The sequence below is a fragment of the Ruegeria sp. AA6 genome (genome assembly GCF_056542865.1).
Genome location: NZ_JBQGAN010000007.1, coordinates 1 through 163,999, shown reverse-complemented (window position 1 = coordinate 163,999; position 163,999 = coordinate 1). Strand labels below are relative to the sequence as shown.

Sequence of the window (163,999 nt, the reverse complement as noted above, 5' to 3'; positions counted from 1 at the left end):
AAGCTTTGCCATCGTCGGTTCGACAATGGACGAAATCATAGCTCCATACATGATTGCGATACTCCGGCCTCAGCCGAACACACGAGCCATCGTTCAGCCAGAGCCGTCCTTTCTTCGGTTGTTTCGCTGGCACTTTCAGCCCCTCTCGTCGCCAAAGCCGTTCAATTCGCCCATCGCTGACAGACCATCCAGCCTCTCTCAGCAATGCAGCGATCCTGCGATAGCCATATCGGCCGTATTGACGGGTCAGCTCGATCATGTCGGCCACCAATCGGTCTTCGTCTGCGCGACCTTGTGGGACGCGCCGTTGCGTGGACCGGTGTTGTCCAAGCACGCGGCAGGCGCGTCTCTCGGAAACGTTCAGCTGGTTGCGTACATGGCTGATGCAGGCGCGACGACGAGCGGGGCTCAGTAGTTTCCCTTGGCCGCCTCCGTGAGGATCAGTTTGTCCAAAGTCAGATCTGAAACCGCGCGTCTCAGCCGCTCGTTCTCTTTCTGAAGCCGCTTCAGTTCTTTCAACTGATCTACACCCATTCCGCCGTACTTCTTTCGCCAACGGTAATAGGTTTGTTCAACAACGCCGATCTGCCTGATCGCATCAAGACGGGACATGCCTTGCCCTATCAGAACTTCAACCTGCCGTAACTTCGAGACAATCTCTTCGGGCTTTGGTCTCTTGTTTGCCATTCGTGGTCCTCCGTTTCCTAAACATAACGGTGGACCAGTTCAGTTGGGGAGGCCCAGCGACGGTCATGACAGCATCACCGGCCACAGCGGCGATGATGTCCTCTATGGCGGCAACGGCAAGGACGCTCTGAATGGTGGTGTTGGCAACGACACGCTGCGCGGTGGCGGGGACAGCGACACGTTTGTCTTCTCGACCGGCACGGACGAGGTGCTCGACTTCAGCGCCGGAGATCTGATCGACCTCAGCGGCGTACAAGCGATCACCGGTTTCGCCGACCTGCAGGCCGAGCACCTGTCGGGTGGCGCGAATGCAGTGATTGACGATGGTCTCGGCAATACACTGACGCTGACCGGTGTGGATGAAGGCACACTCGACGCGAGCGACTTCATCTTCTGAAGCCAGCCGCACGGTTTGTTAGTCAGCGTCGTAAACATTGGATTTGCTGACGATAGATTTAGGCACTTTCTATACTGAGAATGCCTTCGCAAGTATGGCCGTCTCGTTCGAAAGAGACGGTTCCATAAATCGTGTGTAGAGGCGGTTGCACTTTGTGAATTGCGCCGGAGACCCGATTGACCTGACGCGGCAAGCTGTTCGTGGCGTTGGCGAGATGTGGGCACCCAAAAGGTGACCCTTCAGGAAAATCCAATTCCTGTCCTCTGCGGATTGTATTTTTCTTGTCATGGATCGGATGTCCTTCACTATCCGATCCGTCTTTCTCTTTGTTCAGTCTGGGCCAGTCCAATCTTCGCCGTCAGTGCACGCTTCATTTCGATCTATATGCTGTCGTTTTAAAGCTGGGCGGCTATGCATTAGATCGGAAGCTGTGCATGGAGCCTCGATTTAGTAGCTTATGTGCTTTTGTCCCTCAAATGATGACGTCTCTGATAGATTTGGGTGTCATGAATTCCAAGTGCGCGAAATGAGATATACGGCGATTGCGCTGCGCTGCAGCCAAGTTTGCAGGTTTCATTGAATATGTCAGCCCGCGTGACGCAAGTCTCTCTCAGTCGCGTCTTCACAGTATACACCTAGGAATTAGTGAATATGATAGGGTGTCCGGAGGCGTGTCAAGTTTCGTCCTGTGGTCAAAACTCAAAGGTGCGAAACGCGCAAATGCGTTGAAATCCGGACTTACGGTGTTTCTGCTGGAAACGCCCTAACGCTCAAAGGGGGTACCATGAACTCATTGACTAAAATAACGCGAGGGATAGGCGTTGCGTTAAAGGACGGCAGGGTCAAAGGCATTCTGGCCTTCACGATTGGTATGATATTGTGGGCGTCTGTTTTCTACCATTTCGTCGAAGGGTGGAGTTGGCTGGATTCAATCTACTTTTCGGTGGTCACGATTTCGACAGTGGGCTTCGGCGACTTCTCTCCGGAAACGGCTGTGGGAAAGGTCTTTACGATGCTCTACATCATCGTGGGCTTGGGAATTTTTGTGACGGCCGCGACCACTGTTGCGGACACCATCCTGTCACAGGATGATAACAGAACAGATACCTAATTTCCGGCGCTTCAGCATTCTGTATATGAGCGGCGGGCCTTGAGCTCTCTGTGCGGAGGGGTGCCATTTTCATTGCGTTTTCAGGTCGAAAGGGACCCTTACCACCTCAAATATATACATATCGTTTTGTTTGAGTGTAATATCGAAAAAAACACGGGAGGGATGGGATGGAAAAGACCCAGGACGCAAAGATAGTCGATCTTGCAATACGCTTACTTTTTCTCGGATTGTTCCTCTACAGCGCACTGGTCATGGTTGCACCGCTTGCAAGCGTGGTCATCTGGGCGACGATCCTGTGCGTCGCGCTTTATCCGGTATTTGACTGGCTTCAACGCAAGTTGGGCGGGCGCAAATCATTGGCTGCAACGATATTGGTGCTACTGGGCCTCGTTCTTACGTTGGGCCCGGTTGCCACTGCGGTTTCTGGAGCAGCGGAACTTGGGTCGGACTTTGCCGAACAGGCTGATCGTGGCGAACTGAAGATCCCCCCTGCACCCGAAGGCATCAAGGACCTTCCGCTGATCGGAGGCAAGATCGCAGACGTTTGGACGATGTTCGAACGGAACCTGGATGGCGCGCTGGCAAAGTACGGTGCGCAAATCCTTGAGATCACCAAATCTTTGTTCGGGAAAGTTTTGGGAATTGGTATCGGGTTACTGGGTCTTGCGCTATCCGTTCTCATAATGGGCGCGCTATTCAGCCCCGGTCCGAATTTGGTGCAGGGATTGCAAAGGTTCGCTAATCGAGTGTTCGCACCTCGTGGTGGAGAGTTTGTCACTCTGGCCGGGGCCACAATTCGCAATGTCACCAAAGGCGTGATCGGGGTTGCGGCCATACAGGCTGTCGTCGTGTGGATTCTACTGGCGGTGTTTGGCATAGGGTCGGCGGCCACACTGGCTTTCATATGCCTGATCCTTTCGATCATCCAGATTGGCCCCGGTCTTGTCTTGCTGCCGGTGGCGATCTACGCGTGGAGTTCCATGTCCGGGGGCGCAGCCCTTGTGTTTACAATTCTGGCGGTCCCGGTTGCCATCATGGACAGTTTCCTGCGACCTGTATTCATCTCAAAGGGACTTGAGACCCCGATGCTGGTGATCCTGATCGGCGTGCTTGGCGGGATGATGGCCTACGGCCTGATAGGGATATTCATGGGCCCTGTACTGTTCGCCGTTTTCTATGAGCTGTTCAAGGTTTGGATCGATGCTTCACCCGATGCTGCCGAACCTGCCGAAGGAGCGGCAGAATGAGAAAAACGATCTGGACGACGCTGGCAGTCATACTGATTTTCCTTGTCTGGTATCTGGTCGCAGATCGAAAAACGCCGTTTACCGGAAATGCGCGGGTCAAGGCCGTGGCCACGCAGATCGTGCCGCAGGTCACTGGTACCGTCACCGAAGTTCTGGTTGAAAACGGTCAGGTCGTTTCGGCGGGGGATGTTCTGGTGCGGATTGACCGCCGACCCTACGAGATTGAACGGGACAAGGCTGAGGCTGATCTGGAGGCCGCCACACAAGAGGTCGGCGCATCCTCGGCTGAGGTCAGCGCGGCACAAGCCAAACTGGCGCGCGCCCAGAGCGATCTGGACACGATGCGTCTGCAAACCGAGCGTGTGTTCGCATTGGAAAAGAAGGGTCTCATTGCGGTCTCGAAGGCTGACGATGCACGGGGGCAACTCGCCGAGTCCGAGGCCAACCTTGAAAACGCTGTGGCCGATCTGGAAAAGGCAAAACAAAGGCTGGGCGAAGAGGGCATAGAGAACCCCAAAATTCAACGGGCTCTGGCTGCCCTTGCGGATGCAGAGCTGAACCTTGAATGGACCGAATTGCGAGCCCCGGCAACGGGGGTAATCTCCAACCTGCTGATTGCGCCGGGCACTTACGCGCGATCCGGGCAGGACCTTTTGACGTTCCTTGACGCAACCGATGTCTGGATCGAGGCGTATTTTACCGAGAACAACATTGGCCGCGCCGCTGTCGGCTCTCCGGTCGATGTTGTGTTGGACATGCATCCCGGCAAGATCGTTCCGGGCGTGATCGAAAGCTTCAGCGCTGCCGTGTCGCTTAGTGGTGGGGATGAGCCCGGCCAATTGGCCAGCGCGCCCAGCACCAAAGGGTTCTTGCGCGAGCCCGAGCGGTTCCCGGTGCGGATCATCTTGCCGGGCTATGAGGCTGGCAGTGCCGAGGATGATCTGCGGTTTCAGCTGAACGGGCAGGCGGATGTGATCATGTATCTTAGTGACAACTCGATGCTGAACACGGTGGGCCGCGCCTATATCCGCGTGGTCTCAATCCTGTCTTATGCGTACTGAGGACCGAAACTCAGTCCTGCGGCTGGCATTGGGTGTGACCGGCGTGTTTTCTCTGGGGCTGTTTCTGGGCTGGCCGCTGGCCGTAGTGGGTGCTGTGTTCACTGCCTTGTTCTTGCAGGCCCCCGCCGCGTTGCCCTTGGCCGCATTTGGCAAGCTGTTCGTGTTTTCGATCGGGCTAATGCTCATTTCCTTTTTGTTGTCATCCGTTTTTTCCCCGTACCCCGTTGTTTTTCTGATCCTCGTGGCCATCGGGATCATCCTGTCATTCACGTGGTCGGTGTCGGGCGCTGGGGTCTTGCCCGGGGTAATTGCCTTAATGGGAGCGCTGATGATTCCGAACCTTGTGCTGCAATCGCAGGATCTGGCGTTGATTCTGGTGTTCTGGATTCCGCTGAACCTGTTCTTTGCGGGCTTCGTGTCCACGCTGATGTTCGTTATTATTCCCGCGGAACCGCCTACGGACGCGCAAAAGAAAGCGGCGTCAGCGCAAGAGTTCGATCCACACCGCCGTATTATCCGCATGTCATTGGTGACCGTGCCCTTCGCCTTGGCATTCTTCGTATCTGGTGCTTCGGCGTTGCTGGTGCTTTTTTTCGTGGCGCTGCTCAGCCAGCAACTCGCGGCGATGCCTTCAGCGGGTAACGCTGTGGCCAAGGCCATGCTCACCGCAAACCTACTGGGCGCAGCAGTGTCGATCATTTGTTACGAGGTCAACGTTATTGCGCCGGTTTTCCTTACCCCGGTTTTGCTGTGCTTTTTCTTCTGCATAACGCTGGGCGCGTTGGGAAAATCAGAAATTCCTCTGGCGGCTGCTGCGGGGTCGGCAATCACGACGGCTCTGATCGTCTACGGGGGGTCGATCGCGCCCTTCTCGGATGAGGCCGACGTCAAAAGCATCACGCGCGTTCTGCAAGTCGCCAGCGCGGCAACCTTTGTGATCGTGGCTTATATCGTTGTAGATGAGTTCTGGCCCGAGAGAGAGCGCCAGAACTCGGTCTAAAACCGCGCGTTATTCGTTTTCCAGTACTTTGCGGGCCACGCGAAAGCACTCCAACGCCTGCGGCACGCCGCAATAAATCCCGACGACGTGAATGATCGCGCGGATTTCCTCTTTCGAGACACCGTTGTTGATCGCGCCTTTGCAGTGAATCTCCCATTCGTGCATTTTCCCAAGCGCGCCGATCATCGCAAGGTTCATCATCGAGCGGGTTTTGGCGTCAATCACGTTGTCTCCCCACCCGAAGCCCCAGCACCAGGCTGTCATAGCCTCCTGAAAGGGCCGGGTAAAATCATCGGCGGCCGCCAGATTCTTTTCCACATATTCCGCGCCGAGCGTGCCTTTGCGTTGCTCCAATCCTCTCAGGAAAAGGTCTTCGTCGAATATATCTGCCATGTGAGGTCTCCGGTTCTTCAGCGCGTCAGGCGATGTTTATAAAGGTGATCATAGTGCGGTTTCATGCGTCGATGCACCTGTTTGACCCGATCCGGTGCGTCGCTGATGTCGATATACCTGCGCGGTTGTGGCGCCAGCCCGGTCGAGTTTGCAAGGTTGGCGTGGAAGGATCCGCCATCCCACCAGCTATGGGCCGAAGGATCACCGCCTGCCTCCCATGTCAGGGCCTCTTCGATGAAGGGTATGCCGACGGCCTCGCAGAACTTCTGCGTCATGCTATGCGGATCTTCCAGCAGATCATCGCTGTCAATCACTGGCGGTGGCGTGCCGTTCAGGGCCGTCAGCAGATCGAACAGAGCGCGCTGTTCGGGAAAGCCGACCTCGCCTTCGGCAAAATCGGGCCAGCGTTTATACATCGACGTGATGGTTTTCGCCGGGTCGCGGATCAGAAAGGCATGGTTGAACTGCGATAGGAATTCGGCATCCCACATGTGGTTGATGTAATGCGGGAAGTCCTTGATGAAGACCGGACCGTTCTCAGCGCGCCCCTTAATGTTCTGCCACACGCTGTTCAGCGTCAGGCCAGCCGTGGTGACGTCACCCGGCTGGAACCGGTGCCAAAGCGGGTCTTCACCCTGATACCAGGCTTCGCCGAAAGGTTCGTGCAAACAATCCAGATCACCACGTTGGCGCATCATCCATTCAAAGGCCGTTGAGGTCGACCGGGGCACCGCCCAGAGCGCAAGGATTTTGTGCATGTGTTTGGGCCTCCGGATTTAGAGCCGTTTCAGAAGCTGACCCTGTGGCGTGTCGGGCGACAGACCAAGGGATTTGAAGATGCGCCAATAGAGGGCGATGTCATGGCCGATTACTGGTTTGCCTAGGGCGGCCTCCAGCGTATCCGCCAGATGCAGCGGGCGTTGCGGCAGGCCATTTGGTCCAGTGCGGAAATTGCACATGCCATTGATCAGGATTGCGTCAGCTTGCGGGGCTTTGTCGGCAACATATTCAAAGCTTTTCAGCGCCAGATCACCGTCGAACACCCATCGATAGCTGTTCACTTCTTCCTGCGAGGCAAACCACCCCTGATCATGAAAATTGCCCGCATAAACTACGTCGAAACCGGCCTCGCGCAGGAAATTAACCGTACCCTGCCACCACTCTGGCCAGTGATAAGCCGCATTTAGGGCGACTTTTTCGACGTTCATGTCCCGCAGCGCTTCGATCATGGCGTAGCCGGCCATGTGAAATTGGATGCCGTATTTGTCCGAAAGATCTGCGCAATGCTGGCGGACGCCTTCGACGCCCAACCCACAGGCGTGTACCCAGTTCGAGCCCACCTGTCCGCAGACATCCACGCCGTTGCGAGACATGCAATGCACGAAATCTTCGAGCATTCCGAAATTCTGCTTTCGCTGATCAAGGCCGTGCGCATAGTCAGGTGCATGCAGCATCCACCCGTGTACGCCGACCGTTTCAGGACACATACGCAGGAAATCCGACGGTGCGGCATCAAAGTCGAAAGGCGGGCAGGTAAAACCCACCTGATACGGGAACAGCTTATGCTCTGGTTTCCAGTCTTCGGGCATCAGCATGAGTAAATCACCGAGATCATCATTCCACCGCCTCACGCATCCATTGCTGCAGCCGGGCGATGGAATGTTCGGACATCACGCCGCATCCGGGGTCCAGCACAAGCGGGCCGGGCCGATAGCCACGCGATTTCAGGCCGCGATGGACGCTTTCCACCAGACGGATGTCTTCTTCGACCGTGGTTTCGCGGTCCTGCACGGCCAGTTGCCGGATCACCGCGCTTTCCGATCCGCCTTCGGTGTACCACCCGCGCCAGACTGTGCAGTGGTCGGCATCATTGGCGCGCCAGTGATAGGTGTTCAGCACATTGCCCGGGTAGCACTGAAACGAGAACATCGGCCACAGGAACCATGACTGATAGTCGCCCGCATGGGGCACCGACAGGTCGATGGGATAGGTCATCTTGTCGAGGCTCTGACATTCGGTCGTATGTCGCAGCACATAACCGCCACCCGCATCGGGCTGGATGTCATAGGTTTCCGGCTTGACCACGCCCTCGGCAAAGGTCGGGTGGTTGGTTGGGCAGTGGTAGCATTCCGAGTAGTTCTCGATGCTGACCTTCCAGTTGCAGTTTTCCGGTATCTCGACCCATTCCAGCGGTTCCAGATCGTCGATATGCGGAACGAAGGCGCGGATTTCCTCGCGTACACCGGGGTACCATTCGTCCATCGGAGCCGCGTCATCGTCGAGATTAACGAAAATAAACCCGTTGAACACTTCGGTGCGGACCGAGGTCAGGCAGATCGCACTGCGGTCAAAACCGGGGACGGATTTGATGTTGGGTCCGGCGCGCAATTGGCCAGACAGTTCATAAGTCCAGGCGTGGTAGGGGCAGACAACGACGCGCGTGTTGCCTGCACCCGTCACCATTTCGTGCGCGCGGTGCTGGCAGACATTGTAGAACGTGCGGATTTCACCGTCCCGCCCGCGGATGCAGAACAGGTTCTGACCCGCGATCTCAAAGGCGAAATAATCGCCGGGTTCCCGCACCTGTGCCACGTGGCCTGCAAACTGCCACGTTCGGGCCAGAAGACCCCGCATCTCCTGCTCGAATACCGCAGGGTCGGTGTAATAGCGCGCGTCCAATGAGTGGGTCAGGGGTGCGTTCATTCGGGCTCCTCCGCGTAGAGGCCAAGTTGGTGTCTGCGTTGGTGAAACCGTTCCACCCGCTCGACGATTTCATCGCTGGAGACCGCAATCACAAAGGACAGCAGTGTTTCCAGCAACGCGATGGTCGAAACGGAGGACGGGAAAAATTGCGGCGTATCGGCGGCCACGACGAAACCGTGCTGCGCGTTCAGGATCACCGGGCTGGCCGGGCTGTCCGAGATGCCGATGACGGTCAGCCCCTGTTGGCGGGCCAGTTTGATCGCGTCGATCACCTCGGTCCGGTAGGGATGGCAGGTTATGGCGATCAGAACGTCCTGCTCATCGGCCCAGGCCAGATCATCCACCGGGGTCGAGCCGGGGCGGGGAATGGCGTGAAATTGCTTCATCCCCGTGGACGCAAGATAGGTGAAATTGCGCGCGTTGGCGTTGTTGACGCCTACGCCCAGCGTGAAAATCTGGCGGCAGTTCCAGATATCTTCGGCGGCGGATTTCAGGCTGGCAGCGTCAATCCCGGCAAAGGTTTCCTCGATATTGCGGATCGTTGCGCCGATCATATCCGCATAAAGCCCACCCAGTTCGCCAGACTTGCCGATGTCCTGCAACCAGCGGGCGCGGTCAGGAAACGACACGCCGCCTTGGCGAATCGCATCGCGGAACGGGGCGCGGAAATCCTCGTACCCATCAAAGCCTACTTGCCGCGCCATGCGGACAAACGTGTTGGGTTTGACCTTGGCCGCCTCGGCAATCTCTCGCACGGTTGAAACCCCAACGTCCGTTGGGTTTTCCAGCACGTAACGCGCGGCTTTCTGCGCCTCGGGGGTGAGGGCATCCCACTCCTCTGAGAGGCGGTCGAGTACGATTGATGATACATTTGTGTCATTCATGATTGACGATGGTACATTTGTGGAATTAGCCTGTCGAGCAGAAACGCGACTCGGGAAGAGGAAAAATCATGTCCGAGAAGAATCTGCCGTCACATGCCCGCGTAGTCATCGTGGGCGGAGGTGTCATGGGGGTCGGTCTGGCCTATCATCTGGCGCATGAAGGGTGGGGCGACGACACTGTCCTGCTGGAAAAGGCTGAACTGACCAGTGGCAGCACCTGGCACGCGGCGGGCCAGATCACGCATTCGACCTCGAGCTTTGGGCTGGGCAAATGCGTCGATTACAACATCGGTCTGTATTCCGGTCAGTTGGAGGCTGAAACCGGCCAGCCGGTGACGTGGCACGGCTGCGGGTCCTTCCGTCTGGCCTATACCGAGGATGAGATGGACTGGCTGCACCACACCCTGTCGGTGGGCCGCTCGTTGGGCTTCAATATCGAACTGGTCGGGCCAGAGAAAGTGGCCGAGCTGCACCCGTTCTACAATCTCGAAGGCGTGTTGGGTGCGCTGTACACGCCGGATGACGGCCATGTTGACCCGACCAACGTGACCATGGCGATGGCGACCGGCGCGCGTCAGAAGGGTGTTCAGATTTTCCGCAACTGTCGCGCCACCAACATCACGCAAGCCGACAACGGTGAGTGGGTGGTTGAAACCGAAATGGGCACCATCACTTGCGAGCATGTGGTGAACGCGGGTGGCACTTATGCCCGTCAGATGGGCGAGTGGTCCGGGCTGCAACTGCCCATGACCTCGATGACGCACCACTACTTCGTGACCGAACCGGTGCCCGAGTTCCAGAATCTGGACAAGGAACTGCCGGTGATCCGCGATGACCGCAAGGTCTCGGGCTATATCCGGATGGAGCAGCAGCGCGGGCTGATCGGGATTTACGAGAAAGAAAACCCGAACTCGGTCTGGCATGATTATTGCCCTTGGGAATACGAGAACTGGCTGTTTGACGCGGATTACGACCGAGTGATGCCTTGGCTTGAGGAAAGCCTGAACCGGATGCCGATCTTTGCCGAACTGGGCATTCAGCGTGACGTGCACGGCGCGATCTCACACCCGCCGGACGGCAATCCGCTGATTGGGCCTGCGCCCGGTGTGCGGAATTACTGGTGCTGCTGTGGGACGCAAATCGGGATCGGCTGGGGGCCAGGTCTGACCCGTGAGCTGGCGCGCTGGATGGTGCATGGGGCCGCCGATATCTCGATGCGCGAATTCGATCCGCGCCGGTTCGGCAGTTATGCCACCAAGGACTGGCAGGTGATCAAGGCCGAGGAAGACTACTGCCTGCGTCACGAAATCCCTTTCCCGCATTTCAACCGTTTGGAAGGGCGTCCGATCAAGCCGTCACCGCTGTATGAGCTGCTGAAATCCAAGGGCGCCGTGCATGAAGAAGTCTATGGCTTCGAACGCCCCCGTTGGTTCGCGCGGGATGGTGTGGAGCAGCGCGATCACTACTCCTTCCGTCGTACCCGCGCTGACGACATGGTCGCGGCTGAGGTCAAAGCGGTGCGCGAGAGCGTCGGTATCATGGATGTCACCGCCTTTACCAAGGTCGAGGTCTCAGGACCGGACGCCTATGCCCTGTTGGACAGGCTGACCGCTAACCGGATGCCGCAAAAGGTCGGATCGATCACCCTGACCCACATGCTGAACCGCCGGGGGCGGATCGAATTGGAAACCACGATCGTGCGTATGGCTGAAGATCGCTTCTATCTGGTCTGTGCGGCCTTCTTCGAACAGCGCCTGCTGGACCATCTGGCGCAGCAGCGTGCGGATGAAGATGTACAGATCACCGCCTTGTCCGCTGATTGGTCGGCCCTATCGCTCAACGGCCCACGGTCGCGTGACGTGCTGGCGCGTTGCACCGATGCCGATCTGACCAATGCCGGGTTCCGCTGGTTGTCTGCGCAGGAAATCGACATTGCGGGTCACAAGGTCTGGGCCTTCCGCATGTCTTATGCCGGTGAGCTGGGGTGGGAACTGCACATGCCCAACGCCGCTTGCCTCGATGTCTACAAAGCGTTGTGGGCGGCGGGTGAACCGCACGGGATCACCGACTATGGCAGCTTTGCCATGAACGTGATGCGGATGGAGAAGGGCTTCAAAGGTGCGGGCGAGTTGACCAACGAGGTCACTCTGGCCGAGGCTGACGTGCTGCGCTTTGCCCGCGCCGACAAAGAGTTTTTGGGCAAGGACAAGACCCTGAACACCGACCTGCCGTGGGTCTGCGCCTATCTGGAAATCGAGCCTGACGGCGAGATCGACGGTCACGGCGGCGAAGCGGTCATATTGAACGGGACAGTCGTGGGCTCAACCGCCTCGGTGGCATACGGCCACACGGTCGGCAAGATTCTCGCATTTGCCTATATCAAACCCGAGGCAGCCGAGGCCGGAACAACGCTGGAGGTCTTGATCCACGGCAAGCCCCGCGCGGCCCGCGTGCTGGGGGAACCGGCCTACGATCCGCAAAGCCTCCTGCCGCGCACCGATGCCGCATTGGAGACCGCGTGATGAGCCTGCCCGATACAATGAAAGCCATGGTCACAATGGGCCATGGCGGGCTGGAGCAGATGGTGCTGCACAAAGACTGGCCGCGCCCGGAACCTGCTGCCGGAGAAGTGCTGATCAAGGTCGCCGCCTGCGGTCTGAACAACACCGATGTGAACACACGGTCGGGATGGTATTCCAAAACCGTCTCTGAGGCGACCACCGGCGGCGCATTCGAGGAAGTCGGTGAAGAAGACCCAACATGGGGCGGCAACCCGATCACCTTCCCGCGCATTCAAGGGGCCGATATCTGCGGTGAAATTGTGGCCGTGGGTGAGGGCGTAGACAGCGTCCGCATTGGCGAACGCGTCATCACCGACGGCTGGTTGAGGAACCCGGAAGAACCCGAAAACATGGACAAGACGGGTTACTTTGGATCAGAACGGGACGGTGGCTTTGCCGAATACGCCACGACGCTGGCCGTGAACGCGGTTCCGATCAAATCAGACCTGTCAGATGCCGAGTTGGCGACCTTCTCCTGTTCCTATTCTACCGCCGAAGGGATGCTGACCCGCGCCAATGTGACCGAAAAGGACACGGTGTTGGTCCCCGGAGCTTCGGGCGGTGTCGGCGGTGCTCTGGTACAATTGGCCAAGCGGCGCGGCGCGCGCGTGATCGCCATGGCGTCCGAGGCCAAGCACGCCGACGTGGCCGAACTCGGACCCGACATGATCCTGCCTCGCGCGCCTGAAAACCTGCGTGCGGTGCTGGGCGGTGAAAAGGTCACGGTCGTAGCTGATGTGGTGGGCGGCCCCTACTGGCCGCACCTGATCGACATTCTGGAACGCGGCGGGCGCTATACCTGTTCCGGCGCCATTGCCGGGCCGATGGTCGATTTCGACCTGCGGACCTTCTACCTGCGCGACCTGACTTTCACCGGCTCAACCGTGATTGATCCGCAGGTGATGAAAAATCTTGTGACATACATCGAAGCTGGTGAGATCAAGCCCGCCCTCGCCGCAACCTATCCGCTGGAGGAGCTGCGCGAGGCACAAGCCGCCTTCATCGCCAAACAGCACACCGGCAACATTGTGGTGACCCCATGACACTGGAAGACGTTCTGGAAGCTGCCCGGCAGTTGTGTCAGGTGCATCCTGACCTCGCCGCCTTTGGGGCGTGGCCAACTGATCTGACATCGGCAGGTTTGGAACCCAATCACATCCCTGCATCAGATTTGGTGCGGGATTTTGACCTTTCGGGCAGCGACCTGACTCAGCAGTTAATCTCGGCGATCAAAGCAACAACCCATCTCGCCTCTTGGAAACAGACCTACACCGAGGATGAGGTCGGCGCGAACTTCCTGCAGAATTACGGGTATTACGAACTTTTTGGCCCCACTGGACATTTCCACTCGACCCAACTGCGAGGTTACGTCGGGTATTGGGGCGCGGGTTTGAACTATGATTGGCACAGCCATCAAGCCGAAGAGATGTACCTGACTCTGGCTGGCGGTGCCCTGTTCAGGGTCGACGGCGACGAAACGTTCGTGGGTCCTGACCAAACCCGCTTGCACTCAAGCTGGCAGAGCCACGCCATGATCACAACCGATCAGCCAATCCTGACCTTCGTGCTGTGGCGCGGCGAAGGGATGGGCGACCTGCCCAGAATGGACGCCGCATGAAGATCACCCGAATCCGCCTTTTTCAGACCGGCTTGCCCTATGTGGGCGGTGCCTATGTCTGGGGCGCGGGCAATGCGATTGAAACGGCGATTGCCTCGGTCGTGGTCATCGACACCGACGCGGGCCTGCAAGGCTGTGGTGAGTTCACACCCTGCGGTGAGAACTACATGGTTGCCCATTCCGAGGGCGTGGCGGCGCTGGCACGTTTGGTCGCGCCGAAACTGTTGGGGGAAGACCCGCGGCAGGTGGGGCGGATTGAGCAATTAATGGATCATCTGGTGCAGGGTCACGGATACGCCAAGGCTCCGTTCGATGCGGCCTGCTGGGATATTCTGGGGCAGGCATGCGATCAGCCGGTCTGGATGCTGCTGGGCGGCAAGTTGACTGACGGAGCGCCGATGTACCGGGTCGCGCCCCAGAAGGCGGTGGATGAGACCGTGGCCGAAATGAACACCTATCGCGCGCAGGGATACCGCCAGTTTCAGGTCAAGGTCGGGGCGGACTGGGCCAGCGATATTGACCGCATCCGAACCACGGTACCACTGCTGCAACCGGGCGAAAAAGCGATGGCAGATGCCAATCAGGGCTGGCGCGTCGACAATGCGATCCGGGTGGCGCGGGCCACACGCGATCTGGATTTCATCCTCGAACAACCCTGTCGCACCTATGAGGAATGCCAACAGGTGCGCCGCGTGGCTGAGCAGCCGATGAAGCTGGATGAATGCGTCACCGGCATTCACATGGCCCAACGGATCGTCGCGGATCGCGGGGCCGAGATCTGCTGCCTGAAAATCTCGAACCTCGGTGGGCTCAGCAAAGCGCGTCGGGTAAGGGACTATTTGATCGACAACCGTATTCCCGTGGTTAGCGAGGATACCTGGGGCGGAGAGATCACCACGTCGGTCGTCGCACATTTTGCGGCCTCGACCCCGCCGGAATACCTTCAGAACACCACCGATCTGATGAACTACAACACCCGATCCACCGGAATTGGCGGTCCCGTGTCGCGGAATGGCAAGCTTTATGCCTCGGATGCGCCGGGATTGGGCGTGACACCCGATTTCGAAAGCCTCGGCGCACCGGTGGCGGAGTACACCCTATGAAGATCAAGACCATCACCGTCTATCAGGTCGACCTGCCTTTGGAGCATCCCTATTGGCTGTCCGGCGGGCGGCTGAAATTCGAAACCCTCGACGCGACGATTGTAAAGATCGAAACCGATGCAGGGTTGGTCGGCTGGGGTGAGGGCACACCGTGGGGCCATACCTATGTGCCCGCGCATGGGCCGGGCATCCGTGCCGGGATTCAGACGATGGCACCATTCATTCTGGGTCTGGATCCGCGTCGCGTCCTGGATATAGAGCGCGCGATGGACCTTGCATTGCCCGGCCATCTCTATGCCAAAAGCCCGATCGATATGGCCTGTTGGGATATCGCCGGTCAGGCTGCGGGCCTGCCGATTGCCGATCTGATGGGCGGCGGGTCCCGCACACCGCGCCCGATTGCTTCGTCGGTGGGTGCCAAGACTATCGAAGAAACCCGCGGTGTGATCGAGCGTTATCGCAGCCGGGGATACATCGCCCATTCGGTAAAAATCGGCGGTGACGTGGAGCGCGACATTGGCCGCGTCCGCGATGTCGAAAGCATCCGGCGACCGGGGGAAATCATCCTCTATGACGTCAACCGCGGCTGGACCCGGCAGCAGGCTTTACGAGTGATGGGCGCCTGCGAAGACCTGAACGTGATGTTTGAACAACCCGGCGAAACGATTGACGACATTGCCGCGATCTCGGGCCGTCATGCCTCACCTGTTTCCATAGACGAAAGCCTTGTCACCCTACAGGACGCCGCCCGCATCGCCCGAGACGGGTTGGCCGAGATTTTCGGTATAAAACTGAACCGCGTCGGTGGGCTGACCAAGGCCGCACGCATGCGGGATATCGCGTTGGCCCACGGAATCGACTTGTTCGTAATGGCGACCGGAGGTTCGGTTCTGGCCGATACCGAAGCGCTGCATCTGGCAGCAACCATTCCAGATGACAATTGCCACGCCGTCTGGGCCTGTCAGGACATGATCACCGTCGACATCGCAGGCGGTCGCGGACCGCGTAACACCGACGGCCACTTACACCTGCCGGATGCACCGGGTCTTGGAGTTCACCCGGATGAGGACGTGCTGGGCAAACCAATCGCAAACTATGAGGCCAAACGATGATCCGCCTCTTCATCTGGCCAGAAATACCTCGGGGAGTGAATTGGCCGCAGGCCAAGAGAGGGGCTGGCCCCTCTGAACGTATCACCCGCAAAAGCGATGGATGGGTTGAATGAAGATCACAAAAATAACGCTCTGGTCCGTCGACCTGACCAGCCATGAAACCTATCACATGGCCGAGGGCAAGACCTGCGCCACGGTCACGTCGCATATCCTGTGCCTGCAAACGGATACCGGTTTGAATGGCTGGGGCGAAGTCTGCCCGATCCCGCACTACTTGCCCGCCTATGCTGGTGGTGTCCCCAGCGCGATCGCCGAAATGGCCCCCGAGATTCTGGGGATTTCCCCGTTCGGGGTCGACGCGCCGATGCGCAAGCTTGATGCCTTTTTGCAGGGGCATCTTTATGCCAAATCAATGGTCGATATTGCCCTGTGGGACCTGTTCGGACAGGCCACGGGCCAGCCGATCTATGCTCTGTTGGGCGGACGAACGCGCAAGGACATGCCGATCTATCATTCGATCACCTGCATCGCCCCGAATGAAATGGCGCGGATCGCCCAGACCGCCTACCAATCCGGCATACGCCAATTCCAGGTCAAACTGGGTGTGGAAGGCGACTGGCAGGCCGACGCCGAACGCCTGATCAAAGTGCGCGAGGCCGTGGGGCCGGGGCCGCTGGTCTATGGCGATTGGAACTGCGGCGCGTCGCGTCTGCAGGCCACACGAACGGGGCGGGCGGTCGCTCATCTGGATGTGATGCTGGAACAACCCTGCAAAACGCTTGAGGATTGTGCTGCTGTCCGTCAGGCCACCGGCTTGCCGATGAAGATTGACGAAAACGCCTATGATCTCGCGTCGCTGATGCGGGCGCATGAGCTGGGCTGCATGGATGCGGTGGCGTTGAAACTGTCCAAGTTCGGAGGCTTGTCGGCGATGCGAACAGCGCGGGATCTGACTGTGCAGCTGGGGGCCGAGATTTGTGCTGAATGTACTTGGGGTTCGGACATCGTGACCACCGCCGCTCTGCATTTCGCGGCCTCGACCCCGCATGGGTCGCTGATGAATACCTGTGACCTGTCATCCTATGTGGCGCCACGCCTGTGCCCAGACGCACCGAACCGTGACAACGGCAGGATTGCCCCGCCGGACGGGCCGGGGTTAGGTGTTACACCTGACCCGGACGTTCTTGGTTCCCCGATATTGGAGATCGTGTGAGATGCTGAAAATCAACACTCAATCCGAATGGATCGCGCGCGCAAACGCCGTTCTTCCCGCCGGCGGCTTCGGCAATTTCGACCCCGGTATCATCATCGCCCGCGGTGAAGGCAGCCGTGTCTGGGATGAGGACGGAAACGAATACATCGACTATCTGATCGGATCGGGCCCGATGCTTCTGGGACACGGCCACCCCGAGGTGATGGAGGCCGTACTGGAGCAACTGCCGAAGGGCATGACATTCTTTGCGAACAACGCCAAAGGCATCGAACTGGCCGAGGCCATCATTGACGCGGTGCCTTGCTGTGAACAAATCCGCTTTGTTGCATCGGGTGGCGAGGCAGACATGTACGCGATCCGTTTGGCCCGCGCCTATACCGGTCGCGACAAGATCCTGAAATTCGAAGGCGGCTATCACGGGATGAGCGCCGAGGCGCAGATGAGTCTTGCCCCATCGAAACGGGTCAATTTCCCGCAAGCTGTACCGGACAGTGCCGGCATCCCCGCAGGCGTGGCTGAACAGATGCTGATTGCGCCTTATAACGATCTTGAAGCTGTGGCTGCCCTGCTGGACGAACATGATGACGTCGCCGCAATCATGGTTGAACCGCTGCAGCGTATTATCCCGCCCATGCCCGGCTATCTGCAGGGGCTGCGCAATCTGTGCGACAAGCACAACGTGTTGCTGATCTTCGATGAAATCGTTACGGGGTTCCGTCTGGCTTATGGTGGCGCGCAAGAGAAATACGGCGTCACGCCCGATATCTGCACTTTAGGTAAAATTACGGGCGGCGGCTTCCCTCTGGCGGCGCTGGGCGCAAGTGCCGAGATCATGAAGCATTTCGACAAGGCTGAGGTCGGTGAAGAAGGCTGGCTGATGCAGCTGGGCACGCTGTCGGGCAACCCTGTCGCCTCGGTCGCCGGTCTGAAGACGATGGAGATTCTACGGCGCGACGGAACCTATGACAAGTTGCGGGCAACCGGGGCTGCCTTGCAGCAAATGCAGGTGGACGCCCTGACCAAGGCGGGCATTCCGCATCAGGTCGTTGGTGACGAAACGCTGTTCGATATCTACTTTACCGATGTGGCTTGTTGCGACTACCGCAGTGCCAAACACGACGACCCGGGCCGGAATGCCGTCTACAACGATACGTTGCGTTCGCACGGCATATTCAAATCTCCGGGCAAGCTCTATCCGTCATTGGCCGTCACCGAGGCCGATCTGGAACAGACACGAGTGGCGGTCGATAAGGCCGTGCAGGTGATCAGCGCCGTCTGATGCATCGCTCTGAAACGAAATGGGCCGCTGCCGAAATATGACAGCGGCCCTACCGATCAGTGATTTGGCTCAGCCTCGCCCCCTCGAATACCACTTAAGCGAATATACTGAAAAAATTTTCGACTTTATCGAGATCAACCTATCATCTCGATCGGTATGCAGCCTTGATGCCAGATCGCCCTCTTCGCCACAGTGAAGTAGTTCACATTGCACAAATTTTTTTAATTTCTCCAGTCGAAGAAACCCGAACCTGCTTTCTCCAACAGCGAATGCGCCATAGCACGGCCCATTTCAGCACCATCGGCAATCGTGCTGGTAAGATCTTCGGCAATCGCCTCGGATCCATCGGGGCGGAGTACCTCTCCGCGCAGGCGCAACTGGTCGCCCTGTACTTCGGCCAAACCGGCGATAGGGGTCTCGCACGACCCATCCAGCGCCGCCAGCAAGGCGCGCTCGGCGAACAGGCGTTGTCCGGTTTCGGCGTGGTGGATCGCCTCAAGCATGCCCGCTGCACGGGAATCGTCGCTGCGGCGTTCGATGCCGATCGTTCCCTGTGCGATGGCGGGCAACATATCCTCGGGAGCGATGGCGGTGGCGGGGACGTCAGCCATGTTCAGGCGTCGGATACCGGCCATCGCCAGAAAGGTACAATCCGCCACGCCATCGGCCAGTTTCTTCAGCCGCGTCTGAACGTTGCCGCGAAATTCGACCACGTTCAGATCGGGGCGTCGGTTCAGCAACTGTGCCCGGCGGCGCAGAGACGACGTTCCGACCACTGCGCCCTGCGGCAGATCGTGGATTGAGGTGAGACTGGGCGAGATAAACGCGTCGCGCACATCTTCACGTGGCAGGAATGTGTCCAGCACCAGACCCTTGGGCTGTTCAACCGGCATGTCCTTGGTGGAATGCACGGCGATGTCGATGCCGCCGCGCAGCATCGCTTCTTCGATTTCTTTGGTGAACAGACCCTTGTTGCCGATCTCTTTCAGCGGGCGATCCGCGTCGATCATGGCGCGGTTATCACCGGTTGTTTTGATCACCACGATCTTGAACGCCTCTTCGGGCAGATCAAACGCGCTGCCCAGCCGTTGCCGGGTTTCGTAAGCTTGCGCCAGTGCCAAAGGCGATCCACGGGTGCCGATTTTCAGCGGTGAGTCGGGTGTGGGCAGGGTCAGTGTCATGCGCCAAGCTTTAGTCGCGTCACATTGCCCTGACAATGGGGGCAGAGCTTGACAAATTGCCACTGAGGGCCGACCCGTTGCGACAAACCAGACGATTGGGGAACAACATGGCCGAGACAAAGAAACTGCTGCGGGCACTGGCGGGTGAGGTTCAGGATGTGCCTCCGATCTGGATGATGCGTCAGGCCGGTCGCTATCTGCCCGAGTATCGTGCAACCCGGGCGCAGGCCGGGGATTTCCTATCGCTCTGCTATAACCCCGAACTGGCAGCCGAGGTGACCCTGCAGCCGATCCGTCGCTACGGGTTTGACGCGGCGATTCTGTTTGCCGACATTCTGCTGGTGCCGCAGGCGCTGGGTGCGGATTTGTGGTTTGTCACCGGAGAAGGCCCGCGTCTGTCGACCATCACGCAGCAATCGGACTTCGACTCGCTGAAGCCAGTTGGGGACATTCATGAGACCCTGTCCCCGGTTTACGAGACGGTCCGCATCCTGTCGCGGGAATTGCCGTCCGAGACGGCTTTGATCGGGTTCGCAGGCGCGCCATGGACTGTGGCGACCTACATGATCGCCGGGCGTGGCACACCAGATCAGGGACCAGCCCACGCGCTGCGCGAGGAAAATACAGCACTGTTCGAGGCATTGTTGGAGAGGATCACGCTGGCGACAATTGAATACCTGTCGGCCCAGATCGAGGCCGGTGCCGAAGTGGTGAAGATATTCGACAGTTGGGCCGGTTCTCTGAAAGGCGCCGCGTATCAGAAATATGCGGTCGAACCGTGCCGCGCTATCACGCAGGCCATCAAGGAACGCCACCCCGGCATCCCGGTGATTGGTTTCCCGCGTGAGGCCGGAGACGGCTATATTGGCTTTGCCAAGGCGACGGGTGTGGATTGTGTGGCACTGGACAACTCTGTGTCACCCGAATGGGGGGCAGAGAACGTGCAGGTCGATGGTTGCGTTCAGGGCAATCTGGCCTCGTCGCACATGGTGACGGGCGGGCAGGCCTTGGTGGATGAAACGCGGCGGATTGTCGAGGCGTTCTCGAAAGGGCCGCATATTTTCAACCTCGGCCATGGGATCACGCCAGATGCGGATCCAGAGAATGTTCAACTGATGATCGACACGGTGCGCAGCCGATAAAGGGGAAGGGGGCCAGCCCCCTTCTTGGCCTTCAGCCAATTCATCCCCCGAGGTATTTTTGGCCAGATGAAGAACGGATCTGGTTCTGGTTGGCAGAGGTGTGGGCAATTGACCTTTTGGCAAAAATGCTCAGAACACTGTGCGAAAGTGCCCTGTTCCCTGCTGTCGTCGCAAGATAAGGTCCGGGCCAGAACGGGGACCACACATGACCACCATTTTGTCCATCAAGAATCTGCGCAAGTCCTATGCCGACGGGTTTGAGGCGCTGAAAGGCGTTTCGCTGGACATTGAAGAGGGCGAAATTCTTGCGTTGCTTGGTCCCAACGGGGCGGGCAAGACGACTCTGATCTCGACCATCTGCGGCATCACCACGCCGACCTCGGGCACGGTGACGGTGGGCGGCCACGATATTCAGACCGATTTCCGCGCTGCGCGCCGGATGATCGGGTTGGTGCCGCAGGAAATTGCTCTGGAGCCGTTTGAGAAGGTCTGGAACACGGTCCGACTGTCGCGCGGGTTGTTCGGATTGGGCCGCAATGATGCGCGGATCGAAGAAATTTTGCGCAAGCTGTCTTTGTGGGACAAGCGCAAGAACGCGATCAGGGAACTGTCAGGCGGCATGAAACGCAGGGTGCTGATCGCCAAGGCCCTGTCGCATGAGCCGCAGGTGCTGTTTCTGGATGAGCCCACCGCCGGTGTGGATGTCGAGCTGCGCAAGGATATGTGGGAGATCGTCGCCGAGCTGAAGCGGGCTGGCGTCACCATAATTCTGACCACGCACTACATCGAAGAGGCCGAAGCCATCGCTGATCGTGTCGGTGTCATCGACAAGGGTGAGTTGCTGCTGGTGCAGGACAAGGAAACTTTGATGGCGCAGATGGGAAAAAAGCAGCTTGAGGTGATGCTGACCGAACCGATCCAGGCTATCCCGGAAAGTCTGGCGCCGCATAACCTGGCGCTGAATGGCAATGGCGACGCGCTGGTTTATACCTATGACACTCATGCCGACCGCACCGGGATCACCACACTGTTGAACGATGTGGCGCACGCGGGGCTGGTTCTGCGCGACGTACAGACGCGGCAGTCGAGCCTTGAGGAAATCTTTGTCAATCTGGTGTCCGGAGAGCCCGCATGAATTGGTCTGCCATCGCTGCCATCTATCGTTTTGAAATGGCACGGTTCTTTCGCACTCTGGCGCAGAGTTTCCTATCGCCTGTCCTGTCAACCTCGCTTTACTTCGTGGTCTTTGGCACCGCTATCGGCAGCCGCATTCAAGAGGTTGAGGGCGTATCCTATGGCGCGTTCATTGTGCCGGGGTTGATCATGCTGTCAGTGGTGATGCTGGCGATTTCGAACGCATCCTTCGGCATCTATTTTCCCAAGTTTCTCGGAACGATTTACGAATTGCTGTCAGCTCCTGTGAATTTTATCGAGATCGTAATAGGGTATGTCGGAGCTGCCGCGACGAAATCGCTGTTCGTGGGGTTGGTGATCCTTGTTACGGCCACATTCTTTGTGGATATACGTATCGAACATCCTTTTGCGATGGCGGCTTTTCTGATCCTGTCCTGCCTCAGCTTTTCTTTGCTGGGTTTCATCATCGGGATTTGGGCCAGTAATTTCGAACAGATGTCTCTGGTGCCACAATTGGTCGTGACGCCGCTGATCTTTCTGGGTGGGACGTTCTATTCTGTTTCGATGTTGCCGCCCTTGTGGCAGACGATCACCCTGTTCAATCCGGTGGTCTACCTGATTTCGGGGTTTCGTTGGTCGTTTTACGGGTTGGCGGACGTGCCGATCGGGTTCAGCCTGCTGGCCATTCTGGCCTTTACCGGCCTGTGTCTGGGCATCATCTGGTGGATCTTCAAAACCGGCTGGCGCATTCGCAGCTAAGCCGCCGGTGGGCGTTGCATTTTTGCCCACTGACCTCAGGAAATGTGTTCCCGTTGCGTCTATCGACAAAGCGGTCCCTTGTTTACCGGTTGGGTGCACTCTACATCGGCACCCATGAAACTCAGCCTGCCGTTTGTCAAAAAGCAACCCGTTGTGGCCGTGGTGCGCCTGTCTGGTGCCATCGGGATGGCCGGGCGTGGGTCGATGTCCGACACCACACTGGCCCCGGTTCTGGAGAAAGCCTTTCGCAAAGGCAAACCCGCCGCCGTCGCGCTTGAACTGAACTCGCCCGGTGGATCGCCGGTGCAGAGTTCGCTGATCGGGGCGCGTATCCGGCGGCTGTCCGAGGAATTGGACATACCGGTCATCGCCTTTGTCGAGGACGTGGCAGCCTCGGGTGGCTACTGGCTGGCAGCGGCTGCGGATGAGATTTATGCGGACGATAGCTCGGTGCTGGGGTCGATCGGAGTGATCTCGTCAAGCTTTGGTGCGCATGTGCTGTTGAAACGTCAGGGTATAGAACGGCGCGTGCATACGGCGGGCGAGTCGAAATCCATGCTCGACCCGTTTTCGCCCGAGAAGAAAGAGGATGTCGCCCGACTGGAGGGGTTGCTGGCGGATATCCATGAGAATTTCATCGCCCATGTCAAAGCCCGGCGCGGCATGAGGCTGGATGAAACTCAGGATCTGTTCACCGGTGAAATCTGGCTGGCGCGGCGCGCGCAAGAGTTGGGTCTGATCGACGGCATCGCGCATCTGAAGCCCAAGATGCAGGAGCGCTTTGGCGACAAGGTCAAGTTCCGTCGCTATGGGCTGCGCAAGCCGATATGGTCGCGCTTTGGGGCGTCGCTTGCGCAGGACGCCATCGCTGGGATTGAGGAGCGCGCCGCCTACGCGCGTTTCGGTTTGTGACGTGATTATCAAGATTGTCACCCTTTTCCTGATCGCCATGGGCGTCCTGGCGATGTTCGGAAAGCTGCGCTTTCCGGGGCAGAAGCGATTGCAGTCGGCGAGATGTCCGCGCTGCGGGCGGTTCAGGATCGGTAAAGGCCCCTGTGCCTGCGAAAAAGGAGGCCGTTCATGACGGCATGGCTGTTATCCGGCCTTGGATTGCTGATCCTGTTGCTGGCGGGTGACGCGCTGGTGCGTGGTGCGGTGAACCTGAGCCTGCGCATGGGCGTGCCTGCACTGATCGTCAGCCTGACTATCGTGGCCTTTGGCACCTCGGCCCCCGAGCTTTTGATTGCGATCAGCGCGATTAAGGAAAACGCTCCGGGAATCGCTTTGGGCAACGTGGTCGGATCGAACACAGCCAACATCCTGCTGGTATTGGGTTTGCCGGCGTTGCTGGCGACGCTGCACACCAGTGAATGCGACAGCCGCAGGAACTATGTTTTCATGTTGCTGGCCTCGGTGCTGTTTATCGGGTTGGCCTTCTGCGGTGTGTTCAACTTGCTCAGCGGGGCAATTTTGCTGACGGCTCTGGCTCTGGTTTTGTGGAATGCCTTTCGCGAGGCCAAAGCCCACCGCAAAGCCTGTGGCCCGGCATGCGCTGATGATGAGGACCTAGACGGTCTGGAAGAGGCCGACCCAAACATGCCGTACTGGAAGATTTCGATCTATCTGGTGCTGGGTTTGATCGGCCTGCCGATGGGGGCGCATCTGCTGGTCGAATATGCAACCGTGATTGCCCTGACTTATGGGGTCAGCGAAACTGTAATCGGTCTGACACTGGTCGCTGTTGGGACGTCTCTGCCGGAACTGGCAACCACGGTGATGGCTGCGATGCGTCGGCAGGCGGATGTTGCGCTGGGCAATGTGATCGGCTCGAACATGTTCAATCTGCTGGCCATTGTCGGCATTGCAACACTGGTTGGCCCGATCCCCGTCGATCCGGAATTCCTTGAATTCGACCTTTGGGTCATGCTCGGCGCGTCTCTGCTGCTGATACCGTTCGTGTTTTTTAAACGCGACATTACGCGCGTCTGGGGCATTGTGTTGACAGTTTTGTATGCGGTCTATGTCATCGTCTTGTTGGCGTGATTTGACTGAGAGGACACATCCATGACCCGAGCGTTAGTAACCGGTGCCGGAATCCGCCTTGGCCGGGCCATGGCTCTGTACTTGGCGCAGCGCGGGTATGACGTGGCGGTGCATTATGCGACCTCAGAACAACCCGCGCAGGAGACCGTGGCCGAGGTGCGGGCTTTGGGACGCAAGGCCGTCGCCTTGAAGGCCGATCTGCTGGATGAAGCTCAGGTTCAAGTTCTTCTGCCGCGCGCGGCAGAGGCGCTGGGCGGGCCTATTACCTGTCTGGTCAACAACGCTTCGGTCTTTGAATACGACAACATCCACACCGCCACGCGGCAAAGCTGGGATCGGCATCTGGACAGCAACTTACGCGCACCTTTCGTGCTGACGCAGGCAATGGCGGAACAGGGGCTGACACCGGACGCGGATGAGGCAGGTGAGCCCGTTGCTACCGGTCTGATCGTTAATATGGTCGATATGCGCGTGCGCAAACTGACGCCCGAGTTCATGTCCTACACCATCGCCAAGATGGGCCTGTGGGCGCTGACCCGTACCGCCGCGCAGGCGCTCACACCTGCGATCCGCGTAAATGCCATCGGGCCGGGGCCAACGATGCAAGGCCACCGCCAAAGCGAAGATCACTTCAAAGCACAGCGTGCCAACACCGTTCTGGAGCGTGGCGCGAACCCCTCTGATATCACCGCAGCACTGGGGTATTTTTTGGACGCGCATGCAGTCACCGGGCAGCTTCTCTGCGTGGATGGCGGTCAGCATCTGGGCTGGCAAACGCCGGACGTTTTGGGCGTAGAATAAGTAAATTCGGTGCAAGTTTTGCACCGCTCCCGTTTTCGTTACCCACGCGTTACAAAATTGTCTTTTTTTTCATACACTTGCCATGTGCACGATTTTATTTCGTTTTAAATCAATAGGTTAAATAAGTGCCTATTTTTTATGCAGATCAAGGAATCCTTAATGAAACAAGGGATTTTCACGACAGGCGGAAACTTATCTTCACACTTATCCACAGAAACCGTGGATTTGTTTTCTCTTGATCTGAGGGTCGCAAGATTGCAGCCATAGTCAGAGAATCATATCTCAGGCCCATGACCATCCAGAACGACCAGACACCGGACGCGCAGCCCACGGGGTACATTTGCATACAGAGCTATGTGAAAACGCTGGACAGCTCGCCCGGTGTGTACCGGATGTTGGACGCGGACAGCCGGGTTCTGTACGTGGGCAAGGCACGGAACCTGAAGGCACGGGTGTCGAACTATACGCGGCCCGGTCATTCGGGTCGGATTGAGAAGATGATCGCTTCGACCGCCTCGATGATGTTCCTGACCACCCGGACCGAAACCGAGGCGCTGCTGCTTGAGCAGAACCTGATCAAGCAGCTGAAGCCCAAGTACAACGTGCTGCTGCGCGACGATAAGAGTCTCCCGAACATTCTGGTCGCCAAGGACCACGCCTATCCGCAGATCAAGAAACATCGCGGCGCGAAGAAGGAAAAGGGCGCGTATTTCGGCCCCTTCGCCAGTGCGGGTGCGGTGAACCGGACACTGAACCAGTTGCAGAAGGCGTTTCTGCTGCGGAACTGCTCGGATTCCATGTTCGACAGCCGTACGCGACCCTGTCTTCTGTATCAGATCAAACGGTGTTCGGGGCCGTGTGTCGGGTTGATCTCCGAGGACGACTACCGCGAGAGCGTCAAGGATGCCGAACGGTTCCTGTCTGGCCGCTCGACCAAGGTACAAGAGGAGTTGGCCGAACAGATGATGGCCGCGTCTGAGGCGATGGAATTCGAACGTGCCGCCGGTCTGCGCGACCGTATCCGGGCGTTGACGCAGGTGCAGACGTCGCAAGGTATCAACCCGCGCGGTGTGGCCGAGGCGGACGTGATCGGTCTTTACATGGACAGCGGTCAGGCTTGCGTGCAGGTGTTCTTCATCCGTGCCAATCAGAACTGGGGGAACAAGGATTTCTACCCTCGGGTCGGGCCAGACGTTTCCCCTGCTGAGGTTATGGAGGCGTTTCTCGGTCAGTTCTACGACAACAAGGAACCGCCGCGTCAGTTGATTTTGTCCGACGGGATCGAGAACGCTGATCTGATGCAAGAGGCGCTGACAGAGAAAGTCGGGCGCAAGGTTGAAATCCTCGTGCCCCAGCGTGGTGAGAAACAGGAACTGGTCGCCGGAGCCTTGCGCAATGCGCGCGAGTCATTGGCTCGCCGCATGTCGGAAAGCGCCACGCAGGCCAAGCTGCTGCGCGGGGTGGCCGAAGCGTTTGATCTGGATAACCCGCCGGGCCGGATTGAGGTTTACGACAACAGCCATATTCAGGGCACCAACGCGGTGGGGGGCATGATCGTTGCTGGCCCCGAAGGGTTCATGAAAAACGCTTATCGCAAGTTCAACATCCGGGGTGATGATCTGACCCCCGGGGACGACTTCGGAATGATGAAAGAGGTTCTGACCCGCCGCTTCACCCGGTTGCAAAAGGAAGACCCCGACCGCGACAAGGGCATGTGGCCCGACCTTCTTTTGATCGACGGTGGGGCCGGGCAAGTCAGCGCGGTGCATGAGATCATGGTCGAGCATGGCGTCGAGGACATTCCGATGGTTGGCGTCGCCAAGGGCGTTGACCGGGACCATGGCAAGGAAGAGTTCCATCGCATCGGCCAGCGTCCCTTTGCCCTGAAACGCAACGATCCTGTGTTGTACTTCATTCAACGGCTCAGGGATGAGGCACACCGCTTTGCCATCGGCACTCATCGCGCAAAACGGGCCAAGGCTGTGGGGGCAACACCGCTGGATGAAATCCCCGGCGTGGGGGCTGCGCGCAAACGCGCTTTGCTGGCGCATTTCGGCAGCGCCAAGGCAGTCAGCCGGGCCAATCTGGCAGACCTCAAGGCGGTAGACGGCATCTCAGCCGGGCTGGCGCAGAAGGTCTATGACTTCTTTCACGACAAAGGTTAGGCCCGCCGTCCACGCCACAGGATATACAGCCCCGAGGCCACGATCAGCGCGCTGCCGATCCACATGGTCTGATCCAGACGTTCCCCGAAAAACACCACGCCCAACCCAACCCCGAACAGCAGGCGGGAATAGCGGAAAGGTGTGACGGCCGAGACCTCGCCGGTTCGCATTGCCTTCATCAGCGAGGCATAGGCGGCGGTGCCCATCAGGACCGCTCCGGTCACGTGCAGTCCGGTATGCAAGTCTACGGGTGCCATCGGCGCGCCTTCCCAGAACCGATAGGCCAGACCGGCGACGATGATGCAGAGGAAACCGTAGAACCCCAGCACTTCGGTCCCCAGCGTCGCGGGCGCGGCCCGGCTGGCAAGATCGCGCCCGGCAAACCCCAGCATGCCAAGCACCGCGAGGATCGACAGGGCCGAGAAGCTGTCTCCTGTCGGTTGGATGATCACAACCACGCCAATCAGGCCGACCAGTATGGCGCTCCACCTACGCCAGCCGACCGTCTCGCCAAAGAACAGAGCGGCCCCTGCGACAACGACCAAGGGGGTGGCCTGTAGGATCACCGTGGCTGCAGACAAAGGTGTCAGCGTAATGGCCAGCACGTAGAACAGCCGCCCAAGGATTTCGAACAGCACTCGCACCTTCATGGGGCGCGACAGAACGTCAGGATGAAACAGGGGTGTGCCGCGCAGCGCGGCCACAACCGCAAACACAACCGACCCGCCCACGCCGAACAGTAGCAGGATCTGCCAGATTGGCAGGGTCGCGGACGCGCCTTTCAAAAACGCGTCCTCAAGCGCAAAAAGCGCCATGGCCGAGATCATCCAGGCGCTGCCTATCAGGTTCGACCGGGGATCGGTTTGAATATGAACTGTCATTGTTTTGCTGCTTTGGAACCGGGCGCCAATCTGACCGCAAAGCGTGCCCGCGCCAAGGGGGTATCTGGCTGAGAGTTCCGGCTTGCGACCCTTTGACCGACAGCGCCGCAACTGCCTGTGATCGGGTCAGTTTTTTGCATGGCCGCCTTTTATGTCTGCAACCGGCACTGTAATGTCCAAACCATGAAGTGGAACCTGCCCAATATCCTGACCGTGCTGCGCCTTCTGGCAGCCCCCGGTCTGGCCGTGATGTTTTTGTATTTCACCCGACCCTATGCGGACTGGTTCGCATTGATTCTGTTTTTAACTGCGGCAATCACTGACTGGTTCGACGGCTATTTGGCGCGGACGTGGCAGCAGGAGACCAAGATCGGTGCGATGATGGACCCGATTGCCGACAAGGCGATGGTGGTGATCGCGCTGATGATCCTTGTGGGCTATTCCAACGAAAACTGGACGCCATGGCTGGTACTGCCCGCGACCGTGATCTTGTTTCGCGAGGTGTTCGTCTCGGGCCTGCGGGAATATCTGGGCGATACAGCCGGAACGCTGAAGGTTACGAAGCTGGCAAAGTGGAAAACCACGGCGCAGATGGTGGCAATTGCGGTTCTGTTCTCGCAGGGGATTTTCGAACATTACTTTGTGATGGGCTCGTTCGGTATGGACGCGGATTTGGTTGATCAGGCGTTGACCGGGCAGATCGAAGACGTAAACCACCTGCGCTGGCATCTGGAAGGGATGTTCTGGTCCGGTCGGATCGGGCTGTGGTTGTTGTGGATTGCAGCAACGCTGACATTGATCACGGGCTTCGACTACCTACGTAAAGCCATGCCCCATCTGAAGGAGAGCTAAGCGATGGACGTGCTGTATTTCGCCTGGGTGCGTGAACGGATCGGTCTGCCAAAGGAAAAGGTCGAGACCGAAGCCGCAACGGTGTCCGATCTGGTCGCCGAACTCAGCGCGCGCGAGGACCGCTATGCGGCAGCTTTTGCCGACCTGTCCGCGCTGAGAGTGGCGCTGGATCAGGAATTGTCGGATTTTGACACCTCGCTGGCCGGAGTGCGCGAGGTGGCGTTTTTCCCACCTATGACCGGTGGCTAAGATGCGCATCTCGGTTCAGGAAGAAGAGTTCGATCTGGGCGCCGAGGCCAATGCCTTTGCCGCCGGAGACGACGCGAACGGTGCCATTGTCACATTCACCGGCGTCGTACGCGATCTGGCTTCGGGCGATTTGGATGTGATGGAGATCGAGCATTACCCCGGCATGACCGAACGCGCCCTGACCAAGATTGCCGAAGAAGCGCAGAATCGCTGGTCGCTGGGCGATGTACTAGTGATCCACCGCCATGGACGACTGGCACCGGGGGATCGGATCATGATGGTCGCCACCGCAGCGCGGCACCGTAAGGATGCGTTCGAGGCGGCTGAGTATCTGATGGACTACCTAAAATCGCGCGCGCCCTTCTGGAAGAAAGAGATCACCTCAGGCGGTGCCGACTGGGTCGCCGCCAAGGATGAGGACGAAGACGCGCTGTCCCGGTGGTAAGCGCTTAGTCCGCGTTGTTGATACGCCCGCGCAGTTCTTCGGCCTCTTGCCGGGCGGCACGCAGACCGTCCATGGCGGCGGAAAGTTCCGCCTCGGCCTGGGTCAGCTGGTTGGTCAGTTCAGCCTCGCGCTGTTGCAGGTAGGTAATTGCCTGATCCCGGGTTTCTTCGGCCTCGTGCAATTCCTGGCTCATGCGGTCCAGATCGGCCACGTCGCTTTGACGCACACGGGACAGACTATGCGCCAGCCAGTTGGCGAACCAGCCCATACAAAAGGCCGCAAACAGGATGATGGCGGTGGCGATGATGAATTCGATACGGTTCAACTTATTGGTCCCCTGCATCCGCGTCTGAGGCGGTATTGTCCGTCTGATCGGCTTTGATCGTTTCGGCCTCAAGCGCGTCCAGCCCGGTTTCCGGATTCTCAATCGGCTCGGGTCGGATCAGGCGGAATTCAATACGGCGATTTTCCTCGCGGCCTTCTTCGGTGTCATTGTCGGCGATGGGTTGGGTCTCACCGTATCCCACTGCCGTGTAACTGGCTGTGGGCACCCGACGCCCACGCAACTCGTTCAGGATCGACTGCGCGCGCGCGTGGCTAAGCTGCTGGTTCATTTCTTCACGGCCCTGACTGTCGGTATGACCCTGAATCTCAAGTCTAATGGGGCCGCATTCCCGCAGGATGTCCGCGATCCGGTTCACCGTATCGCGCGAGTCGGCGGCAACTGTGGCCGAACCCGGTTCGAATGCGATTTTTGCCCCGGTCTGAACCTCGGCAATGCGTTCCTCGCACATTTCGGGATCAGGCAGTTTGTCGGCAGGTTCGGGCGGTTCCTGGTAGGTTATGGACAGGGTGAACTCCTGCGCATCGCCCAGTTTCTCGGACAGCAACCCTGCGATTTGAGCCTTTGTGTCCGGGTCGTGGCTGACGCCGTTGAGTACAAGGTCACTCGGTGTGACAGTCAGAGCCCCATTATGCAGCTGTGCCAGCGCCTCAAGACCCGTCAGAACCCGCACAGGCCAGCCCGCCGGAAGTCCGTCTGGAGCAATGCGGGTCGCGGTATGGACTTGACCCGAACCAAAGGCCGCACGCGCATAGCTGTCGACCATGTCACGCTGAGTGTCGTCGCCCAAACGCCCCCGCATCTGAACCAGCCCTTCGGGACTGCGTGTGGCGGTGAACTCTGGTGGGCCAGACTCTGTGTCGGCTTCCGGCGGTGGCAGGATTGCGTGCAGAGCAAAGACCGAAGGCAGCGCGTTCTCAAGTTCGCCCACGACGCGGTCAAATACTCCAGCATCTGTGCCTTGTGCCGCAGCCAATGTGATGTCGGCGTCCGACATCGTCACCGATCCACCGCCCAGCTCCGCCAGCGCGCGAAAGCTAAGCGTCGCGGCCTCGGCCCAGCTGGGCGAAGGTACGCCCAACCCGATGGTGCAGCTGTAGGGACCGGTCAGGCCAGCCTCTTGCGCAGCGTTTACGATCGCTTGACGGGCATTTTCGTCCTGGGCCGAACAGGCGTCGAACTGACCGCCATTGTCGTCGATCAGAAAGCGCAGGGTGAAGGGTGTGATCACCGGCCTCGGGGCGGAAATCGACAGGCCAATTCGCAAGCTGGGAGGTGCGGCGCGCGTCAGGTCCTGTTCCAGCTGTTCCTTTTCCTGCTGGCTGTCAGCAATTGCAGTAATCTTGACCAAGCCGGGGCTGGCCGAGATTTTGGCGCGGGGCAGGCGGGTCAGCGCTTCGAGCGCATAGCTCACGGCGTCATCCCATCCCTTGGGTTTGGGATAATCGGCTGTTTCCAGCAAATCCGAGACGTTGCCGCTGCTGTCCAGATCGCTCAATCGTTCTATCAGCTTTTCACGGTCTTCGCTGTCCGGGATCAGACCAATCACCGATATGCCGCTGTCATTGCGCAGAATTTCGGCAGAGAATCGGGGCGCGGCCAGTTCGGTTGTCGGCGCCACCTGCATCTCGTCAATCACGCGCGAGGTATCGACCTCGGTGCCGGCGGCAGTCAATGCGTTGAATCGGGCGGCTTCGTCGGCGGCGGTGCCAGTCAGAACAACACGCAGCCCGTCCGAATGCACCTCGGCCCAGTCATGGCCTTTTAGGTCCAACGCGCGGCGTACGGCGAATTCCGATGACTCTTCGACCTTTGTCACCGCATAGCTGGCGGCCACTAGGCACAGGCCCGCCGACACGAGAAAGATTAGGGCAACGGCAAAGAAATACGGCAAACGCATGTGCGGGCTATCGACTCCTCAAGCGATTGGGCGAACTCTTACAGAGGCGCGCGCCAAGGTGCAATCAGAGCAGCAACGCGACGCAGAGGAAGATCAGCGGAATAAGGCCGGTATCCCGGTTGGCGCGGAACAATTGTAGCAGCTTGGCGTTGTCCTCGGTGTCCAGCCCGCGCAATTGCCACGCCATGTGCCAGCCCATGGCCCATGGCCCAGCCAGCGCGACGACCAGGGCCAACACTGATGCCTGGGTTGTCATGGCATCGATTATGGCCAGCCCCATCAGGAAGACAGTGGCCACTAGGAAGTATTTCAACCATCGCGCGGTATCTTTGCCGAACAGCCGGGCAGTGGACTTGACCCCGATCAGCTCATCATCTTCAGCATCTTGATGGGCGTAAATCGTGTCATAGAACAGTGTCCAGGCAATACCAGCCAGATACAGGGTGATCGCGGGTACACCAACCGTGCCCGTATGCGCGGCCCAAGTCAGCAGAATGCCCCAGTTGAAGGCAAGACCCAGAAACACCTGAGGCCACCACGTAAAGCGTTTGGCATAGGGGTAAATCGTCACCGGCAGCAGGGACAACACGCCCATGGCAATGGCGGCCTGATTGAAGGTCAACAGAATTCCCAGCGCAAGCAGGCATTGCAGACCCATCCAGATCACCGCCTGTTTGACGCTGACCTGACCGGACGGGATCGGGCGCGACCGTGTACGCTCGACCTGCCCGTCAAACTCGCGATCCGTGATGTCGTTCCAAGTGCAGCCTGCACCGCGCATCAAGAAGGCCCCCATGGCGCAACCGATGGCGATCCACAGATCCTCCCACCTTGGATTTCCATCGCTGAGGATAGCAAGAGCCAGTCCCCACCAACAGGGGATCAGCAGCAGCCATGTGCCAATGGGGCGGTCCGCTCGGCTCAGCCGCAGGTAGGGGCGGGCGAAAGTGGGTGCATACGTGTCGACCCAGTTGCCACTGACCGCATCGGCGACCTGACCGTCTGGTGTTGGGGCGTTGCCTTGCATATGTAACGTCTCATGAGTGCAAAGATCAGACTGTATGTAGAGCACCCTCTGGGTCCGGGGCAATCGGTAGATTTGACGCGCGAGCAGGCGCATTACCTGTTCGGCGTCATGCGGCTCGCCGTTGGCGGCCATGTGGCCCTGTTCAACGGCAAGGACGGAGAGTGGCTGGCCGAGGTGGCCGAGGCGGGAAAGCGCGGCGGCGTTCTGAGCTGTATGGAACAGACCAAACCACTGCAATTGCCGCCCGATCTGTGGTTCCTGTTTGCTCCGATCAAAAAGGCGCGCACAGATTTCATCGTTGAAAAAGCGGCGGAAATGGGTGCGGCCCGGATCATGCCGGTGCAGACCGAGTTCACCAATTCCGAACGCATCCGACAGGACCGTTTGCAGGCGCATGCAGTCGAGGCGGCCGAGCAATGCGGTGGCACCTATGTACCCGAGGTGGCCGATCTGCAACGGCTGGACCGTGTTTTGGACGCGTGGCCCGACGACCGACAACTGATGTTCTGCAACGAGGCCGAGGTCGGCTCGGCCCTGCGTCTGGCCGCAAATGAAAAGGGCCTGCCCTGGGCGATTCTAATCGGCCCCGAAGGCGGGTTTTCGGAACGGGAACGCGCGCGACTGACGGGGCTATCTTATGCGCATGTGGTCAGCCTTGGCCCACGTATCCTGCGGGCAGATACGGCGGCGGTGGCGGCGTTGACCATGTGGCAACAGGCGTTGGGGGATTGGTTGTGACATGGCGACTGGCGACCAATGCGGATGTGCCAAAGATCGACGCGTTCCTGTCGCAACACATTCAGACCTCGATGTTTCCGCTGGCCAATTTGCGAGATCATGGCCTTCACGCAACGCACCCTCGCGCGCTGACAGCTTGGGTTTTGGGCGACGAGCCCCGCGCCATATTCAGCATAACCAATGAAGGCATGGTCCTGCCGCAATGCCCTGATTGCACCGACGCGGAACTTGCGAACGCGATTGAGTTTATCCGGGGCCGCAAACTGTTCGGTCTGGCTGCGGAGGCGACGCAGGCTCGTAAGATTATGCGGCTGGCCGGGTGGGAGGACCGCGCCGCCACGCTAAACAGCGATGAGCCCGGTTTCTCGTTGGATTTGAAAAAACTGGTGATGCCCGACGCCACTGACGCTGAGCTTGTACCCCTGGCCGCGCTCGACAGGGCGATCGCGAACAGATGGCGTGAAGGCTATCTGGTTGAGGCGATGGATTTCGCCCCGGAAAGGGCACGACGGCAGGCACAAGAAGATATCGCAACTTATATCGAGCGCGACTCGCACCGGGCTTTGCTGATCGGTGGGCAGCCCGTAGCGATGACCGGGTTCAACGCCCGCCTGCACGAGATTGTGCAGATCGGAGGCGTTTATACGCCGCCCGAACTGCGCGGGCGCGGCTTTGCCCGACTGGCTGTGGCCCTGCATTTGCAACAGGCGCACATAGACGGAGCATCCCGCGCGGTTCTGTTTGCGGCTTCCGATTCCGCCGCGCGTGCCTATATCGGAATAGGCTTTCAACCTGCGGGTCAGTATTCCCTGATCCTGTTCACCAACCCCGAGGACACGGCATGAGTTTCATCCGACCCGAAGCCAAACTGACCCTGTGGCGCTGGCGCGAAGTGTTGGCGGCGGGACTTGTTTTGCTGGTGGGGCTTAGCTGGATCAGCGGCCCCGGCGGATTGCTGGGCTGGCTGGGTTGGGTGCTGGTTTTGGTATCAGCGGCACTTGCTGTTATCGGCGTGCAACGTGCCCGGTTCCGCACGGGTGCCGGCGGCCCCGGCGTCGTATCCATCGACGAAGGTCAGATTACTTATCTGGGTCCACTCGATGGCGGCATGATCGCCACGCGTGAGATCGAGCGACTGGCGCTGGATCCGACATCCTCACCCGCGCATTGGGTGCTGGAACAACCGGGTCAGCCGGTGCTTCACATTCCTGTGAATGCCGAAGGGGCCGAGGCGCTGTTCGATGTCTTCTCGGCCCTGCCGGGTTTGAAAACCGAACAAATGCTGGCAGAATTGAACGGCGGCGCAGCTCATCCGGTGGTAATCTGGGAGCGCACGTCGTCGCGCCCCGCCCATCTCAGGCTGCATTGACACTGGCGCGGTTTGCCCCCAAGGCTGACCCAACGACAGACACATAAGGATCGGAGCGCGAGTCATGTCCATCCCCCAGTCCGGCGGCGGACCGATCGAACGCCATGAGCAACTGGCCGAATACCTGGAATCGGGCTGTAAGCCCAAGCAGGATTGGCGTATCGGGACCGAGCATGAAAAGTTCGGCTATTGCAAAGACACCCTGAAACCGCTGCCCTTCGAAGGCACCCGTTCAATCGTGGCAGTGCTGGAAGGGCTGCGTGACCGCCACGGCTGGGCCGAGGTGCGCGAAGGCGGTAAGCTGATCGGTCTGGAAAAGGACGGCGCCAATGTCAGCCTCGAACCGGGCGGCGCGCTGGAACTGTCGGGTGCTCCGCTGGAAACCATTCACGAGACCTGCGACGAGGTTAACACGCACCTGCGCGAGGTAAAGGATATCGCTGACGAGATCGGCGTGGGCTTTATCGGTCTGGGCGCAGCCCCGATTTGGACCCATGACGAGATGCCGCTGATGCCCAAGGGGCGATATCGGCTGATGAACGACTACATGGAAGAAGTCGGCACCATGGGCCGCGCCATGATGCGGCGCACCTGCACTGTGCAGGTCAATATCGACTTCGGGTCCGAGGCCGACATGGTGCAGAAACTGCGCGTGGCGCTGGCGCTGCAGCCGGTGGCGACGGCGCTGTTCGCCAATTCTCCGTTCTTCGAGGGCAAGGTGAACGGCCAGAAAAGCTGGCGCAGCTATATCTGGCGGCATCTGGATGATGCGCGCACAGGCATGCTGCCGTTTGTGTTCGAAGAGGGGTTCGGGTTTGAACGCTACGTGCAATACGCGCTCGATGTGCCGATGTATTTCGTCTATCGCGACGGCGAATACATCAACGCGCTGGGCATGTCCTTCCGCGACTTCCTGCAGGGCAAACTGCCCGCGCTGCCGGGAGAAACTCCAACCCTGTCCGACTGGGCCGACCACCTGACCACCGCCTTCCCCGAAGCGCGGATCAAGAAATTCATGGAGATGCGCGGCGCCGATGGCGGCCCGTGGCGTCGTCTGTGTGCACTGCCCGCCTTCTGGGTTGGTCTGACCTACGATCAGGGCGCGCTGGATGCGGCGTGGGATCTGGTTAAAGGCTGGGATACGGAAACCCGTGAAGCCTTGCGGATCGAAGCCGCCAAGGACGGCCTTCAGGCGCAGGTCGGCAATATCAACATGCACGATCTGGCGCGCGAAGTGGTCTCGATCTCTGAGGCCGGTTTGAAATCCCGCGCCTACCCCGGTGCCGGTGGTCTGGTCCCGGATGAGACGCATTTCCTGAACGCCCTGAAAGATAGCCTTGAATCGGGCAAGGTGCCCGCTGATGAGTTGCTGGATCACTACAATGGCGACTGGAATGGCGATCTGACGCGGGTGTTCCCGGAATACAGCTACTGATCTGCGTCCTCTGGCTTGCATTCGCAAGCGTTGGTCGATAGCAGGTTGTCGACCAATTTCAGAGGGCGTCATGGACGATCTTAAGGCAAAATATCTGGGCCAAATCGCCGAGGCTGGCGACGAAAACGCGCTTGAGGCGATCCGCGTCGCCGCCGTGGGAAAAAAAGGCGAAGTCGCGCTGAAGATGCGCGAGCTGGGCAAGATGACGCCCGAGGAACGTCAGGTCGCAGGCCCTGCGCTGAATGCCCTCAAGGATGAGATCAACTCAGCCCTGTCCGCAAAGAAAGCCGCTTTGGCCGATGCCGCGTTGGATGAGCGTCTGCGCACAGAGTGGCTGGATGTCACCCTGCCGACCCGCGCGCGCCGTCAGGGTTCGATCCACCCGGTCAGTCAGGCGACCGAGGAACTGACCGCGATTTTTGCCGAACTGGGCTTCTCGGTGGCTGAAGGGCCGCGGATCGAAACCGACTGGCATAACTTTGACGCGTTGAACATCCCCGGTCACCACCCCGCGCGGGCCGAGATGGACACGTTCTACATGCACCGCGCCGAGGGGGACAATCGCCCGCCGCATGTGCTGCGGACGCATACGTCTCCGGTGCAGATTCGCTCGATGGAGAAACAGGGCGCGCCGATCCGCGTGATCTGTCCGGGCGGTGTGTACCGCGCTGACTATGACCAGACCCACACACCGATGTTCCATCAGGTCGAGGGGCTGGCCATCGACAAAGACATCTCGATGGCGAACCTGAAATGGGTTCTGGAAGAGTTCGTGAAGGCCTTCTTCGAGGTTGACGATGTTGAGTTGCGCTTCCGCGCCTCGCACTTCCCCTTCACCGAGCCATCGGCCGAGGTCGATATCCGCTGTTCCTGGGATAATGGCCAGCTGAAGATCGGTGAGGGCGATGACTGGATGGAGATTCTGGGTTCGGGCATGGTCCACCCCAAGGTGATCGCCGCCGGTGGAATTGATCCCGAGGTCTATCAGGGCTTTGCGTTCGGGATTGGCATCGACCGTCTGGCGATGCTGAAATACGGCATTCCTGATCTGCGGGCGTTCTTTGACAGCGACCTGCGCTGGCTGCGTCACTACGGTTTCGCAGCGCTGGATATGCCGAACCTGCACGGTGGTTTGTCGCGTTGAGCGATGAACCGGATTTAATAACTCGGCTGCTTGACAGTAAAATAGTGGTTGCTGCTCTAATCGGTGCAGTTGCATACCTTTTGCGTGGATGGCTTGAACGAAACAAAGCTGTGGCAGACGCTCGGGTTAAGAGCTCTGTTGTAATTGCCGATGCCATGTCGCATTTTTTTGCGGTTACAGGGTCCGAGAAAACGTCAGAGATTGAGAGCGCGCTGAGAGCTGTGAAAAGTGAGATGCCAAAAGGTGTCTTATATTTTTCGCGCCGCACTGAAATACGGGCTTCAGAATTTTTGCTGTACGCCAACAATCTGGTAAATCAGCTCAACGACGAAGGTAGTGACAAGCAAATGCTCCGGGCTAACGCGACTCTCTCGGCGACTAACTTTATGAATTCATTAAGATTAGATGTACTCGGCTGGAGTCTTTTTGGAATTTGTCATAGAATTCTGACGTTTTGTGACCGAGTAAAGTACCGCAAGGAGAAGCGTAGGGCCAGTCGCGGGAAAAAGTCGGCAGGATCGGCGCGGAGCAAAGACCGATAGGCCGCCGCGCTATCGCCAGACCGCCCGCTCGGGCTGGCGATTTGTCTCCGGCAGCGTAACGCTCGAACAGCGCGCGGATTTGGCTGGCATAAAGTGCATAACACAAGCCTTGGATCGTCATCCCGCGGTCTGGCGACAGCGCGGCTTGTTACTGGCCCCCACGGGGTTGTGACGTGACATGGCGCGCGGGCCGGGTAGGGTCGGCGCATGATTTACCGATTGCTCTGCCTCTTCCTTCTGACCGCCACCCAAGCCACCGCTATCGAGACCTGCCACGGCGACACCGCCTGTCAGGTTGGGGATCGCTCGTACCATGTGCTGGAGCCCGAGGGCTGGGATGGCGAAACGCCTCTGCCGGTGTTGCTGCATTTCCACGGCTGGGCGCGGCAGGGGACCGTGGTGGTGAACCATGAACGGATCGCAGGCGCGACCAAACTGCGGGGCGTGCTGCTGGTGGCCCCGAACGGGCTGGGCAAAAGCTGGGATTTCTGGACCTCGGACACCGGCGACGTGCCCTTTGGCGACGCTGTGCTCGAGGATGTGGCCAAGCGCTACCCGATTGACCCGGACCGTATCTATGTCTCGGGCTATTCCTACGGCGGCGCGATGGCGTGGCGCTATGTGTGCCAGTCGGGCAATGACGTCGCTGCGTTGCTGGCCGTTGCAGGTAGTATTCGGCAGACGGAAGATTGCCCTGAAGGCCCGCGCGAGGCGCGCCATGTGCATGGCCTCAGCGATACGGTGATGGATTTTCCCTACGGCGCGAATGGCGACACGACCTATCCGGTGGCGCTGTGGCGCGCGAAATACGACTGCCATGACGCGACCCCGCGCGGGGATTGGAACGTGGTGCCGATCCTGACGCTCAGCCGCGTGGAATGGACCGATTGCGCGCAGGGGCAGGTGGTGCTGGACACTCATCCAGGCGGGCATTTCATCCCCCATGGCTGGATCGGGCGGCAATTGGATGAGCTATTGGGCCGCACCCCCACCTATCCGTGACGTCCAGCGCTTGCACCCCGGCGCAATCTTTGCCATTGCCTGTGCCAAACGGATATCTGCCAAAAAAGGCCCCGAGCAATGAAATTCACTCTGTCCTGGCTGAAAGACCACCTCGACACTGACGCTTCGGTTGATGAGATCGCCGAGGCGCTGACCGATCTTGGCCTTGAGGTCGAAGAGATCGTGAACCCCGCCGACCGGTTGAAGGGCTTTACGCTGGGCCATGTGAAACATGCCGAGAAGCACCCCGATGCCGACAAGTTGCGCGTTTGCACGGTGGCGACCGATGAGGGCGATCTGCAGATCATCTGCGGTGCGCCCAACGCGCGCGAAGGCATTACCGTCGTGGTCTGCAAGCCGGGCATGTATATCCCCGGTCTGGACCTGACAATCAGCGTCGGTAAGATCCGCGGCGTCGAGAGCTTTGGCATGATGGCGTCCGAGCGCGAGCTGGAACTGTCTGATGAACATGACGGCATCATTGAGCTGCCCTCGGGAGAAGTCGGTGACACGTTCGTCGACTGGCTGGCAGAGAATGATCCGTCCAAGATCGACCCGATGATCGAGATCGCGATTACTCCGAACCGCCCGGATGCGCTGGGGGTTGAGGGGATCGCACGCGATTTGGCCGCGCGCGGCGTTGGTACGCTGAAACAGCGTGACTACGCGCCGGTGCCGGGCGATTTCGAAAGCCCGATCAAGGTGACAATCGATGACGATACACTGGATGGCGCGCCTCATTTCACCGGGCGTCTGATCAAGGGCGTCAAGAACGGCCCCAGCCCGCAGTGGTTGCAGGATCAGTTGAAGGCAATCGGTCTGCGTCCGATCTCGGCCTTGGTGGATATCACCAACTACATGACCTTCGACCATAACCGCCCGCTGCACGTGTTCGATGCGGATAAGTTGCAGGGGAACCTGCGGGTGCATCGCGCCCAAGGCGGCGAAAAGCTGGTTGCACTGGATGAGAAGGAATACACCCTGCAACCCGGCATGATGGTGATCTCGGATGACAAAGGCCCTGAGTCCATCGCTGGCATCATGGGCGGGGAGGAAACGGGCTGTACTGAGGAGACTGTGAATGTCTTCCTCGAAAGCGCGTTCTGGGATCATGTACAGATCGCGCTGACGGGGCGTGCTCTCAAGATCAACTCGGACGCGCGCTATCGGTTCGAGCGTGGTGTGGACCCGGAATACACGCTGGAAGGGCTGGAACAGGCGACGCAGATGATCCTCGATATCTGCGGTGGCGAGGTCTCCAAGGTGGTTGAGGCCGGGAAGGCTCCGAACCACGCGCGTGCCTATAAGCTGGATGCCGAGCGTGTGCAGTCTCTGGTCGGTATGGACATCCCCGAAAGCGAGCAGCGCCAGACCCTGACCCGTCTGGGTTTCCGTTTGGAAGGCGAGATGGCGCATGTGCCCAGCTGGCGCCCCGATATTATGGGCGAGGCCGATCTGGTGGAAGAGGTCGCGCGGATCGCATCGCTGACCAAGCTGCAAGGCAAGCCGCTGCCGCGTGTGACCGATGGTATTCCCAAGGCGGTCATGACGCCGACACAACGCCGTCAGTCGATGGCGCGTCGGACCTGTGCCGCGTTGGGCTATAATGAATGTGTCTCGTACACGTTCATTGATCAGGCATCCGCTGCCCTGTTCGGTGGGGGCGATGAGACCACGCAGCTTGAAAACCCGATCTCGTCCGAGATGAGCCATATGCGCCCCGATCTGTTGCCCGGTCTGCTGCAAGCGGCGGCCCGCAATCAGGCGCGCGGTTTTGCGGATGTATCGCTGTTTGAGGTCGGTCCGGTGTTCCACGACGGAGAGCCCGGCGATCAGAAAACCCAGATCACCGGCCTGCTGGTCGGCCGTGATGGGCCGAAGGATGTGCATGGCGCGTCTCGCCCGGTCGACGTATTCGACGTCAAAGCGGATGCCGAGGCTGTGCTGGCCGCCATCGGCGCGCCCGCCAAGGTGCAGATCCTGCGCGACGGCGATGCGTGGTGGCATCCGGGCCGTCACGGCAAAATCTGTCTGGGTCCGAAAAAGGTGCTGGGCGTCTTTGGCGAACTGCACCCGCGCATTCTGCAGGCGATGGATATCAAAGGCCCGGCGATGGCGTTTACCATCTGGCCGGACGAGGTGCCTCTGCCCCGTAAATCGGGTGCCACCCGCGCCGCGCTGGAACTGCGTGACCTGCAAGCGGTAGAGCGGGACTTTGCCTTTGTTGTCGACGAAGGCGTCGAGGCCCTGACGTTGGTAAACGCCGCAGCGGGGGCCGACAAGGCACTGATCGAGGACGTACGCGTCTTTGACGAATTCATCGGCGGTAGCCTGGGTGAAGGGAAGAAATCGCTGGCGATCACTGTGCGTCTGCAACCAACGGACACAACGCTGAAGGAAAAAGACATCGAAGCCGTGGCCGAGAAGATTATCGCCAAGGTTTCGAAAGCGACGGGCGGCGTTCTGCGCGGGTAACCTCATCGCAGCCCAGTTCAAAAGCGCGCCCTTTGGCGCGCTTTTTTTACGCTTTGACGCAACCCACACACGGTGTGGTGGAACGGCAACACATGAATGTGACGTAAAACAAAGGGTTGAGCAGAATCGCTCTCGGCCCCTACACCCAGCCCCCTGACGCAATCAAACCTCGGAGTCTGCCAGATGCCAGATCCCAACCCCGCGCAAGCGATACCCCTGACCTGATTGCCCGCCGGTTCTGCGGCGGGTGTTTTTCCCGTTGGAGAGCCGTTATGAAACGTCAAGACATCTCGATGATCCGGCAGATACTACCGCAAGAGATGCCCTTTCCCTATTACCCTGATCGGCAAAGCCCTTGGTTGCTTAGCCAGTTTATGGATGCCGAAACCCCGATTTCGACGCTAAAGCAATCAGGGTCGGCCCGCATGCTGTCGCGCCCATTGTTGAAACCGATGGTCGCGCAATGCGGTGGTGTGTTGCGGCGGCACGACGTTCTGGCCGTGGCTCATGCAGACCGCGCAATGCGGTTTGGCGGCTTGGGCCCGGCGGCGATGTCGGGACTTGAGGTCGCTTTTCAGTCTCAGTGGATGGATTTTTGTCTGAGTTTCGATTGCTGGTCAGGAGAGCAAACCACGCGCAAGGCGCATAACCTTGTCGTCCAGCTTGGCTTCCCAACCGAGCACGCCGAACTGTTGTGGAAATACGAACAGCGCAGTGCCGTCGATACGTTCCAGAGCAGCTGGCATCCGGTGCGGATGGAGGGTCGGCCGACTCTGGCCTGGTGTCGTTTGGATGTCGACCTGACAACTGGCCATTGCCTGATTGAAGAGATTCAGTCGGACTGGTTGCGTTTTGTTGATCGTGAGCGGCGGAGGCTGCAGCGCCGGGCTCCGCGATCGCGTCAATTGCGGCTGACCACAGAGTACGAACAGGCGCTGCGGCTGAAATACTCGAAAATCTGGGCCGAGGTAACGATGCTGGCAGTGTTGCTGCTGTTGCGCGACGAGTTTGCCGCGCGCACGGTCTGGATGCACCAGCCGGTTCCGGGCGCTAAGCTCAAAGGGATCACCTGGGGCCGGATGCCGCCGCGGTCGATCTACACGAAACTGCCGCACAGCTTTGGCTTTGAACCAACCCGGGAGGTTCCTCCGTTCCTGGGAAGCAAACAAAAAAGCGCGGCCCGCAAGGCGGTTAGGGACGATCAGCCGACATTCTGGCGGCTGTCGTTCTGAGGCAGAGCTTGGGTTGTGCGCCCTTTCGAACTAGGTTCGCAGCAAGGAAAAAGGAGATTCCCATGGGCCTGAACGTTTATCTCTCTGGCGAAATTCATACCGATTGGCGCGAACAGATCATCGACGGTGCGCAGGGGTTGGACATCACTTTCAACAGCCCGGTGACCGATCACGACGCAAGTGATGATTGTGGCGTGGCCATTCTGGGGGCCGAGCCGAATAAGTATTGGCATGACCACAAGGGCGCGATGGTCAATGCGATCCGCACCCGTAAAGGCATTGCAGATGCCGATGTGGTCGTTGTCCGGTTTGGAGAGAAATACAAACAGTGGAACGCGGCCTTTGATGCGGGCTATGCCGCGGCGCTGGGCAAATCGCTGATCGTGCTGCACGGCCCCGATCATCAGCACGCGCTGAAAGAGGTTGATGCCGCCGCGTTGGCCGTCGCCGAGGAGCCGCGTCAGGTGGTTGAGGTGCTGCGCTACGTGCTGACTGGCAAGTTGCCCGGTTAAAAAACGAATAGGGCTTGCGGCCGGGTGTGGCCGCAAGCCATGTTTCGGTGGTTCTCACGTGCGGTTAGTCCCGGGCGGGTGTCACCAAGCCTTTTTGCACGGCAGGCCGCTCAAGAAAGCGGTCAAGATAGGCCGTCACGTTGGGGTGGTCGTCCCAGCCCACCAACTCTTTAGCCTCATAAAAGTCCAGACCGCGCAGCCAAGGGGCGATGGCCATGTCGGCGATCGAATAGTCTCCGGCGATCCAGTCCTGACCTTCCAGTTGTTGGTTCAGAACGTTCAGCAGGCGCTTGGCCTCGTTGACGTAACGTTCACGCGGACGGGGGTCGTCGATTTCGCTTCCGGCGAATTTGTGGAAGAAGCCCAACTGCCCGAACATCGGCCCAATGCCGCCCATTTGAAACATAAGCCATTGAGTGACGCGATGCTTGTCGGCCTTGGTTTGACCGATGAACTTGCCGGTCTTTTCGGCCAGATACAGCAGGATCGCACCGCTTTCGAACAATCCAATGGGCTCTCCGTCCGGGCCGTTCGGGTCGATGATCGCGGGGATCTTGTTGTTGGGGTTCAGCGATAGGAACTCGGCGCTTTTGACATCCGCGTCCGACAAGGTGACCTTGTGCGCCTCGTACGGCAGGCCGGTTTCCTCCAGCATGATCGACGCCTTGACGCCATTGGGAGTGGGAAAGGAATAGAGCTGAATCCGATCCGGAAACTGAGCAGGCCAACGGTTCATGATCGGGTGCGATTTGGTGTCCAGCATATTCGGGCTCCTGTTTTGGGGGTTGTGTAAAAGGTAGGTGGTGTGGGTGCGTGTTGTAAGCCCTGACGGTGTGCGTAGCCGGTCAGCGCGTGTTTGTGGGCGAACAACGGGGAAATCCCGGGAAACAGACACCTAGACCGAAATGGGTTTTTGCCTCAGTATTTGCCAAACCCCGCGCATACGGCGCGGGTTTCTTGTTGTTGAAAGGAGATGCGCGTGGATGAGGTCGTAACACAAGTGGGCGCCTTTGCCCCGCTGATCATGAATGCGGTCAAGGCGCTGATCGTTCTGATCCTGGGTTGGATCGTGGCTGGAGCCATTGGTGGGGTAGTGCGCCGCCGGGTCAATTCCACCCCGCATATTGACCCGACACTGGGCAATTTCATGGCCAGCCTCGTCAAGTGGGCCATTCTGGCGATGGTTCTGGTTGCCGTTCTGGGGATTTTCGGGATTGAGGCCACCAGTATCGTCGCCATTCTGGGTGCAGCATCGCTGGCGATTGGTCTGGCGCTGCAAGGGACTCTCAGTGATCTTGCAGCCGGTGTTATGCTGGTGGTGTTTCGTCCCTATAAGCTGGGTCAGTACGTGGATATTGGTGGCACGGCGGGAACGGTGAAGGACCTGAACCTGTTTACCACTGAATTGGTGACGCCGGACAACGTGCAGATTATTGTGCCGAACGGGCAGTCCTGGGGCTCTGTCATCACCAACTATTCAGCACATGAGACGCGCCGCGTCGATCTGGTGTTTGGCATCGATTATGGCGACAGCGCGGATGAGGCGATGAAGATCATTCTAGACATCGCCAAAGCGGACGAACGTATTCACAATGACCCCGAGCCTTGGGTGCGTGTGACCAATCTGGGCGATAGTTCAGTCGATCTGACGGCGCGCCTGTGGTGCGATGCTGCGGATTACTGGGATGTGAAATTCGAAATTACCAAAGCGGTGAAAGAGGCATTTGACGCGAAGGGCGTGTCGATCCCGTATCCGCATTCGGTGGAGATTCACAAGCAGGCGTAAGCCTCCCGCCCGTCGATCGGGCATTGAAATGCCCTCCTCCGGTTGGGCCCGGCGCCGCGCTGATCGCGCGGCGCCGTTTCGGTTGTGGGACCGTTGGAATTTAGACCAACCGCGCCGCACCATGGGTGCGGCGCTTGGCCCAACGCTGTAAACGCCCTCGTCAGAGGGCGCTTTCAGGGGCGGGAGCACCTCAGGATTTGATCACCACGTTGGGCGACACCACGTCGATCCCCAGTGCTTTACCAACCGCGTAGTAGGTCAGTTGACCCGCGTGCACGTTCAGACCAGCTAGCAGGTGCTCGTCGTCCTGACAGGCTTGCTTCCAGCCTTTGTCCGCCAGTGACAGCATGAACGGCATTGTTGCGTTGCCCAGTGCGATGGTCGATGTGCGGGCAACAGCGCCCGGCATGTTGGCGACGCAGTAGTGCATGACGCCATCGACCTCGTAGATCGGTTCGGCATGCGTTGTGGCTTTCGAAGTCTCAAAGCAGCCGCCCTGGTCGATGGCAACGTCGACCAGAACCGCGCCGGGTTTCATTGTCGACAGTTGGTCACGGCTGATCAGCTTGGGTGCTGCAGCGCCGGGGATCAGAACGGCACCGATGACCATATCGGCGTCCTGGATCAGCTCGGCTGTGGCACCGGCGGTCGAGTACTGGTTCTTGAACTGACGGCCAAATACGTCGTCCAGATAGCGCAGGCGCGGCAGCGAGCGATCCAGCACGGTGACATCCGCGCCCATACCTGCAGCGACTTGCGCTGCATGGGTGCCGACCACACCGCCGCCGATCACGACCACTTTCGCGGGACCAACACCGGGTACGCCGCCCATCAGAACGCCACGACCGCCATTTGCCTTTTGCAGAGTCCACGAGCCGACCTGAGGGGCAAGACGGCCCGCCACTTCGGACATAGGAGCCAGCAGGGGAAGGCCGCCGCTTGAATCGGTCACTGTTTCATAAGCGATTGCGGTACAGCCAGATTCCAGCAGGTCATGGGTCTGGTCTGGGTCTGGTGCGAGGTGCAGATAGGTAAACAGCAGCTGACCTTCGCGCAGCATCTTGCGCTCACCCGCTTGCGGTTCCTTGACCTTGACGATCATGTCGGCGGTGGCGAACACCTCTTCTGCTGTGTCGATGATCTTTGCGCCTGCGGCGATGTAGGCGTCATTGTCAAAGCCCGAACCGAGGCCGGCATTGGTTTCGATAAGGACCTCATGGCCACGCGCAACGGCCTCTTGCGCGGCATTGGGCGTCATGCCGACGCGGAATTCCTGGGGTTTGATTTCCTTGGGGCAACCGATTTTCATTTTTGCTCCTCCATTCATAAACTGCTTAAATAATGGGCATTCCGGGGCGCAATTTCTGTGAAACTCTGCCCGCGAATTTACTTTTCTTTGGGAAAATTTACGTTACATTGCCGAATCTCTGCAAAGGAATTGCGTGAATGAGCCTCGATACGACAGATAGAAAGATTCTGGCGGCCCTTCAGCGGGATGGTCGCATGTCGAATGCGGAACTGTCCGAGCAGGTGAATCTGTCGCCTTCGGCCTGCCACCGGCGCGTGCAAAGGCTTGAGGCGGACGGGTATATACGCAACTACGTGGCCCTGCTGGATGCGCGCAAGATGAATGTTCCGACCACCGTGTTTGTCGAGATCACGTTGCAAGGGCAGGCCGAGGAGCTTCTGGACGCATTCGAAAAAGCGGTGGCGCGTATTCCGGACGTTCTGGAGTGCCACCTAATGGCGGGAACGGCGGACTACATCCTGAAGGTCGTTGCCGAAAACACCGAGGATTTTGCCCGCATTCACCGGCAATACCTGTCACGGCTGCCGGGGGTGGCGCAGATGCAAAGCTCGTTTGCCTTGCGAACGGTTTTTAAAACCACGGCCCTGCCGGTATAGCGCTCAGGCCGGGCCGGGATAGGTGAATAGGGTCAGATGCAATGCGTTGAACCCGAAATGCATCAGAACGGGCACCCACAGCCGCCCGGTCGCGAAATAGCCCAGCCCGCAGGCGGCGCCGAGGATTGAGGCAAAGGCCACCAGTGCCGGACCTCCGCCAACATGGGCAAAGCCAAACAAAAAGCTGGCGACTGTGATCCCCAGCGTTGTACCGGTTTTCGAGATAAGCGCCGATTGCAGATACCCGCGGAAAAATGCCTCCTCCGTCAGGCAAGTCAAAAACAGATTCGACAATGCGAAGATCAGCCACCAGGTGGGCAGGCCAATCTCGGGCCGTACAGCGCCTGAGGCCAGACCCAATCCGAACAAGGCGGGCAGCATCGCCAGACCGACTGCCAGAGGAACGATGCGCGTCGGCTTCGCACTACCGATCATACCCGACCAAGCCAGAAGAACTGCGAACAAAATCATTGGTTTGTCGAGGTTCAAATACATGGTGAAATCGGCGCTGTCCGGCCCAGCTTGTACCTGATCAAGGACTAAAGGGTTGTGAAACCCGGAAACCAGATGCGTGCCGAGTGATACACTCCATAAGATGAGCAGCAGGTGGGCCGCGGCGGAAGAGACACCATGTAAACGGGGAATAAACGCTGCGCCAAGAATACCGGCGCCGGCGATTACGGCGGCCACAGGCGTGATCAGCCCAAGCGTCAGCGAAATGCTTGCGAACAATACAAGCAGTGACAGACCTATCCCTTGCTTACCCGATACAGCATAAATCTGTGCGGCAATCAGGATAAGCCAGGGCCAGATCGTGGGTAAAAGAGTCAGGAAATGGTTCACGGTTCGCTCAGGGTTTTGACTTGGGCTTTCATGCCGCCCACAAGTGGGCCATGGCAAGACAGTTTGGGGCGGAGTTACGCCAACCTGTTGGCAATGCGTCAATTCTGACGCTTGTATCCGGCGGCCAGAGAGTCCAAGTTTGAGGAAAGACCGAACCCCCTGTGATCTTGCCCCGACCTTTGATTACTGTTTTGCCTGAGGTGGGCCTGTCATCAATTTTTCCGGTGACACTTGGCGGTTACACGCGCGCTGTACGGTCCGGACCCGGTAGACGATAAGGATATGACTTTGGCTTACGAAAACAATGATGCCCCCAAAGACTGGCTGGAAGCCGAGTTGGAAGACACGCTGGACGAAGATTTCGAAATTGAGTTCAGCGAACCCATGCTCTCGATGGAGATCCGCAAAATCTACAAGGACCAGCACCCGGACATGCTGGACCGTAAGGTCTATTTCCGCAATCTGTTGCGATTGCAGGCCGAGTTGATCAAGGTTCAGGACTGGGTGCAGCATACCGGTGCCAAAGTCTGTATACTTTTCGAAGGGCGTGACAGCGCGGGCAAAGGGGGCGTGATCAAGCGGATCACCCAACGCCTGAACCCGCGTGTTGCGCGCGTGGTCGCCTTGCCCGCACCCAGCCGCCGAGAACAAAGCCAGTGGTATTTTCAGCGTTACGTACCGCATTTGCCTGCGGCGGGGGAAATCGTTTTGTTCGACCGATCCTGGTACAACCGCGCCGGGGTCGAGAGGGTGATGGGCTTTGCCAACGAAGACCAGGTTGAACAGTTCTTTCAGGACGTTCCGGAATTCGAACGTATGCTGGTGCGGTCGGGGATCATTCTATTGAAGTACTGGTTCTCGATCACCGATGAAGAACAGCAGTTGCGATTCCTCATGCGTATCCATGATCCGATGAAACAGTGGAAGCTGTCGCCGATGGATCTGGAATCCCGCATCCGCTGGGAAGCTTATACCAAGGCCAAAGAGGATATGTTCTTCCGTACCAATATCCCCGAGGCACCTTGGTATATCGTCGAGGGCAACGACAAAAAACGCGAGCGCCTGAACTGCATCGAACACCTTTTGACCATGATACCCTACACTGATGTCCCGCAGGAAAAGGTGAACCTGCCGGACCGACGTTATAACCCCGAATACGAGCGGCGCATCCTGCCGGATGAATTGCACGTTCCCAAGATTTACTGATCGAAGGGCATCGCGCAGGAGCCACATCGCAGTTTCGGTTCTAATGCGGGTGTTGTTGCTCGTGTCATGTTGGACGCCGCGCGGTCCAAAAAGCAGTTGCGGCGCACCTTGATCGGCGCGCCGCGTGCGGCATGAGAGCCTAGACAAAGTCCATCAAACAACCGCCGTCGTAAGAAACCGGTCCAAATTCCCATTCCATAGGGTCGGCGACGGCATCTGATACTGCCTCGGGTGCGACCGGGGTATCGTCACACCGGTCCCACGTCAGCATAAAGTCGTCATTCGCAGGTGCCTCTTCAGTGCTCAGCCTGAAATCGTCGACTAGGACCAACAACTCATTCACGAAGTCTTCGATCGCGGCAAAAAAAGCCTCGACGTCGAAGCAATCACCTGTCGGGTTGCTGACTTCGGTAATGTCCGTACCCTCGACTGGTTCTTCGGTTTCGGTGACATCCGTTTCCGGAGTTTCCTCGGCCGGGTTTTCCGGTTCGGTGGTATCTGTGTTCGGAGTGTCCTCGACCGGCTCCTCGGGTTCAGCCACATCCGTTTCCGGGGTTTCCTCCACCGGTTCTGCAGTCTCGGTCACGTCGTTGATGGGTAAATCCTCAACGGGGATATCGGCCACCGGCTCTTCTGGTTCAATCACGTCATCCACCGGTGGTGTCGGCACAACGCCGGTGTCCAGCATCACCTCGGCATCGGTGCTCGCAAAGTTCTGGGTCACCATTACGGCATCCCAGCCGTTGAAATCGCCTTGTTCAATACCGATCCCGATATATTCGTAGTCAGGGTTCAGAATGTTGGCGCGGTGGCCGGGGCTGTCCATCAGGCTTTCGTGCAGTTGCTCGAGATCATCGCTGATACCGTCAGGCCCGCGTTCCGATTGCCACGCGATGTTTTCACCCGAGCGCCAGTTGCCGCTGAAATCGAATCCGGCATCTTCCATGCGCTCGGTCGCACTGGAACCGCCTGTGCCCGTATGGCTGAATGTATCGGTCCCCAGCATCCAGGCACTGTGATCCTCGGCCGAGTCGTTTAGCTGAGTTTCCAGTTGCAGCGGGTCCAACCCTCGGGATGTGCGCTCGGCGTTGATCAGCGCCAGCATTTCTTGCTCGAATGTACTTGCAGTCGACATGGTAGCCTCCGTTTATGTGGTCGTCTGAGTAGACGGGGCCAGTTACAGGGGGCGTCGAAAGAACGGATAGAGCGACAGAACTTTTAGCTGAATTTCAGCGCGGGCGCGCTACCGAAACGAGATTCGCTGCGCTGCAAAATGCCGGGCAAAATGTTGCTGAGTCTGATTTAGCAGCTTGTCGCCTGAGGCTGCGGTTGATTCGGCGGAATGCAACCGGTGCTAGAAACGACAAACCCCCGGGCGGGGCCTCGGGGGTCGTCAAATAGTGTCATCCAAAGCTGGACGAGACGGAAGGCTCTTAGAGCAGACCTTCGCGCTGGGCTTTCTTGCGTGCCAGTTTACGGGCACGGCGGATCGCTTCAGCTTTCTCGCGCGCTTTTTTCTCGGACGGTTTCTCGAAATGTTGCTTCAGCTTCATTTCACGGAACACGCCTTCGCGCTGCAGCTTTTTCTTCAGGGCACGAAGCGCCTGATCGACGTTATTGTCGCGAACACTAACCTGCATTGTGGTTGTCACCACCTTTCTAGATAGAGTTGCAAGGAAATTGCAGGAGTTGGCCGTATAGCAAAGCCGGTCTATCTTGTCTAGTACTGGCCCCGAGAACCGGAGACCCGCCATGACCGTTACCTATGAAGATGCAAAACAACAGCTTTTGGACGCGATACTGATCCACGTGCCGTTTGATGGTTGGTCGGAAACCAGCTTTCGTGCCGCGATCACGGATTGCGATCTGGATGACGGTCTGGCGCGGGCGATCTGCCCCCGTGGCGCGGTCGATCTGGCGCTGGCTTTTCATGCGCGCGGTGATGCCGAAATGGTAGAGCGCCTGAAATCCACCGATCTGAGCGAGCTGAAATTCCGCGACCGGGTGGCTTCTGCCGTGCGGTTCCGGCTTGAAGCAGTTTCAGACAAGGAACTGGTGCGCCGTGGCATGACGTTGTTTTCCTTGCCGACGCATGCAGTGGATGGGACCAAGGCGCTGTGGCAGACCTGCGATCTGATCTGGGACACGTTGGGTGACACGTCAGACGATGTGAATTGGTACACCAAACGTGCGACATTGTCGGGGGTTTATTCCTCGACTCTGCTGTTCTGGCTGGGGGATGATTCTGCGGGTCACGAAAAAACGTGGGAATTTCTGGATCGTCGGATCGACAATGTCATGCAGATCGAAAAGCTCAAGGCGCAGGTCAACGACAATCCGCTGTTCAAACCGTTCCTGACGGTTCCGAACTGGTTCGCCAAGCAGGTGAAGCCGCCGATGAAGATGCGGGCTGACCTGCCGGGGATGCTGAATCCGCGCAAGTAAGCGTCTGGGCCTTTCGATTTTTGCCTGCTAGGCATTGGGCAAAGGAGGATTTGCCCATGACCCAGATGATGCGCGTAGTTGAGATCACCCAGCCCGGTGGCCCGGATGTATTGCAACTGACTGAACGCCCCGTGCCCGAACCTGGGGCCGGTCAGGTGATCCTCAAAGTGGCCTATGCGGGTGTGAACCGCCCGGATGCTTTGCAGCGGGCAGGGGCGTATAATCCGCCTCCGGGGGCCAGCGATCTGCCGGGTTTGGAAGCCTCGGGCGAAGTCGTGGCTATCGGCGCAGGTGTCCAAGGGGTTTCGGTCGGCGATCAGGTCTGTGCGTTGCTGCCCGGGGGTGGATATGCGGAATATGTCGCGACCCCAGCTGCACATTGCCTGCCTGTTCCGGCAGGCATGGGCATGAAAGAGGCCGCCTGTCTGCCCGAAACCTTCTTTACTGTATGGTCCAACGTTTTCACCCGTGGCGGATTGAAAGCGGGCGAGCGGTTTTTGGTTCACGGCGGCTCCAGCGGGATCGGGACGACGGCAATCCAACTGGCCAATGCCTTTGGCGCACGAGTCTTTGCAACCGCCGGGTCGGCCGAGAAATGCGAGGCTTGTGTCCAGCTAGGGGCCGAACGAGCGATCAATTACCGCGACGAGGATTTTGTTGGAGTCATGCGCGCCGAGGGTGGCGCGAACTTGATCCTTGATATGGTGGGCGGCGATTATATTCCGCGCGACGTCAAGGCGTTGGCCGAGGATGGGCGTTTGGTGCAGATCGCTTTCCTGCAAGGGCCGCAGGTCGAGCTGAATTTTGCGATGATGATGGTCAAGCGGCTGACCCTGACCGGCAGCACATTGCGCCCGCAAAGTGATCTGGCCAAGGCGAAAATTGCGCAGGACTTGCGTGAAGCGGTCTGGCCATTATTGGACGCGGGGAGAGTCGCGCCCGTAATGGACAGCGAGTTCGCGATGGCCGACGCCGCAGCAGCGCACACCTATCTGGAAAGCTCAAAACACATCGGCAAGATCGTTTTGAACGTCGCCGGATAATTTGATCAGCGTACGGGCCGTTTCAGGCGACGGCCCGGCGATACAAGTGCCAAGTGGCGTGGCCCAGAACCGGCATGACCACGATCAAGCCCAGCAGCATCGGAATCGCGCCCAAAACCAAAAGGGCAGCGACGATAAAGCCCCACGCCAGAATCACTGCCGGATTGTGCCGCAAGACGCGAACCGAGGTCACGACCGCCACCGGCAAACCCACCTTGCGATCCAGCAACAGCGGAAAGCTGACCACGCTGATCGCCAGCGCAACCAAGGCAAACAAGAAGCCTACGGCGTTGCCGAAGATGATCATTGTCCAGCCTGCGCTGGTGGTGAAGACCTGTATTACAAACGCGCCAAAGGACGCGGGCAGATCGGGGCCGAGTGTGTGGACATAGATACTTTGCGCAACCATCAGCCAGATCAACAGCCACATGACCAGATAAAAGCCCAGCATCAGAATGGCTCCGAATGACGGGGATCTGAACACGCCGAACGCATCCAGCCAATGCACTTCTCCCCCCTGTTCGCGTTTGCGGCTGATTTCATACAATCCAACTGCTGCAATCGGGCCGATCAGGGCGAAGCCCATGATCAACGGCGCCAGCAGTGGCACCATGTTTTTGTTCAAACCGAAGCCGAACATGAGCAACCCCGCGATGGGGTAGATCAACACAATGAATATGGCATCGGCCCGGGTTTCCAGAAAATCGTTATAACCTGCCCGTAAACAGGCTTTCAGGTCCTGCATCGTCAGGGTCTGTACCACCGGCAGGTGCCGCGTGTCTGCACTGCCGATGCGGTTCACGCTTTCTGCTATATGATCGCCGGTCGCACCAATGTTCTGAGCGGCCCAGCTGATCGGATTTCCAATCGTTTTGGCCATCTTTCTCCTCTCCCTTTGCGTATCAGCGCAGCAGAGTGGATCCGGCATCGGTTGCCCTTGGCCGGACCAGCCGGCAACGCCCGACCGTTAGTATAGCACATTTTTTCACCTTGCGGTTGCGCGATGCGGAATCGTGCCGATTGCCCTTATTTTCAGGCATGTTAGCTTGGCATCAGGCAACAGGAGGTCAGCATGCAGCAAACGGCAAGAACCGTCGTCATTCATGAACACGGCGGCCCCGAAGTTCTGAAGATCGAAGACCGCCCCGTGGGCGATCCCGGCCCCGGAGAGGTGCGCATTCGCCATCATGCCTGCGGGTTGAATTTCATTGATGTGTATCAACGCACCGGTCTGTATCCACTCAACCTGCCTCACGCGCTGGGCATGGAGGCTGCCGGCGTGATCGAAGCCGTCGGTGACGGTGTCACCCATCTTGAGTCTGGCCAGCGCGCGGCCTATGCCGCCGCTCCTGCCGGGGCATATTCCGAAGCGCGTGTGATGAATGCAGCGCAGGTGTGCCCGTTGCCCGACGGAATATCCTTCGATGCGGCGGCGGCAATGATGCTGAAGGGGATGACGGTCGAATATCTGTTTAACCGCACGACACCCTTGAAACGCGGGGACACGGTGTTGTTTCATGCAGCTGCCGGCGGGGTAGGGCTGATTGCCTGCCAATGGGCAAAATCCGAAGGGATAACTCTGATCGGCACCGCCGGGACAGACGAGAAATGCAGCTTGGCGCAATTCAATGGCGCAGCGCATTGCATAAACTACAGAAAGGAAAACTTTGCCGAACGGGTGGCTGAGATCACTGGCGGGAAAGGCGTGGATGTGGTGATGGATTCTATAGGAGCAGACACGTTCAACGGCTCGCTGGATAGCTTGAAGCCGCTGGGAATGATGATTTCGTTCGGCAATGCCTCGGGGCCGGTGCCGTTGATGGATATCGGGATGCTGGCCAAGAAAGGGTCATTGAAGATCACACGCCCGACTTTGTTCACGCATATCGCTGATCACGCGGCCTGCCAGGCGATGGCTCGTCGACTGTTCGGCAAGGTTGAGGGCGGAGAGGTCAAAATTCACATTGACCAGCGGTTCCCACTGGAACAGGTGGCTGACGCCCACCGTGCGCTTGAGGCGCGACAGACTACCGGCAGCACGGTGCTGGAGTTGTAATGCTGTTCAGGCCCGGCGAGATCACGCCGGGCCTGACTTTTTGGTCTCAGAAGCGATAGGCCGCACGGATCTGAACAGTTGTTGCGTCCACGTCTATGCCGGTCGAATCAAAATCATTGAATTCGTGATACAGGACTTCGCCACCGACGCTTATGTTCGGGGCAACGATCTGCTCGTAGCCTGCTCCGATGAACCAGCCGTCATCGCTGCCAAGATTGTCGGTTCCGGCTTTGGCATAGCCTCCGGTCCCGTAAAGCAGACCGACGGGGGTTACGTTGTAACCGGCCCGAACCTTGACGCGCCAAACGTCTTCGACCTCGACGCCTGGGGCCAGATCAATGCCGGTCCAGTCATAGTCAAAGCCCCCGCCGACAACCCAATCACCCAGATCGTAGTCATATCCAAGAATGATACCGCCGATGGCACCGTCGCCGTCCACACCCGAGATATTGGTGTCGATATCGGCATAACCAATCTGGCCACCGCCGTAGAACCCGGTCCAGTCGCCAGAGGATTGCGCCATCGCCGATCCTGCGGCGGCGGTTGCGATTGCCGAGGCCAATAGAAGTCTACCTGTCATTTCGTAACCTTTCATTTGAATTGGTTCACAGCAGGTTTGAGCTGCTCTCTCGTCTGTAATTTTCCTACGGCCCGGCCAATCGACCGGATCACAGTTCGTTTTCACATTCCGACCCGAAGGAAATCGCCACGGTTGTGATCTGTGGCGGATTTGGTCCGTTAAAGGCGAACACGTTGTTTGCGCAGGATGTAGTTTTGTAAAAAGGACGTTTCAAATGACAATCGGCGGCAGATCACTCTGCCGCCGATCCGAGAGTTTTGGTCAGCAAATTATTGCTGCAATTCAGCCGGAGTTTTATCGGCAATGGTTTCCCAGTTGGTGCTGGCTTGCTCGATAAAGCCAGGGATATCGCCTTCCCAGCGTTCCTGAATATCCTGAGACAGGTTCAGGTACAGCTTGTTGTCGACGATTTTCCAGTAGGTCGGGTCACCGTCGAATTTAAAGCCCATGGCTGCGCCGAAGGCACAGTAACCGCCATATGCAGGCAGGTATGCTTCCGGGTTTGCTTCAAAGGCCGCTTTGTTCTCTTCATTGGCAAAGCGGTACAGCGCTTCGTTGTGCAACGCGGTGATACGGTAATCGCCCTTGGTCGGCTCACCTGCGGTGAAGTAGGCAACGGGGTCATAGCCCTGCATTGCCAGACCGGTCGAGCTTGCGTTCAGTTCAACGCCTGCCGCCAGGGCCGAGCTTGCGATTGCAACAGACAGGGCAACACCGCCCAGAATGGATTTGAACTTGTTCATTGGTTTCACCTTTCGTGAAATGAGACACCGCGTGGCGCCGCAATTGCGCTCTGGTATCCCAGTGATTTTGTTATGAGCGGTCGGTAATTGACCGGCACGCAACCAAGCTGGGAAGCCATCTGATCACGTTCAAAGCAATCAATTGTGATTGTGCGCACGCGAATAGTGGGTGTTCGTTTGTGCGCAGAGCCGGGTCACGGATCGGGTGTAAAGGCGACCACGAAGGCGATGACTTTTTCGGCGGGCATTTCGCATGGTCGCAGCAATGGGCCGCTGTTGCGGGGCAGATAGACATTCAGGCTGATGTAATCTCCACCGCCCAGCTCATGGGCAACCAGCTTGTGAGACCTACCGCCAGCCAACTCCGAACGGCTGACGATGTAACGGCGGCCATTGCTCTGCCCCTTCGATGATCCCGTGGGAATGGCGAAGAACGCAGACAGGAAGGGATCAGGTGCGCTCAAGATTGACCGATTTTGGGCTCGGTCCCGGCTTTGATCCGGGCCAGGTTGGCGCTGTGGCGCCAATAGACCAGCAAGGTCAGAACGATGCCCAGAACGAAAGTCGACCCATCGGTCAGTACCACCACCCAAATGGTCGACAACGCCGCCGCGACCAGCGCTGCAAGGGATGAAATTCTCCAGACTGCGGCTGTCACCAGCCAAGTCAGGCAGCAGGCCACGCCGATGCGCCAGTCCAGCGCCAGCCAAAGCCCCAGAAAGGTCGCCACGCCCTTGCCGCCCTTGAACCCAATCCAGACAGGAAAGCAATGACCCAAAAACGCTGCCAATGCCGCGATCTGGGCGGCGTCTTCTCCGGCCAGCGCGCGGGCCAGCAACACCGCTACAACGCCTTTCCCTCCGTCAAAAATGACCGTCAGCGCGGCGGCGGTCTTATTTCCGGTGCGCAAAACATTTGTTGCGCCGATATTGCCGGACCCAATGTTGCGCAGATTGCCCAGCCCCATGACCTTCGCGATGACCATTCCAAAGGGGATCGAACCCATCAGATAGCCAAGCGCAGCCCAGAGGATCAGCTGGGTTATCGAACTGTCAAAGGGGGGCATCAGGATCTCCGGTAAACTTCTTGGCCTGCTACATAAGTTGCCGTGACCTTACCCTGCATCCGTTGTCCGTCAAACGGTGTGTTCTGAGACTTGGATTTAAGTGAGAACCGGTCCAGCACAAAGGGCACATCCGGGTCGAACAGCACCAGATCAGCGGGCGCGCCTTCGGCCAAACGACCGCTGTCGAGGCCCAAACGTTTCGCCGGGTTCAGAGCCATCGCCCGGAACAGGGTCGGCAGGTCCAGTTGGTCCGAGTGATACAGGCGCAGTGCCGCAGGCAACAGCGTTTCTAAGGCAACAGCCCCCGAGGCGGCCTCTTCAAACGGCAGACGCTTGCTTTCCTCGTCTTGCGGCGTGTGCATCGAGCTGATGATGTCGATCAGGCCTGACCGTACCGCTTCGATCACCGCCTGTCGGTCGTCCTCGGACCGCAAAGGCGGCTTCACCTTGAAAAAGGTGCGATAGTCGGCCACGTCCAGCTCGTTCAGCGTCAGATGGTGGATCGAGGTGCCTGCCGTTATGTCCAACCCGTTGCGCTTGGCGCGTTCCAGCGCGGGCAGGGCGCGGGCGGTGGTGATCTGGTCGGCGTGGTATTTTGCGCCGGTCATTTCAAGCAGAGCGATGTCGCGGTCCAGCCCCATACGCTCGGCCATTGGTGAAACGGCGGGCAGCCCGCGCAGGGTGGCGAACTTGCCGCTGGTAGCCGCTGCACCAGCACTAAGGCCGGGTTCTTGTGGGTGTGCGATCACCAGCGCGCCGCAAGAACGGGCATAGGTCAGTGCGCGGGACAACACCTTGGTATTGGCGACGACATGATCGCAATCGGTAAACGCTACCGCGCCGGCATCTTGCAGAAAGCCGATCTCGGTCATCTCGCGCCCTTCACGGCCCTTGGTTAGCGCGGCCATCGGCAATACGTTAACCTGCGTATCCGCCTGTGCGCGACGGGTCACGAATTCCAGCGTTTCCGGTGTGTCGATAGACGGGCTGGTGTCGGGGCGGGTCACGATTGTGGTCACGCCCCCGGCGGCAGCGGCCTGACCCGCAGATTTGTAGCTTTCCTTGTGGCGCTCGCCCGGTTCACACACCTTGACGCCGATATCGACGATGCCGGGTGCCAGACAGTGCCCGTTGCAATCGATGATCTGCGCGTCAGAGGCCGGGGCTTCGCCGTCGCCCTGCGCGGCAATCCGACCGTCCGTCACCTTTAGCCAGCCGAGGCTGTCTGTTCCGGCTTCGGGGTCAATCAAACGGGCGTTGGTGAAGATCAGGTTGCTCATGCCATGGCCCTTTCGATTGCGGCTTTGGTGGCTGCGGGGTCCGCTTGGTATTTGATCAGGTGCTTGTCACCGCCCTTAGTGACGATCTGGACGAAACTGCCCATGATGTTGACGGCCTCGATCTGGTTCAGCGCCACCTTGCGCGGGCCGGGGCCGGTGAGGGTGGTCTCGGTCATTTCCCACGTGCCTACCAGTTCTTCCGAGGCCAGATACCACGCGCGTAAACCAATGGCGGCAAGTCCCGCTGGCGCACCGGTCCAGGGGTAGGGATTTCCGATCAGCCACAGAAAGATCATCGCGCCGCCCATCGCCACAGCGGCCAGCCAGGCATTGGTGCGGATGTATGCGCCTTTGTTAGGCGCGAAGGTCACAGGATCAACCACAGAACGCCCCCGATGGCCAAAAGGACGACGAGCGTCAATACCGCCGAGCCGACGCGGCGGGGTTTGTCGTAGTGCGGCGCGGTTTGAGGCGCCGAGTAGGGCTTGGCGCTTTCGGTTTCGATCGGGCCGCCAGACCAATTGGTTGCCTCTTCGGTGAACAAACCGAACAGATGCGCCCTGGGGTCGGGTTCCAGCCGGACGGCGCGACCGCCGAACGCCGCGCTGCGCACCAACATCACCCAACCCGTCACGGCGTCCAACTCTGCCCGGTCCAGCTGATCCGACGACACGCCGCAGCCCTCGTTCAGATAGCCAAACAATCCGAGGTCTTCGAGATCGGACACCGGGAAGACGTCTATATGGTGCGAGTCAAGCCCCACCACCCCCAGAACCTTATCGGCAGCGCCGGGTTCACGCAGAAATTTGGCCTCTTCCGGCGGCATATCCAGGGTGAACAGCCGCAGGACACCGTGTTCGTGTGAGGCAACTTTCAGATCGCTCATGCTGCATCTCGCAGATTGTTGGCCAGCAGTTCCATAGCGGCCATGCGCACGGCGACACCCATCTCGACCTGTTCCTGTATGACCGATCGGTTGATGTCATCAGCCAGCGTGCCGTCAATCTCGACCCCGCGGTTCATTGGGCCGGGGTGCATGACGATGGCGTCGGGTTTGGCCAGTGTCAGCTTGGCGGCGTCCAGACCATAACGGTGATAGTATTCGCGTTCCGATGGGATAAACCCGCCATCCATCCGCTCTTTCTGAAGGCGCAGCATCATGACGACGTCAACATCCTTCAGACCCTCATTCATGTCGTCGTAAATCTCGGCCCCGAAATCGGCGAAATGGCCGGGCACCAGGGTTGGCGGGCCGATCAGACGAATGCGATTTTCCATCTTACCCAGCAGGATCAGGTTCGACCGCGCCACGCGGGAATGGGCCACGTCTCCGCAGATGGCGATGTTCAGACGGTGCAGGCGGCCTTTGGCGCGGCGGATGGTCAGAGCATCAAGCAGAGCTTGCGTTGGATGCTCGTGCTTGCCATCGCCCGCGTTCAGGACTGCGCAGTTCACTTTCTGCGCCAAAAGGTCCACTGCACCAGAATGCGGATGGCGAACCACCAGCAGGTCTGGGTGCATCGCGTTCAGAGTCATCGCCGTATCGATCAGGGTTTCGCCCTTTTTGATCGAACTGGCCTGCATCGCGATGTTCATAACATCCGCACCCAGCCGCTTGCCCGCAATTTCAAAGCTGGCCTGCGTACGGGTCGAGTTTTCAAAGAACATGTTGATCTGCGTCAGCCCCGACAGCACGTCGGAATGCTTGGTCGACTGCCGGTTCATGTCGACATATTTCTCGGCCAGATCAAGGATAGCGGTAATATCGGACTGCGACAGGTGCTCGATGCCAAGAAGGTGACGATGGGCGAAACGCATGGGCGGGCTCCTGTCTGACAATCGCGCTGCTTATAGGAAGCTGCGCGGGCAGAGGCAACCTAAGGATCAGATCCTTCGGGCAGTTTCTCGCATCCGCCGTCGGGCAAACACTGTTCGCCGGGTTTGCACCACTTGCCATATCCGCAGTCAATCGCTTTGATCGGGACGCAGCCTTGATGTTCCGAACATTTGAAGCCGGGGCGGCATTGTGATCCGGTTTCCTCGCACAGGAACCATCCGGGCCGGGTGCATCCGCCACCCGGCAGGCAGGCCGACCCCGACGCACAGGATCGACCGTCGTCGCAAAGGGCGGGCAGGCCGTCGGTTGCTGAATTCGGCTCAAACTCGGGCGTCGTCGGCTGGCATTCGCCGCGTGCGTTGCAAGTCGTTCCCCCCGGACAATCAAGGCGCGACCTGCACTTGTTCGCCCCCGCTGGCGCGCATCGCGTTCCCCCTGCCGCGCAACGCTCAAAGGGGCCGCAGGTGCGGCCGCCACCGCAATAGGTACCACCCAAGGGTATGCAATAGCCGTCAAAGCTGCACCTCTGGCCGCCGGAACAGCATCGGGAACCGCACTGGAACTGCCCGCCGCGGCATTGGCTGTTGCGGTCAAAAAGCTGTGCAGACGCCGGACCGCTGAGCGGGATCAGCAGCAGGGAAATCAATAGGAATCGCAGTATCACATTCATGAATGTCCCAATGGTCGGTGCGACGGGTCGCCCAATCAAGGCCTATTCGCTTTCCCTCGTTCAAAAGCTGGTTAGATTGAGGGGTATGGAATCGGCTTTGGACTATCACACTGCGCGGGCGCTGCTTGAATGGCAGATCGAACTGGGCGCAACGGACGCAATCGGCGATGCACCGGTTGACCGGTACGTGTTGCCCGATACCGCGCCCAAGGCCAAAAAGCCTGCCGCTGTGCAGGTCGTGTCTGAAAAACCTAAACAGGTAGATCCGGCCGTGGTGGCGAAAGCGGCAGCGCAAGGGGCCGGATCGCTGGACCAGCTACGCGCTGCGATGGACGCGTTCGAGCATTGCGAGCTGAAACGTGGCGCGCGGCAGTTGGTTTTTGCCGACGGCACGCCAGGTGCGCGGGTAATGATCATCGGCGAAGCCCCGGGGCGCGAGGAAGACCGCGAGGGCAAACCTTTTGTTGGCCGCGCCGGGCAATTGCTGGACCGAATGCTGGCGGCGATTGATCTGGATCGCGCTCAGAACGTCTATATCACCAACGTCCTGCCATGGCGGCCTCCACAGAACCGCGACCCCAAACCGGAAGAGATCGGGATGATGAAGCCGTTCCTTGAACGGCACGTGGCTTTGGCCAAGCCCGAGGTTCTGGTCATCATGGGCAACATCAGCTGTCAGGCGGTTCTGGGTAAACGCGGCATTACCAGGCTGCGCGGGAAATGGGAGCAGGCGCTGGACCTGCCGGTCATCCCGATGTTCCACCCCGCTTACCTGCTGCGGCAGCCTCAGATGAAACGTCAGGCGTGGGCAGACTTGCTTGAACTGAAAGCCCGGTTGGAGGGCAAATGATGCGTATTTTGGCCTTTTCTGACCTGCACATGGCGCGTAACCGTGCGGCTGAGGTTGTTGAGGCCAGTTCCGAGGCTGATCTGGTGATCGGCGCCGGAGATTTCTGCAACATGCGGCAGGGTTTGGCTGCGGCGATGGAAATGTTGTCCGGCATCTCGGCCCCTCTGGTCCTGGTGCCCGGCAACGCGGAAAGCGTGCAAGAGCTGACGGACGCCGCGCCCGAGGGCGTGCACGTTCTGCATGGCACCGGCATGACATTGGACGGTTTGCGCCTGTTCGGGCTGGGATACGGGGTACCTGTCACGCCCTTTGGCGACTGGTCCTGTGACATGACGGATGCCGAGGCTGCTGAGCTGCTGGACCGTTGCGATGGCGCCGACATCCTGATTGCGCATTCCCCGCCCAAAGGGTACGGCGATGTAACGTCGCAAGGCGATGCTGTCGGTTCAGTGGCCGTGCGCGACGCGATCGAGCGTCTGCAGCCACAATTCGCATTCTGCGGCCATATCCATGACAGCTGGGGCTATCGCGGCAGCATCGGGCGCACGCAGATCGCCAATCTGGGCCCCACGGTAAATTGGTTTGAGGTCACCCCATGATAGAAACGGTCACTCTGCTGGCGTTTATCCCGGCAGCCCTGGCGCTGAACTTCACCCCCGGTGCGGATATGATGTTTTGCTTTGGTCAGGGGCTACGGTCGGGGTCCAAACCGGCGCTAGTCGCCAGCGCGGGGATCTCGCTTGGGCTGATGGTTCACGTATTACTGGCGGGGCTGGGGCTGGGCGCGGCGGTGAACAGCCTGCCATGGCTGTTTGACGTGATCCGCTGGATGGGGGTGGCTTACCTGCTCTACCTTGCTTGGGGCGCGATCCGGAACGGGGCGGTGTCGTCTGATGCTCCGGCAAAACCCACGAGCCATGCGTTTCGCGACGGGATGGTCGTAAACCTGACCAACCCCAAGGTCATACTGTTCGTGCTGGCCTTCATCCCGCAATTCGTGAATCCGGCCCTTGGCCCGATCCTGCCGCAGTTTCTGATCTTTGGCGTCATCATTGCGCTGGGCGGGTTCGTCGTGAACGGATTGGTGGGCATATTTGCAGGCGGGGCCGGAAAGGTTCTGATCTCGAACCCGCGCGCCTCGCGCATCATGGGCTGGGTGACCGGCGGGATTTTTACCGCCCTTGCCGTCCGGCTTGCCATCATGGAAAGGGCTTGACGCCATATGTCGCGCATTGACGAAAGCATGGAGTTTATCCCGGTTCGGATTGCAGTTCTGACCGTTTCGGACACACGCTCGCTGGACGAGGACCGGTCAGGTCAGACGCTGGTTGACCGGATCGAACGCGCGGGTCATTCGGTGGCCGACCGCAAGATCATCCGCGATGAGCGCGGTGAGATCGCAGCCCAGCTTAGGCTGTGGGCAGGTGATCCCGAAATTGACGTCGTAATTTCGACTGGTGGCACCGGTCTGACGGGCCGCGACGTGACTGTTGAGGCGCATCGCGACGTCTATGAAAAGGAAATCGAGGCGTTCGGGACCGTTTTCACCATCATTTCGATGGAGAAGATCGGCACATCCGCCGTTCAGTCCCGCGCCACCGGCGGCGTGGCACAGGGCACCTATCTGTTCGCGTTACCGGGCAGCCCCGGTGCCTGCAAGGACGCATGGGACGGGATTTTGGAAAAACAGTTCGATTACCGCCACCGTCCCTGCAACTTTGTAGAAATAATGCCCCGATTGGACGAACATCTGCGACGGAAGTAGACTGGTTGCGCGTATAACTGTTCGTAACCGCTTTGTGGCTTGGCATTTTTCTGTGCCCGGCTACCATTTGTGTATGGCAGCCTGATGCGACCGGGGTGAGTAATTTATGCGATTTCTGAGGCAAAGCCTTGTTGGTGTCTTTCTGGCGTTTCTGACGCTGGCCTTGGTATTTGTCGCGGTGCAACTGATCACCAGCGCGGTGCAAGAGGCGTTGAACCGTGAAAGTGAAGCGCCCGAGGCCCGCGAACGTATCTTTGCCGTCAGCGTGCAACAGGCCGAGCTTGAAACGGTAACCCCCTATCTGGAAGCCTTTGGTGAGGTGCAAAGCCGCCGTCGTCTGGAACTGCGCGCAGCGCTGGGCGGGCGGGTGATTTCACTAGCCGAGGATTTTGAGGATGGTGGCGTCGTCACCGCAGGTGAGATTCTGGTGGAACTTGACCCGGCTGACGCTCAATCGGCGTTGGATCGGGCTAAATCTGACTTACTGGATGCGCAGTTCGAAGAGCGCGACGCGGAAAGATCCTTGCTGCTGGCACAGGACGAGTTGAACTCGGCCGAGGCGCAGGCGGATCTGCGAGGGCGGGCCTTGCAGCGTCAGAAGGACCTGCAAAGCCGCGGGGTTGGCACGCCTGCCGCCGTAGAAGAGGCCGAACTGGCCGAGGCAGTTGCCCAGCAATCGGTTCTGGCGCGTCGCATTGCATTGGCGCAGGCCGAATCCCGGGTCGACCAGGCCACCACCCTGCTGGCCCGCGCCCGCATTACGCTTGAGGCCGCCGAACGCGATCTGGACGACATGACCGTTCGCGCGCGGTTCGGCGGAACGCTAACGGATGTGACTCTGGTCGAAGGGCGGCTGGTTTCGGCAAATGAAAAGCTGGCAGAATTGGTCGACCCCAACGCGCTTGAGGTTGCCTTCCGCGTCTCGACCGCGCAGTTTGTACGCCTTTTGGATGCCGAGGGTGATCTGATCAACGCGTCGGTGACGGTCTCGCTTGAGGTGACGGGCACCGATCTGATGGCGCATGGCCGGATCAGCCGCGACAGTGGTTCGGCAGGTGAAGGGCAGACAGGCCGCTTGATCTATGCCCGTCTGGATGGCGTGTCGGGGTTCAAGCCCGGCGATTTCGTAACAGTCACGGTCGAAGAACAGCCGCTGGATAATGTCGTGCGCATGCCTGCGTCGGTTCTGGATGCGGCCGGGACAGTTCTGGTGCTGGGGCCTGATGACCGGCTTGAGGCGCTGCCAGTGCAACTGATCCGCCGCCAGGGCGATGAGGTTTTGCTGCGTGGACAAGGGTTGGTCGGGCGCGAAGTCGTGATTGGCCGGACGCCTTTGCTGGGTGGCGGGGTCCGCGTGCGACCACTGCGGGTCGAGGCGAGTGCCGACCCCGATATGGTTGAGTTGTCCGAAGAACAACGCGCTCAGCTAATGGCGCAGGTTGAGGCCAGCGATCAGATGCCGATGGACGAAAAGAACCGCGTACTGGGTCAATTGAACGAGGCTAAGGTCCCGGCCTCACTGGTGCGCAGCATCGAGACTCGGGCAGGGGGTTAACCGCCATGATGCGCGAAATACCCGGCGCGGCAGGAGGTGTCCTAAGCTACTTTACCCGCCACCGGACGGTGGCCAACCTGTTGCTGCTGGTGATGCTGGTTCTGGGGGCTGCCGCGATCCCGGCCATGCGGGCACAGTTCTTCCCGGACGTGATCCTTGAACGCGTTGACGTGAGTGTCGAGTGGGAAGGGGCAGGACCCGAGGATGTAGACAACGGTATAGTACAGTTGCTGGAGCCGGCCCTGAAGGGGGTTGAAGGGGTGGCCAGCACGACCTCGACTTCGCGCGAAGGGCGCGCCAATATCCGGCTTGATTTTGAACCAAACTGGGACATGACGCGCGCTGTGGACGAAGTTCGGACCGCCGTCGACAGCGTAACCAATCTTCCCGAGGATTCCGAAGAACCGTCAATCTGGCGCGGGGCGTGGCGGGATCGGGTGACGGATGTAGTCGTGACTGGCCCCGTCGACCCGGACCAGTTGGCCAAGTTTACAGACGAATTGATCAATCGGCTGTTCGCGGTTGGGGTGACCCGCAACACGATACGGGGCCTTGCGGCACCGCGTGTTGTGGTCGAAGTGCCGACCGCGCAACTGATCGCCAATGACATAACTCTTTCTGAAATCGCGCAAGCCATCTCAGCCGAGGCCATGGCGAACCCTGCAGGTGACGTTACCGGGGCCAACGCGCGCATCCGTACCGGCACAGAAAAGCGCACACCAGAAGAGATTGAGGGAATCGCGCTGCGCAATTTCGCTGATGGCTCCAAGCTTTATGTGGGCGATGTGGCAACGATCAGGGTCGAAGGGGTCAATCGCAACCGCAGCTATTTTGTCGGTGAAAACCCGGCTATGTCTGTGCGAGTGGACCGGTCAAATCTGGGTGATGCGATCAAAATTCAAAACACGGTCGAGGATGTTGTGGCCCAGCTTCAGGCCAGCCTGCCCGAAGGGGTCACGATCGAGTTGATCCGCACCCGCGCGCAGGCGATCACCGATCGTCTTGATATTCTGGTCGACAATGGGCTGATGGGGCTGGGCCTTGTGGTCTGCCTGTTGTTCCTGTTTTTGAACGCACGCATTGCCTTCTGGGTCGCTGCAGGAATTCCGGTGGCGATGTCTGCGGCGATTGCGTTCATGTATATTGGCGGACTGTCGATCAACATGATCTCGTTATTCGGCTTGATCATCACGCTCGGCATCGTGGTCGATGACGCCATCGTCGTGGGCGAACATGCTGATTTCCGCGCGCGACGATTGGGCGAAGCGCCGGTCGTGGCGGCTGAGCGCGCCGCGCGGCGCATGGCGATGCCGGTCTTTGCCGCAACGCTGACCACGGTGATTGCATTCTTTGGCCTAACCGCCATCGGGGGTCGGTTCGGAGAGCTGATCTACGACATTCCCTTTACCGTGATCGCGGTGCTGATCGCCTCGTTGATCGAGTGTTTCTTGATCCTTCCCAACCACATGGCCCATGCCATCGCGCATTCAGCTAAGGAACACTGGTATGACTGGCCCAACCGCGTGGTCAATCGCGGTTTTCGCTGGGTACGTGACCACCTGTTCCGTCGGCTCATAGCCTGGGTTGTTTGGGCGCGCTACGTGGTTGTGGCGGTGATGGTGGTTATTCTCGCCAGCCAGCTTGCCCTGTTCATTAAGGGTGACGTGAACTGGCGGTTCTTCAATGCGCCCGAGCGCGGCTCGGTCACCGGTAACTTCATCATGGCCGAAGGCGCCACGCGCGAAGACACGCTGGCGATGATGCACCAGGTTCAGCGTGCCACCGAAGAGCTGGGCCAGATTTATGAAGAGCGTCACGGACGCAACCCGATTGAATATGTGCTGGCCGAGGTCGGCGGCAATGCCGGGTGGTTCAACCTGTCCGCTGCAGATGGCAAGGATCAGGACCTGCTGGGCGGGATTTCCATCGAACTGATTGACGCCGATCTGCGCCCCTATTCCAGCTTCGAATTCGTGGGCGAGCTGCAAGATTTCGTGCCGCGCCATCCGAAAGTGGAACTGCTGACTTTCCGAGGATGGCGGTCCGGGCCGGGTGGCGATGCGATTGACGTGCAGTTCTTTGGTGCGGACGTGAATACGCTCAAGGCTGCATCCGAGGATCTGCAGGCAGAACTGTCGAAATACCCCGAAGTTTCGGCACTGGAAGACAACCTTACTTATGACAAAGAAGATTTCATCCTGGACCTGACCGCCAAAGGGCAGGCGTTGGGCTTCCGTATCGAAACGTTGGGCCGCGTGTTGCGCCACCGGTTGAACGGGATCGAAGCCGCGACCTTCCCCGATGGCCCGCGCAGCGCCGAGATCCGCGTGGAATTGCCCGAAGGCGAACTGACCGCCGATTTCATGGAACGCACCCTGATGCGCACGCCGGATGGGGTGTACGTGCCGCTGGCCGACATCGTCTCGGTCGAGCGAAAATCGGGTTTCTCGACCGTGCGGCGGGAAAACGGCTTGCGGGTGATTTCGGTGCTCGGTGATATTTCCGAGGATGACCCGGCCCGAGCGGCGGAAATCGCTCGCGCTTTGAACGATGAAATTCTGCCCAATATCGCTGCAGAACGGCAGGTCGAATGGCAGATGGCGGGCCTGAGCGAGCAGGAGGACGAATTCCTGACCGAGGCGCGCACCGGGCTGACCTTGTGTCTGACCGGGATTTATCTGGTGCTGGCCTGGGTCTTTGCCAGCTGGACGCGGCCCTTGGTGGTGATGGCGATTATACCGTTCGGGTTGGTGGGCGCGATCTGGGGGCACTACATCTGGGATGTTCCGCTGAGTATGTTTACCGTTATTGGTCTTTTGGGGATGACCGGGATCATCATCAATGACTCGATTGTACTGGTGACGACCATCGACGCCTATCAGCAAGAGCGCGGGTTGGTACCGTCAATTGTCGAGGGTACAGCGGATCGGCTCAGGCCCGTGATGTTGACGACGCTGACCACGGTTCTGGGCCTGACGCCGCTGCTCTATGAGGGCTCACAGCAGGCACAGTTCCTCAAGCCTTCGGTGATCACGCTGGTCTATGGGCTGGGTTTCGGGATGTTGTTGGTGCTGCTTTTGGTTCCAGCGTTGCTGGCCATTCTGAACGACCTGTCCCGCCCGATGACCGCGATGCGCCGTGCATTGCGGGCACCTGATCGGGTGGTGCAGGGCGCAGTGACGGTGACTGCGTTGGCGCTGCTGATGTGGTTCGGTGTGACGATGGTCTGGCCGATGATCGCCGGGACACCTGTTGGAGCGTTGTCCGGGTTTTATGGGGGTGAGGATAGCATGGCGGTTCTACGGATGGGCTTGGTGGCCTTTGTTGCCGGTGCCCTGCCGATCCTGTTGCTGAGTGTTGTGCTGTCCAGCCTGCTGTATATACGTATCCGCGAACGCGCGGCTTAGCTCTGACGCAGTGCAGTTTCAAGAAGGTCGATGACCCGATTGCTCATGGGTAGATCACCTTGCCGGATTTGCCCAACCGGAAACCAGCGGGCGTCCAGCGCATCGTAGCCAGCCTGCGGAGTTCCCGACTGGTATTGGCAGGCGACCCCGACCAGCAGGTAATGCGACAGCACATTGCCCTTATCGTCGTGGCGCAACAGGTCCAGATTGTCGAGGTACTGCTGCGGTTCAGCGATGACCGAGGTTTCCTCAAGCAACTCCCGTTGCGCGGCCTGCATGACGGTTTCACCCCATTCTACGTGCCCGCCGGGAAACCCCCACAACCCGGCATCGGGCTGCTTGCTGCGCTGCACCAGCAGTACTTGGTCGTCATGAACCACAACGGCCAGAGCGCCGATCTTGGGGGTTTTCTGCATGCCTCAGCCCGCGCTGCAGCCCTGAATATCGACCGCGTGATTTGCCCCCAGAACTGTGATCCGAATCTCAGACCGGTCCAGCGCGAAAAGCCCACCCGACGCGCTGATCACTTCGGATGTCGCTAACAGTGTATCACCCTGCCGCGTCGTTTCGGGTTGTGAGGCCCAGAGCGCCGGGTTGCCCGGTTCGATCACGGCCACTTCCCGCCCACCCGCCGAGGGCATGGTCACGCGAGCCTCAATCTGCATGCCGTCCGAGGTTGGCGTCAGGTGGCAGCTTGCGGCGGTTACGCGTGCCTCTTTCGCGGAAAAGGGGCGTTGGGCCAGTGCGGCGGCAATGGCCGGGTTGCGGTCAGCATCGGCGTCCAGCGTATGGTCGAAATCCAGCCGCTCGGGGATGCAAACATCCTTGCAAACGCCCAGATCCATGTCACCGCGCAGCCGCACGGGTTTTGCCGGGTTGCGGGGCGTGATCTCAACCGGAAGCACCAACTGATTGGAATAACCGATGGACTGAAGCCCGTTCTGCACGAACACGTCGGGCGCGGGCCATGTAATCGACACATCGCCCACATTCTGCGATCCGTTCCAGTCAAACTGCGGCGGGATACCGGCATCGCCGGGCGCGCGCCAATAGGTTTTCCACCCGTCCTTTAGCGTCAACCTCAACGCGCCCAGATATGTGCCTTTTGCGGTGCGCCCGCCATCCAGCACGTCCAGTTGAACGACTCCGTCCACGGCCTGCGCGTGTGCAGGGGCTGTCATGGCGAAACAGGCGGTCAGGGCGACTGCAGTCGACTTCAGATAACGCTTCATACCCTCATAAATGCGCGGTCTGAACCTCGATTCCAAGTCACGTTCCGGTCACCCGGATGAAATCTGGCGAAATGTGGCCTGATCCCTTGCCAATCCCCACATGCCGGGTTCATTGTTGAGAGGGGACCTAGCAAGAGTTGTAATTCCATGGACCTGACCGGAAAACTGTTGATTGCGATGCCTGGCATGGGTGATCCGCGCTTTGATCATTCAGTGGTATACATCTGCAGTCACGGCGATGACGGGGCGATGGGGCTGATTATCAACAAGCCGTCGGATTTGCGGATCAAAACCCTGCTGAGCCAACTCAACATTGCGTGCCGTATCCCGGTTGTGGGTGAACGCCTCGTGCATTTCGGTGGTCCGGTCGAGATGTCGCGCGGGTTTGTCCTGCACAGCGCGGACTACGACGCAAACCTGCATTCGATGAAAATCTCGGATGACTTCAGCATGACCGCTACGCTGGATGTGCTTGAAGATCTGGCCTCGGGGCGAGGGCCTTTGAACTCGACGCTGGCACTGGGCTATTCCGGCTGGGGTCCCGACCAGCTGGAGGATGAGATCGCCATGAACGGCTGGCTGACCACCGAGGCGAGTTCGAAGCTTGTGTTCGACGTACCCGATGATGAGAAATGGGAGGCCGCACTGGCGACGTTGGGCGTAGACCCGCTGACCCTGTCGGCCAGCGCAGGACGCGCCTGATCAGCTGTCACGAGGGGCCGCGGCGCGGCGCAGACGGTCGTTGATGGCTGCGCCCAGACCGGTTTCAGGAATGGGTGAGACCGCAATCGGGCGACCCGTTGCGTTCAGCGTGTGAAGGGCCGAAAACAGGTTGGCTGCGGCTTCGGTCAGATCGCCCTGCTCTGACAGGTTCAGGTCGCAACCGACTGCACCAAAGCCCAGCAAAACCTCATCTCCTTGCCGGTTCACTGCATTCAGCCGCACCGGCGCGTCCGGCGCGTAGTGGGATTGCAGTTGGCCCGGGGCGGTTAGCAAGTCTCCGGCCTTGTGCATGTGCAGTTGGGTGTTCAGCACGGATTCAATCTGATCCAGTGCAACGCCACCGGGGCGCAGCAGAGACGGTTCTCCGGCCAGCCCGACAATGGTGGATTCCAGCCCGACGCCGCAGGGTCCGTCATCCAGAATCGCTGCGATGCGCCCATCAAGACCGGTGCGGACGTGTTCGGCAGTGGTTGGGCTGATTTGACCAGATGGGTTGGCCGACGGCGCGGCCACCGGCCCATCAAAAACAGACAGCAGCTCACGGGCTGTGCCATGGGCAGGAACACGCACGGCCAGCGTGTCCAGCCCTGCCGTGACCAGAGGGGAAATCCCGTGCTCGTCCCGCAGTGGCAACACCATCGTCAGCGGGCCGGGCCAAAAGGCTGCCGCCAGTGCGTCGGCATGATCTGACCATTTTACATAGCGCTGCGCAGCCTCAAGGGATGCCACATGCGCGATCAACGGATTGAAACTGGGCCGCCCCTTGGCCGCATATATGCTTGCCACGGCTTCGCCATTGCGCGCGTCGCCGCCCAGCCCATAGACCGTCTCGGTGGCAAAAGCGACCAGTAAGCCTTGCCGCAGCAGGTTCGCTGCCTGCGCAATTCCGTCTGGATCGGCGGACAAATTTAAAGTGCCGTTGAGGATCATAGTTTGTGACGCCGCGTTTTGATTGCTTGTGACATTGGGCCGGTTACGTTTCCGGTTAAACAAAGATGCATAAAGGTGGGTATTGAATTTTCCAACCCCACCCGCGAAAACCAGACAGACAACCCCGAGGGAAGCCATGCCATACCGCGCGCCCATATCCGACTATGAATTGTTGTTCCGCCATGTCGTCGGGTTCGACCAGATCGCGGCGACCGATAAGTTTTCGGAAGCCAGCGAGGATGTGGTCGGCGCGATCCTGACCGAAGCCGGTAAGCTGTGCGAAGAGGTAATGGCCCCTCTGCAACGCCCCGGCGATCTGGAACCCGCTCGGTTGGAAAACGGCGTTCTGCGGACCTCACCCGGTTATGCGGACGGCTGGAAAGCCATTGCCGAAGGTGGCTGGGTCGGGATGAGCGGCGATCCCGAATATGGCGGCATGGGTCTGCCAATGACCGTGACCACAGCGGTGAATGAGATGATGTCGGCCGCCTGCCTGTCGCTGCAACTGGCACCGCTTATGACGCAGGGCCAGATCGAGGCGTTGGAGCATCATGCCAGTGATGAGCTAAAGGCGCTGTATCTGCCCAAGATGATGGCAGGTGAGTGGGCAGGCACCATGAACCTGACCGAACCGCAGGCCGGGTCGGACGTTGGCGCGCTCAGCTCGAAGGCCGAGGCCAATGGCGATGGCACTTATTCGGTGTCTGGGCAGAAGATATTCATCTCGTGGGGCGATAACGATTTCACTGAAAACGTCTGCCATCTGGTGTTGGCGCGTTTGCCTGACGGGGTTCCGGGCACGAAAGGAATTTCGCTGTTTCTTGTGCCCAAATACCTGCCGGACGAAGACGGGAACCCGGGTGTCGCGAACGATCTGAAAGTGGTTTCGCTGGAACACAAGATGGGTCTGCACGGCTCGCCCACCTGCGTAATGCAGTATGACGGTGCCAAAGGCTGGCTTGTGGGCAAGGAACATGGCGGTATGGCCGCGATGTTCACCATGATGAACAACGCCCGTCTGGGTGTTGGCGGTCAGGGCGTTGGCGCTGCCGAAGGCGCCTATCAACACGCACTGGCCTATGCGTTGGAGCGCAAGCAGGGCAAGACGCCCTCGGGCACGATCATCGACCACGCGGATGTGCGCCGGATGCTGATGAGCATGCGCGCCGATACGTTTGCTGCGCGGGCGATCATGCTGGCCAATGCCGCCGCCATCGACATGGCCGATGCCACTGGTGACGCCGAATGGAGCGCGCGCGCCGCGCTGCTGACCCCGATCTGCAAGGCGTTCGGAACCGAGACCGGGATGCGTGTTTCGGAAACCGGCGTTCAGGTTCACGGCGGCATGGGCTTTATCGAAGAAACCGGCGCGGCCCAGTATTACCGCGATGTCCGCGTGACTGCGATCTACGAAGGCACCAATGGCATCCAGGCCATGGACCTTGTGGCGCGCAAGATGATGGATGGCGGCGAGGCGGCCTCGCGCCTGTTGGACGAGATTGAGGATCACGCTGAACAGGCCCGCGCTACGCTGCCGGATCTGGCCGGACCCGTCTGGGAAGCCACCGAAAGCCTGCGCGAAACCACCGAATGGATCGTCGCACAATCCGACATGAACGCGCGTTTTGCCGGAGCGGTCCCCTACCTGCACGCCTTTGCCCGTGTTCTGGGCGCGCATTATCATCTGAGGGCCGCGCTGGCTGAACCCAATGGCCCGCGGTTCAAACTGGCGCGCTACTACATCAACGCGCTGCTGCCGGAATATGCCGGGCTATTGGCGCAGGCGCAGAATGGTGCGGATGATCTATACGCGCTCAGCGCAGACGAATTGGTGGCATAATGGACGGAGATTCCCCGTTGGCAATTCGGACACCGTGGCCCGAGCCTCCGGCGCAGGGGCAGGCGATTGAGATTGCCGAAGGGGTGCTGTGGATGCGGTTGCCGTTGCCGATGGCGCTGGATCACGTCAATATCTATGCGCTGGATGATGGCGATGGGTGGACGGTGATCGACACCGGCATGTCCTCGAACAAGACCCGCCGCATCTGGGCCGAGCTGATGGCGGGGCCGCTGGCGGGCAAACCGATCACCCGAGTCGTGGTCACACATCACCACCCCGACCATGTCGGCAATGCAGGCTGGTTCCAGTCCGAACATGGTGCCGAACTGGTCGCCCCCCGCACCGCGTGGCTATTCGCGCGGATGCTGCAACTGGACGTGCAGGAAAGCTGGCCGCAAGAGACGCTGGATTATTATCGAAGCGCGGGCATGGCCCCCGAGGTTCTTGCCAAGCGGATGGCCGAACGCCCTTTCAACTACTGCGACACGGTCTATCCAATGCCTCTGGGCTTTACCCGGATCAAACAGGGCAGCGTGATCCGTATGGGCGGGCGCGACTGGGACGTGCATATGGGCAACGGACACGCGCCCGAACACGCGACCTTCTGGAGTCGCGACGACAATCTGGTGATCACCGGGGATCAGATCCTCAGCTCGATCAGCCCCAATCTGGGGGTCTATGTCACCGAGCCACTGGCTGATCCGGTGGCGGAATGGCTTGAGGCATGCGAACGGTTGCAGGGATTAGCTCGACCGGACCAAGTGGCGCTGGGCGGGCATAAGCTGCCGTTCACGGGCTTGCCGCTTCGGATGAAGCAACTGATCGACAATCACCACGGCGCGCTGAAACGGTTGCAGGATTACCTGGATACGCCCAAAACCGCCGCAGATTGTTTTGTACCGCTGTTCAAACGCCCGATCGGAGAGGGCGAGTACGGGCTGGCTCTGGTCGAGGCGGTTGCACATCTGAACCATCTTTACCACATTGGAACAGTGACCCGGACGCGGCACGCGGATGGGGCATGGGAGTTTCAGCGCAAGGGGTAAAGCCATGCAGGATCAGATCGAAACATCGGCCGAGGCGGCGGAAGCGGCGGCTTTGCCTCGATGCTATGAAGTGCATGCCAACCCGAACGCGAAATCCGGCGCCAAGGACCTGCCCGGCCCGTTGCAAAAGCCGGTCGAGACCAAAAGCCCGGCCCAATGGGCTTATGAACGGCTGATCCTGTATATCCAGAATTTCGAGCAAACTCTGACTGGAGACCAAGAGGTCGCCATGGGCTTTACCGGCGGTGATGCCGGTGTGATGCGGATCGAAGGTATGGGCTATTTCGACCCTGATATCATCACCTTCTATGGTTCCGATGGCAGCGGGGCACGGACCCAGCTGGTGCAGCATGTCAGCCAATTGAACGTCATGCTGCGTGCGCTGCCCAAATCGGTTGAGGACAAGCCCGCCAATCGCATCGGATTTCGGTTGGCCAAGGATCTGGAAGAAAGCTGATCCCCTGACTTGCAATTCACGTCTGCGCAGCCTTGAATGAGTGCATCATTCCGGGGGGTGCCACGTGACCAGTTTCTCAGCCGTTTCAGGTGCCTATAGGGGCGCATGGGCGCGTCGTCGTTTGTTTGTGCCGATCTATATCGCCGTGCGCCTGTTGCTGGTGGCGTTGATTGCACCCGGCGTGGCGATCACCGTGAACCTTGCTGTGTCGCTGTCAAACCAGACCGCGCTGACGGATCAGGCAATTGCGGCCTTTATCCTGTCACCTGTCGGGTTCGTCGCGGCGGTTGTTGTACTTAGCCTGTTCCTGATGGCCGAGGTGTTTGTGTTCTCGGTCATGACGGGCTCGCTGCGGATGGGTGAAAGTGATCCGTGGCGTGCGGGCAGTTCTGCGATTGGCCTGATCCTGTCGCGATTGCCGTCCCTGTTCGGTTTCGCTGTGCGGTTCGTGCTGCGGGTTCTGCTGTTGGTGCTGCCCTTCGCTGTGGTCTCTGCCGTGATCGCGTGGTGGACGCTGACCGAATACGACATCAACTATTACCTGACTTTCCACCCGCCATCCTTCTGGATTGCGGTCGTGCTGATCGGGGCCGTGCTGCTGGTCATGGCTTGGGTGCTGATCCGGCGCCTGTCGGCCTGGGCGCTTTCGCTTCATCTTGTTTTGTTCGAAAATGTCCACCCGGCGCATGCGTTCGGCGTCAGCGCCACCCGGATGGAGGGCAAACGCGGACGTCTCAAGATCGAGCTGGCGATCTGGCTGATCCTGCGCCTGATCATTGCATCTGCAATTGCCTGGGTGGCCGGGTTACTGTTCGCCGTCGTGCCGCTTCAGGGGGCGGACAATCTGCGTCTTGCGCTTATCTATAGCCTGCTGGTGGCGGGTATCTGGTCGCTGGCCGGGTTGGTGCTGGCGGCGACCGCACTGGGCGCGTTGGCGGTGCTGCTGGACGGATTTTTTGAAATCAAGACTAAGGAACCGCCCCATCCCGAACCCGGAAGCCTGCGTATCCCATTGTTCGCGGGCCTCGGCGCGGCCGTGGTCGCGGTATTGGTCGGCTTGTGGTTCGGCCAACATCTGCTGCAACGGATACAAGCCCCCGACAGGGCCGAGGTGATTGGCCATCGTGGCGCGGCGGCGTTGCGGCCGGAAAACACCATGGCAGCGGTTCTGAAAGCCATCGAAGACGGCGCGGACTGGGTCGAGATAGACGTGCAGGAAACGGCAGATGACGTTGTGATCGTCGCGCATGATAGTGATTTCATGAAGCTGGCAGGCGTGAACCTCAAGGTCTGGGATGCAACGATGGAGGACGTAGCCCAGATCGACATCGGCAGCTGGTTCGGCCCGGAATACGCAGATGAGCGCACGCCAACCCTGCGCGAGGTTCTGGAGGCCGCGAAAGGCAAGTCCAAGGTTATCATCGAGCTGAAGTATTACGGCCATGACGTCGATCTGGAAAACCGCGTCGCCACCATAGTCGAAGAAATGGAGATGCAGGACGACATCGCCACCATGTCTCTGAAATACCCGGCAGTGCAAAAGATGAAGTCCATTCGCCCCGATTGGCGCGCCGGGGTTCTTGCGGCAACGGCCATAGGCGATCTGACGGGGCTTGAGGGCGACTTCATCGCCGTGAACGCTGCGATGGCGACGCCGGGGCTGGTCCGCTCGGTCCATGATGCGGGCAAGGACATATATGTCTGGACGGTCAACGACCCGCTCCAGATGTCCGCGATGGCCTCGATGGGGGTGGACGGGCTGATTACCGACCGCCCTGCGATGGCCAATGAGGTGCTGCGGGTGCGTGCCGAAATGGGCCCTGCCGAGCGGTTGCTGCTGTGGTTGGCAACCACTTTCGGCATGTCCTTTGACAAACAGGCGATGCGCGATGAGAGCCCCTAAACTTGCGGCGTTGATCGTGTGTATTGCCGACCCGGCGGTTGCGCAGGATTTCATGCGCAACATCGAAATGCCTGCCCACCGCGCCCTGTTCGCGCAGCGGGGCGAGGCCGATCCAATTCCGTTTGAATCGGATGGGTGTTCGGGTGGCTTGTCTGCCAGCTGGCGTTTTGTGGCGGACACCTTTCCAAAGTTCAGTGCGCTTTACGAGGCGCACCCGCCTTGGGAATACTGTTGCGTGACCCATGATAGCGCCTATCACAACGCAGGAGGCGCATTGCGGGCCGAGGACAGTTTCGACGCGCGCGTATCTGCGGATGATGCCCTGCGCGTATGCGTCAAAAAGCACGGCGAAGACAACGCCGAGGCATATGCCGATCGTTACGACATGACGCCCGACCAGATTCGTTCGGCTCATTCCGTCACGGCCGAGGCCATGCATGCCGCCGTTCGATTGGGGGGCGGGCCTTGTTCCGGCCTGCCTTGGCGGTGGGGGTTCGGATATCCGGGGTGTTCCGTGTTTAAAACTGTAACGCCTGCGCGCGAATAACGTGGTGACAGCCCCTGGATTTTCATTTATCCAACATCTCAAACACGCGAATTAGGAATCTCTGAGTCATGGCTGAACACAAGCACGGCGAAATGGACATCACGGTCCAGGAAAAAACCTTCCACGGCTTCATCAAAGCAACAACATGGTGCGTTGTTGCCATCGTCTTTATCTGCCTGTTCCTGGCGGTCTTCGCCTCTTAATCCATACCGGGGTCGACCGTGTTCAGGATTTTGCTTGCCTGCCTGCTGGCAGTAACCGTGGCGGGCTGCACCGGATCGCAGCGACCTCAGGCGGATCAGTCAGAGATTGTGGCCCGGTCCTACCGTGATCCGGGGCCGTCGACTCTGACCCTGTATACGATGATCAGCACCCGGACCGGTTCGGGTGCGCATACGTCATTGATGATAAGCGGCAGTGAGCGGGTGATCTTTGACCCTGCTGGCTCGTTTCGGGCGGATGTGGTGCCGATCAAGAATGACGTGCTCTATGGCATCACTCCGAATGTCGAGCGCGCCTATCGTAGTAGCCACGCGCGCGAGACGCACTATGCACGCATCCAAACCATCGAAGTGACCCCGCAACAGGCCGAGATCGCGCTGCAGCTAGCTAAGCAGATGGGGCCGGTGCCGGGAGCATACTGCGCCAATTCAACCGCCCGCCTGTTGCAGCAGGTTCCGGGGTTCGAGCAGATTGACGTGACCTTTTACCCGGTCAAACTGTCTGAACAATTTGGTCAACTGCCCGGTGTATCCACGACCGAATATCGTGAGAATGACGATGCCGATCTGCAAAAGGGTCTGGCTGCAAATAATGCTCTGTTGAATCAACAGACTGGGGCGCTAACCCAATAGATACAACAACCCGTAGAGGGTGGCTGCTCCGGTAAAAATCGCCGCTAGCACATTTTTAGTGGTCACGCCAACCGTAAGCGCTGCTGCGGCGGCAGCCATGCGGGGCAGATCCGGCTGCCCCTCGGTCGCTGACGGCCAGACGACCAGAGGCGCGATCAGCGCGGGCAGGATTGCCACTGCGGTATAGCGCAGGTGGCGCAGCAACCAGGGTGGCATCGGACGGTCCCCCACCAGGCCGATAAAGGTGAACCGCAGCACATAGCTGCCGATGGCCAGCCCGAGGATGATGATCCAAATTGTCACCGGGTCGATTTGGTTCATGCTCTCCTCCGCTCCAGCATCAGCTCGGCCTGAGCACCGGCCATCATGCCAGCTGCCCCGGCAATCAGAAGACCCAGATTGAAGGGAACGGCAACCGTCAGCAGGGCGACGACGATGGCCACCGCAGCCGCAACCAAATGAGGAAGTGTCCGCATCATCGGGCCGATCAGCGCCAGAAATGTAATCGGAAGCGCAAAGTCCAGCGCCCAGCTTTCTGGAATCTGTGCGCCCAGAACCGCCCCAAGGTAAGTGGCCAAAAGCCAGACGGGTGTGACGGGCGTTACCGACCCAAAGAAATAGGCCACCCGTTGCGGCACCGTCATCTGGGGTTCGTTTTCGAATTGCACGATCGAGCTGGCGTAGGAGTTGTCAACGATCAGAAACGCGGCGAAAGCCCGTTGCCACAGGGGGGCCGCGCCCATGTACGGCGTAAGCGAAGCGGAATACATCGCAACGCGCAGGTTCACGGCCAGGGCCGAGATCAGAACAATCACGGTAGGCGCGTTATCTTGCAGCAATTGCAGGGCAGCGAATTGCGCGGCCCCCGCGAATACCGCGGCGGAAAAGGCCATGGTCTGGATGATATTGAACCCGGTTTCGGTCGCAAAAACACCGAACAGCATTCCAAACGGGAAAGCCACGAAGATAAATGGCAACCCGTCGCGAAAACCCTTCCAGTAGTAGGACTTGGATGTGGAGATTGCCATGGCTAGATCCTATGGTGACCTCAGCAGCAGTAGCGGTGTTCGGAAAGGGTTTCAATTGGCTACGGAACTGGATGTCTCGGACTACATCATCGCCCCCGATCCCGGCGCGGTCCGGCTGACCCGTGCGGTTGAAGGCGTGGACCAGAATGGCGAGGTTAGCCAGATCTCGGTGGTCGAGGAGCGCCCGCTGACGATTTTCCTGAATTCGCAAGAAATCGTGACGGCGATGACCATCGGCGATTACCCCGAATATCTGGCGCTGGGCTTTCTGCGCAATCAGGGCATGCTGCTGGCCGATGACGAGATCACGCGGGTCGACTATGACGACGATCTGGAAACCGTTGTGGTGCGCACCGCACGCGAGACTTCATACGAAGACAAGCTAAAGAAAAAGACCCGTACCAGCGGCTGCGCGGTCGGCACGGTGTTTGGCGACATGATGGAGGGGTTGGAGGATGTGCGCTTGCCGCAGGTTCAGGTGCGCACCTCGTGGTTGTATGACCTTGCCGCCAAGATCAACCGAACCCCGTCGCTGTATCTTGAGGCCGGGGCGATCCACGGCACGGTTTTGTGCCACAAAAACAGGCCCTTGGTCTATATGGAAGACGTGGGCCGTCACAACGCGGTCGACAAAATCGCAGGCTGGATGCTGTCCGAAGGTGAGGCGGCGGATGACAAGATCCTCTACACCACGGGTCGTCTGACCTCGGAAATGGTGATCAAGACGGCGATGATGGGCATCCCGGTGCTGGCGTCTCGGTCAGGTTTCACCGCATGGGGCGTCGAGATTGCGCGCGAGGTCGGTCTCACGCTAATCGGCCGCATGCGGGGCCAGCGTTTCGTGTGTCTATCGGGTGAGGACCGATTGCTGCGCGATGTGGACCCGGCAAGCGTTCCGGTCGAAGACAAAAAGCACAAACGAAAAAGTTCTCAGTCCTGATTTTTTGACGCAACGAGCCCGTTACCAGAAAACCCTGCGAATTCTGACAGATGTGTCCTAGACTGGGGCAAACAACGTGGGATTGGAAGTGGCTTTGATGCTATGGAATTGATCAACCTCATTGCGCCGGTCTTTGCGGTAATCCTGACCGGATACGCGTTTTCCTGGACCAAACTCCTGAGCCAAGACACCTCGGATGCGCTGGTTCAGTTTGCGGTCTATGTCCTGATCCCGGCGATCATGTTCTACCTGATCGGACAGGAGGAATTTGCTAACCTTCTGAACTATGGGTTCTATATTTCTTACGGCGGTACGCTGTTGCTTCTGTTTGCAGTGCTGTTCGTTTGTTTGAAATCCGTTCTGAATTTTAAGGTGGGCTCGGCCACGGTTGCAGCGTTTGCGGCAGTTGCATCAAATACCGCGTTGGTAGCTCTACCTGTTCTGCACGCGATCTTCGGCTCGAAAGGCGCGTTGCCGGCGGTTCTGGCCAATCTTGTCGTGGCCATTTTGCTTTTGGTCATGACTACGGTTCTCGAAAGCGCGGCAGGACACAAGGCAAACAGTAAAACCCCGATCTACAAGATTTTCCTGAACGTTCTGAAAAACCCGATTATTGCTGCGACCTTGTTGGGGGTCGCCTATTCGTTCACGGGTATCGGATTTTCAGACTCTGTCTCGGATTACCTCGAACTGCTCAGCCAAGCGTTGGCGGCTGTTGCGCTGTTTGCGATTGGGTTCACGACCAGTGTGCGAACGATCGTTCAGACCGGGCCGCTGATCCTGTCTTTGACCTTGGTAAAGCTGATCGTTGCACCCGGGCTTGTATTGTTGGCTGCGCATCTGATCGGGCTTGATCCGTTGTGGACCATCGCCGCGACCATTTCATCTGCGGTGCCAACGGCAAAAAACATTTTTCTGCTGGCAAAGCACTACGATCAGGAACCTCAACTTGCGGCCCATATCGTATCAGCGACGTCGTTCCTGTCAGTTGGGACGTTGATCCTGTGGCTGTTTGTCCTTCACCATCTGTATCCAACCGCGTTTCAATTGAACTAAGTTCGATCTACAACGTCGCGGATAACAGATTGCTCAGCAGAAGAATCTAGGTGCGGATATGAGTAACCCCCTTGGCGTGATCCTTGCAGGCGGCCTTGCCACCCGAATGGGCGGTGGCGACAAGGGCCTGTTGCAGGTTGGCGGGCAAAGCCTTCTGGGTCATGTGCTCGACCGGCTTGGCCCGCAAGTGGACGGCCTTGCACTGAATGCCAACGGTGATCCCGCTCGGTTCGCCGATCTGAACCTGCCCGTCCTTGCCGATACGATTGAGGGCTTTGCAGGTCCTCTGGCGGGTGTTCTGGCCGGGCTTGACTGGGCCGCAGAGCAAGGTGCCGACAGCATCGTTACCGCCGCCGCCGACACCCCGTTCTTCCCGCGCGACTTGGTGGCTCGGTTGGCGCAAGCCGCCGAAGGGCAGGTGCATCCGCTGGTGCTGGCGACCACTCCGCGCATGGGGGATGAGGCGCTGAAGTCCGGTGGGGGTAAGCGGGTGAACCGGCATCCGACCTTTGGCCTCTGGCCGGTTGCGCTGCGCGATGATTTGCGGGATGCGTTGAAAGATGGGTTGCGCAAAGTGGTTATGTGGACCGACCGGCACGACGGGCGTGAGGCGCTGTTCCCCGCCGAGCCCTTCGATCCGTTCTTCAACGTCAACACGCCCGATGATCTGGAACGTGCGGAAAAGCTGTTGGAGCAAGCATGAGGGTCTACGGTGTCACCGGTTGGAAAAACGCCGGAAAAACCGGGCTGATGGAGCGTTTGGTGACCGAGATCACAGGGCGCGGTTTTACCGTCTCGACCGTGAAACATGCGCATCACGGTGTCGATGTCGATCAGCCCGGCACCGACAGTCACCGCCACCGGGCTGCGGGCGCGTCCGAGGTGTTGTTGGCCTCGGGGCAGCGGATCGCCATCATGCAGGAATTGCGCGGTGCGCCCGAGCCGTCGCTGGACGACCTACTGGCGCGTCTGTCTCCGGTCGATCTGGTGCTGATTGAAGGGTTCAAGCGCGAAGCCCACCCCAAGGTCGAGGCGTTTCGGGCCAAGGCCGGGAACCCGCTGATGGCGCCGGAAAACAATACGATCCACGCAGTCGCCAGCGATACATCGCTGGACGTCAAGGTGCCGGTTTTTGACCTGAACGACACAGCCGCCATAGCGGATTTCGTCCTGAAAGAGGTCGGTTTGTGATCGGTTTCGACAGCTTTGCCATGGTCGATTGGTCTGGCGGCAACGACACCGGCCCTCGTCCACGCAAAGATGCGATCTGGGCCTGCGTGGTGTGCGGGGGCAAGGCAGAGGAACCGACTTACCTCAGAAACCGCAAGATTGCCGAGCAATGGCTGCATAATTTGATTGCAGTTGAAATTGCGGCTGGGCGGCGGCTGTTTCTGGGGTTTGATTTTCCGTTTGGTTACCCAAAGGGCTTTTTGCGGGCGCTAACCGGTTCGGATGATCCGCTGCAGTTGTGGGAGTGGTTCGAGAACCGGATCGAGGACACGCCCAAAGCCAATAACCGTTTCGATCTAGCAGGAGAGATCAATTGCCGTTTTGGCGGTAAGGGACCGTTCTGGTTCAATGGTTTGCAACGCGATATCGACGGGTTGCGCAAGGATAAGTCCGATTACCATAATCCTTTTCCCGAGCGTCGATCCGTCGAACGCGCACCAGAAGCCAAGGGCAGCTTTACGTGCTGGCAAATGGGCGGTGCCGGAGCGGTCGGTGGTCAGGTGATGACCGGTCTGCCTGTATTGGCCCGGCTGCGTCGCGCGTTTGCGGGCAAGGTTTCGGTCTGGCCGTTCGAGGCGCTGGACACGCCGGTCGCCTTTGTGGAAATCTGGCCCTCGCTTACTCTGGGGGCTGCGCCCGAAGGGCGGATCAAGGACGCGTGGCAGGTCGAGCAAGTTGCTCGGTCCTTGGCCGCGATGCCCTCCGCAGACTTGGCAGAGCAACTGAACGTCGAAGCAGCAGAGGAAGGCTGGATTTTGGGAGTGTCACAACGCAAACCGAATATCGCACCGCCGCCGCTGCGTAATGATTGTTTTGCTTTGCCAGCCGGAGTGAACTGGACCCCGGTGGATGACGCGTTGGCGCTGCTGCGCAAGAGGTTGACGGTGGTTGCCCCGGCGGAATCTGTACCGTTGGCGCAGGCTGCGGGGCGCATTCTGGCCGGGGATATTATCGCAAAACGCTCGAACCCGCCGCAGCCCAATACGGCTGTGGATGGCTATGGGTTTGCCGGTGCCGCGCCGGAGGGCGCGCAGGTGATGCCTTTGCATCCGGGGCGTGCGGCGGCGGGTATCCCGTTTGAAGGGGTGGTGCCGGACGGCCATGCGTTGCGCGTATTGACCGGAGCGGCTCTGCCAGCGGGGGTGGATACCGTCATTTTAGAAGAGGACGTCACCGTTCAGGACGGGCATGTTGCTTTTCACGGCCCTCTGAAACAGGGCGCAAATACCCGCCGCGCCGGGGAAGATGTAGCAGAGGGTGATCCGGTGCTGCCCGCCGGGCGTCGATTGACTCCGGCTGATCTGGCCTTGTTGTCGGCGACAGGAATCGCTGAAGTGTCGGTTCGCAAAACACTGCGCGTGGCAGTTCTGTCGACCGGGGATGAGTTGGTCGAGCCCGGAGACACCGCCGGGCCGGGACAAATATTCGATGCCAACCGCCCGATGCTGTTGTCCCTGATCGACCGGATGGGATTTCAGTCCTTAGACGTGGGTCGCGTGCCAGACGACCGTGACGTACTTCGAGACCGCCTGAATGCGACGGCAGAGCAGGCGGATGTGATATTAACCAGCGGCGGAGCTTCGGCAGGGGATGAGGATCACGTCTCGGCCTTGTTGCGAGAGGCTGGCGCGATGCAGCAATGGCGGATCGCGCTGAAACCCGGACGGCCGCTGGCGCTGGGTCTGTGGGAGGGCACGCCGGTCTTTGGTCTACCGGGTAACCCGGTGGCCGCCATGGTCTGCACGTTAATCTTTGCACGTCCGGCGCTGGGCCTATTGGCTGGCGAAGGTTGGCAGGAACCACAGGGGTTTGACCTGCCTGCCGCATTCGAGAAACGCAAGAAACCGGGGCGCCGTGAATACCTGCGCGCCCGCGTCCGGGATGGTCGGGCCGAAGTGTTCGCCTCGGAAGGGTCGGGGCGGATCAGTGGGCTAAGCTGGGCCGAGGGGTTGGTCGAGGTCGAAGACGGAGCACGTCACATCAAACCGGGCGATATGGTCCGGTTCATCCCTTACGGAAGTTTCGGGCTTTAGTCGAAGGTTCCCGCCACGCGCCCCAACAGCATGAAGGCCCGCGCCGTGCGGGTTTCTCCAAGGGAAGTCAGTTCAGCGTCACTGGCCTCGGGCTCAAACGCGACGATCATATGGTCGAAGCGGCGCAGGAAATGATGCGCGGCATCGCGGAAGATCGGATCCTGTTTCATCCGCGCCGCGGTCAGCGCCAACGACGACCGATCGCGGATACCACCCAACGCAGCCACAGAACGTCCACGGGCCCCTTGCGCGAACTGCCGCCAAATCTCGGGACGGGCCATGTCGGGGCGCAGGTCATCCATATAGATGCCTTCTTGGCTGAGTAGGGTCAGAACGTCTTGCGACGCCTGCACGAGCTGCGCGGTTTTTCGGTCTTTCAACGCCATACGCAAAGCGTTGAAACCTTCGGTATCTTCTTGTGTTTCGGGAAAATTCAGCGCGCGAATGAAGATATCGGTGCTCAGCGGCGGAGCAATGTCCTCGGCCTGAGTGCCCAGTTCCAGCGAGGTTTGATCCCCTGTCCCATTCTGCGTTGCCACGGGTGCAGGTTCCATGCGCTTGGTCGAAAACGTCGCCAGCGCGCTTTCTGTCTTTTTCGCGGTTTCCGCGATTTCGTCCAGTTTTTTGCTGACAGCCGGTTCGTGGGAAATGGCGGCGCGCTGTTGTTGCCCAACATAGGCTTGCCTCAGCGCATCAACGGCAGTCTGAAGACGCTCGCTTTCTTCGCGCATGATGCGGCTAGCGCGCATAGCCATCGCGGCGACCCAGATCATGGCCACCGGCATGAATACGGCCAGCAGCGTGATCACGAACCCACCGCCCTCAATATTGTCTGGGAGCACGAGGAACAAAACCGCGAAAACCAGCCAGATCACGCTGAGCACCACTGCGGCGATCTCTATTGAGGTCACGGATGGCTCAGACGGCTTGTCGTAAACGCCCAGCGAAGTTGGCCGCTCGGCTTCTTGCTCAGGTGTAGGCTCGGACATGGGTATGCTCCGATCAGGCGTACTCGATACTCAGAACTTCATAGGACCGCACGCCGCCGGGGGTGCGTACTTCGACACTGTCACCTTCGTCCTTGCCGATCAGGGCGCGCGCGATAGGCGATTTGATGTTCAGCAAACCGTTTTCGATATTGGCCTCGTATTCGCCCACGATCTGCCAGGTCTTTTCCTCGTCGGTGTCTTCATCGACCAACGTAACCTTAGCACCGAACTTGATTGCGCCCGACAGCTTGGCAGGGTCAATCACATCGGCCAGCGACAGGATGCCTTCCAGTTCCTTGATGCGGCCTTCAATAAAGCCCTGTTTTTCGCGGGCTGAATGATATTCGGCATTTTCCTTCAGGTCACCCAGTTCACGCGCCGAGGCGATGGCCTCGATGATCGCAGGGCGCTCAACGGACTTGAGGTTTTTCAGTTCCGCCTCGAGCGCGGCATTGCCCGCAGGCGTCATTGGAATTTTTTCCATGTTCTTGTCGTCCACGCATAAATTGTTTCGCCCCGCCGCATGAGACAAGCGTCGGGGCGAATTGATGGGTCGTCAAATACCTGACCCAAATGAGGCGTGAATTGCAAGAGGGCTTGGCAGCGCAACACGCGGATTACGGCCTAGCTATAGCTAATCACCTCGAATTCGATGCCATTGTCATCATCGAAGTAGAACCGTTTGCCCGGTTCGTAATCAGCGTGGGATTTCGGCGTGAACCCGGCGTCGATCACTTTTTGCTCGGTGGCGTCGATATCTTCGACCAGAACGCCCACATGGTTCAGACCGCCGACGATATCATAGCTGCTTTCGCCAGACGGTTTCGGATCGCTTGGGGCGTATAACGCCAGATAGGTATGCGCGCTGCCCACATGAACCGTATAGCCACCTGCTATGGCCGGGCCTTCCCAGCGGGTCTTCCACCCAAACACCTTATGCATCCAAGCGGCCGAGGCCTGCGGATCGCGGACGGTGAAATTGGTGTGTTCTAGCGTCGCCATCATGGGATCTCCTTCGTGTTTTGAGGCTTGTCCCGACTCACCGTAATTTCTAAACCTAACTTTAGGTCAAGGGATTTTTGAAAGAATATCATGGCGGTTTCCGAGGGGCTGGCAATTGGCGCTTTGGCCCGGCGCACAGGGTTGGCCGTTTCGGCTATTCGGTACTATGAGGCGCAGGGCCTGATCACGCCGTGGCGCAATGCGGGTGGGCAGCGGCGCTATCAGCGCGCCGATATCCGGCGGCTGAGCTTTGTCATGATCGCTCAGCAATTCGGACTGACCTTGCCCCAGATTCGCGAGGTTCTGTCCGGCCTGCCCGGAAACCGCACGCCGACGCCAAAAGATTGGCAAAAGATCAGCGTCGGCCTGCGGTTCCATCTGGATCAGCGAATCGATACCCTGACGCGGTTGCGCGACAATCTGGATGGCTGCATCGGCTGCGGTTGCCTGAGCCTGCCAAAATGCGCCCTTTACAACCCCGATGACCGCGCCAAATCCCATGGTAGCGGTCCCAGATACCTTATGGGGGACGCTCCCGAGGCATAACTGCCGCATTGCAGCAATGTTACGCCGTGTTTTGATTGACCAATGTCTTTCAGACCATGTAATCAGCCGTGAAACAATATTGCGCCGACCACGCAGTGAAAGCGCCAATTCGGAAAGTTAGCTAAGGAGCCCGCGATGGCCGAGATTGAACGCGAAGCGATGGAATACGACGTTGTGATCGTGGGTGCAGGCCCCGCGGGCCTGTCGGCGGCCATCCGTCTGAAACAGCTGGATGCCGACCTGAACGTTGTCGTTCTTGAAAAGGGTTCGGAAGTGGGCGCGCATATCCTTTCAGGCGCGGTTCTTGACCCCTGCGGTCTGGATGCTCTGATCCCGGACTGGAAAGAAAAAGGCGCTCCGCTGAATACGGAAGTGCATGAGGACAACTTCTATATGCTGGGTGAGGCGGGCAAGATTCGCATCCCCAACTTCCCGATGCCGCCGCTGATGAACAACCACGGAAATTACATCGTTTCGATGGGCAACGTCTGCCGCTGGATGGCTGAACAGGCCGAAGAACTGGGCGTGGAAATCTTCCCCGGCATGGCGTGTTCCGAGCTGGTTTACGGTGATAATGGCGAGGTCAAAGGCGTTGTGGCCGGCGTGTTCGGCCTTGAGCCCGACGGATCCTATGGTCCGCAAACCGAGCCGGGCATGGAGCTGCACGGCAAATACGTCTTCCTGTCGGAAGGTGTCCGCGGGTCGCTGTCGAAGGAAGTCATTGCCAAATACGACCTGTCTGCCGGTAAAGAGCCGCAGAAATACGGCGTCGGCATGAAAGAGATCTGGGAGATCGATCCGGCCAAGCACAAAGAGGGCTCGGTCACGCACACCATGGGCTGGCCGCTGGGCAGCAACGCAGGTGGCGGATCGTTCATCTATCACCTTGAAAACAATCAGGTCTATGTCGGTTTCGTGGTTCACCTGAATTACAAGAACCCGTACCTGTACCCGTACATGGAATTCCAACGCTTCAAACACCACCCGATGGTGGCTGAGCTGTTGAAGGGCGGTAAACGCGTGGCTTACGGTGCCCGCGCGATCACCGAGGGCGGTTATCAGTCGATGCCGAAACTGGTCGCGCCGGGTGTGGCGCTGCTGGGCTGCTCGGCCGGTATGGTCAACGTGCCGCGCATCAAGGGCAACCACAATGCAATGCTGTCGGGTAAAGCCGCGGCCGAAGCCGCGTTTGACGCCATCAAGGCCGAGCGTTCGGGCGACGAGCTGACAGCATATGAGGTCGAGGTGCGCGATGGCGCCATCGGCAGCGACCTGAAAAAGGTGCGCAACGTCAAACCGATCTGGTCGAAATATGGCCTGACTGCCTCGCTGATGCTGGGTGGTCTGGATATGTGGACCAACACACTGGGCTTCTCGTTCTTTGGCACAGTCGGCCACGGCAAGAATGACGCGCAATCCACCGAAGAGGCCAGCAAACACCAGCCCATCGACTATCCCAAACCCGATGGCACGCTGTCTTTTGATCGTTTGACCAACGTTTCGTTTGCGATGACCAACCACGAGGAAAGCCAGCCTTGCCATCTGAAGCTGGCCGACCCGGAAATCCCGGTCAAAGTAAACCTGCCCAAGTTCGACGAACCGGCGCAACGCTATTGCCCGGCAGGTGTTTATGAAATGGTCGAGGACGACGGTGAAGCGCGCTTTGTGATCAACTTCCAGAACTGCGTCCACTGTAAGACCTGCGATATCAAGGACCCCAGCCAGAACATCACCTGGACCACGCCGCAGGGCGGGGATGGCCCGAACTATCCCAACATGTAAGCAAAAATCCGGGCACTGGCAGGGTCGTGAAGGCTCTGCCATTGCCTCTTGCCAGCCAAAGCCCTAGCTTATTGCGCAGAGCAAATTAACAGGGCAGGATTTAGGTGGCTTCTCTGGTTCGTCGCGCAGCGCTGGCTGCGCTGTTCACCACGTCATTTTTGGTTCCGGTTTACGCGGACACCGGCTCCGGGGCTTATCTGGCCGGTCGTCAGGCGATCTATGAGAACGACTATACGGCAGCAGAAAGATACTATGCCAAGGCCCTGAAGGCCGATCCCGAAAATGCCACGTTGCTGGAAAGCGTCGTCGTCGCCCGCCTGTCGTTGGGCGAGGCTGAGCGTGCGCTGCCTGTCGCGCAAGCGATTGAAGGCATAGGTTTGTCCAGCCAGGCAGCGCGGATGGTGATCTATGCGAATCTAGCGTCCGACGGTAAATTTGAAGAATTGCTGAATCGCGACCCCGAAAGCGAAGGCGTGGGGCCGCTGGTTGATGGGCTGATGCAAGGTTGGGCTTACATCGGCCAAGGGGCAATGACGCGCGCGATGGAGGCATTTGACGAGGTTGCGACGCAGGATGGCTTGCGCGATTTTGCGTTGTATCACAAAGCGTTGGCACTGGCCTCGGTTGGTAATTTCGAAGGCGCCGAAGAGGTTTTCAGTGCGCATAATGGTGCTGTCTCCCGTTTCTCTCGCCGTGCAGCTTTGGCGCGGACCGAGGTATTGTCCCAACTGGATCGCAATGACGACGCACTGCATTTCGTCGAAGAAGTTTTTGCCGCCGGGAGCGACCCCTCTATCGAAAGCTACGTCGCGCGCCTGACAGCGGGTGAGACTTTGCCATTTACACACGTACAGTCCGCACAGGACGGCATGGCCGAGGTGTTCTTTTCGGTCGGCGCGGCCCTAAGCAATGAGGCGGCACAGAACTATGTTCTGCTCTACGTCCGAACGGCTGTCTTCCTGCGCCCTGACCATGTGGACGCAATCCTGCTAAGTGCAGATCTTCTGGATGCACTGGGGCAATATGATCTAGCGGTGGATGCCTATCGCATGGTTCCCGCCGGCAGCAGCGATTACCACGCGGCCGAGCTGGGCCGGGCTGAGGTCCTTAGCCGTTCGGGTAAAAAAGACGCGGCAGCCGAGGTATTGCAGACGTTAGCCGCGCAGAACCCCAATCTTCCCGGTGTGTATGTTGCGTTGGCAGACCTGCAACGACAGGAAGAAGAATACAAAAGTGCGGTTGCGTCTTACGACCGCGCTATCGAATTGACCGAGGGCACCTCGGGCGGGAACTGGTTTCTGCACTATGCCCGCGGAATCTCGCACGAGCGGCTTAAACAGTGGGATCAGGCCGAGGCCGATTTCCGCCGTGCGTTGGAACTTAACCCGGATCAGCCGCAGGTGCTGAACTATCTGGGGTATTCGCTTGTCGAACGGCGTGAAAAGTTGGACGAGGCGCTGGAGATGATCGAACGCGCCGTCGCGGCGCGACCTGAAAGCGGATATATCGTTGATAGTCTGGGCTGGGTTCTGTTCCGTCTAGGCCGCTATGACGAGGCTGTTGAGCATATGGAGCGTGCGGTTGAACTGATGGCCGTCGATCCAGTCGTGAATGATCATCTGGGTGACGTCTACTGGGCCGTAGGCAGAGCGCGCGAGGCTGAATTCCAGTGGAAACGTGCTCTGTCTTTCATTGACCCCGAAGACACGGATGGTGAGGCCGATCCCGAGCGAATCCGCCGCAAATTGGAAATAGGGCTGGACGCTGTGCTGGCCGAGGAAGGCGCGGAACCGTTGACGGTAGCCAATGGCAATTAAGGCCTTTGCGCCCGCCAAGATCAACTTAACTCTACATGTGATCGGACGGCGTGCGGACGGCTATCACGCGCTGGACTCTTTGGTGGTGTTTGCCGATGTCGGCGACACGCTGGAGTTTAAGAACGGCGATGACCTCTCGATCTCGGTCACGGGCGAACACGCGGCGGGCGTCCCCACAGATCACCGAAATCTGGTCTGGAAGGCGGCCGAGGCTGCGGGCTGGACGGGGCATATTGTCCTGAACAAGGTGCTGCCTCATGGCGGCGGAATCGGAGGTGGGTCGTCGGATGCGGCTGCGACTTTGCGCATGGCGGCAGATCAGGGGGCGTCAGTTTCGCCGAATTTGGCGCTGTCACTTGGGGCAGATGTGCCCGTCTGCATGCTGGCCTCTGGCGCGCGTATACGCGGTATAGGCGAGCAGTTGACCACGGTTGCCTTGCCCGCTTTGCCCGCTTTGCTGGTCAATCCGGGTGTGGAAGTGCCTACTGGTGCGGTGTTTTCGGCCCTGGAAAGCCGGGACAACCCGCCCATGCCCGACCGTATCCCTGATTTTGCAACCCCCGAGGAATGCGCTGTCTGGCTACAGGATCAGCGCAATGACCTTGAGCCTCCGACGACTGAGCTGGCCGCTGACGTGGCCCGTGTTATTGAAGATTTGGCGGACACCAAACGCGCCCTTCTGGCCCGGATGTCGGGTTCAGGGTCTACTTGTTTTGCGCTTTACCCAACAATGAAGGACGCGCATTTCGCGGCTTACGAAATCGGCGCGTCCCATCCCGATTGGTGGTGCCGGGCAACGCAGCTTAATTGAGACGAGACACCACGTAATCGGCGAGATCGCGTAGCAGCGAGCGAATCTCGTGATCCGGCAGCACATCCAGCGACGCTTTGGCCTTGTTGGCCCAGCCAAAGGCGTCAACACGTGTGGCCTCAAGTGTGTTGTACTTGTTCATCAGGCTCAGCGCGTGATCCAGGTCGCCATCTTCCTGACGACCCCGTCCAATTGTACGCTCCCAGAAGGCATGCTCTTCGGCGGTTGCCTGCGCCACGGCCTTGATCACCGGCAGGGTTAACTTGCGCTCACGGAAATCATCGCCGACATTCTTGCCAGTCGCCTTGCTATCGCCTTGATAATCCAAAAGATCATCCGCAATCTGGAAGGCAATGCCCAATGCGTCACCGTAGTCAAACAGCGCTTTGACCTGATCTTCCGAAGCGCTGGCGATCACGCCACCCACCTCAGTCGCGGCCGAAAACAGGGCTGCGGTTTTGCCACGCACGACCTGCAGGTAAATCGCCTCATCCGTACCCAGATCGGTGGCGGCCGTCATCTGCAGCACTTCGCCCTCGGCAATGGTGGCCGAGGCATTGGCCAGAATGTCTAGTACCCGCAGCGATCCGGTCTCGACCATCAACTGGAAGCTGCGGGAAAACAGGTAATCGCCGACCAGAACGCTGGACTTGTTGTCCCACAACAGGTTCGCGGTAGGGCGTCCGCGCCGCTGAGCGCTTTCGTCCACCACATCGTCATGCAGCAGGGTCGCGGTGTGGATGAATTCGACCGTGGCTGCCAGTCGCACGTGGTGGTCGCCCGGATAACCGAACAGACGTGCCGCGGCCAGCGTCAGCATCGGGCGCAGGCGTTTGCCGCCCGCTTCGACCAGATGCGCCGTTACTTCCGGGATGCGCGGCGCATGTTCCGAGGCCATGCGCGTACGGATCAGTTCATTAACCGCATCCATTTCGCTGGCAAGAAGTTCGGCCAGTCGCTCATGCGGTTTTGTGACCGTGTCGATATCCATCAAACTCCCGATACAAGGCTCGACTTTCGGCGTACCTTGCCCTTACATCCATCCCCATGAAAGAACTTTTGCGCAGCACTGATCCGACGATCCTAGCCTTTGCTTCGGCTCTTCTTGAAGGTGAGGATATAGACTGCTTTCAGATGGACGTAAATATGAGCATCCTCGAAGGTGGCATCGGAATTTTTCCCCGCAGACTGATGGTGCGGGCTGATGATCTGATTCGGGCTGAACGGGTTATGCGCGATAATGACATCCCCCTGGGCCGATGAGCCTGTTTTTGGATAGTGACCTCACCTGCAACGATTTTTTGGGCGGTCGGGTGCGCCTGTGGCAGCCACGCACCGGTTATCGTGCCGGGGTGGACCCCGTTCTACTGGCGGCTTCGGTTCCGGCGATACGGGGTCACACCGTGCTGGAACTGGGTTGTGGCGCTGGTGCAGCAATCCTGTGTCTTATGGCGCGCATGCCGGGGCTGCAAGCTGTGGGGGTTGAGCTGCAAGCGCCTTATGCCGCCTTGGCGCGTCGAAACGCGGCAGAAAACGACGCCGTGTTGGAAATCGTCGAAGCTGACCTCAGCGCCTTGCCAGCGGATCTGAAACAGCGCCAATTCGACCACGTGATTGCCAATCCGCCCTACTACCGTGCCGGTGCGCACAGCTCTGCATCCGATCAAGGACGCAGTGTAGCCCTGGGTGAGGTGACGCCGCTGGACTTTTGGTTCGACGCGGCGGCAAAGCGCCTCGCGCCCCGTGGCTACCTGCACATGATTCAAAAAGCAGATCGCCTGCCTGACATGCTGGCAGCCTGCGCGGGGCGTCTGGGATCGATCGAGGTGCTGCCGTTGGCTGCGCGTACCGGGCGGGGTGCGGAATTGGTGATCTTACGGGCCAAAAAAAATGGAAAAGCGGCGTTTCGATTGCATGCACCGCTGATCATGCATGCGGGTGCGCGGCATGAAAAAGACGGCGAGGGCTATACGACTCAGGTCTCGAATGTGCTGCGATCTGGGGCTGCAATCACTGAATTCTTCGGTCAATAGGCATTAACCAGCCGAAATTGTCGGATTTATGACAGATTCTGTGCGTCTGCGGCGTGACAGGGTGGAAACGATGTGGTCAACTTCTTACGTGAAACTCAGACACCAAAAGAGGAGTATCGCCATGAGCGTGAGCGCACACCTGACCGAACTGAAGAAGAAGCACGAAAACCTCGGTCTTGAAGTTGAACAAGCCCAACGCTCGCCTGGCATCGACGATCTCCATATAGCTCAACTCAAAAAACAAAAGCTTAGGCTTAAGGAAGAGATCGAGCGACTGTCCAACTAGCGACGCATACTGGCTCGTGCCGCGATGGCCGCGCCACCAGTGATCAACACGGCCGCGATCGCCAGACCCCAGGACGGGGCGGCGATCCCGGCCACAACCAAAGCCAGTGTAGACAATAGGGGTGCCGCGTAGGACGCCGTGCCCAATACCTGAATGTCGCCCTGTTTGACCCCAATATCCCACACATAAAACGCTAGCCCGACCGGCCCCAGCCCAAGCGCCAGGATTGAGACCCAGCCAAAAGCGCTGTTGGGCAGCACGGTGTCTTCAAGTGCTAAGTGCAGCACGCCTGATGCGATGGCCGTGGTGATGCAGAAAACGGCGACCGAGCTTGTTGGTGTATCCCCCAAGCGGCGCGACAGCACCGAATAGCCTGACCATGTCAGCGCGCATAACAGCGCCAGCCCATAGCCGGTCAAATGGTCAGCCTGAAATCCGGCGCCACCACCGCCCGCGATGATCACGGCGGCCCCGGCAAAGCCAAGGCAGGCCCCGAACAGATGTCCGATGCGCAGGTGTTCACCTGGCAGTAACCCGGAAAACAGAACGATCAACAGGGGCCACAGATAGGCAATCAGTCCGGCCTCGGCGGCCGGGGCCATCCGCAGGGCCGAGAAATAAAGGGCGTGATAGCCGAACAGGCCGAGCGTTCCGAACAGGTAGGTCGTCCAGCGCACCGCGCGCAATTGGGCCAACCCACCGTTGGCCCATGTCCAGATCAGGCCCAAGGTGCCACCAATCGAGAAACAGATTGCGTTCAACAACAAAGGCTGTGTCGGTGCCGAGCCGACCGTAAACAGCGCCAAAAGAGACCACAGAAGAACCGCAACAAACCCGATCCCGGTCGCACGTGCCCTGGTCATGGCGCCGGAACCTCTTCCACTGGAATAACTTTGAATTCGTCCGAGATATGCGCGGTCTTTTCAATCTCGGAGACGAACCAATCCCGAAACGCCGCGATCTGGGGCCGCTTTTCTGCCCCAAGCAAGCAAAGGAACCGGAACCGTCCCTTGGTTTCAATGGCAGTTTTGAAAGGCGCGACCAGCCGGCCTTCGCTCATGTCTTTCAGGATCATTGCGCGACGGCCCAGCACCACCCCAACACCAGCAACAGCCGCATCAATCGCATGGTCTGCGTTGGAAAATCGCGCGCCGTGCTCGGGGACGAAATCGACGCCAACGGCGCGAAACCAGGTGGGCCAGTCGCAGAGCGGACGCAAGAATGCGATCGAGTCGTCATGGATCAGCGGCGCATTTCGCAGGCTGTCGGGTGTTGGAAACTGCTCGGCCAATTCCGGGGTCATCACAGGGGTTAGCCATTCCTTGCGCACGGGCAATGAATACAGGCCCTCATCCGGTCCATAGCCAAAGCGGATGGCGACATCCACATCGTCCCTTTCCAGGTCCATATTGCGCAGGGTGGCCGAGAATTTGAGATCAATCTCGGGATGTGCCCGCGCAAAGTCATACAGGCGTGGGGCCAGCCACTTGGCGGTCAGCGCAGGCCCCGCCGTAACGGTCAGGCTGGTATCGTCGTCCAGTCGACGAGCGGCCTGCCATGCGGCCTGCAACGTGGCAAACCCGTCGGCAGCACCGGGGGCAAGAGCGCGCCCTGCATCTGTCAGTTCAACCGCACGGTTCAGGCGATGAAACAGAGGACGCCCCAAATGCTCCTCCAGCGATTTGATCTGAAACGAAAGTGCTGCCGGGGTGACATGCAGTTCCTCTGCCGCTTTGGCAAAAGACATATGCCGGGCAGCCGCATCAAAGGCACGTAGGGCGGTCAGAGGCGGGAGTGAGGTGTTCATTCAGTCAAAATATTCTTAACTGAAGTTCGAGTGAAGCTCGTTTGTCAGCTTTGAATTTAAGTCCCATATTCAGATCAAGTCAAACAAACCTGAACTGAAAGGAAGATTGTCATGATTGAGGTCACGACCAACCCCGCGACGGCGCTTGCTTTCCAGCGTGCCCATTTGGAACGGTCCCGTGCGATTGTCAGCGCCCTGAAATGGCTTTTCGGTTCCCGCTGAACGCAGCGCGCGCGTTCTTACGGGATAAAAAAAGGGCCGGTCCAAAAGGACCGGCCCTATTGTTTTTGTCCGATGGCTTAGACGAAGAACTGCGCACCATTGGCCGAAATGGTGGAGCCATTGATGAACTGAGAATCATCCGACGCCAGGAACGCCACGCAGCGCGCGATTTCTTCGGGTTCACCCAGGCGACCGGCCGGTATTTGACCGATGATGGATTCGCGGACCTTTTCCGGCACTGCCATGACCATTTCGGTCGCAATGTATCCGGGGCAGATCGCGTTGGCGGTGATGCCCGCGCGCGCACCTTCCTGTGCCAGCGATTTCACGATGCCCAGATCGCCCGCCTTGGTTGCGGCATAATTCACCTGAGCGAACTGGCCTTTCTGACCGTTGATCGAGCTGATGACGATGACGCGTCCAAATTTACGCTCTCGCATGCCCGGCCAAATGGGGTGAACGGTGTTGAACACACCGGTCAGGTTGGTGTCGATCACGTCCTTCCACTGATCGGGCGTCATCTTGTGGAACGGCGCGTCGCGGGTGATGCCCGCATTGGCGACCACAATGTCGATGGGGCCAACTTCAGCTTCGACCTTTTCAAGGCCTGCTTTGGATTCGTCATAGTCGGCCACGTTCCACTTATAAGTGGCGATGCCGGTTTCCTCGGTGAATTTTGCGGCGGCTTCGTCATTGCCGGCATAGGTGGCTGCAACATTGTAGCCTTCGGCCTTGAGCGCCTTGGAAATTGCTGCGCCGATGCCGCGAGAGCCGCCGGTGACGAGTGCTGTACGTGCCATTGAGGAATCCTCCAATTTTAGTCTGGCTTGGTAATCTTGTTACTGTGAGTGTTTGGAATGCGCAATAAAGTATCGCGGCGAAAGTTGTGCCGTAATCAAAATTCATTGAAGCATTCGTGGTCTGTCATGTAATTGTTACAAAAAAGGGCGCCAAAAGGCGCCCTTGATATCCTTGCTGATCCGGCACTTAGTCGCGCTCCACGCAGAGGGCGACACCCATGCCGCCACCGATGCAGAGGGTCGCCAGACCCTTTTTCGCGTCACGGCGTTTCATTTCGAACAGCAGCGTGTTCAGAACGCGGCAACCCGACGCGCCGATCGGGTGCCCGATGGCAATTGCGCCGCCGTTCACGTTCACGATCGACGGATCCCAGCCCATGTCCTTGTTCACGGCGCAGGCTTGCGCAGCAAAGGCTTCGTTGGCTTCGACCAGATCCAGATCATCAACCGACCAGCCTGCTTTCTCCAGCGCCTTGCGCGAGGCGTAGATCGGGCCAACGCCCATGATCGACGGGTCCAGACCGGCGGTGGCGTAGGATGCGATCCGGGCCAAAGGCTCAATCCCGCGCTTCTCGGCGTTTTCAGCCGACATCAGCAGGGTCGCGGCGGCACCGTCATTCAGGCCCGATGCGTTGGCTGCGGTGACTGACCCGTCCTTGGTGAAGGCTGGGCGCAGTTTGGCCATCGCTTCCATCGTCGCGCCGTGGCGGATGTATTCGTCGCTGTCCATCACGATGTCGCCCTTGCGGGTCTTGATGGTGAAGGGCACGATTTCATCCGCGAACTTGCCTGCCTTCTGCGCGGCTTCGGCCTTGTTCTGCGAGGCAACGGCGAATTCGTCCTGCTGATCGCGGCTGATTTGCCATTTCTCGGCGACGTTCTCGGCGGTCTGACCCATGTGATAGCCGTTAAAGGCATCCCAGAGACCGTCGCGGATCATCGTGTCGATATATTTCATGTCGCCCATCTTGTGACCGGCGCGCAGGGCGGCGGCGTGGGGCGATAGGGTCATGTTTTCCTGCCCGCCTGCGGCAACGATGTCTGCGTCACCCAGTTGGATGTGCTGCGCACCCAGTGCAACAGCGCGCAGGCCCGAGCCACAGACCTGGTTGATTCCCCAGGCCGCGCTTTCTTGCGGCAGACCTGCATTGATATGCGCCTGACGCGCCGGGTTCTGACCCTGAGCGGCCGTCAGGACCTGACCCATGATTGTTTCGCTGACCTCGCTTTTTTCGACCCCGGCGCGCTCGACGACGGCCTCAAGAACGGCGGCGCCCAGATCATGTGCGGGTGTGTTTGCAAATGAGCCGCTAAAACTGCCGACACCGGTGCGTGCTGCGGATGCGATTACTACGTTGGTCATTTAGACAATCCTTTACCATCAAGGTCCTGTGGGAACTGTAATGGCGCAGATCGCAGAGGCCCAGCCCCCTTGAACAAGAGCGCCTATTGATCCCCCGCTCCAACTGCACATGGCATAGCGCAACGCTGCACTTGCAGCAACGGGCAGCTTGTCTCAGGTGCCGTAGAGGCAACTTTTTAGCGCTTAGCTGCCGGTTTGTCTGGCTTTTTCGCCCTTCCACGGGTCCGAAACGGTGGGCGCGCCAAACAAAAAACCCTGCAAACAGTCAACGCCGTTGGCGACAAGAAATTCGGCATCTGCCCTGGTTTCGACCGATTCGGCCGTCACCAGAATTTCGAATTCCCGCGCTACCGCAACCAACGCGCGGACCAGCGCCTGATTGTCGGGGTTGTCGCTGACCCCCCGCACAAACTGCCCGTCGATCTTTGCGGCGTCGAACAGAAACTCGCGAAAGTGGCGAAAGCTGAAATTGCTGGCCCCGAAATCGTCTAGTGCAAAGGCAACGCCACGTGGTTGTAGTCGATCCATGAAATCGATCACCAGTTCAGGCACGGTCATGGCTGAGGTTTCCGAGATTTCAAGGATCAGACGTTCGCCCAGATTGGCGTCTTTCTTTAGAAATCGCTCAAGCACCCGAGAGTACCGCGCGTACCCGATCGAACGGGCTGACATGTTGATGGACAGGCGAATATCGGGGTTTCTGCTCAGGGTTCGCAGCCCCATTTCAAGCGCGACACAATCCAGATCCCGCCCGATCGGAGTGTTTTCCAACTGGGGCATGAAATCCCGTGCAGGGATGACGCGGCCGGTTTCGTCCAGTACCCGAATGAACCCTTCGTAGAACGCCACGCCATACGGTGGGTGGGCCTGCATGACAGGTTGAAAGGCCAGTTTGCATTGCTTGTGCTTGACCGCCTCGGTCGCCATCTGCACCGTTGAGGTGTCTCGGGATGCGACAGCCGCGCTCAGCGGGCTATCGTCGCCTTCGGCTACATCTGCCTGTTTTCCGTCCCGCATGTCCTGATAACTTCCCTTCACGTCGCCGGTCAGGGGCTGATTTCAGAACAAACTTATGAATCTGCGGTTAAGAGGCGAAGAAACGGCTGGGACTAGCGCGAAGTTTCCCAGATCCGACCCAACGCGGCGGCGCCACCGATCACGGCACCCGTGAATCCCAGTGCAAGCATCACAAAACCAAGAACGATGATTGAGGCAGATCCCCCCGCCAGAGCCGTCAGCATGGCCAGAACCAGACCCAGCAACCCAAGGGTGGTTGATACAGTTGTCAATCGGGTCATGGTACCTCCGGTCGCTCGTTACGGGTCACATCCGCTGGATATGGAATATGAAATTCCGCTTTCAAGGAACCGAGGTGCAGGATCGGCGGATTTAAGCCTGTTTTGCCCGTGTATTGGGCGTTTTGGCCTCGAAATGCTCGAATCCGGGCGTTCCGTAGTCTTCGGGATGGCGTGCCAGATGCCGCGCTTTGATCTGTTCTGAGTTCTCGCGGCTTCCATCATGGCTATAGCCCGGGGGCGCAAAGCAATAAGACAGACGCTGGCGCAGGGTCAGCCCCGGCTGCGTGGCGTCGCGCCAGATGCCGACCCATTCGTGGAAGGCCACACGCAACGGATTAAACGTGCCGATATTATGGACAAGCCCATAGTCTACGCGGTCATCCTCTTGCTCAGGCACGAAGGTGCCGAACATCTTGTCCCAGATGATGAAGACACCCGCATAGTTGCAATCCAAGTAGCGCGCGTTTCTCCCGTGATGGGCGCGGTGGTGGCTGGGTGTGTTCATCACCACTTCGAACCAGCGGGGCATTTTGCCGATGGCTTCGGTGTGAATCCAGAACTGGTAGATCAGGTTCAAGCCGCCGCAAAACAGTACCATAGCAGGGTGGAACCCCAACAAGATCAGAGGCGCACGCACCACCATCATGAAGGTGAACGTATATGTCCAGGTCTGTCGCAGCGCCGTGGTCAGGTTGTAATGTTGCGAGCTGTGGTGGTTCACGTGGCTGGCCCAGACCCAGCGGATGCGATGCCCGAACCGGTGGACCCAGTAATAACGCAGATCGTCCAGCACGAAGCATAAGGCAATCACCGGGATCGAGGTGCCAAGGTTCAGCGGTGTGATTTTCCACAACCACATGAAGAACCCATAGGCGATGAAACCCAGCAATAAGCCCGAGGCGATGTTCCCCGCGCCCATGATAAGCGAGGTTACCGCATCCCGCGTCTCGTACCGACCCCCTTTGCCTTTGACGGCGATCCACAAAAATTCCGCCAGAACTGCAGCGACGAAGAAGGGGACAGCCCATTGTACGACGTCCGGAAAGCTCACCTGGTCGGTCATGCGGGGTCCATCAGATGTTGCCAATGGGGGCGTTCGAAATCGTCTAGGCGAATGAAGGCTTTGGGCGTTCCGAAATCGTGGAACTGAACTTCTAACCCTTCGGGGTGGTCGATCCAGTCGAAGTCCAGAAGGTGCCGCGCGACGGTGTCGGCGCCGAATGACCAAAGCAATCCGTTGCCGGTCTCGGTCCGCACCAGGGCCGAGCGTTTGTCATGAGAGATCGTCACGTCGATAATCACATCGTCCGGTGCATGCCGCAGCCATTCCGAGCGTGCGGTCTCTGGCGTCAGTTCGCGCACACGCGATCGCCCCGTCAGGTGCAGCAAAACCGTGATTCCGACGATTCCCCCGACCACCAGAACCAGCAGAACTTCAAGCGGCATTATATCCTCCCGCCCGGCAGAGTGCAGAGCGGCCAAGGAGCTGTCAAAGGTTGCGTGGCGTCAGCCTGTTTCGAGCGTGTCCAGAATCTCGTGCTGTACGACACGTTGGACAAACGGCACCAGACCATCGGGACCCGACGCCCTATCCTTGAGGTGAATGCAGATATCCGGCCTGCGCGCGGCGATAATGCCAACCAGTTCGCCTCGTACCTTGTCGTCCAGACCCGCACCCATGATGGCGCAGACAATACGTGGCTCGGCGTCCAGTTGTCGCCGGACATCGTCCTGATCATGCGCGCCCAGCCATTGGATGGGTAAGTGATCCAACTGCCGTGCCACGTCGCCGATGACATTGGGGAGTTTTCCAATCAATAAAACTACCGGTTTCATCGCCGTCTCCCTTCCCTGAGGCTGCAAAACGAAAACCGGCCCTTTTGGGCCGACCTCAGTCTAACACAAAAACCTGAAAATTGGGTGCTGTGTCAGCTATTTGCTTCGACAAGGGCCGCGATGATCGCCTTGGCGCTGTCGGAATTCCATTCGGCATCACCGATCAGGCGGGCCATCTCATTGCCGTCGGGGTCCAGAATGACGGTGATCGGCAGGGCGACCACGCCCAATTGGCGGGCAACGGCAGATTTCGGGTCCTGATGACGGGGCAGGTTTTCGATACCGTTTTCGGCGAAGAACTTCTTGATCCCGGCAGGAGAGTTCCGCCCGGTTGCAAGGGTCAGGACTTCGAACTTTTCGCCACCAAACTCTTCCTGCAACTCGGCGATCTGCGGCATCTCCTTGCGGCAGGGCGCGCACCACGTGGCCCAGAAATTCAGCAGGACATATTTGCCTTTGTAGTCCTCAAGCGTTGCGGTGCCGCCGTCATCCTCTAGCTGGAACTCAACCGCCTCGACGGGCTTCGGCTCCTTATGCAGGATCAGCCGCTTTAGCGTACCGTCGCGCAGTTGTCCCAGAGTTTCTATGTCCGCGGACAATGCCGCGTTTGCACCCAGCGCAAGGGCCATATAAAGGGGGATCAGACGAAATAGGCGCATATCAACTCCGGGTTTTCTTACATGACCGATCAATCCTCGAACCAGATGTGGGGCGGCCGCTTTGCCGCCGGTCCAGACGCGATCATGGAGGCGATCAATGCCTCGATCGGGTTCGATCAGCGGATGGCAGCCCAGGACATTGCAGGCTCGCGCGCCCATGCCGCCATGCTGGCTGCCACAGGCGTTATAACTGATAGTGACGCGCAAGCCATTCGGGAAGGGCTGCTCACCGTTTTGTCAGAAATCCAGAACGGAGAATTTCAGTTCTCGACTGCGCTGGAAGATATCCACATGAATGTCGAAGCGCGTCTGAAAGAGGTTATCGGTGAACCTGCGGGCCGTTTGCACACAGGCCGGTCGCGGAATGACCAGGTGGCGACCGACTTCAAACTGTGGGTGCGCGATCAACTGGACGCGGCTGAGAGCGGCTTGCTGGCACTGATCCGCGCGCTTTTGGCGCAGGCCGAGGCCGGAGCGGATTGGGTCATGCCGGGCTTCACCCATCTGCAAACGGCGCAGCCGGTGACCTGGGGCCATCACATGATGGCCTATGTCGAGATGTTTGGTCGTGACCTGTCCCGCGTTCGCGATGCCCGTGCACGGATGAACGAATCGCCGTTGGGTGCTGCTGCGCTGGCGGGGACGTCCTTCCCCATTGACCGAGAGATGACTGCCAAAGCGCTGGGTTTTGACCGCCCTGCTGCGAACTCGCTGGACGCCGTCAGCGACCGCGATTTCGCGCTGGAGTTCCTCTCGACCGCTTCGATCTGCGCCGTGCACCTGTCGCGCTTTGCCGAAGAACTGGTGATCTGGTCGTCGGCCCAGTTCCGGTTTGTGACGCTGTCCGACCGGTTCTCGACCGGCTCGTCGATCATGCCGCAGAAGAAGAACCCGGATGCGGCGGAACTGATCCGCGCCAAAGTGGGCCGTATCTATGGCGCCAACACCGCACTGATGATGGTGATGAAGGGTCTGCCGCTGGCCTATTCCAAGGACATGCAGGAAGACAAGGAACAGGTCTTTGACGCCGCCGACAACTGGATGTTGGCGCTGGCCGCGATGGAAGGCATGGTCAAGGACATGACCGCCAACTGCGAAAGCCTAGCCGCCGCTGCCGGGTCAGGTTTCTCGACCGCGACTGACCTGGCCGACTGGTTGGTGCGTGTATTGGGGCTACCGTTCCGTGATGCGCACCATGTAACCGGATCGCTGGTGGCCATGGCGGAAAACAAGGGCTGTGACCTGCCGGATCTGACGTTGGAGGACATGCAATCGGTCCATGCCGATATCACCAACGATGTCTATTCTGTCCTTACGGTCGAAAATTCGGTAAACTCACGCCAGTCTTATGGCGGCACAGCACCGGATCAGGTGCGTGCCCAGATCAAGCGGTGGAAGGCGCTGGTGTGATGCGGATACTGCGTGTGATGTTGTTGATTGTCGCCGGGTTTGGCTTGGCGGCCTGCGGCGCGGATGGCGAACCCATACAGCCGACCATGAACGCCAATATCGGCGTGGGCAGCAGCGGCACTCATGTCGGTGGCGGCATCGGACTGCGGCGCGGTGGATTGGGCATCTATCTGGGGCGCTGAAGCCCCGAGTTGTTTTTCACCAAAGTCATGCCCATTTTGGGGCATGACCGGCCATATGACCGAACTCCGATAGAAGATGACTTCAATGAGAATTACCTGCCTGCTTCTAGCCCTTGCCTTGCTTGCGGCCTGCGATCCTTCGTATAAACCCCGCCCCGAACCGGAAACCAATTCGGGTGGATCTGGCATCTCAATCTCGGGCTACGGACGGGTTGGCGTATCCACGACCAAGTGACGGAACGCAGCCGGATGCGCGGAATCCATTGATCCACCCTGCAGTTTTGGTCTAAGCGCGCTGCTATGGATCACTTTCTGTACCGCGACGGCGCGCTTTACGCCGAGGATGTCCCGATCTCCGAAATCGCTGCTGCGGTCGGAACACCTTTTTATGTCTATTCGACAGCGACTCTGTTGCGCCACTTCCAGCTGTTTGACGACGCGTTGGAAGGGACCGATCACCTTGTCTGCTATGCGATGAAGGCCGCCAGCAACCAGGCGATCCTGAAAACGCTGGCGCAGGCGGGCGCGGGGATGGATGTGGTCTCGGGCGGCGAATACCTGCGCGCCAAGGCGGCGGGTGTGCCCGGCGACAAGATTGTGTTCTCGGGCGTAGGCAAAACCGCTGATGAAATTCGCACCGCGCTGAACGGCGGCATCCGCCAGTTCAACGTCGAATCCGAACCCGAGATGGAAGTGATCAACGCTGTTGCGCTGGAACTGGGCGTGGTCGCTCCGATTACCGTGCGGGTGAACCCGGACGTGGATGCGAAGACCCACGCCAAGATTGCCACCGGCAAGTCCGAGAACAAGTTCGGTATCCCAATCGCCCGAGCCTCTGAGGTCTACGCCCATGCGGCGACCCTGCCGGGGCTGGACGTGATCGGCATCGACGTTCACATCGGCTCGCAACTGACCGAGCTGGAACCGTTCGAGCTGGCCTATACCAAAGTCGCCGAACTGACCGAACAACTGCGCGCCGAGGGGCACAATATCCGTCGGCTTGATCTGGGCGGCGGTTTGGGTATCCCATACACCCGTGCCAATGAGGCACCGCCGCTGCCGGTGGAATACGGTGCGCTGATCAAGAAAACTCTGGGTCATCTGGGCTGTGAGATCGAGATCGAACCGGGCCGTCTGATCGCGGGCAATGCGGGACTGATGGTCAGCAAGGTGATTTATGTGAAATCCGGCGAGGACCGCGATTTCCTGATCCTTGACGGGGCGATGAACGACCTGATCCGCCCAGCAATGTACGAGGCGCATCACGATATTGTCGCCGTGAAGGAGCCAGCGCCGGGGGTGGAACAGCAACCCTACGACATCGTCGGTCCGGTGTGCGAAACCGGTGACACATTCGCCAAACAGCGCAATATGCCGCCGCTTGCCCCTGATGATCTGGTCGCCTTCCGCAGTGCGGGCGCCTATGGCGCGGTGATGGCCAGCGAATACAATACGCGGCCCCTAATCCCCGAGGTTCTGGTGCATGGGGATCAATTCGCAGTAATTCGTGAACGCCCAAGCTTTGACGAAATCATAAACCGCGATACCATACCAGAGTGGCTCTGACGCGATGACCGTGCGGGCCTGCTCAGGAGGCCCGCCTTGACCGCAAGACCGAACCTGCCGATCCCAAGATTGTCCCTGTGGTTGACATATGCAGGGATGCTTGCCGAGCGGGAATTGCGTGCATTCTGGCCGTTTTTCTCGATAGTTATGGCGATTCTGGCTGCTTTGATGCTGGGATTGCAGGACCTTGTCCGGGTTGAGCTGGTCTGGATTGCGGGTGCCTTGGCCGTCACGGGACTGCTGGTGTCCCTGGTTTGGGGTATTCGACGATTCCATATGCCCAGCCGGGCCGAGGCGCTGATGCGGTTAGACGAATCTCTGCCCGGGCGTCCGATTCAGGCGCTGATGGATGATCAGGCCATAGGCGCAATGGATGCGGATTCGGTGGCGCTGTGGCGTGCGCACCAAACTCGCATGGCACAGCAGGCGTCGCAGGCCGGGCCGGTCAGACCTGATCTGAGATTGGCAGACCGCGACCCGTATGCGCTGCGCTATTCCGCCTTGCTGGCGTTGGTAATCGCCGTTCTATTTGGGTCCTTGTGGCGCATTGGATCGGTGGCCGACATGACGCCGGGCGCCGCCGTGGCAGGGCAAGGGCCGAGCTGGGAAGGCTGGGTGGAACCTCCGCGCTATACCGGACTGCCGACACTGTATCTGGCGGACCAGACCGATCCGACTTTGTCCGTGCCTCAAGGCAGTCGCGTTACATTGCGGTTCTACGGCGAAGTCGGTTCCCATAGTTTGACCGAGACAACATCCCCTTTGGGTACGCAAGACGCCACCGAACCGGAGCAGGACTTTGTTGCCGACCGCTCGGGGCAATTGGTGATTAGCGGCCCTGCGGGTCAGGACTGGACATTGAACGTTATTGCGGACGCGCCGCCGCAAATCGCAGTGGCCGAAGAGGCCGAAACTGAAGCGGGTGGGCAAATGAAACTGCCCTTTGATGCCAGTGATGACTACGGTGTTGTCTCAGGTTCAGCCGTGGTTGAATTGGACTTACCTGCTGTTGATCGCCGCTATGGCCTGACCACCGAGCCAGAACCGCGCGAGGTGATTGAGATTGAGTTGCCGATGCCGATTACTGGTGACCGTGCCGATTTCACCGAAGACCTGATCGAGGATTTCTCGCAGCACCCTTGGGCCCATCTGCCGGTTAAGATTACTTTGATGGCCCAGGATGCCGCCGATCAGGAAACCCAGTCCGAACCCTACGCGACCAAGCTGCCAGCCCGGCGGTTCTTTGACCCACTGGCTGCGGCGGTTATCGAACAGCGGCGTGACCTGCTGTGGTCCAGAGATAACGCGACCCGGATTTCCCAAATCCTGCGTGCGATTTCGCACCTGCCAGAAGATGTTTTTCGTTCGGACACCGCGTATCTGCGCCTGCGTGTAACCCTGCGCCGGTTAGAGGCGTTCGACGACTATGGGCTGACGACAGAGCAGCAGGAAGAGATCGCCAAAGCGCTGTGGGATTTGGCCGTCATCATCGAAGAAGGCACGCTGGCTGATGCTTTAGAGCGTATGCGCCGTGCGCAGGAACGTCTGACAGAGGCGATGAAGAACGGTGCCACCGATGAGGAAATCGCCGAGCTGATGCAAGAGCTGCGCGAGGCGACGCAGGATTACCTGCGCCAGCTTCAGCGTCTGGCGCAGGAAAATGGTGAGTTTGACGAAAACCAACAAGGCCAGAATGGCGAATCCATGCAGATGACGCAGGACGACCTGCAGCGCATGATGGACCGCATTCAGGAACTGATGGAACAGGGCCGCATGGCCGAGGCACAGCAAGCGCTGGAAGAGTTCCAGCAGATGATGGAAAACATGCGCGTCACGCAAGGTCAGGGTCAGGGCCAACAGTCAGAGGGCCAGCAGGCCATGGAGGGGCTGGCCGAAACTCTGCGCGAACAACAGGGCCTCAGCGATCAGGCGTTCCGTGATTTGCAGGAACAGTTCAACCCGGGCGCGCAAGCCGGTGAAAGTCAGGGCAACGAGGGCCGCAATGGCGGTCTGGGCCGTGGCCAAAGCCACGAGGGTCAAGGCGGTCAAGGACAGGGTTCGGATCAGGCTGAAGGCAGTCAGCAAGGTCAGGGATCACTGGCCGATCGCCAGCAAGCCCTGCGCGATGAACTGGGGCGTCAGCAACAGAACCTGCCAGGTGCCGGAACGCCCGAGGGTGACGCCGCGCGTGACGCACTGGGCCGCGCAGGTCGTGCGATGGATGAGGCTGAGGACGCCTTGCGCAGTGATGATCTGGCCGAAGCCATTGACCGTCAGTCCGAAGCCATGGAAGCCCTGCGTGAAGGTATGCGCTCATTGGGCGAAGCTTTGGCCCAGAACCAGCAGAACCAGCCGGGTCAGGGTTCACAGGAAGGCGATATGCAGGCAACCAACCGCGATCCGCTGGGTCGCAGCCCAGGCGCAAACGGTTCGATTTCAACCGATGACAACCTGCTACAGGGTGAGGATGTTTATCGCCGTGCACGTGAGTTGCTGGACGAAATCCGCCGCCGCACCGGCGAAACGGACCGCCCCCAGATCGAGCTGGAATACCTTAAGCGCCTTTTAGAGCGGTTCTAGCCAAGTCCGGCGTCGGATCAGTTCTGCGACGCACCCGAGGTCTGCGACTCAAGCCAAATCCGCGCCTGATCCACCAATGAGACATACGGTGTCAGGATCGGTTCGGCTTGCGGCACGGCCTCGTTGATCTTTTGCGCGTTGCTATAAATCAGCAAAAGGATCACACCCACAATCAAGACCAACGCAAATCCGCGCATGAACCCACCACCTGATTTTCGCGGAGTGAGATCTTCGACAGCAGGTTTGGTAGCGGATTCATCGCTGCGCAGGCTTGAATTAATCGCCTCAACATCCGGCAAAGCGTCCTTTTGTCCCCTATCCGCTATGCTTTCCGTGGCCGTCAGCTCTTTGATGGCGCGTTCGGTCTCGCTATCTGCTTCAGGTTTTGGGTCAGGCAGAGCATCCAGCGCCAGATCCGGCTGAATTTCAAGACTGCCGCCTTCTTTGGCGCGCAAGTCCGCCTCTCTTGCGGCCTCTTCCTTGAGGATGTTGGCGACGGCCGGGTCGATACCTTTACTTGCGGCTTGAGTGTCGGGCTCCGGCGATGATTCTGCCGCCGATTCAGGGGCGGGGGGCGGTGTTTCTTCTGCCGCTTCTGTTTCAGGGGCAGGTTCAGAGGCTGGTGGTTCCTTGATAACAGCTTCTTTGGTGAGCTGATCTGGGTATTTGGCCTGAAACCAGGTCTTCTCGCAGTTCGAACACTGAACATCGCGACCTTCTTCGGGGATGACCTCGTCAGGCACCTCATACTGGGCACCGCAATTCGGACACGTAAGACGCATGCTGCCTCCTGGTCGGGACTCCAGCCCGATAATAGTTTTTTCGGGAATGATATTCGGTTAAGACCTGACCGCAAAGGGTGTTTTCGGTTTCACGGCATAAGTGTCACCAATTCGACCCGATGCAGGCATTGAATCCGCAACCGCGCTCGGGCAAGAAGAGCGGCAACTAAAACGGGGGCCCCTGTGATCGAGCTGGAAAATGTCAGCTATACCTATGGTGGTGGAGAGCTGCTGAGCAATGTTTCCTTACAGTTGCAGCCGGGATCGTTCCACTTTTTGACCGGCCCGTCGGGCGCTGGGAAAACTACATTGCTCAAGCTTTGTTACGGCGCGTTGCTGCCGACATCCGGACAGCTCAGCGCATTTTCACAAGACGTGGCACAACTGGGCCGGGATCAGATGGCCCTACTGCGCCGCAGGATCGGTGTTGTGCATCAGGATTGCCGGTTTCTGGATCATATGACAGTGGCCGAGAATGTAGCCCTGCCGCTGATGGTGTCGGGGCAGGCTGAAACTGCAAAGCGAGAGGACCTGAGCGAATTGCTGTCATGGGTGGGCCTGGGTTCACGCCTGGACGCGCATCCACCTGAACTGTCGGGGGGCGAACGTCAGCGCGCTGCACTTGCGCGCGCGGTGATCCTGTCGCCGGATGTCGTATTAGCGGATGAACCCACCGGCAACGTGGATTGGGAGATGTCGCAACGTCTACTGCGACTGTTGGTTGAGTTGAACAAAATGGGTAAGACCGTACTGATCGCTACCCATGACCTGAGCCTGATCCGCGCCGCAAAAAGTCAGGTGCAGGCGCGGGTTCTGCGAATCTCGCAGCGTCAGATTCAGCTCGCGGGGGCGGATTTATGAGTAAGGGGATGATCCGAAATCTGCTGCAACGAGATGCGCGCGCGGATCGTGTCGTGCCACCCACCGGTTATACCGCGCATCTGACGCTGTTTGTGTCGGGCGCAATGGCATTTCTGACCGTGTTTGCGCTGGCCCTGTCGCTGGCATCTGGTCGTCTGGCAGATCGCTGGGCAACCGAATTGGCTGGCGCGGCCACCCTGCGTATCAACGCCCCGGCGGATCAGCTTGCGGCTCAGACCGAAGCCGCTTTAACCGTACTGGGCCAAACCCCCGGCGTTGCTTCGGCCCGGGCATTGACGACCGAGGAGCAAGCCGCACTTTTGTCGCCTTGGTTTGGACCCGACTTGCCGCTGGACACGTTGCCTATCCCGCAACTGATCGAGATCATCGAAGGCGAGCCGGGAATGGATGCTGCCGGGCTGCGTTTGCGACTTGGGGCTGAAGTGCCGGGCGCGGTGCTGGACGACCACAGCCGTTGGCGGGAACCTCTCGTGGATGCGGCGATGTCATTGCGGCGATTGGGATGGTTCTCGATCCTGCTCATCGGAGGAGCGACGGCCGCTATGATCACGCTGGCCGCGAATGCGTCGCTGGCCGCGAACGCGCAAATCATTGAGGTGTTGCGTCTGGTTGGTGCCCGAGACGGTTTTATCGCTCGCGCCTTTGTTCGGCGTTTTACCTACAGGGCTTTCTTTGGTGCAGTGGTTGGGGTGCTACTGGGCATGACCGGCGTGCTGCTCCTGCCCGAAGCCTCGGATGAGGGCGGATTTCTGACAGGTCTGGGTTTTCAAAGGATCGGGTGGCTGTTGCCTGTGCTGATCCCCGTGCTGGGCGCGGCGGTTGCCTTTTTCGCCACCTGGGCGGCAGCCAACCGAAAATTGAAGGAGCTTTCGTGATGGTCGCAGCGTTTCAATGGGTCCGTTCACTGATTTTCATGATCGTGATCTATATTTGGATGCTGATCCTGGGCATCGTGTTTGCTCCCTATGCCCTGTTCGCCAAACGCGGCGCATTGCGGGCCTGCAAGACCTATGCCCGCACAACCCTGTGGCTGGCCCGCTGGATGGTGGGCATTCGCACCGAAGTGCGCGGCGCAGTGCCCGAGGACGAAGTGGTGATCGGTGCAAAGCACCAGTCGTTTCTCGACATCATCATCATTTTCGATGCGATCCCCCACGGCAAGTTCATCATGAAGAAAGAGCTGCTCTGGACTCCGGTCATCGGCATGTATGCCCGTCGTCTGGGCTGCATCCCAGTTGATCGCGGCAAAAAAGGCGCGGCGGTGGCTAAGATGGTCAAAGATGTCGCCAAGGAATTTTCGGAACCTGGGCAGTTGGTCATCTATCCGCAAGGCACGCGCGTGGCACCTGGGGTGCAGAAACCCTATAAGGTTGGCACGGCGGTCCTGTACGAAGGGCTCGGCTTCCCTTGTATTCCAGTGGCGACCAACGCTGGTGTCTTCTGGCCGCGCACAGGTGTTCTGCGCAAGCCGGGGCTGGCAATTGTCGATTTTCTTGATCCGATCGAACCGGGGGTTACACGTAATGCGTTTCTGGGTCGATTGGAGGATGTGATTGAAACACGATCCAACGCATTGATGAAAGAAGTGGGGTTTGATCCAGATGGAGTTCATTGAAGATATCGAAACGCTTGAAGGGCTCTACGGCACACCCGGCGCACCGTCCCTTCGGAAAGTGGCGCATCGCCTGACACCGTTGTACCGCAAATGGATCATGGCCTCGCGTCTTTGCATTCTCAGCACAGTGGGTCCAGAAGGCGTTGATGGCAGTCCGAGGGGGGATGATGGCCCTGCAGTACTTGAACTGGACCCCAAGACGCTGGCCTTACCGGATTGGCGTGGAAACAACCGCTTGGATTCCTTGCGCAACATCGTTCGGGACCCCCACGTGGCGCTGATGTTTCTGGTGCCCGGCTCCAACAATGTCGTGCGTGTAAATGGCACAGCCCGGTTAACGGCCGACGCCGATTTGCGCGCCCGGTTCGATAAAAACGGCAAACTGCCAGCCACGGTGGCTGTTATCGAAATCGCTGAAATCTACACGCAATGCGCTCGTGCAATGATGCGGGCTCGGACCTGGACCGCTAGCGACGAAAGCACGGACCTCCCTACAATGGGGGCTATTCTGGCTGAGGTCAGTCTGGGCGAGGAAGGGGGCGAGCGCTATGACGCTGAATGGGGCGCACGCGCCGCAAAAACTATGTGGTAAAAGGGGGCTCTGCCCCCGCCGCGGCAAGCCGCGTCTCCCCCGAGATATTTAGGGCCAGATGAAGCAGGGGATCCAATCTTCATCTGGCTAAAAATACCTCGGAGTGCGAGGCAGAGCCTCGCATACCCCGTTGGTTTCAGGGCGCCTTACGAGTGGATCGGGCCGTCGCCACAAGCCAGCGCAGCCTCGCGTACCGCTTCGGAATAGGTCGGGTGTGCGTGACAGGTCAGCGCCAAATCTTCGGCCGAGGCACCGAATTCCATTGCGACGCAAACCTCGTGGATCAGATCTCCTGCGGCCGGGCCAATGATATGCGCGCCGAGTATGCGGTCGGTTTCTTTGTCGGCCAGAATCTTGACGAAGCCATCAGCAGCAAAGTTCGCCTTGGCACGACCGTTGCCCATGAACATGAACTTGCCGACCTTGTAAGCACGACCCGCAGCCTTGAGCGTCTCTTCGGTTTCACCGACGTTGGCGACTTCGGGCCAAGTGTAGATCACGCCGGGGATGACGCCATAGTTGACGTGGCCATGCTTGCCCGCGACCTGCTCGGCGGCGGCCATGCCTTCGTCTTCGGCCTTGTGCGCCAGCATCGGGCCTTCGGTGACGTCGCCGATGGCGTAGATGCCCGGCACGTTGGTCTGCCAGTCTGCGCCAACTTTGATCTGACCGCGCGGTGTCATCTCAACGCCCAAGGCATCAAGCCCCAGCCCGTCCGAGAACGGCTTGCGCCCGGTGGCGACCAGAACGGTGTCTGCGTCGATCACGTTTTCGCTGTCATCTTTGCGCAGCTTGTAGGTGACTTTCGCCTTTGTCTTGGTGGCCTCGGTCTTTTGAACCGCTGCGCCCATGACGAATTTCAAACCCTGCTTTTTGAGGATACGCTGGAAGGCCTTCTGCACCTCGGGGTCCATGCCGGGGGTGATCACGTCGAGGAATTCGATCACGGTGACCTCGGCCCCCAGACGCTGATAGACCGAGCCCAATTCCAGGCCGATCACGCCCGCACCAATGACGACCATCTTTTTCGGGATCTTGCCCAAAGATAGCGCGCCGGTCGAGGTTACGACGACCTTTTCATCCACTTCAACGCCCGGCAGCGAGGCGGGTTCAGACCCCGATGCGATGATGATGTTCTTGGCCGAGTGGACCTCGTCGCCCACTTTTACCTGACCGGCCGCAGGGATCGAGCCCCAACCCTTGAGCCAGTCGATCTTGTTCTTCTTGAACAGGAACTCGATGCCCTTGGTGTTTCCTTCAATGGTTTCTTCTTTGTAGGCCTGCATCTGTTTCCAGTCGACCGAGGGGCTTTTGCCCTTCAGGCCCATCTTGGCAAAGTTATGCTCGGCCTCATGCAGTTGATGGCTGGCGTGCAGCAGCGCCTTGGACGGGATACAGCCCACGTTCAAGCAGGTGCCACCCAACGTTTCGCGCCCTTCGACAACAGCGGTTTTCAGGCCCAGCTGAGCACAACGGATAGCACAGACATAGCCGCCGGGACCGGCGCCGATTACGATGACATCATAATTTGCCATTTTATTCTCCTAGACCCCAAGGATTTAACCTTGAAAAGTGCAGCGACTTAGTAAGGGCCGCTGCGGTAGTTTCTTAAACCGGTGTCAGCACTTTGACCTGTATATGGGCAACTCCGCCACGCTCGTGGTGCATGGCCAGTTCCTCGGATTCGATAAAGTTTTGGGCGCGGTCCAGATCGGTAATCTCGAACAACGCCACCGCATGATCCTTTTGTTCCGGGTCCTTCCAGATGTGGAGGTCGCGGATACCTGCGGCCTCGCGCATCTTTTGATCCTCGCGGAACACTTTCAGCCAGACGTCGAAATCGGCCACATCGGCCTGCCAGAGTACATGTGTTGCCATGATTACAGATCCATCAACAGGCGGCGCGGGTCTTCCAGCGCCTCTTTCACGCGAACAAGAAATGTCACCGCGCCTTTGCCGTCAACAATACGGTGGTCATAGGACAGCGCCAGATACATCATCGGACGGATCACGACCTGACCATTGATCGCCATCGGACGATCCTGGATCTTGTGCATGCCCAGAATACCGGATTGCGGGGGGTTCAGGATCGGCGAGGACATTAGCGAACCGTAGACACCTCCGTTCGAGATGGTGAAGGTCCCGCCCTGCATCTCTTCCATGCTCAGCTTGCCGTCGCGGGCGCGTTTGCCTTTTTCGGCGATGGCTTTCTCGATTTCGGCAAAGGACATCGAGTCCGCATCGCGGATTACCGGAACCACAAGGCCCGTCGGTGTACCGGCCGCCACACCCATATGGACGAAGTTCTTGTAGACGATGTCGGTGCCGTCGATCTCGGCGTTGACCTCGGGCACTTCTTTCAGCGCGTGGCAGCAGGCCTTGGTGAAGAAGGACATAAAGCCAAGACGCACGCCGTGCTTTTTCTCGAACTGGTCTTTGTACTGGCTGCGCAGGGCCATCACTTCGGTCATGTCCACCTCGTTATACGTGGTCAGCATGGCAGCAGTGTTCTGGCTGTCTTTCAGGCGCTTGGCTATGGTCTGGCGCAGGCGGGTCATCTTGACCCGCTCTTCACGTGCGGCGTCACTGGCCGCAACGGGCGCGCGCGGTGCGGGCGCTGGGGCCGGAGCCGGAGCGGCGGCAGTTGCCACTGCGCGGGCCACGTCCTCTTTCATGATGCGACCGTCTCGGCCGGTGCCTGCGACCTGATCTGCGGACAGACCGGCCTGAGCCATGGCTTTTTCGGCGGACGGTGCGTTGGCGACGTCCTTGCCAGAGGCAGCGGCTGTAGGGGCGGCAGCGGTTGCCGGAGCAGCCGCAGGGGTGGCAACAGCACCGGAACCCGAGATTACGGCCAGTTTGGCCGTGGCATCCACGGTGGTGCCTTCAGGCGCCACGATTTCTGCCAGAACGCCTGCAGCAGGGGCGGGAACCTCGACCGAGACTTTGTCGGTTTCCAACTCACACAGCATCTCGTCCTGCGCCACGGCGTCGCCAACCTGTTTGAACCATGTGGACACGGTGGCCTCGGTGACGGACTCGCCCAGAGTGGGAACCATCACATCGACGCTGCCCGCGCCTGCGGTAGGGGCGGCCTCGGCTGCCGGGGCCGGAGCTGCGCCTTCACCTGCGGCGATGGTGGCCAGCAGTGCGTCTACGCCAACCGTTTCACCTTCGGCGGCGACGATTTCGCCCATGACACCGGCAGCAGGGGCGGGAACCTCGACCGTTACTTTGTCGGTTTCAAGCTCACAGAGCATCTCATCCACGGCCACAGCGTCACCGGGTTTCTTGAACCAGGTCGCAACCGTGGCTTCGGTAACGGATTCGCCAAGCGTGGGAACACGAACTTCAATGGTCATCGTTTACTTTCCTTCGATGCTCAGCGCTTCGTTCACCAGCGCTTCTTGTTGGGCTTTGTGTTGGCTGGCCAGACCCGTGGCGGGTGAGGCAGAGGTCGCACGACCGACATAGCGAGGCCGCGTATGTTTGGCCTTAATACGGGTTAGAACCCATTCGATATTGGGTTCGATAAAGGTCCAGGCGCCCTGGTTCTTGGGTTCTTCCTGACACCAGATCATCTCGGCCCCTTTAAAGCGCTCAAGCTCGTTGATCAGCGAATGCGCGGGGAAGGGGTAAAACTGCTCAATCCGCATCAGGTAGATGTCGTCGATACCGCGCGCGTCGCGCTCTTCGAGCAGATCGAAATAGACTTTACCTGAACACATCACCACGCGTTTGATCTTGTCGTCCTTGACCAGCTTGGTATCCGAGTTTCCTTTCTGCGCGTCATCCCACAGCACGCGGTGGAAGCTTGAGCCGGTGGTGAAGTCCTCGGCCGTGCTGACCGCCAGCTTGTGACGCAGCAGCGACTTCGGCGTGACAAGGATCAGCGGCTTGCGGAAGGTACGGTGCAGCTGACGGCGCAGGATGTGGAAGTAATTCGCGGGCGTCGTACAATTCGCCACGATCCAGTTGTCCTGACCGCACATCTGCAAGAAGCGTTCCAAACGCGCAGACGAGTGTTCGGGGCCTTGCCCTTCAAACCCGTGCGGCAACAGCGTTACCAGACCGGACATCCGCAGCCATTTACTTTCGCCCGAGCTTATGAACTGGTCGAACATGATCTGCGCACCGTTGGCGAAGTCGCCGAACTGCGCCTCCCACAGGGTCAAAGCGTTCGGTTCCGCCAGTGAGTAGCCGTATTCAAAGCCCAGCACCGCGTATTCCGACAGCATCGAGTCGATCACTTCGTATTTTGACTGACCCTTGCGGATGTTGTTGAGGGGGTAGTACCGCTCTTCGGTTTCCTGATGCACAAAGCCCGAGTGACGCTGGCTGAATGTACCGCGTGTCGCGTCCTGACCGGACAGGCGTACCGGATACCCTTCGGTCAGCAACGACCCAAACGCCAATGCCTCGCCGGTGGCCCAGTCAAAGCCCTTGCCGCTGTCGAACATCTGTTTTTTGTGATCCAGCAGGCGTGCAACGGTCTTGTGAACTGCGATATCCGCCGGGGCATGTGTCAGCGCCTCGCCGACCGCTGCCAGAGTGTCCGGCGTAATGGCGGTTTCGCCACGGACGTATTCCTCTTTGTTCTTGTCCAGATGTGACCAGCGCCCGTCCAGCCAGTCGGCCTTGTTGGGTTTATAGTCCTTCCCGGCCTCGAACTCATCGTTCAGGTGGGCCTGGAATGCGGCCTTCATGTCCTCGATCTCGCCCTCGGGGATCAGACCGTCCTTGACCAGACGCTCGGTGTACAGAGACAGCGTGGTCTTATGCGTCTTGATCTTTTTATACATGATCGGGTTTGTGAACATGGGCTCATCGCCCTCGTTGTGACCAAACCGGCGGTAGCAGAAGATGTCGATGACCACGTCCTTGTGGAACTTCTGGCGGAACTCGGTTGCCACTTTCGCCGCGTGTACCACCGCTTCGGGGTCGTCGCCATTGACGTGGAAGATCGGCGCTTCAACCATCAGCGCGATATCGGTGGGGTATGGGCTGGAGCGCGAGAAGTGCGGCGCGGTGGTGAAGCCGATCTGGTTGTTCACTACGATATGCATGGTGCCGCCGGTCTTGTGGCCGCGCAGGCCCGACAGGCCAAAGCCTTCGGCCACAACACCCTGACCGGCAAAGGCCGCATCGCCGTGCAGCAGGATGCCCATAACCGCGGTGCGGTTTTCGTCATTCAACTGATCCTGCTTGGCGCGCACCTTGCCCAGAACCACCGGGTTCACCGCCTCTAGGTGCGAGGGGTTGGCGGTCAGCGACAGGTGTACGCTGTTGCCATCAAACTCGCGGTCGCTGGAGGCGCCGAGGTGATATTTCACGTCGCCCGAGCCATCCACATCCTCGGGCTTGAAGCTGCCGCCCTGGAATTCGTTGAAGATCGCGCGATAGGGCTTCCGCATCACATTGGCCAGAATGTTCAGGCGGCCCCGGTGCGGCATGCCGATGACGATATCCCTGACGCCCAAGGCACCGCCGCGCTTGATGATCTGTTCCATCGCGGGGATCAGGCTTTCGCCCCCGTCCAAACCGAACCGCTTGGTGCCCATGTATTTGACGTGCAGGAATTTCTCAAAGCCTTCGGCCTCGACCATCTTGTTCAGGATGGCTTTGCGGCCTTCCTTGGTGAAGGCGATTTCCTTGCCATAGCCCTCGATCCGCTCTTTCAGCCACGCGGCCTGTTCCGGGTCTGAAATATGCATGTATTGCAGCGCGAAGGTGCCGCAATATGTCCGCTTCACGATCTCGACGATCTGGCGCATGCTGGCCATCTGCAAACCCAGCACGTTGTCGATAAAGATCGGCCGGTCCATGTCGGCTTCGGTAAAGCCATAGGTCTTGGGGTCCAGCTCTGGATGCGTGCTGGCCGCGCGCATACCCAGTGGGTCCAGATCGGCGGCCAGATGGCCCCTGATCCGATAGGCCCGGATCAGCATCAGCGCCCGCAGACTGTCCAGCACCGCGCGCTTGATCTGGTCTTCGCTGACCGCAACGCCCTTGTCCGCCGCTTTTTCCTTGATCTTCTTGCCCGCTGCCTTGGCATCGACCTCGGCCCATTCGCCGGTGAGCGCGCCCGTCAGATCATCCGCAGGCATCGGCGGCCAATCGGTGCGCGCCCAGGATGGCCCCTCGGCCTCTTTCTGAACGTCCGGCGTGGCATCACCCATTTGCCGAAAGAACTCGACCCAAGCCGCGTCCAGCGCGTTGGGGTCTTTCGTATACTGAGCATAAAGCTGCTCCAGATACTCGGCATTATGCCCCTGCATAAAGCTTGAGGCATGAAAGGCAGTGTTGGGCGTATGTTCGGTCATTGGGCTACCTCATGTGGGTTGGGACCGTATTGATTGGTGCCTGGTTGGCTGGGGCGGGTTAGCCACCACAGCACTAGGAGGGGCGACACAAACAGGATCAGAAGTGTCGGAATGACGATCAGCAGCGTGGCGCGGGTGAACAGGATATCCAGATTGCCACCGTGCTGGAAGTTGGATGCAAGGCCGATGCCAAAGATCAGAACGGCCCCGGCGCCGAGGATCAGCAGGATCGGCAGCAGAGCATAAAGCCCGCTGCGCCCGGTATCATGCATCCGCCGCCACGCGACGGCGAGATGAGGGATGAAGACGATCAGGGTCACGATGCTCTGCACCGGTTGCGAGGACGTGGCTGAGACCTGTTTGACCTCATCGCTTTCACTGACCGAGACTTGCGTGAAGAACTGCCAGTCGATGATCCCTGCGATGATGCTCCAGATCACGATGAAGAGGAAAAAGAACCAATATTCGGGCCGCGAGGCCCGCCCCGAGAAGGTGAAGAACTTGGCGAAACAGATGCGGATGGCGTCAGAGAAGGTCACTGTTTGGCCTCCTTATTTCGCCGATAAATTTCTAATCCAAATGCAGAATTGGGTTTTCTAGAATACTGCTCTTCGAATTCGGATTGCTCGAACCAGAAAAAATCCACTCTCGCTGGCCCCATGCCAACTTGGGGTTCCAGAATCGGGCGATCAACAAAAACGCCTAGTTTCACGAGAACACTAGCAGCACCAGAAAGCGGTTTGTGTAGTTCGTCTCCAATTGTTGTCGCGCTCACAGTTCGAGCCGGACCAAGAGATACTTTGTGCTCGTCACCCGGGTATTGATGAACTGCATCAGAAACCAATGTTGCATCTTGCAAAGAAGAACTAAAGAAGCGGCATCCAAGGTCTTCGCCAAGTTTTGTATTCCCGCCCTTGTCATGGATCATCAAAAACGCGCGGGTGTCTCCATCCCACCAAAACGCATCATAGACACCGCGCTGTGAGACATCAGATATGGTGTCCAGATGCTCAATCATGTCGGGAATGATGCCAGTTTCTATATCCAGACCGAAAAAGTTGTATCTCTCATCAATAAGGGCACGGAAGAGTCCGCCATCTGCCAAAAGCGAAGCAAGTGCTTCGGGATAGGGCGCACGGAACGTTTTCCATCCGCGTTCGGTGAATTCCTCAGCAACCGAAGGACGATCCGCCAATGACCATGTACATAGATCGATTACGTCCTGTGTTGGCTTTGTGAATTTCGGTGATGCGCTGGCAGTCCCCGAGATTGCGGAAAACAGGACACTTAGAACCAAAACCAAAACATGCAGGAGGCGAGGGGATTTTGTCCCCCGCCTCACAAAGCATATTTTCTGGCGCGCCATCGCGCTTACCCAATCGCTTCCAGCACAGCCTCACCCAGCTGCGCCGGGCTTTCGGCCACGACGATACCGGCTGAGCGCATGGCTTCGATCTTGTCCTCGGCGCCGCCTTTGCCGCCAGCGACGATGGCGCCCGCGTGGCCCATGCGGCGGCCCGGAGGGGCCGTGCGGCCTGCGATGAAACCAGCGGTCGGCTTCTTGCGGCCCTTCTTGGCCTCATCCGCCAGGAACTGCGCGGCTTCTTCCTCGGCCGAGCCACCGATCTCACCGATCATGATGATCGACTCGGTTTCGTCATCGGCCAGGAACCATTCCAGCACGTCGATATGCTCGGTGCCTTTGATTGGGTCGCCGCCGATGCCGACGCAGGTGGACTGGCCCAGACCCACATCGGTGGTCTGTTTGACGGCCTCATAGGTCAGCGTGCCCGAACGCGACACAACGCCGACCGAGCCGCGCTTGTGGATGTGGCCGGGCATGATACCGATCTTGCAGGCGTCGGGCGTGATGACACCGGGGCAGTTCGGGCCGATCAGGCGCGAGCTTGAGCCTTCCAGCGCGCGCTTCACCTTCATCATGTCCAGAACCGGGATGCCTTCGGTGATGCAGACGATCACTTCCATCTCGGCATCAATCGCTTCGAGGATCGAGTCAGCCGCGAAGGGGGGCGGGACATAGATCACGGAGGCGTTGGCTTCGGTCACGTGCTTGGCTTCGTGGACCGAGTTGAACACGGGCAGGCCCAGATGCTCCATCCCGCCTTTGCCGGGGGTCACGCCGCCGACCATCTTGGTGCCATAGGCGATGGCCTGTTCAGAGTGGAATGTACCCTGCGAGCCGGTAAAGCCCTGACAGATCACTTTGGTATTTTCGTCGATGAGGACTGCCATAGGTCAGACCCTTCCTTTTTTACTAAAATGCAGAAAAATGGCCGATACGATGGTTAGGACTAGAGCTCCGAGGAGGCCTATCGCTACGGCCATTTGTGCTGCAACTTCTCCGAAGATGTCGCGCTCACAAGGGCAGTGCATGTCTTCTGGTCCAATCACTACGCATCGGCACTTCTGTAAGGCCAGAAACCTCCAAACCGTCAGCGCCAACGGGGCAGCTGCAAGCACTTGGAGTATTCTGGCGGTGAGCCTCAACCCTTAACCGCCTTCACGATCTTCTCGGCACCGTCTTTCAGGTTGTCCGCTGCGATCACGTCCAGGCCAGAGGTGTTGATGATCTCTTTGCCTTTCTCGACATTCGTGCCTTCCAGACGCACGACCAGCGGAACCTGCAGGCCGACCTCTTTCACCGCGGCAACCACGCCCTCGGCGATGACGTCACAGCGCATGATGCCGCCGAAGATGTTGACCAGAATGCCTTTGACGTTTTCGTCCGAAGTGATGATCTTGAACGCCTCGGTCACCTTCTCTTTGGTCGCACCGCCGCCTACGTCCAGGAAGTTGGCAGGCTCGGCACCGTACAGCTTGATGATGTCCATCGTCGCCATCGCCAGCCCGGCACCGTTCACCATGCAGCCGATCTCACCATCCAGCGCGATGTAGTTCAGGTCGTACTTGGATGCTTCCAGTTCTTTGGGGTCTTCCTCGGTCGTGTCGCGCAGTTCGGCGATGTCGGGGTGGCGGTAGACCGCGTTGCCGTCAAAGCCCAGCTTGGCGTCCAGCACCTTGAGGTCGCCGCCTTCAGCGACGATCAGAGGGTTGATCTCCAGCATCTCCATGTCCTTCTCGACGAAGGCTTTGTAGAGCTGACCCATCAGCTTGACGCATTGCTTGACCTGCGCGCCTTCCAGACCCAGCGAGAAGGCGATGCGGCGGCCGTGATAGGGCTGATAGCCGGTGGCCGGGTCAACCGAGAAGGACAGGATTTTCTCGGGCGTCTCAGCGGCCACCTCTTCGATGTCCATGCCGCCTTCCGTCGAACAGACGAAGGAAATGCGGCTGGTCTGGCGATCCACCAGCAGGGCCAGATACAGTTCACGCTCGATACCCGAACCGGCCTCGATATAGATGCGGTTGACCTGCTTACCAGCGGGGCCGGTCTGATGCGTGACCAGCGTGCGGCCCAGCATCTTTTTGGCTTCCTCAGCCGCTTCTTCAACCGACTTAGTCAGACGGACACCGCCTTTTTCACCGGCGTCGGCCTCTTTGAAAGAGCCCTTGCCGCGGCCGCCCGCGTGGATTTGCGCCTTGACGACCCAAAGTGGGCCATCCAGTTCACCGGCTGCGGTTTTGGCTTCCTCGGCGCGCAGAACCGCGCGACCTTCGGAGACCGGAGCGCCATAGCTGCGAAGAAGAGCCTTGGCCTGATATTCGTGAATATTCATCGAAACTGTCCCGTCTGACTACGATTAAACCGTTATAGGGCTGTCTATGGGGCAAGTTTAAAGGCTTTTTTGACGAGATAGTGCTTTTTTGCGAAGATTTTAGCTTTTTGTGATCACAGTTTTTTGGGGTGTGATCACATTTTGCATTGAGGGCAATTCTTGATTCGATTTACGAACCGAAGCGGCCAAAAATACATTCATAAACGGAATTTGAAACGTTTGCGCCAACATATCCCGGACTGGTCGGTTGCGGTCGCTCTGTATTGCAAAAAGAAAAACCGGCCCATTTCAGGACCGGTTTTCCGATTTTCTATCGAGTGGCTTAGGCCAGCGAGCTGTCGATGCCTTTACACGCGTCGATCAAGCCCTTCACAGCGTTTACCGAATTGTCGAAGCCAGCCTGTTCGTCTTCGTTCAGTTTGATGTCGACGATCCGTTCGATGCCGCCGGCACCGATTACGGTCGGGACGCCGACATACATGCCGTCGACGCCGAACTCTCCGTTGCAGTAGGCGGCGCAGGGCAAGACGCGCTTTTGGTCTTTCAGATAGGCTTCGGCCATTTCGATAGCCGAGGTGGCAGGCGCATAGTAGGCCGAACCGGTTTTCAGCAAGCCAACGATCTCGGCACCACCGTCGCGGGTGCGCTGCACGATGGCATCCAGCTTGTCCTGCGTGGTCCAGCCCATTTCGACCAGATCAGGCAGCGGGATACCGGCAACGGTCGAGTAGCGAACCGACGGCACCATGGTGTCGCCATGGCCGCCCAGTACGAACGCGGTGACGTCGCGCATCGAGACGTTGAACTCTTCCGACAGGAAGTGCGCAAAACGGGCCGAGTCCAGAACGCCCGCCATACCGCAGACTTTGTTGTGCGGCAGGCCCGAGAATTCGCGCAGGGCCCAGACCATCGCGTCCAGCGGGTTGGTGATGCAGATCACGAATGCTTCGGGGGCGTGCGCTGCGATGCCTTCGCCGACCGATTTCATGACTTTCAGGTTGATGCCCAGAAGATCATCGCGGCTCATACCCGGCTTTCGTGCAACACCGGCGGTGACGATGCAGACATCCGCGCCTGCGATATCCGCATAGTCGCTGGTGCCCGACATGGCCGCGTCGAAGCCTTCAGACGGTCCGGATTCAGCAATGTCGAGTGCCTTGCCTTGGGGCAGTCCGTCGGCGATGTCGAACAGGACAACGTCGCCCAGTTCCTTAATTGCTGCGAGGTGGGCTAGCGTGCCGCCGATGTTCCCCGCGCCGATCAGCGCGATCTTGGGTCTGGCCATTTGGATTATCTCCGGTCGGTTTTGAAATCGTCGCTGTGCTAGTCGTTTATAGGTTTTCTTGCAAGTACCATGGGGCGCGGCATGCAACCGCATACCGTTTGCACAAGTGATGGTGATTGCGCTAAATGGCCTTTTAGACAAGCCTATTGCCGGGATGCCGCATGTTCGAATTGAACCTGATGTTTTTTGCTGTGGCGATCCCAGCGGTGATTTTTGCCGGTATATCGAAGGGTGGGTTCGGTTCCGGCGTGGCCTTTGCATCCTCGTCGATTCTGGCTTTGATTTTAGAGCCGGGGCAGGCGCTTGCCCTGATGTTGCCGATCCTGATGGTGATCGACGTGGCCACGCTTGGACCCTATTGGAAACGCTGGAGCTGGCCGGATTCGCGCCTGTTGATATTGGGCGCCGTCCCCGGTGTTGCGCTGGGGGCGTGGCTGTATCGTGCCACAGACGACGATCTGTTGCGCCTGCTGATCGGGGGGATCTCGGTCGGCTTTGTGATCTGGCATATTGCTCAGAGCAAGGGTCTGATCCGGGGCTTTGCTAACCGCCTGCCCCAGCCTGCCGGGTTGTTTGCAGGTCTGGTCGCTGGATTCACCAGTTTCGTCAGCCATGCCGGTGGCCCGCCCGCTGCTGTGTATCTTTTGTCTCAGCGCCTGACAAAGACCGAGTTCCAGGCCTCAACCGTGCTGGTCTTTTGGGTCATCAATATCTCGAAATTTGTACCCTATGCCTATTTGGGTCTGTTCACTTGGCACACCGCATGGGCCGATCTTCTGCTGGCGCCCTTTGCGATACTTGGTGCCTGGCTTGGCGTCCGGGCGCATTTCATGCTGTCCGAGCGCCTGTTCTTCGGTATCGCCTATGTGCTGCTGACGCTGACGGGCAGCAAACTGATCTGGGACGCGATGATTTAGGCGTTTGGCGGCAGCGCTTCGACCATCGACTCATAAGCCTGGCCAGATGCGACCAGGCAAGTGATCCCATCCGGCATTGTCACAGTGATCGTCCAACTGCCGGTTTGAGCCGAAGCATAGACCTCCATCACCTTCCCTTGCCGCGCAATGCCGATACCGCGGCGCGTCTCTCCGTACGTTTCGGCCAGTCGTTTCACCACGTCCTCGCGTGGCGCGCAGGAGCGGGCCTGAACCTGTTGTGCGGCCAGAACCATGATCCCAAGGCCCATCGTCATCTTGAACAGTGTCTTTTTCATCCGCAAACCCTCTCGATTCCAACTGATCCGAGGGTGCGCTGCGCAGACCGAAATCTGGTTAAGGTGCCGTGCGTTGCGGGTTGAATGCTGCAGTGCGGCGAATTTCTTCTTGAACTTTCCGAAAAAAAATGCCCCATTCCACGCAATATTCTTTCTAATGGAGAGGCCAATGGACCCTCGTCAGCGCCCCTATCGCTCAGTTCTCTATATCCCCGGCTCCCGCGACCGGGCGCTGGACAAGGCCCGAACCTTGCCGGTGGATGCGATCATTTTTGATCTTGAGGACGCGGTGGCCGCAGACGAAAAAGCCAACGCTCGTGAGACGCTCCGTGCGGCACTGGCGGCCGGGGGCTATGGTGACCGGGTCAAGATCGTCCGTATCAACGGGTTGGATACAGAATGGGGTCGCGCGGATGCAGAGGCCGTGCGCCAGATGGACGCCGACGTGGTTCTGTTGCCCAAAGTGAATTCAGCGGCGGACGTTGACGCATTGGCCGCAATCACCGGCGACATGCCGGTCTGGGCGATGATGGAGACCCCGCGCGGCATGCTGAACGCTGCTGAGATTGCGGCACATCCGTTGATGACAGGTTTTGTCATGGGAACCAACGATCTTGCCAAAGACCTGCAAACCCGGTTCCGCGCTGACCGCCTGCCGCTGATGACCTCTTTGGGGCTGTGCCTGTTGGCAGCGAAGGCCGAAGGGCTGATCATCGTTGATGGTGTGTATAACGCATTCAAAGACAATGATGGTCTGGCCGCCGAATGCGAACAGGGCCGCGACATGGGTTTTGACGGCAAGACCCTGATCCACCCGGCACAGGTGGAAATAACCAACGCGGCCTTTGCGCCTTCCGAGGCTGAGATTGATCTCGCCCGCCGTCAAATCGCGGCCTTCGAAGAGACCGAGGCCCAAGGGCAGGGCGTTGCTGTCGTCGATGGGAAGATTGTTGAAAACCTGCATGTTGTAACGGCCCGCGAAACTCTGGCAAAAGCAGAGGCGATTTCAGCTTTGGAAGCGGGGTAAGCCAGCATGGGCTTTGTTCTTCTGATCCTTGGTGTGGCGCTATGGTGGGCCGCACATCTGTTCAAACGTGTGATGCCAGCGCAGCGCTCTGCGATGGGCAATGGCGGTAAAGGCGCGGTGGCGCTGGCGTTGGTGGTCGCGATCCTGCTGATGATCTTCGGCTATCGCATGACCGAGACCGTATTCGTCTGGGCTCCGCCGACTTTCCTGATCCACGTGAACAACCTGTTGGTGTTGATCGCGATTTACATGATGAGCCCCGCTGGCAACAAGGGTCGCTTGCTGAACAAGCTGCGCCATCCGATGTTAGGAGGGTTCAAATTGTGGGCCTTTGCGCATTTGCTGGTGAATGGCGATCTGGCCTCGATCATCCTGTTCGGTGGTTTGCTGGCTTGGGCTGTAGTCGAAGTCATCGTGATCAACAAATCCGAACCCGACTGGACGCCCGGAGAACCCGGCACCTATGGCAAGGATGCGATGTTCTTTGTCGCCTCAATCGTGCTGCTGGGCGTTATCGGGTACATTCACGGGCTGGTTGGCCCGAACCCCTTTGGTGGATAAGGAGCAAAACTATGGCAAAACTCTACCGTCTGCTGACCGAGGAAGACACGTCGGCCTTCTGCCATAAAGTTTCGGATGCTTTGGCCAAGGGCTGGGAACTGTATGGCGATCCGTCTTACGCCTATGACGAAAACAGCCGCATGATGCGCTGCGCGCAGGCCGTGACCAAAGAGGTCGAGGCTGACTATTCCCCCGATATGAAACTGGGACAGCAATAATGGCAAAAACCAATCCGGGCCGTTTTTTCGAGGATTACTCTGTTGGGCAGGTGCTGCACCACGCCGTCCCTCGCACCGTAACGGAAGGCGAGCGCGGCCTGTACCATGCGCTCTACCCCGCGCGTCATGCGCTTTATTCCTCGGATGAATTCGCGCGGGCCTGCGGATTGCAGGAAAGTCCCATTGACGATCTTGCGGCTTTTCATGTGGTGTTCGGCAAGACCGTGCCGGATGTCTCGCTGAATGCAGTTGCCAATCTGGGCTATGCCGAAGGGCGCTGGTTACTGCCGGTTTATGCGGGCGATACGCTGCGTTCGGTCTCTGAGGTGATAGGGGTCAAGCAGAACTCGAACGGCAAGACCGGGGTGGTCTGGGTGCGGACGCGGGGCCTGAACCAGTTGGACGAAGTGGTGATCGAATATGTCCGCTGGGTGATGGTGCGCAAGGCGAACCCGGACGCGCCCGCGCCCGAGGCGGTGGTGCCCGAGCTGAAAAAGGTGCTGGAGCCCAGCGATCTTGTGATCCCTGAGGGTCTGGATTTTTCCAGCTACGATTTTTCACTGGCAGGCGAGCCGCATCGTTGGGGTGACTACGAGATCGGCGAAACCATTGACCACGTGGACGGTGTGACGGTTGAAGAGGCCGAGCACATGCTGGCTACGCGCCTGTGGCAGAACACCGCCAAGGTGCATTTCGACCTGACCTTCCGCCCTGAAGGGCGGCTGATCTACGGCGGTCATGTGATCTCGATGGCGCGGACCTTGTCGTTCAATGGGTTGGCCAACGCGCAGATGATCGTTGGCTTGAACGGCGGTGCCCATGCCAATCCGTGTTTCGCGGGCGACACGATCAAAGCTTGGTCCGAGGTTCTGGACAAAGCCGAAACCGGTGTGCCCGGTGTGGGGGCCATCCGTTTGCGGCTGGTCGCTATAAAGGGCGGTGAGCCATTTGCCTTGAAAAACGAAGACGGTCGCTATCAGCCGAATGTTTTGCTGGACCTCGACTATTGGGCGTTGATGCCGATCTGAGGCTGCCCACATTCATGTGATCGCAGCCAACGCCATTCGTGCTAGGCTGCGGTCATGATCCTGCTTCGCTCATTCGCTGCCTGTCTTTTCCTGACCCCGCCTGTGCTGGCTTGTGATCTGGCCTTGGCGTTGGCAGTGGACGTGTCGGGATCGGTGGATTCAACAGAGTATCGGATACAGATGGATGGTCTGGCGACCGGCCTGCGTGATCCCTTGGTGTCCGAGGCATTGGTCCGCGGTCAGGCGCAATTGATGCTGGTGCAATGGACCGGGTCCTCTCGCCAGCAGGTCACGATTCCCTGGACCCGGATCGACAGCTTCGATGCGCTCGAGCGGTTTGCGGATCAGGTCGCCCGCGATCCCAGGGTCTGGCGCAACTTTTCAACGGCCATCGGCGAGGCGCTGGAAATGACCATGACCAGCTTCGATACGGTCACGGAATGCAAGCGGCATTTGATAGACATTTCGGGCGACGGGGTATCGAACGAAGGTGTCGAGCCGTCTGAGTTGCACAAAGCCCTGCGCGCGCGTGGAGTGACCGTCAACGCGATCGCCATCGAAGAAAGTGAACCTGACCTGACTGCCTATTTCTTTGAAAACGTCATTGTCGGAGAGGGGGCCTTTGTGGTGTCGGCTGCTGGCTTTGCCGATTACCCTGAACGGATACGAAAAAAGCTTCTGCGCGAAGTTATACAGCAATCCGCGTCTGTGAATCGTTAGAGAGCAGATTCGTGATCACAATGCTTTTCTACTGAAAACGCTAACATTCAAGCGACGGGTGGGGTTTTGTGATCACGCTAATATTTTGTGTGATCACATACGCAAAAAAACTGCGACTTAGCATCCATTTTACCTGTTTTTGCGCACGCAGCACGTGACAGATTGGCAAAAAAAGGTAAAACGACGGGTAGCCAACGAAAGAGGAGCCGACATGGCCGATGTCAATCGGGGCAACCGCCCGCTCTCGCCACATATTATGATTTATCGCCCCCAGATGACGTCCGTGTCTTCGATCATGGTGCGTCTGACCGGGATTGGCGTATTCGCTGTCGCAATTCTGGTCGTCTGGTGGCTGCTGGCCGCTTCGACCTCGGAAAGTGCCTTTGCCGGGATCGACGGATTTCTCCGCAGCTGGTTCGGTGACATTATTCTGACCGCTGCGACATGGGGCTTGTGGTATCACACGCTGGGCCGTCTGCGCCACGTTCTTTGGGATTTTGGTTATTGCCTTGATGTTGAGGTCGCCGAGAAGCTGGGTCTGGGCATGTTCGTTGGCGCGACCATCCTGACCATCATCACTGTGATTGCGGTTTAAGGGGACGGCACATGCGATATCTGACTGACCGCAAGCGCGCACAGGGACTGGGTGCAGGGAAATCCGGCACACACACCCATTGGCAGACGATGGTTCGGGCCATGATCCTGACCGTTCTGGTGCCGATCTTCATCTTTATTTTCGGAGCTGGCATTGGCGGAACCTACGAAGAGGTTCTGGCCTATTTCAGCCGCCCGTTTCCGGCAATTGTAACCGCCCTGACGTTGATCGTGGGCCTGTTGCAACTGATGTACGAAGCGCAGGAAGCCATCGAGGACTATGTGCACGGTGTGCTGGAGAAGGTCTCTCTCGCGGCAATGTACGCCCTTGGTTACACGCTGATGGCGGCCGGGCTGTTCGCTCTGGTCAAACTCGCCCTGTGATGATGCGCGGTAAGGAATAAGAACAATGACAGCAGCATATGAATATGAAACCCACGAATACGACGTTGTCGTCGTAGGCGCAGGTGGTGCAGGTCTGCGCGCGACGTTGGGCATGGCGGAACAGGGCCTGCGCACGGCTTGTGTCACCAAGGTTTTCCCGACCCGATCGCACACGGTTGCAGCGCAGGGTGGTATCGCCGCGTCGCTGTCAAACATGGGCCCGGACCACTGGCAGTGGCACATGTATGACACCGTAAAGGGCTCGGACTGGCTGGGTGACACCGACGCGATGGAATACCTCGCGCGCGAAGCCCCAAAAGCGGTTTATGAGCTGGAGCACTATGGCGTGCCCTTCAGCCGGACCGAAGAAGGCAAAATTTACCAGCGCCCGTTTGGTGGCCACACCACCGAATTCGGTGAAGGCCCCGCTGTTCAGCGGACTTGTGCCGCCGCCGACCGAACCGGCCACGCGATCCTGCACACGCTGTACGGCCAGTCGCTGAAGAACAACGCTGAGTTCTACATCGAATACTTCGCCATCGACCTGATCATGTCCGAGGACGGGCAGTGTCAGGGTGTTGTCTGCTGGAAGCTGGACGACGGCACGATGCACGTCTTCAACGCCAAGATGGTGGTGCTGGCGACCGGCGGTTACGGTCGCGCCTATTTCAGCGCAACCTCGGCCCATACCTGCACCGGCGACGGCGGCGGAATGGTGGCCCGTGCGGGTCTGGCACTGCAGGATATGGAATTCGTTCAGTTCCATCCGACCGGCATCTACGGCTCGGGCTGTCTGATCACCGAAGGTGCCCGAGGTGAGGGCGGTTACCTGACCAACTCGGAAGGCGAACGGTTCATGGAGCGCTATGCGCCCCAGTACAAGGATCTCGCGCCGCGTGACTATGTCTCGCGTTCGATGACCATGGAAATTCGCGAAGGCCGCGGTCATGGTGAAAACGGTGACCACATCCACCTGAACTTGAGCCACTTGCCCGCCGACGCGCTGGCCGAACGTCTGCCGGGGATTTCTGAATCGGCGCGCGTATTTGCAGGTGTTGACGTCACCAAGGAACCGATCCCGGTTTTGCCCACCGTGCACTATAACATGGGCGGTATTCCGACCAACTATTGGGGCGAAGTTCTGAACCCAACCGCCGACAACCCGACCGCTGTTGTCCCCGGCCTGATGGCCGTAGGGGAAGCGGGCTGTGCCTCGGTCCACGGAGCCAACCGTCTGGGTTCAAACTCTCTGATCGATTTGGTGGTGTTTGGCCGCGCGGCCGCGATCCGGGCCGGTGAGGTGGTGGACCCCAAGGCGTCGAACCCGGTTCTGAATCAGGCCTCGGTAGACAAGGCCTTTGACCGCTTCGACGCAGTGCGCAACGCCAGCGGAGCTATCCCAACCGCGGATTTGAGGCTTGAGATGCAGCGGACCATGCAGGAAGACGCTGCGGTGTTCCGGACGGCCAAAACCATGGCCGAAGGCGTCGAGAAGATGACGGCAATCGCCGCCAAGATGGACGACTTGAAGGTCACCGACCGCTCGTTGGTCTGGAATACCGACCTGATGGAAACGCTGGAACTAACCAACCTGATGCCAAGCGCGCTGGCCACCATCGTTGGTGCCGAGGCACGCAAGGAATCTCGCGGCGCCCACGCGCATGAGGATTTCACCGAGCGTGATGATGAGAACTGGCGCGTTCACACCGTCAGCCGGGTTGAGGGCAACAAGGTGGACCTCAGCTATCGTCCAGTCATCGTTGATCCGCTGACCACCGAAGACGAAGGCGGCATCAGCCTCAAGAAAATCGCGCCCAAGGCGCGGACGTTCTAAGGAGAGGAACTTATGGTACAACTGACCCTCCCCAAGAATTCGCGCATGACAACGGGCAAGACGTGGCCTAAGCCTGAAGGCGCGACCAATGTGCGGAAATTTCAAATCTATCGCTGGAACCCGGATGATGGGAAAAACCCGCAGCTCGACACCTATTTCGTCGACATGGATACTTGCGGTCCGATGGTTCTGGACGCGCTGATCAAGATCAAAAACGAGATCGATCCGACCCTGACCTTCCGCCGATCCTGCCGCGAAGGCATCTGTGGTTCCTGCGCGATGAACATCGACGGGATCAACACGCTGGCCTGTATCTATGGTATGGATGAGATCAAGGGCGACGTGAAGATTTATCCGTTGCCGCATATGCCGGTGGTCAAGGACCTGATCCCTGACTTGACTCATTTCTACGCCCAACACGCATCCATCATGCCGTGGCTGGAAACCAAGACCAACCGCCCGGCGAAAGAGTGGAAGCAGTCGATCGAAGACCGTAAGAAGCTGGATGGTCTTTATGAATGTGTGATGTGCGCCAGCTGTTCGACTTCGTGCCCGAGCTACTGGTGGAACGGTGACCGCTATCTAGGGCCTGCTGCTTTGTTGCACGCATACCGCTGGATCATCGACAGTCGCGACGAAGCCACAGGTGAGCGCCTGGACGAGCTGGAAGACCCGTTCAAGCTGTATCGATGCCACACGATTATGAACTGTGCCAAGACCTGCCCAAAAGGTCTTAACCCGGCCAAGGCGATTGCCGAGATCAAAAAGATGATGGTCGACCGCTCAGTTTAAGCGACACTTCCAAGACCGCGCTTGCCGCCCTGCGGCAAGCGCATGGCAAGATTGCAAAACTATGCAATGCAGCCTGCCCTGACCCAAGTTATCTTACGCTCAGGGAGGAGTGATGGAACCGAAACGGGATCGCTCCGATGCAAGAACAAAACTCTAAAACAAAAGCCGCTGAGGCACTTGAAGCGCTTGAACAAGCTTGGGCCTTTTACACGCCGGAGCCAGCGCCGTTATCCGAAGCTCACGAACCTGAACTGTTCGAATACGCCAACGCTGCCTGACGCTTGAATTTGCCACAGGATTGGGCAATGCATAAGCATGCCCATTCTGTTGTTATTGCTGGCGGCCGGAGTGTTCGCCTATTTCATCTGGCGGTCGAAGACATCTTCTTTGACGCGAGATTGCCGGTGGCGGCAACACCGCAAGGAAGGCGTCTGGGTCTGTGCCTATTGCGGGGCGCGGCAAGAGGGGGCGAATGAGCCGACTAGCTGTTTAAACGGGAAATAAAGAAACAGGGCGTTTGGTACGCCCTGACTTGGTTCATAACGCGTCGGGAAACGCCGCATGCAAGGCAATTTCGACCATGTCCCCAAAGCTGCTCTCACGCTCGGATGAGGGCAGAGCCTCACCGGTTAGCAGATGGTCTGAAACTGTTAGAACAGCCAGTGCCCGGCAGTTGTGACGCGCGGCAAGGATATAAAGTTCGGCCGCTTCCATCTCGACCCCCAGAATGCCATGGCGCACCATCTGTTCATTCAAATCTGGGCGTTCGTCATAGAACACGTCAGATGAATAGATCCCACCGACATGCGTCGGAGTGCCCTTTGCGGACGCTGCCTGTGCTGCAGCTTGCAAAAGACCCCAATCAGCGCAGGGCGCAAAGTTCAACTCTTTCAGGATACCGCGCGATGGGGTGCTGAGCGTGGTCGACGTCATCGCCAGAATCACGTCGCGGATTTTGACGCTGTCCTGCATACCGCCACAGGATCCTATCCGGATCAGGGTTTTAGCGCCGAAATCGCGGATCAGCTCATTGGCGTATATCGAAAGCGAAGGCATACCCATGCCACTGCCTTGAATAGTGACCGGGTTTCCCTTCCAGGTTCCGGTATAGCCCAACATTCCGCGAACGTTATTAACCAGCTTCGCGTCTTGCAAAAAGGTTTCCGAAGCCCATTTTGCGCGATAAGGATCACCGGGCATTAGAACGGTTTCTGCAATTTCACCTTTTTCGGCGCCAATATGAATTGTCATTTTACAGCCAATTCCTTTCAGATTTCCAAATCCGAAATATCTGCTCCAGCTTTTAAAGCGTCATGAACCCATTGAGGCTTGCGCCCGCGCCCAGACCAGGTCTGTTCGTGGTTGTTCGGGTTTTTATATTTTGCGCTGTTTTTAGGAGTATTTGCGGATCTCGATGCGCCGCCAGACAATTCGGAAAGGGAAAACCCAAATTCAGCCGCGGCTTTTTCGGCGGCTTTCAGGGCTTCCTTGCGTTCGCGCTTTTCAGCGCTTTTTAGCGCGGCATCCACCTTGTCGCGCAGTTCTATCAGATCTTTGCGCGACATTTTTTCAAGGTTGATTGCCATTTTCATTCTCCATTCTGAATACCGTTTTTGGGTGGGAGACAAAGTCCACCGTTTTTCAGAACTCGGTATTTATCTAACTCTTTGCGTAAAGCAATAGAGACTGAAAGAATAGAATGGATCCGGCGCTATTCAGCGGCAATATTTTGCGGATCAACCAATGTGACAATATCGCTCATTATCGCATTAAGCTCGAAATTCTTGGGCGTATAGATTTTAGCGACCCCCATAGCCCGGAGTTTTGCGGCGTCTTCATCTGGAATGATCCCACCGACCACCACGGGGATGTTGTCCAATCCGGCCTCGCGCAAACGGGTCATCACATCCTGCACCAGCGGGATATGACTGCCTGACAGGATTGAAAGGCCAATTACATGGGCTTCGTCTTCCATAGCAGCGTTGACGATTTCCTCGGGCGTCAGGCGGATACCTTCATAGCTGATATCCATGCCGCAATCGCGGGCGCGGAAGGCAATCTGTTCGGCACCGTTGGAATGGCCGTCCAGCCCCGGTTTGCCGACCAGGAATTTCAGGCGGCGGCCAAGCTTGTCGCTAACGGCATCCACGGCGGCGCGCAGGTCGTCCAGCCCTTCGGTTTTGTTTGAAACTGAACCTGATACGCCGGTCGGGCCGCGATAGGTGCCGTAGACTTTGCGCATTTCCTCGGCCCATTCGCCGGTGGTAACACCAGCCTTGGCTGCGGCAATTGATGGCTCCATCACATTGGTCCCCGATTGCGCTGCGTCTCGCAACGCAGCCAGCGCGGACGCCACCGCCGCGGCGTCGCGATCCGCGCGCCATTCGTTTAGGCGGTTGATCTGCTCCTGTTCCACAGCGGGATCAACGACCATGATGCCGCCATCTTCGGTCTGCAGGGGCGAGGGTTCGCCCTCGGTCCATTTGTTCACGCCGACCACGACGGTTTCATTCCGTTCGATCCGGTTGAGACGTTCGGCGTTGGAATCCACAAGGCGGGATTTCATGTATTCGATCGAGGCAACTGCGCCTCCCATCGAATCCAGGTTCGCCAATTCGGCACGGGCGCCGTCTTTCAGTTCCTCAACTTTGGCGTCCACGGCTGGGTTGCCGTCGAACAAGTCGCCGTATTCCAGCAGGTCGGTCTCATACGCCAGAATCTGCTGCATCCGCATTGACCATTGCTGATCCCAAGGGCGAGGCAGCCCAAGGGCTTCATTCCATGCGGGCAGCTGAACAGCGCGGGCACGGGCTTTCTTCGACAAGGTCACGGCGAGCATCTCGATCAAGATGCGATACACGTTGTTTTCAGGCTGCTGCTCGGTCAGGCCCAAGGAATTCACTTGAACACCGTAGCGGAACCTGCGGAATTTCGGATTTTCGACACCATAGCGTTGTTGCAGAATTTCGTCCCACAGATCGACGAAAGCGCGCATCTTGCACATTTCAGTAACAAAGCGGATCCCTGCGTTCACAAAGAACGAAATGCGTCCACACAGCGCGGGGAAATCTTCGGCCGGGACGCGGGGGCGCAGCTCGTCCAATACGGCAATTGCCGTGGCCAGCGCATAAGCCAGTTCCTGTTCCGGCGTAGCGCCTGCCTCTTGCAGGTGGTAGGAACACACGTTCATCGGGTTCCATTTCGGCACGTTGGTGTAGCAATACTCGGCCACGTCCGCGATCATCTTCAGTGACGGTTTCGGCGGGCAGACATAGGTGCCGCGGCTCAAGTACTCCTTGATCAGGTCGTTCTGAACCGTGCCCTGCAGTTTAGAAACATCCGCGCCCTGTTCCTCGGCCACCGCAATATAAAGCGCCAGCAGCCAAGGGGCTGTCGCGTTGATTGTCATCGACGTGTTCATCTGTTCCAGCGGTATCTGGTCGAACAGCACCCGCATGTCACCCAGATGGCAGACGGGCACGCCCACTTTGCCCACTTCGCCGCGCGCCAGTGTGTGATCGCTGTTATATCCGGTCTGAGTCGGCAGATCGAACGCCACAGACAGACCTGTCTGACCCTTTGCGAGGTTCCCACGATACAACGCGTTCGACGCCTTGGCCGTGGAATGACCGGCATAGGTTCGGATGAGCCAGGGGCGATCTTTCTGCGTCTGCGTCATAGCGGGGCCTCGTCTATCGGTAGGGTAAGAAAATTACGCTTTAGCGTTCTAAAGCGCAATTTTTGGGATATGTCAATTCGCTGCGTCGCGGCATATGTGGTTCTTCAGATTGTAGGTGCCGCAGTTTGGTGGCAGTGTGCGACCATGACTCAGACCGTGGAACTTCCGCTTTGGCTGTTTTTGCTGATCCTGGTATTTGCCGCGGTCACCCTAGCCTCGCATTTTCTGTTTCCCTCGGTGCGCTGGTTTTTTCGCCGCCGTCTGGAACGCGCCGTCAAACGCCTGAACAAACGCCTGCAACGCCCGATCCAGCCCTTCAAGCTGGCGCGTCGGCACGACATGATTCAACGTCTGATTTATGATCCGCAGGTCGGGCAGGCCGTTCAGAACTTTGCGCGTGAAGAACGTGTTCCTGAGGCCGTCGCTTTTGAAACCGCACGTCGTTATGCGCGCGAGATTGTCCCTTCCTTTTCCGCCGTAGCTTATTTCAGCTTCGCCATTCGTATGGCTCGAATGCTGAGCAACGCGTTCTACAATGTGCGGCTCAGTTACCTGGACGAAAAGGCCATAGGGGATATCGACCCCGATGCGACGGTGGTGTTTGTCATGAATCACCGCAGCAACATGGACTACGTTCTGGTCACCTACCTTGCAGCGCAACAATCTGCGCTGTCTTACGCGGTAGGAGAATGGGCGCGGGTCTGGCCCCTTAGCCGCCTGATCCGTGCGATGGGTGCATATTTTATCCGCCGTAAATCGGGGAGTGAGCTGTATCGCCAAGTGCTGGCCTGCTACGTCCGCCACGCGACCGAGGCCGGTGTGACGCAGGCCATGTTCCCCGAAGGCGGGCTGAGCTTGACCGGAGCCTTGGGGCGGCCCAAGCTGGGTTTGCTCAAATACATCATCGACGCCGCCAATCCGGACGGGAGGGATGTGGTGTTCGTACCGGTCGCTTTGAATTACGACCGGGTGCTTGAGGATACAATTCTGACCAAAGCTGCGCTTGGCAATGAGCGCCGGTTTCGCGCCAGGATCGGAGTCATTTCCTGGTGGATTCTGAAACAAATCGGGCGGCGGCTTACGGGCCGCTACGAGCGGTTTGGCGTCGCGTCGGTGCGATATGGCAAGCCAATCTCGCTGCGAGCCTTTCGTGCTAAGCACGAAGCCAATCTGATGACCGATCTGGCCCGGGATCTGATGGCAGGCATCGGGGAAGCAATTCCGTTAGTGCCCGGACCGGCTGCGTGCTGGCTTGTGCGCGAAAAGGGTGAACTATCTGAGGCCGACGCCGTGGCTTTGATTGATCAGCTTCAGCGACGTAACGGAATTTCCGAGCCGATGGATCGAAAAACGATTGAGAACGGCATTCAGCAATTTGTGGATCGCCGCATCCTCAGGCGTGAAGACGGGAAATTATCGTCGTCTGGTCAACGGGTTGACCTTTTGGATTACTATGCGGCCTCGGCGCCTTTGGGCGTTGAACAGGATCTTTCTGCGTCCGCGAAAGAAATTTCTGCATCCGCTGGGTCATAAAATTACAAAAATCGCCCGAAATGGGTTGCAATGTTGCTCAACGGTCAATACTCATCGAGTGAAGCCGGCGATTCTGCATCGCGGCAATGGGTTTGAACAAGGGAGGCCAAAATGGCTCTGGACACCGACAGCGGCATCGCGTCGTACGAGGCACCGGAAAAAGACCTGTATGAGATGGGTGAAATCCCTCCGATGGGATATGTCCCGAAACAAATGTACGCATGGGCGATCCGTAAAGAACGCCATGGTGAGCCGGATACGGCCATGCAGTTGGAAGTGGTTGATGTCCCCAAGCTGGACAGCCACGAAGTGCTGGTTCTGGTGATGGCAGCGGGTGTGAACTACAACGGCGTTTGGGCGTCGCTGGGCAAACCGATCAGCCCCTTTGACGGGCACGGTCAGCCATTCCACATCGCCGGTTCCGACGCGTCGGGCATCGTTTGGGCCGTTGGTGACAAGGTCAAGCGCTGGAAAGTGGGAGACGAAGTTGTGATCCACTGCAACCAGGACGACGGCGACGACGAATATTGCAACGGTGGAGACCCGATGTATTCGCCCAGCCAGCGGATCTGGGGTTATGAAACGCCGGACGGCTCGTTCGCGCAGTTCACTAATGTGCAGGCTCAGCAGCTGATGCCACGCCCCAAGCACCTGACCTGGGAAGAAAGCGCCTGCTACACGCTGACACTGGCAACGGCCTACCGGATGTTGTTTGGGCACGAACCGCATGACCTGAAACCGGGTCAGAACGTTCTCGTCTGGGGTGCGTCGGGAGGTCTGGGTTCTTATGCCATCCAGCTGATCAACACTGCAGGCGCGAATGCGATTGGTGTGATCTCGGACGAAAGCAAGCGCGACTTCGTTATGGGGTTGGGCGCCAAGGGCGTGATTAACCGCAAGGACTTCAATTGCTGGGGCCAGTTGCCCACAGTGAACACGCCGGAATATGCTGAATGGTTCAAAGAGGCCCGCAAATTCGGCAAGGCCATCTGGGATATCACTGGCAAAGGTGTGAACGTCGACATGGTGTTCGAACATCCCGGTGAAAGCACCTTCCCGGTATCGACTTTCGTGGTGAAAAAGGGCGGCATGGTCGTGATCTGCGCAGGCACCACCGGGTATAACCTGACCTTCGACGTGCGTTATATGTGGATGCATCAAAAGCGCTTGCAGGGTTCGCACTTTGCGCATCTGAAACAGGCCGCTTCCGCTAACCAGCTGATGGTCGAACGTCGTCTGGACCCCTGCATGTCCGAGGTGTTCTCGTGGAAGGAGCTTCCCGAGGCGCATATGAAGATGATGCGCAACGAGCATAAGCCGGGCAACATGTCGGTTCTGGTTCAGGCTCCGCGCACGGGGATGCGTACCCTGGAAGAGGTATTGGACGCCCGCGGTTGATCCGCACTTAAATTAAGCACCAACGCCCGCGAATCGTTAGAACGGTTCGCGGGTGTTTCTTTTTGGAGATGAGCTCAATCTTTGCAAAGGGTTACCGACAGTGGGCCCACTGGTTTTGGGGAGTAGAAAGCAGTGAATAGGCAGAAAAATACTGCACATGTTATGGTTGTGTTAACCCTTCGTTAACTGTTTCAGAGAGACCCTGATGGCGCAGAATGAGTGGATACTGGACGTGTTGTCGGACCTCAACGCTTTCGCAGTTGAGAACGGTTTGATCGCGCTGGCCGAGCAGTTGGATGACACCAAACTGATCGCCGCAGCCGAGATCGCGTCCATGAAGGCTGAGGTACGGACGCCTGCGAATGGGAACAAAACTCGATATGAGCCAGGTCCTGGAGGACTTGGAAAACACCAACACGCTTGATGAACTAAGCAATGTCGCCGTCAGGCTGCGCGACCGGTTAAAGGTCGAACATCTCATTTATCATTGGGTCGATGGCGCCGGGGATCAATACGGCTATACGACCTATCCCGATGCCTGGGCCGAACGGTACCTTGAAAAGAACTACCACCGGATCGATCCGGTCATTCTGGGGTGTTTTCAGCGGTTCCACCCGGTTGATTGGAAAACGCTGGACTGGTCCAGCAAAGTAGCCAAAGCATTCCTGCAAGACGCTCAAAGCCACGGGGTTGGCAATCAAGGGTATTCGATTCCGATCCGGGGTCCGAACGGGCAATTCGCTTTGTTCACCGTCAACCATACCTGCGATGACGAAACTTGGCTGCGGTTCAAAGAACGGCATGGTCGCGAGCTGATCCTGATCGCGCATTACTTCAACCGAAAGGCGCTGGAGTTCGAAAGGGATCGTCAGCCCGAGTCGTCCCGCGGGCTGTCACCGCGCGAAGTGGACGCGATGACCTTGCTGGCGCTGGGCTATAGCCGGGCGCAGGTGGCACATTCGCTGTCAATTTCCGAGCATACCTTGCGGGTCTATATCGAAGGCGCCCGTGCCAAGCTCGGAGCGCAGAACACCACACACGCCATCGCCACGGCGCTCAGCCGAGGATTAATAGTGGTTTAAGAGGCGCGCGTCCTCAGAACGGGAAATTAACTATGACTTCGTACCCCCTTCGTTCCTGCACAGGACGACAAGGGGAAAAAAGTCATGTTGCGCTATCTGTATGCCGACGAACTGCACAAGTTTCCGGATCTCGCCGAGGGGATGTTCCGGGATCGTGCGGATCAGTTCAAAACCCGGCTGGGTTGGGACGTACACGTCAACGAAAAAGGAGAGGAGCGGGATCAGTATGATGATCTGAACCCACTCTATGTCATCTGGGAAGAGGAGGATGGCAGTCACGGTGGTTCAATGCGCGTGCTGCCAACCACCGGCCCAGTCATGGTAAATGAAGTGTTCGGCCACCTGAACCCCGGTAAACCGATCTGTAGCCCTCTGATCTGGGAGGTCACCCGGTTCTGCCTGTCCCGCACGGCCAGCCCGCACACGGCCGGGGCGATCATGTTAAGCGGTGGCGAGATGATGGAAGGGTTCGGCCTGACCCACATTGCCGGTGTCTTTGATGCACGGATGATTCGGATCTATCGGTTGATCGGATCTTCGCCAGAGGTTCTGGGATCGGAAGGGAAGGGGCGCGACCAAATTTCGGTCGGGTTGTGGCCCTATTCCGCAGACGATTGTAATCGTGTAGCCGAGCGCGCAGGCATCCCGCGCGAGCTGTCCCGGCTGTGGTTCAAGACTGCCTTCGGCATCGGACGGCAGCATCGGTTTGCGTTGTCCGCCTGATCGACGAAAACACCAATCCCTCTCTGGTGATAGCTGGCGCGGCCCTGTAGGGTCGCGCCATGTCTATACCCCCCGTAACCTTCTCTGACGATCAGGCCGCCGCCTTTGACAGCATTTCCGAGATGTTGAAATCGGCCGGTGTCGACCTGGATGACGACGCCCTGCTGAAACTACCCGGTGCGGGAAAGTCCGGTGTGATGGCGGTAATCGGCAAAGCGGGGTCGGGGAAAACGCTCTTACTGGCGGAACTCTATAAGGCTTTGGCGGAAACCGGGGCGCAGATCGTCTCAGGCGATTTCGAAAGCCGCAAGGCAAGGGAAAAGCGCAGCCTTGCCATCCTGGCGCCGACCAACAAGGCCGCCAGCGTGCTGCGCCTGCGCGGCGTTCCAGCGACGACCATTCACCGCATCCTCTACACCCCGGTCTATGACCCGGAATACGAACGCATCGCCGAATGGCTGGCGGGCAATGACGAACGGCCTGAGATCGAAGGCCTCACCGACGAAGCGCTCGACCGTGCGGCAGCGTTTTTTGAGAACAACAAATCCATCCCCGGCGCGCTGGCTGCCGCCGGGTTGCGGGGGTCGGACTTCATCACCGGCTGGAAACGCCGCGAGGAACCTTTGGATATCGGTTTTGTGGACGAAGCTTCGATGCTGGACGACCGGCAATTCGAGGACTTGCAGGAGATTTTCCCAACCCTTCTGTTGTTCGGCGATCCGGCGCAGCTGGCCCCCGTCAACCAATCGGGCAGCATGGTGTTCGAGGCGTTGCCGGAACCACGTAAACAGATTCTGCACCGGGTTCACCGTCAGGATGCCGATAACCCGATCCTTGACCTTGCCCACGCGCTGGCGGACCCTCAGATGGGGTTCGAAGACTTTGAGCGTCTTGTTAAACAGACCGCCCGGCAGGATGACCGCGTTATCTGGGGCCAACGTGTTGAAGTTGACCTGATGGCCCGCAGCCCGGTTCTGGTCTGGCGCAACGCCACGCGCATCCGCTTGATTCAGGCGTTCCGGCAGGTTCATGGCGCTCCGGAAACCGAATTGCTGGAAGGCGAACCACTGATCTGCGACGGCATCGAGTTGCCGTTGAAGCACCGCAAGAAACGGCTGGACCTTGAGGCGCGCGGGCTGATCAAGGGCGCTCAGGTCATCTATCTGGGGCCGGGGCGCAAGCCAGGGTTTTCTCGGCTACATGTAATGGGGGCCGAAGACCCACAGGTCAGCGCCGCCTCCATCGTCAAAATTGAAAAACCGGATGAGGAAGAGCCGTTTATTCCCTACGCCGCCCGAATGGGGGCGACCTTTCTGCATGGCGCGGCGGTGACCATTCACAAAGCGCAGGGCTCGCAATGGGATACGGTGCAGGTCTTTGCCCCCGACATCTACGCCGCCGCCCGCATGGGCCGGACCGAAGCGGGGCAGCCGCTGTGGAAACGTTTGGCCTATGTCGCCATCACCCGTGCTCAGGAACGCCTGATCTGGGTGGTTCGTAACCGGCTGGCGAAACCGACCTATCCGTTGCGCGTGGACGACCTGCGCTCCGTCCCGGCAGCTTCGCTGACATTGGAGGCTGAAGAAACATGAGTACCATCATCGTAACCGGCGCAAGCTCGGGCATAGGTCACGCCACGGCCGAGGTGTTTCTGGCCGAAGGCTGGACGGTTGGCTTGTTGGCCCGCAGTACCGATAAGTTGCATGACATGGCCTCGAACCGGGCAAACGCCATCCCGTTGGTCGCGGATGTAACGGATGCAGAGGCGGTTCAAGCGGCTTTCCTGACCTTTCAGGACAAGACCGGCCATCTGGATGTGCTGTTCAACAACGCTGGCATCTTCGCGCCCGGTGGCACGATTGATGAAATCGCGCTGGAGGACTGGTACCAAAGCGTCAATGTGAACCTGAACGGCATGTTCCATTGCGCCCGAGAGGCGTTTCGGATCATGCGCCACCAGTCCCCGCAGGGCGGGCGCATCATCAACAATGGCTCGATCGCGGCTTATGTTCCGCGTCCGAATTCGGTGCATTACTCGGCGACGAAGCACGCCATCACCGGATTGACCCGCAGCCTGTCTTTGGACGGGCGTGAGTTCGGCATCGCTTGTGGTCAGATTGATATCGGCAATGCGCGTACACAGATGGTTCAGGGGCTGGTCGAGGCAGCAGTTGAAGCGGGACAAAAGCCCGATCCGACCATGGCCGTCGAAGACGCGGCCCGGTCAGTTCTGCATATGGCGAAACTGCCACCAGAGGCCAACGTGCAATTCATGACCGTCATGGCGACGACGATGCCCTATATCGGGCGCGGTTAAGCGTCAGTTCTCGCGCAATAGACGGAATGCCGTGGACGCGCCCCAGCCCGCTGCAATCGCGATAACCAGCGACATCAGACCGTACCAGACGGGCTGCTGGCGGGACATGTTGTAAAGAAGCCGCTCAAGTCCGACTTTGCGGACATCAATCGTGGTTTCGTATCGCGAGACAACCTCGCCACCCCGTGTCAGAAAGATGCGCGCGGCATAGTCGCCTTCGGTCAAGTCGGCGGGCATCGCGATTGAGGTACGGAACAGGGTCTGCTCGTCCACCGCGACCGTGTTTTCGCGGATAGAGTACAAATCCTCGCTTTCGCGAATACGCACGACGGCATCCGCGAAATCCTGTGCCCCGCGAATGTGCATGGCAGCACCGACCGAGCGGATGGCACGTTCAATAGAAATCCGATAGCGCAGATCTTCGGTGTCGGTCAGGATGTCTTGGAACGGACCGCTGGTCGCGACGGCGTAGAAACTGGGGGCGGAATCGACAAGCACGCTGTCGGTATTGACCCAAATCCCTACTTTCCGTTCTTTGCGACGGACCATCACAGGGCTGGACGGCCCGGCCACGGCCACGATCACTTCAAGCGGCGGGCCGGGGGGAATTGGTGTTTCCCGCTTAACGGCCCCAAAGATCAGAATCTCAGACCCGTCGAAAGTTGCTGTGATGGCAACGCGATCCTGGCTAAGCCCCAGAACGACTTGTTCGTCCTCGGCAAAGGCTGGCGTGCAGCACAGAACCAGCAGGGCAATCAGGCGTTTCAGCATGATCAGTGTCCCCCGTCGGTGCCAAGGGAATACAGCTCGGACGGCTCGATCAGCAGATCCAGCGCCAGCTTGCCGCAGACCACCAGAACCAAAGCCGCCAACAGCACTCGCAGTTGCTCAGCCGGCATGCGCGCGCCGATCACTGTGCCGATCTGCGCGCCCACCACACCGCCGACCAGAAGTAGAACCGCCAGAACGATATCGACCGTGTAGTTCGTCGTCGCGTGCAGCATGGTGGTAAAGGCGGTCACGAAAATGATCTGAAACAGCGAGGTGCCGACCACAACCTTTGTGGGCATCCCCAGCAGGTAGATCATCGCAGGCACCATGATGAACCCGCCGCCAACACCCATGATGGCTGACAGGACGCCGACGCACAGCCCGACCAGAATCGGTGGAATGACCGAGATATACAGCCCCGACGTGCGAAAGCGCATCTTGAACGGCATCGCATGAACCCAGCCGCGCTGACGTCGTTTTGCCGGGGCTCCACCGCCCTTTTTCGCTTTGCGCAGCGCCCGCAGGCTTTCGATGAACATCAGGCTTCCGACGACGCCTAGGAAAACGACGTAGCACAACGTCACCAGCAGATCGACTTGACCCAGACTCTTGAGGTAGTTGAATACCACCACGCCAAGTGCTGCGCCCGTTAACCCTCCGACCAATAAGACCGTGCCCATTCGGAAATCGACCGTCCTTCGCCTGAAATGGGCCAGCACACCGGAAAAAGACGAGGCGACGATCTGGTTGGCTTCGGTCGCGACGGCGACTGCCGGGGGGATGCCGATGAAAAACAGCAGCGGGGTCATCAGAAACCCGCCGCCGACACCAAACATACCCGACAGGATACCGACCATCCCGCCCAGCCCCAGCAACAGGAAGGCATTGACGGAGACTTCGGCGATAGGAAGGTAAATCTGCATATTGGATTACCGGATGAAGTCAGACGGATCACGCAGAGCAATCCGGCCGGGCTGAACAATAAAAAGTGCCATGGGGCCGATGCGATCCTGTGATTCCAACGCCCTGTTAAGGGTGGGTCCAATCTCGGCTATCATCGGGAACACTCGCATACCCCTTTAGAACGGTTGCGGCATGCAAAATCAACTCTGCATGCCGCTCTGCAGCGAACAGGACTGAACTGAGTCCGAAACTGGACTTATCAGCGTTCTTTCACATAGGGTTCACCACCTGCACGCGGCGGGATGGCTTTGCCCACGAACCCGGCCAGAATGACCACGGTCAGGATGTAGGGCAGGGCGTCCATGACCTGCACCGGAATGACCACACCACCCAGATCAATGTTCTGGAACCGCAACGCGATCGCTTGCAGCAGGCCAAACAGCAGACAGGCCCACATAGCGTGCCATGGTCGCCATTTCGCAAAGATCAGTGCAGCCAGCGCAATGAACCCGCGCCCGGCTGTCATTTCCTTGACGAACCCGGCTTGCAGGGCGGTTGCCAAATATGCTCCGGCAATGCCGCAAAGTACGCCGCAAATGGCGACTGCCGCGAACCGCAAGCCGACGACCGAAACTCCAGCCGTATCCACCGCAGCCGGGTTTTCACCCACGGCTCGCAAGCGCAGGCCAAAACGGGTGCGATATAGAACCCACCACGTCAAGGGGACCATCAGGAAGGCCACATAAACCAGGATCGAATGGCCGGACAGCAGTTCGGAGTAGATCGGTCCAATGATGGGAACCCCACTCAGCGCATCTGCAAACGGGAAGTTGATCGGCTCAAACCGGCCTCCGCCAAACAGGGACGGGGTCCGACCGCCCTGTTGGAACCAGCTTTGGGCGATCAGCACCGTTAGGCCCGAGGCCAGAAAGTTGATGGCCACGCCCGAAATAAGCTGATTGCCGCGGAAGGTGATCGACGCCACCCCGTGCAGCGCAGACAAAACCAGCGATGCACCGATTCCCGCCAGCAGACCCAGCCAAACGGACCCTGTCACGGCTGCGACGGCCGCCGAGAAGAAGGCCGAGATCAGCATCTTGCCTTCCAGTCCGATGTCGAAAATACCCGCGCGTTCGGAATACAGCCCGGCCAGGCAGGCCAGCAACAACGGCGTGGCCAGACGGATGGTCGAATCGAAGACCTGGATGAGGGTAATGAAGAACTCCATCACTCGGCCCCTCTCTTGCGCAGGCTCAGGAACAGTTTCTCAAGCGGCATGCGAACCATGTTGTCTAGCGCTCCGGTAAACAGGATCACCAGCGCCTGAATGACCACGATCAGTTCGCGCGGGATCGACGTCCACAGGGCCAGCTCTGCCCCGCCCTGATAGAGGAACCCGAACAAAAGCGCGGCAAGGAACACGCCAAAAGGATGTGAGCGACCCATCAGCGCCACGGCGATACCGATAAAGCCCGCGCCCTCGGTCGAGTTGAGAACCAGCCGTTCCGCCTCACCCATCACGTTGTTGATCGCCATCATGCCTGCCAGAGCGCCCGAGATCAGCATAGCGACGATGGTGATGCGCACCGGCGAAATACCGGCATAGACAGCGCCTGTTTCTGAATGGCCATAGGCGCGGATTTCATAGCCCAGCCGCGTTCGCCAGATCAGCGCCCATACAACCACACAGGCCAGCACGGCCACGAAGAACGAGATATTCGCAGGAGCACCCCGGAAGACCACGTTTTCAGCGGTCGAGAACATCGACTGGAAGGTCGGCAGATGCACCGCCTCGGGGAACCGCGCAGTGGCCGGGTCCTGTGAGCCCTGCGGGCGCATCACGTTGACCAGCATATAGTTCAGGAAAGCTGCTGCGATAAAGTTGAACATGATCGTGGTGATCACGATGTGGCTGCCGCGTTTGGCCTGCAGATAGGCCGGGATCGCGGCCCATGCCGCACCGAACAGGGCCGCAGCACACCCGGCACCCAGCAGAGCTACGCTCCAATGCGGCCAGGGAATGTAAAGGCAGACCATAGCAACGCCCAGCCCGCCCAGCATCGCTTGACCTTCACCGCCGATGTTGAACAGCCGCGCGTGGAAGGCCACCGCAACCGCAAGCCCTGTGAACATGAAATTCGTCGCATAGTAGAGCGTATAGCCCCAGCCATAGGTCGACCCCAGCGCGCCAGTGACCATCAGGTTCACCGCCTCGACAGGGTTTTCACCGATGGCAATGATTACCAGCGCCGAAAGGATTGTGGCCAACATCAAGCTGATCACCGGGATCAGCACTACGTCGGCCCATTTGGGCATTTTGTCCATCTTACGCGGCCTCTCCCGCAACACCGGCCATCAGCAGACCCAGTTCTTTTTCATCCGTCTCGGCGGGCAGACGCTCACCCATGATATGTCCGTCAAACATCACCGCGATCCGGTCCGATAGCGAGAAGATTTCCTCCAACTCGACCGAGACCAACAGGATCGCCTTGCCCTGATCGCGCAGGGCGACGATCTGTTTGTGAATGAATTCAATCGCGCCGATGTCGACACCGCGCGTCGGCTGGCCGACCAGCAGCAGGTCGGGGTTCCGCTCAATCTCACGCGCGACGACGATCTTCTGCTGGTTGCCGCCCGAGAAGCTTTTGGCCGTAAGCCAGCCATTGGGCGGGCGCACGTCGAATTTCTCGATCTTGGCTTCGGTATCGGCGCGCAGTGCGGCGTTATCCATGAAGATGCCGCGGTTGTATGCCGGGTCACGGTGATAGCCGAAGGCCACGTTTTCCCAGGCGTGGAAATCCATGATCAGACCTTCACGCTGGCGGTCTTCTGGCACGTGGGCGATGTGTTGCGCGCGACGTGCCTGACCGTCTGATCCGGCCCCGCTGAGCGCCAACGGTGCGCCGTTCAGCTTGATCGAGCCCTGACCGGGACGCATTCCGCCCAGAACCTCCAGCAGTTCCGACTGGCCATTGCCTGCAACACCGGCGATGCCGACGATCTCACCGGCGCGGACGGTCAGGTCGATGCCTTTGACCCGCTCGACACCCGCGCTGTCAAAGACTTGCAGGTTTTCGATTTCCAGAATGGGTTTACCCGGTTTTGCAGGCACCTTGTCCACCTGCAGCAGCACCTTGCGGCCCACCATCAACTCGGCCAGTTCTTCAGGGCTGGTCTCGGCGGTCTTGACCGTCGCCGTCATCTGCCCGCGCCGCATGACCGAGACCGTATCGGTGTTTTCCATGATCTCACGGAGTTTGTGCGTGATCACAATGATCGTTTTCCCCTCGGTGCGCAGCCGGTCGAGGATACGGAACAACTGATCGGCCTCAGAGGGTGTCAGAACCCCGGTGGGTTCGTCCAGAATGAGGATCTCGGCCTTGCGATACAGCGCCTTCAGGATTTCAACCCGCTGCTGCATCCCAACACCGATCTCATCGATGCGCTTGTCGGGATCGACGAACAGTTCGTATTCTTCTTCCAGCGCTTTCAGTTCTTTGCGCGCCTTCGCCAGCGACGGGGCCAGCATGCCGCCATCCTCGGCGCCTAGAACTATGTTTTCCAGAACGGTGAAATTCTCGACCAGTTTGAAATGCTGGAACACCATCCCGATGCCCGCAGCAATCGCCGCCTGACTGTCAGGGATGTCGGTCTTGGTGCCGTTGATCCAGATCTCTCCTTTGTCGGCTTTGTAAAACCCGTACAGAATGCTCATCAGCGTGGATTTGCCCGCACCGTTTTCGCCGATGATCCCGTGGATCGTGCCGGGGGCGACGCTGATGGAAATGTCTTTGTTGGCCTGAACCGGCCCAAAGGCTTTGGAAATCCCTTTGAGCTCAATGGCGGGGACTGTCATGTCTTGTCCTCAATTGCCGAAGGGGCCGCAATCGGCGCGGCCAAGTGGGTACGAGGCGGAGGTCAAACCCCCGCCCCGTGTGATATCAGAACTGCAGTGCGGGGCAGCTGTCGTTCTCGTAATAGCTGACCACGGTGACGTTTCCGTTGATGATGTCGCTGCGTGCGTCTGCGACGGCCGAGCTCATCTCTTCACTCACCAGTTCGGCGTTGTTTTCATCCATCGCCACTCCGACGCCTTCTTGCGCCAGACCCATGGTGAATACGCCGGTTTCGACATCCTCGCCCGCTTTCATCGCGTCATAGACAGCAACGTCTACGCGCTTGAGCATGGAGGTCAGAACCTTGCCCGGGTGCAAATGGTTCTGGTTGCTGTCCACACCAATCGAAAGGATGCCCTCATCGGCGGCGGTTTGCAGCACGCCGACACCAGTACCGCCAGCGGCAGCATAAATCACGTCAGCGCCTTGGCTGATCTGTGCCTTGGTCAGTTCGGAACCTTTAACCGGGTCGTTCCATGCAGCCGGGGTTGTGCCGGTCATGTTGGCGACGATGTTGATGTCAGGGTTCACAGCCTTGGCACCCTGCGCATAGCCGCAGCCAAAGTGGCGGATCAGCGGGATGTCCATGCCACCGATGAAACCAACAGTACCGGTTTTTGAGGCCATAGCCGCCATCATGCCGACAAGATAAGAACCTTCGTGTTCGGCAAAGCTGACCTGACGGATGTTTGGTGCGTCCAGCCAGTTCACGTCAACGGCGACGAATTTTGTATTCGGGTAATCAGCGGCAACTGCGGCCAGCGGATCGGCCATTGCAAAACCCATAGTGATGACCGGATTGGCGCCGGCTTCGGCAAAGCGACGCAGCGCTTGTTCACGCTGGGCTTCGGACTGAAGTTCGATTTCACGATAGGTCTGGCCGGTTTGTTCGGCCCAACGCTGCGCGCCGTTATGCGCGGCTTCGTTGAACGACTTGTCGAACTTGCCGCCCAGATCGAAGATCAGGGCCGGTTCGGCCAGGGCCGCGCCCGCAGTCAGCGCGACGGCGGCGGCAGCGCCCATCAAGGATTTCATCAGGGTCATTTCATACTCCCGTGTTGTTATTGTCGGTCGCGGCCAAGATAGCCACGTTTACCCACTGTGAGCGAGCATAACTGTTGTGATGGCGGGAATTAAGGGCGTTTGCAACCGGTGCGGTCAACAGATTATTGACCAACTGGTCGAAAAAGTTTGGCTGGAATGCTCAGTTTAGATTGCGCGTCATGACGATGGCGTCAATTTTCTCTTCATTTTCGCGGAGATAGTAGGCTTTGCGCCGACCACAGGCGACATACCCGCAACGTTCGTACAGCGCGAGGGCCTGCAGGTTATCTGCCGCAACGTCCAGAAGGGCGCGGGCTGCGCCCAAACTTTTGGCCTTTGCCTGCCAATCCTGCATACAACGCAGGGCCAAACCCTTGCGCTGATGGTCGGGATGTGTGGCAATCGTCAGCAATTCCGCTTCGTCCGCGATCACTTGAAACAGGGCGAAAGAGTCAGCGCTGCCAATGACATGGGTAAATTGGTTACCCAGAAGGTCAGCGAATTCGTCAGCCGTCCATGGACGTGACTGGGTGAAGGCAGCCGCGTGCGTATGGGCAAGTTCCTGCGGGGTCATTCGTCCAGCAATACAGGCGGGATGTCTTTCGACGGGGCCGCATCCGCGGGCCGCACATACAAGGGGGCTGGGGGTTCGGCCACGTTCGACCATCTTTGGGCCGTCAAACGAGCAATGGAACGGACCTGCAGATCAGGATCGTCGTTCAGGATCAACGGCCCGAGTGATTCTGCCTGTTTTTGCGGCACCAGAGCAGGCGTTTGACCCGGTTGGCTGACATAGACCTGATCGCGCGGCGCGCGGATGGCAGGCAAACCGCCCCCGGTTTGGACCAACGCTTCAAAGCCGGATACGCCCACGGCCGGAACGCCAAGGCCCAATGCCAAACCGCGTGCGGCGGAAACCGAGATGCGGATGCCGGTGAAATTCCCCGGCCCAATTCCGACTCCGATTGCGGTTAGATCGCCCCACGCGAAACCGGCCTCGGCCAGAACCTCTTCAAGCAAGGGCATCAGCCGTTCGGCCTGACCGCGCGACATGGGTTCGACGCGCGAAACGATGATGCTGTCACCCTGCAACAAAGCGGCCGCGCTATGCGCGGCCGATGTATCAAACGCCAGAATGAGCGGGTCAGACGGCAACGGGGCGAACCTCGGTCACTTCGGGGATGTAGTGACGTAACAGGTTCTCGATCCCCATTTTCAGTGTCAGGGTCGAGGACGGACAGCCCGCGCAGGCCCCCTGCATGTGCAGGTAGACAACGCCGCGGTCAAATCCGTGGAAGGTGATGTCACCACCGTCTTGGGCCACTGCAGGCCGCACGCGGCTGTCCAGTAGGTCTTTGATCTGGTTGACGATTTCTGCGTCTTCGCCAGTATGCTCGGCGTGACCCGAGGCAGCCGCCGCATCAGCGCCCATGACGGGCTGGCCGGATTGGTAATGCTCCATCACGGCGCCCAGAATTGCGGGTTTGATGTGATCCCACTGAACGTCGTCCGCTTTGGTCACGGTTACGAAGTCATTGCCAAAGAATACGCCGGTTACGCCGCTTACCGCAAAAATCCGTTTGGCCAAGGGCGATTTCTCACCCGCTTCCGCCGTTGGAAAGTCTGCTGTGCCAGCCTCCAGCACGGTTTGACCGGGCAGGAATTTCAGCGTTGCAGGGTTCGGCGTGGATTCTGTTTGAATGAACATGGCACGGCTCCGTATCAGTTGTTCCTGATATGCGGGTCCGGGCCGGGGAAGTCAAGATTTGGAACGATTCTAAATTTCAGCCGCCAGTTGCAGCGCGTCATCGAGCCGGTCGTCACCCCAGAACAGCTCTTCCGCCACCAGAAAACTGGGGGCTCCGAAAATCCCCTTGGCTTGCGCGAGTTTCGTCTGTTCCATCAGGGCGGCCTTGATCGCGGGATCGTGGCATCGGGCCAGTGTTTCGGCGGGCAGGCTGGCTTGCGACAGGCAATCAATCAGCACCTGATCGTCCGAGATATTCTGCCCATCGACGAATTGAGCCGCATACACGGCGCGGACAAAGGCCGCCCTTTGAGGGTGGGTCTCAATTGTCAGGACCAGCCTCGCCGCCTTTAATCCGTTTTGCGGAAAAGGATCAGGCCGCGAGAATTGCAAGCCGCGTTGGGCTGACAACCGTTCCATGTCCCGCCACATATAGCGCCCCTTGGCCGGGTAAATGTTGAACGGCGAATTGTCCCAGCCTTGCGCAGCGAAAATAGGGCCCAGAAGGAAGGGGTGCCATTCAACAGCGATCCCGTGCTGTGCCGCCAGATCCTCGATCCGCATCGCGCTGAGGTATGAATAGGTCGACGCGAATTCGAACCAGAACTGGATGCTACGCGTCATGGGCGGCCTCAGGTGATCTCTTCCAGCTTTTCCTTGCTCAGATCACCGGGAACAATTGTGATCGGGATCGGCAAACTGCCCGAGTTCTTGGTCAACTGCGTGACCAGTGGCCCGGGACCTTTCTTCTCAACGCCGGCACCCAGCACCAGGACACCGATTTCGGGGTCTGACTGCACGTGTTCGATGATCTGCGGAACCGGGTCGCCTTCTCGGATCGCCAGTTCGGGATCAACGCCCTGTTTGTCGCGCATCCATTTGGCGAACACTTCGTAATGGGCGTGTATCCGTTCGCGGGCCTCTTCGCGCATAACCTCGGCCACGCCGATCCAGTGGTTGAACTCATCCGGTGGAATCACCGACAGGATGGTGACACCGCCCCCGGTATGGGCAGCGCGCATGGCGGCAAAGCGCATCGCGTTCAGGCATTCGCGACTATCATCCAGAACGACCAGGAATTTGCGCATGAAGTGTCCTCAGTTATTTCTGGCGATCATGCCCGACCAAATGCGTGCTGGCAACCAGAGGTTAGCGCGTGCTTAGTGCCCAGTCCCAATACAGTTCACGCGCCCGTCGGGTGATAGGGCCGACCTGATACCGCGTTTCTTCCAGCGCTGTGACAGGTGTAATCTTGTGCATGTTGCCAGTCATGAAGACCTCATCCGCCTTGTGGAAATCCTCAAAGCTAAGGGCGGTTTCGTGCACCGTAACCCCATCGGCGCGCAGGTTTTTCATGTGACGCGCGCGGGTGATTCCAGCCAGAAAGGTGCCGTTTGGGGCGGGGGTGAACACCTCGCCGTCGCGGACCATGAAGATGTTGGTCGTCGCCGTTTCAGCAACGTGGCCAAGAGCGTCGGCCACCAAGGCGTTCGAAAACCCCCGACCGCGCACCTCGTGCAGCATGCGCGCGTTGTTGGGATAAAGGCACCCGGCCTTGGCATTCACCACTGACGATTCCAAAACCGGACGGCGGAATTGCGTGTATCCAAGCGTGACCGAGGCAGCTTCGGGCGCCATTGGAATCTCTTCTAGGCAGACGGCGAAGCCGGTGCTGTTTTCCTGCGGGACAATTGCAGTGGCGTCACCGTCGATACCCCAATACATCGGACGGATATAGACGGCCGGGTCGGTACCGTATGTGGACAGCCCCTCGTGGATGACCTCGACCATTTGCTCGGTGGTTATGAATGGCGTCAGCATCAATGCCTCGGCCGAGCGGTTCACGCGGGCGCAATGTGCCTCAAGATCAGGGGTTATGCCGTCGAAATAGCGCGCACCGTCAAAAACCGAAGACCCAAGCCATGCGCCATGATCAGCGGCCCGCATGATGGGTGCGTCCCCGTCGTGCCACTGACCATCAAAATAAGTACGGATATTCTTGCCGACTGCCATGACGCCCTCCCAAGCTTTGCGCAAACCTAGGAAGGCGCTGAGGCAACGTCCAGAGCAATCAGCCCTGTTTCGCGCCCACCATGCCCACGATTTCGTAGGTCTGCTGCAGGATCGGAGCCGCAAGCGCCCGTGCCTTTTCCGCGCCTTTGGCCAGAATGCGGTCAATCTCGGCTTCTTCGCTCATCAGGCGGGCCATCTCGGTCGAGATTGGCGACAGTTTCGATACGGCCAATTCTGCCAACATTGGCTTGAACTCTCCGAATTGCTTGCCCCCGACCTCGGCCAGCACCTGATCGACCGACTGATCGTTGAGCGCGGCGTAGACATTCACCAGATTGCGGGCTTCGGGGCGATCTTCCAGACCTTTGGCTTCGGAGGGCAGGGCGTCGGGGTCTGTCTTGGCCTTGCGGATTTTCTTGGCGATCGCGTCGGCATCATCGGTCATGTTGATGCGGCTCATATCCGAGGGATCGGATTTTGACATCTTTTTCGAACCATCCCGCAAGCTCATGACACGGGTGGCCGCACCTTCGATAACGGGCTCTGTGATTGGAAAGAAATCTACGCCGAAATCGTTGTTGAACTTGATCGCGATGTCGCGGGTCAGCTCCAGATGCTGTTTTTGATCCTCACCTACAGGCACGTGGGTGGCGTGATAGATCAGGATATCTGCTGCCATCAGTGCCGGGTACGCAAACAGACCCAGCGAGGCGTTCTGCTGGTTCTTGCCCGCCTTGTCCTTCCACTGGGTCATGCGCTGCATCCAGCCCATTCGGGCGACGCAGTTGAAGATCCATGCCAGCTGTGCGTGTTCGGGCACCTGGCTTTGGTTGAACAGGATAGATTGTTCTGGGTCGATGCCGGCAGCGATAAACCCGGCGCACAGCTCACGCGTGTTGTGGGTCAGCGCAGCAGGGTCCTGCCAGACGGTGATCGCGTGCAGATCGACCATGCAATAGATGGTCTCGAATTCGGCACCCTGCATATCGACAAAGCGTTTCATCGCGCCCAGATAATTGCCCAGGGTCAACCCGCCGGACGGCTGGATGCCGGAAAACACGCGCGGTGTGAACTGGGATTGGGTCATCGAAGGGAACTCCCGTCTGGAAAAATCAGCCCCCGTCGCTTACCCATGAGGCCAAGAGACGTCAACAGCCGCGAAAGGCCAGCCCAATGAGCAGTGAGAATTATACACCCGCCGTGAACCCCTTGCCCCCAGTGGTGGTGGCGTTGGTGCTGTTCATCATGGGGGTGGAACTGGCCTTTACGCTGGGCACACGTGGGTTGATCGGAGGGCCAACGGCGGTGGGCTGGCGGCCTCTTGCTATCGATCACTACGCATTTTTTGTTAGTCAATTTGATCGAATGTTAGAGATCGGTGATTGGCAGATCGGTTCCCTGATGCGGTTGGTTACCTACCAATTTGTTTCGGATTCTTTCACTCAAGCAGTGTTCGTGTGCGTCTTCATTTTAGCCTTAGGTAAAATGGTGGCCGAAGTTTTTGGTAGCCTTCCTATGCTATTGATCTTTGTACTATCTGGCATTGGCGGTGGGATTCTCTACGCCTTGATGTTGGAGCCTGGCACCTATCTGGTTGGTGGCTTCCCGTCAGTTTACGGCCTGATCGGAGCCTTCACGTGGCTACTGTGGCGCAAGTTGTCGTTGGTTGGAGAAAATCAACACCGTGCGTTCGGGTTGATTGCCGTCTTGATGGGCATCCAACTGGTTTTTGGCCTGCTATTCGGAGGCACGTCCAGATGGGTGGCCGATCTGGGCGGGTTTGCCACCGGGTTCGGCCTGTCCTTCTTTCTGGCGCCGGGCGGTTGGGCGCGGATCGTTGGGCGCATACGCCGCGACTGATCACGACCGGCGCAGGGCCTTTCGGAATTCAGAGACTTCGAACGCGCCGAACAGATGGCCCAGGAAGAAATAGCTGGCCGCGGCTACCTTGATCAGGATGATCAATGCCAGATAGCGCCAGCCCGGCAATTCGAAAGTCCAGCCGAACAGGTGAATGGCGGCGAGAAGTACGGCACCCATCCCCAGCGATGCCCCCACAATGCGCCACGCCCGACGTTTGAAACTGTCGTCGAACCGGGCCTCTTCGCCCATGCGACGTGCGCCGAGGATCAGCAGCCCGACCATCACCCATCCGGCGGCTGAGGCCGCAATGGCAGGGGCGATCCACCCGATCAGAGAGTACAGACCAAAGGCCAGTCCGGCATTCACCACCATCGCGACCACCGCATAGTGGAACGGCGTCCGCGTATCCTCGCGGACAAAATAGAGCGGTTGCAGCAGTTTTTGCAGCATGAAGGCGGGCAGGCCGATGCCGTAGATCGCCACGGCCAGCGCCGTGGCTGCGGTGTCTTCGGTGCTGAACTGTCCGCGCTCAAACAGGACGGAAACCAACGGGTTCGGCAGGATCACAAACGCCACGGTCGAAGGGATTGTCAGCAACAGCGTGAACTCGCCCGCGCGGGAAAAGGCATTGCGGGCACCGTCTTTGTCTCCGGCTCTAAGACGGCGTGACAGGTCGGGCAGCAGCACGATGCCGACGGCAATACCCACCACGCCCAGAGGCAATTGGTATAACCGATCCGCCGCAAACAGCCAGCTGACCGCTTTCTCGGTTTTCGAGGCCACCAGCTGACCCACCACAAGATTGACCTGCGTGACACCCATCGCCAATGCCGCGGGAACGGCAATGCGCACCATGTGACGCATTTCAGGGCTGAGTTTTGGCAGGCCGGGCCGGATGCGAATGCCCGCGCGCTCGGTCGCCACCCAGACCAGCGCAAGTTGCGCGATCCCTGCCAATGGAATGACCGTGATCAGCCAGCGGATGACTTCTCCCCCCATGGCGGCGCCGGCGATCAACGCCGAGCAGGCAAATATGTTCAGCAATACGGGCGCGGCAGCGGCGGCCGCAAAGCGGCCCGTGGCGTTCAAGACGCCGGAAAACAAAGCCGCCAACGACATGAACAGGATGTAGGGGAAGACGACGTACCCGTAGTCAACCGCCAGATCGAACCGTTCATCGCCATAGAACCCCTCGGCGGTGACCCAAACCAACGCGGGCATGAACACCATCGCCAGGCCGACCAGCGCCAAAACGGCCACGGCCAGCAGGTTGAACGCATCTTGCGCGAAACCTTCGGCGTTCTCATCCCCCTCCAGCCGTTTGGAGAACATCGGCACAAAGGCCGCGTTGAACGCACCTTCGGCAAAGAAACGGCGGAACATATTGGGCAGACGGAAGGCAGCAACGAACGCATCCATCACCGGCCCAGGTCCTATATAGGCGGTCAGCAGGATTTCCCGCAGAAAGCCTAAAATACGGCTGGCAAGCGTCCAGAACCCAACCGTAAACAGGCCTGAAAACAGCCGAATCTGCTTCATGAGGCCGCGCGCTCAGCACCTTCGGCGATGGCTTTGCGCAGTTTACCCTCAAGCGTGCGCTGCTTGCTTTCCGAATGGTACTTCAACCCGAACATGTCCTTGACGTAGAAGGTGTCCACCACCTGCTCACCATAGGTCACGATTACTGCGTTGGCGATGTAAACATTGGCTGCGGCCAGCGTTCGGGTCAGGTCGTACAACAGGCCTGGACGGTCACGAGTGTCGACCTCGATGATCGTGTAAATCTCGGACCCGTCATTGTCGAAGGTGATGTGGGTCGGCACGTTGAAGGCGCGCTCGCGCTTCTTAATCTTATCGCGGGATTTCAGCGCCTCGCGGGCGACCACCTCGCCTTTCAGCGTCTTGTGGATCATCTGGGTCAGACGCGGCAGGCGGCTGGCCTCGAACGGGTGGCCCTCGGCGTCCTGTATCCAGAACGCGTCGGTCACGTAGCCGTCCTTGGTCGTATAACTGCGCGCATCCACGACGTTCGCCCCGACCAGAGCCAAGGCTCCGGCGATCCGTGCGAAAATCCCCGGATGGTCGCCCATCGCAAAACAGGCGCGCGTGGCGTCGCGGTCTTCGTCCGGGTGCAGACGGATTTCCATGTCACCGGGGTCGCCACTGTGCTCCAGCGTCCGCAGCATTTCGGCGAATTCCACATGGGTGGACAGGTTCAGGCCCTGCCAATAAGGCGGGTAATGCCGTCCGGTTTCGGTTTTGAGGTCTGCTTTCGACCAATCCGCCAGTTCCGCCCGCAGAGCTTTTTTGGCCTCAGTCCCGCGATTGGCACGGTTGAGGTCTTCCATCCCGGTTTCAAGCGCACGCTTGGTTTCGGCATGCAGCGCGCGCAGCAGGGTGGCTTTCCAGTTGTTCCACGTATCTGGCCCTACGCCGCGAATGTCGCAGACGGTCAGAACCGTCAGCAGGTCCAGCCGTTTCACCGTTTTCACCGCCTTGGCAAAATCGCGCACTGTGCGCGGGTCAGAAATGTCACGCTTCTGCGCCATATCCGACATCAGCAGATGATAGCGCACCAGCCATTCCACGGTTTCCGAGTCCGCTTTGTTCAGCCCCAGCCGCGGAGCGACCTTACGGGCAATCTGCGCGCCCAAGATCGAGTGATCTTCGGGCCGCCCTTTGGCGATGTCATGCAACAGCAGAGCCACGTAAAGCACCTTGCGGTTCACTCCGCCCTTCAGGATCGAGGACGCGAGCGGCAGCGATTCCACTAACTCTCCGCGCTCAATCTGGGCGAGGTTGACGATGCACTGAATGGTATGCTCGTCCACCGTATAGCTGTGATACATGTTGAATTGCATCATTGCCACGATGTGTTCGAACTCGGGCAGGAAAGCCGATAGAACGCCCAACTCGTTCATCCGACGCAGGGCGCGTTCGGGGTTGCCGTGTTTCAGCATCAAATCCAGAAAGATGCGCTGCGCCTCGCGGTTTTCGCGCATGTCTTCATCGATCAGGTTCAGGTTGGCCGTCACCAGTCGCATCGCGTCCGGGTGGATCAGCATGCCCGTGCGCAGGCCTTCTTCGAACAAGCGCAGTAAGTTCAGCTTGTCAGACAGAAATGTGTTCGGATCGGCCACGTCCAACCGGCCATGCACAACCTTGTAGCCCGCCTTGACCCGAGGGCGGCGACGTAAAATCCGATCCAGCAAAGCCTCGCCCTTCAGATGCGATGCTTCCAGCTTGGTCAGGAAGATACGGGTCAATTCACCCACATAAGTTGCCTCGCGGAAATAGCGCTGCATGAAAACCTCAACCGCGCGGCGTCCGGCCCGGTCTTCGTAGCCCATGCGATCTGCCACCTCGACCTGTAGGTCAAAGGTCAGCTGTTCGGTCGCGCGCCCTGTGACCAGATGCAGATGCGACCGCACCGCCCAAAGGAAATCTTCGGCCTTGACGAAGGTCTTAAATTCATCGCGTGTAAACAGCCCCAATGGCACCAGTTCTGCCACATCCTGAACGCCGTAAATATACTTGGCGATCCAATAGAGCGACTGCAGGTCGCGCAGCCCGCCCTTGCCCTCTTTGACATTGGGCTCGACCATATAGCGCTGGCCCTGCTTTTTGTGCCGTTCGTCGCGTTCCTGCAGCTTGGCTTCGATGAACTGCCGCTCGCTGCCTTTGAACAGATCAGTCTTCAGACGGCTTTCCAGATCGTGCGCAAGCTCGGTGTCCCCGGCGAGATACCGTTGTTCCAGCATGGCGGTGCGGATGGTGAAGTCCTCGGACCCTAGCCGCAGGCAATCCTTGATCGTGCGCGAGGAATGACCAACCTTCAGTCGCAAATCCCACAGTATATAGAGCATGGATTCGATCACACTCTCGGCCCAGGCGGTGATTTTGTACGGGGTCAAGAACAGCAGGTCGACGTCTGATGCAGGCGCCATTTCCCCGCGCCCATACCCGCCCACGGCCAGCACTGCGATCTTTTCTCCACGGGTGGGTGTGGCCAGCGGGTGCAAGTCTTCACTCGACACCTTCATGGCAGTGCAGACAAGCCCGTCGGTCAGGTAGGTGTACGACCGGGTCAGCGGCCGCGCGTCGAAGGGGCGTTTGGCAAAGGCATCGGCAATTGCCTGACGCCCAGCTTTCTGGGCCTCACGCAGTATGCGCACGGTCTCATTCCGGCGTGCAGCGTTTTCCGAGGTTTTGTCGAAGGCTTCCGACAGCTGTGCCATGACGGCGGCACTGTCGAAAATTTCGTCGGCGGGGCAAATCAGCTCACCCTTTGGGGTCAGCGACAGGCCCGGTCGATCAGAAACCGGCGCCTGAGAAGCTTTGTGGGGCAGGGTCAATCACTACTACCTGTTTATTCTGGATCGTGGCAACGGCCAGACCGCGTTCATTGGTGCCGTTCGGACGCAGGCGGAAGATGCCGCCGACGCCTTGGAAACCGGCGTTTTGTGTCAGCGCCGAGGCGGTCAGCGCGTTGGATTTGCCTTGTGACACCAAGGTGGCGATAGCGGCAATGCCGTCATATGCAAGTCCGCTGATTGGGTGCGGTGCCTCGCCATATGTATTATTATACCGCTGGCGATACTCCTGCGCTCTGATTTGGTCTGGAAGTGCGAACCAGCCACCCTGCAACCCGGGCAGCTCAAGAGTCTGAGCGGGAATGTTCCAACGCGCTAACCCGATGTACTGAGTTGAAGCCGGAGAGATACCCGCTTCCGGCAAGAGTTGGCTATAAAATGATAACGCACCGGCCGTAGTTGAGGTCAGGAAGATCGAGTCCGCGCCAGAAGAGTCTACTGTGGCCTTGATCGTAGGCACCGAGTTAATGACCCCCTGTTGTGACCTGTCGTAGCCAACGGACCCGGCATTAGCCACACGGCTTTTCGCCAGCGCGTTCGAGATTGCAGCTTGCCCCAATTGTCCGGCGGCGTCATTGCTGTGAATGATAACCATTCCAGTCTTGCCTTGGCGACCGGCAAAGTCGACGAGACGATTGGCCGTATTTTCGAACGTGTATCCTAAAACAAATACATTCCCGCCAGCGATGGTGGTATTATTCGAAAAAGAAAGGACGTTGACGCCGCTACTGAGTGCGGCGAGGCCAGCAGAATTGGTGGCTTGGGAATAAAGCGGACCGAGGATAATCTTCGCCCCATCTGCAACAGCCTGTTGCGCCACCTCGGCAGCGGTATTCGAGCTGCCTTGCGTGTCATAGACACGCAGATCGATGTCCACGTTTTGCAGATCGGCCATCGCCAGACGCGCCGCATTTTCCAAGCTGCGGGCCAAGGCTGCGTCACCAGCCTGTCCCGATCCCGCGGGTACCAGCAGAGCAACTGGGACCGGTTCAGACGCGTTGATCGACGGCCCCCCGCCAATGTTGCCAACTTCACATGCGGTCAAAAACGCGGCGGTGGCCAGCACGGCGGCGGTACGCGCCAGTTTGCGAACGGGCTTGCAAACGGTAAACATCTGAATGAAAACTCCCTGTCCCGGCGGCTTGGGGTACCACCAATCTATTGCGCCGCGATAATAAACGTCACGCTGTGAGGGTCCAGCTTTGAATTTCCAAAAAGTCAGATTGGGCGCTGGCCTGTATTTTGTTGCCACTCCGATTGGAACTGCGCGCGACATTACGCTCAGGGCGCTGGATGTGCTGGCCTCGGCCGATGTGATCGCCGCCGAAGACACCCGCAGCCTGCGCCGTTTGATGGAGATTCATGGCGTTCCGCTCGAGGGGCGGCGCATACTGGCCTATCACGACCACAGTGGTGCGGGCGCGCGTGGTAAGATTCTGGATGCATTGGCTGAAGGGAAATCCGTGGCCTATGCGTCCGAGGCTGGAATGCCGCTGATTGCTGATCCCGGATACGATCTGGGACGGCAGGCGGCTGAGTCTGGGCATATCGTGACATGCGCGCCGGGGCCGTCGGCGGCGCTGATGGCGCTGACGCTGGCTGGATTGCCGACAGATGCATTCTTTTTCGCGGGTTTTCTGCCGAATGCGTCCGGTGCGCGCCGGTCCCGAATCGAGACGCTACGTGACGTGCCTGGCACGTTGGTGTTCTACGAATCGCCGAAGCGTGTCGCGGCCTGCCTGTCGGATTTGGCCGAGGTTCTGGGCGAAGACCGTTCCGCCGCGATGTGCCGTGAGTTGACCAAGAAGTTCGAAGAGGTCCGGCGAGGGTCGCTGGGCGAGCTCGCCGCCGACTTGCAGGGGCAAACGGTCAAAGGTGAAATTGTCCTGCTAGTGGATCGCGGCCATTCGGAAACTGTTAACGAATCCGACATAGAAGAGGCTTTGAAGCGGGCCTTGGAAACTCATTCTGTAAGGGACGCGGCGGATCTGGTGTCGCAAATGTATAAGCTGCCGCGCCGTCCGATTTACCAGAAGGCTCTGAAACTAGGAAAGGGATGACATGATCGCGCGATCCGTCCGAAGTTCGGTTTCCTACCACGCCGGACGAGCGGCGGAGCAGCAGGTGGCTTCCGAGTATGAACGGCTCGGGTTTTCAATCGTGCATCGTCGCTGGCGCGGGGCCGGAGGAGAGATCGACCTGATCGCCCGAAATGCAGACGGCGTGGTGTTTATCGAGGTCAAGAAAAGCGCCAGTTTTGAGGCTGCCGCAGCCCGGATCAGCCGCCGCCAGATGGATCGCATCTGTGCATCGGCCGCGCAGTTTCTGGAAACCGAACCCGGCGGGCAGCTGACAAATGCCCGGTTCGACGCTGCCTTGGTGGACGCGTCAGGGGCTGTTCAAATCATCGAAAACGCCTTTGGTCAGGCTTGATCCCCATTGAACCCCAGGGCGCGCTGGGCCATGTATCTGGCGTGAAACTGAGGGACACGCCATGAAAATCGCCTTTCAGATGGACCCGATCGGGGCCGTAGATATCAACGCAGACAGCTCATTTCGGTTGGCAGAAGAGGCGCAGGCGCGCGGGCACACTCTGTTTTTCTACAGCCCTGACCATCTGGCCTATCAAGAAGGGCGCATCACTGCGCGCGGCCATGACATGAAAGTCCAGCGCGTCGCGGGGAACCCAGCTGAACTTGGGCCAGAGCGCGAGGTTGATCTGGCCGAATTCGACGTGATCTGGCTGCGTCAGGACCCCCCGTTTGACATGCACTACATCACGTCGACCCACCTGTTGGACCGCCTGAAAGGCCAGGCGCTGGTGGTCAACGATCCGTTCTGGGTGCGTAACTACCCGGAAAAGCTTCTGGTTCTGGATTTTCCTGACCTGACGCCGCCAACGACGATTGCGCGCGACCTGCAGACCATTAAGGCATTCAAGGAAAAGCATGGGGATGTGATTCTGAAGCCGCTTTATGGCAATGGCGGCGCGGGCGTGTTCAGGCTGGACGCGAATGACCGCAACCTGACGTCGCTGCACGAGCTATTCACCGGCTTCTCGCGCGAGCCTCTGATCGTGCAGAAATTTCTGCCCGATGTCAGCAATGGCGACAAGCGTGTGATTCTGGTGGATGGAGAGCCGGTTGGCGCGATTAACCGGGTTCCGGCGGCGGGTGAGACACGCTCGAATATGCATGTGGGCGGGCGTCCTGAGAAAATTGGCCTCTCTGATCGGGATATGGAAATCTGCGCAGCGATTGGGCCACTGCTGAAAGAAAAGGGTCAGATTTTCGTCGGGATTGATGTGATTGGCGACTATCTGACCGAAATCAACGTAACCTCTCCGACCGGCATTCAGGAGCTGGAGCGGTTTGACGGCGTGAACATCGCCGAAAAGATCTGGCAGGCAATCGAGGCCAAACTTTAAGACGCGACCTTGGCGCTGATGCGAAAGCTCAGCGCCTCGGCCACATGCGGGCGTCGGACATCCGGCGCGCCGTCCAGATCGGCGACCGTGCGCGCCACGCGAAGAATGCGGTGAAAGGCGCGGGCCGACAGGCCGAACCGTTCGGCGGCTTTCAGCAACAATTCCTTCCCTTCTGCGTCAGGGGTGGCGATCTCTTCCAACACTTTGCCCTCGACATCGGCGTTCTGACGGGTTCCGGGCGTACTACCAAACCTCTCGGCCTGAATGGCCCGCGCCGCTTCGACACGTGCGGCGACGGTGGCCGAGCTGTCACCGGATGGCGGCAGGTCCAAGTCGGTAAACCCGACCGGAGGGACCTCGATCCGCAAATCGAACCGATCCATAAGAGGGCCGGATATGCGGCCCAGATAATCCTCGCCACACACTGGCGCGCGCGAGCACGCGCGGGAGGGATCGGTCAGGTATCCGCATTTGCAGGGGTTGGCCGCAGCCACCAGCATGAATCGGCAGGGGTATTTCACATGGGCGTTCGCACGGGCGACCATGACCTCGCCGGTTTCAATCGGTTGGCGCAGGGTTTCCAGCACGGTGCGGGGAAATTCGGGGAATTCATCCATGAACAACACGCCGTTATGGGCCAGCGAAATCTCTCCGGGTTTGGCCCCTTTGCCACCGCCAACGATCGCAGCCATTGAGGCCGTATGGTGCGGTTCGCGAAACGGGCGTGTACGGCTGATGCCGCCTTCGTCCAGCAATCCACACAAGGATTGTATCATAGATGTTTCCAGCGCCTCGGTCGGGGTCAGCGGCGGCAGGATACCCGGCAGGCGCGCGGCTAGCATCGATTTGCCAGACCCCGGAGTGCCGATCATGATAACATTGTACCAATTGTTTCACATAGTGTAATAAGCTGGATAGTACTGCATTTGATTGTCTAAGGATCGCGAACGCCGATGCCCAAAACCAATGGTCAACAGTTCCAGTCGAGCAAGAGAAAGGCGATCTCCTATGTTCGAATGTCGACCGATGCTCAATTAAAAGGAAACTCGCTTCAGCGACAAATAAAGTTGACCGAGGCCTACTGTGAGCAAAACAATCTTGAACTAGTGGACGAACTCCGCGACATCGGGGTTTCGGGGTACTCCGGAAAAAATTTCGAGAAAGGTGCGCTAGGAGTTTTCGTCGACGCGCTCCGTAAAAATAAAATTGACCCGCAAACGATTTTGTTGGTGGAGAACCTAGACAGATTATCGAGACAAGAGCCCCTTACCGCAATCACTCAGTTCAACGAAATTCTTTCTTACGGGATTGAGATACATACGCTTTTCGATAACCAAGTCTATACGAAATCAAATTTGGGGTCGAACATAGGCCTGTTGTTCTTGTCTATCGGGCAAATGATCAGGGCTCACGATGAATCCAGAACTAAGTCCCAAAGGTTGAAAGCTGCGTGGGAGAAGAAACGCCAAAATCCCGAAACTTACTTAACAGCAAAAACACCAAACTGGATCGTCGCCGTAAAAGACGAGAATGGACAAGTTTTAAGATACGAACTTGACCCAACTGAAGCCAAAGCTATCCGAAAGATTTTCGAGTTAACTATCAACCAAAATATGGGCTCATTTGCGATAACTCGATACTTGAACGCCAATATTGCTGAGTACCCCAAGAAAAAGTCATCACGACAGGATGCTATCGCAGGTTGGGGAGATTCTTACGTCAAGAAAATCCTCCGTTCTCCAACCGTATTTGGAGAGTTCCAGCCCATGAGAATTATTGATGAGAAAAGAGTGCCTGCAGGCAAACCCATCTCAGACTATTACCCTGCTGTGATCTCCGAAGCAGAGTTTAGACTCGCTCAAGATATGCAGACGCAGCGAACCATCAATGGTCGTGGACGCGTTGGAAAGGGATTTCCCAACATTTTTATGGGACTAGCAAAATGCTGGAAATGCCACTCGTCACTCAGGTATCGAGATCGTGGTGATAGGCCCAAGGGTACCATCACTGAGAACGGCGGTGAGAAAGTCGACCACGGTAGCGGCGGGATAACCCTGCTGCGGGCGGCGTAAAAGTCGTCCATCTTTGCCCTTCTTT

General features: G+C 58.8%; 169 protein-coding genes and 2 pseudogenes. 96 read left to right on the top strand and 75 right to left on the bottom strand.

Translation table 11 applies throughout. From position 1 onward, the window contains the following. A pseudogene (locus ACR0LN_RS11695) lies at positions 1-687 on the bottom strand (transposase); the annotation flags it as partial. Positions 688-730: 43 nt separating this feature from the next. Between ACR0LN_RS11695 and ACR0LN_RS11690 the strand changes: the two are divergent. The 5 genes from ACR0LN_RS11690 (at position 731) to ACR0LN_RS11670 (ending at position 5,503) form a co-directional block, all read left to right on the top strand. Beyond that, positions 731-1,084: a calcium-binding protein gene (locus ACR0LN_RS11690; protein WP_480429885.1), complete on the top strand. Its 354-nt coding sequence runs from the start codon at positions 731-733 to the stop codon at positions 1,082-1,084. 784 nt (positions 1,085-1,868) lie between these two features. Beyond that, the gene (locus tag ACR0LN_RS11685) at positions 1,869-2,195 is read left to right on the top strand and encodes a potassium channel family protein (RefSeq protein WP_480429884.1); all 327 of its coding nucleotides are present in this window, start codon (positions 1,869-1,871) and stop codon (positions 2,193-2,195) included. A gap of 167 nt (positions 2,196-2,362) precedes the next feature. Next, the gene (locus ACR0LN_RS11680) at positions 2,363-3,442 is read left to right on the top strand and encodes an AI-2E family transporter (protein ID WP_480429883.1); all 1,080 of its coding nucleotides are present in this window, start codon (positions 2,363-2,365) and stop codon (positions 3,440-3,442) included. Then, a complete protein-coding gene (locus ACR0LN_RS11675; RefSeq protein WP_480429882.1) occupies positions 3,439-4,503 on the top strand; it encodes an HlyD family secretion protein in 1,065 nt (354 codons plus the stop codon). Before ACR0LN_RS11680 ends, ACR0LN_RS11675 begins: the two co-directional genes overlap by 4 nt. Further along, positions 4,493-5,503 carry a DUF2955 domain-containing protein gene (locus tag ACR0LN_RS11670; RefSeq protein WP_480429881.1) on the top strand — a complete coding sequence of 337 codons (1,011 nt, stop codon included), beginning with the start codon at positions 4,493-4,495 and terminating at the stop codon, positions 5,501-5,503. The genes ACR0LN_RS11675 and ACR0LN_RS11670 overlap by 11 nt, the downstream gene beginning before the upstream one ends. A gap of 9 nt (positions 5,504-5,512) precedes the next feature. On the opposite strand, the gene ACR0LN_RS11665 is transcribed toward ACR0LN_RS11670, so the two are convergent. From ACR0LN_RS11665 to ACR0LN_RS11645, 5 genes are read right to left on the bottom strand one after another with little or no spacing between them, the layout of a single operon-like run. Continuing rightward, positions 5,513-5,896 (bottom strand): carboxymuconolactone decarboxylase family protein, encoded by a 384-nt coding sequence (locus ACR0LN_RS11665; RefSeq protein ID WP_480429880.1) that lies wholly within the window; start codon positions 5,894-5,896, stop codon positions 5,513-5,515. Positions 5,897-5,913: 17 nt separating this feature from the next. Beyond that, on the bottom strand, positions 5,914-6,654 hold the full coding sequence (locus ACR0LN_RS11660; protein ID WP_480429879.1) for a sulfotransferase-like domain-containing protein: 741 nt from the start codon (positions 6,652-6,654) through the stop codon (positions 5,914-5,916). 18 nt (positions 6,655-6,672) lie between these two features. After that, on the bottom strand, positions 6,673-7,491 hold the full coding sequence (locus ACR0LN_RS11655; RefSeq protein ID WP_480429878.1) for an aspartate racemase/maleate isomerase family protein: 819 nt from the start codon (positions 7,489-7,491) through the stop codon (positions 6,673-6,675). A 19-nt stretch (positions 7,492-7,510) separates the two neighbouring features. Continuing rightward, positions 7,511-8,599, bottom strand: a complete 1,089-nt coding sequence (locus tag ACR0LN_RS11650; RefSeq protein ID WP_480429877.1) for an aromatic ring-hydroxylating oxygenase subunit alpha — start codon at positions 8,597-8,599, stop codon at positions 7,511-7,513. Further along, positions 8,596-9,483, bottom strand: a complete 888-nt coding sequence (locus tag ACR0LN_RS11645; RefSeq protein WP_480429876.1) for a MurR/RpiR family transcriptional regulator — start codon at positions 9,481-9,483, stop codon at positions 8,596-8,598. Before ACR0LN_RS11645 ends, ACR0LN_RS11650 begins: the two co-directional genes overlap by 4 nt. Before the next feature lie 68 nt (positions 9,484-9,551). Between ACR0LN_RS11645 and ACR0LN_RS11640 the strand changes: the two genes are divergently transcribed. The 7 genes from ACR0LN_RS11640 to ACR0LN_RS11610 all read left to right on the top strand — a co-directional run bounded on the left by ACR0LN_RS11640 (position 9,552) and on the right by ACR0LN_RS11610 (position 18,369). Then, on the top strand, positions 9,552-12,005 hold the full coding sequence (locus ACR0LN_RS11640) for an FAD-dependent oxidoreductase (RefSeq protein ID WP_480429875.1): 2,454 nt from the start codon (positions 9,552-9,554) through the stop codon (positions 12,003-12,005). Beyond that, a complete protein-coding gene (locus ACR0LN_RS11635) occupies positions 12,005-13,087 on the top strand; it encodes an alcohol dehydrogenase family protein (RefSeq protein WP_480429874.1) in 1,083 nt (360 codons plus the stop codon). The genes ACR0LN_RS11640 and ACR0LN_RS11635 overlap by 1 nt, the downstream gene beginning before the upstream one ends. Next, positions 13,084-13,662, top strand: coding sequence for a dimethylsulfonioproprionate lyase family protein (locus tag ACR0LN_RS11630; protein WP_480429873.1), 579 nt, complete (start codon positions 13,084-13,086; stop codon positions 13,660-13,662). Before ACR0LN_RS11635 ends, ACR0LN_RS11630 begins: the two co-directional genes overlap by 4 nt. After that, entirely contained in the window at positions 13,659-14,765 is a 1,107-nt protein-coding gene (locus ACR0LN_RS11625) for a mandelate racemase/muconate lactonizing enzyme family protein (RefSeq protein WP_480429872.1), read from the top strand. The genes ACR0LN_RS11630 and ACR0LN_RS11625 overlap by 4 nt, the downstream gene beginning before the upstream one ends. Further along, positions 14,762-15,877, top strand: a complete 1,116-nt coding sequence (locus ACR0LN_RS11620; protein WP_480429871.1) for a mandelate racemase/muconate lactonizing enzyme family protein — start codon at positions 14,762-14,764, stop codon at positions 15,875-15,877. Before ACR0LN_RS11625 ends, ACR0LN_RS11620 begins: the two co-directional genes overlap by 4 nt. 109 nt (positions 15,878-15,986) lie before the next feature. Beyond that, positions 15,987-17,090: a mandelate racemase/muconate lactonizing enzyme family protein gene (locus tag ACR0LN_RS11615; RefSeq protein WP_480429869.1), complete on the top strand. Its 1,104-nt coding sequence runs from the start codon at positions 15,987-15,989 to the stop codon at positions 17,088-17,090. Position 17,091: 1 nt separating this feature from the next. Beyond that, entirely contained in the window at positions 17,092-18,369 is a 1,278-nt protein-coding gene (locus ACR0LN_RS11610; RefSeq protein WP_480429868.1) for an aspartate aminotransferase family protein, read from the top strand. A gap of 221 nt (positions 18,370-18,590) precedes the next feature. On the opposite strand, the gene hemC is transcribed toward ACR0LN_RS11610, so the two are convergent. Next, on the bottom strand, positions 18,591-19,550 hold the full coding sequence (gene hemC, locus ACR0LN_RS11605) for a hydroxymethylbilane synthase (protein WP_480429867.1): 960 nt from the start codon (positions 19,548-19,550) through the stop codon (positions 18,591-18,593). Between the two features lie 107 nt (positions 19,551-19,657). Here hemC and hemE point away from each other — a divergent pair, with 107 nt between their 5' ends. From hemE to uvrC, 7 genes are all read left to right on the top strand, one after another. Beyond that, a complete protein-coding gene (hemE, locus tag ACR0LN_RS11600; protein ID WP_480429866.1) occupies positions 19,658-20,692 on the top strand; it encodes a uroporphyrinogen decarboxylase in 1,035 nt (344 codons plus the stop codon). 205 nt (positions 20,693-20,897) lie between these two features. Next, entirely contained in the window at positions 20,898-21,827 is a 930-nt protein-coding gene (locus ACR0LN_RS11595; protein ID WP_480429865.1) for an ABC transporter ATP-binding protein, read from the top strand. Beyond that, on the top strand, positions 21,824-22,585 hold the full coding sequence (locus tag ACR0LN_RS11590; protein WP_480429864.1) for an ABC transporter permease: 762 nt from the start codon (positions 21,824-21,826) through the stop codon (positions 22,583-22,585). Before ACR0LN_RS11595 ends, ACR0LN_RS11590 begins: the two co-directional genes overlap by 4 nt. A 114-nt stretch (positions 22,586-22,699) precedes the next feature. Next, positions 22,700-23,497, top strand: a complete 798-nt coding sequence (locus ACR0LN_RS11585; RefSeq protein WP_480429863.1) for a S49 family peptidase — start codon at positions 22,700-22,702, stop codon at positions 23,495-23,497. A gap of 168 nt (positions 23,498-23,665) precedes the next feature. Further along, a complete protein-coding gene (locus tag ACR0LN_RS11580; protein WP_480429862.1) occupies positions 23,666-24,628 on the top strand; it encodes a calcium/sodium antiporter in 963 nt (320 codons plus the stop codon). A gap of 21 nt (positions 24,629-24,649) precedes the next feature. After that, a complete protein-coding gene (locus ACR0LN_RS11575; protein ID WP_480429861.1) occupies positions 24,650-25,429 on the top strand; it encodes an SDR family oxidoreductase in 780 nt (259 codons plus the stop codon). A gap of 290 nt (positions 25,430-25,719) precedes the next feature. Beyond that, a complete protein-coding gene (gene uvrC, locus ACR0LN_RS11570) occupies positions 25,720-27,594 on the top strand; it encodes an excinuclease ABC subunit UvrC (RefSeq protein ID WP_480429860.1) in 1,875 nt (624 codons plus the stop codon). On the opposite strand, the gene ACR0LN_RS11565 is transcribed toward uvrC, so the two are convergent. Beyond that, on the bottom strand, positions 27,591-28,475 hold the full coding sequence (locus ACR0LN_RS11565; RefSeq protein WP_480429859.1) for a DMT family transporter: 885 nt from the start codon (positions 28,473-28,475) through the stop codon (positions 27,591-27,593). The genes uvrC and ACR0LN_RS11565 overlap by 4 nt on opposite strands. A gap of 183 nt (positions 28,476-28,658) precedes the next feature. Between ACR0LN_RS11565 and pgsA the strand changes: the two genes are divergently transcribed. The 3 genes from pgsA to ACR0LN_RS11550 are packed head-to-tail and all read left to right on the top strand — an operon-like array spanning position 28,659 to position 30,021. Further along, positions 28,659-29,327 (top strand): CDP-diacylglycerol--glycerol-3-phosphate 3-phosphatidyltransferase, encoded by a 669-nt coding sequence (gene pgsA, locus ACR0LN_RS11560; protein WP_480429858.1) that lies wholly within the window; start codon positions 28,659-28,661, stop codon positions 29,325-29,327. 3 nt (positions 29,328-29,330) lie between these two features. Beyond that, positions 29,331-29,576 (top strand): molybdopterin converting factor subunit 1, encoded by a 246-nt coding sequence (gene moaD / locus ACR0LN_RS11555; RefSeq protein WP_480429856.1) that lies wholly within the window; start codon positions 29,331-29,333, stop codon positions 29,574-29,576. Position 29,577: 1 nt separating this feature from the next. After that, entirely contained in the window at positions 29,578-30,021 is a 444-nt protein-coding gene (locus tag ACR0LN_RS11550; RefSeq protein ID WP_480429855.1) for a molybdenum cofactor biosynthesis protein MoaE, read from the top strand. A 4-nt stretch (positions 30,022-30,025) separates the two neighbouring features. Here the strand turns inward: ACR0LN_RS11550 and ACR0LN_RS11545 are convergent, their stop codons facing one another. The 3 genes from ACR0LN_RS11545 to ubiA form a co-directional block, all read right to left on the bottom strand. Continuing rightward, positions 30,026-30,346, bottom strand: a complete 321-nt coding sequence (locus ACR0LN_RS11545) for a hypothetical protein (protein WP_480429854.1) — start codon at positions 30,344-30,346, stop codon at positions 30,026-30,028. 1 nt (position 30,347) lies between these two features. Then, entirely contained in the window at positions 30,348-32,264 is a 1,917-nt protein-coding gene (locus tag ACR0LN_RS11540; protein ID WP_480429853.1) for an OmpA family protein, read from the bottom strand. A 64-nt stretch (positions 32,265-32,328) separates the two neighbouring features. Beyond that, entirely contained in the window at positions 32,329-33,291 is a 963-nt protein-coding gene (gene ubiA, locus ACR0LN_RS11535; protein WP_480429852.1) for a 4-hydroxybenzoate octaprenyltransferase, read from the bottom strand. A 12-nt stretch (positions 33,292-33,303) separates the two neighbouring features. Between ubiA and ACR0LN_RS11530 the strand changes: the two genes are divergently transcribed. From ACR0LN_RS11530 to ACR0LN_RS11485, 10 genes are all read left to right on the top strand, one after another. Continuing rightward, a complete protein-coding gene (locus ACR0LN_RS11530; RefSeq protein WP_480429851.1) occupies positions 33,304-34,029 on the top strand; it encodes a 16S rRNA (uracil(1498)-N(3))-methyltransferase in 726 nt (241 codons plus the stop codon). Then, positions 34,026-34,874 (top strand): GNAT family N-acetyltransferase, encoded by an 849-nt coding sequence (locus ACR0LN_RS11525; protein WP_480429850.1) that lies wholly within the window; start codon positions 34,026-34,028, stop codon positions 34,872-34,874. The genes ACR0LN_RS11530 and ACR0LN_RS11525 overlap by 4 nt, the downstream gene beginning before the upstream one ends. Beyond that, complete coding sequence (locus tag ACR0LN_RS11520) at positions 34,871-35,398, top strand: hypothetical protein (RefSeq protein WP_480429849.1); 528 nt, start codon at positions 34,871-34,873, stop codon at positions 35,396-35,398. The genes ACR0LN_RS11525 and ACR0LN_RS11520 overlap by 4 nt, the downstream gene beginning before the upstream one ends. A 64-nt stretch (positions 35,399-35,462) precedes the next feature. Next, positions 35,463-36,833 carry a glutamate--cysteine ligase gene (locus ACR0LN_RS11515; protein WP_480429847.1) on the top strand — a complete coding sequence of 457 codons (1,371 nt, stop codon included), beginning with the start codon at positions 35,463-35,465 and terminating at the stop codon, positions 36,831-36,833. A 70-nt stretch (positions 36,834-36,903) separates the two neighbouring features. Beyond that, the gene (gene pheS / locus ACR0LN_RS11510) at positions 36,904-37,977 is read left to right on the top strand and encodes a phenylalanine--tRNA ligase subunit alpha (RefSeq protein ID WP_171635078.1); all 1,074 of its coding nucleotides are present in this window, start codon (positions 36,904-36,906) and stop codon (positions 37,975-37,977) included. Next, positions 37,974-38,519, top strand: a complete 546-nt coding sequence (locus ACR0LN_RS11505) for a hypothetical protein (protein WP_480429846.1) — start codon at positions 37,974-37,976, stop codon at positions 38,517-38,519. The genes pheS and ACR0LN_RS11505 overlap by 4 nt, the downstream gene beginning before the upstream one ends. Positions 38,520-38,726: 207 nt before the next feature. Further along, positions 38,727-39,521, top strand: coding sequence for a CE1 family esterase (locus ACR0LN_RS11500; protein ID WP_480429845.1), 795 nt, complete (start codon positions 38,727-38,729; stop codon positions 39,519-39,521). Positions 39,522-39,599: 78 nt separating this feature from the next. Beyond that, on the top strand, positions 39,600-41,996 hold the full coding sequence (gene pheT, locus ACR0LN_RS11495) for a phenylalanine--tRNA ligase subunit beta (protein WP_480429844.1): 2,397 nt from the start codon (positions 39,600-39,602) through the stop codon (positions 41,994-41,996). Positions 41,997-42,268: 272 nt separating this feature from the next. Beyond that, positions 42,269-43,228: a hypothetical protein gene (locus tag ACR0LN_RS11490; protein ID WP_480429843.1), complete on the top strand. Its 960-nt coding sequence runs from the start codon at positions 42,269-42,271 to the stop codon at positions 43,226-43,228. A gap of 62 nt (positions 43,229-43,290) precedes the next feature. After that, positions 43,291-43,740, top strand: a complete 450-nt coding sequence (locus tag ACR0LN_RS11485) for a YtoQ family protein (protein WP_170488550.1) — start codon at positions 43,291-43,293, stop codon at positions 43,738-43,740. A 64-nt stretch (positions 43,741-43,804) separates the two neighbouring features. On the opposite strand, the gene ACR0LN_RS11480 is transcribed toward ACR0LN_RS11485, so the two are convergent. Next, on the bottom strand, positions 43,805-44,503 hold the full coding sequence (locus ACR0LN_RS11480) for a glutathione S-transferase family protein (protein ID WP_480429842.1): 699 nt from the start codon (positions 44,501-44,503) through the stop codon (positions 43,805-43,807). Between the two features lie 216 nt (positions 44,504-44,719). Between ACR0LN_RS11480 and ACR0LN_RS11475 the strand changes: the two genes are divergently transcribed. After that, entirely contained in the window at positions 44,720-45,526 is an 807-nt protein-coding gene (locus ACR0LN_RS11475; RefSeq protein WP_480429841.1) for a mechanosensitive ion channel family protein, read from the top strand. A 190-nt stretch (positions 45,527-45,716) separates the two neighbouring features. On the opposite strand, the gene ald is transcribed toward ACR0LN_RS11475, so the two are convergent. Then, entirely contained in the window at positions 45,717-46,835 is a 1,119-nt protein-coding gene (ald, locus tag ACR0LN_RS11470; RefSeq protein WP_480429840.1) for an alanine dehydrogenase, read from the bottom strand. Between the two features lie 137 nt (positions 46,836-46,972). On the opposite strand from ald, the gene ACR0LN_RS11465 reads away from it, so the two are divergent. Then, positions 46,973-47,431, top strand: a complete 459-nt coding sequence (locus ACR0LN_RS11465) for an Lrp/AsnC family transcriptional regulator (RefSeq protein ID WP_480429839.1) — start codon at positions 46,973-46,975, stop codon at positions 47,429-47,431. 3 nt (positions 47,432-47,434) lie between these two features. On the opposite strand, the gene ACR0LN_RS11460 is transcribed toward ACR0LN_RS11465, so the two are convergent. Continuing rightward, entirely contained in the window at positions 47,435-48,274 is an 840-nt protein-coding gene (locus ACR0LN_RS11460; RefSeq protein WP_480429837.1) for a CPBP family intramembrane glutamic endopeptidase, read from the bottom strand. 282 nt (positions 48,275-48,556) lie between these two features. On the opposite strand from ACR0LN_RS11460, the gene ppk2 reads away from it, so the two are divergent. After that, positions 48,557-49,480: a polyphosphate kinase 2 gene (gene ppk2, locus ACR0LN_RS11455; protein WP_480429890.1), complete on the top strand. Its 924-nt coding sequence runs from the start codon at positions 48,557-48,559 to the stop codon at positions 49,478-49,480. 139 nt (positions 49,481-49,619) lie between these two features. On the opposite strand, the gene ACR0LN_RS11450 is transcribed toward ppk2, so the two are convergent. Together ACR0LN_RS11450 and rpsU are read right to left on the bottom strand one after the other, a co-directional pair. Next, positions 49,620-50,615 carry a CAP domain-containing protein gene (locus ACR0LN_RS11450; RefSeq protein ID WP_480429836.1) on the bottom strand — a complete coding sequence of 332 codons (996 nt, stop codon included), beginning with the start codon at positions 50,613-50,615 and terminating at the stop codon, positions 49,620-49,622. Between the two features lie 298 nt (positions 50,616-50,913). Continuing rightward, the gene (gene rpsU, locus ACR0LN_RS11445; protein WP_005614280.1) at positions 50,914-51,120 is read right to left on the bottom strand and encodes a 30S ribosomal protein S21; all 207 of its coding nucleotides are present in this window, start codon (positions 51,118-51,120) and stop codon (positions 50,914-50,916) included. A 112-nt stretch (positions 51,121-51,232) separates the two neighbouring features. Here rpsU and ACR0LN_RS11440 point away from each other — a divergent pair, with 112 nt between their 5' ends. Together ACR0LN_RS11440 and ACR0LN_RS11435 are read left to right on the top strand one after the other, a co-directional pair. Then, on the top strand, positions 51,233-51,925 hold the full coding sequence (locus tag ACR0LN_RS11440) for a COQ9 family protein (RefSeq protein WP_480429835.1): 693 nt from the start codon (positions 51,233-51,235) through the stop codon (positions 51,923-51,925). A gap of 56 nt (positions 51,926-51,981) precedes the next feature. After that, positions 51,982-52,968, top strand: a complete 987-nt coding sequence (locus ACR0LN_RS11435; protein ID WP_480429834.1) for an NAD(P)H-quinone oxidoreductase — start codon at positions 51,982-51,984, stop codon at positions 52,966-52,968. Positions 52,969-52,990: 22 nt separating this feature from the next. Here the strand turns inward: ACR0LN_RS11435 and ACR0LN_RS11430 are convergent, their stop codons facing one another. After that, positions 52,991-53,848, bottom strand: a complete 858-nt coding sequence (locus ACR0LN_RS11430; protein WP_480429833.1) for a DUF2189 domain-containing protein — start codon at positions 53,846-53,848, stop codon at positions 52,991-52,993. Between the two features lie 192 nt (positions 53,849-54,040). Here ACR0LN_RS11430 and ACR0LN_RS11425 point away from each other — a divergent pair, with 192 nt between their 5' ends. Beyond that, positions 54,041-55,024, top strand: a complete 984-nt coding sequence (locus ACR0LN_RS11425) for a quinone oxidoreductase family protein (RefSeq protein ID WP_480429832.1) — start codon at positions 54,041-54,043, stop codon at positions 55,022-55,024. A gap of 46 nt (positions 55,025-55,070) precedes the next feature. Here the strand turns inward: ACR0LN_RS11425 and ACR0LN_RS11420 are convergent, their stop codons facing one another. From ACR0LN_RS11420 to ACR0LN_RS11385, 8 genes are all read right to left on the bottom strand, one after another. Beyond that, entirely contained in the window at positions 55,071-55,604 is a 534-nt protein-coding gene (locus ACR0LN_RS11420) for an outer membrane protein (protein ID WP_480429831.1), read from the bottom strand. Between the two features lie 269 nt (positions 55,605-55,873). Beyond that, a complete protein-coding gene (locus ACR0LN_RS11415; RefSeq protein WP_480429830.1) occupies positions 55,874-56,347 on the bottom strand; it encodes a YHS domain-containing (seleno)protein in 474 nt (157 codons plus the stop codon). Positions 56,348-56,541: 194 nt separating this feature from the next. Continuing rightward, complete coding sequence (locus ACR0LN_RS11410) at positions 56,542-56,811, bottom strand: hypothetical protein (protein ID WP_480429829.1); 270 nt, start codon at positions 56,809-56,811, stop codon at positions 56,542-56,544. Continuing rightward, complete coding sequence (plsY, locus tag ACR0LN_RS11405; protein ID WP_480429828.1) at positions 56,808-57,413, bottom strand: glycerol-3-phosphate 1-O-acyltransferase PlsY; 606 nt, start codon at positions 57,411-57,413, stop codon at positions 56,808-56,810. The genes ACR0LN_RS11410 and plsY overlap by 4 nt, the downstream gene beginning before the upstream one ends. Then, positions 57,413-58,693, bottom strand: coding sequence for a dihydroorotase (gene pyrC / locus ACR0LN_RS11400; RefSeq protein WP_480429827.1), 1,281 nt, complete (start codon positions 58,691-58,693; stop codon positions 57,413-57,415). The genes plsY and pyrC overlap by 1 nt, the downstream gene beginning before the upstream one ends. Next, positions 58,690-59,076, bottom strand: coding sequence for a hypothetical protein (locus ACR0LN_RS11395; protein ID WP_480429826.1), 387 nt, complete (start codon positions 59,074-59,076; stop codon positions 58,690-58,692). The genes pyrC and ACR0LN_RS11395 overlap by 4 nt, the downstream gene beginning before the upstream one ends. Further along, positions 59,061-59,579, bottom strand: a complete 519-nt coding sequence (locus ACR0LN_RS11390; protein ID WP_480429825.1) for a hypothetical protein — start codon at positions 59,577-59,579, stop codon at positions 59,061-59,063. Before ACR0LN_RS11390 ends, ACR0LN_RS11395 begins: the two co-directional genes overlap by 16 nt. Next, the gene (locus ACR0LN_RS11385; RefSeq protein ID WP_480429824.1) at positions 59,576-60,511 is read right to left on the bottom strand and encodes an aspartate carbamoyltransferase catalytic subunit; all 936 of its coding nucleotides are present in this window, start codon (positions 60,509-60,511) and stop codon (positions 59,576-59,578) included. Before ACR0LN_RS11385 ends, ACR0LN_RS11390 begins: the two co-directional genes overlap by 4 nt. A 774-nt stretch (positions 60,512-61,285) precedes the next feature. On the opposite strand from ACR0LN_RS11385, the gene ACR0LN_RS11380 reads away from it, so the two are divergent. The 6 genes from ACR0LN_RS11380 (at position 61,286) to ACR0LN_RS11355 (ending at position 68,777) form a co-directional block, all read left to right on the top strand. Beyond that, complete coding sequence (locus ACR0LN_RS11380; RefSeq protein ID WP_480429889.1) at positions 61,286-62,050, top strand: uracil-DNA glycosylase; 765 nt, start codon at positions 61,286-61,288, stop codon at positions 62,048-62,050. Then, entirely contained in the window at positions 62,050-62,649 is a 600-nt protein-coding gene (locus ACR0LN_RS11375; RefSeq protein WP_480429888.1) for a metallophosphoesterase family protein, read from the top strand. The genes ACR0LN_RS11380 and ACR0LN_RS11375 overlap by 1 nt, the downstream gene beginning before the upstream one ends. After that, on the top strand, positions 62,646-63,266 hold the full coding sequence (locus ACR0LN_RS11370; protein WP_480429823.1) for a LysE family translocator: 621 nt from the start codon (positions 62,646-62,648) through the stop codon (positions 63,264-63,266). The genes ACR0LN_RS11375 and ACR0LN_RS11370 overlap by 4 nt, the downstream gene beginning before the upstream one ends. Before the next feature lie 6 nt (positions 63,267-63,272). Next, positions 63,273-63,815 carry a molybdenum cofactor biosynthesis protein B gene (gene moaB / locus ACR0LN_RS11365; protein WP_480429822.1) on the top strand — a complete coding sequence of 181 codons (543 nt, stop codon included), beginning with the start codon at positions 63,273-63,275 and terminating at the stop codon, positions 63,813-63,815. A gap of 106 nt (positions 63,816-63,921) precedes the next feature. Beyond that, positions 63,922-65,370 carry an efflux RND transporter periplasmic adaptor subunit gene (locus ACR0LN_RS11360; protein WP_480429820.1) on the top strand — a complete coding sequence of 483 codons (1,449 nt, stop codon included), beginning with the start codon at positions 63,922-63,924 and terminating at the stop codon, positions 65,368-65,370. Between the two features lie 5 nt (positions 65,371-65,375). After that, positions 65,376-68,777, top strand: a complete 3,402-nt coding sequence (locus tag ACR0LN_RS11355; protein WP_480429818.1) for an efflux RND transporter permease subunit — start codon at positions 65,376-65,378, stop codon at positions 68,775-68,777. Here the strand turns inward: ACR0LN_RS11355 and ACR0LN_RS11350 are convergent. Further along, entirely contained in the window at positions 68,774-69,193 is a 420-nt protein-coding gene (locus ACR0LN_RS11350) for an NUDIX hydrolase (protein ID WP_480429817.1), read from the bottom strand. The two genes, ACR0LN_RS11355 and ACR0LN_RS11350, sit on opposite strands and share 4 nt — an antisense overlap. Positions 69,194-69,196: 3 nt before the next feature. After that, positions 69,197-70,009: a protein-disulfide reductase DsbD domain-containing protein gene (locus tag ACR0LN_RS11345; RefSeq protein WP_480429816.1), complete on the bottom strand. Its 813-nt coding sequence runs from the start codon at positions 70,007-70,009 to the stop codon at positions 69,197-69,199. 147 nt (positions 70,010-70,156) lie between these two features. On the opposite strand from ACR0LN_RS11345, the gene ACR0LN_RS11340 reads away from it, so the two are divergent. Further along, positions 70,157-70,711: a YqgE/AlgH family protein gene (locus ACR0LN_RS11340; protein WP_480429815.1), complete on the top strand. Its 555-nt coding sequence runs from the start codon at positions 70,157-70,159 to the stop codon at positions 70,709-70,711. Here the strand turns inward: ACR0LN_RS11340 and ACR0LN_RS11335 are convergent, their stop codons facing one another. Next, the gene (locus tag ACR0LN_RS11335) at positions 70,712-71,662 is read right to left on the bottom strand and encodes an L-threonylcarbamoyladenylate synthase (RefSeq protein WP_480429814.1); all 951 of its coding nucleotides are present in this window, start codon (positions 71,660-71,662) and stop codon (positions 70,712-70,714) included. A 136-nt stretch (positions 71,663-71,798) separates the two neighbouring features. Here ACR0LN_RS11335 and ACR0LN_RS11330 point away from each other — a divergent pair, with 136 nt between their 5' ends. The 7 genes from ACR0LN_RS11330 to ACR0LN_RS11300 all read left to right on the top strand — a co-directional run bounded on the left by ACR0LN_RS11330 (position 71,799) and on the right by ACR0LN_RS11300 (position 78,309). Further along, positions 71,799-73,502, top strand: a complete 1,704-nt coding sequence (locus ACR0LN_RS11330; protein ID WP_480429813.1) for an acyl-CoA dehydrogenase family protein — start codon at positions 71,799-71,801, stop codon at positions 73,500-73,502. Further along, positions 73,502-74,548 (top strand): MBL fold metallo-hydrolase, encoded by a 1,047-nt coding sequence (locus tag ACR0LN_RS11325; protein ID WP_480429812.1) that lies wholly within the window; start codon positions 73,502-73,504, stop codon positions 74,546-74,548. Before ACR0LN_RS11330 ends, ACR0LN_RS11325 begins: the two co-directional genes overlap by 1 nt. A 4-nt stretch (positions 74,549-74,552) precedes the next feature. Next, entirely contained in the window at positions 74,553-75,005 is a 453-nt protein-coding gene (locus tag ACR0LN_RS11320) for a DUF6173 family protein (protein ID WP_480429811.1), read from the top strand. Between the two features lie 64 nt (positions 75,006-75,069). Next, positions 75,070-76,908: a glycerophosphodiester phosphodiesterase gene (locus ACR0LN_RS11315; RefSeq protein ID WP_480429810.1), complete on the top strand. Its 1,839-nt coding sequence runs from the start codon at positions 75,070-75,072 to the stop codon at positions 76,906-76,908. Beyond that, entirely contained in the window at positions 76,895-77,455 is a 561-nt protein-coding gene (locus tag ACR0LN_RS11310; RefSeq protein WP_480429809.1) for a hypothetical protein, read from the top strand. The genes ACR0LN_RS11315 and ACR0LN_RS11310 overlap by 14 nt, the downstream gene beginning before the upstream one ends. Before the next feature lie 68 nt (positions 77,456-77,523). Further along, entirely contained in the window at positions 77,524-77,658 is a 135-nt protein-coding gene (locus ACR0LN_RS11305) for an aa3-type cytochrome c oxidase subunit IV (RefSeq protein WP_480429808.1), read from the top strand. An 18-nt stretch (positions 77,659-77,676) separates the two neighbouring features. After that, entirely contained in the window at positions 77,677-78,309 is a 633-nt protein-coding gene (locus tag ACR0LN_RS11300; protein ID WP_480429807.1) for a hypothetical protein, read from the top strand. Here ACR0LN_RS11300 and ACR0LN_RS11295 read toward each other — a convergent pair. After that, a complete protein-coding gene (locus tag ACR0LN_RS11295; protein ID WP_480429806.1) occupies positions 78,298-78,630 on the bottom strand; it encodes an AzlD domain-containing protein in 333 nt (110 codons plus the stop codon). The genes ACR0LN_RS11300 and ACR0LN_RS11295 overlap by 12 nt on opposite strands. Next, complete coding sequence (locus ACR0LN_RS11290; RefSeq protein ID WP_480429805.1) at positions 78,627-79,337, bottom strand: AzlC family ABC transporter permease; 711 nt, start codon at positions 79,335-79,337, stop codon at positions 78,627-78,629. Before ACR0LN_RS11290 ends, ACR0LN_RS11295 begins: the two co-directional genes overlap by 4 nt. Here ACR0LN_RS11290 and ACR0LN_RS11285 point away from each other — a divergent pair. The 5 genes from ACR0LN_RS11285 (at position 79,336) to ACR0LN_RS11265 (ending at position 84,596) form a co-directional block, all read left to right on the top strand. Further along, a complete protein-coding gene (locus ACR0LN_RS11285; protein ID WP_480429804.1) occupies positions 79,336-80,277 on the top strand; it encodes a formate dehydrogenase accessory sulfurtransferase FdhD in 942 nt (313 codons plus the stop codon). The genes ACR0LN_RS11290 and ACR0LN_RS11285 overlap by 2 nt on opposite strands. Before the next feature lie 102 nt (positions 80,278-80,379). Continuing rightward, entirely contained in the window at positions 80,380-81,333 is a 954-nt protein-coding gene (locus tag ACR0LN_RS11280) for an AEC family transporter (RefSeq protein WP_480429803.1), read from the top strand. Between the two features lie 58 nt (positions 81,334-81,391). Continuing rightward, the gene (gene mobA / locus ACR0LN_RS11275) at positions 81,392-82,036 is read left to right on the top strand and encodes a molybdenum cofactor guanylyltransferase MobA (protein WP_480429802.1); all 645 of its coding nucleotides are present in this window, start codon (positions 81,392-81,394) and stop codon (positions 82,034-82,036) included. Next, positions 82,033-82,524: a molybdopterin-guanine dinucleotide biosynthesis protein B gene (mobB, locus tag ACR0LN_RS11270; RefSeq protein ID WP_480429801.1), complete on the top strand. Its 492-nt coding sequence runs from the start codon at positions 82,033-82,035 to the stop codon at positions 82,522-82,524. Before mobA ends, mobB begins: the two co-directional genes overlap by 4 nt. A 20-nt stretch (positions 82,525-82,544) precedes the next feature. Beyond that, positions 82,545-84,596, top strand: a complete 2,052-nt coding sequence (locus tag ACR0LN_RS11265) for a molybdopterin-binding protein (protein WP_480429887.1) — start codon at positions 82,545-82,547, stop codon at positions 84,594-84,596. Here the strand turns inward: ACR0LN_RS11265 and ACR0LN_RS11260 are convergent. The 3 genes from ACR0LN_RS11260 to ACR0LN_RS11250 form a co-directional block, all read right to left on the bottom strand. After that, complete coding sequence (locus ACR0LN_RS11260; protein WP_480429800.1) at positions 84,593-85,585, bottom strand: hypothetical protein; 993 nt, start codon at positions 85,583-85,585, stop codon at positions 84,593-84,595. The genes ACR0LN_RS11265 and ACR0LN_RS11260 overlap by 4 nt on opposite strands. Before the next feature lie 13 nt (positions 85,586-85,598). Then, positions 85,599-86,069, bottom strand: a complete 471-nt coding sequence (gene greA / locus ACR0LN_RS11255) for a transcription elongation factor GreA (RefSeq protein ID WP_170749941.1) — start codon at positions 86,067-86,069, stop codon at positions 85,599-85,601. Between the two features lie 140 nt (positions 86,070-86,209). Then, positions 86,210-86,590: a VOC family protein gene (locus ACR0LN_RS11250; RefSeq protein WP_480429799.1), complete on the bottom strand. Its 381-nt coding sequence runs from the start codon at positions 86,588-86,590 to the stop codon at positions 86,210-86,212. 87 nt (positions 86,591-86,677) lie between these two features. Here ACR0LN_RS11250 and soxR point away from each other — a divergent pair, with 87 nt between their 5' ends. From soxR to ACR0LN_RS11230, 4 genes are all read left to right on the top strand, one after another. Further along, a complete protein-coding gene (gene soxR, locus ACR0LN_RS11245; protein ID WP_480429798.1) occupies positions 86,678-87,133 on the top strand; it encodes a redox-sensitive transcriptional activator SoxR in 456 nt (151 codons plus the stop codon). Positions 87,134-87,268: 135 nt separating this feature from the next. After that, positions 87,269-88,915, top strand: coding sequence for an electron transfer flavoprotein-ubiquinone oxidoreductase (locus tag ACR0LN_RS11240; RefSeq protein WP_480429797.1), 1,647 nt, complete (start codon positions 87,269-87,271; stop codon positions 88,913-88,915). Between the two features lie 104 nt (positions 88,916-89,019). After that, entirely contained in the window at positions 89,020-90,732 is a 1,713-nt protein-coding gene (locus tag ACR0LN_RS11235) for a tetratricopeptide repeat protein (protein WP_480429796.1), read from the top strand. Then, positions 90,722-91,543, top strand: a complete 822-nt coding sequence (locus ACR0LN_RS11230) for a 4-(cytidine 5'-diphospho)-2-C-methyl-D-erythritol kinase (protein WP_480429795.1) — start codon at positions 90,722-90,724, stop codon at positions 91,541-91,543. The genes ACR0LN_RS11235 and ACR0LN_RS11230 overlap by 11 nt, the downstream gene beginning before the upstream one ends. Here ACR0LN_RS11230 and ACR0LN_RS11225 read toward each other — a convergent pair. Further along, positions 91,536-92,534: a polyprenyl synthetase family protein gene (locus ACR0LN_RS11225; RefSeq protein ID WP_480429794.1), complete on the bottom strand. Its 999-nt coding sequence runs from the start codon at positions 92,532-92,534 to the stop codon at positions 91,536-91,538. The two genes, ACR0LN_RS11230 and ACR0LN_RS11225, sit on opposite strands and share 8 nt — an antisense overlap. Before the next feature lie 56 nt (positions 92,535-92,590). Between ACR0LN_RS11225 and ACR0LN_RS11220 the strand changes: the two genes are divergently transcribed. The 3 genes from ACR0LN_RS11220 (at position 92,591) to ACR0LN_RS11210 (ending at position 93,862) form a co-directional block, all read left to right on the top strand. Next, the gene (locus tag ACR0LN_RS11220; RefSeq protein WP_170327214.1) at positions 92,591-92,806 is read left to right on the top strand and encodes a putative signal transducing protein; all 216 of its coding nucleotides are present in this window, start codon (positions 92,591-92,593) and stop codon (positions 92,804-92,806) included. After that, positions 92,803-93,576, top strand: a complete 774-nt coding sequence (locus tag ACR0LN_RS11215; protein ID WP_480429793.1) for a tRNA1(Val) (adenine(37)-N6)-methyltransferase — start codon at positions 92,803-92,805, stop codon at positions 93,574-93,576. Before ACR0LN_RS11220 ends, ACR0LN_RS11215 begins: the two co-directional genes overlap by 4 nt. Before the next feature lie 121 nt (positions 93,577-93,697). Continuing rightward, a complete protein-coding gene (locus ACR0LN_RS11210; RefSeq protein WP_170385717.1) occupies positions 93,698-93,862 on the top strand; it encodes a YdcH family protein in 165 nt (54 codons plus the stop codon). Here ACR0LN_RS11210 and yddG read toward each other — a convergent pair. The 10 genes from yddG to ACR0LN_RS11160 all read right to left on the bottom strand — a co-directional run bounded on the left by yddG (position 93,859) and on the right by ACR0LN_RS11160 (position 101,847). Beyond that, on the bottom strand, positions 93,859-94,725 hold the full coding sequence (yddG, locus tag ACR0LN_RS11205) for an aromatic amino acid exporter YddG (RefSeq protein WP_480429792.1): 867 nt from the start codon (positions 94,723-94,725) through the stop codon (positions 93,859-93,861). The two genes, ACR0LN_RS11210 and yddG, sit on opposite strands and share 4 nt — an antisense overlap. Continuing rightward, positions 94,722-95,669 carry a transcriptional regulator GcvA gene (locus tag ACR0LN_RS11200; RefSeq protein WP_480429790.1) on the bottom strand — a complete coding sequence of 316 codons (948 nt, stop codon included), beginning with the start codon at positions 95,667-95,669 and terminating at the stop codon, positions 94,722-94,724. The genes yddG and ACR0LN_RS11200 overlap by 4 nt, the downstream gene beginning before the upstream one ends. A 299-nt stretch (positions 95,670-95,968) precedes the next feature. Further along, on the bottom strand, positions 95,969-96,691 hold the full coding sequence (gene phbB / locus ACR0LN_RS11195; protein WP_480429789.1) for an acetoacetyl-CoA reductase: 723 nt from the start codon (positions 96,689-96,691) through the stop codon (positions 95,969-95,971). 187 nt (positions 96,692-96,878) lie between these two features. After that, positions 96,879-98,054 carry an acetyl-CoA C-acetyltransferase gene (locus ACR0LN_RS11190; RefSeq protein ID WP_480429788.1) on the bottom strand — a complete coding sequence of 392 codons (1,176 nt, stop codon included), beginning with the start codon at positions 98,052-98,054 and terminating at the stop codon, positions 96,879-96,881. Positions 98,055-98,237: 183 nt separating this feature from the next. Then, on the bottom strand, positions 98,238-99,071 hold the full coding sequence (locus tag ACR0LN_RS11185) for an EAL domain-containing protein (protein ID WP_480429886.1): 834 nt from the start codon (positions 99,069-99,071) through the stop codon (positions 98,238-98,240). A 92-nt stretch (positions 99,072-99,163) separates the two neighbouring features. Next, positions 99,164-99,352: a hypothetical protein gene (locus tag ACR0LN_RS11180; RefSeq protein WP_480429787.1), complete on the bottom strand. Its 189-nt coding sequence runs from the start codon at positions 99,350-99,352 to the stop codon at positions 99,164-99,166. Between the two features lie 91 nt (positions 99,353-99,443). Continuing rightward, entirely contained in the window at positions 99,444-100,415 is a 972-nt protein-coding gene (locus tag ACR0LN_RS11175; RefSeq protein WP_480429786.1) for a sterol desaturase family protein, read from the bottom strand. Then, positions 100,412-100,798: a hypothetical protein gene (locus ACR0LN_RS11170; protein ID WP_480429784.1), complete on the bottom strand. Its 387-nt coding sequence runs from the start codon at positions 100,796-100,798 to the stop codon at positions 100,412-100,414. The genes ACR0LN_RS11175 and ACR0LN_RS11170 overlap by 4 nt, the downstream gene beginning before the upstream one ends. Before the next feature lie 60 nt (positions 100,799-100,858). After that, positions 100,859-101,188, bottom strand: a complete 330-nt coding sequence (locus ACR0LN_RS11165) for a hypothetical protein (RefSeq protein WP_480429783.1) — start codon at positions 101,186-101,188, stop codon at positions 100,859-100,861. A gap of 92 nt (positions 101,189-101,280) precedes the next feature. After that, on the bottom strand, positions 101,281-101,847 hold the full coding sequence (locus ACR0LN_RS11160) for a TlpA disulfide reductase family protein (RefSeq protein ID WP_480429781.1): 567 nt from the start codon (positions 101,845-101,847) through the stop codon (positions 101,281-101,283). A 21-nt stretch (positions 101,848-101,868) separates the two neighbouring features. On the opposite strand from ACR0LN_RS11160, the gene argH reads away from it, so the two are divergent. The 5 genes from argH (at position 101,869) to ACR0LN_RS11135 (ending at position 107,585) form a co-directional block, all read left to right on the top strand. Then, positions 101,869-103,257, top strand: a complete 1,389-nt coding sequence (gene argH / locus ACR0LN_RS11155) for an argininosuccinate lyase (protein ID WP_480429780.1) — start codon at positions 101,869-101,871, stop codon at positions 103,255-103,257. Continuing rightward, complete coding sequence (locus tag ACR0LN_RS11150; RefSeq protein WP_480429779.1) at positions 103,257-103,439, top strand: argininosuccinate lyase; 183 nt, start codon at positions 103,257-103,259, stop codon at positions 103,437-103,439. Before argH ends, ACR0LN_RS11150 begins: the two co-directional genes overlap by 1 nt. An 85-nt stretch (positions 103,440-103,524) precedes the next feature. After that, a complete protein-coding gene (locus ACR0LN_RS11145) occupies positions 103,525-103,674 on the top strand; it encodes a hypothetical protein (protein ID WP_480429778.1) in 150 nt (49 codons plus the stop codon). A gap of 65 nt (positions 103,675-103,739) precedes the next feature. Next, positions 103,740-105,005 (top strand): diaminopimelate decarboxylase, encoded by a 1,266-nt coding sequence (lysA, locus tag ACR0LN_RS11140; protein WP_480429777.1) that lies wholly within the window; start codon positions 103,740-103,742, stop codon positions 105,003-105,005. Between the two features lie 36 nt (positions 105,006-105,041). Further along, positions 105,042-107,585, top strand: a complete 2,544-nt coding sequence (locus ACR0LN_RS11135; protein ID WP_480429776.1) for a TIGR02302 family protein — start codon at positions 105,042-105,044, stop codon at positions 107,583-107,585. A 17-nt stretch (positions 107,586-107,602) separates the two neighbouring features. Here the strand turns inward: ACR0LN_RS11135 and ACR0LN_RS11130 are convergent, their stop codons facing one another. Continuing rightward, positions 107,603-108,367 (bottom strand): zinc-ribbon domain-containing protein, encoded by a 765-nt coding sequence (locus tag ACR0LN_RS11130; protein WP_480429775.1) that lies wholly within the window; start codon positions 108,365-108,367, stop codon positions 107,603-107,605. A 183-nt stretch (positions 108,368-108,550) separates the two neighbouring features. Here ACR0LN_RS11130 and ACR0LN_RS11125 point away from each other — a divergent pair, with 183 nt between their 5' ends. The 4 genes from ACR0LN_RS11125 to ACR0LN_RS11110 are packed head-to-tail and all read left to right on the top strand — an operon-like array spanning position 108,551 to position 111,456. After that, positions 108,551-109,228: a cell division ATP-binding protein FtsE gene (locus ACR0LN_RS11125; RefSeq protein ID WP_480429774.1), complete on the top strand. Its 678-nt coding sequence runs from the start codon at positions 108,551-108,553 to the stop codon at positions 109,226-109,228. Further along, positions 109,225-110,124, top strand: a complete 900-nt coding sequence (locus ACR0LN_RS11120; protein ID WP_480429773.1) for a cell division protein FtsX — start codon at positions 109,225-109,227, stop codon at positions 110,122-110,124. The genes ACR0LN_RS11125 and ACR0LN_RS11120 overlap by 4 nt, the downstream gene beginning before the upstream one ends. Further along, complete coding sequence (locus ACR0LN_RS11115) at positions 110,124-110,864, top strand: lysophospholipid acyltransferase family protein (RefSeq protein WP_480429772.1); 741 nt, start codon at positions 110,124-110,126, stop codon at positions 110,862-110,864. The genes ACR0LN_RS11120 and ACR0LN_RS11115 overlap by 1 nt, the downstream gene beginning before the upstream one ends. Next, positions 110,851-111,456, top strand: coding sequence for a pyridoxamine 5'-phosphate oxidase family protein (locus tag ACR0LN_RS11110; RefSeq protein ID WP_480429771.1), 606 nt, complete (start codon positions 110,851-110,853; stop codon positions 111,454-111,456). Before ACR0LN_RS11115 ends, ACR0LN_RS11110 begins: the two co-directional genes overlap by 14 nt. A gap of 146 nt (positions 111,457-111,602) precedes the next feature. Here the strand turns inward: ACR0LN_RS11110 and lpdA are convergent, their stop codons facing one another. The 9 genes from lpdA to mdh form a co-directional block, all read right to left on the bottom strand. Next, a complete protein-coding gene (lpdA, locus tag ACR0LN_RS11105; RefSeq protein WP_480429770.1) occupies positions 111,603-112,991 on the bottom strand; it encodes a dihydrolipoyl dehydrogenase in 1,389 nt (462 codons plus the stop codon). Positions 112,992-113,064: 73 nt separating this feature from the next. Further along, positions 113,065-113,334: a hypothetical protein gene (locus ACR0LN_RS11100; protein ID WP_480429769.1), complete on the bottom strand. Its 270-nt coding sequence runs from the start codon at positions 113,332-113,334 to the stop codon at positions 113,065-113,067. A gap of 2 nt (positions 113,335-113,336) precedes the next feature. Beyond that, positions 113,337-114,818: a 2-oxoglutarate dehydrogenase complex dihydrolipoyllysine-residue succinyltransferase gene (odhB, locus tag ACR0LN_RS11095; protein ID WP_480429768.1), complete on the bottom strand. Its 1,482-nt coding sequence runs from the start codon at positions 114,816-114,818 to the stop codon at positions 113,337-113,339. Between the two features lie 3 nt (positions 114,819-114,821). Next, complete coding sequence (locus ACR0LN_RS11090) at positions 114,822-117,779, bottom strand: 2-oxoglutarate dehydrogenase E1 component (RefSeq protein ID WP_480429767.1); 2,958 nt, start codon at positions 117,777-117,779, stop codon at positions 114,822-114,824. After that, positions 117,776-118,318, bottom strand: coding sequence for a DUF805 domain-containing protein (locus tag ACR0LN_RS11085; protein ID WP_480429765.1), 543 nt, complete (start codon positions 118,316-118,318; stop codon positions 117,776-117,778). Before ACR0LN_RS11085 ends, ACR0LN_RS11090 begins: the two co-directional genes overlap by 4 nt. Further along, a complete protein-coding gene (locus tag ACR0LN_RS11080) occupies positions 118,315-119,145 on the bottom strand; it encodes a hypothetical protein (protein WP_480429763.1) in 831 nt (276 codons plus the stop codon). The genes ACR0LN_RS11085 and ACR0LN_RS11080 overlap by 4 nt, the downstream gene beginning before the upstream one ends. 5 nt (positions 119,146-119,150) lie before the next feature. After that, the gene (sucD, locus tag ACR0LN_RS11075) at positions 119,151-120,032 is read right to left on the bottom strand and encodes a succinate--CoA ligase subunit alpha (RefSeq protein ID WP_117870362.1); all 882 of its coding nucleotides are present in this window, start codon (positions 120,030-120,032) and stop codon (positions 119,151-119,153) included. Between the two features lie 251 nt (positions 120,033-120,283). Next, positions 120,284-121,477, bottom strand: coding sequence for an ADP-forming succinate--CoA ligase subunit beta (sucC, locus tag ACR0LN_RS11070; protein ID WP_480429761.1), 1,194 nt, complete (start codon positions 121,475-121,477; stop codon positions 120,284-120,286). Positions 121,478-121,799: 322 nt separating this feature from the next. After that, the gene (gene mdh, locus ACR0LN_RS11065; protein ID WP_480429759.1) at positions 121,800-122,762 is read right to left on the bottom strand and encodes a malate dehydrogenase; all 963 of its coding nucleotides are present in this window, start codon (positions 122,760-122,762) and stop codon (positions 121,800-121,802) included. A gap of 161 nt (positions 122,763-122,923) precedes the next feature. On the opposite strand from mdh, the gene ACR0LN_RS11060 reads away from it, so the two are divergent. Next, the gene (locus tag ACR0LN_RS11060; protein ID WP_480429757.1) at positions 122,924-123,679 is read left to right on the top strand and encodes a sulfite exporter TauE/SafE family protein; all 756 of its coding nucleotides are present in this window, start codon (positions 122,924-122,926) and stop codon (positions 123,677-123,679) included. Here the strand turns inward: ACR0LN_RS11060 and ACR0LN_RS11055 are convergent. Then, on the bottom strand, positions 123,676-123,975 hold the full coding sequence (locus ACR0LN_RS11055; RefSeq protein ID WP_480429754.1) for a hypothetical protein: 300 nt from the start codon (positions 123,973-123,975) through the stop codon (positions 123,676-123,678). The genes ACR0LN_RS11060 and ACR0LN_RS11055 overlap by 4 nt on opposite strands. Before the next feature lie 169 nt (positions 123,976-124,144). Between ACR0LN_RS11055 and ACR0LN_RS11050 the strand changes: the two genes are divergently transcribed. The 10 genes from ACR0LN_RS11050 (at position 124,145) to ACR0LN_RS11005 (ending at position 131,411) form a co-directional block, all read left to right on the top strand. Beyond that, positions 124,145-125,002, top strand: coding sequence for an HpcH/HpaI aldolase/citrate lyase family protein (locus tag ACR0LN_RS11050; RefSeq protein ID WP_480429752.1), 858 nt, complete (start codon positions 124,145-124,147; stop codon positions 125,000-125,002). A 6-nt stretch (positions 125,003-125,008) separates the two neighbouring features. Then, positions 125,009-125,563 carry an NnrU family protein gene (locus ACR0LN_RS11045; RefSeq protein WP_480429750.1) on the top strand — a complete coding sequence of 185 codons (555 nt, stop codon included), beginning with the start codon at positions 125,009-125,011 and terminating at the stop codon, positions 125,561-125,563. An 11-nt stretch (positions 125,564-125,574) separates the two neighbouring features. Then, the gene (locus ACR0LN_RS11040) at positions 125,575-125,781 is read left to right on the top strand and encodes a DUF1737 domain-containing protein (RefSeq protein ID WP_170332370.1); all 207 of its coding nucleotides are present in this window, start codon (positions 125,575-125,577) and stop codon (positions 125,779-125,781) included. After that, positions 125,781-126,809 carry a MaoC family dehydratase gene (locus ACR0LN_RS11035; protein ID WP_480429748.1) on the top strand — a complete coding sequence of 343 codons (1,029 nt, stop codon included), beginning with the start codon at positions 125,781-125,783 and terminating at the stop codon, positions 126,807-126,809. Before ACR0LN_RS11040 ends, ACR0LN_RS11035 begins: the two co-directional genes overlap by 1 nt. A 54-nt stretch (positions 126,810-126,863) precedes the next feature. Beyond that, positions 126,864-127,529, top strand: a complete 666-nt coding sequence (locus tag ACR0LN_RS11030; protein ID WP_480429746.1) for a DUF1194 domain-containing protein — start codon at positions 126,864-126,866, stop codon at positions 127,527-127,529. 211 nt (positions 127,530-127,740) lie between these two features. Further along, positions 127,741-128,124, top strand: a complete 384-nt coding sequence (gene sdhC / locus ACR0LN_RS11025) for a succinate dehydrogenase, cytochrome b556 subunit (RefSeq protein ID WP_480429744.1) — start codon at positions 127,741-127,743, stop codon at positions 128,122-128,124. Between the two features lie 11 nt (positions 128,125-128,135). Then, a complete protein-coding gene (locus ACR0LN_RS11020) occupies positions 128,136-128,507 on the top strand; it encodes a succinate dehydrogenase, hydrophobic membrane anchor protein (RefSeq protein WP_480429743.1) in 372 nt (123 codons plus the stop codon). Between the two features lie 25 nt (positions 128,508-128,532). Then, positions 128,533-130,341, top strand: a complete 1,809-nt coding sequence (sdhA, locus tag ACR0LN_RS11015) for a succinate dehydrogenase flavoprotein subunit (protein ID WP_480429742.1) — start codon at positions 128,533-128,535, stop codon at positions 130,339-130,341. Between the two features lie 12 nt (positions 130,342-130,353). Further along, complete coding sequence (locus tag ACR0LN_RS11010; protein ID WP_480429740.1) at positions 130,354-131,133, top strand: succinate dehydrogenase iron-sulfur subunit; 780 nt, start codon at positions 130,354-130,356, stop codon at positions 131,131-131,133. Between the two features lie 137 nt (positions 131,134-131,270). After that, on the top strand, positions 131,271-131,411 hold the full coding sequence (locus tag ACR0LN_RS11005; RefSeq protein WP_480429739.1) for a hypothetical protein: 141 nt from the start codon (positions 131,271-131,273) through the stop codon (positions 131,409-131,411). Between the two features lie 259 nt (positions 131,412-131,670). On the opposite strand, the gene deoD is transcribed toward ACR0LN_RS11005, so the two are convergent. From deoD to ACR0LN_RS10990, 3 genes are all read right to left on the bottom strand, one after another. Beyond that, positions 131,671-132,384, bottom strand: a complete 714-nt coding sequence (gene deoD, locus ACR0LN_RS11000) for a purine-nucleoside phosphorylase (protein ID WP_480429738.1) — start codon at positions 132,382-132,384, stop codon at positions 131,671-131,673. A 17-nt stretch (positions 132,385-132,401) separates the two neighbouring features. Continuing rightward, a complete protein-coding gene (locus ACR0LN_RS10995) occupies positions 132,402-132,719 on the bottom strand; it encodes an H-NS histone family protein (RefSeq protein WP_480429736.1) in 318 nt (105 codons plus the stop codon). A gap of 125 nt (positions 132,720-132,844) precedes the next feature. After that, positions 132,845-134,812, bottom strand: a complete 1,968-nt coding sequence (locus ACR0LN_RS10990) for a methylmalonyl-CoA mutase family protein (RefSeq protein WP_480429735.1) — start codon at positions 134,810-134,812, stop codon at positions 132,845-132,847. Positions 134,813-134,956: 144 nt separating this feature from the next. Between ACR0LN_RS10990 and ACR0LN_RS10985 the strand changes: the two genes are divergently transcribed. The 7 genes from ACR0LN_RS10985 (at position 134,957) to ACR0LN_RS10955 (ending at position 141,865) form a co-directional block, all read left to right on the top strand. Next, on the top strand, positions 134,957-136,345 hold the full coding sequence (locus ACR0LN_RS10985; RefSeq protein WP_480429734.1) for a 1-acyl-sn-glycerol-3-phosphate acyltransferase: 1,389 nt from the start codon (positions 134,957-134,959) through the stop codon (positions 136,343-136,345). A gap of 111 nt (positions 136,346-136,456) precedes the next feature. Continuing rightward, positions 136,457-137,743: a crotonyl-CoA carboxylase/reductase gene (gene ccrA / locus ACR0LN_RS10980; protein ID WP_480429733.1), complete on the top strand. Its 1,287-nt coding sequence runs from the start codon at positions 136,457-136,459 to the stop codon at positions 137,741-137,743. Positions 137,744-137,948: 205 nt separating this feature from the next. Further along, on the top strand, positions 137,949-138,167 hold the full coding sequence (locus ACR0LN_RS10975; RefSeq protein ID WP_480429731.1) for a hypothetical protein: 219 nt from the start codon (positions 137,949-137,951) through the stop codon (positions 138,165-138,167). Then, a complete protein-coding gene (locus ACR0LN_RS10970) occupies positions 138,106-138,825 on the top strand; it encodes a helix-turn-helix transcriptional regulator (RefSeq protein ID WP_480429729.1) in 720 nt (239 codons plus the stop codon). The genes ACR0LN_RS10975 and ACR0LN_RS10970 overlap by 62 nt, the downstream gene beginning before the upstream one ends. Before the next feature lie 84 nt (positions 138,826-138,909). Further along, positions 138,910-139,548 (top strand): acyl-homoserine-lactone synthase, encoded by a 639-nt coding sequence (locus ACR0LN_RS10965; RefSeq protein ID WP_480429727.1) that lies wholly within the window; start codon positions 138,910-138,912, stop codon positions 139,546-139,548. Positions 139,549-139,607: 59 nt separating this feature from the next. Continuing rightward, entirely contained in the window at positions 139,608-141,140 is a 1,533-nt protein-coding gene (locus tag ACR0LN_RS10960; RefSeq protein WP_480429725.1) for an ATP-dependent DNA helicase, read from the top strand. After that, positions 141,137-141,865: an SDR family oxidoreductase gene (locus ACR0LN_RS10955; RefSeq protein WP_480429723.1), complete on the top strand. Its 729-nt coding sequence runs from the start codon at positions 141,137-141,139 to the stop codon at positions 141,863-141,865. Before ACR0LN_RS10960 ends, ACR0LN_RS10955 begins: the two co-directional genes overlap by 4 nt. A gap of 3 nt (positions 141,866-141,868) precedes the next feature. Here the strand turns inward: ACR0LN_RS10955 and ACR0LN_RS10950 are convergent, their stop codons facing one another. The 13 genes from ACR0LN_RS10950 to trpS form a co-directional block, all read right to left on the bottom strand. Beyond that, complete coding sequence (locus tag ACR0LN_RS10950) at positions 141,869-142,636, bottom strand: TIGR02186 family protein (protein ID WP_480429722.1); 768 nt, start codon at positions 142,634-142,636, stop codon at positions 141,869-141,871. Positions 142,637-142,638: 2 nt separating this feature from the next. Beyond that, entirely contained in the window at positions 142,639-143,559 is a 921-nt protein-coding gene (locus ACR0LN_RS10945; RefSeq protein ID WP_480429721.1) for a sulfite exporter TauE/SafE family protein, read from the bottom strand. A gap of 239 nt (positions 143,560-143,798) precedes the next feature. Further along, on the bottom strand, positions 143,799-144,767 hold the full coding sequence (locus tag ACR0LN_RS10940) for an ABC transporter permease (RefSeq protein WP_480429720.1): 969 nt from the start codon (positions 144,765-144,767) through the stop codon (positions 143,799-143,801). Next, on the bottom strand, positions 144,767-145,864 hold the full coding sequence (locus ACR0LN_RS10935) for an ABC transporter permease (protein ID WP_480429719.1): 1,098 nt from the start codon (positions 145,862-145,864) through the stop codon (positions 144,767-144,769). The genes ACR0LN_RS10940 and ACR0LN_RS10935 overlap by 1 nt, the downstream gene beginning before the upstream one ends. Before the next feature lies 1 nt (position 145,865). Beyond that, positions 145,866-147,395, bottom strand: a complete 1,530-nt coding sequence (locus ACR0LN_RS10930) for an ABC transporter ATP-binding protein (RefSeq protein WP_480429718.1) — start codon at positions 147,393-147,395, stop codon at positions 145,866-145,868. Positions 147,396-147,480: 85 nt separating this feature from the next. Continuing rightward, on the bottom strand, positions 147,481-148,479 hold the full coding sequence (locus ACR0LN_RS10925; RefSeq protein ID WP_480429717.1) for a BMP family lipoprotein: 999 nt from the start codon (positions 148,477-148,479) through the stop codon (positions 147,481-147,483). Positions 148,480-148,639: 160 nt separating this feature from the next. Continuing rightward, the gene (locus tag ACR0LN_RS10920) at positions 148,640-149,053 is read right to left on the bottom strand and encodes a GNAT family N-acetyltransferase (protein ID WP_480429715.1); all 414 of its coding nucleotides are present in this window, start codon (positions 149,051-149,053) and stop codon (positions 148,640-148,642) included. Further along, the gene (tsaB, locus tag ACR0LN_RS10915; protein WP_480429714.1) at positions 149,050-149,634 is read right to left on the bottom strand and encodes a tRNA (adenosine(37)-N6)-threonylcarbamoyltransferase complex dimerization subunit type 1 TsaB; all 585 of its coding nucleotides are present in this window, start codon (positions 149,632-149,634) and stop codon (positions 149,050-149,052) included. The genes ACR0LN_RS10920 and tsaB overlap by 4 nt, the downstream gene beginning before the upstream one ends. Then, positions 149,624-150,187 carry a NifU family protein gene (locus tag ACR0LN_RS10910; protein WP_480429713.1) on the bottom strand — a complete coding sequence of 188 codons (564 nt, stop codon included), beginning with the start codon at positions 150,185-150,187 and terminating at the stop codon, positions 149,624-149,626. Before ACR0LN_RS10910 ends, tsaB begins: the two co-directional genes overlap by 11 nt. Positions 150,188-150,256: 69 nt before the next feature. Then, complete coding sequence (locus ACR0LN_RS10905) at positions 150,257-150,850, bottom strand: DsbA family protein (RefSeq protein WP_480429711.1); 594 nt, start codon at positions 150,848-150,850, stop codon at positions 150,257-150,259. 8 nt (positions 150,851-150,858) lie between these two features. Beyond that, complete coding sequence (locus ACR0LN_RS10900; protein ID WP_209195306.1) at positions 150,859-151,314, bottom strand: universal stress protein; 456 nt, start codon at positions 151,312-151,314, stop codon at positions 150,859-150,861. Positions 151,315-151,375: 61 nt separating this feature from the next. Beyond that, the gene (locus tag ACR0LN_RS10895) at positions 151,376-152,239 is read right to left on the bottom strand and encodes a branched-chain amino acid aminotransferase (RefSeq protein WP_480429710.1); all 864 of its coding nucleotides are present in this window, start codon (positions 152,237-152,239) and stop codon (positions 151,376-151,378) included. Positions 152,240-152,297: 58 nt separating this feature from the next. Continuing rightward, a complete protein-coding gene (gene trpS, locus ACR0LN_RS10890; RefSeq protein ID WP_480429708.1) occupies positions 152,298-153,326 on the bottom strand; it encodes a tryptophan--tRNA ligase in 1,029 nt (342 codons plus the stop codon). Positions 153,327-153,412: 86 nt separating this feature from the next. On the opposite strand from trpS, the gene ACR0LN_RS10885 reads away from it, so the two are divergent. Then, entirely contained in the window at positions 153,413-154,099 is a 687-nt protein-coding gene (locus tag ACR0LN_RS10885; RefSeq protein WP_480429706.1) for a rhomboid family intramembrane serine protease, read from the top strand. Here ACR0LN_RS10885 and murJ read toward each other — a convergent pair whose 3' ends face one another. The 3 genes from murJ to ACR0LN_RS10870 are packed head-to-tail and all read right to left on the bottom strand — an operon-like array spanning position 154,100 to position 159,589. Then, positions 154,100-155,641, bottom strand: coding sequence for a murein biosynthesis integral membrane protein MurJ (gene murJ / locus ACR0LN_RS10880; protein WP_480429705.1), 1,542 nt, complete (start codon positions 155,639-155,641; stop codon positions 154,100-154,102). It lies immediately after the preceding gene. Next, positions 155,638-158,457 carry a [protein-PII] uridylyltransferase gene (locus ACR0LN_RS10875; RefSeq protein WP_480429704.1) on the bottom strand — a complete coding sequence of 940 codons (2,820 nt, stop codon included), beginning with the start codon at positions 158,455-158,457 and terminating at the stop codon, positions 155,638-155,640. Before ACR0LN_RS10875 ends, murJ begins: the two co-directional genes overlap by 4 nt. Further along, a complete protein-coding gene (locus tag ACR0LN_RS10870; protein ID WP_480429702.1) occupies positions 158,417-159,589 on the bottom strand; it encodes a penicillin-binding protein activator in 1,173 nt (390 codons plus the stop codon). The genes ACR0LN_RS10875 and ACR0LN_RS10870 overlap by 41 nt, the downstream gene beginning before the upstream one ends. Positions 159,590-159,677: 88 nt before the next feature. Between ACR0LN_RS10870 and rsmI the strand changes: the two genes are divergently transcribed. From rsmI to gshB, 3 genes are all read left to right on the top strand, one after another. Then, a complete protein-coding gene (rsmI, locus tag ACR0LN_RS10865; protein ID WP_480429700.1) occupies positions 159,678-160,535 on the top strand; it encodes a 16S rRNA (cytidine(1402)-2'-O)-methyltransferase in 858 nt (285 codons plus the stop codon). 1 nt (position 160,536) lies between these two features. Continuing rightward, complete coding sequence (locus tag ACR0LN_RS10860; RefSeq protein WP_480429698.1) at positions 160,537-160,908, top strand: YraN family protein; 372 nt, start codon at positions 160,537-160,539, stop codon at positions 160,906-160,908. Positions 160,909-160,969: 61 nt separating this feature from the next. Continuing rightward, positions 160,970-161,902 carry a glutathione synthase gene (gene gshB, locus ACR0LN_RS10855; RefSeq protein WP_480429697.1) on the top strand — a complete coding sequence of 311 codons (933 nt, stop codon included), beginning with the start codon at positions 160,970-160,972 and terminating at the stop codon, positions 161,900-161,902. Here gshB and ACR0LN_RS10850 read toward each other — a convergent pair. Beyond that, positions 161,899-162,786, bottom strand: a pseudogene (locus tag ACR0LN_RS10850) (YifB family Mg chelatase-like AAA ATPase); the annotation flags it as partial. The gene gshB and the pseudogene ACR0LN_RS10850 overlap by 4 nt on opposite strands. A gap of 69 nt (positions 162,787-162,855) precedes the next feature. Between ACR0LN_RS10850 and ACR0LN_RS10845 the strand changes: the two are divergent. Beyond that, positions 162,856-163,974: a recombinase family protein gene (locus ACR0LN_RS10845; protein ID WP_480429695.1), complete on the top strand. Its 1,119-nt coding sequence runs from the start codon at positions 162,856-162,858 to the stop codon at positions 163,972-163,974. Positions 163,975-163,999: the final 25 nt, after the last annotated feature.

Excerpts from the sequence above, each read along its gene's own strand:
- ACR0LN_RS10940 (WP_480429720.1), bottom strand. The coding sequence starts at position 144,767 with ATGGAGTTCTTCATTACCCTCATCCAGGTCTTCGATTCGACCATCCGT.
- ACR0LN_RS11435 (WP_480429834.1), top strand. The coding sequence starts at position 51,982 with ATGACCCAGATGATGCGCGTAGTTGAGATCACCCAGCCCGGTGGCCCG.
- ACR0LN_RS11540 (WP_480429853.1), bottom strand. The coding sequence starts at position 32,264 with ATGCGTTTGCCGTATTTCTTTGCCGTTGCCCTAATCTTTCTCGTGTCG.
- ACR0LN_RS11490 (WP_480429843.1), top strand. The coding sequence starts at position 42,269 with ATGAAACGTCAAGACATCTCGATGATCCGGCAGATACTACCGCAAGAG.
- moaD (WP_480429856.1), top strand. The coding sequence starts at position 29,331 with ATGGACGTGCTGTATTTCGCCTGGGTGCGTGAACGGATCGGTCTGCCA.
- murJ (WP_480429705.1), bottom strand. The coding sequence starts at position 155,641 with ATGAAGCAGATTCGGCTGTTTTCAGGCCTGTTTACGGTTGGGTTCTGG.
- ACR0LN_RS11350 (WP_480429817.1), bottom strand. The coding sequence starts at position 69,193 with ATGCAGAAAACCCCCAAGATCGGCGCTCTGGCCGTTGTGGTTCATGAC.
- ACR0LN_RS11665 (WP_480429880.1), bottom strand. The coding sequence starts at position 5,896 with ATGGCAGATATATTCGACGAAGACCTTTTCCTGAGAGGATTGGAGCAA.
- ACR0LN_RS11375 (WP_480429888.1), top strand. The coding sequence starts at position 62,050 with ATGCGTATTTTGGCCTTTTCTGACCTGCACATGGCGCGTAACCGTGCG.
- ACR0LN_RS11020 (WP_480429743.1), top strand. The coding sequence starts at position 128,136 with ATGCGATATCTGACTGACCGCAAGCGCGCACAGGGACTGGGTGCAGGG.
- ACR0LN_RS11420 (WP_480429831.1), bottom strand. The coding sequence starts at position 55,604 with ATGACAGGTAGACTTCTATTGGCCTCGGCAATCGCAACCGCCGCCGCA.
- ACR0LN_RS10955 (WP_480429723.1), top strand. The coding sequence starts at position 141,137 with ATGAGTACCATCATCGTAACCGGCGCAAGCTCGGGCATAGGTCACGCC.
- ACR0LN_RS11305 (WP_480429808.1), top strand. The coding sequence starts at position 77,524 with ATGGCTGAACACAAGCACGGCGAAATGGACATCACGGTCCAGGAAAAA.
- ACR0LN_RS11225 (WP_480429794.1), bottom strand. The coding sequence starts at position 92,534 with ATGGATATCGACACGGTCACAAAACCGCATGAGCGACTGGCCGAACTT.
- argH (WP_480429780.1), top strand. The coding sequence starts at position 101,869 with ATGACCGATCAATCCTCGAACCAGATGTGGGGCGGCCGCTTTGCCGCC.
- soxR (WP_480429798.1), top strand. The coding sequence starts at position 86,678 with ATGGCGGTTTCCGAGGGGCTGGCAATTGGCGCTTTGGCCCGGCGCACA.
- ACR0LN_RS10885 (WP_480429706.1), top strand. The coding sequence starts at position 153,413 with ATGAGCAGTGAGAATTATACACCCGCCGTGAACCCCTTGCCCCCAGTG.
- lysA (WP_480429777.1), top strand. The coding sequence starts at position 103,740 with ATGGATCACTTTCTGTACCGCGACGGCGCGCTTTACGCCGAGGATGTC.
- ACR0LN_RS11145 (WP_480429778.1), top strand. The coding sequence starts at position 103,525 with ATGAGAATTACCTGCCTGCTTCTAGCCCTTGCCTTGCTTGCGGCCTGC.
- ald (WP_480429840.1), bottom strand. The coding sequence starts at position 46,835 with ATGAAAATCGGTTGCCCCAAGGAAATCAAACCCCAGGAATTCCGCGTC.
- ACR0LN_RS10860 (WP_480429698.1), top strand. The coding sequence starts at position 160,537 with ATGATCGCGCGATCCGTCCGAAGTTCGGTTTCCTACCACGCCGGACGA.
- mobA (WP_480429802.1), top strand. The coding sequence starts at position 81,392 with ATGAGTAACCCCCTTGGCGTGATCCTTGCAGGCGGCCTTGCCACCCGA.
- ACR0LN_RS11415 (WP_480429830.1), bottom strand. The coding sequence starts at position 56,347 with ATGAACAAGTTCAAATCCATTCTGGGCGGTGTTGCCCTGTCTGTTGCA.
- ACR0LN_RS11190 (WP_480429788.1), bottom strand. The coding sequence starts at position 98,054 with ATGACCAACGTAGTAATCGCATCCGCAGCACGCACCGGTGTCGGCAGT.
- ACR0LN_RS10895 (WP_480429710.1), bottom strand. The coding sequence starts at position 152,239 with ATGGCAGTCGGCAAGAATATCCGTACTTATTTTGATGGTCAGTGGCAC.
- ACR0LN_RS11220 (WP_170327214.1), top strand. The coding sequence starts at position 92,591 with ATGAAAGAACTTTTGCGCAGCACTGATCCGACGATCCTAGCCTTTGCT.
- ACR0LN_RS10930 (WP_480429718.1), bottom strand. The coding sequence starts at position 147,395 with ATGACAGTCCCCGCCATTGAGCTCAAAGGGATTTCCAAAGCCTTTGGG.
- ACR0LN_RS11610 (WP_480429868.1), top strand. The coding sequence starts at position 17,092 with ATGCTGAAAATCAACACTCAATCCGAATGGATCGCGCGCGCAAACGCC.
- ACR0LN_RS11345 (WP_480429816.1), bottom strand. The coding sequence starts at position 70,009 with ATGAAGCGTTATCTGAAGTCGACTGCAGTCGCCCTGACCGCCTGTTTC.
- ACR0LN_RS11130 (WP_480429775.1), bottom strand. The coding sequence starts at position 108,367 with ATGCGTCTTACGTGTCCGAATTGCGGTGCCCAGTATGAGGTGCCTGAC.
- deoD (WP_480429738.1), bottom strand. The coding sequence starts at position 132,384 with ATGACAATTCATATTGGCGCCGAAAAAGGTGAAATTGCAGAAACCGTT.
- ACR0LN_RS11520 (WP_480429849.1), top strand. The coding sequence starts at position 34,871 with ATGAGTTTCATCCGACCCGAAGCCAAACTGACCCTGTGGCGCTGGCGC.
- ACR0LN_RS11230 (WP_480429795.1), top strand. The coding sequence starts at position 90,722 with ATGGCAATTAAGGCCTTTGCGCCCGCCAAGATCAACTTAACTCTACAT.
- ACR0LN_RS11320 (WP_480429811.1), top strand. The coding sequence starts at position 74,553 with ATGCAGGATCAGATCGAAACATCGGCCGAGGCGGCGGAAGCGGCGGCT.
- ACR0LN_RS11635 (WP_480429874.1), top strand. The coding sequence starts at position 12,005 with ATGAGCCTGCCCGATACAATGAAAGCCATGGTCACAATGGGCCATGGC.
- ACR0LN_RS11585 (WP_480429863.1), top strand. The coding sequence starts at position 22,700 with ATGAAACTCAGCCTGCCGTTTGTCAAAAAGCAACCCGTTGTGGCCGTG.
- ACR0LN_RS10925 (WP_480429717.1), bottom strand. The coding sequence starts at position 148,479 with ATGACCCTGATGAAATCCTTGATGGGCGCTGCCGCCGCCGTCGCGCTG.
- ACR0LN_RS11590 (WP_480429864.1), top strand. The coding sequence starts at position 21,824 with ATGAATTGGTCTGCCATCGCTGCCATCTATCGTTTTGAAATGGCACGG.
- ACR0LN_RS11575 (WP_480429861.1), top strand. The coding sequence starts at position 24,650 with ATGACCCGAGCGTTAGTAACCGGTGCCGGAATCCGCCTTGGCCGGGCC.
- ACR0LN_RS11450 (WP_480429836.1), bottom strand. The coding sequence starts at position 50,615 with ATGTCGACTGCAAGTACATTCGAGCAAGAAATGCTGGCGCTGATCAAC.
- ACR0LN_RS11485 (WP_170488550.1), top strand. The coding sequence starts at position 43,291 with ATGGGCCTGAACGTTTATCTCTCTGGCGAAATTCATACCGATTGGCGC.
- ACR0LN_RS11360 (WP_480429820.1), top strand. The coding sequence starts at position 63,922 with ATGCGATTTCTGAGGCAAAGCCTTGTTGGTGTCTTTCTGGCGTTTCTG.
- pgsA (WP_480429858.1), top strand. The coding sequence starts at position 28,659 with ATGAAGTGGAACCTGCCCAATATCCTGACCGTGCTGCGCCTTCTGGCA.
- ACR0LN_RS11390 (WP_480429825.1), bottom strand. The coding sequence starts at position 59,579 with ATGAGCGATCTGAAAGTTGCCTCACACGAACACGGTGTCCTGCGGCTG.
- ACR0LN_RS11440 (WP_480429835.1), top strand. The coding sequence starts at position 51,233 with ATGACCGTTACCTATGAAGATGCAAAACAACAGCTTTTGGACGCGATA.
- pheT (WP_480429844.1), top strand. The coding sequence starts at position 39,600 with ATGAAATTCACTCTGTCCTGGCTGAAAGACCACCTCGACACTGACGCT.
- ACR0LN_RS11170 (WP_480429784.1), bottom strand. The coding sequence starts at position 100,798 with ATGCCGCTTGAAGTTCTGCTGGTTCTGGTGGTCGGGGGAATCGTCGGA.
- hemE (WP_480429866.1), top strand. The coding sequence starts at position 19,658 with ATGGCCGAGACAAAGAAACTGCTGCGGGCACTGGCGGGTGAGGTTCAG.
- ACR0LN_RS11355 (WP_480429818.1), top strand. The coding sequence starts at position 65,376 with ATGATGCGCGAAATACCCGGCGCGGCAGGAGGTGTCCTAAGCTACTTT.
- mdh (WP_480429759.1), bottom strand. The coding sequence starts at position 122,762 with ATGGCCAGACCCAAGATCGCGCTGATCGGCGCGGGGAACATCGGCGGC.
- ACR0LN_RS11240 (WP_480429797.1), top strand. The coding sequence starts at position 87,269 with ATGGCCGAGATTGAACGCGAAGCGATGGAATACGACGTTGTGATCGTG.
- ACR0LN_RS11500 (WP_480429845.1), top strand. The coding sequence starts at position 38,727 with ATGATTTACCGATTGCTCTGCCTCTTCCTTCTGACCGCCACCCAAGCC.
- ACR0LN_RS11175 (WP_480429786.1), bottom strand. The coding sequence starts at position 100,415 with ATGACCGACCAGGTGAGCTTTCCGGACGTCGTACAATGGGCTGTCCCC.
- lpdA (WP_480429770.1), bottom strand. The coding sequence starts at position 112,991 with ATGGCAAATTATGATGTCATCGTAATCGGCGCCGGTCCCGGCGGCTAT.
- sdhA (WP_480429742.1), top strand. The coding sequence starts at position 128,533 with ATGACAGCAGCATATGAATATGAAACCCACGAATACGACGTTGTCGTC.
- ACR0LN_RS10910 (WP_480429713.1), bottom strand. The coding sequence starts at position 150,187 with ATGTTCATTCAAACAGAATCCACGCCGAACCCTGCAACGCTGAAATTC.
- ACR0LN_RS11035 (WP_480429748.1), top strand. The coding sequence starts at position 125,781 with ATGGCAAAAACCAATCCGGGCCGTTTTTTCGAGGATTACTCTGTTGGG.
- ACR0LN_RS11060 (WP_480429757.1), top strand. The coding sequence starts at position 122,924 with ATGTTCGAATTGAACCTGATGTTTTTTGCTGTGGCGATCCCAGCGGTG.
- odhB (WP_480429768.1), bottom strand. The coding sequence starts at position 114,818 with ATGACCATTGAAGTTCGTGTTCCCACGCTTGGCGAATCCGTTACCGAA.
- ACR0LN_RS11515 (WP_480429847.1), top strand. The coding sequence starts at position 35,463 with ATGTCCATCCCCCAGTCCGGCGGCGGACCGATCGAACGCCATGAGCAA.
- ppk2 (WP_480429890.1), top strand. The coding sequence starts at position 48,557 with ATGACTTTGGCTTACGAAAACAATGATGCCCCCAAAGACTGGCTGGAA.
- ubiA (WP_480429852.1), bottom strand. The coding sequence starts at position 33,291 with ATGCAAGGCAACGCCCCAACACCAGACGGTCAGGTCGCCGATGCGGTC.
- ACR0LN_RS11595 (WP_480429865.1), top strand. The coding sequence starts at position 20,898 with ATGACCACCATTTTGTCCATCAAGAATCTGCGCAAGTCCTATGCCGAC.
- ACR0LN_RS11530 (WP_480429851.1), top strand. The coding sequence starts at position 33,304 with ATGAGTGCAAAGATCAGACTGTATGTAGAGCACCCTCTGGGTCCGGGG.
- ACR0LN_RS11285 (WP_480429804.1), top strand. The coding sequence starts at position 79,336 with ATGGCTAGATCCTATGGTGACCTCAGCAGCAGTAGCGGTGTTCGGAAA.
- ACR0LN_RS11370 (WP_480429823.1), top strand. The coding sequence starts at position 62,646 with ATGATAGAAACGGTCACTCTGCTGGCGTTTATCCCGGCAGCCCTGGCG.
- uvrC (WP_480429860.1), top strand. The coding sequence starts at position 25,720 with ATGACCATCCAGAACGACCAGACACCGGACGCGCAGCCCACGGGGTAC.
- ACR0LN_RS11215 (WP_480429793.1), top strand. The coding sequence starts at position 92,803 with ATGAGCCTGTTTTTGGATAGTGACCTCACCTGCAACGATTTTTTGGGC.
- ACR0LN_RS10985 (WP_480429734.1), top strand. The coding sequence starts at position 134,957 with ATGACTCAGACCGTGGAACTTCCGCTTTGGCTGTTTTTGCTGATCCTG.
- ACR0LN_RS11290 (WP_480429805.1), bottom strand. The coding sequence starts at position 79,337 with ATGGCAATCTCCACATCCAAGTCCTACTACTGGAAGGGTTTTCGCGAC.
- sucC (WP_480429761.1), bottom strand. The coding sequence starts at position 121,477 with ATGAATATTCACGAATATCAGGCCAAGGCTCTTCTTCGCAGCTATGGC.
- ACR0LN_RS11580 (WP_480429862.1), top strand. The coding sequence starts at position 23,666 with ATGACGGCATGGCTGTTATCCGGCCTTGGATTGCTGATCCTGTTGCTG.
- ACR0LN_RS11625 (WP_480429872.1), top strand. The coding sequence starts at position 13,659 with ATGAAGATCACCCGAATCCGCCTTTTTCAGACCGGCTTGCCCTATGTG.
- ACR0LN_RS11480 (WP_480429842.1), bottom strand. The coding sequence starts at position 44,503 with ATGCTGGACACCAAATCGCACCCGATCATGAACCGTTGGCCTGCTCAG.
- ACR0LN_RS11550 (WP_480429855.1), top strand. The coding sequence starts at position 29,578 with ATGCGCATCTCGGTTCAGGAAGAAGAGTTCGATCTGGGCGCCGAGGCC.
- ACR0LN_RS11465 (WP_480429839.1), top strand. The coding sequence starts at position 46,973 with ATGAGCCTCGATACGACAGATAGAAAGATTCTGGCGGCCCTTCAGCGG.
- ACR0LN_RS11210 (WP_170385717.1), top strand. The coding sequence starts at position 93,698 with ATGAGCGTGAGCGCACACCTGACCGAACTGAAGAAGAAGCACGAAAAC.
- ACR0LN_RS11180 (WP_480429787.1), bottom strand. The coding sequence starts at position 99,352 with ATGACCCGATTGACAACTGTATCAACCACCCTTGGGTTGCTGGGTCTG.
- ACR0LN_RS10945 (WP_480429721.1), bottom strand. The coding sequence starts at position 143,559 with ATGCAGATTTACCTTCCTATCGCCGAAGTCTCCGTCAATGCCTTCCTG.
- moaB (WP_480429822.1), top strand. The coding sequence starts at position 63,273 with ATGTCGCGCATTGACGAAAGCATGGAGTTTATCCCGGTTCGGATTGCA.
- ACR0LN_RS11030 (WP_480429746.1), top strand. The coding sequence starts at position 126,864 with ATGATCCTGCTTCGCTCATTCGCTGCCTGTCTTTTCCTGACCCCGCCT.
- ACR0LN_RS10900 (WP_209195306.1), bottom strand. The coding sequence starts at position 151,314 with ATGCGCAAATTCCTGGTCGTTCTGGATGATAGTCGCGAATGCCTGAAC.
- ACR0LN_RS10970 (WP_480429729.1), top strand. The coding sequence starts at position 138,106 with ATGGGAACAAAACTCGATATGAGCCAGGTCCTGGAGGACTTGGAAAAC.
- gshB (WP_480429697.1), top strand. The coding sequence starts at position 160,970 with ATGAAAATCGCCTTTCAGATGGACCCGATCGGGGCCGTAGATATCAAC.
- ACR0LN_RS11100 (WP_480429769.1), bottom strand. The coding sequence starts at position 113,334 with ATGGCAACACATGTACTCTGGCAGGCCGATGTGGCCGATTTCGACGTC.
- ACR0LN_RS11005 (WP_480429739.1), top strand. The coding sequence starts at position 131,271 with ATGCAAGAACAAAACTCTAAAACAAAAGCCGCTGAGGCACTTGAAGCG.
- ACR0LN_RS11640 (WP_480429875.1), top strand. The coding sequence starts at position 9,552 with ATGTCCGAGAAGAATCTGCCGTCACATGCCCGCGTAGTCATCGTGGGC.
- sdhC (WP_480429744.1), top strand. The coding sequence starts at position 127,741 with ATGGCCGATGTCAATCGGGGCAACCGCCCGCTCTCGCCACATATTATG.
- yddG (WP_480429792.1), bottom strand. The coding sequence starts at position 94,725 with ATGACCAGGGCACGTGCGACCGGGATCGGGTTTGTTGCGGTTCTTCTG.
- sucD (WP_117870362.1), bottom strand. The coding sequence starts at position 120,032 with ATGGCAGTCCTCATCGACGAAAATACCAAAGTGATCTGTCAGGGCTTT.
- ACR0LN_RS11310 (WP_480429809.1), top strand. The coding sequence starts at position 76,895 with ATGAGAGCCCCTAAACTTGCGGCGTTGATCGTGTGTATTGCCGACCCG.
- ACR0LN_RS11250 (WP_480429799.1), bottom strand. The coding sequence starts at position 86,590 with ATGATGGCGACGCTAGAACACACCAATTTCACCGTCCGCGATCCGCAG.
- hemC (WP_480429867.1), bottom strand. The coding sequence starts at position 19,550 with ATGACACTGACCCTGCCCACACCCGACTCACCGCTGAAAATCGGCACC.
- ACR0LN_RS11080 (WP_480429763.1), bottom strand. The coding sequence starts at position 119,145 with ATGGCGCGCCAGAAAATATGCTTTGTGAGGCGGGGGACAAAATCCCCT.
- ACR0LN_RS11040 (WP_170332370.1), top strand. The coding sequence starts at position 125,575 with ATGGCAAAACTCTACCGTCTGCTGACCGAGGAAGACACGTCGGCCTTC.
- ACR0LN_RS10965 (WP_480429727.1), top strand. The coding sequence starts at position 138,910 with ATGTTGCGCTATCTGTATGCCGACGAACTGCACAAGTTTCCGGATCTC.
- ACR0LN_RS11340 (WP_480429815.1), top strand. The coding sequence starts at position 70,157 with ATGGACCTGACCGGAAAACTGTTGATTGCGATGCCTGGCATGGGTGAT.
- ACR0LN_RS11430 (WP_480429833.1), bottom strand. The coding sequence starts at position 53,848 with ATGGCCAAAACGATTGGAAATCCGATCAGCTGGGCCGCTCAGAACATT.
- pyrC (WP_480429827.1), bottom strand. The coding sequence starts at position 58,693 with ATGAGCAACCTGATCTTCACCAACGCCCGTTTGATTGACCCCGAAGCC.
- ACR0LN_RS11200 (WP_480429790.1), bottom strand. The coding sequence starts at position 95,669 with ATGAACACCTCACTCCCGCCTCTGACCGCCCTACGTGCCTTTGATGCG.
- ACR0LN_RS11615 (WP_480429869.1), top strand. The coding sequence starts at position 15,987 with ATGAAGATCACAAAAATAACGCTCTGGTCCGTCGACCTGACCAGCCAT.
- ACR0LN_RS11295 (WP_480429806.1), bottom strand. The coding sequence starts at position 78,630 with ATGAACCAAATCGACCCGGTGACAATTTGGATCATCATCCTCGGGCTG.
- ACR0LN_RS11160 (WP_480429781.1), bottom strand. The coding sequence starts at position 101,847 with ATGCGCCTATTTCGTCTGATCCCCCTTTATATGGCCCTTGCGCTGGGT.
- ACR0LN_RS10995 (WP_480429736.1), bottom strand. The coding sequence starts at position 132,719 with ATGGCAATCAACCTTGAAAAAATGTCGCGCAAAGATCTGATAGAACTG.
- ACR0LN_RS11385 (WP_480429824.1), bottom strand. The coding sequence starts at position 60,511 with ATGCGTTTCGCCCATCGTCACCTTCTTGGCATCGAGCACCTGTCGCAG.
- ACR0LN_RS11325 (WP_480429812.1), top strand. The coding sequence starts at position 73,502 with ATGGACGGAGATTCCCCGTTGGCAATTCGGACACCGTGGCCCGAGCCT.
- ACR0LN_RS11670 (WP_480429881.1), top strand. The coding sequence starts at position 4,493 with ATGCGTACTGAGGACCGAAACTCAGTCCTGCGGCTGGCATTGGGTGTG.
- ACR0LN_RS11685 (WP_480429884.1), top strand. The coding sequence starts at position 1,869 with ATGAACTCATTGACTAAAATAACGCGAGGGATAGGCGTTGCGTTAAAG.
- ACR0LN_RS11265 (WP_480429887.1), top strand. The coding sequence starts at position 82,545 with ATGGTCGATTGGTCTGGCGGCAACGACACCGGCCCTCGTCCACGCAAA.
- ACR0LN_RS11675 (WP_480429882.1), top strand. The coding sequence starts at position 3,439 with ATGAGAAAAACGATCTGGACGACGCTGGCAGTCATACTGATTTTCCTT.
- ACR0LN_RS10920 (WP_480429715.1), bottom strand. The coding sequence starts at position 149,053 with ATGACCCCGCAGGAACTTGCCCATACGCACGCGGCTGCCTTCACCCAG.
- ACR0LN_RS10905 (WP_480429711.1), bottom strand. The coding sequence starts at position 150,850 with ATGACGCGTAGCATCCAGTTCTGGTTCGAATTCGCGTCGACCTATTCA.
- ACR0LN_RS11650 (WP_480429877.1), bottom strand. The coding sequence starts at position 8,599 with ATGAACGCACCCCTGACCCACTCATTGGACGCGCGCTATTACACCGAC.
- rpsU (WP_005614280.1), bottom strand. The coding sequence starts at position 51,120 with ATGCAGGTTAGTGTTCGCGACAATAACGTCGATCAGGCGCTTCGTGCC.
- ACR0LN_RS11645 (WP_480429876.1), bottom strand. The coding sequence starts at position 9,483 with ATGAATGACACAAATGTATCATCAATCGTACTCGACCGCCTCTCAGAG.
- ACR0LN_RS11055 (WP_480429754.1), bottom strand. The coding sequence starts at position 123,975 with ATGAAAAAGACACTGTTCAAGATGACGATGGGCCTTGGGATCATGGTT.
- ACR0LN_RS10975 (WP_480429731.1), top strand. The coding sequence starts at position 137,949 with ATGGCGCAGAATGAGTGGATACTGGACGTGTTGTCGGACCTCAACGCT.
- mobB (WP_480429801.1), top strand. The coding sequence starts at position 82,033 with ATGAGGGTCTACGGTGTCACCGGTTGGAAAAACGCCGGAAAAACCGGG.
- ACR0LN_RS10990 (WP_480429735.1), bottom strand. The coding sequence starts at position 134,812 with ATGACGCAGACGCAGAAAGATCGCCCCTGGCTCATCCGAACCTATGCC.
- ACR0LN_RS11630 (WP_480429873.1), top strand. The coding sequence starts at position 13,084 with ATGACACTGGAAGACGTTCTGGAAGCTGCCCGGCAGTTGTGTCAGGTG.
- ACR0LN_RS10870 (WP_480429702.1), bottom strand. The coding sequence starts at position 159,589 with ATGTTTACCGTTTGCAAGCCCGTTCGCAAACTGGCGCGTACCGCCGCC.
- ccrA (WP_480429733.1), top strand. The coding sequence starts at position 136,457 with ATGGCTCTGGACACCGACAGCGGCATCGCGTCGTACGAGGCACCGGAA.
- ACR0LN_RS11165 (WP_480429783.1), bottom strand. The coding sequence starts at position 101,188 with ATGAAACCGGTAGTTTTATTGATTGGAAAACTCCCCAATGTCATCGGC.
- pheS (WP_171635078.1), top strand. The coding sequence starts at position 36,904 with ATGGACGATCTTAAGGCAAAATATCTGGGCCAAATCGCCGAGGCTGGC.
- ACR0LN_RS11050 (WP_480429752.1), top strand. The coding sequence starts at position 124,145 with ATGGACCCTCGTCAGCGCCCCTATCGCTCAGTTCTCTATATCCCCGGC.
- ACR0LN_RS11115 (WP_480429772.1), top strand. The coding sequence starts at position 110,124 with ATGGTCGCAGCGTTTCAATGGGTCCGTTCACTGATTTTCATGATCGTG.
- ACR0LN_RS10960 (WP_480429725.1), top strand. The coding sequence starts at position 139,608 with ATGTCTATACCCCCCGTAACCTTCTCTGACGATCAGGCCGCCGCCTTT.
- ACR0LN_RS11090 (WP_480429767.1), bottom strand. The coding sequence starts at position 117,779 with ATGACCGAACATACGCCCAACACTGCCTTTCATGCCTCAAGCTTTATG.
- greA (WP_170749941.1), bottom strand. The coding sequence starts at position 86,069 with ATGGAAAAAATTCCAATGACGCCTGCGGGCAATGCCGCGCTCGAGGCG.
- plsY (WP_480429828.1), bottom strand. The coding sequence starts at position 57,413 with ATGCCCCCCTTTGACAGTTCGATAACCCAGCTGATCCTCTGGGCTGCG.
- ACR0LN_RS11655 (WP_480429878.1), bottom strand. The coding sequence starts at position 7,491 with ATGCTGATGCCCGAAGACTGGAAACCAGAGCATAAGCTGTTCCCGTAT.
- ACR0LN_RS11380 (WP_480429889.1), top strand. The coding sequence starts at position 61,286 with ATGGAATCGGCTTTGGACTATCACACTGCGCGGGCGCTGCTTGAATGG.
- ACR0LN_RS11150 (WP_480429779.1), top strand. The coding sequence starts at position 103,257 with ATGCGGATACTGCGTGTGATGTTGTTGATTGTCGCCGGGTTTGGCTTG.
- ACR0LN_RS11330 (WP_480429813.1), top strand. The coding sequence starts at position 71,799 with ATGCCATACCGCGCGCCCATATCCGACTATGAATTGTTGTTCCGCCAT.
- ACR0LN_RS11680 (WP_480429883.1), top strand. The coding sequence starts at position 2,363 with ATGGAAAAGACCCAGGACGCAAAGATAGTCGATCTTGCAATACGCTTA.
- ACR0LN_RS10845 (WP_480429695.1), top strand. The coding sequence starts at position 162,856 with ATGCCCAAAACCAATGGTCAACAGTTCCAGTCGAGCAAGAGAAAGGCG.
- phbB (WP_480429789.1), bottom strand. The coding sequence starts at position 96,691 with ATGGCACGTACAGCACTCGTCACCGGCGGCTCTCGCGGCATCGGCGCA.
- trpS (WP_480429708.1), bottom strand. The coding sequence starts at position 153,326 with ATGACCCAATCCCAGTTCACACCGCGCGTGTTTTCCGGCATCCAGCCG.
- ACR0LN_RS11010 (WP_480429740.1), top strand. The coding sequence starts at position 130,354 with ATGGTACAACTGACCCTCCCCAAGAATTCGCGCATGACAACGGGCAAG.
- ACR0LN_RS11565 (WP_480429859.1), bottom strand. The coding sequence starts at position 28,475 with ATGACAGTTCATATTCAAACCGATCCCCGGTCGAACCTGATAGGCAGC.
- ACR0LN_RS10935 (WP_480429719.1), bottom strand. The coding sequence starts at position 145,864 with ATGGACAAAATGCCCAAATGGGCCGACGTAGTGCTGATCCCGGTGATC.
- ACR0LN_RS11280 (WP_480429803.1), top strand. The coding sequence starts at position 80,380 with ATGGAATTGATCAACCTCATTGCGCCGGTCTTTGCGGTAATCCTGACC.
- ACR0LN_RS11110 (WP_480429771.1), top strand. The coding sequence starts at position 110,851 with ATGGAGTTCATTGAAGATATCGAAACGCTTGAAGGGCTCTACGGCACA.
- ACR0LN_RS11260 (WP_480429800.1), bottom strand. The coding sequence starts at position 85,585 with ATGTCCGAGCCTACACCTGAGCAAGAAGCCGAGCGGCCAACTTCGCTG.
- ACR0LN_RS11660 (WP_480429879.1), bottom strand. The coding sequence starts at position 6,654 with ATGCACAAAATCCTTGCGCTCTGGGCGGTGCCCCGGTCGACCTCAACG.
- ACR0LN_RS11620 (WP_480429871.1), top strand. The coding sequence starts at position 14,762 with ATGAAGATCAAGACCATCACCGTCTATCAGGTCGACCTGCCTTTGGAG.
- ACR0LN_RS11185 (WP_480429886.1), bottom strand. The coding sequence starts at position 99,071 with ATGCGGGACGGAAAACAGGCAGATGTAGCCGAAGGCGACGATAGCCCG.
- ACR0LN_RS10950 (WP_480429722.1), bottom strand. The coding sequence starts at position 142,636 with ATGCTGAAACGCCTGATTGCCCTGCTGGTTCTGTGCTGCACGCCAGCC.
- ACR0LN_RS11425 (WP_480429832.1), top strand. The coding sequence starts at position 54,041 with ATGCAGCAAACGGCAAGAACCGTCGTCATTCATGAACACGGCGGCCCC.
- ACR0LN_RS11335 (WP_480429814.1), bottom strand. The coding sequence starts at position 71,662 with ATGATCCTCAACGGCACTTTAAATTTGTCCGCCGATCCAGACGGAATT.
- ACR0LN_RS11045 (WP_480429750.1), top strand. The coding sequence starts at position 125,009 with ATGGGCTTTGTTCTTCTGATCCTTGGTGTGGCGCTATGGTGGGCCGCA.
- ACR0LN_RS11120 (WP_480429773.1), top strand. The coding sequence starts at position 109,225 with ATGAGTAAGGGGATGATCCGAAATCTGCTGCAACGAGATGCGCGCGCG.